Source organism: Pseudomonas sp. KH_040, assembly GCF_057839305.1.
Genome location: NZ_CM174487.1, coordinates 4,695,172 through 4,922,350, shown reverse-complemented (window position 1 = coordinate 4,922,350; position 227,179 = coordinate 4,695,172). Strand labels below are relative to the sequence as shown.

Here is a 227,179-nt window from a genome sequence, read left to right as displayed (position 1 = left end):
GCGGATATCCCGGCGCTGGTTTTGCGCATGGCGACGCGGGGGATCCGCGTGGTCAGTGATGACGGCAATCGTGTGGTGATCGAAGCTGAAGCCGGCGAGCCTTGGCATCCCTTTGTGCAATACACGCTGGCGCAGGGTTTTTCCGGACTGGAAAACCTCAGCCTGATTCCCGGCACCGTCGGCGCTGCGCCAATGCAGAACATCGGTGCCTACGGTGTCGAGATCAAGGATGTGTTTGCCGGATTGACCGCGCTGGATCGCCAGACCGGCGAGTTGCGCGACTTCAGCCTCGAAGAGTGCAACTTTGCCTACCGCGACAGCCTGTTCAAGCAGCAGCCTGGGCGTTGGTTGATTCTGCGCGTGCGCTTCAAACTGGATCGCGTCGCGCATCTGCATCTGGAATACGGCCCGGTGCGTCAGCGCCTGACCGAGCAGGGTATCGAGCAGCCGACGCCAAGTGACGTCAGTCGCGCCATCTGCAGCATCCGCAGTGAAAAACTGCCGGACCCGGCGGTGCTTGGCAATGCCGGCAGCTTCTTCAAGAATCCGCTGGTGTCGGCGGCCGTCGTCGCGCAAATCAAAACGCAGCACCCGGACGTGGTGGCTTACGCGCAACCGGATGGGCAGATGAAACTGGCGGCGGGTTGGCTGATCGAGCGTGCCGGCTGGAAAGGTTTCCGTGAGGCCGATGCCGGCGTGCATAAATTGCAGGCGCTGGTGCTGGTCAACTACGGCGCGGCAACCGGTTTGCAACTGCTCGATCTGGCGCAACGCATCCAGAAAGACATTGCCGAACGTTTCGATGTCGAGCTGGAGATGGAGCCTAACCGCTATTGAGGCTACGCTTTCAAAAGCGCCACCCAAAGCCCTGCACTGATAAAAAGTGCAGGGCTTTTTTGTTAACGCTGGGTTAACTTAGCGAGCTAACGATAACCGTCATTTGCTCCACCAAAGGCCCGGTGCAGACGTTCCCGTCGGCACGAGAGAGCCTGATTAGCCTGAGTCGATCTGCGTGAACCACACCGCTGATTTTCCGGCGGCAGATTGCTCGACCCCATAACCACTAAAAATATGCGGGCGTGCCCATGATTACCCTGAAACTCAACGGTCAAGACCATCCCCTCGATGTCACCGAAGACATGCCGCTGTTGTGGGCGATTCGTGATGTCGCCGGTTACAACGGCACCAAATTCGGCTGCGGCATGGGCCTGTGTGGCGCGTGCACCATTCATATCGATGGCTTGCCCGCGCGCAGTTGCATCACGCCGATCGGCTCGGTGGTCGGACAGAACGTCACCACCATCGATAACCTGCACGCCGACCCGGTGGGTCAGGTCGTCCAGCAAGCCTGGCTCGACACCGCTGTAGCCCAATGCGGTTTCTGTCAGGGCGGGCAAATCATGTCGGCCACCGCGTTGCTCAAGACCAACCCGAACCCGAGCGACGAGCAGATCGAAGAAGCCATGGTCGGCAATATTTGTCGCTGCGGCACCTACAACCGAATCAAAACCGCTATTCGTCAGGCCTCCACTCACTTGAAGGAGGCCAAGGCATGAGCCGTCTTCCGAATGATTTCGCCCTGAGCAATCTCAGTCGTCGCGGTTTTCTCAAAGGCGTCGGCGCCACCGGTGCGCTGGTGCTGGCGGCGAGTTGGGGCTGGCAGGATGCGTTGGCCGAGGACAAACCGAAACAGTTCGGCGCCGATGGCATGCCTAACGGCTGGATCGATGATCCGAAGGTCTACGTCAGCATCGCCGCTGACGGCACCGTCACCGTGGTCTGCAACCGTTCGGAAATGGGCCAGGGCGTGCGCACCAGTCTGACCATGGTCGTTGCCGACGAGTTGGAAGCCGACTGGGCGCACGTCAAAGTGCAACAGGCGCCGGGCGATGAAGTGCGTTTCGGTAACCAGGACACTGACGGTTCGCGCAGCATGCGTCATTGGTACGAGCCGATGCGTCGTTGTGGCGCGGCGGCGCGGACCATGCTCGAGCAAGCTGCCGCTGCGCAGTGGAAAGTGCCGGTCGGCGAATGCCACGCGCAGTTGCATAAAGTCATCCATAAACCGTCCGGCCGTGAACTGGGCTATGGCGAACTCGCCGCTGCCGCCAGTGCGTTGCCAGTGCCGGCGCGTGACAGTCTGCGCCTCAAGCAACCGTCGGAATTTCGCTACATCGGCAAGGAAGGCAGCAAAGCCATCGACGGTGACGACATCGTCAACGGTCGTGCCGTGTACGGCGCCGATGTGCATTTCGATGGCATGTTGTACGCGACCATCGCCCGTCCGGCGGTGTACGGCGGCAAGGTCAAATCGCTGGATGACAGCGCCGCGCTGAAAGTCCCTGGCGTACTCAAAGTGCTGCAGATCGAAAGTCGCCCGTTGCCTTCGGAATTCCAACCGTTGGGCGGTGTGGCCGTGGTGGCCAGCAATACCTGGGCAGCGATCAAGGGCCGCGAGGCGCTGAAAATCGAATGGGACGATGGGCCGAACGCCAGTTATGACTCGATCGCCTATCGCAAGGAACTGGAAGCTGCGTCGCTGAAGCCTGGCAAAGTGGTGCGCAACACCGGCGATATCGACAAGGCCCTGAGCGGCGCCGCGAGTACGCTCGAAGCTTCGTATTACCTGCCGCACTTGGCGCAGGCACCGATGGAGCCCATGGTCGCCATCGCCCGTTACAAGGATGGCGTTTGCGAAGCGTGGGCGCCGAGTCAGGCGCCACAAGTCACCCGCGAACGCATCGCCGAGCGTCTTGGGCTGCCGTTCGACAACGTCACGTTCAATGTCACGCTGCTTGGCGGCGGTTTCGGCCGCAAGTCGAAACCGGACTTCGTCGTTGAAGCAGCGATTCTCGCCAAAGAGTTTCCCGGTAAAGCCGTGCGGGTGCAGTGGACGCGTGAAGATGACATCCACAACTCGTATTTCCACACTGTGTCTGCTGAGTACCTCAAGGCGGGCGTGGGCAAGGACGGTATGCCGTCCGGTTGGCTGCATCGCACCGTGGCACCGAGCATCACTGCGTTGTTCGCGCCGGGCATGAACCATGAAGCGGCATTCGAACTGGGCATGGGCTTCACCAACATGGCCTACGCGATTCCCAATGTGCGTCTGGAAAACCCCGAAGCCACCGTGCACACGCGAGTCGGCTGGTATCGCTCGGTGTCGAACATTCCCCATGGTTTCGCGATCCAGAGTTTCGTCGATGAGCTGGCGCACAAGGCCGGCGAAGATCCGCTCAAATACCAGATCAAACTGCTCGGCCCGGATCGCCAGATCGACCCGCGCACCTTGAGCGAAGAGTGGAACTACGGCGAATCGCCCGAGCGTTATCCAATCGATACCGGGCGCATGCGCACCGTGCTGGAAACCGCCGCGAAAGCAGCCGGTTGGGGACGCAAACTGCCGAAGGGCCGTGGTCTGGGTCTGGCGGTGCATTACAGCTTCGTCACCTATGTGGCGGCGGTGATTGAGGTTGAAGTAAAAGACGACGGTACGCTGATCGTGCACAAGGCTGATATTGCCGTGGACTGCGGGCCGCAGATCAACCCCGAGCGCATTCGTTCGCAGTTCGAAGGCGCTTGCGTGATGGGCTTGGGCAACGCGGTGCTGGGCGAAATCAGTTTCAAGGACGGCAAGGTGCAGCAGGACAACTTCCACATGTACGAAGTGGCGCGCATGTCGCTGGCGCCGAAGGAAGTCGCCGTGCATCTGGTGACACCGCCGGGCGACGTGCCGTTGGGCGGCGTTGGCGAACCGGGCGTGCCACCGATTGCGCCGGCACTGTGCAACGCGATCTTCGCCGCCACCGGCAAGCGCATCCGCAATCTGCCGGTGCGTTATCAGTTGCAGGGCTGGCAGAAGGCAGAGGCGTAATGGACAGCGTCGACCTCAATGTCCTGCGCAGCGTCCTCGAATGGCGCCGCGCCGGGCAGCGGGTGGTGCTGTTCAGCGTGGTGCAGACCTGGGGCACTGCGCCCCGGGCGCCCGGCGCCATGCTCGCCTTGCGCGAGGATGGCGTGGTGATTGGTTCGGTGTCGGGCGGCTGCGTCGAGGATGACTTGATCGCCCGCCTGCACGATGGACGGATCGCCACCGATGGGCCGCCGGTGCAGTTGATTACTTATGGCGTCACGCGTGAAGAGGCGGCGCGCTTTGGCTTGCCTTGCGGCGGCACGTTGCGCCTGACCGAAGAGCGCGTCGGCGACCCTGCCTGGGTTGCCGAATTGCTGGCCCGTTGTGAGGCTCACGAGATCGTTGCTCGCGAACTGAACATCGAAACCGGCGAAGTGCTTCTGTCACCGGCGAGCAAAAGCGATGCGCTGGAATTCGATGGCAAAACCCTGCGCGCCATTTACGGTCCGCGCTGGCGTCTGCTGTTGATCGGCGCCGGCCAGTTGTCCCGCTACGTCGCGGACATGGCTCGACTGCTGGATTTCGAGGTATTGATCTGCGATCCGCGCACCGAGTTTGTCTACGGTTGGGAGGAGCATCACGGGCGTTTCGTCCCGGGCATGCCAGATGACGCGGTGCTGAGCATCCAGACCGATGAGCGCACGGCGATTGTCGCGCTGACTCACGATCCGCGTCTGGATGACATGGCATTGCTGACGGCGCTGGATTCGCCAGCCTTCTATGTTGGCGCGCTCGGCTCGCGGGTCAACAGTCAGAAACGTCGGGAGAATCTCGCTCAGCTAGGCTTGTCGGTAAAGGCGATCAATCGACTGCACGGGCCGATCGGCTTGCACATCGGCAGTCATTCGCCGGCGGAAATTGCCTTGTCGTTGTTGGCGGAAATCGTCGCAATCAAGAACGGCGTCGAACTGAAGCAGAAAAAAAACCTGGAGGGCACATGAGTCGATCCATTGCAGTGATTGTGCTGGCGGCGGGCGAGGGCAGTCGCTTTCGCCAGGTGGCGGGTGCCGACAAGGACAAGTTACTGGCGGACTGCACCGGGCGGGATGGTGCGGTGCGTTCGGTGATCGAGCAGGTGCTGGTGAATCTGCCGGCCAGTCTGGACAAGCGCGTGCTGGTGACGACCGAGGCACGGCCGCAGGTGATGCGCATGGCGCAGGCTTATGGTTGTGACGTGGTCTCGATCGAATCGACCGGGATGGGGGACAGTATTGCCGCTGGCATTGCCGCGTGCCCGGATGCTGATGGCTGGTTGATTGTGCTGGGGGATATGCCGTTTATCTTGCCGTCGAGTATTGAGCGTGTGGTTGCGGCGATTGCTGACGATGCGGTGAGTGTGCCGGTGCAGGATGGCGAGTTTGGTCACCCTGTGGGGTTTGGGCGTTCGTTTGGCGCGGGGTTGCAGGCGTTGAGCGGTGATCGTGGGGCCAGGCCGTTGTTCACGCAGGGCAGGGTGGTGGAGATTGCTGTCGATGATCCAGGCGTTCTGTGGGATATCGATGTGCCTGAGGCTTTGGTTTTTGCCTCGTCTTGAGATCTGTGTGAATTCCTTAGAGGCCCTCACCCTAACCCTCCCGAAACGTCGGACCGCCCAGAGGGAGAGGGGACTGACCGACGTGTTCTTTCGAGGTGCACCGACCCAAACTTCGAGTCGAGCACCGGCCTTGAAGTACACGGAGATCGGCTCCCTTTCCCCCTCGCCCCCTGGGGGCGGTCCGACGTTCGGGAGGGCTGGGGTGAGGGGGAAATCTAGAATCCACCACAAAAAATCGATGCATAAAAAAGCCCCGCCTGAATAATCAGGCGGGGCTTTTTAACGGCTTTGGGAATTACACGAGAGGTTTAGGCTCGTGCTCTTTTTCCTCGGCCTCTTGGTGTTGCTCGACCGCGTCCTGAACGGAGCGTGGTGCTTCAGCGATCACCGCTTCAACTACCGCTTCTTCAGCGACCGGGGCAGGAACTGCCTCGACCACGGCAGCGACTGGAGCAGCTGCGGCAGCCAGTTCGGCTTCCTTCTGCAGACGCTCTTCTTCACGCTTGCGACGACGCACTTCACGTGGATCGTTCGGCGCGCGGCCGCTTGGCGTCAGGGCGCTGACCGGAGCCGGTGCTTCAACCACCGGGGCTGGCGCTTCGGCAACCACTGGCGCTTCGACAACGGGCGCTGGTTCAGCAACGACCACTGGCTCGGCAACCTTGGTTTCTTCAACTACTGGCGCTTCGAACACTGGCGCTTCAACAACCGGTGCTTCAACCACAGGCGCAGGCGTTTCAGCGGTTGCTGGTTCGGCAACCCAGTTGAAAGCGGTCTGCTCTTCGCGAACTTCACGCACGGTTTCAGTCACGGTTTCAGCGACGGTTTCAACCACCGGCTCGGCAACCACGGCTGGAGCTGGCTCTACCTGAGGCAAGGTTTCCTGAACCGGTGCCACTTCGACTTCCGGAGCAGCAACCACTTCTACCGGAGTGGTCGCTTCGACTACCGGCGCTTCCACTGGAGCGGTTTCCTGAACAGCAGCGGTGGCGCGTTCGGCTTGCTCGTGAGCTTGTGCTTCAGCCGGGGCGCTGATCACGGTGCTGGCAACAGCGGCGGTCACCGCCAGGCCAGCAGCCAGATCGGCAGTGCTTGGGCCTTCGCCGTTTTCGCCGGCTTCGGATTCTTCCGAACCTTCGATCACGTTGCCGTTGGCGTCACGCTGACGCTCACGACGGTTGCTGCGACGACGCTGACCGCGCGAACGACGACGTGGACGATCGCCTTCGGCGTTCTCCGAACCGTCTTCCGGCAGTTGCTCTTCGTTGCTGTTCACTTCTTCTTCAGCGACGGCAGCAGCGGCCTGTTCGGCGCGTGGCTGACGCTCTTCACGCGGCGGACGCGGTGCGCGCTCTTCACGTGGCTGACGGGCCGGGCGCTCTTCAGCGGTAACAACTGCGGTGTCTGCAGTCACTGGAGCGGCGTCCAGTGGCTCGCGCAGTTCACGTACACGCTCTTCGCGCTCGCCACGTGGCTTGCGGTCTTCGCGCGGTGCACGTGGCGCACGTTCTTCACGCGGAGCACGTGGTGCGCGCTCTTCGCGGGCAACTGGTGCTTCGGTGCGGGCTTCACGAGGCTCGCGGACTTCACGGGCTTCGCGTGGCGCACGCTCTTCGCGCGGTTCACGTGGGGCGCGTTCTTCACGCGGTTTGCGCTCTTCATCGCGGCGACCATTACGGTTGCGGCTCTGCTGACGACCGTTGCGACGTTCTTCGTTACGGGCCGGGCGCTCGGTGGCTGGTTTTTCAACCACAACCGGAGCGGCAGGCTCTTCTTTGGTGGCGAACAGGCTGACCAGCGATTTCACCAGGCCTTTGAACAGGCTTGGCTCTGGCGCGGCAACTGGCGCCGGTGCCGGAGCAACAGGCGCGGCGGCTTCGGTCGGAACCGGAGCGTTGGCGCGGGCCGGAGCAGTCTTGACCGCAGCTTCCTGGCGAACCAGGGTGCGGGTCGCAGCGGCTGGCTGAACTTCTTCGACTTCAGCAGCGGCAGCAGCGATTTCGTAGCTGGACTGGTTGGTCGCGGCTTCCGGGCTGTCGTCACGCAGACGCTGAACTTCGAAGTGCGGCGTTTCCAGGTGATCGTTCGGCAGGATGACGATACGAGCGCGGGTGCGCAGTTCGATCTTGGTGATCGAGTTGCGTTTTTCGTTGAGCAGGAACGCGGCGACGGGGATCGGCACCTGAGCGCGCACTTCGGCAGTGCGGTCTTTCAGAGCTTCTTCTTCGATCAGGCGCAGGATCGCCAGCGACAGCGATTCAACGTCACGGATGATGCCGGTGCCGTTGCAACGCGGGCAGACGATGCCGCTGCTTTCGCCCAGGGATGGACGCAGGCGCTGACGGGACATTTCCAGCAGGCCGAAGCGCGAGATGCGGCCGATCTGCACGCGAGCGCGGTCGGCTTCCAGGCATTCGCGGACTTTCTCTTCCACGGCGCGCTGGTTCTTGGCAGGGGTCATGTCGATGAAGTCGATGACGATCAGGCCGCCGATGTCACGCAGGCGCAACTGACGGGCGATTTCTTCGGCGGCTTCAAGGTTGGTCTGCAGAGCGGTTTCTTCGATGTCGCTGCCTTTGGTGGCGCGCGCCGAGTTGATGTCGATGGACACCAGAGCTTCGGTCGGATCGATAACGATGGAGCCGCCGGAAGGCAGTTCAACGACGCGCTGGAAAGCGGTCTCGATCTGGCTTTCGATCTGGAAACGGTTGAACAGCGGCACGCTGTCTTCGTACAGCTTGATCTTGCTGGCGTACTGCGGCATCACCTGGCGGATGAAGGTCAGGGCTTCGTCCTGGGCTTCAACGCTGTCGATCAGCACTTCGCCGATGTCCTGGCGCAGGTAATCGCGGATGGCGCGGATGATCACGTTGCTTTCCTGGTAGATCAGGAAAGGCGCGGAGCGATCCAGCGAGGCTTCTTTGATGGCGGTCCACAGTTGCAGCAGGTAATCGAGGTCCCACTGCATTTCTTCGCTGCTGCGGCCCAGGCCGGCAGTGCGCACGATCAGACCCATGTCGGCTGGCGCAACCAGACCGTTCAGCGCTTCACGCAGTTCGTTGCGCTCTTCGCCTTCGATGCGACGGGAGATGCCGCCGGCACGCGGGTTGTTCGGCATCAGCACGAGGTAACGACCGGCCAGGCTGATGAAGGTGGTCAGGGCTGCGCCCTTGTTGCCACGTTCTTCTTTTTCGACCTGAACGATGACTTCCTGGCCTTCGCTCAGGACGTCCTTGATGTTGACGCGGCCTTCAGGGGCTTTCTTGAAGTACTCGCGGGAGATTTCTTTGAGGGGCAGGAAGCCGTGGCGCTCGGAGCCGAAATCGACAAAGGCAGCCTCAAGGCTTGGTTCGATGCGAGTGATGCGGCCTTTATAGATGTTGGCCTTCTTCTGCTCGCGTGCACCGGATTCGATGTCCAGGTCGTAGAGGCGTTGGCCATCTACCAGTGCAACACGCAACTCTTCGGGTTGAGTTGCGTTAATCAGCATTCTTTTCATGTAGTACCGTCGGTTTCCGGGCTGCCGGAAACGGCGTTCGGCACACACGACTTCTCACGGTCGGTGTCAGGTGCGTCGGGAGTGGTTGGCCATTCCCGTGTCCAGCGATATGCGGCCAATTGGGCCGATATAGCGACGTACGCGTCCTGCTTGCTGTGGCTACTTAAGCACTCAGTCAGGAGGAGGAATCAACCAGCGGCTGTGGACGAGATGAAGCGTCTTGATAAAGCCTATTGCTACACAGTCCGGCGGTTGTGCATCTCCACCCTACACGTATCCCTGATAATTCGGGTGCTGCCGCGCGCAGAATCCGCAGCGGGTTGGCATTTACCGTGAGCTCCGATAGGGGAGGTCACGCATCATGGCTAATTCAGGCGTTGTTTCCGAAGCATTCGCTCGGGGTCATCTGCAGCTGACTGCACTTTGTGAACTGGCCTTGAATGTGTGCCTGCCAGGCGAGTAAAAACTCTGCTCGGCGGTGTAATTCAGGCCTCATGTCACCTGCGCTTGTTACAACTGCAAACTCCACCGTTACGTAGCGAAAGCCCCGTAGGACGGCCTCGCGTCCTGGTGAATTGCGTTGGTCAGGGCCGGTTTTTGACCGTGGTTCCTCTGTCCAGGCCGCTTTTGGCGGCGTTCGCGACTATAGCAGCAATGATTAAGTGCTTCAATTCCATAAAAATTGTTATCATCCGCGGCATGACAACTACTGCCCCTTCGACTCCAGGCGTTCAATTGCTTGAAGTCTCGCCGGAGTATGCCGGCCAACGAATCGACAACTTTCTCCTCGCCCGGCTCAAAGGCGTGCCCAAGACCTTGATTTACCGCATTTTGCGTAAAGGCGAAGTGCGCGTGAACAAAGGTCGGATCAAGCCCGAATACAAGCTGCAGGCCGGTGATATCGTGCGCGTGCCGCCCGTTCGCGTGCCTGAGCGTGACGAACCGGTGCCACTTGCACAGGGTTTGCTGCAGCGCCTGGAAGCCTCGATTGTCTTCGAAGACAAAGCCCTGATCGTGATCAACAAGCCCGCCGGCATTGCGGTTCACGGTGGCAGCGGCCTGAACTTCGGCGTGATCGAAGCCTTTCGTCAGTTGCGCCCCGATGCCAAGGAATTGGAACTGGTTCACCGTCTCGACCGTGACACCTCCGGCCTACTGATGATCGCGAAAAAGCGCAGCATGTTGCGTCACTTGCATGAGCAGTTGCGCGGCGATGGCGTCGACAAGCGGTACATGGCGCTGGTACGCGGCAACTGGGCGACTTCGATCAAGAAAGTCAGTGCGCCATTGCTCAAGAGCAATCTGCGTTCCGGCGAGCGCATGGTCGAAGTCAATGACGAGGGCAAAGAAGCCCTGACCATGTTCAAGGTGCTGCGCCGTTTCGGTGATTTCGCCACCATGGTCGAGGCTAAACCGGTTACCGGTCGTACTCACCAGATTCGCGTGCACACCTTGCATGCCGGCCATTGCATTGCTGGCGACAGCAAGTACGGCGATGAGGATTTCACCAAGGAAATCCGCGATCTGGGCGGCAAGCGCCTGTTCCTGCACGCCTACATGCTGACCGTGCCGCTGCCCGATGGCGGCAAGCTGACCTTGCAGGCGCCGGTCGATGAAATGTGGGCCAAGACCGTGGAGCGATTGAGTGCGCCCATCTGATTACAAACTGCTGATTTTCGATTGGGACGGCACGCTGGCCGACTCCATTCACCGGATTGTCGAGGCGATGCACTCGGCGTCCGGGCGCTCCGGTTTCGAGTTGCGCGATGACTTTGCCGTCAAAGGCATCATCGGTCTGGGTTTGCCCGAGGCGATTCGCACGCTGTATCCCGAGATCAGCGATGCCGAAATGACCTTGTTTCGCGAGTATTACGCCGATCACTACATCGCCGCGGAAGCCGTGCCTTCGCCGTTGTTCGAAGGCGTTGTCGAGTCGATGGCGTCCTTTCGCGAGCAGGGTTATCACCTGGCCGTCGCCACCGGCAAGAATCGTCGCGGGCTGGATCGGGTGCTCAAGGCCAATGGCTGGGAAGATTATTTCGATATCACCCGTGCTGCCGATGAAACTGCGAGCAAGCCGCATCCTCTGATGCTGGAGCAGATCCTTGCTCACTGCGGTGTGCGTGCGGAGCAGGCGCTGATGGTCGGCGATTCGTCCTTCGATCTGCTGATGGCGCGTAACGCAGGGATGGACTCGGTGGCGGTCAGTTATGGCGCGCAATCGATCGAATCGCTGCAGCAGTTCGAGCCGCGTCTGTCGATCGACCGTTTTTGTGAATTGCATGCCTGGCTGGAACAGCAGGCTTAATACGTTTTTGCTGGGGTGGATGGCATGACCGACGAATGGAAAGCACCGGCCAAGGCAAGTGCCGACGGCGGTGACGAGAAAAGCTGGAAGCTGTTGGAAAAGACCCTGCTGGCCGGTGTGCAGGAACAGCGTCGTTCGCGGCGTTGGGGGATTTTCTTCAAGCTGCTGACGTTTGTTTATCTGTTTGTGGCGCTGATTCTGTTCACGCCACTGATGGACATGGAAAAAAGCGCCACGCGCGGGTCGAACTACACCGCGCTGATCGACGTCACTGGCATGATTGCCGATAAAGAGCCGGCCAGCGCCGACAACATCGTCGGCAGTCTGCGGGCGGCGTTCGAGGACAAGAAGGTCAAGGGCGTGATCCTGCGGATCAACAGTCCTGGCGGCAGTCCGGTGCAGTCGGGTTATGTGTATGACGAGATCAAGCGTCTGCGCGGTCTGCACCCGGAGATCAAGGTGTATGCGGTGATTTCCGATCTGGGTGCGTCCGGTGCTTATTACATCGCCAGTGCGGCGGACCAGATCTACGCCGACAAGGCGAGTCTGGTTGGCTCCATTGGTGTGACGGCGGCGGGTTACGGCTTTGTCGGCACCATGGAGAAACTTGGCGTTGAGCGTCGCACGTACACCTCGGGCGAGCACAAGTCGTTCCTTGACCCGTTCCAGCCGCAGAAGCCTGAAGAAACGGCGTTCTGGCAAGGCGTGTTGGATACCACGCACAAGCAGTTCATCAACAGCGTCAAGCAGGGTCGTGGCGATCGTCTGAAAGACAAAGAACATCCGGAGCTGTTTTCCGGGTTGGTCTGGTCGGGCGAGCAGGCGCTGCCACTGGGTTTGATTGACGGTCTGGGCAATGCCAGCTCGGTGGCGCGGGATGTGATTGGTGAGAAGGAGTTGGTGGACTTCACTGTTCAGGAGTCGCCGTTCGATCGCTTCTCGAAGAAGCTCGGTGCCAGTGTGGCTGAGCAGTTGGCGATGTGGATGGGTTTCCACGGGCCTTCGTTGCGTTAACAAATCACTGCATGAAAAAACCGGCCTTGATGGCCGGTTTTTTGTGGGTCAGGGAATCTGCACGCCTTCATCCAAAAGCATGTCGATCAGGCGAATCAGCGGCAAGCCGATCAGACTGGTGGCATCCGGGCCTGCTGTGGACTGGAACAGGCTCACGCCGAGGCCTTCAGCCTTGAAACTGCCCGCGCAGTCGTAGGGCTGCTCGATGCGCAGATAGCGCTCAACGCGCGCCTGATCGAGTTGGCGCATATGGACAGTGAATGGCACACAATCGACCTGGCACTCGCCCGTCTGGCTATTGAGCAAGGCCAGGCCGGTCAGAAATGTCACGCTGGCGCCGCTGGCGGCCATTAGTTGTTCGCGGGCTTTCTCGAACGTGTGCGGCTTGCCGATAATCTGCTCGCCAAGCACGGCAACCTGGTCTGAGCCAATAATCAGGTGAGCGGGGTGGCTGTCGGCCAGTGCCCGGGCTTTTTGTTCGGCGAGGCGCTTGACCAGTTCGATGGCTGACTCGCCCGGGCGATGGCTTTCATCGATATCCGGCGAGCTGCAGACGAACGGCAGGTGCAGGCGGGCGAGCAATTCACGACGATAAGTCGAGCTTGAAGCGAGTAATAAAGGCAGCATTCGCGTCTCCTGAGGCAGGTGCGAATTCTAGCGGAGGCACGCAAGTGACGGACAGGGCACAATTTCCTTTGACATGGGTGGGTGCATCCCTATAATGCTGCGCCTATGTTGAATGACCCGATTCCACCTCACGTTGACCCGCGCAAATTGGCTGATCGTGGCACCACCCTTCAAGGTGAAATGCTGCTGGCCGATTTGGAGAGACTCTGCGACCCGCTTTCCGACAATGTCGGTACGGTGCAGGCGAAATTCGTTTTTGAACGAGATGAACGTAAATCTGTGGTAATCCACAGCTTTATCGACACCGAGGTCAAAATGGTTTGCCAGCGTTGTCTTGAGCTGGTCACCCTGCCGATCCACAGCGAATGCAGTTATGCTGTGGTGAAAGAGGGTGCGAATACCCAGTCGTTGCCGAAAGGTTATGACGTGCTGGAACTGGGCGAAGATCCATTGGATCTGCAGTCACTGATCGAGGAGGAGCTTCTGCTCGCCTTGCCCATTGTGCCTGCTCATCATCCGGAAGAATGCCAGCAGCCGGCGGGTCTCGATGAGCCCGAACCGAGCGAGGACGAGTCAACGCGGTCCAACCCGTTCAGTGTATTGGCGCAGTTAAAGCGTGACCCAAACGTTTAGGAGTTAATCAATTATGGCTGTTCAGCAGAACAAAAAATCCCGCTCTGCCCGTGACATGCGCCGTTCGCACGACGCTCTCGAGGCTAGCACTCTGTCTGTAGAAAAAACCACTGGTGAAGTTCACCTGCGTCACCACGTATCGCCAGAAGGCGTATACCGTGGCCGTAAAGTGATCGACAAGGGCGCTGACGAGTAATCACTTGTCCGCTCAAGTCATCGCGATTGACGCAATGGGCGGGGACTTCGGTCCCCGCAGCATTGTTCAGGCCAGCCTTGCTTGCCTGTCTGCTACGCCCTCGCTGCACCTGACCCTCGTCGGTCAACCCTCCCTTCTTGAAGAATTGATCAACGGCCAATCGGCTGCCGATCGCGCGCGCCTGACGATTGTTGCGGCCAGCGAAGTCATCACCATGGACGAAAAACCGACCCAGGCCTTGCGCGGCAAGCCGGATTCGTCGATGCGTGTTGCTCTCGAACTGGTGCGTGACGGCAAGGCTCAAGCGTGTGTCAGTGCCGGTAATACCGGTGCGTTGATGGCGCTGTCGCGGTTCGTTCTGAAAACGTTACCGGGTATTGACCGTCCGGCCATGGTTGCCGCGATTCCGACGCAGAAGGGTTTTTGCCAGTTGCTCGATCTGGGCGCCAATGTCGATTGCAGTGCCGAGCATTTGCTGCAGTTTGCGGTGATGGGCTCGGTGGCGGCGCAGACGCTGGGCATCCATCGCCCGCGTGTCGCGCTGCTGAACATCGGCACCGAAGACATCAAGGGCAATCAGCAGGTCAAACTGGCTGCGACACTGCTGCAAGCTGCTCGCGGTATCAACTACATCGGTTTTATCGAAGGCGACGGGTTGTATCGCGGAGAGGCTGACGTGGTGGTTTGCGATGGTTTTGTCGGCAATATCCTGCTGAAGTCCAGCGAAGGCCTGGCGACGATGATTGCTGCACGTATTGAAGCGTTGTTCAAAAAGAATCTGGCTTCCCGTGCGGTAGGGGCTTTGGCGTTGCCACTGATGAAGCGCTTGCAGGCGGATCTGGCGCCGGCGCGACATAACGGCGCAAGCTTTCTCGGTTTGCAGGGTATCGTCGTGAAAAGTCACGGTTCGGCCGGGGTCCAGGGCTTTCAGAGCGCGATTCAGCGCGCGCTGATCGAGATTCAGGAGAATCTTCCCGAACGCCTCCACGGTCGTCTGGAGGATTTGTTGTCTTAGGCGTTTTCGTCGGACAATGCTTAAATGTGACCGCCCGGTTCAAAGGGCCATCCAACTGTCAGTTTCTTGCGTCCCCCAGCGGGGCGTCATTTTCCGACGACAAGATCATTAGGGGCTTGTTACATGTCTGCTTCCCTCGCATTCGTCTTTCCAGGACAGGGTTCGCAGTCCCTCGGCATGTTGGCCGAGCTGGGCGCGGAATATCCGTTGATCCTCGAAACGTTCAAAGAAGCTTCTGAGGCTCTGGGCTATGACCTGTGGGCACTGACCCAACAGGGCCCGGAAGAGCTGCTCAATCAAACCGATAAAACCCAACCGGCCATTCTGACCGCTTCGATCGCCCTGTGGCGTCTGTGGCTGTCTGAAGGCGGAGCGCGTCCGGCATTTGTTGCCGGTCACAGCCTGGGTGAATACAGCGCGCTGGTCGCTGCCGGCAGCCTGACACTGGCTGACGCGGTCAAGCTCGTTGAGCGTCGCGGTCAGTTGATGCAGGAAGCGGTTCCGGCCGGGCAGGGCGGCATGGCTGCCATTCTTGGTCTGGAAGATGCCGACGTGCTGGCAGCCTGCGCAGAAGCTGCGCAAGGCGAAGTCGTCAGCGCCGTCAACTTCAATTCGCCAGGCCAGGTGGTAATCGCCGGGGCCAAGGCTGCTGTCGAGCGCGCCATCGAAGGCTGCAAGGCGCGTGGTGCCAAGCGCGCCATGCCGTTGCCAGTGAGCGTGCCTTCGCACTGTGAACTGATGCGTCCGGCTGCCGAGCGCTTTGCTGAATCCATCGCCGCCATCGACTGGCAGGCGCCGCAGATCCCGGTCGTACAGAACGTCAGCGCGCAAGTGCCGGCCGATCTGGAAACCCTCAAGCGCGATCTGCTCGAACAACTCTATAAGCCAGTACGCTGGGTCGAGTCGGTACAGACTCTGGCCGCCAAGGGCGCGACCAATCTGGTCGAATGCGGCCCGGGCAAAGTGCTGGCCGGTCTGAACAAACGTTGCGCCGAAGGCGTCGCGACTTCCAACCTCAATACCCCAGACGCTTTCGCTGCCGCCCGTGCAGCGCAAGCCTGAATCAGGAGAAACTTGCATGAGTCTGCAAGGTAAAGTTGCACTGGTTACCGGTGCAAGCCGCGGCATTGGTCAGGCTATCGCGCTGGAACTGGGTCGTCAGGGCGCCATTGTCATTGGCACCGCGACCTCCGCTTCGGGCGCTGAGCGTATTGCTGCCACCCTGAAGGAAAACGGTATCCAGGGCACGGGCCTTGAGCTGAACGTCACCAGCGATGAATCGGTCAGCGCGGTGCTGGCAAGCATTCAGGAGCAGTTTGGTGCGCCAGTGGCGATCCTGGTCAATAATGCTGGCATCACCCGCGATAACCTGATGATGCGCATGAAAGACGACGAGTGGTACGACGTGATCGATACCAACCTGAACAGTCTGTTCCGCCTGTCCAAGGGCGTTCTGCGCGGAATGACCAAGGCGCGTTGGGGCCGAATTATCAGTATTGGCTCGGTAGTGGGTGCCATGGGCAACGCAGGCCAAGTAAACTATGCAGCCGCCAAGGCCGGTCTGGAAGGTTTCAGCCGTGCGATGGCGCGTGAAGTCGGTTCGCGTTCGATTACAGTCAACTCGGTAACCCCTGGGTTTATCGACACCGATATGACGCGCGAGCTGCCTGAAGCACAGCGTGAAGCCTTGCAGACGCAGATTCCGCTGGGTCGTCTGGGACAAGCTCAAGAGATCGCGTCTGTGGTCGCTTTTCTTGCATCCGACGGTGCGGCATACGTCACTGGGGCTACAATCCCGGTGAACGGTGGGATGTACATGTAAGTAAAATGTGACGGATTGCTTCAAAAAAATGTCATACGAGCTGTCTAAAATCCGTTATAAAGCTGCAATCTATTTATAGGCAGAGGGCCGCAGGGTTTGAGGAGTGAAGCTTTCAGTTGAAAAGCTGAAAAGTCTTTCTATACACTTACCCACTGGCCAGCTGCCTGAATTTGTCCATTAGGAGTGAAAACAAGGTATGAGCACCATCGAAGAGCGCGTCAAGAAAATCGTTGCCGAGCAACTGGGTGTTAAAGAAGAAGAAGTGGTCAACACTGCTTCCTTCGTTGAAGACCTGGGTGCCGACTCCCTTGACACCGTTGAGCTGGTGATGGCTCTGGAAGAGGAATTCGAGACCGAAATCCCTGACGAAGAAGCTGAAAAGATCACTACTGTACAAGCTGCAATCGACTACGTTACTAGCCACCAGGCGTAATAGTTTGTAATCGTTGTTTGCTGTCATGGAAAAACCGCACTGCCATCATGGCGTGCGGTTTTTTCTTTAGGCCTGATGCAAAATCGTCATTTGAAAAAGGAGAGTGCTGTGTCGCGTAGACGCGTCGTAGTCACCGGTATGGGTATGTTGTCGCCACTGGGCACGGATGTGCCGAGCAGTTGGCAGGGCATTCTGGCTGGCCGCAGTGGCATTGGTCTGATCGAACACACCGACCTTTCTGCCTATTCCACCCGCTTTGGCGGCTCGGTAAAGGGCTTCAATGTCGAGGAATACCTGTCGGTCAAGGAAGCGCGCAAGCTCGACCTGTTCATTCAGTACGGCCTCGCCGCAGGCTTTCAAGCCGTGCGCAACGCCGGTCTGGAAGTCACCGACGCCAACCGTGAACGCATTGGCGTGGCCATGGGTTCGGGTATCGGCGGTCTGACCAACATCGAAGAAACCAGCCGTACTCTGCATGAGACGGGTCCGCGTCGAATCTCGCCATTCTTCGTGCCAGGCTCGATCATCAATATGATTTCCGGTTTCCTGTCCATCCACCTGGGCGCACAGGGACCTAACTACGCCATCGCCACGGCGTGTACCACCGGTACGCACTGCATCGGCATGGCGGCGCGCAACATCATGTACGACGAAGCCGACGTGATGATCGCCGGCGGTGCCGAAATGGCTGCATGCGGTCTGGGCATGGGCGGCTTCGGCGCGTCCCGTGCACTGTCGACCCGCAACGACGAGCCAACCCGTGCCAGCCGTCCATGGGACAAGGGCCGTGATGGCTTCGTCCTTTCCGACGGTGCCGGTGCACTGGTTCTCGAAGAACTGGAGCACGCCAAGGCGCGTGGCGCGACCATCTACGCCGAGCTGATCGGCTTCGGCACCAGTGGCGATGCGTTCCACATGACTTCGCCACCCGCCGACGGTGCCGGTGCGGCACGCTGCATCACCAATGCGTTGCGCGATGCGAAGATCAACGTCGATCAAGTGCAGTACATCAACGCCCACGGCACTTCGACCCCGGCCGGCGACCTCGCCGAAGCCAACGCGATCAAGTCGGTGTTCGGTGACCACGCCTATAAGCTGGCAGTCAGCTCGACCAAATCGATGACCGGTCACCTGTTGGGTGCGGCGGGCGCAGTCGAGGCGATCTTCAGCGTGCTGGCGATCAACAGCCAGGTCGCACCGCCGACCATCAACCTCGATGAGCCGGATGAAGGCTGCGATCTCGATTTTGTGCCGCACACCGCGCGCAACATGGACATCGATGTCGTGCTGTCCAACTCCTTCGGTTTTGGCGGCACCAATGGCACCTTGGCATTCCGCCGGTTCGCAGGCTGATGGACAGTTGGGTCGACGGTCAACCGGCTGACGCTCTGTCGCTGAAAGATCGCGGCCTGGCTTACGGTGATGGTCTGTTCGAGACTATCGCTGTGCGTAGCGGCCAGCCGATCCTGCTGGATCGGCACCTGACGCGTCTGGCCGATGGCTGTTCGCGTCTGGCCATTGCGGCCGATATCGAGCTGATTCGCCATGAGCTGCTGAGTTATGCAGCAGCGATGGGCGAGGGCGTGCTCAAGCTCATCCTCAGCCGTGGCGACGGTTTGCGCGGTTATGCGCCCGACCCGGCGGCGCCGGGCCGACGCATTCTGCAAGGCAATCCTGCGGCGACTTATCCTGCTGTGCATGCTGAACAAGGCGTTCGCCTGTTTCCCTGCAACACGCGACTGTCCAAACAGCCGCTTCTCGCCGGACTCAAACATCTCAATCGATTGGAGCAGGTTCTCGCCCGTGCCGAATGGCAGGACAGCGAGCACGCCGAAGGCTTGATGCTGGATCAGGTCGGTCGAGTGATCGAGGGCGTGTTCAGCAATCTGTTTCTGGTAAGCGACGGTGTGCTGATAACGCCGGACCTCAAGCGTTGCGGTGTCGCCGGGGTGATGCGCGCCGAAATATTGTTTCAGGCCGAGTCATTGGCCATCCCCACGCAAATCGCCGATATCAGCCTCGAACAGCTGCAATGGGCTGATGAAGTGTTTGTCTGCAACAGTGTTTATGGTGTCTGGCCGGTACGCGCCTGTGCTGCACTGAGCTGGCCGGTTGGCCCGCTCACCCGTAAACTGCAAACCATTGCCCGCGCCCTACTGGATGCCTGATTTGTGAGACGTAAACTTTTGCTGCTGCTGGAAACCGGACTGGTTCTGGCAGGGCTGTTGCTGGGCGCTAGCGCCTGGAAGATTCACTCCGCACTGGAGCAGCCGCTGAACATCACGCAGGAAGAGCTGCTGGATGTGCCGAAAGGCTCGACACCGACCCGTACTTTCCTTTCACTTGAAACCGATGGCGTCATCAAGGACGCCTTCTGGCTGCGCGTCTATTGGCGCTTCAACCTCGCCGGTACACCGATCCACAGCGGTGAATACCGCATGCAGCCGGGGATGACCGTCAACGGTCTGATCGACTTGTGGAAGCGTGGTGAAGTGGTGCAGTACAGCCTGACGCTGGTCGAGGGCTGGAATTTCCATCAGGTGCGCGCGGCGTTGGCCAAGGATGACAAGGTCGAGCAGACCCTGAACGGTTTGAGCGACAGCGACGTCATGGCGAAGATTGGTCATAAAGGGTTGTTCCCGGAAGGCCGTTTCTTCCCTGATACCTACCGCTTTGTGCGCGGCATGTCCGATGCTGAGTTGTTGAAGAAAGCCTTTGATCGCCTTGATGAAGTGCTGGCGAAAGAATGGGAAAGTCGTTCTGCCGATGTGCCGTACACCGAACCTTATCAAGCGCTGATCATGGCGTCGCTGGTCGAGAAGGAAACCGGCGTGCCGCAGGAGCGTGGGCAGATTGCCGGTGTCTTTGTGCGTCGCTTGGCCTTGGGCATGCAACTGCAGACCGATCCGACCGTCATCTATGGTCTGGGCGATCGCTATACCGGTAAGTTGACCCGCGCGCATCTGAAAGAGCCGACGGCGTATAACACTTACGTGATCCCCGGCTTGCCGCCGACGCCGATCGCGATGGTTGGCCGCGAAGCGATTCACGCCGCATTGAACCCGGTAGACGGTACCAGCCTGTACTTTGTTGCGCGTGGTGACGGTAGTCATGTGTTCTCTGACGATCTCGATGCACATAACAATGCGGTGCGTGAGTACCAGCTCAAGCGCCGTGCCGATTACCGCTCCAGCCCTGCGCCGGCGCAAACGCCTGAAGCGGCTCCCGCTGCCGAGGATGCGATTCCTGCGGCATCTCCGGATGTAACACCGGAGTCGGTGCCACAGGTGGCACCACAGGAGCCAGCGCCGACTCCAGAAGCCGCCGCCCCACAAAACACGCAATGACTTTGATTAAGGACTGCCTGTGACTGGCTTGTTTATTACCCTGGAAGGCCCGGAAGGCGCCGGCAAAAGCACCAACCGCGAATACCTCGCCGAGCGCCTGCGCGCCGCCGGTATCGAAGTGGTGCTGACCCGTGAGCCCGGTGGCACGCCGCTGGCCGAGCGAATTCGCGAGGTGCTGCTGGCGCCGGCCGACGAAGTCATGAATCCGGATGCCGAACTGTTGCTGGTATTCGCCGCACGTGCCCAGCATCTGGCCGAAGTGATTCGCCCGGCCATGGCCCGAGGCGCGGTGGTCCTGTGCGATCGCTTTACCGATTCCACTTACGCCTATCAGGGCGGCGGTCGCGGCTTGTCACTGGAGCGCATCGCCGCGCTGGAAACCTTTGTGCAAGGTGATCTGCGCCCGGACCTGACGCTGATTTTTGATCTGCCGGTGGAAATCGGTCTGGCCCGCGCCAGTGCCCGCGGTCGTCTGGATCGTTTTGAATTGGAAGGTCGGGCTTTTTTCGAGGCCGTGCGTAGCGCTTTCCTCAAACGTGCCGAAGCCGATCCTGCGCGCTATGTGCGCATCGATGCCGGTCAGCCATTGGCCAAGGTTCAACAATCGCTGGATACCCTGATTCCGAATCTGCTGGAGCTGGCCCGTGGCTGAGGCCTACCCGTGGCAGGACAGCCTCTGGCAGCAACTGGCCGGGCGTAAGCAGCACGCACACGCCTATCTGCTGCATGGCCCGGCCGGCATCGGCAAGCGCGCGTTGGCCGAACGCTTGATGGCCAGCCTGTTGTGCCAGCGGCCGACGCCGGAAGCTTGCGGCGAGTGCAAATCCTGCCTGCTGCTCAAGGCCGGTAGTCACCCGGATAATTACATCCTCGAACCGGAAGAAGCCGACAAGGCGATCAAGGTTGATCAGGTGCGTGATCTGGTCAGCTTCGTGGTGCAGACCGCACAGCTTGGCGGGCGCAAAGTGGTGCTGATCGAGCCAGTCGAGGCGATGAACATCAACGCTGCCAACGCCTTGCTCAAGAGCCTTGAAGAACCGTCCGGCGATACCGTGTTGCTGTTGGTCAGCCATCAGACCAGCCGTTTGCTGCCGACGATCAAGAGCCGCTGCGTGCAACAGGCCTGTCCGCTGCCCGGCGAAGCGATGAGCCTGCAATGGCTGGCTCAGGCGTTGCCGGATTGCTCCGAAGACGAACGTGTCGAATTGCTGACGCTGGCGGCCGGCTCGCCGTTGATGGCGGTCAGTCTGCAGTCTCAGGGCGTGCGCGAGCAGCGTGCACAAGTAGTCGAAGGCGTGAAAAAACTGCTCAAGCAGCAGCAGTCGCCGACGCAACTGGCCGAAGAATGGAAAAGCATTCCGATGCTGCGTCTGTTCGACTGGTTCTGCGATTGGTCGAGTCTGATCCTGCGTTATCAGCTGACTCAGGATGAAGCCGGCCTCGGCCTGACCGACATGCGCAAGGTCGTACAGTACCTGGCGCAGAAAAGTGCGCAAGGTAAAGTCCTCGATATTCAGGACTGGATCCTCGCCCAGCGCCAGAAAGTCCTGAGCAAGGCCAACCTCAATCCGGCCTTGCTGCTGGAAGCGTTGTTGGTGCAATGGGCGGGATTGCCTGGTCAAAGATAAGAATGTGTACCTAGACTCTGAACATCAGCAGTGGAGGTCAACATGAATGAACCCGTCAGCCCGGGGCCGCGCAACGGCATTTTGTCCCTGACCATCAAGGACAAGTCAGTGCTCTACGCCGCCTACATGCCGTTCATCAAGAACGGTGGCTTGTTCATCCCGACCAACAAGAGTTACAGGCTGGGCGATGAGGTGTTCATGCTGCTCAACCTGATGGACGAGGCCGAGAAGATCCCGGTGGCTGGCAAGGTCGCGTGGATCACCCCGAAAGGGGCGCAAGGCAATCGCGCTGCCGGCGTCGGCGTACAGTTCAACGATGGCGACAATACCGCGCGCAGTCGCATCGAAACCCATCTGGCCGGAGCGCTTAAATCCGACCGTCCCACTCATACGATGTAAGTAGCCGTTTTTTTATGCTTGTAGATTCCCATTGTCACCTTGATCGCCTTGACCTCGCCGCCCATGACGGCTCGCTGGATGCCGCACTGGATGCGGCCCGTGGGCGCGGAGTAGGGCACTTCCTGTGTATCGGCGTGAGTGCGGACAACGCCGCTGACGTCAAAGCCCTGGCTGAGCGTTATGACGACGTTGATTGTTCGGTTGGCGTGCATCCGCTCGATGTGCAACCCGGCGCAGCCCCAGCGCTGGACTGGCTGCTGCACGAACTCAACCACCCGAAAGTGGTGGCGATCGGTGAAACCGGTCTGGATTATCACTACGAGCCGGAAGCGGCCGAGCTGCAGCAAGAGTCATTCCGTCTGCACCTGCAAGCGGCGCAGCACACCGGCAAACCGGTGATCATCCACACCCGTGGCGCCCGTGCCGACACCCTTGAGTTGCTGCGCGAAGCGGCGTTGCCGCAGGCCGGTGTGCTGCATTGCTTCACCGAAGACTGGGACATGGCCAAGGCTGCACTGGACATGGGTTATTACATTTCCTTGTCGGGCATTGTCACATTCCGCAATGCCGATGCGTTGCGTGATGTCGCGAGCAAGGTCCCGGCGGATCGTCTGCTGGTGGAGACCGACTCGCCGTATCTGGCGCCGATACCTTATCGCGGCAAGCCCAATCTGCCGCAGTACGTGCGCGAAGTGGCGGAGTTTCTGGCGATGCTGCGCGGTGAGAACTACGAGCGTTTTGCCGAGCAGACCACCGAGAACTTCAAGCGTCTGTTCCCGCTGGCCTCCGTTAAATCTGCCGTGTAGGAGCTGCCGAAGGCTGCGATCTTTTGATCTTGATTTTGACAGGCAAAGGCAAAAGATCGCAGCCTGCGGCAGCTCCTACAGTTGTGATGTGCAGGTAGCTGCGCCAAGCGTTAAATCGCAGGCAAAAAAAACCCGGGTTCTGGGGGGTGAATCCGGGTTAAGACCATTAGGAGTAAAACAAAGGCACGCGGTCCCTTGGTACCTTTATCGGCGCGACACTTGGGGGAGATGTCGCCCGACAGTTCAAGTATTGATCAGTCTGGCGTGCAGTCCAGTTAGCCGGTCGGGGTTTTTAAACAAATTTGGAATACGTTCGCTTCAGTTGAGTTCTCATTGCGCCCAAAACGTTCTCAAAATGAACAAGAAACACAGATATGGTCGGATGATCCGTGCATTTTTGCGCAAGTTAGGCATAATACGCGGCTTCGAATTTTGACCCTTCAGACCTTTTCTTATGCACAAAGAACCTCGTAAGGTCCGTGAGTTTCGTCGCCGCGAGCAAGAAATTCTCGATACCGCGCTCAAGCTGTTCCTCGACCAAGGTGAAGACAGTGTCACCGTCGAGATGATTGCTGATGCCGTGGGTATCGGCAAAGGCACGATCTACAAGCACTTCAAATCCAAGGCCGAGATCTATCTGCGCCTGATGCTCGATTACGAGCGCGATTTGAACGAGCTGCTGCATTCGGCCGATGTCGACAAGGACAAGGAAGCACTGTCCCGCGCCTACTTCGAATTCCGCATGCGCGACCCGCAGCGCTATCGCCTGTTCGACCGTCTCGAAGAGAAGGTCGTAAAAGGCAATCAGGTGCCGGAAATGGTCGAGGAGCTGCACAAGATTCGTGCCTCGAACTTCGAACGCCTGACCCTGCTGATCAAAGGGCGCATCAGCGAAGGCAAGCTCGAAGACGTGCCGCCGTACTTCCACTACTGCGCGTCCTGGGCGCTGGTGCACGGCGCTGTCGCGCTGTATCACTCGCCGTTCTGGAGCAATGTGCTGGAAGATCAGGAAGGTTTCTTCCAGTTCTTGATGGACATCGGCGTGCGCATGGGCAACAAGCGCAAGCGTGATCCGGAAACCCCAAGCAGCTGAGCCATTCAGCTGCCTTATTGCGCCATGATTTAGCTACATGACGCAGTACCGCAGGAATATACTCAGGCATAGGGCTTGCTAAAACTTGATTTGTGAGTCAAGTTTTAGCGGCTCGAAATTCTTTCGCCGGAGTGATCATGATCGTTGACCGTCAAGGCAGGCGTTTTCGCAATTTGCGGATCAGTCTGACTTCAGCCTGCAATTACGCGTGTACCTACTGCGTGCCTAACGGCAAGCGGTTGGTGGCTGCGCAGGATGAGCTGTCGGCTGAGGCCATGGCGCGTGGCGTGGCGTATCTGATCGAAGCCGCCGGCATCGAACGGCTGCGCATCACTGGCGGCGAGCCGCTGGTCAGCCCCAAGCTCGAATCGTTCATGACCGCTGTCGGCAAGATGGGCCTGGAAGACATCAGCCTGACCACCAACGGTCAACTCCTCGCGAAGAAACTCCCGTTGCTGGTAGATGCCGGTCTGCGTCGGATCAACGTGTCCCTCGATACCCTCGACGCCGGTGCTTTCCGCAGCATCGCCCGTGGCGGCGATCTGGCCACCGTGCTGGATGGCATGGATCAGGCGAAAGCGGCGGGGATGAAGATCAAGGTCAACATGGTGCCGTTGCGCGGGCAGAACCTCGATCAGGTCATGCCGCTGCTCGATTACTGCCTGGAACGCGGATACGAACTGCGCTTCATCGAATTGATGCGCATGGGCCACCTAGCCAAGGACAACAATGCGTTCCTGCAACAGTTTGTCAGTCTGCAGCAGCTGTTGGAGCTGATTGGCGAACGTTATGAGTACGCACAAACCGATGCGCCCGTAGACGCCACCGCCGTGCGTTACGCAATTCCCGGTTTTGGCAACTTTGGGGTGATCGCCAACGAAAGCGTGCCGTTCTGCCGGACGTGCTCGCGGTTGCGCTTGTCGTCGACCGGTTGGCTGCATGGCTGCCTGTCGTCGAGCAACCGCCACTATGTTGGTGATCTGCTCGACAAGCCGCGTCATCAGGCACTGCCGGCGCTTCAGCGTTTGCTGGTCAAAGCGTTGGGCGATAAACAGGAAGTGGCGTTCTCGGGCGGTGCTACCGTCATGAAGATTATCGGCGGCTGAACTTCCCTCATCGCTAGCAGGCTAGCTCCCACAGGTTGAACGCATTCCAAATGTGGGAGTGAGCTTGCTCGCGAAGGCGATCCATCATTTGTCAAAAATCCCGAGCTGGCGCAAAAGCTGCATCCAACGGCCATTCGCCGGTTTTCCGTCACCGGCCTCTGGAGGAATAGGATGCGTAGCCTGGTTTTGCTGCTGGCCGTTTTGGCGCTTGGCGGCTGTATGACTGTCAGCGATATGGCCGAAGGCACTCGCTACCAAATGAGCGACGCAGGCTTGCTGGACCACAGCGATAGCCGCCGCGTGAACAACTTCCGCATTCAGCCGGACTCGTTTATCTACATCGCTCAAGGCGCGTTCGCACCGCCGGGTGGTTCTTACCCGCGGCCGAACGTTGTGGCAGAAGAAGCCTTCAAAGGCTTCGTCGAATACTTCCCGATGGTCCGCCGTGCCCGTGCGCCGGAGGGCCTCGATCAGGCGATGGGCGAAGCTCGCGATGCTGGCGCGCACTATCTGCTGTACACCCGCTTCGCCAAGGCTGACGACCGCATCGGCAACTCCGATGAATGGCTCGATGAAGAAGCGGTTGATCGCCTTGGCATCGACGGCGGCGTGATTCAGATCATGTTGATCGAGACCAGCACCCAGTATTTGATTGATACTGCACGGATCAAGAGTCGTGGCGGTTTACTGACGTTCCACGACAGCAAGCCCGAAGACCTGATCGGCCCGCCGCTGGCACAGTACGCGCGCAGCCTGTTGGGAGTCGGCGACCAATAATTCAAGGAGAACGCCATGAGTGGCCCGCAAAAAGCCAATGACCTGTTGGGACAGATCCCGAAAACCAAAGGCTTGCCGCCGGTGCACTTGTGGAACCCGGACTTCTGCGGCGACATCGACATGCGCATCGCCCGCGACGGCACCTGGTATTACCTGGGCACGCCGATCGGGCGTAAGCCGATGGTCAAATTGTTCTCCACGATCATGCGCCGCGACGGCGATGATTATTTCCTGATCACGCCAGTCGAGAAGGTCGGGATCAAGGTTGATGATGCGCCGTTCGTGGCGATTGCGGTCGAGGTTGAAGGCGAGGGCGAGGCGCAGCTGTTGCGCTTCACCACTAACGTCGAGGAAACCGCCGAGGCCGGGCCGGAGCATCCGATCCGCGTCGAGATTGATCCGACAACGCAAGAACCCGCGCCTTACGTGCATGTGCGTACCAACCTTGAAGCGCTGATCCACCGAAATGTGTTCTATCAACTGGTGGAACTGGCGGTCAGCCGCGAAATCGACGGGCAGCGTTGGCTCGGTGTGTGGAGTGGCGGCGAGTTCTTCCGCATCGGCCTCGAACCTTAAAAGATCGCAGCCTTCGGCAGCTCCTACATGGCGTACATCTGTAGGAGCTGCCGAAGGCTGCGATCTTTTTTTGTCGTTGACACCTAATCATATGATGATTAGCTTAATCACCCATCGCGATCCGCTTTGAGGTGTTCATGTCCATCAGCTTTCACGCGTCGACGGTCGACTGGCTCGGCAGCTGGATCGCCGCTGGCCAAGTCAAACCCGGGCAGACCATCAAAGTCGAGGCCGATCTGGGCGAACAGCTCGGTGTCAGCCGCACCGTGATCCGCGAAGCAATCAAAACCCTCGTCGCCAAAGGCATGCTCGAAGTCGGGCCGAAAGTCGGCACGCGCGTATTGCCGGTGCGGCGCTGGAACCTGTTTGATCCGCAAGTCGTCGGTTGGCTGTCGCGCAACGGGCTGCCGGAAAACTTTGTCGATGACTTGCTCGACCTGCGCCGCACTATCGAACCGATGGCCGTGCGCTGGGCTTGCGAGCGGGCGACGCTGGACCAGATCGAAGCGGTGCAACTGGCCTATAACGCCCTCGAGCGCGCGGTCGACAGCGGCACCGATTACAACCGCGCCGACCAGTTCTTCCACGAATGCATTCTCGCCGCCAGCCACAATCAATTCATCGAACAAATGGTCCCGGCCCTCGGCGCATTGCTGGCGGTGTCGTTCGAAGTCTCCGCCGCTGACCCGGATGAACTGCGCCGTACGCTACCCATCCACAAGGACATGGCCGATGCCATCGCCGCCCGCGATTCTGCGCGCGGCGTGTGGGCGTGCATGACCCTGATCGACAACGCGGACTTGGCGATCAAACGCTTCTACCCGAAAGTCATGGCCGACAAAAAAGCCAGCTGAATACACAGATCCACTGTAGGAGTGAGCCTGCTCGCGATAGCGTCGTATCAGGCAAAGTAGCTTCGACTGGTCCACCGCGATCGCGAGCAGGCTCACTCCTACAGTTAAAACAAGAACAATGGAGACCGTTATATGCCGTGGACCGCCCTGACCCAACACCGCGCTCAACTCGGTGAAGGCCCGTTCTGGGACGCGCCGACCCAGGCGTTGTACTGGGTCGATATCGCCGGCAAACAGGCGCTGCGCTTGATCGGTCAGAACGTACAGATCTGGCAGATGCCTGAACACGTTTCCGCGTTCATCCCCTGCGCCAGCGGTGACGCACTGGTGACCCTGAGTAGCGGCGTCTATCGCCTCGATCTCGACTCCCCAGGCCTCGAACCGCGACTGACGCTGTTCTGCGTCGCCGACCCGCAACCCGGCAATCGCCCCAACGAAGCGCGCTGCGATGGCCAGGGTCGTTTGTGGCTCGGCACTATGCAAAACAACATCGGCGAGAACGGCGAAGATCTGCCGATCACCCGTCGTTCCGGTGGCCTGTTCCGCATTGATCCGGATAAACGTGTCACGCCATTGCTGCGCGGCCTGGGCATTCCCAACACGCTGCTGTGGAGCGACGACGGCACCACAGTCCTGTTCGGTGACAGTCTCGATGACACGCTGTATCGCTATTTTATTCACGCCGACGGCAACCTTGATGCTGCGCAAGTCTGGTACGGCCCCGACCAGCAGGGTGGCCCGGACGGTTCAGCAATGGACGCCGAAGGCTACATCTGGAATGCCCGTTGGGACGGCAGTTGCCTGCTGCGGCTGACACCTGATGGCAAGGTCGAGCGCAAAATCGATCTGCCTGTCAGCCGCCCGACCAGTTGTGTATTCGGCGGTGAAGACCTGAAAACCCTGTTCATCACCAGCGCCCAGAGCCCGCACAACCATCCATTGGATGGCGCAGTGCTGTCGATGCGCGTGGATGTTGCAGGAAAACTCTGTACGCGGTTTGCGGATTAAATCCCAAAATATGGGATGCAAAATTATATATTGAGATTATTCGGCGGTCGGGTTTATAGTCGGCTCCAGCAGTAACACGCACTCACACTTAAAAAGAACAAAACAGGTGAAGTGATGCAGCGAATGTCTATCGCACTCCCGCGTGGAGTCCGCGTCTCGCAACGGCTCGATGCCGTCGGCCGCGCCTGCCTGTTTCGTTCAAACCGCCTTCCAGACCGGACATCGGCAGATGCCCGGTTTTTTTGTGCCTGCGAAACAGGAGTCCTGATCCATGGCTGAACCTCTTTCCCTGCCGCCGGTGCCCGCACCGCCGAAGGGCGAGCGTCTGAAAAACAAGGTCGTGCTGCTGACCGGCGCCGCGCAAGGTATCGGCGAAGCCATCGTCGCGGCCTTCGCTTCGCAGCAAGCGAAACTGGTTATCAGTGATATCCAGGCCGAGAAAGTCGAGCAGGTTGCCGGCCATTGGCGTGAGCAGGGTTACGATGTGCAAGCGCTGAAGGCGGATGTCTCGCATCAGCCTGATCTGCACGCCATGGCCAAACGCGCCGTTGCGCTACACGGGCGCATCGATGTGCTGGTCAACTGCGCCGGGGTCAATGTGTTCCGCGATCCGCTGCAAATGACCGAAGAAGACTGGCATCGTTGTTTCGCCATCGATCTGGACGGTGCCTGGTTCGGTTGTAAAGCGGTACTGCCGCAGATGATCGAACAGGGCATTGGCAGCATCATCAATATCGCGTCGACCCATTCCAGCCACATCATTCCCGGCTGCTTCCCGTACCCGGTGGCCAAACACGGTTTGCTCGGCCTGACCCGCGCACTTGGCATCGAGTACGCCGCGAAAGGCATTCGCGTCAACGCCATCGCCCCGGGCTATATCGAAACGCAACTGAACGTCGATTACTGGAACGGTTTCGCCAACCCGCACGCCGAGCGTCAGCGCGCCTTCGATCTGCACCCGCCGAAACGCATCGGTCAGCCGCTCGAAGTGGCGATGACGGCGGTGTTTCTGGCCAGCGATGAAGCACCGTTCATCAATGCATCATGCATCACCATCGATGGTGGTCGCTCGGTGATGTACCACGACTGAGCACAGTGGCTTTCACGCGGATAAATCCGTTTGCAATCCAATCATCATACGATATGACTATTGTCAGAAGATTTTGCAGGAACACGCTTTAACGTTTTTCAAACATTGCTCAAAAAAAATAACAAGGAGTCAGCTTATGAAACGTCGTTTCGGGATTCGTACCCTGTGCAGTACCGCTCTGGCGGTCACCGCGTTCAGCCTGAGCAGTGCGCTGCTCGCTGCCGATACTGTGAAAATCGGTTTTCTGGTGAAACAGGCTGAAGAACCGTGGTTCCAGACCGAGTGGGCCTTCGCCGAGAAAGCCGCCAAGGACAAGGGCTTCGAACTGATCAAGATCGCCGTGCCGGATGGCGAGAAAACCCTCTCGGCGATCGACAGTCTGGCGGCCAACGGCGCCAAAGGCTTCGTGATCTGCCCGCCGGATGTCTCGCTCGGCCCGGCGATCATGGCCAAAGCCAAACTCAATGACCTGAAAGTGATTGCCGTCGACGACCGCTTTGTCGACGCCAACGGCAAGTTCATGGAAGACGTGCCGTACCTGGGCATGGCCGCGTTCGAAGTCGGCCAGAAGCAGGGCAATGCCATGGTCGCCGAAGCGAAGAAGCGTAACTGGGACTGGAAAGACACCTACGCGGTGGTCAACACCTACAACGAACTCGACACCGGCAAGAAACGCACCGACGGCTCGGTGAAATCCCTTGAAGACGCCGGCATGCCGAAAGATCACATTCTGTTCGCCGCACTGAAAACCCTCGATGTACCGGGCAGCATGGACGCCACCAACTCGGCTTTGGTGAAACTGCCGAGCGGCGCAAAAAACCTGATCATCGGCGGCATGAACGACAACACCGTGCTCGGCGGTGTGCGCGCCACTGAAGCGGCCGGTTTCGCCGCCGCCAACGTGATCGGCATCGGCATCAACGGCACCGACGCCATCGGCGAGCTGAAAAAGCCTAACAGCGGTTTCTTTGGCTCGATGCTGCCAAGCCCGCACATCGAAGGCTACAAAACCGCAGAGATGATGTTCGAGTGGGTCACCACCGGCAAAGAACCGCCGAAGTACACCGCCATGGACGACGTCACCCTGATCACCCGCGAGAACTTCAAGCAAGAGCTGGAAAAAATCGGCTTGTGGAACTGATGCAGCGACGGCCCGGGCAGCCGGGCCGTTTTTCGGTGTGAAGAGGTGGCTTTATGCACGCGCAAGTACAAACACAACAACACAGCTCCGGCGGCAGCCTGCGCTTCAACGGGATCGGCAAAACCTTTCCTGGCGTGAAAGCGCTGGACGCAATCAGCTTTGTCGCCCATCCCGGCCAGGTTCATGCCTTGATGGGCGAGAACGGCGCCGGCAAATCGACCCTGCTGAAAATCCTCGGCGGCGCTTACATCCCGAGCAGTGGCGAGTTGCAGATCGGCGAGCAGACCATGGCGTTCAAGTCGACGGCTGACAGTATCGGCAGCGGCGTCGCGGTGATTCACCAGGAGCTGCATCTGGTGCCGGAAATGACCGTCGCCGAAAACCTGTTTCTCGGCCATCTGCCGGCCAGTTTCGGTTTGATCAATCGCGGTGCCCTGCGCCAGCAAGCGTTGAATTGCCTGAAAGGTCTGGCGGATGAAATCGATCCGCAAACCAAGGTCGGACGCTTGTCTCTCGGCCAGCGACAACTGGTGGAAATCGCCAAAGCGCTGTCGCGCGGCGCCCATGTGATCGCTTTCGACGAACCGACCAGCAGCCTCTCGGCCCGTGAGATCGACCGCTTGATGGCGATCATCGGGCGCCTGCGTGACGAAGGCAAAGTCGTGCTTTACGTTTCGCATCGCATGGAAGAAGTGTTCCGCATCTGCGACGCGGTGACGGTGTTCAAGGACGGTCGCTACGTGCGCACCTTCGACGACATGAGCCAGTTGACCCACGATCAACTGGTGACCTGCATGGTCGGGCGCGACATTCAGGACATCTACGATTACCGCCATCGTCCACGCGGCGCCGTCGCGCTGAAGGTCGCCGGCCTGCTCGGCCCGGGCCTGCGCGAGCCGATCAGTTTCGAGGCGCACAAAGGCGAAATCCTTGGCTTGTTCGGACTGGTCGGGGCAGGGCGCACCGAGCTGTTTCGCCTGCTCAGTGGCCTTGAGCGCATGACGGCCGGACGCCTCGAACTGCGCGGTCACGAACTGAAGTTGCGCTCACCGCGCGATGCGATTGCCGCCGGGGTTCTGCTGTGCCCGGAAGATCGCAAGAAGGAGGGCATCATCCCGCTCGCCAGCGTTGCCGAGAACATCAACATCAGTGCCCGCGGCGCCAACTCTGGCCTCGGTTGCCTGATTCGCGGTTTGTGGGAAAAGGGCAACGCCGACAAACAGATCAAGGCGCTGAAGGTGAAAACCCCGCATGCCGGTCAGCAGATCAAATTTCTGTCCGGCGGCAATCAGCAGAAGGCCATTCTCGGTCGCTGGCTGTCGATGCCGATGAAGGTCCTGTTGCTCGACGAACCGACGCGCGGCATCGATATCGGTGCGAAAGCGGAGATCTACCAGATCATCCATAACCTCGCTGCCGAGGGCATTTCAGTGATCGTGGTGTCCAGCGACCTGATGGAAGTGATGGGCATTTCCGACCGCATTCTGGTGCTCTGTGAAGGCGCTCTGCGCGGCGAAATCAGCCGTGACCAGGCCAATGAATCCAACCTGCTGCAAATGGCTTTGCCGCGCCACCGCGCTGACGGCGTGGCGAACTGAGAGGTGACTATGATGACAACCCAAAACGAAACCCTGCCCAAAGAGCGCAAACCTTTGGACATGCGCCGCTTCCTCGATGACTGGGTCATGCTGCTGGCGGCGATCGGCATTTTCATTGCCTGCACGCTGCTGATCGACAACTTCCTTTCGCCGCTGAACATGCGTGGCCTGGGCCTGGCGATTTCCACCACCGGGATCGCCGCGTGCACGATGTTGTACTGCCTGGCGTCGGGGCACTTCGACTTGTCGGTGGGCTCGGTGATTGCCTGCGCCGGCGTGGTCGCGGCGGTGGTGATGCGCGACACCAACAGCGTGTTTCTCGGTGTCAGCGCGGCGTTGGTAATGGGCCTGATTGTCGGGCTGATCAATGGGATCGTGATCGCCAAGTTGCGGGTCAACGCCTTGATCACGACGTTGGCGACCATGCAGATTGTTCGCGGTCTGGCGTACATTTTTGCCAACGGCAAAGCGGTGGGCGTGTCGCAGGAATCATTCTTCGTCTTCGGTAACGGCCAGCTGTTTGGCGTGCCGGTGCCGATTCTGATCACCATCGTCTGCTTTCTGTTTTTTGGCTGGCTGCTGAATTACACCACCTACGGACGCAACACCATGGCCATCGGTGGCAACCAGGAAGCGGCGTTGCTCGCGGGTGTGAATGTTGATCGGACCAAGATCATTATCTTCGCCGTGCATGGGGTGATTGGTGCGTTGGCCGGGGTGATTCTGGCGTCGCGGATGACCTCGGGGCAGCCGATGATTGGTCAGGGTTTTGAACTGACGGTGATCTCGGCTTGCGTGTTGGGCGGGGTGTCGTTGAGCGGCGGGATCGGCATGATCCGGCATGTGATTGCCGGGGTGTTGATTTTGGCGATCATCGAGAATGCGATGAACCTGAAGAACATTGATACCTTCTACCAATACGTTATCCGTGGTTCGATCCTTTTGCTGGCGGTGGTGATCGACCGCCTCAAACAACGCTAAAAATCAAGAGCCCCTCACCCCAGCCCTCTCCCAGAGGGAGAGGGGGCCGACCGAGGTGTCTTGCGTAATCCGTCGACCTGAAAGTTCTCGTCGACTATGGATTCGGCAAAGCACTTTCGGTTGGATTGTGGATTCGGTGAAGCACTTTCAGGTCGATGTATCTCCCAAATATCCCCCATTCAGTCCCCTCTCCCCCCGGGAGAGGGCTAGGGTGAGGGGCTTTTGATTCTCCCGCCTTTCGTCACTATCCCCAAATTTTCCTTGCCCGCCCGCACCCGTTTCGGGTATCAATTTGTACATGATTAGACAGGTACGATTTGACAAGAAACAACGGGTGGTCGACGAACTCGTCCGGCGCATCGAGAGCGGCCTCATGGAGGACGGCTTTCTGTTGCCCGGCGAGCATCAGTTGGCTCAAGAATTCCAAGTCAGCCGAGGCACGCTGCGCGAAGCGCTGGCCGAACTGAAACGGCGTAACTACATCGCCACGCAAAGCGGCGTCGGTTCCATCGTCACTTTCGACGGTGTCGCCCTCGACCAGCGCAGCGGCTGGGCACAGGCCTTGGCCGATAGCGGGGCGATGATCAACACCGAAGTGCTGCGCCTGGAAGCCGTGACCCGGCCAGACCTGCTATCGCGGTTTGGCACTGACCAATTCATCACCCTCGACCGTCGCCGCCGCTCCAACGAAGGTACGCTGGTGTCCCTCGAACGCTCTTTGATGCCAGCGACTGGCGGCCTGGAAAGCCTGCCGCGCGTCGGCCTGATCGACAACTCCCTGACCATCACCCTGGCCGCGTACGGCTACATCGGCGAGCGCGGCGATCAATGGATCGGCGCCGAGCCGCTGAATGCCGAAGATGCTGAACTGCTCGGGCGCCCGGTCGGCACCGTTTTCCTCAAAGCGCTGCGCACTACCTACGACCGCCAGAACCGTTTCATGGAGCTGGTCGAAAGCCTGCTCGACCCGGTGCATTTCCGTTTGCACCTGCAATTTGGAGAATCGAAATGACCGCGCTCAACCGTGCCCTCGGCGCTTTCTATGGCCTGGCCCTCGGTGATGCGCTGGGCATGCCGACGCAATCGCTGAACCGCGAAACCATCAAGACCCGTTTCGGCCAGATCACCGATCTGCAGGACGCCGGTCCGTTGCAACCGATCGCCGCGAACATGCCCAAAGGTTCGATCACCGACGACACCGAACAGGCGATTCTGGTCGGCGAGTTGCTGATCGAAGGCAAGGGCCGCATCGAGCCGGCGATCCTCGCGCAACGCTTGATCGAGTGGGAAGCCGAGATGCAGGCCAAGGGCTCGCAGGATTTGCTCGGGCCGTCGACCAAGCGCGCCATTGAAATGATTCTCGCCGGCCATTCGCCGGAAGAAGCCGGACGTTACGGCACCACCAACGGCGCGGCGATGCGCATCACGCCGGTTGGGATCGCGGCAGATGTTGCCGATCCTGAGCGCTTTATTGCGGCAGTGGTACAAGCTTGCCAAGTCACTCACAACACCACGCTGGGGATTTCCAGTGCGGCGGCGGTAGCGGCGGTAGTGTCTGCTGGCATCAATGGCGTGGACTTGGGCGAGGCGCTGAACCTTGGTCAGCACATCGCTCAGCAAGCCGAGGCGCACGGGCACTGGGTCGCCGGTGGGCGTATTGCCTCGCGGATCAGTTGGGCGCGCACCATCAGTGTTGATAGCGACAAGGCTTTACTGGCCGATCTGCTCTACGACGTGATCGGCACTTCGGTGGCGTCGCAGGAGTCGGTGGTGGTCTCGTTCGCACTGGCGCAGCAAGTGGCCGTCGGTGAGATGAGTGCGTTCGATGCGCTGTGCATGGCGGCGAGTCTGGGCGGCGACACTGACACCATCGCGGCGATTCTCGGGGCGATGCTGGGGGCCTGCCTGGGTCTTGAGTGTTGGCCTGGCGCGATGATCGAGACGGTGAAGGCCGTTAATCATCTGGAGCTTGAGCCGTTGGTGCAGGGGCTGTTGGCTTTGCGCTGATTGAACTGACGCCATCGCTGGCAAGCCAGCTCCCACAGGTTTTTGCTGTGAACACACTTTTGTGTACACCCCCGATCCCTGTGGGAGCTGGCTTGCCAGCGATAGGCGCAGCGCAATTTTCGAATTTTCAACCCGCAATGGATCGCGCAGACAGGCCGAGGAAGGCCGCGATGTCTTGTCGTTTTGCATCATTGCCACAACCACAAAAAAGGCAAACAGGAGCACCTTCATGAGTTCATCATCCGCCGGGCAAAGCGCCGGGCAACTGGAAACCCGCGGCATCGAGCCGGTGCCGGAAGCCGAGTGCAACGGCCATCCGCTGCAACTGTTCTGGGTCTGGTTCGCTGCCAACATCTCCATCCTCGGTCTGCCGCTGGGTGCCACGTTGGTCGCGTTTCGCGGGTTGGCGATCTGGCAGGCAATCATCGTCGCAATCATCGGTGCCGCCGGTTCGTTTGCCGTGGTCGGGATCATCTCGATTGCCGGCCGTCGTGGCCGCGCACCGAGCCTGACGTTGTCGCGAGCGATCTTCGGCGTGCGCGGCAATATCGGCCCGACACTGGTCTCGCTGATGTCGCGTCTGGGCTGGGAAACGGTCAACACCACCACGGCGGCATTCGTGCTGCTGTCGTTGTGCTCGATCCTGTTCGGCTCGCCGGTCGAAGCGAAAAGCGCGCCGATACTGACGCTGATCTTCATCGCCATTTTCGTTCTGCTGACCCTGTCGGTGTCCGGCCTCGGCCATGCGACCTTGCTGGTGATTCAGAAGTGGGCGACCTACGTCTTCGGTGCGCTGAACATTCTGGTCGGTGGCTTCCTCTGCGCAACCATCGACTGGAGCGCGGTGTTCAACGCCACGCCCGCGCCGATGAGCGCAATGATCATCGGTATCGGCACCATGGCTGCCGGCACCGGGATTGGTTGGGCCAATGCTGGCGCCGACATGTCGCGCTATCAGCATCGCAGCGTCAAGGCTGTGCGTCTGGTTGCGTCCGCTGCATTCGGTGCGGGGATTCCGCTGGTGTTGCTGATCACCCTCGGCGGTTTGCTGTCGGTGGGCAATAACGATCTTGCTTCGGCGACTGACCCGATCGTGGCAATCCGCGACATGCTGCCAACCTGGATGGCGGTGCCGTACCTGATCACCGCATTCGGTGGCCTGTTGCTGTCGAACAACCTGTCGGTGTACTCCGCCGGCTTGACCACGTTGACCCTCGGCCTGAAGGTCAAACGCGTCTACGCGGTGGTGGTCGACATCGTGGCGATCTTCGCTGGTTCGATTTACTTCATGCTGATCGCCGACAGCTTCTACGGTCCGTTCATTACCTTCATTTCCCTGCTGGCGGTGCCGATCACCGCGTGGGTCGGGATCTTTGTCGTCGACTTGATTCACCGTCACTACTACAGCCCGAAAGACCTGCTCGACGTCAGCCCGAGCAGCGCTTATTGGTATCGCGGCGGCATCGAGTGGCGTGCATTCGGCGCCTGGGCGATTGCCATCGTCCTCGGCTTCAGCTTCACCACCATCGGCACCACTGCCGAGAACGTCTGGTTCAAAGGCTTTCTGTCTGATTCGTGGCTGGGCCACAACGGCCTCGGCTGGATTGTGACCTTCGTCGTCGCTGGTGGGATTTACTGTGTACTGGGCGGGGCGAAAGATCGCCGCGCCGCGCCAACCGAGAATGCTCATGCCTAAGATGTTGCACACCGGCCAGGTCATCATCGACCTGGTCATGGCCGTGGATAAACTGCCGCAGATTGGCGGTGACGTGCTCGCGCAGTCGGCCGGTTTCGAAGCCGGTGGCGGTTTCAATGTAATGGCAGCGGCGGTACGTAATGGCTTGCCGGTGGTTTATCTTGGCCGGCATGGCACCGGACGTTTCGGCGATCTGGCGCGTCAGGCGATGAATGCCGAGGGGATTCACATCGGCATCACCGAACCCGCAATGAAAGACACCGGTTTGTGTGTGGCGCTGACCGATGCGTCGGCCGAGCGCAGCTTTATTTCATATATCGGCGCTGAAGGTGAAGTGACTGAAGAGGATCTGAACAGCGTCGCGGCCGAGGCGGGCGATTACGTTTATCTGAGCGGCTACAGCCTGTTCCACGAGGGTAAGGCGCAGGCGTTGCTCGATTGGACATTGGCGTTGCCGGCGACAATCAACGTGGTGTTCGATCCGGGCCCGTTGGTTGAATCACCGGACTCGCCGCTGATGAAAGCGTTGCTGCCGCGCATCGATGTGTGGACCAGCAACAGTGTTGAAGCGCTGCGGTTTACCGGCGCTGAGGATATTGGCGTGGCGCTGGATCGTCTCGCTGAGCATCTGCCCAACGAGGTGTTGATGGTGGTGCGCGACGGGCCGCAGGGTTGCTGGATTCAACAGGCCAACGAGCGTCGGCATGTGCCGGGGTTTGTCGTGAAAGCCGTGGACAGCAATGGCGCCGGTGATGCCCATGCCGGGGTGTTCGTCGCCGGATTGGCGCAGGGCTTGTCTGCCCATGAAGCAGCGCGGCGGGCGAATGCTGCAGCGGCGCTGGCGGTGACGCGCTGGGGGCCGGCGACTTCACCGGGTGCGACTGAAGTGGATGCGTTTTTCCGCGACTCCGGCGGCGCCTGATCTACCGCCATCGCTGGCAAGCCAGCTCCCACAAGTTTTTTTGGTGAACACACATTTGTGTACACCCCGGTTCCTGTGGGAGCTGGCTTGCCAGCGATTAGGCCATCAGCCTCAAGTCAAAACTTGAATTGGCCGCTCGCCGCATCGGCAACGAGCGACCGCAGGACTACTGCAGATCCAGCTTGCGCGCCGCCTCAACGCCGGCGGCACTGAGCTTGATCGGCAGGTTCAACGAATGTTCGCCGGCCTCGTTGCAGGTCACATGACCATGGTGAATCAATCCGCGATCCTGCAGGGCGGCGAGGGCGCTGGCCACGACTTTCTCGCCCCGGTAATTGTCCAGCACCTCCTTGCCCAGACCACTCGGATGGGCATGCAGCAGGCGGGTGAGGACTTCTTTTTCCAGGTTTTTATCGACGTTCATGGGTACCTCTTCATGGATGTGAATAGGACGCTCGCGTCGGCGAACTACTGACCGGATCCTTCGGAGCCCGAACCACCGGTGGTGGTTTTCGAGCCAACGCCGGGCCCGGCGTTGTCAGGTGTGGCGGGGGAGTCGGGTGTATTCATGCCGCCCTGGCGTCCCGGGTCACTGCCTTGTGTGCGCGGATCCGTTCCGGTGGCCGGTGGCTGATTGATCAGGGGCACGCCAGAACCATCGGTATTCATGCCGGGGGCACTGTTGATGGCTGGGGCACGAGGTGAGGGAACCGGATCGGTAGGACCGGTGCCTGCTGCTGTGGTTGAAGCGGCGAATACCGCAGGACAGAGTAGGGCGCTGAATACGAAAGCAGTCAACCTTGACGGGATCATAGGGCATCTCCAGTGATTGGAATCCTTACCTGTCGTTGGTCTGCCTGCTGATCGAATTGGTGCCTGATGAACGACGAACGGTCTGGATTGCCTGCGCCGATTTCAGACTGATCCGTCGCCAGAGCAAGCGGCCAAGGGTGATCAGCCAGTTGGCCAACGCGACGAGCAATACCGTCAAAAGCAGCGTGCTCATGCCGTGCTCGACGATGATTTTCCCGGCCAATAACGGGAAGCCGAATACGCCGATGAAGTACGAAAGACTGAACAGCAACAACGCCTGCGATGTGGTGCCGGCCGGTGCTTCGTTGGCGGCGAGGCCGTTGATCACCGAATAGGTCAGGCCATAACCGACGCCGAGCATCAGCGCCGCCAACAGATAGCTGAATCCGCTGTGCACACCGAACGCGAACAGCACAATCGAACCCAGCATCAGTCCCGACAGCAGGCACGATGCGCGTAATGGATCACGCTTGACGACATATCCCGAGATCAGCATCCGACTGCTGATCGCGGCACTCATGAAACCGAGAAAGAACAACGAATAATCCAGCGAAAGGGCGGCGGCATAACTTGTCTGAAAACTCGACAGGCCACCGAATACGCAACCGCCGAGACCGACCATGATGATCGGAAACAGGGCGCGTGAACCGAGCACTTGAGTGGTCGTCTGCCAGGTGATTCTTGCCGCGGTTGTGGCTTGGGTACTTTTCAGTTTTGCGCCAAGCTGCCAGAGCAGCAGCACCCCGATCAGGCTTGCCAGCGCCGCCAGATAAAATGCCGAGGTCACCGGCAACCCCAATGCACTCGCCGCACGACCCAGTAATGGCCCGCTGCCGATGCCGGTCATCATGCTGCCGGACAGCAAGGCGAAATATTTGGCCCGCTGCGCCGGCGTCACCAGGCTGGCAACGATAATCGGTCCCAAGGTGTAAAAAACGCCCCAGCCCAATCCCAACAACAAACCGAAAAACAGCAGCAAATGACCGAACCCCGGTGTCAGCGCAAAACCTAGGCTCGCCGCCACCAGCAACAGCCCGAACACTGCAATCGAACGCGCCGCCCCGAGCCAGTCCGACAAATGCCCGGACACCAGCACCGCGACAAACGTACTGACCATCGCCGCCGAAATCACACGCCCCGCATCGTGCTCATTGCCGCCGCGTGAACCGATCAGCAGCGACAGCAAAAATGTCGAACCGTAGGACAACGACAACAGATAACTGGCGAGGCAGAAAAGGCCGAACAGCTTGCTCGATACCTTGGGGATTGCTTGCGACATGACGCGGTTCCTTGACCGGAAAAATTCAGCGTCATCTGTTTAGCACGGCGGGCCGGCGGATTAGGTCTGAGGTTGGCGAAGTCAGGATCGCTGCGCGCCGGAGTAACGCTCAGGCAATGCCGATCTCTTCCTTGAATTGTTCCATGAAACCTTTCAGGCGTTGATGACGGACCTGCGCCAGACGCTGGCCAGCGTCTGTCTGGAAACCGTCGGCGAGGTGCAGCAGCTTGGTCTGGAAATGATCGAGGCAAAAACGCGTGTCATCGTAACTGCGTTGTTTCGCTTCGGGATCCTGCGGGTCGTACAGCGCCGAACCCATGCGTCCGGCGATGTAAAAGGTTCGGGCGACACCGAGCATGCCCAGTGAGTCGAGGCGGTCGGCGTCCTGGACGATTTTCGCTTCGAGGGTGCGCGGAGTGATGTTGGCGGAGAAACTGTGGGCTTCGATGGCGTGGGCGACGGCCGTGATTTTTTCGCTGGGCCAGGTCATTTCGGCGAGCACCGATGAAGCCTTTTCTGCCGCCAGACGCGAGGCTTGCGCGCGCAGTGGCGAGTTTTTCTCGACAGCCACGCAATCGTGCAGGAGCACCGCAGCGAGTAGCACCTCCAGATCACCGCCTTCTTCTTCATGCAGCGTACGCACGTTGTGCCAGACGCGCTGCAAGTGGGCGAGGTCGTGGGCGCCGTCGTCGGACGGCTCCAATGCGTACGGCAGTAACTCTGCTGCCAGTGCCGCCACGGGCGTAAAACTATCTAAGTTCATAAGCATCCTTTCAGATTGTCTCAGTTCCTGTGGGAGCGAGCCTGCTCGCGAAGAGGCAGTATCAGTCACCGCAATGTCACTGACAGTCCGCTTTCGCGAGCAGGCTCGCTCCCACAGGGAACTGCAGTGTTTGCAACATTGCGCAGGGTAGTGTGTGTTTTGCCATGTGACGAGCGCCGCTCACCACCTTAGTATGGCGTTTTCCTTTTTCCGACAAGGCCCGTCCATGACGATCGAAATCCGCCCGGCGACCCCCAGCGATGCCCCGCAAATCCTCGCCTTCATCACTGAACTCGCCGATTTCGAAAAGGCCCGCCACGAAGTCATCGCCAGCGTTGCCGACATCGAGCGCAGTCTGTTCGGCGAAGGCGCCACCGCCCACGGTCTGATCTGCCTGCGCGACGGGCTGCCGATCGGTTTCGCCGTGTTCTTCTTCAGCTACTCGACCTGGCTGGGCAGCAACTGCCTGTACCTCGAAGACCTCTACATCACCCCGGATCAACGCGGCGGCGGTGCCGGCAAAACCTTGTTGCGCCATCTGGCGAAAATCGCCTGCGACAACGACTGCGGCCGCTTCGAATGGAGCGTGCTCGACTGGAACACCCCGGCGATCGATTTCTACAAATCCCTCGGTGCGCAACCCCAGGAAGAATGGGTGCGCTATCGCATGGATGGCAAGGTCTTGCGCGAGTTCGCCGAGGGCTGATCAACAATGATGGCGATTCAGTGTTAATTCGTTTGTCGGTACCGCTCTAGTCCGGCATTCTACGCGCCATTTTTGCGCACTCACGGACGACACCTGCAATGCCTCTGGCACAATTTCTCCACGCCGGTGGAGCCTTCGCTGCGTCAACGAGTGACCGGCGATGAGCGGACTACGGGCGTCAATGCGTCTGTATGGCCTGGTGAAGAACTCAGGCTCAAGCGACAACCCCCAGCGTCAACCGGTCGATATTCTCTGTACGACGAACAGCACGGGCGGCACTGCCATTCGTGCGTTCGTGTCACGCCTTGATGCCGAGTTGATGACCCGCAGTGCCGGGCTCGCCGATTACCGCGTGATACCGCTGCGCACCTTCGATCCGACGGCGTTTATCGACGCTCATCAAGGCTGGCTGACGCTGCACGTCTGTTGCGGTTTCGTCGCCCCTGTCGGGCATTCGCTGCTCAAGGACCGCGGGTTGATGCCGATGGGCTGGTACGTCTATTCCGAGATCGGCCAGTGGACGGCCCAGCATCATCTCGACCTCGGCGCACAAATGGCTGAACTGCTGCAATCGACTTACGAGCGTAATCACCTGCGCAACTACAACGCCTGGCTCAACGAACTCGACGATGCGACGCCGGCCGAACTGGCCTGGCAAACCGACGAAGCCTGGCGGCACCTGCAAACCACCGCATCAGCCGACAGCCGTGAGCATTGCCACGCCCTGTTCGACCCCGTCGACAACCGCTGGCGCTTCGCCGCGACCGACATCGATATTCATCAGCTGCACCCGGAACCTCTGAAGCAAGGAGCTTTGAATTGAGTGGTAAACCCGCTGCACGCGTCACCGACCCGACCGCCTGCCCATTGCCAGGGCATGGCACCAACCCGATTGTTTCCGGCTCGCCCGACGTCTTCTTCGACGGCCTCGCCGCTGCGCGCATGACCGATAAATCGGCGTGCGGCAGCCCGATTACCGGGGCCGTTTCCGGCACGGTTTTCATCAACGGCCTGAATGCCGCCACGCTCGATAGCACTGGAGGTCACGGCAATGTCGTGGTCGGTGGTTCGGGGACGGTGATTATTGGCCAGAGCGGCGGCGGGGCGGCTTTTAGCGGGTTGTTGCCGATGCCAGTGCATTTTACGGACAGGTTGCAAGTGGTTAATGAAGCAACTGGCGAGCCCGTGCCCGATCATCCCTATGTGATTCAACGGGGCGATGGCAGCATGGAACATGGGATCACCAATGAGCAGGGCTTTACTCATATGGTCAGCTCTCATTTGGCCGAAACCATAAAACTGTTTGTAGAGTGATCGAAATGGAAGTCGCAAACCCTGCACTCAAAGATTGCAAAAACGAGGTGGTGAGTCATGAGTTGACTTGCAAAACCGACCAGACTGTAAAAGCTGTGGCAATCAAAATCAAAAAAATCGTCGTGTTTTTCATCGGCGGTGCTGGAGACAAGGAACCGTATTATCAAGATCAACCACCTCACGGTAACGTAACCAGTGCGCAGGTTTTATTGCCTAAAAAATTCAGCGACGCGCAAATTGGAAAAATAAAGTCGGTGTACCTTAGTTATAAGGATGTGCGCGGCAAGAAAGACATAGAAAAGTATGTGCTGAGTTATCTGAAAGGTGATAAATCAATTTATATAAGTATCGTCGGTCACAGTCTGGGAGGATGGAACGGCGCTCATCTGGCAGCCATACTCAAAGAACAGGGATTTACGGTGAAGTCCTTGGTCACGCTTGATCCAGTGGGCGGCGGACTGGGTGTCTGGCTGATTTCAGACATTTACGCCACCACCCCGAAGCCTGGTGCAGAGTACTGGATCAATATATTGGCTGCACCGGCGAAACCCAATCAGTCCGATGATGTCGCCGAGATGGGAGAACGCTGGGTCATGAGCTCGGGTCCTGATATCAATAAAGCGGTAGACACCAACCACGAAGATGCAGGCGTAATGTTCAAGGCGAGGATTCTTGGCGAACAGTCCGCATGTGATCTCATCGCTGAAAAAATGATCAAATATCTGGAGTCTTGACATGCGAGTGTTGCTTGCAATTCTAGTTCTTTGTTTGTGTGCTTCGTGCGCAAAAAGAGTGCCATTACCAGAGACCGAAATTGAATTTGTTTCTGTTACCAAGTCTGGACACAGTGCTCTTCTGGATGTTCGCTTCAGTTCAATGACTGATCTGTTGCGATTCTTCGAGATCAATGCCGGCCAACATCAGGTCGGCAATGCCTTGATCTGTTCAATGGATGAGAGTGGCTTCTTCGAAACAAAACAGGACCTGACCCGGTATCTCGAAGGGGAGGTCGTCGCGGTATTAAATGAATCTGCTGCGGGGCCATATGTGTATTCGGCTGAGGTCTCTGCGGTGCATACACCGGACGGTGGAACGCTGAGTACGTACTTCAATAAAAAACAACTGTTGATGGTATTGAGCGCGCGTCAGGTCGTGGCATGTAAATTCAGGACTGCTGCCTACGCTTACGGTCCGTATTACTCAAAATCAATGAATATTCCTGCCAGTGTTTTCGTTCAGGCGATAGAGCGTCAGTAGTGATATTGATAACGGTGAATCACGGATCTGTTCGAGGAGAGTGGGTAGACGTGATCATCCCAAAATATGGGATGCAAAATTACATATTGAGATTTAGCGCCTGAGAGGTCTATAGTCCGTCGCACTCACTGCCAAAAACAAAACAGGTGAAGCGATGCTGGCGCAATTGATCGCGCTCGACTGGGGGACGACCTCATTACGTGCTTACAAACTCGCGGCGGGCGGTGTGGTGCTGGAGCAGCGCGCGCTGTCGTCCGGGATCATGCAACTGCCAAAGACTCCGCGAGCCATCAACGGTCGCGAATGCGCCGATGGTTTCGAACTGGCCTTCGATGAAGCGTGCGGCGACTGGCTCGATGCGCAGCCGGATCTGCCGGTGATCGCCTGCGGGATGGTCGGCAGTGCGCAGGGCTGGCGTGAAGCGGCCTACTGCGAGACGCCGGCGAATGTCGCCAATCTCGGAAACTCCCTACAAACAGTTGTCAGCCTGCGCGGCACCGTTGTGCATATCGTGCCGGGCGTGATTCAGCGATCGCGTCTGCCGAATGTGATGCGCGGTGAAGAAACCCAGGTCCTTGGCGTGCTGCAGAATCTGCCGATTGAGGCGGGTGCCGATCTGTTGATCGGTCTGCCGGGCAGTCACTCGAAATGGGTCGACGTGGTCGATGGCTGCATCACCCATTTCGATACGTTCATGACCGGTGAAGTGTTCGCCGTGCTCAGTGAACACAGCATTCTCGGTCGCACCCAAAAACACAGTGCGACATTCGATGCTCTGGCGTTTGACCGTGGCGTGCAGGTTGCGCAGTCTGCAGATGGCGAGCTCGGCGTGCTGTCGACCTTGTTCAGCGCCCGTACCCTGGGCCTGACCGGCGAACTCAGCCCGACCGCGCAGGCCGATTATTTATCCGGCCTGATGATCGGCCATGAACTGGCGGCGCTCGCCAGCGCTCAACGTCGCCGTCGCAACAACCGGAATCTCCCTTCGATCATCCTCATCGGCAACGCGCAACTCTGCGCGCGCTACAGCCGTGCCCTCGATGCCTGCGGTTTCGCCAACGTGACGCTGGCCGAGCAGGCCACCGAGCGTGGCCTGTGGCAACTGGCGCTGGCCGCCGGACTGATCGATTCCTCATCCCGTTAACCCTGACTGGAGGCCTGACATGCTCAAGCAAGCATTGGCGCAAAACGGTCTGATCGCGATTCTGCGTGGCCTGCACCCGCAGGAAGCTGCCGCTGTCGGAGAAGTCCTGTATGCGGCCGGATTTCGCGTCATCGAAGTACCGCTCAATTCCCCGTCGCCGTACGAAAGTATCCGCATCCTGCGCACGACCTTGCCCGCCGATTGCCTGATTGGTGCCGGCACAGTGTTGACCCCGGAACAGGTCGAGTTGGTGAAAGAGGCCGGCGGGCAAGTGATCGTCATGCCGCACAGCGACGCCAAAGTGTTGCGCGCGGCAAAAGCGGCGGGGCTGTTCCTGTCGCCGGGCGTTGCCACACCGACCGAAGCGTTCGCGGCGCTGGCGGAGGGCGCGGACATTCTCAAGCTGTTCCCGGCCGAGCAGATGGGCCCGGCGGTCGTCAAAGCCTGGCTTGCGGTGTTGCCGGCGGGGACGGTGCTGGCGCCGGTCGGCGGTATCACGCCGGACAACATGCAGGCGTTTATCGACGCTGGCGTGAAAGGTTTCGGCCTCGGCTCCGGCCTGTTCAAACCGGGCATGACGCCTGAGCAAGTAGCGTTGAACGCCAAGGCCTACGTGGCTGCATGGAAGGCGCTTCGCTAAGACTTTATTGGCGCTGCGTGCGCTGCATCTAATAAGAGCTGCATTTACAAAAGAGAGCAGAGATGAAAATCACCAAACTCACCACCTTCATCGTCCCGCCGCGCTGGTGCTTTCTCAAGGTCGAAACCGATGAGGGCGTGACCGGTTGGGGCGAGCCTGTGGTCGAAGGCCGCGCCCACACCGTTGCGGCTGCCGTCGAAGAATTGTCCGACTACCTGATCGGCAAAGACCCACGCAACATCGAAGACATCTGGACCGTGCTGTATCGCGGCGGTTTCTACCGTGGCGGCGCCATCCACATGAGCGCACTGGCCGGTATCGATCAGGCACTGTGGGACATCAAGGGCAAGGCCCTCGGGGTGTCGGTGAGTGATCTGCTCGGTGGTCAGGTGCGCGACAAGATTCGTGTGTATTCATGGATCGGTGGTGACCGTCCAGCCGATACCGCGCGTGCGGCGAAAGAGGCGGTGAGCCGTGGTTTTACTGCGGTGAAAATGAACGGCACCGAAGAACTGCAATTCCTCGATACCTTCGAGAAAGTCGATCTGGCGCTGGCTAACGTTGCCGCCGTGCGTGACGCGGTCGGGCCGAACGTCGGTATCGGCGTCGACTTCCATGGCCGGGTGCACAAGCCGATGGCCAAGGTGCTGATGAAGGAACTCGATCCGTACAAATTGATGTTTATCGAAGAGCCGGTGCTCAGCGAAAACTACGAAGCGTTGAAAGAGCTGGCGCCGCTGACCAGCACGCCGATTGCTCTCGGTGAGCGGCTGTTCTCGCGTTGGGACTTTAAACGCGTGTTGAGCGAAGGCTACGTCGACATCATCCAGCCGGATGCTTCCCACGCCGGTGGTATCACCGAAACCCGCAAGATCGCCAACATGGCTGAAGCCTACGACGTCGCGCTGGCGCTGCATTGCCCGCTGGGGCCGATTGCGCTGGCGGCGTGTTTGCAACTGGACGCGGTTTGTTACAACGCGTTTATCCAGGAGCAGAGCCTGGGCATCCATTACAACGAGAGCAATGACTTGCTCGACTACGTGAAGGATCCGCGGGTGTTCGATTACGACAAAGGTTTTGTGAAGATTCCGAACGGACCGGGCCTGGGTATCGAGATCAACGAGGAATACGTGATCGAGCGCGCGGCGGTCGGCCACCGCTGGCGCAACCCGATCTGGCGTCATGCCGATGGCAGCTTTGCCGAGTGGTGAGTACTGCCTGACACACCCGATGAGATCGTCCCCACGCTCTGCGTGGGAATGCCTCAATGGACGTTCTGCGTCCGCTTTTGGGACGCAGAGCGTCCCGGGCTGCATTCCCACGCAGAGCGTGGGAACGATCAGGCCTCAGGCCGACCTCAATAAACATAAAAAGAGGCTCTCCCCATGCAACCGCAAACCCTCACCGGGCAGGCGTCTTTAGTCACGCCCAGCCGTAAGCGTTTTTTCATCATGGTGTTGCTGTTTATCACCGTGGTCATCAACTACCTCGACCGCAGCAACCTGTCGATTGCTGCGCCGGCGCTGACCAGTGAGCTGGGCATCGACCCGATTCACGTCGGCCTGATCTTCTCTGCGTTCGGCTGGACCTACGCCGCCATGCAGATCCCCGGCGGCTGGCTGGTCGATCGCGTGCCGCCGCGCATTCTTTACAGCGTCGCTTTGTTGTTGTGGTCTGTGGCTACGGTGATGCTCGGTTTCGCTGCGAGTTTCATCGCGTTGTTTGTATTGCGCATGGCGGTCGGTGCGCTGGAAGCGCCGGCGTATCCGATCAACAGCCGCGTGGTCACGACGTGGTTCCCCGAGCGTGAACGCGCCACGGCGATTGGTTTTTACACCTCAGGGCAGTTCGTCGGTCTGGCATTCCTGACCCCGGTGCTGGCCTGGCTGCAACATGAATTCGGCTGGCACATGGTGTTCGTCGCAACAGGCGCTGTCGGCATTATCTGGGCGGCGATCTGGTACGCGGTGTATCGCGAGCCACGGGATTTCAAAGGTGCCAACGAGGCGGAAATCGACTTGATCCGCGAGGGCGGTGGTCTGGTCGATATTCAGCAAGAGTCGGCCAAGGTCAAAGCCAAATTCAGCTGGACCGATTTGGGCATCGTTCTGACCAAGCGCAAGTTGTGGGGCATCTACCTCGGCCAGTTCTGCCTGAACTCAACGTTGTGGTTTTTCCTGACGTGGTTCCCGACTTATCTGGTGAAGTATCGCGGCATGGACTTCATCAAGTCAGGCCTGCTGGCGTCGCTGCCGTTTCTCGCCGCGTTCGTTGGCGTGTTGTGTTCGGGGTTCTTTTCCGACTTCCTGATTCGTCGCGGCTACACCGTCGGCTTTGCGCGCAAGTTGCCGATCATTGGTGGACTGCTGATTTCCACCTCGATCATCGGCGCCAACTTCGTCGAGTCGACGCCGCTGGTGATTGCTTTCCTGGCGCTGGCTTTCTTCGGCAACGGTCTGGCCTCGATTACCTGGTCGCTGGTCTCGACCTTGGCACCGGCACGTTTGCTCGGGCTGACCGGAGGAGTGTTCAACTTCATCGGCAACCTGTCGGCAATTGCCACACCGATCGTCATCGGCTTCCTCGCCAGCGGCGATTCGTTCGCGCCGGCGATCACCTACATCGCGGTTCTCGCATTGATCGGTGCCTTGTCCTACGTGTTGCTGGTCGGCAAGGTCGAGCGTATCGAGTTGTAGTGGTCTGCGTCGGGCGACCATAATGCCGCCCGTTCCCTCGCTCAACGGTAAAAGGCTGGATATGCAGGAAGACGCTCCGGAAAAAACCAAGGACGCCGCGCCCACCGGCACGCAGACGCTGTTGCGCGGCCTCGGTGTGGTGCAAGCGGTGGCCAGCGGCGCCCGCGATCTAAAGGAGATTGCCCGGCTGATCGGCACAACGCGCAGCACCACCCATCGTCTGGCCAGTTGCCTGGTCGACGAGCGCTATCTGCGTGTGGTGCCGCAAGTCGGTTATCTGCTCGGGCCGAAGCTGATCGAGCTGGGTTTTCAGGCCCGCGAAGAGTTGCCGCTGGTGACCTTGGCCGGGCCGTATCTGGACGAGTTGTCGGCGCTGACCGGCGACACCGTGCACTTGGGGGTTCGTGAAGGCGATGAAGTGCTGTATCTGCTGAAGAATCCGGGGCGCAATGGCCCGGAAATGCGTTCGCGGGTCGGCCATCGCATGCCGCTGGCACGCACCGGGATCGGTAAGGCGTTGATGCTCGATGATTCGCCGAAAGATTGGCAACGGCTGTACGACATCAGTCTGCCGGCGGGTGGGAAAAGTCAGTTCTGGCCGCAGCATCCCCAGCAGTCCTGGGAACAGCTGGAGCAGCGCATGACCGAGTACGTCGCCGGCGGCTACGCCTTCGATCTGGAGGACAACGAACCGTCGATCCGCTGCGTGGCGGCGCCGATTCGCGATGCGAGCAAGGGCATCGTGGCGGCGATCAGTATCGCCAGCACCGTGCCATACATGCCGCTGGAAAAAATGGCCGAGCTGATTCCCCTGATCAAAGGGGTCACAGCCCGGCTTTCGGCGGAACTCGGTCTAAAGATTTAAACCTTGAGCGTCGCCATGTCGATCACGAAACGGTACTTCACGTCGCCGGCGATCATCCGCGCGTAAGCCTCGTTGATCTGGCGGATGTCGAGCATTTCGATATCGCAGGTGATGTTGTGTTCGGCGCAGAAATCCAGCACTTCCTGGGTTTCAGCGACGCCACCGATCAACGAGCCGGCCAATACGCGACGGCTCATCACCAGTTTGCCGGCGTGTACCGGTGGATCAATCGGCTCGATCAGACCGACCAGAATGTGCACGCCGTCGAAGCGCAGGGTGTCGAGGTACGGGTTGAGATCGTGCTGCACCGGAATGGTATCGAGCAGGAAGTCGAAGTAACCGGCAGCGGCTTTCATCTGTTCGGCATCGGTGGAAACGATCACGTGATCGGCACCCTGACGACGACCTTCTTCTGCCTTGCTCGCCGAGCGGGTGAATAGCGTCACCTCAGCGCCCATGGCCTTGGCGAACTTGATGCCCATGTGGCCCAGACCGCCCATGCCGAGAATCCCGACCTTGTCGCCAGCCTTGACGCCGTAGTGCTTGAGCGGCGAGTAGGTGGTGATGCCGGCGCAGAGGATCGGCGCGGCGCTGGCCAATGCGAGTTTTTCCGGAATGCGCACGACGAAGTGTTCACTGACGACGATGCTGTCCGAATAACCGCCCATGGTGTTGCTGCCATCGACCCGATCCGGGGTGGCGTAGGTCATGGTCGGGCCTTCGAGGCAATATTGCTCAAGGTTCGACTGGCACGCTTCGCAGGTACGGCAAGAGTCGACCATGCAGCCAACGCCGACCAGATCGCCTACTTTGTGTTGGGTGACATTCGCACCGATCGCGGTGACTTTTCCGACGATCTCGTGGCCCGGCATCAACGGGTAAACGGCGATGCCCCATTCGTTGCGCGCCTGGTGGATGTCGGAGTGGCAGACGCCGCAGTAGAGAATCTCGATCGCTACGTCGTCGGCGCGCGGGCTGCGACGTTCGAACTTCATCGGGGCGAGGGGGGTGGTGGCCGATTGGGCGGCATAGCCGATGGCGGTGTACATGTGAAACCTCGCAAAAGCAGGAACAAGTGAGGCGGCGCATTTTGGGCGTCGACTGACCGGTCGGCCATGACGATTCCTCCGGGTCTCATGCCTAATCCTCCGGCATACGGGTTTGATCGGTCGCATTGGCAAAAGGATCTGCCATGATGTTTTCATCCCCCTGTTTTCGTGATTTTTTGTGAAGAACAATTCGATGCAATTGACCCGTCATCTTGATGCCAATGCGCGCCTGGTTTCGCTGATCGAACCGCTGGCGCTGCGCGACGGTTACTCGCCTACCGGGTTGCCCGGTGTGCAAGTGTTGCGCGCCAGTTGCGATGTCGCCCGTGGCCCGCACATTTACGAGCCGAGCCTGATGATCATCGCCCAGGGCAGCAAACTGGCGTTTCTCGGGCCGCGCACCATGGAGTATGGCGCTGGGCATTACCTTATTCAGGCGCTGCCGGTGCCGTTCGAGTGTGAGACGTTTGCCTTGCCGGATGCGCCGTTGCTCGGGGTGTCGGTGGCGATTGATCGGGTGTTGCTCGGTGAACTGGTGCTGGCCATGGGGCTGGCGCCGGGCCGGCATATCCCGGCGCAGACGCCGGAGTCGATGACCTCGGTGGTGCTCGACGATGGCATGCGCGGCTGCGTCGAGCGCTTGCTCAGTTGCCTGCACGATCCGCTGGAATGCCAGATTCTCGGGCCGGCGCGGGTGCGGGAGTTGTTGTTCGTTGCATTGCGCGGGCCGCAGGCCGATGTATTGCGCGCGCTGGTCGAGCAGCAGGGGCAGTTCGCGCGGGTGGCGGCGTCGATCAGCCATCTGCATGCGCATTACACCGAGCCACTGAATGTCGAGACCCTGGCCGGTTGCGCGAACATGAGCGTGTCGACCTTTCATGAGCACTTCAAACGCAGCACGTTGTTGTCGCCGGTGCAGTATTTGAAGCGCTTGCGTTTGTTGAAGGCGCAGACGTTGTTGGTCGCCGAAGGGCTGGGTGTGGCGCAGGTGGCGCATCGGGTGGGGTATCAGAGTACGTCGCAGTTCAGCCGTGAGTACAAGCGCTACTTTGAGCGCAGCCCGGGTGATGAGCGCGCTGCCTGAGGATTGACACAATCCCTGTGGGAGCTGGCTTGCCAGCGGTGAGGCCGGCACATTCAACATAGATGTCGCCTGATCCACCGCCATCGCTGGCAAGCCAGCTCCCACAGGGGGTGATGCGATGCACTAAATTTTGGGCAACAAAAAGGCCCCCAAATCGGGAGCCTTGATGTTCAGCGGGTCGACTTACATGTTCGGATAAGTCGGGCCACCAGCGCCTTCCGGCGTGACCCAGGTGATGTTCTGCGCAGGGTCCTTGATGTCACAGGTCTTGCAGTGCACGCAGTTCTGGGCGTTGATCTGGAAGCGCTTCTCGCCGTCTTCCTTGGTGATCACTTCGTACACACCGGCCGGGCAGTAGCGCTGTGCCGGTTCGTCGTACAGCGGCAGGTTCTTGCTGATCGGGATGCTCGGGTCGGTCAGCTTCAAGTGGCAAGGTTGTTCTTCTTCATGGTTGGTACCGGAGATGAACACCGAGCTGAGCTTGTCGAAGCTGAGTTTACCGTCCGGCTTCGGATAATCGATCTTCTTGCAGTCGGCCGCGAGCTTGAGGCAAGCGTAATCCGGCTTGGTGTCGTGCAGGGTGAACGGCAGTTTGCCGCCGAAGATGTTTTGATCGAGCCAGTTGAAACCGCCGCCAACGATGGCGCCGAATTTGTGGATCGCCGGGCCGAAGTTACGGCTGGCGAACAGTTCGTCGTAGAGCCAGCTCTTCTTGAACGCGTCGACGTAAGTGGTCAGCTCTTCAGTGCCGTCCTTTTCCGCGAACAGCGCGTCAGCCACCGATTCGGCGGCGAGCATGCCGGACTTCATCGCAGTGTGGCTACCTTTGATCTTGGCGAAGTTCAGGGTGCCGAGGTCGCAACCGATCAGCGCGCCGCCCTTGAAGACCATTTTCGGCAGCGAGTTCAGGCCACCTTTGCAGATCGCGCGGGCGCCGTAGCTGATGCGCTTGCCGCCTTCCAGATACTGCGCCAGCACCGGGTGATGCTTGAGGCGCTGGAACTCGTCGAACGGCGACAGGTAGGTGTTGCTGTAGGAAAGATCGACGATCAGACCAACCACCACTTGGTTGTTTTCCAGGTGATAGAGGAACGAACCGCCGGTGTTCTCGGTGCCCATGATGTCCAGCGGCCAACCGGCGGTGTGCACCACCAGGCCTGGCTGGTGTTTGGCCGGGTCGATCTCCCAGATTTCTTTCAGGCCGATGCCGTAGTGCTGAGCGTCGGCATCGCTGTCGAGGTTGTAGCGCTTGATCAGCTGCTTGCCGATGTGGCCACGGCAACCTTCGGCGAACAGCGTGTATTTGCCACGCAGTTCCATGCCCGGGGTGTACAGGCCTTCTTTCGGATTGCCTTCGCGGTCGACGCCCAGATCACCGGTGATGATCCCGCGCACCACGCCTTGCTCGTCGATCAGTGCTTCCTGAGCGGCGAAGCCCGGGTAGATTTCTACGCCGAGGTTCTCGGCCTGCTGGGCGAGCCAGCGGCACAGGTTGCCGAGGGAAATAATGTAGTTGCCTTCGTTGTGCATGGTCTTGGGCACAAAGAAGTCAGGAATTTTCTGCGCGCTTTCGGCGTTTTTCAGGACAAAAATATCGTCGCGGGTGACCGGAGTGTTCAGCGGCGCGCCGAGTTCTTTCCAGTCCGGGAACAACTCGTTCAGAGCGCGTGGTTCGAACACGGCACCGGAGAGGATGTGTGCGCCGACTTCGGAGCCTTTTTCGACCACGCAGACGCTGATTTCCTTACCGGCTTCGGCGGCCTTCTGCTTCAGACGGCAGGCGGCGGACAGGCCAGCGGGGCCGGCACCGACGATGACCACGTCGAATTCCATGTATTCGCGTTCCACAGGCTATCTCCTACTCAAGGCTCAACAGTTTTTTTTCTAATTTGGAGGTTTGATGTCGCATCCGCTATTCCTTTACGTTAACGTCAAGGGGAATATTGGAGAACAGACCTTTCTCTCTAGGCGGCGCATTATATCTACACCACTCCGAGCGTCCAATACAAACGTTTGTTTGAATCGGCTCCAGCCCAGAGAAATCAAAGAAGCGCGGCTTATGAATGGTCATTTTGCTGTATTGACCGGAATAGGCGTTCCGGTCAAGATACGGTCGGTTTTGCGCTCGTCGTAGGCAGACTGGCGGTTTCAAGAGCACGTCTAAAGGCAGGGCACAGGTGGTCGAGAGTGCTGCGCAGCGCAGTCTGGCGCGCAGTTTACACAGCGTGAGGATCAATGACTTGTCGGTCACCACTGACGAACGGTCGCACCCCCTTCACATCGTGGAATCACTTCGCACCCCGGTCGGCGTTTTTAGAGGTGCCCTTTTAGCCTGATGAGCATCAACCGCCAGGTTCGCCTAGGCGACTTTCTTTTCACCGGAGAGTAACGAGGAATCCATGAAGGTTCTTGTAGCTGTCAAACGCGTTGTGGATTACAACGTCAAGGTTCGCGTCAAGGCGGACAATTCCGGCGTCGATCTCGCCAACGTCAAGATGTCGATGAACCCGTTCTGCGAAATCGCAGTGGAAGAAGCCGTACGCCTGAAAGAGAAAGGTGTTGCGACTGAAATCGTCGTCGTCTCCATCGGCCCGACCACCGCTCAGGAGCAGCTGCGTACCGCACTGGCTCTGGGTGCCGACCGTGCCATCCTCGTCGAATCCGCTGAAGATCTGACCTCGCTCGCCGTGGCCAAGCTGCTCAAGGCTGTGGTCGACAAGGAACAGCCGCAACTGGTGATCCTTGGCAAACAGGCCATCGACAGCGACAACAACCAGACCGGCCAGATGCTCGCTGCACTGAGCGGCTACGGTCAGGGCACGTTCGCCTCGAAAGTCGAAGTCTCCGGCGACAGCGTTGCCGTGACTCGCGAAATCGACGGCGGCGCGCAGACTGTTTCGCTGAAACTGCCGGCAATCGTCACCACCGACCTGCGTTTGAACGAGCCGCGCTACGCGTCCCTGCCAAACATCATGAAAGCCAAGAAGAAGCCTCTCGAAGTGCTGACTCCGGACGCTTTGGGCGTTTCCACCGCCTCCACCAACAAGACCCTGAAAGTCGAAGCGCCGGCTGCACGCAGCGCAGGTATCAAGGTCAAGTCGGTGGCTGAACTGGTCGAGAAACTGAAAAACGAAGCGAAGGTAATCTAAATGACTATCTTGGTTATTGCTGAACACGACAACAAAGTGCTGGCCCCGGCCACACTGAACACCGTGGCTGCTGCGGCCAAAATCGGCGGCGACATCCACGTTCTGGTTGCCGGCCAAGGCGCTGGCGCCGTGGCTGAAGCCGCTGCGAAAATCGCAGGCGTGAGCAAAGTCCTCAACGCTGATAACGCCGCTTACGCGCATCAGCTGCCGGAAAACGTTGCTCCACTGGTAGCTGAGCTTGGCGCTGGTTACAGCCACATCCTGGCTGCCGCTACCTCCAACGGCAAAAACATCCTGCCGCGCGTTGCTGCGCAGCTCGACGTTGACCAGATCTCCGAGATCATCTCGGTTGAAAGCGCTGATACCTTCAAGCGTCCGATCTACGCCGGTAACGCCATCGCTACCGTGCAGTCCACCGCTGCGATCAAAGTGATCACCGTGCGTGCTACCGGTTTCGATCCGGTAGCTGCTGAAGGTGGTTCGGCTGCTGTTGAAGCCGTTGGCGCTGCACACGACGCGGGCACTTCGAGCTTCGTTGGCGAAGAACTGGCCAAATCCGATCGTCCAGAGCTGACCGCAGCCAAGATCGTCGTTTCCGGCGGCCGCGGCATGCAGAACGGCGACAACTTCAAACACCTGTACGCTCTGGCCGACAAGCTGGGCGCTGCGGTGGGTGCTTCGCGCGCCGCCGTCGACGCAGGTTTCGTACCGAACGACATGCAGGTCGGTCAGACCGGCAAGATTGTTGCGCCACAGCTGTACATCGCCGTCGGTATCTCCGGCGCGATCCAGCACCTGGCCGGTATGAAAGACTCCAAAGTGATCGTTGCGATCAACAAGGACGAAGAAGCGCCGATCTTCCAGGTGGCCGATTACGGCCTGGTGGCGGATCTGTTCGAAGCCGTACCTGAGCTGGAGAAGCTGGTCTAATCCAGCGGCTTCACTTATAAAGAGCCCGACCTTTTGGTCGGGCTTTTTTTTGTTTCGGATTTGAGTGGGAGCTTTTTGCCATGGATCTGCGCTGCGGATTGCATTACTCGGTATTGCTGGGATTGGCCCTGTTGTCAGGTTTGGCCACGGCCGCGGGCAAGTGCGAGCGCCTCGTCGTCACCGGCAGCCCGGATGCGCCGCCGTACCTGTGGCAGGACCCGCAGAATCCAAAGCAGTTGATCGGCGCCAGTGCCGACCTGTTGCAACAAGTCGCCAAAGACCTCGGCATCAAAGTCGAACTGCTCTACGCCGGCAAACGCTCGCAAGCCCTCGATGAAGTGCGCAGCGGGCGCATGGACATGCTGGCCGATGCGCCGCTGACCTTCAATGAACTGGAAAACTTCGACTACATCTATCCACCGCTGCTGGAAAACGACTATCTGGTGTGGACGCGTAAAGGCTCGACACTGGTCTATAGCGAGGCCAAAGACTTGCATGGCCACACCGGTGCGATGTCGGAAAAGTCTCGCATGACCCAGGCATTCGGCGTTTTCGCCGAGCAGAATCTGACCCTGACACGGACAGCCAACCTCACTCAGGCCCTGCAGAAATTGCTCCTCGGTGAAGTGGAATATGTACTCGCCGGCCGCTACTCAGGCATGGCCGCCGCGCAGGCATTGGGCATGACCAATGACCTGCTGGCGTTCGAGCACCCCGTCGACCGCCCGGGGCTGTTTCTTGCGGTTTCGCATAACTCGGCATGTAACGATCCGTGGTTGCGCGGACAGTTGGCCAAAAAGATGACAGAATTGCCCGCGTCCGGACTGACGGAAGCCGCGCTGCAACGCAACATCGAGCGCTGGAAGGCGCAGCAGCAACAGCCGCAACAACCCGTCAGTGCCCCAAAACAGTAGGGATTCTTAGTGAGTATTCGACCTCTTTTCGCGGCGATGGCCGTTCTGGCCCTGGCCGGTTGCGCGACCGATCCGGCACCCGTTGAACAAATGCGCCTGACCGAGCAAGCCATAATCCAGGCCAAGGCTGTTGGCGCCACTGCTGACGAAGTGCCGGAAATGAAACTGGCCGAAACCAAGTACAACCGCGCCAAAGGCAACATGGCGGACGAGTCCTACCGCAACGCGCGCATGCGTTCGGAACAGGCTGAACTGGATGCTCGTCTGGCCGAAGCCAAAGTGTTGACGCAAAAAAGTGAAGAACAGCTGAATGTGCTCAACACCCGCATCGTCCGTCTGCGCAAGCAACTGGGAGATGCCCAATGAGCCTCAAATCCAAAGTCCTCGGCGGTCTGATACTTGCCGGTTGCGCCAGCCTGTACGGCTGCGCCGGTCAACACAGCGAATCCGCACTGCAAGAGGCCAGCGCCGACTTCCAGAAGGTCAAGGAAGATTCCAATGTGCTGCGCATCGCGCCGAAAGACGTGATCCGCGCCGGTGAGTCGCTGGCCCGTGCCGATCGCCTGTCGACCTACTGGGGCAGCGGCTCCGACGTGGTGCATTACGCCTACCTGAGCCAGCGTTACAGCGAAATCGCCCGCGAGCACACCAATCAGGTGCTCAACGAAGAGCGCGCAGCCAAACTGGAGCTAGAGCGTCAGCGCTTGCAACTGGCCCTGCGTGAATCCAAGTTGCTCAGCGTGCAGCAGCAGGGCAAATGGCTGGAAGAACAGATCGTCGCACTGGCCACCACGCAGACCGACCGTGGTCTGGTAATGACCCTCGGTGATGTGCTGTTCGACACCGGTGAAGCGGAGCTGAAAAACTCGGCCAACCGCGTGGTGCTGAAGATCGTCCAGTTCCTGCAATTGAACCCCAAACGCGTGGTGCGTATCGAGGGGTACACCGACAGTACCGGTGGCAAACAGGAAAACCTCAAGTTGTCTCGTGATCGCGCGCAATCGGTCGCGGATGTGTTGATAGATCTGGGCATCGACGACAAGCGCATTCAGGTCGAAGGCTACGGCGACGAATACCCGGTGGACGCCAATGCTTCCGAGCGTGGGCGGGCGCAGAATCGTCGTGTGGAAATTGTCTTCTCCGATGAAAAAGGCCAGCTCGGCGCCGCCCGCTGAGGGCTGCGTCTCTGGAAAGCCCGGACTGTCATGCAGTGCCGGGCTTTTTTACGTCTGTCGAATAGCCCGCAAATCAGTACAGTCAGGGGCAGACACCGCACTGTATGGTCGAGTAATGTGACAACTGTCCCAGTACACTTCTAAACTGTTCCGGTATTGTTTCACACAAGAATAAAATGCCCGTGAAATCGAGTGCTGCGTCATGACCAATCTCTTGCTCTACCAACGTATTGCTCAGCAACTGGCCGAAGACATCCGCCGTGGCGTCTATCAACCGGGGGAGCGCGTGCCTTCGGTGCGCAAGATGAGTTCGCAGCTCAACGTCAGCCATGCGACGGTGTTGCAGGCTTACGCCAATCTCGAAGATCAGGGCTTGATTAGGGCGCGCCCGCAGTCCGGGTATTACGTGCACCAGACACCTGCACTGACGGCGCCGACGCCGGACATTGCCCGGGTCGAACGGCCAGGCTTGGTTACCCGCAGCAGCATCATTCAACAGGTGTTGGTCGAATCACGCCGAGAAGGCGTGTTTCCGCTCGGCGCGGCTGTGCCGAGTGTCGACTACTTGCCGGTGCGCGCACTGCATCAGCAACTGGCCAAGGTCACGCGCTTCCATAGCCCGCGTGCTTTCAGTTACATGTTCAGCCCCGGTTTTGAGCCGCTGCGCCGCCAGGTGGCGATCCGCATGCGCGATGCTGGTGTGGTGGTCGATCCGTCAGAAGTGGTGATCACCCATGGTTGTGTCGATGCCTTGCAGATGTCGTTGCGCGTACTGACCCGCCCGGGTGATCTGATCGCCGCCGAATCGCCGACCTATTACGGATTGCTGCAACTGGCCGATCTGCTCGGCCTGAAAGTCATCGAGATTCCGAGCGATCCCGCGACTGGCATGAGCCTCGAAGCCCTGCAACTGGCGGCCAACCAATGGTCGATCAAAGCGTTGGTGCTGACCACGCGACTGAGCAATCCGCTGGGCGGCACCATGCCCGAAGAGCGGCAGAAACAGTTGCTGCGCCTGGCTTCTGATTTCGATATTCAGATTGTCGAAGATGATATCTATGGCGAACTGATGTTCGAGCAAGGCAAGACCAAAGCGCTCAAGGCGTATGACCGACTGGATCGGGTGATCTACTGCTCGAGTTTCTCCAAAACCTTGTCACCCGGTGTGCGCATCGGCTGGATGATCGCCGGCAAGTATCAGCAGGAAATCCAGCGCTTGCAGACCTTCAGCACCCATTCGGCGTGCAGCGTGACGCAGATGGCGATTGCCGCTTATCTGGAAAACGGCGGTTATGACCGGCATTTACGGTACATCCGCCAGGAATACCGGAAAAACCTCAGCGCCTTCCAGTTGGCGGTGCAGCAGTACTTCCCCGAAGGCACGCAAATGACCCGGCCCACGGGCGGTTTCATCCTCTGGGTGAGCTTGCCGGGGAGGGTCAATACCCAGGAGTTGCATGTTCGCGCGTTGCAGCAGGGTATCAGTATTGCCCCGGGGCTGATCTTCAGTAATACCGAGCAGTTCAACCACTGTATTCGCCTGAACTGCGGGATTCCGTGGAACCGCGAGGCGGAGCGGGCGCTGATGACCCTGGGCATGCTGGCGACGCAACTGTGTCAGGAAACCGCTGGCGGATTCTGAACGAGCGGTGGGTGACGCTTGTCTTGTCGCGTCCAACAAGCGAGCATATGGCCCTCTGCCGTTAGTGTCGTTGGGTCCATGAAAGCGATTTTTCCTGCCGCTTGGGTGTTGCTGGGTTTGCTGATGATCGGTCATGCGCCTGGAGCCGTGGCCGCTGCAGTTCAGGAAAAACCGGCTGCGACGAGTGCCGCTAAAAAAGCCACGTCTGCGCCAAAGGCCGTTCCCGCGAAGAAAGCCCAGCAAATAGTCATCAAGAAACGCAAGCCGATCGCTTCCAAATCGAAGCCTGCCAGCGAAGTGGTGAAAGCCAAGTTGCCGCCGGCAAAACTCGATTTGAGCCTGCCCAAGGACATGGTCCAGGAACTGAAGCCCAAGGGCACGGTTGAATTGCCCAAGCGCGAGCCGATCCTGCCGCAGATGTTTGGCGAGAAAAACAACGGATTCCAGCTCAACGGCCGCTTGCTCAGCAACGAAATGCAGTTGCAACTGCGCAACGAAGAGCGCCGCGAAGTCGAAGGTGCCGCGCTGGATTTCGAATTCAAACAGTAAAACCAACCCATCTGTGACCCGCAGACCAGACGCTTTGTCGGAGACTGGTCAGTCACATTGAGTTATCGCTAAAAACCCCGGTTCAGGCAATTTGAAACAGCCGTTTTAGCGGTTACTCTGTTCCGCGTCTCTATTTACACATCGCCCGTCGCGAGGAATTGTTCGTCATGAAATGCCGTGAAGGCTGTGGCGCTTGCTGCATTGCCCCATCCATCAGTTCGCCGATTCCCGGCATGCCTGATGGCAAACCTGCCGGCGAACGTTGCGTGCAGCTTTCGGTCGAAAACCTGTGCAGCATTTTCGGCCGCCCGGAGCGTCCGGCAGTCTGTTCGGGCTTTGCTGCGGATGTCGAGGTCTGCGGCAGCAGCTCGGAAGAAGCGATCAGGCTGATCGGCTGGTGGGAGCAAATGACGGCGGCGTGATGTGTCAAACGAACGGAACTTCAACAATAAGGAATAAGACTATGGGTTCGCTGCATCGTATCGCTGTGTTGTGTGGTTTGACCGCTGTGCTGGCCACGTCCGTCGCTCAGGCTGAAGACTGGAAAGTCGCCAAAAACGAGGACGGTATCAAGGTGTCCCTCAGTGAAGTGCCGGGTTCGGACTACAAGTCCTACCAGGGCGTTGTGCTGATGAAAACCACCGTCGCCAAACTGCGCGCACTGCAGGAAGATGTCTCCGGCGCGTGCGCCTGGATTCACGAATGCAAGACCCAGAAACTGCTCAAGCACGAAGGCGATCAGAGCTGGACCTACACCCAGTTCAACACGCCTTGGCCAGTTACTCCGCGTGACTCGGTGCTGAAGGTGACCACCGTTGAAGGCGCCGATGGCAGCCTGACCCGCAATCTGGAAGGCTTGCCGACGTACATGCCGGAAGAAAAGGGCTTTGTCCGCGTTCAGCAGGTCAAAGGCTTCTGGAAGTTCGTGCCCAAGGGCGACCAGGTTGAAGTGACTTATCAGGTGCACACCGAGCCAGGCGGCAGCGTGCCGGCGATGGTTGCCAACAAGTTTGTCGTCGATGCGCCGTTCAACACCTTGAAAGCTCTGAAAGAACGCGCCGAGAAGTAATAAGCGCGCTCTACACAAAACGCCCCGACCGATACGGGGCGTTTTGTTTTCTCGCAATATTGTGTTTCCAGATATGCGTTGCACGAAATTTTCACAAAGTGTTCCTGACAATTCGCCCGCGCTGTTTGCACGCTTTCCCGGTTTGCCATGGCTCTAGATGAAAGTGTCTGGCGGCGGGGCAGTAATCAATGGCAATGGTGCAGGTGATCGTGCAACATTTGCGCACCGCGCACGCCCCGGGGTCTGGAATGACCAATAGAGGGCATGGCGCCGCTGTATTTTTTGCAACTTCAACTTCCAATGGGTCCTAAAACGACATGGCAAACCCGGACGCCCTGAATCAGCAGCGATCTTCTGCTCGCCTGCTGCAACCGACCGTCAAATCGCATCTGGCCTACACGCTGCTTTGCGCGCTGGTCATGATGGTGATGTTTTCCGTGCTGCGCCTCGCGCTGCTGGTCTACAACCGCGAGATGATCCTCGATACCCCGGCTTCGACCTTTCTCGAAGCCTTCGCCAACGGCCTGCGTTTCGACCTGCGCCTGGTGGTTTACGTGTGCATTCCGCTGGTGCTGGCACTGTTCAGTGCCCGCGCCATGGCCGCTCGCGGTTTCTTCCGCCTGTGGCTGACCATCGCCTCGAGCATCGCGCTGTTCCTTGGCCTGATGGAGATGGACTTCTATCGTGAGTTCCACCAGCGCCTCAATGGTCTGGTGTTCCAGTACGTGAAAGAAGACCCGAAAACCGTGATGAGCATGCTCTGGTACGGTTTCCCGGTGGTTCGCTATCTGCTGGGATGGGTCATCGGCACTGTCATCCTCACCCTGGCGTTCAAAGGCGCCGACCGTGCCACGCGTCCGCGCGGACCGTTCAGTGGCGGCAGCGTCAGCACCCGTCAAGTTGCGCCGTGGTACACCCGTCTTGCGGTGTTCATGGTCTGCCTGCTGATCTGCGTGGCTGCCGCCCGTGGCACCTTGCGTCAGGGCCCGCCGATGCGCTGGGGTGATGTCTACACCACCGATTCCAACTTCGCCAACCAGCTCGGCCTCAACGCCACGCTGTCGCTGATCGAGGCCGCCAAATCTCGCATGGGCGAAGATCGCGACAACATCTGGAAAGCGACGTTGCCGCAAGAGCAGGCGCAGAAAGTCGTGCGCGACATGCTGCTGATGCCAGACGAAAAACTGGTCGATGCCGATATTGCCGCCGTGCGCCGTGATTACACGCCGCCGGCCGACAAGACCCTGCCGATCAAGAACGTTGTGGTGATCCTGATGGAAAGCATGGCCGGTCACTCGGTCGGTGCATTGGGCGCGCCAGGCAACATCACGCCATACCTGGACAAACTGTCGAAGGAAGGTCTGCTGTTCGACCGCTTCTTCTCCAACGGTACGCACACCCATCAGGGCATGTTCGCGACCATGGCCTGCTTCCCCAACCTGCCAGGTTTCGAATACCTGATGCAGACCCCGGAAGGCAGCCACAAGCTGTCCGGCTTGCCGCAGGTGCTCAGCGCCCGCAACTACGACGACGTATACGTCTACAACGGCGACTTCGCCTGGGACAACCAGTCGGGCTTCTTCAGCAACCAGGGCATGACCAACTTCGTTGGCCGTAATGACTTCGTCAACCCGGTGTTCTCCGATCCGACCTGGGGCGTGTCCGACCAGGACATGTTCGACCGTGGTCTGCAGGAGCTCAAGGCGCGGGAAAACGGCAAGCCGTTCTACGCGCTGCTGCAAACCCTGTCCAACCACACGCCGTACGCCTTGCCGACGCCATTGCCGGTCGAGCGCGTGACTGACCGTGGCAGCCTCAACGAACACTTGACCGCCATGCGCTACTCCGACTGGGCACTGGGTCAGTTCTTCGAGAAGGCGCGCAAAGAGCCGTACTTCAAGGAAACCCTGTTCGTCATCGTCGGCGACCACGGCTTCGGCAACGAGCGCCAGATCACCGAGATGGACCTGGGCCGCTTCAACGTACCGATGCTGATGATTGCACCGGGCATCCAGGAGAAGTTCGGTACCCGTGACCACACCGTGGGTACGCAGATCGACATCGTGCCGACCATCATGGGCCGTCTCGGTGGCGAAGTGCGTCATCAGTGCTGGGGCCGCGATTTGCTCAACCTGCCGGAAGGCGACACCGGTTTCGGTGTGATCAAACCGTCGGGCAGTGAGCAGACGACCGCCATCGTCACCGCCGACCAGATCCTGGTGTTGCCAAGAGACAAGGACATGGGGCCGAAGATGTGGCAGTACCAGCTAGGTGCCAACCCGCACGCCGAAGTCATTCCAAATGCACCGCGCACTGCCGAGTTGAAACTCAAACTCGAAGCGTTCCTGCAAACGGCGACCAAAAGCCTGATGGATAACACCGCTGGCGTCATTCACGGCAAGCCGGATTGATCGCTCACTGCCAGTAAAATCCGCGCAATAAAAAAGAGGCCCTGAACAGGGCCTCTTTTTTTGCCGGTTACATCGTTATATCCGACCGAGTAACAGCAGCACCAACAGCACCACCAACACCACGCCGATAATCCCCGATGGACCGTAACCCCAACTTCTGGAGTGCGGGAAGACCGGCAGACCACCGATCAGCAACAGGATCAGGATAATGATAAGAATTGTGCCCATGTCGATTTCCTTGTTGATAGTGTTCGAGAAGTATTGGTATTCAAGGGCGACTGGAGACTAAGTAATTCCAGACGGCTTACAAATTCCGACCGGTGCGCGTGAAAGAAAATTCAATGTTTTTTTAATGTATTTGGATTGCTTGTTTATTTCCTTTGAAGCACAAGATCAAAAGATCGCAGCCTTCGGCAGCTCCTACAGGAGTTCGATGTAGGAGCTGCCAAAGGCTGCGATCTTTTGATCTTGCATTCAGCAACTTGATGGAGCGTGGGCGTGCGTCGATCCTTCGCTACACTCGGCGCATCTTCCCCGGAACAACAAGGCTGTTTGCTATGCAAAATCGCATGATGATCACTGGTGCGGGCTCGGGCCTGGGTCGCGAAATCGCGCTGCGCTGGGCGCGTGAAGGCTGGCAACTGGCCTTGTCCGATGTCAGCGAACCCGGCCTGCAGGAAACCCTGAAAATGGTCCGCGAGGCCGGTGGCGACGGGTTCATTCAGCGCTGCGATGTGCGTGATTACAGCCAGCTCACCGCATTCGCCCAGGCCTGCGAAGAGAAGCTCGGCGGCATCGACATCATCGTCAACAACGCCGGTGTTGCCTCGGGCGGTTTCTTCAGCGAGCTGTCGCTGGAAGACTGGGACTGGCAGATCGCGATCAACCTGATGGGCGTGGTCAAGGGCTGCAAGGCGTTCCTGCCGCTGCTGGAGCAAAGCAAAGGCAAGATTATCAACATCGCCTCGATGGCGGCATTGATGCAAGGCCCGGCCATGAGCAACTACAACGTGGCCAAGGCCGGGGTGGTGGCGTTGTCGGAAAGCTTGCTGATCGAGCTGGCGCAACAGGAAGTAGGCGTGCACGTGGTGTGTCCGTCGTTCTTCCAGACCAACTTGCTGGATTCGTTCCGTGGTCCCACCCCGGCGATGAAAGCGCAGGTCGGCAAGTTGCTGGAAAGTTCGCCGATCAGCGCGGCGGACATCGCCGATTACATCTATCAGCAAGTGGCCGCCGGCGAGTTCATGATTCTGCCCCACGAACAAGGCCGGATGGCTTGGGCGCTCAAGCAGAAGAACCCGCAACTGCTCTATAACGAAATGACCTCCATGGCGGAAAAAATGCGCGCCAAAGCCAAACAGAACAACGGCTGAGCTTGCCCGTAGCAGACCGCGTCGTTAGGGTGGCCGCAATGGTCACCCTGTCGAGACTCATCAATGCTCAATTACTTGTGGTTCTTCCTCGCGGCGCTGTTTGAAATCGCCGGTTGCTTCGCCTTCTTCATGTGGCTGCGCCAAGGCAAAAGTGCGTTTTGGGTGATTCCTGCGCTGCTCAGTCTGACCTTGTTCGCACTGCTGCTGACCCGCGTTGAAGCTAACTACGCGGGGCGTGCCTATGCCGCGTATGGCGGGATCTACATCGTCGCGTCGATTGGCTGGCTGATGGTGGTCGAGCGGGTGCGTCCTTTGAGTTCGGACTGGATCGGCGTGGCGCTGTGCGTGATCGGCGCTAGCGTGATTCTGTTCGGGCCGCGATTTTCTGCGGCGTGAGGGGTATTTGTCGGAAACGTCTGACGGCTTGATGCGAGCATGGCTGTAAGGCAAAACTGATTTGCCCGCCATGCATTGTAGAGCCGCGGCAAGCCGCGCATCTTCAGGGTTCGCTAACCCTGAAGGACGAATCTCATGCTTGTACTCAGCCGTGTCGTTGGTGAGTTGATTTCAATCGGCGACGACATTTCCCTGCGCGTGCTGTCGGTGAACGGCTCCAGCGTGCGCTTTGGCGTCGAGGCCCCGCAAAAGGTCAATGTGCACCGCGCGGAGGTCTATGACCGGATCAAGCGCAAGCAGGCCACCGAAAAGCTCCGCTAGGCATTCAATCGAACAGATGCTTGGGCACATCGTGTTTGAGCATCAACTGACATTGCTCGCTTTCCGGGTCGAAGACGATCAGCGCCTGGCCTTTGGTCAAGGCCTGACGCACGCGCAGCACACGGGTTTCCAGCGGCGTGTCATCGCCGTTGTCGGTGCCGTCGCGGGTGACGAAATCTTCGATGAGGCGGGTGAGGGTGTCGACTTCAAGTTGGTCGTGGGGAATGAGCATGGGCACCTCGGCTGAATCAATGGCGGGATGCTACGGCGATTGCGGTTTGCCTGCCAGTTTTGTGTTGCCTATGCCGACCTCATCGCTGGCAAGCCAGCTCCCACAGTAATTGGGGCAACACAAATTTGTGTACACCTCCGATACCTGTGGGAGCTGGCTTGCCAGCGATGGGGCCAGTCCTGTCATCACAAAGCCGGATCAAGTATCGGAACGCTGCCCCACCAGACTGTCCACCGACGGCACCCGCGTATCACTCTCCATCTGTGTGTCATGCTCGATCTGATGACTGAAGCGATCAAGCGAGGCATTCGCCGGCGCGGCATCGCTGGCAAACACTGGCGGGCTCAGAATATAAGCGCCAAGCAAACGACTCAGCGCGGCCAGGCTGTCGATGTGCGTACGCTCATAACCATGGGTCGCATCGCAACCAAACGCGAGCAGGGCAGTGCGGATGTCGTGGCCTGCAGTCACCGCCGAATGCGCATCGCTGAAGTAATAGCGGAACAGGTCGCGGCGCACCGGCAACTCGTTCTCGCTGGCCAATTTCAGCAAATGTCGCGACAGGTGATAGTCGTACGGCCCGCCGGAATCCTGCATCGCCACACTCACCGCATGCTCGCTGGAGTGCTGCCCCGGAGCGACCGGTGCGATGTCGATGCCGACGAATTCGCTGACGTCCCACGGCAATGCCGCTGCCGCGCCGCTGCCGGTCTCTTCGGTGATGGTAAACAGCGGATGGCAGTCGATCATCAGTTCCTGGCCGCTGTCGACAATGGCTTTGAGTGCCGCCAGCAGCGCCGCAACCCCGGCCTTGTCATCGAGGTGGCGGGCGCTGATGTGACCGCTTTCGGTGAATTCCGGCAGCGGATCGAAGGCGACCACGTCACCGATGCTGATGCCCAGTGAGTCGCAATCGGCCTTGGTCGCACAGTAAGCGTCCAGGCGCAGTTCAACGTGATCCCAACTGATCGGCATCTCGTCCACGGCGGTATTGAACGCGTGCCCGGAGGCCATCAGCGGCAACACACTGCCGCGAATCACGCCGTTGTCGGTGAACAGGCTGACACGGCTGCCCTCGGCAAAACGGCTCGACCAGCAGCCGACCGGGGCGAGGGTCAGACGCCCGTTATCTTTGATCGCGCGGACCGCCGCGCCGATGGTGTCGAGGTGCGCGGAGACCGCGCGGTCGGGGCTGTTCTTCTTGCCTTTGAGCGTGGCGCGAATGGTGCCGCGCCGGGTCATTTCGAACGGAATGCCGAGTTCTTCCAGACGCTCGGCGACATAGCGCACGATGGTGTCGGTAAACCCGGTAGGGCTGGGAATGGCGAGCATTTCCAGGAGGACTTTTTGCAGGTAGTTGAGATCCGGTTCGGGGATTTGCGTGGTCATGGAAACTCCTGATGGGTTGAGCACACCGATGGTTTCGATGAGGAAAGTTTTGTGTTGCTTGATCGGGCCTCATCGCTGGCAAGCCAGCTCCCACAGTTTTTGTGTGTACCGCAAAACTTGTGGGAGCTGGCTTGCCAGCGATGGCGTCGGTTCAGTCACTAGAGAATCAAGAGACAACCGGCTGACTGTGCGGAAACAACAAATCGACAAATCGCTCCGCCGTCGGCTGCGGTTCATGGTTGGCCAGCCCGGCGCGCTCGTTGGCCTCGATAAACACGTACTCGGGCTGATCCGCCGCCGGCACCATCAGATCGAGGCCGACCATCGGAATATCCAGCGCCCGTGCCGCCCGCACTGCCGCATCGACCAGCGTCGGGTGCAGAATCGCCGTGACATCTTCCAGCGTGCCGCCGGTGTGCAGATTCGCCGTACGCCGCACAAACAAATGCTCACCGGCCGGCAGAATGCTGCTGTAGTCATAACCCGCGGCATGCAAGGTGCGCTGGGTCTCGTGGTCCAGCGGGATCTTGCTCTCACCGCTGGTGGCCGCTTGCCGACGCCGACTCTGCGCCTCGATCAACGCGCCCACCGAATGCTGACCATCGCCTACCACTTCGGCAGGCTTGCGAATCGCCGCGGCCACCACTTCAAAGCCAATCACCAGAATCCGCAGATCAAGGCCTTCATGGAAGCTTTCCAGCAGCACGCGGCTATCAAACTGCTTCGCCGTTTCGATGGCTTGCTGCACCTCTTCGATGCTTTGCAAATCCACCGCCACGCCTTGACCTTGTTCTCCGTCGAGCGGCTTGACCACCACCCGTTGATGCTCGTCGAGGAAGGCCAGATTGTCGTCGGCATTGCCCGCCAATTGCTGCGAGGGCAGGTTCAACCCGGCGCCTTTGAGCACTTTGTGCGTCAGGCTTTTGTCCTGACACAGACTCATGCTGATCGCGCTCGTCAGGTCGCTCAACGATTCACGGCAACGCACCCGGCGCCCGCCATGGCTGAGGGTGAACAGCCCGGCATCGGCGTCATCGACCTGCACATCGATGCCGCGCCGATGCGCTTCTTCAACGATGATCCGCGCATACGGATTGAACTGCGCCTCCGGCCCCGGGCCGAGAAACAGCGGCTGATTGATGCCGTTCTTGCGCTTGATGGCGAAGGTCGACAGATTGCGAAAACCGAGCTTGGCGTAGAGGTTTTTCGCCTGCCGGTTGTCGTGCAACACCGACAGATCCAGATAACTCAGGCCGCGACTCATGAAGTGTTCGATCAGATGCCGCACCAGCACTTCGCCGACACCCGGGCGCGAGCACTGCGGATCAACCGCCAGGCACCACAGGCTGCTGCCGTTTTCCGGGTCGTTGAAGGCTTTTTGATGGTTCAGGCCCATGACGCTGCCGATCACCGCGCCGCTGTCTTCGTCCTCGGCCAGCCAGTACACCGGGCCGCCCTGATGATGCGGAGTCAGCCGCGTGGCATCGATCGGCAACATGCCGCGCGCCTGGTACAACTGATTGATCGCCTGCCAGTCCGCTTCACTTTGCGCGCGGCGAATACGAAAGCCGCGAAACACTCGGGTGGCCTGGCGGTAATCGCTGAACCACAGGCGCAAGGTGTCGGACGGGTCGAGAAACAGTTGCGTCGGTTCCAGGCCGAGAATCTGCTGGGGGGCGGCGACATACAAGGCAATGTCGCGCTCGCCGGGCTGCTCTTTCAGCAGTTCCTGCGCCAGTGATGCCGGGTCGGGAAAGGTATGGCCGATCAGCAACCGGCCCCAGCCGCAATGCAGCGCAATCGGCTCGGCGGCCAGCGTGCTGCCGTCTTCGGCCAGGCGCGCCTGCAAGCGTTCATAGGACGGAGTCTGACCGCGTAGCAGCCGTTGGTTGATGGCCGTGGCGTGGGGTTTCATCGATCAGATTCCTTGTTCACTGAGCCACAGGTTCAGGGCCGCCAGTTGCCACAGCTTCGAACCGCGTAACGGCGTCAGTTGGCCTTGCGGATCGGTCAGCAATTTGTCGAGCATGGCCGGGTTGAACAGGCCGCGATCCTGACTCGGATCAAGCAGCAGTTCGCGCACCCAGTTCAGCGTATCGCCCTGCAAGTGCTTGAGGCCGGGCACCGGGAAATAGCCTTTTTTACGGTCGATCACTTCGCTCGGAATCACTCGGCGAGCAGCTTCTTTCAGCACTTGTTTGCCGCCATCGGGCAGCTTGAATTTGCCGGGTACGCGGGCCGAGAGTTCGACCAGTCGGTAGTCGAGAAACGGCGTACGCGCTTCCAGGCCCCAGGCCATGGTCATGTTGTCGACGCGTTTGACCGGATCGTCGACCAGCATCACCGTGCTGTCCAGACGCAGGGCTTTGTCCACCGCCGCCTCGGCGCCGGGCTGGGCGAAATGCTCTTTGACGAAGTCACCGGCCGCGTCATGCGCAGTCAGCCACTGCGGTTGCACGGTGGCGGCGTAGTCGTCGTAGCTGCGGTCGAAAAACGCGTTGCGATAAGCCGCGTAAGGATCGGCAGCGCCGTCGACTTGCGGGTACCAGTGATAACCGGCGAACAATTCGTCTGCGCCCTGGCCGCTCTGCACAACCTTGCAGTGCTTGGCCACTTCACGCGACAGCAGATAGAACGCAATGCAGTCATGACTGACCATCGGTTCGCTCATCGCGCGGAACGCGGCGGGCAATTGCTCGATGATTTCTTTCTCGTCGATGCGCAATTGGTGATGCTGAGTGCCGTAGTGCTTGGCAATCAGATCGGAATACTGAAACTCGTCACCGCGTTCGCCGCCGGCATCCTGGAAACCGATGGAGAACGTCGAGAGGTTCTCGACGCCGACTTCACGCAACAGGCCGACGAGCATGCTCGAGTCGACACCGCCGGACAGCAGCACACCGACATCCACAGCGGCACGTTGACGAATCGCCACCGCTTCGCGGGTGCTGTCGAGGACGCGGTCGACCCAGTCTTCCAGCGTCAGACTTTTCTCGTCGTCGTGTGGGCCGTAGGGCAGGGTCCACCAGTTTTTCTGCTCGGTGCTGCCGTCGGCTTCAACGCGCATCCAGGTCGCAGGCGGCAGCTTTTCGATGCCGGCCAGCAAGGTGCGCGGCGCCGGGACCACGGCATGGAAATTCAGATAGTGATTGAGCGCCACCGGATCGAGAATCGGGTTGATGTCGCCGCCCTTGAGCAACGCCGGCAAGGCCGATGCAAAGCGCAGGCGTTGGCCGGTGCGCGACAGGTACAACGGTTTCACGCCGAGACGGTCGCGGGCGATGAACAGGCGTTTGGCGTCGCGTTCCCAAATGGCGAAGGCGAACATCCCGTTGAGCTTGGGCAGCAGCGCTTCGCCCCACGCGTGGTAGCCCTTGAGCAACACTTCGGTGTCGCCACCGGAATAGAACGCGTAACCCAGCGCTTCGAGTTCGGCGCGCAGCTCGGGGAAGTTGTAGATCGCACCGTTGAAGGCCAGGGAAAGGCCAAGTTGACTGTCGATCATCGGCTGCGCCGAGCCGTCCGACAGGTCCATGATTTTCAGGCGACGGTGGCCCAGGGCAATCGGCCCTTGGGCATGGAAGCCCCACGCGTCGGGGCCGCGAGGGGCCAGGTGATGGGTGATTCTCTCGATCGCTGCAAGGTCTGCAGGTTGTTGATCAAAGCGTAACTCGCCAGCTAATCCGCACATAAAGTCCTTACCGGTTTTTCCGTTGGGGAGGGGTCAAGCCGTACCTCGCCAGAAGAGCGGGTACTCAGAAACTGACCCGCCCCGGTAAGTGGAGTTTTAGAACGATAAGTTATAAGGCAACAGGTTCCAGCTTGTGCAGCAGAGTGCCCGGTTGTTCGCGCAAATGTTTCTGCACCTCAAACTGCCCGAAGTAGTCGTCCGCCATTTCGCTGTTTATGGGGGCACCGGGCTTCGCGGAGTCTGTTGCGGTCAGGCGTTTTTTCAGATCCACCAGTCGAGACAGCGCATCGTGTTTTTCGATGGCGGTCCAACGATCGAGGCTGGCGAAAACGAGGGCCAGCAATTCATCCGTGGCATAAATACGCAAGCGCCTGTTGAAGCCCTCGTTCGGGCTGTTGAGATGGGCTGCGCTTATAAGTGACGCCTGATTCTCCCGGCGATTGGCGTAGGCGGCCTCGTTGACATTGGCAACCGCCACCGCGAGTTCCCCGGCATCTGCTGTCAACTTATCGAGATGGCGATCGAAAAGATGTTTGTACAGGCCTGTCTCCAGCGGGATGAACGCGATGTCTTCCAGGAACGAAAGGCTTTCCAGATTCAATGTCCGGAAGTCACTTTGTTCGCGGTGGGTCAATTGCGAAATGAACAGTTCTTGCAGTTCTTTACTTGCAACGAAGTTGACGGCCAGGCGATACCTGCACTGGTCTTCACTGTCGTCCTGGTAAAAGCTGTCGCCAGCATCATTGGGAATGTAAACGTAGTAGCTGTCTTTCGTCGATTGATCGGTCTGGCGACAGGTTATCAATACGGCATCTGTCATGTATTTGCCAAATAGTTGTATCGAATACAGCTTGATTCTGGAGTTGTTGAACAGGTCACCATAAACAATGTCTTCGTTGCCTTTGGCGAGGTTCAACAGGGTGACAAGCCGAGAAAGAGGGAAGTTCGGTTTGCTGAAATATTTTCCGTAGGCGGCGAGCTTCATGTTTGTTTTATGCATTCGCAGGCTGATCAATTCGAGACTTGAGACTCTGAACGTTCTGGATATGTGTTTCTTGTATTCGCCCCCGAGATCAAGCTGGCGACTCAACAGCGCAAACGCTTGTGCGGTTATCTGAGTAGGCGTTGAGCCGTCGGGCGCTTCTTCGTCGACTTTGGTTAAGGTCTCGCTGTCGTCCGAGAAGTAACCGGCAGCCGCTTCCTGTTGCGTAAAATTCAGCATCGCTGCCTGCAACAAGGTGTAGGTGTGGGAGCCATCGTCCACGGCTGTCGCGGGTTTGAGCTTGATGCTGTCGTTGATACTGAATCGTCCTCCATACTGTTGCTGCAGCGCCTGTCGCAGCTTTCGCTTGCAGAGATCCTCCAGCGTTTCCAGTTTGCCCAGCAATTGATCAATGTAGCACTGGTAGGGCAGCGCCTCATCGAACAATGCACGGAATCCGTCAAGTCTGACCGGGTCGGCTTTGAGCAATCCGTCACTGATGAATCGGGCAACGACGGTTGCCTTGTCCCGGTTGCCCATTACATTGAGCAGTTTTTTCAGCGTGGCTTCATGGGTCAAAACGCTTGCTTGTTGTTGCGTCTGGATAATCATGTTGGAAATCTCGTGTTGAAGAAGAGACTTGATCCTAGGCCGTCGAAACGAAAAAAAATAACGTGTTTATTTGATCGCTTGAGCCATGAAGTCAGCGGTATTTTGATTGAAATATATACATATCTATCGCCACGGAAAGGTCTGAGTGTGTGTGCGGTATTTGCAGGGGAGATGGCACTCGGGGCACCCTGAAGTTGCCGGAAAAGTGGTGGTAGATATCTATGTTATTGATGAGGGGTGTTGTGGTTTTATGCGTGCAGGAACATCAGGTCTTGGATTGTTAATTGTTCTTCGATTCCGATATGTTCAAACCTCCACTTCGCAATAAAGGACTATTGCCGATGTCAACCAAAGCAAAGCTTTCACAAAAAACAATCCTCAGCACATTGCTCGATGCCACAGAGGATCTCGATACCGCCCAGACTCTGCAAGAAAGCCTACCGGCGCATTTATTGAAAGCGACGGTGGCCGCTTTGTCAGCCCTTGATCAGACAAGCCGTGATCTGCACCAGATTCAGGCGACCGTAGCGGCGGATCTGCTCGCATTGAAGCCCTTGCAGACGTTCTGCATCAGTGAACTGAGCGATGCCTTGAGTCGCAAATGGTCGGTGGTTTTTGATGTCGAGAAAGACTTTCTGAGTCTGCCGGGCGTTGATTGCGGTTGCCCTGCGACCTCTACCGACGAGAACGGTATTCAGACGTTCCCGCACGCTACAACGACGCTGTTGCAAGCGGCGATGCAGAACTTCAGCGAAGACGAGGCGGCTGAGAGCTTTCCGCAAGGCAGTTTTATTCGAGTGCACAGTGCCCCAGACGGTGTCACCGGGCTGACCCCGGCCACGTTTGCCGCTTTTTGCCGAGAGCTGGATTTGGGCAAGCGCTATCAGGAGCATTTCCAGCTGGTGTTCGGCTTGCGCGACAGCGATGACAAGGTGATCGCCACCAGCACCATGACCGCTGATATCGCGAAAATGAAAAAGCTGCTGTTGCAATTCGACATGCACCAGGCCGCTCTTAAAAGCCATATCACCTTGTCTGGTCAGCAAATGCTGCAGAAGCTGATCGACTTCGATGGCGTGGTGTCGGCGCAAACACTGCTCTATGGCAACCGAACGCTGATCATGCAAGGCATTGAAATTTTCGACAGTTGCGTCTGGGGTGTGGTGGTGTTTTCTGCCCGTTCGGTGGAGTTGTACCCCGATGAGTGGTGCCTGGTGTACATGGCGGGTGAGCCCGAGCGACCACTGTACGAATACAGCAGTTTTACCGCGTTCAAGCAGTACCTGACGCAGCAGTTGAAGGTTAAAAGTTACAAGGATTATTTCGCCAACAGCATTGATGAAGACGACAAGGCCGATTTTTTCAAATCACTCGCTGACAGCGCGGATCTGGGCCACATCAAGCAATTGCCGATCGCCGTGCCACTCTTTGAGTTCATGCTGCAAAGCCATGTCGGCAAGCTTCAGCTCGACGCGCGCAAACTGGCGGTGCCGACCGCTGATATCGATGAGGATGTCCGCCGGAAACGCTTGCTGGATTTTCTTCAGTTGGGTGTGACCGTTGCGTCCGTGGCGGGGTTCGTCGTGCCGGTGCTCGGGCAATTGATGATGGGCGTTGCAGTCGGGCAGTTGCTCAGTGAAGTTTACGAAGGGGTCGAGGATTGGCGCCGCGGTGATCATCAGAAAGCCCTGTCGCATCTGTTGAGCGTCGTGGAAAACATTGCGCTGACGGTTGCCTTTGCCGGGGGACAAAAAGCCTTGGGAGCGCTGGGTAAGAAACTGCTGCAGTCTCACCCGGCGTTCTTCGGTGAATTCACCGCCATTATCAATCACGCTGGCCAGCCGCGCCTGTGGAAACCTGACCTTTCGCGCTATGAGCATTTCCTGCCGACGGGATTGACGGTCGCGCCGAGTTCCGAGGAGTTTTATCAGATCGGTGCGAAAACCATGGCTCGCGTCGATCATCGGTTCTTCGCCGGACCTTATGATTCCGCCGCGAAAGTCTGGCGCCTGGAACATGCCGAACGCGCGCAAGCTTATGTGCCGGAGCTTGTCCGGCACGTCGAAGGTGGCTGGCGGCTGCCTGCTGAAGAACCGCAAGAGTGGGGCAGTTCCGCGTACACGCTCAAACGTATCGATCCGCAATTGAGCGAATTCGTGGATACCGACCTGGACATGATGCGGCGACTCAGCGACACCTCGCCAGAAACCTTGCATCAGGCCTTTACTGACAATCTGAGTTTGCCTGTGCGGCTGCGCGAAACCGTGGAGCGCGCGCGCGTCGTGCGTCAGCTGCGGCAATTGACCCGCGAACTGCAGAACGGCGAAACCCATTCCGGCCAGCCTGTTGAAGCGCAATTGCACGCCTTGCCGAAAATGTCCGGTTGGCCGACCGACCGCTACATTGAGGTGACCGACGCAGAAGGCACAGTGACGGCGACCTATCCGCAAACCAAAGTGCTCGACGAATCGCTGGCGGTGGTGGTCAGCGAAAAACAACTGGCGCACGGCCAGTTGCTGCAATCCGTAGTCGATGGCCTGTATCAGAAAGAGGTGGACACTTTGCTCGGCGGCAAAGTCGCGCAAAGTGTTGAAGAGTCGACGCTGGCAAAGAAACTCGGTGCGGTTTTGCAGGCGGATCATCGCGCGGCTTTCGAGCGTATGTATCAACGCTACGATAAAAGTGACGTCGATGATGTTCTGAAGCTGCGCCGTGTTTTTCCCGATATCCCGGCGCGTTATGCGAAAGCACTCATCGAGCGCGCGTCGAGTGTGCAGCGCCTGCATCTGCGTAAAACCGGTCGAGTACCGCTGCGGCTGGGGCAGGAGGTCAGCGATGGTATTGGTAAAGTGCGACTGGATCGCGCACTGGCGGGGTTTCATTGGCCGAGGCTCGCCAACGCCGACACCGACAGGCTGGCGATTCAGTTGTTGCCTCGTCTGAGCGGCTGGGATTCCCGACTGCGTCTGGAACTGCGCGACAAAACGCTCAGCGGGCCGATTCTGCAAGCCGTTGGCGACACCTCGGCGCTCCCCGCCGATACGTGCTCGCTGGTGAAGTCGGCTGAGGGGTATGAGGCTTTTGGCGGCGACGGCAAAACCTTGGGAAAAGTGGCATTCGGCCCTGACGCGCTGTACGAAGCCATCCTCAAGGCCCTGCCGCGACGCCAGCGAACAGCCATTGGCTTTGCAGACCCGAAGCAGGCCAGCGCGGCAAAGCTGCGCAGCCAGTTGCTCAACGCTGCACTGGATGAGCGCGAGGCCACGGCGCGCACGCTGGTCAATGGCAAGCCTGAGCCGCAGGTTGTCGAACCAGTCTGTAATCAGGGTGATCAGCCGCCTGCGGTGCAACATCCACCGGCGTTGCTGCGCAAAGTGCGCAAACTCTTTCCGCGCTTGAGTGAAACGCAGGCCAGTGAGTTCATCGATGGCCTGGGAGACGATCAGTTGACTCGTGCGACACGGGTCAATGCCTTGCGCCAGGATCTGCAAAGCTTGCGTGAAGCGCTATTCCTCTGGAGTGAGGATACTGGCGCAATGAACAAACTCGGAGGGGATCTGGCGGAAGTGCGGCACAGCCGCAAAACCATGGCCGAGCTGATCGAAAACGGATTCCGCCGGTATTACTCCGTCACCAATGAAAACGGGAAATGGGTGGGGGTCCTGAATTTTGATGGCATGCGGGTCGGAAAACTGCCGACGCTGCCCCCGGGGATCAGCTTTGACCACATCCAGAAACTGTTCATGAATGACATGGCACTGGATGATGATGTCGCGTACTTCCTCAAGTCATTCAAAAAGCTTGAGACGCTCGAGCTCGATCGCAATGCCATTACCCGCCTCCCTGAGGTGCTGTCGCATATGCCCGATATCACTCGCTTGTGTCTGGCGGGCAACAAGCTGCAGCTGACCGAGTATACGCTGGCCAAACTCAGCGGTTTGCGCTCGCTGCATCACCTGAACCTCAACGAAAATCCGCTGAATGCCACACCGGATGTCAGACAGATGTTCAATCTGCGTCGTCTGTTACTGCAAGACACCGGCCTCACGGAAATCCCCAAGGGACTTGAGTATCTGCTGTATCTGGACTGGGTGGACTTGCGCAGCAACAAGATCAAGAACCTGCCTGACTGGTTGTTCAAGACACCGCGAAGTTTCAGCCAGGCGCTGGACCTGGGACTCAATCCCTTGGCCGATCCGAGCAAAACGCACCTGGAGAATTATCGCGACAATTTCGGTATCGGTATGGGGTATCTGGAAAACGACATCGCTCGAATGAACGAGCAACAGGCACGCTCGCTTTGGCTTGCTGATAAAACGGCTGAGACGGGGGCCGGGCGTGAACGGATCTGGAACGCATTCAAGGATGATCCACGCGCCGAGAGCCTGTTCCATCTGCTCGCTGAGCTGGGTGATACCGCCGATTCGGAAAAGGTCAACAAGGACATGCAGCGGCGAGTCTGGGCCGTGCTGGAAGCAGCCGAAGCCGATACAGCGCTGTGTGATCAGATACTGAGTCTGGCCGCCACCCCGATCAATTGCACCGACAGTGCGGCAATGAACTTCAGTTATCTGGAGGTCGCCGTGGAGGTCGATCGGGTGACCCGGCTGGCCGGAAACCGGATCGCCAGTGGCAAGCCGTTGCTTGAGCTGGGACGTGGCCTGTTCCGGCTGGAACAATTGAATGAAATTGCTCGGGCGCATGCCGCCAAGGTCCCGAAGGTGGATCCACTGGAGGTAAACCTCGCCTATCGCATCGGTCTGGCCGAGACACTGGAATTGCCCGGCCAGCCGCGCAATATGCTTTTTGGCACATTAGGCGGGGTCACCGCAGCCGATCTGGACGTCGCGAAAAACCAGGTCGCCACGGCGGAACTCTCGCCCAAATGGCTGCAGTTCATGAGTGAGCGGACATTCTGGAGAGACTATCTGGAGCGCACACTTGCGCATCAGTTTTCCTCTATCCGAGATATGTATGACCAGCGCATGACTGCCTTGGACGCGAAGAAAGACACGATGTCCAGTGTCGATTACCTGAGCCAGTCCGGAGTCCTCAAGGTCGAGCGCCAAAACGCCATGGACGAGGTGATGACGCGTCTGACCACCGATGCGTTGCGCGACGCGGATCTGGGCATCTGCACCTTGGCTGACGGATAAGTGCTACTTGCCGCGAATCAGCTTGCGCAACGCGAAACGGTTGGGATGACAGGCTTCGGCGACGCTTCTGGGCACAGGCAGCGGCTCATCGTCCAGCCAGGCAGCCAGCAGCTCGCCCGACAGCGGCGCGGTGATCAGTCCTCGCGAGCCGTGGCCACTGTTGATGTACAGGCCGTCGAGCCACGGACAGGCGATGTCCGGAATCTGACGGGCGTCCTTGCTCAGCAGCGCATAAGCGTCAAGAAACGCTTTGCGGTCGGCGAGGGGACCGACCATCGGTAAATAGTCTGGGCTGGTGCAGCGAAAGGCTGCGCGGCCCTGCAGGTTTTCGACAGGCTGTTCGCTGATTTTCAGGCGTGCGACAAGGTCAGAGGAAATCTCTGCAAGCATCGCCAGATTGCCTTGGTGTTCGGCGGTGGTCGGTGTCAGATCATCGCTGTTGAAATCGAAACTGGCGCCGAGGGTGTGTTCGCCCAAGCGGGCAGGAGCGACGTAGCCTTCGGCACAGACCACGGTGGCCAGTGTCTGACTGGCTGCGGTTTCGGCGAGACGGGTGATCTGTCCGCGAATGCGCTTGAGCGGCAACTCGGCACTCTGGGCAAAGCGTTGGATCTCGGCGGCACCGGCCAGCACCACGACCGGCGCGCTGGCGAGCAAACGCTCACCGTCCAGCGCCTGCCATTGATCATCGACCTTGCGCAGTTGCAACGCTTCGCAATGGCTGAGCAGTTCGATGTTCGGCTGCGCCGCTTGCGCCTGACACAGCGCCGGCGGATGCACCCAACCCCCTTCGGCATAGTACAAGCCGCCGTGGGCTACTCCGACTCCGGCACGGGCCTGCGCCTCGGGTTGATCCAGCCACTGCAACAGGTCTTCCGGGAAGGCTTCAGCCAACTGCGCGTGACGCTCGGCTTCCTTGGTATTGAACGCCAGTTGCAGCACGCCACAATCGTCCCAGTCAGTGCCGCGTTGCAGGGTTTCCAGCAGGCGCCGGGTGTAACCGAAACCGCTGACGATCAGCTGCGACAGCGCCGTGCCGTGGGCGGACAACTTCAGGTACAGCACGCCCTGCGGATTGCCCGAGGCTTCTTGCGCGACGGCCTCATGGCGCTCCAGCAAAGTGACCTGCCAGCCGCGTGCGGCCAGGCTGGACGCCGTGGCACATCCGGCGAGACCGGCGCCAATCACCAGTGCTCGACGGTCACTGGTGATCGGCGCAGGGCGAGCAAACCAGGGTTTTTCCGGCGCCGGCGGCGTCACCTCTGCCGGCCAGCCGAGGAATTCGCCACGGAGGATTTCCCACTTGTGGCCGATGCCCGGCGTGCGCTTCATTTTGAACCCGGCGGCATTGAGCAAACGCCGTACCCAGCCGGTGCTGGTGAAGGTGCTGATGGTCGAACCGGGCGCTGCCAGTCGCGCCAGTTCGACAAACAGTTCGGCGGTCCACATGTCGGGGTTTTTCGCCGGGGCGAAACCGTCGAGAAACCACGCGTCGATCTGTGCGTCGAGCTGCGGCAGTTGCTCCAGTGCATCGCCGATCAACAGCGTCAGCGTCACGCGGCCGTTGGCCAGGGTGATGCGCTGAAAGCCGGCATGGATTGCCACGTAATGGCGCAGCAACTGATCGGCCAACGGTTTGAGTTCCGGCCAGAGTGCCAAGGCACGCTTGAGGTCGGCGGGGCTCAACGGGTATTTTTCGACGCTGACAAAATGCAGTCGCGCACCGGCCACGGCGTGTTGCTCGAACAACTGCCAGGCGCAGAGAAAATTCAGCCCGGTGCCAAAACCGGTTTCACCAATAACCAGACGACCAGTTGCCGGCAGTGCGGCAAAACGCTCGGCCAGGCGATTCTGTTCGAGGAACACATAACGGGTTTCTTCCAGACCTGATTTGTCGGAAAAATACACGTCATCGAACACCCGCGAATGCGGGCGTCCCTGGTCATCCCAGTCGAGTTGGGCGTGGGGCAATACAGGTTTCATGGCAGGCTCGGCAACGACAAGGCGGCCATTCTAGCCGATCGCGCAGGCGCTGCTTGATCCATGGCAAGGCTTGCGCCCGACGACTCGCGGACAATCCGCGACCTGCGGGAATTTCTGCGCCGTTGCTGTGCCCAATCCGCTAGTCTTGCTGAATCCTGGAAGGAGCCGTCCCATGTTTGAATCCGCTGAAATCGGTCACGCCATCGACAAAGACACCTATGAGGCGGCCGTCCCGGCATTGCGTGAAGCCTTGCTCGAAGCCCAGTTCGAACTGCAACAGCAGAAGCGTTTTCCGGTGATCATCTTGATCAACGGTATCGAAGGTGCGGGCAAGGGCGAGACGGTCAAGTTGCTCAACGAGTGGATGGACCCTCGCCTGATCGAAGTGCGTACTTTCGATCAACAGACCGATGAAGAGTTGTCCCGGCCACCGGCCTGGCGTTACTGGCGGATGCTCCCGGCCAAGGGCCGCATGGGGATTTTCTTCGGCAACTGGTACAGCCAGATGCTCCAGGGGCGGGTGCATGGCTTGTTCAAGGATCCGCGTCTGGATCAGGCGATCGCCGGTGCCGAGCGCCTGGAAAAGATGCTCTGCGATGAAGGCGCGCTGATCTTCAAATTCTGGTTTCACTTGTCCAAGAAACAGATGAAAGCGCGGCTCAAGGCGCTGGCCGATGACCCGTTGCACAGCTGGCGCATCAGCCCGCTGGACTGGCAGCAGTCGGAAACCTACGACAAGTTCGTCAAGTACGGCGAGCGCGTGCTGCGCCGTACCAGCCGTGATTACGCGCCGTGGCATGTGATCGAAGGCGTCGACGCCAACTACCGCAGCCTGGCGGTCGGTAAGATTCTCCTCGAGGGTTTGCAAAATGCGCTGAAGCGTCCGGACGTACATCCCCACGATGTCAGCGCCGCGCCGTTGGGTACGCCGGTCGATCAGTTGAACCTGCTCGACAGCCTCGACCTGACCCAGCGCCTGGAGAAGAAAGACTACGAAGAACAACTGATCACCGAGCAGGCGCGATTGTCCGGGCTGATGCGCGACAAACGCATGCGCCGCCACGCGCTGATCGCGGTATTCGAAGGCAACGACGCGGCAGGCAAGGGCGGGGCGATCCGTCGGGTCGCGGCGGCGCTCGATCCGCGCCAGTACAACATCGTGCCGATTGCCGCACCGACCGAAGAGGAGCGGGCGCAGCCGTACTTGTGGCGTTTCTGGCGGCACATCCCGGCGCGCGGCAAGTTCACCGTGTTCGACCGCTCCTGGTACGGCCGGGTCTTGGTGGAGCGGGTCGAAGGCTTCTGCACGCCGGCCGACTGGCTGCGCGCCTATGGCGAGATCAACGACTTCGAAGAGCAACTGGCCGACGCCGGAGTGATCGTGGTCAAGTTCTGGCTGGCCATCGACAAGGACACGCAGATGGAGCGCTTTCAGGAGCGTGAAGAGATCCCATTCAAGCGTTTCAAGATCACCGAAGACGACTGGCGTAATCGCGACAAATGGGACGCCTATCGGGCCGCCGTGGGCGATATGGTCGACCGTACCAGTTCCGAGATCTCGCCGTGGACCCTGGTCGAAGCCAATGACAAACGCTGGGCGCGGGTCAAAGTGTTGCGCACGATCAACCGCGCGCTGGAAGACGCCTTCGAGAAATCCGACAAGCGCGCGAAGAAACACAAGGATTGAGCCGATAGACGCGCATACGCGGGGTGAATGATTGTCGCGGTCGTTGATGCAGTGGACTTATGCTCGGTCCACTCTCAACTGACCACAACAATGAGGTATGCCATGCGTGAAGTGGTGATCGTCGACAGCGTGCGGACTGGACTGGCCAAATCCTTTCGCGGCAAGTTCAACCAGACCCGTCCCGATGACATGGCGGCTCATTGCGTCAACGCCCTGCTTGAGCGCAACGATATCGACCCGGCGAGCGTCGAGGATTGCATCGTTGGTGCCGGCTCCAACGAAGGTGCGCAGGGTTACAACATCGGCCGTAATGTCGCGGTGCTGTCGCGGTTGGGTACCGGCACCGCCGGCATGACCCTCAACCGTTTCTGTTCATCGGGCTTGCAGGCTATCGCCATTGCCGCCAACCAGATTGCCTCGGGTTGCAGCGACATCATCGTTGCCGGCGGCGTCGAGTCGATCAGCCTGACCATGAAAAGCGTCAACACTGATCACTTGATCAACCCGCTGCTCAAGCAACAGTCGCCGGGCATCTATTACACGATGGGCCAGACCGCCGAAGTGGTCGCGCGACGTTATGGCGTCAGTCGTGAAGCGCAGGATCGATATTCGCTGCAAAGTCAGGTTCGCACTGCGGCAGCTCAGGCCGCAGGGCTGTTCAACGATGAAATCGTGCCGATGGCGGTCAAGTATCGTGTCGAGGACAAGAACACCGGTGAGGTGCAGATTCTCGATGGCGTGGTCGACCGCGACGACTGCAACCGTCCGGACACCACCTATGAAAGCCTCGCTGGACTGAAACCGGTATTCGCCGAGGACGGTTCGGTGACGGCGGGCAACTCGTCGCAACTGTCTGACGGTGCGTCGATGACGCTGGTGATGAGCCTTGAGAAAGCGTTGCAGCTGGGCCTCAAGCCGAAAGCGTTTTTCCGTGGCTTCACCGTGGCCGGCTGCGAGCCGGACGAGATGGGCATTGGCCCGGTGTTCTCGGTGCCGAAACTGCTCAAGGCCAAGGGCCTGCAAGTGGCGGAAATCGATCTGTGGGAGCTGAACGAGGCGTTCGCTTCGCAGTGCCTGTACAGCCGTGATCGGCTGGAGATCGATAACGACAAGTACAACGTCAATGGCGGCTCGATTTCCATTGGTCACCCGTTTGGCATGACCGGATCGCGGCAGGTCGGGCATCTGGTGCGTGAGTTGCAGCGGCGGAATTTGCGTTACGGCATCGTGACCATGTGCGTGGGCGGCGGGATGGGTGCGACGGGGTTGTTTGAGGCGGTGCGTTAAGCCAGAACATTTTTGTTGTCTGTTCCATTGCTATCGCTGGCAAGCCAGCTCCTACAGGTTTCGGAGCGTTCGCAAAATCTGTGTACGCCACCAATTCTGTGGGAGCTGGCTTGCCAGCGATTGGATCACCACCACTTAGCGGTTGGAATCCTGCAGCTGCATCCGCGCGATATAGGCTTTTATCTCCAGCTCAGCCTTCTTGGCACTCTCAAACGGCCCCTCAAGGGTATTTTCCCGAGTGCTGAAAAAAAGTTCGCCATTGACCCGGCACAACCGCTCGCTGCGAAAGCGCATGGCGGGGGCGCTGTCCTGCGCGCGCATTCCTAACATGATCGGTCTCCTCGGCTGATGTGCTGAAAGGGATCCAATGAGCTTATGCCTGAAGCACTTGGCGCGCCCGCTCAGCCGATCAACGGCGGCGCGTCAATTTACTGCTGCGACCTGCACAGTTTCATTCGCGCCCTGACCGCAACTGTCCCTGTGTCGCGCCCGGTGGCACGCCTAGAATGAGCGCACTTGTCAGCAGGCTTTGGGGTTTCCATGCACATATCATCCGGTCGCTGGGTCTACGGCTTGTTCCTGGCACTGCTGACTGCGTTTTTGTGGGGTATCCTGCCGATCAAACTCAAACAGGTATTACTGGTGATGGACCCGGTGACGGTGACCTGGTTTCGCCTGCTGGTGTCCGGCGGCTGTCTGTTCATCTATCTGGCGGCGGTAAAACGCCTGCCCAGCCGCAAAGTGCTCGGGCCCAAGGGTGGCTGGCTGGTGTTGATGGCGGTGCTCGGGCTGGTTGGCAACTATGTGCTGTACCTGATGGGCCTCAATCTGCTCAGCCCCGGTACCGCGCAACTGGTGGTGCAGATGGGCCCGATCATGTTGCTGATCGCCAGCCTGTTTGTGTTCAAGGAACGCTTCAGTATTGGCCAGGGGATTGGTCTGGCGGTGTTGTTGATCGGTTTTGTGCTGTTCTTCAATCAGCGGCTGGCCGAACTGCTGACCTCACTGTCGGATTACACCGCTGGGGTTTTGCTGGTGCTGTTGGCGTCGACGGTGTGGACCTTCTACGCGCTGGGCCAGAAGCAATTGCTGACGGTGTGGAATTCGTTGCAGGTGATGATGGTGATCTACCTGTTCTGCGCGCTGTTGCTGACACCGTGGGTGCACCCGCTTGAGGCGCTGAACCTGAATCCCTTGCAGGGTTGGCTGCTGCTGGCGTGCTGCATGAACACGCTGATTGCCTATGGCGCGTTCGCTGAAGCGTTGGCGCATTGGGAGGCGTCGCGGGTCAGTGCGACGTTGGCGATTACGCCATTGGTAACGTTTGGTGCGGTGGCGATTGCGGCCGGGATCTGGCCCGAGTACGTACATGCCGAGCAGATCAATGCGCTCGGCTATGGCGGGGCGGTGCTGGTGGTGTTGGGTTCGGCGCTGGTGGCGTTGGGGCCGTCGTTGATCGCCGGTTTGAAGGCGCGGCGGATGAAGATGGCCGCCAGTTAAACCGCGCCGCTGCCATTCGCGAGCAGGCTCACTCCTACAGGGGGAATGCGTTCCAAATGTAGGAGTGAGCCTGCTCGCGATGACTTACTAAGAAACGCTACAAATCTCAGCCCTTGGCGCCAGCCTCGATCATATTCTCCGGCCGCACCCACGCATCAAACTCTTCATCGGTGAGATACCCCAGCGCCAACGCCGCCTCACGCAAGGTCAGCCCTTCGCTGTAGGCCTTCTTGGCGATCTCCGCCGATTTGTCATAACCGATATGCGGATTCAGTGCGGTCACCAGCATCAGCCCACGCTCCAGATGTCGTGCCATGACTTCGGCATCCGGCTCCAGCCCGGCAATGCAGTGCTGCTGGAAGTTGCTGCAACCGTCGGCCAGCAAGCGAATCGATTGCAGCAGGTTGTGGATGATCACCGGTTTGAACACGTTCAACTGCAAGTGACCCTGACTGGCGGCAATGCCGATGGTCACGTCATTGCCCAGCACCTGACAGGCGAGCATCGACAGCGCTTCGCATTGGGTCGGGTTGACCTTGCCGGGCATGATTGAACTGCCCGGCTCGTTCGCCGGCAGCCGCACTTCGGCAAACCCTGCGCGTGGCCCGGAGCCAAGCAGACGCAGGTCATTGGCGATTTTCATCAGCGCCACGGCGAGGGTTTTCAGCGCGCCGGAGAGGCTGGTGAGCGGTTCGTGGCCGGCGAGGGCGGCAAACTTGTTCGGTGCAGTGACGAAGGGCAGGCCTGAGAGCGCCGCCAGTTCGGCGGCAATCGCCTCACCAAAACCGTGTGGCGAATTCAGCCCGGTACCGACCGCGGTGCCACCCTGGGCCAGTTCACACACCGCCGGCAGTGCCGCGCGGATTGCGCGTTCGGCGTAATCCAGCTGCGCGATGAACCCGGACAACTCCTGACCGAAGGTGATCGGCGTCGCATCCATCATGTGCGTACGCCCGGTCTTCACCAGTTTCATGTGCCGCGCGGCCAGTTCGGCGAGGCCGCCGGACAACTCGGCAATCGCCGGCAGCAGTTGTTCCTGCACCGCTTGCGCGGTGGCGATGCTCATGGCGGTAGGGAAGCAGTCGTTGGAGCTTTGCGAGCGGTTGACGTGATCGTTGGGGTGCACCGGCGTCTTGCCGCCGCGCGGGTTGCCGGCCAGTTCGTTGGCGCGACCGGCGATCACTTCGTTGACGTTCATGTTGCTCTGCGTGCCGCTACCGGTCTGCCAGACCACCAGTGGAAACTGGTCGTCGTGCTGGCCGTCGAGCACTTCGTCAGCGGCCTGTTCGATCAGGCGGGCGATGTCAGCGGGCAGGTCACCGTTGCGGTCGTTGACCCGGGCCGCGGCTTTCTTGATCAGGGCCAGGGCGTGCAATACCGGCAGCGGCATGCGTTCCTGACCAATGGCGAAGTTGATCAGCGAGCGTTGCGTCTGAGCACCCCAGTAGGCGTCGTCCGGGACTTCGATCTGGCCCAGGCTGTCGGTTTCGATACGGCTCATCGTGCACACTCCTGTTGGTCTGTTTGCGCAGTTTAGGCCCGGTCGGGCCCAGGTGGTTCCCTCGATCCGATTGTTGACCGGTAAAACCCCGCCAATCAAGCGCGGCAAGGCTCGGGGGTTGAGCGACGAGGTTTTTTAGGCGCAGAATGGTCGCCCTTGGGGTTTTACCTCGCCTAGCTGAAAAGGAAACTCGATGACTCGTCTTCGTGCCATCTGCACCGCGGTTGCACTGGTTTGCGCCAGCGGCCAGGTGCTTGCCGATACCGCCAGCCACAACGCCAGTGCTGAAGCTTTCCTGACCCTGGCGCACGCTGACAAGCTGGGCACTCCGGTGTACATGCAAGTGCAGCAAATGTTCGCTCAGCGTTTCGAACAGACCAAAGCCCCGGAAGCCAAGAAAGCCGTACTGGAAACCTACCAGGCCAAGGCCAACGCCGCGCTCGACCAGGCCATCGGCTGGAACAAGCTCAAGCCTGACATGGTCAAGCTCTACACCAGCAACTTCAGCGAATCCGAGCTGAAAGACCTGGTCGCGTTCTACCAGTCGCCACTGGGCAAGAAAGTCCTGGAAAAAATGCCGCAGCTGACTCAGCAATCGGCCCAGATGACCCAGGCCAAACTGGAAAGCGCCGTACCGGTCGTCAACAAGCTGCTCGACGACATGACCAAAGAGCTGACCCCGGCAGCGCCTGCGGCCAAGAAGAAGTAAGCGGAGTTCGTGATGACCATGCAACAACGCATCGAATCGACGCTGGCCCTGCTTCAGCCTGAGCATCTGCAAGTGCTGGATGAAAGCCACATGCACAGTCGCGGGTTACAGACGCACTTCAAGGCCGTGGTGGTCAGCGCGCAGTTCGACGGCCTGAACCGGGTCAAGCGCCACCAGAAAGTCTACGGCACGCTTGGCGAGCTGATGGGCGAGTTCCATGCGTTGGCGCTGCACACCTACACCCCGCAGGAATGGGCAGAGATCGGCGCCGCTCCGGCATCGCCGACCTGTGCTGGCGGCAGCAAGCATTAAGCTTCGGTTTTTTGCTAGAATCCGCAACGCGCCGCTCACCCGGCGCGTTTTTTTTTGAATCCGGTTCACCCTTTGCGAGGGTAGCCACCTGGAGAAATACCCATGACACAACCGATTGTCGTGGCGGCACTGTATAAGTTCGTCACCCTCGAAGATTACGTCAACCTGCGCGAGCCCCTGCTGCAAGCGATGGTCGACAACCAGATCAAAGGCACGCTGCTGATCGCCGAAGAAGGTATCAACGGCACGGTCTCCGGCAGCCGCGAAGGCATCGACGGCCTGCTCGCCTGGCTGAAGAACGACCCACGCATGATCGACATTGATCACAAAGAGTCGTACTGCGACGAGCAGCCGTTCTATCGCACCAAGGTCAAACTGAAGAAAGAGATCGTCACCCTCGGTGTCGAAGGCGTCGACCCGAACAAGAAGGTCGGCACCTACGTTGATCCGCAAGACTGGAACGCGTTGATCAGCGACCCGGAAGTGCTGTTGATCGATACACGTAACGATTACGAAGTGTCGATCGGCACCTTTGAAGGCGCCATCGATCCGAAAACCACCAGTTTTCGCGAATTTCCCGACTACATCAAAGAACACTTCAACCCGGCCGTGCACAAGAAAGTTGCGATGTTCTGCACCGGTGGCATTCGCTGCGAGAAAGCCTCGAGCTACATGCTCGGCGAAGGCTACGAAGAGGTTTACCACCTCAAGGGTGGCATCCTGAAGTACCTTGAAGAGGTGCCGCAGGAAGAAACCAAGTGGCAGGGCGACTGCTTTGTGTTCGACAACCGCGTGACCGTGCGTCACGACCTCAGCGAAGGCGACTACGATCAATGTCATGCCTGCCGCACGCCGGTCAGTGTTGAAGATCGTGCGTCCGAGCACTATGTGGCCGGTATCAGCTGCCCACATTGCTGGGACAAACTCAGCGAGAAAACTCGCCGCAGCGCGATCGATCGGCAGAAGCAGATCGAACTGGCCAAGGCGCGCAACCAGCCGCACCCGATCGGCTACAACTACAAGCAAGCATCCACCGAGGCTTAACCATGTCTGCGCGCCTGCTCTATGTGATGGATCCGATGTGTTCGTGGTGCTGGGGGTTTGCTCCGGTGGCCAAGGCATTGGTCGAGCAGGCGCAAGCAGCCGGTGTGGAGTTGCATCTGGTGGTTGGCGGTTTGCGCACCGGCAGTGGCTCGGCGCTGGAGCCGACCACGCGTCGCTACATTATCGAGCATTGGCAAGCGGTCACTGAAGCCACCGGCCAGCCGTTCAAGTTTGACGGTGCGTTGCCCGACGGTTTTGTCTACGACACTGAGCCTGCCTGCCGGGCGATCGTTACTGCGCGCAGTCTGGCGCCGGATTGCGCGTGGAGATTGGTCGGACTGATCCAGCAGGCGTTTTATGCTGAAAGTCGCGACGTTACCCAGGCCAGCGTGCTGGTCGAGCTGGCAGAAAAGGCCGGTGTACCGCGTATCGAATTCGCTGCCTTGTTCGATCATGCCGACCAGCACAAAGCGACTCAGGCCGATTTCAGTTGGGTGCAGGATCTGGGCATCGCCGGTTTCCCGACCCTGCTCGCCGAGCGCAACGGTCAACTGGCGCTGCTGACCAACGGCTACCAACCGCTCAGCGAGCTGTCGCCATTGCTCGGCCGCTGGCTGGAACGCGCGGCCTGTGTCTGATCGGGCCGATGACACGCCAGCCGTAAAGCGTGTCGACCGGCTGAGCTGGGCAGAAGTCCGGCGACTGGCATTGAGGCACAAAAAATCCCTGTGGATCGCTAACGGTGTCGCCGTGCTGGCGACGCTGTGCAGCGTGCCGATTCCGTTGCTGCTGCCGCTGCTGGTGGACGAAGTGCTGCTCGGCCATGGCGACGCTGCGCTGAAAGTCATGAATCACGTGCTGCCCGGTATGTGGCAGCAAGCGGCGGGTTACATCGGCTTGATGCTGGTAGTGACGCTGACCCTGCGTTGCGGCTCGCTGTGCTTCGGCGTGTTGCAGTCGCGGCTGTTCGCACGGCTGGCCAAAGACATCGTTTATCGCATTCGCGTGCGCCTGATCGAACGCCTGAAGCGGATTTCCCTCGGCGAATACGAAAGCCTCGGCAGCGGCACCGTGACCACGCACCTGGTCACCGACCTGGACACCCTCGACAAATTTGTTGGCGAAACCCTCAGCCGCTTCCTGGTGGCGATGCTGACGCTGGTCGGCACCGCGAGCATCCTGATGTGGATGCACTGGAAACTGGCGCTGTTGATTCTGTTGTTCAATCCGTTGGTGATCTACGCCACGGTGCAGTTGGGCAAACGCGTCAAACACCTGAAGAAACTCGAGAACGACAGCACCTCGCGCTTCACCCAGGCGTTGAGTGAAACCCTCGATGCGATTCAGGAAATCCGTGCCGGCAACCGCCAGGGCTTCTTTCTCGGTCGGCTCGGCCTGCGCGCGCAGGAGGTGCGCAACTACGCGGTCAATTCGCAGTGGAAAACCGACGCTTCCAACCGCGCCAGTGGCTTGTTGTTTCAGTTCGGCATCGACATTTTCCGCGCGGCGGCGATGCTCACGGTGTTGTTCTCCGACCTGTCGATCGGCCAGATGCTCGCGGTGTTCAGTTACCTGTGGTTCATGATCGGCCCGGTCGAACAACTGCTCAATCTGCAATACGCCTATTACGCGGCGGGCGGGGCGCTGGCGCGGATCAACGAGTTGTTGGCGCGCGCCGATGAGCCGCAATATCCCGGTGGCGTCGATCCGTTCAAGGGCCGCGACACCGTCGGCATTCAGGTGCAAGGCCTGAGCTTCGGCTACGGCGATGAGCTGGTGCTGGATCAGTTGAATCTGTCGATTGCTCCCGGTGAGAAAGTCGCGATTGTCGGTGCCAGTGGCGGCGGTAAAAGTACCCTCGTGCAGTTGTTGCTCGGGCTTTATACACCGCTGGCCGGCACCATCCGGTTCGGCGGTTCGACCCAGCAGGACATCGGCCTGGAAACGGTTCGCGAAAATGTCGCGGTGGTGTTACAGCACCCGGCGCTGTTCAACGACACCGTGCGCGCCAACCTGACCATGGGCCGCACCCGCAGTGACGAAGCCTGCTGGCAGGCGCTGGAAATCGCTCAGCTGGACGCGACCATCCGCGCTTTGCCCAATGGCCTCGACAGTATTGTCGGTCGCTCCGGCGTGCGTCTGTCGGGCGGGCAGCGCCAACGGCTGGCCATCGCGCGGATGATCCTCGCCGAGCCGAAAGTAGTCATCCTCGACGAAGCCACGTCTGCCCTCGACGCCGCCACCGAGTACAACCTCCATCAGGCCATGGCGCGCTTCCTCAATGGCCGCACCACGCTGATCATTGCCCACCGACTGTCGGCGGTGAAACAGGCTGATCGCGTGCTGGTGTTCGATGGTGGTCAGGTCGCTGAAGACGGCGATCACCAGCAATTGATCGCCGATGGCGGTCTGTATGCCAAGCTCTATGGTCACCTGCAGCAGATCCAGCGCCCTTGAGTTTCGTTCCGGTTTCTGTGCTTAGTGCTTGAATTGCATTGAGTAAATTCAACCGGAACGCGCAAGCAGCACAGCCATTTGCACAATCGGCCTAGAGGACGGCAGAGCTGTCCCTTTGACTTGTCGAAAACTAGCCTAGGCTGAGCTGTCAGGAGCGGGATTTTCCGGTGTTCATCTGGCAGTGCTTGCGCAAGGGATCTCATGAAGCAAAAGCGGACTCTCGGAACGCCACGGTTGTTGGGCATCGTCTGGCCATTTATTGCCGTCGTGTTGTTTCAAGCGTTACTGGGTGGCGTGAGTCTTTACGTGCTCTCGGCCGTTCGCGGTTATGTCGCTGGCGAAAGTCTCTGGTCCAAGGGCCAGAAAGACGCGATCTATTACCTCAATCTATACGCCGACAGCCGTGACGAGGCGATCTTCCTCAAATACCGCAACGCGATTGCCGTGCCGCAAGGCGGGCATCAGTTGCGTCTGGCGCTGGATCATCAACCGCCGGATCTGGCCGCAGCACGCGAAGGTATTCTCAAGGGTGGCAACCACCCGGACGACGTGTCCAGCCTGATCTGGCTGTACCTCAACTTCCGTCATTTCAGTTATCTGGAAACTGCCATTGACCGCTGGACGGTCGGCGATGCCTATCTGGTCGAACTGGATGACGTGGCGCAGGAGATGCACCGCAGCATTTCAGATAGCACGGCCAGCAGCGCCGATATCCAGCGCTGGAAGGCGCGGATTTTCGCCATCAACGATGCCGTGACTCCGGCGGCGAAAGCTTTCAGCGATGCCTTGGGCGAAGGCTCGCGGATGATTCTGCGGCTGCTGCTGTTAACCAATCTGGCCACGGCACTGGGGCTGATCGTGCTGGCCCTGTGGCGCACGCACAAACTGCTCAAGCAGCGTCACGCCTTTGCCGAGGCGCTGCAACTTGAGAAGGATCGGGCGCACGTCACCTTGCATTCGATCGGTGATGGCGTCATCACCACCGATGTCAGTGGTGCCATCGATTACATGAACCCGGCCGCCGAAGCCATGACCCACTGGAAGGCCGAGCAGGCGGCGGGATTGCCGCTGGCAGCGTTGTTCAATTTGCTCGACGACAACGCCCAGGCCGAGGGGCTGACCCTGATCGAGCACATTCTCAGTGGCCAGCTCAGTGGCGGCAGCGAGCATTCGAAACTGATCCAGCGCCTGGATGGCACGACGTTGTCAGTGACGCTGGTCGGCGCACCGATCCGCAATGCCGGCAAGGTCAGCGGCACGGTGCTGGTGCTGCACGACATGACTCAGGAGCGGCAATACATCGCCAACCTGTCGTGGCAGGCGACCCATGATGCGCTGACCGGGTTGGCCAACCGTCGCGAGTTCGAATATCGGCTGGAGCAGGCACTGCATAAGCTCACGCGGCATTCCGGGCGGCATGCGCTGATGTTCCTCGACCTCGATCAATTCAAACTGGTCAACGATACCTGTGGTCACGCCGCCGGCGATGAGCTGTTAAGGCACATTTGTACGCTGTTGCAATCGGGGCTGCGCGAAGGCGACACGCTGGCGCGCCTGGGCGGTGATGAGTTCGGCATTCTGCTGGAGAACTGCGCGCCAGACGCGGCCGAGAAAATCGCCGAGGCGCTACGCCAGACTGTGCAGAACCTGCATTTTGTCTGGAAAGGGCGGCCGTTCCTGACCACGGTGAGCATTGGTCTGGTGCATATCGCGCAGACCCCGACGACCCTCGAAGCCTCACTGCGCGCGGCCGATATGGCCTGTTACATGGCCAAGGAAAAGGGCCGCAACCGGGTGCAGGTCTACCACGCCGACGATTCCGAGCTGTCGCTGCGCTTTGGCGAAATGGCTTGGGTGCAACGGCTGCACATGGCACTGGAAGAAAACCGCTTTTGTCTGTACGCCCAGGAAATCGCCCCGCTCAAGCCGGGTGACAACAAGGGTGGGCACATCGAGATTCTGCTGCGTCTGCATGATGAAGCCGGGCGGATGATTCTGCCGGACAGTTTCATTCCCGCTGCCGAGCGTTATGGTTTGATGAGTCAACTGGATCGCTGGGTAGTTCAGAACGTATTCAAGGTTATTGCTCAATGTATTGCACAAGAACATCAAGAGCCTTTAGCAATGTGTGCGATTAATCTGTCAGGCATTACTATAGGAGATGACGCGTTTTTGCACTTTCTGCGAGAGCAGTTTGTTAACTACGCAATACCGCCTGAAATGATTTGTTTTGAAATTACAGAAACCAGTGCAATTGCAAATCTGGGCAGCGCAATAAGATTTATTAATGAACTCAAAGGCTTAGGTTGCTATTTTTCATTAGATGACTTTTGTGCCGGAATGTCTTCATTCGCTTATCTGAAACATTTGCCTGTAGACTTCCTGAAGATCGACGGGAGTTTCGTAAAGGATATGCTGGACGACCCGATTAACCGCGCAATGGTCGAAGTGATCAATCACATCGGGCATGTCATGGGTAAGCAGACAATTGCCGAGTTTGTTGAAACAACTCAGATCGAGCAGGCATTGCTCGAAATTGGTGTGGATTACGCTCAGGGTTATGTTATAGAACGCCCACAGTTGTTTACCTGTGACAGTTTGCAAAGTCGGCCCGCCAGACCGCAACCGCTGTTATTCAAAGCGCCTGGCACGTTCCGTTGAAGTCTCTCGCCGATCCTTACAATCACAAATCAAAAGGAGCCGAACAGTGATCGACACATTCAACCGAACCGGACCACTCATGGAAGCTGCAAGTTATCCTGCCTGGGCGCAACAGCTCATTGAGGATTGCAGCGAGAGCAAGCGCCGGGTTGTCGAACATGAACTTTACCTGCGCATGCGTGATAACAAGCTCAGCGCCAGAACCATGCGTCAGTACCTGATCGGGGGCTGGCCGGTGGTTGAGCAGTTTGCGTTGTACATGGCGCAGAACCTCACCAAAACCAGATTTGCCCGGCATCCGGGTGAAGACATGGCGCGGCGCTGGTTGATGCGCAATATCCGCGTTGAACTCAATCACGCCGATTACTGGGTGCATTGGAGCCGGGCACATGGCGTCAGTCTGGAAGACCTTCAGGCTCAACAGGTGCCGCCTGAGTTGCATGCCTTGAGTCATTGGTGCTGGCACACCAGTTCTGCCGATTCGCTGATCGTGGCCATTGCCGCCACCAACTATGCCATCGAAGGCGCGACCGGGGAGTGGTCGGCGCTGGTCTGCTCCACCGGCATGTATGCCGCAGCGTTTCCCGAAGAGGATCGCAAGCGGGCGATGAAGTGGTTGAAGATGCATGCCCAGTACGACGATGCTCATCCCTGGGAGGCGCTGGAAATCATCTGCACGCTCGCGGGGATGAACCCGAGCAAGGCCTTGCAGGCCGAACTGCGTCAGGCGGTGTGCAAGAGCTATGACTACATGTATCTGTTTCTGGAGCGCTGCATGCAACTGGAGACGTCGGAACGCTTGTTGGTCAACCGAGAGCGCAGGGCGGTAGTCGAGAGCTGATTCAAGTCTCACGCAATACCAATGTGGGAGCGAGCCTGCTCGCGAAGGGGTCATGTCAGTCAGCATTGCTTTGACTGAATCACCGCTTTCGCGAGCAGGCTCGCTCCCACACTGTTTTGTGTTGGTTGAACAGCTCAGCCCGCCATGGCCAAGCGATTACGCCCTTCGCGCTTGGCCACGTACAGCGCACTGTCAGCGCGGCGCAGCAAGCTGTCGGCCGATTCGCCGGGCAGTAACGTCGAGCATCCCAGGCTCACGGTCAGCTCGATCAACTGGCCATCGGCGTAGTACTCAGCCGCCTGTGTCGCATAACGCAGCCGTTCGCCGACCATTGCCGCCGCTTCGCGGCTGGTGTTGGACAGCAGAATCAGAAACTCTTCCCCGCCGTAACGGAACACCATGTCGACGTTGCGCAATTGTGCCTTGATCGTCGCGGCGATGGCTTTAAGCACGTCATCGCCGGCACTGTGACCATGGCTGTCATTGACCCGTTTGAAGTGGTCGATATCGAGCATCAACAGCGACAACGGTTGCAGGTGGCGACGGGACATTTCGATTTCCCGTTGCAGGGTCTGCTCCATGGCGATGCGGTTGCCGGCGCCGGTCAGCGGATCGCGCAGAGCGCTCTGGGTCGCCTCACGGTAAAGCAGGGCGTTGCGCATCGGGTACAGCAAGGATGACAGCAGCGACTCCAGCTGGCCTTGTTCCTTGTCGTTGAAGCGCTGATTGCGGCGGAACACCAGTTCGCCCATGTGCTCGCCTTCGTGGCTCAGGCTGTAGCTGACCGAGTGATGGCCGCGGCTGCCGAACTCCAGGCGCAAATCGCTGCCTTGGTGCACGTAACTCAGCGCGTCCAATGGCACGAGGCGCTGAACTTCGCGGAAAAACAGACCGAGGATGCGTTGCGGTTCGAGGCTGGTTTGCAGTTGCAGGCTCATTTGCTGGCGCAATTGCGCCAGACTGGCCGGTCGCTCCAACAAGGGAGGCAATTGACCAAAGCCCAGGCGTTGCAATTTGGCACTGTCGAAGTCAATTGCATTGGTCTGGGAGGGTGATTTCATATGGCGTGAACCCTTAGCAGTAAGTCTGTCTTACAGGCTGGGTGAGAGCGGCTATGGGCTGCGCGTCATACTGATCCATCAGTCCCGTAGGACGTTTGGCGTAAGTTTAGTCTGCCGGATGACGATTAGTCAGCTATCGAAATCGGCCTCGCCCCATTGCCTTCACGTGGCTTGCTTTGAGGAAAATTAGAGCGAAAGTCGTGCCATTCGGTTCGGTTTTATTTAAACCGTTTGGAATCAATGGTTTGGATATTTTGGTGCGAGGTGTGCGCTGGAAATTTGACTGAAATGTGACGGTCGCCAGCGGCAAATGCATGCCGCGACAGGAATCTGCCGCGGCAACAAATGCGACGTATGGCAGTTATTGCGCGTTGAATGCCTGGCCGTTGATGCCGGTACTGTCCGGGCCCATCAGGTACAGGTACACCGGCATGATTTCTTCCGGCGTCGGATTGTTCAGCGGATTTTCTCCCGGATAAGCTTGCGCGCGCATACTGGTGCGCGTACCGCCCGGGTTGATGCTGTTGGAACGCACTGGTGCCACACCATCGACTTCATCGGCCAGGGTTTGCATCAGGCCTTCGGTGGCGAACTTCGAGACGCCATAGGCGCCCCAGTACGCCCGGCCCTTACGCCCGACACTGCTGGAGGTGAACACTACCGAGGCATCCTGCGACAGCTTGAGCAACGGCAGCAGGGTGCTGGTCAGCATGAACATGGCGTTGACGTTGACCTGCATGACGCGCATGAAGTTTTCACCGGACAACTGCTCGATCGGTGTGCGTGGGCCGATGATCGAAGCGTTATGCAGCAAGCCGTCGAGGTGGCCGAATTCGGCCTCGATCATCGCGGCCAGCTCATCGTATTGATGGGGCAGGGCGGTTTCGAGGTTGAACGGAATCACCGCCGGCTGAGGGTGGCCTGCCGCTTCGATTTCGTCATAGACCTGCGTCAGGTTCGCTTCGGTCTTGCCCAGCAGCAATACGGTGGCGCCGTGGGCGGCGTAGGTTTTCGCCGCAGCCGCGCCAATGCCCCGACCGGCACCGGTGACCAGAATGACCCGATCCTTGAGCAATTCGGGGCGAGCGGAATAATCAAACATAAAAACCTCATCATGGAGTCAGATCGTTCCCCACGCTCCGCGTGGGAATGCAGCCAATGACGCTCTGCGTCAGGTCTCAGCAGCTGCAAAGCGCGCTATCGAGTACCTTGCGCAATTCCGACGGATGATCCACCACCACATCCGCGCCCCAATGACGCGGATTATCGTCCGGGTGGATATAGCCAAACGTCACCGCAGCGGTTTTCGTCCCGGCATCGCGCCCCGATTCGATATCGCGCAGATCATCGCCTACAAACAGAACCGTCGACGGATCCAGATCAAGCATCTTGCACGCAAGGATCAACGGTTCCGGATCCGGCTTGCTGTTTTTCACGTGATCCGGGCAGATCAGCAGCGCCGAACGCTCGGCCAGTCCCAACTGTTGCATGATCGGCTCGGCAAAGCGCAATGGCTTGTTGGTGACCACGCCCCAGATCAGCTTGGCCTTTTCGATATCAGCTAACAGTTCGCCCATGCCGTCGAACAGTTTGCTGTGCACGGCGCAGCCAACCAGATAGCGCTCAAGGAACTCCAGGCGCAGTTCTTCGAAGCCCGGTGATTCCGGGTCCATCGAAAACGTCACCGCAACCATGGCTTTAGCGCCACCGGAGATCTCGTCGCGGATGTGCTTGTCGTTCATCGGCGGCAAACCACGATCCGCGCGCATTGCCTGGCAGATGGCGATGAAGTCCGGCGCCGTGTCGAGCAGGGTGCCGTCCATGTCGAAGAGAACTGCTCTGATGGCCATCGGCTTATTCCTCGCGCAGGGTCTGGATCATGTAGTTGACGTCAACGTCGTTGGCCAGCTTGTAGTGCTTGGTCAGCGGGTTGTAGGTCAGGCCGATGATGTCCTTGACGGTCAGGCCGGCCATGCGGCTCCAGGCGCCCAGCTCGGAAGGGCGGATGAATTTCTTGAAGTCGTGGGTGCCGCGCGGCAGCAGCTTCATGATGTATTCAGCGCCGATAATGGCGAACAGGTACGCCTTCGGGTTGCGGTTGATGGTCGAGAAGAACACCTGGCCACCCGGTTTGACCATGCGGAAGCAGGCACGAATGACCGACGATGGATCCGGTACGTGCTCGAGCATTTCCAGACAGGTCACCACGTCGAACTGCTCAGGCATTTCTTCGGCCAGGGCTTCGGCGGTGATCTGGCGGTATTCGACGCTGACGCCGGATTCCAGTTGATGCAGTTGCGCGACCGCCAGTGGCGCCTCGCCCATGTCGATACCCATCACGGTGGCACCGCGTTGCGCCATGGCTTCGCTGAGGATGCCGCCGCCGCAACCGACGTCGAGGACTTTCTTGCCGGCCAGATTGACCCGCTCATCAATCCAGTTGACCCGCAAAGGGTTGATGTCGTGCAGCGGTTTGAATTCGCTTTCGCGGTCCCACCAGCGATGGGCCAGGGCTTCGAATTTGGCGATTTCGGCGTGGTCGACGTTGCTCATGTTCAATTCCTCTAAAACTTTAAAAGGGCTGTAGCCCCGGCGTGGGCGCCGGGGTGTTTACGATTCGGTGTGGCCGCTGATGCGCTGGCCCCAGGTACGGGCGGTGGCGCCCAGTTGCGCTTCGTCCATGCGCGTCAGGCGTCGGTCGTCGAGCAGTTGTTTGCCGGCGACCCACAGGTGTTTCACGCAATCGCGGCCGGTGGCGTATATAAGCTGCGATACCGGGTCATACACCGGTTGCTGGGCCAGGCCGGACAGGTCGAAAGCGACGATGTCGGCGGCTTTGCCGATTTCCAGCGAGCCAACTTGCGTCTCGATCCCCAGTGCGCGCGCACCATTCAGGGTGGCCATGCGCAGTGCCCGATGAGCGTCCAGCGCCGTGGCCGAGCCGGCAACGGCTTTGGCCAGCAGGGCGGCAGTGCGGGTTTCGCCGAGCAGATCGAGATCATTATTACTGGCGGCGCCATCGGTACCGACCGCGACATTCACCCCAGCCTGCCACAAACGCTCGACCGGGCAGAAACCGCTGGCGAGTTTCAGGTTCGATTCCGGGCAATGAATGACGCTGGTGTTGCTTTCTACCAGCAACGCCAGGTCGTCATCGCTGATCTGGGTCATGTGCACGGCCTGGAAGCGCGGGCCGAGCAGGCCCAGACGACCGAGGCGAGCGAGCGGGCGTTCGCCATGCTGCTCCAGCGCTTGTTGGACTTCGAACGCGGTTTCATGCACGTGCATGTGGATCGATGCGTCCAGCTCCTCGGCAATCACGCGGATTTTCTCGAGATTCTCGTCGCCGACGGTGTACGGTGCATGAGGGCCGAAGGTGATCTTGATGCGTTCGTGATGCTTCAAGTCGCCAAACAATTCGACGCCCTGACGAATGGCTTCATCGGCACTGCTGGCGCCCGGGATCGGGAAATCAAGGATCGGAATGGCGATCTGCGCACGAATGCCGCTGTTGTGCACGCGCTCGCTGGCGACTTTTGGAAAGAAATACATGTCCGAGAAGCAGGTGATGCCGCCCTTGATCTGCTCGGCGATGGCCAGGTCGGTGCCATCACGAACGAAATCTTCATCGACCCACTTGGCCTCGGCCGGCCAGATATGGTTTTCCAGCCAGGTCATCAGCGGCAGATCATCGGCCAGGCCACGGAACAGCGTCATCGCCGCATGGCCGTGGGCGTTGATCAGACCGGGGGCGAGCAGCACGTCCGGCAGTTCGCGGACTTCAGTGGCGTTACACTTCAATGCTTCGGCGCGCGGGCCGATAAACACGATGCGACCGTCGCGGATGCCCAGGCCGTGCTCCTTGAGCACAACGCCTGCAGGTTCGACGGGTACCAGCCAGGTCGGCAGCAATAATAAGTCGAGCGCAATGGCAGGTTTCGGCATCGAGGGTCGGTTCCAGTGCTTTTGTAAAGGATGGCGAAGTATACCCGAGCGTCTTCGCGGGGGGATCGCTATAATCGGCGGCTTTTGTTCATGAGTGCGGGGTGTAGGATGCGCGATCGACTGTTGGCTGCGGAAAAAGTGAAGGCCATCGATTGGCGTGACGGCGCGCTGCACCTGCTGGATCAGCGTATTTTGCCGTTCGAAGAAACCTGGATTGCCTACACCAGCGCCGCCGGCGTGGCCGAGGCGATTCGCTCGATGGTGGTACGTGGCGCGCCGGCCATTGGCATCAGTGCCGCGTATGGCATCGTCCTCGCGGCCCGTGCGCGGATCGCCGAAGGTGGCGATTGGTACGTGGCGCTGGAAGAGGACTTTGCCTTGCTGGCCGATTCCCGTCCGACAGCGGTTAACCTGTTTTGGGCCTTGGGTCGCATGCACGATCGCCTTGATCGCTTGAAAGAGAACGCCGATCCGCTGGCCGCGCTGGAAGCCGAAGCCATCGCCATTCACGAAAGCGACCGCGAAGCCAACCTGACCATGGCCCAGTTGGGCGTTGATCTGATCCGCAAGCATCAGGGCAATGCCCAGGCGATTCTGACTCATTGCAATACTGGCGCGCTGGCCACCGGTGGTTTCGGTACGGCGTTAGGGGTGATTCGTGCAGCCTTCATTGAAGGCATGGTCGAGCGCGTCTATGTCGACGAGACCCGCCCATGGTTGCAAGGCTCGCGTTTGACTGCGTGGGAACTGGCCAACGAAGGCATCCCGGTTACGTTGAATGCCGACTCCGCCGCTGCACACATCATGAAAACCAAAGGCGTGACCTGGGTGATCGTCGGGGCTGACCGAATCACCGCCAATGGTGACGTGGCGAACAAGATCGGCACCTATCAACTGGCGGTCAACGCCATGCACCACGGTGTGCGCTTCATGGTCGTGGCACCGAGTTCCACCATCGACATGAATCTGGCCAGCGGTGACGACATTCCGATCGAGGAGCGTGACGGCGCCGAGTTGCTGGAAGTCGGCGGCAAGCGTGTCGGTGCGGACGTTGAAGCGTTCAATCCGGTGTTTGACGTGACGCCGGCGGATCTCATCGACGCGATCGTCACCGAAAAAGGCATCGTCGAACGCCCGGACACCGCGAAAATGGCCCAGTTGATGTGCCGCAAACGCCTGCATTAATGCGGTGATACTCAATGTAGGAGCTGCCGAAGGCTGCGATCTTTTGATCTTGCTTTTTAGAGGGCAGGATCAAAAGAACGCAGCCTTCGGCAGCTCCTACAGGTGTTTGTACCCCTAAATGTCAATAAACATCCGCAAATCAGCCCTCAAATCTGCATTCAAAGAAGCTCTGAGCTTCTCTCGTCCCCGTTAAGCCTGTCACCGGTCAACTAACTATGCTCCATGCGCATCTGGGGGATAGGTGCGTGGCGGCCTTTGTGATAACATCCGGCGTTTTCCGAGGCAGCTCCACGGAGCTGTCTTTACTGCGCAAATCCGCGATCCAATGTTGATTTGTCGTAAGTCGGCGCATGGCACTCGGCCTGCCCCGGCGAGCTTCGTTGCTCCCACATGGATATGACGAAGTTTCACCAGAAAAAGGAATCAGGCTTCTCATGGGCGAACTGGCCAAAGAAATCCTCCCGGTCAATATCGAAGACGAGCTGAAACAGTCCTACCTCGACTACGCGATGAGCGTAATCGTCGGCCGTGCACTGCCGGATGCGCGCGATGGCCTCAAGCCCGTGCACCGTCGCGTACTGTTCGCGATGAGCGAGCTGGGCAACGACTTCAACAAGCCGTACAAGAAATCTGCCCGTGTTGTCGGCGACGTGATCGGTAAGTATCACCCGCACGGTGACACTGCCGTGTACGACACCATCGTTCGTATGGCTCAGCCTTTCTCCCTGCGCTACCTGCTGGTAGACGGTCAGGGCAACTTCGGTTCGGTCGACGGCGATAACGCCGCGGCGATGCGATACACCGAAGTGCGCATGACCAAGCTGGCGCACGAGCTGCTGGCTGACCTGCACAAAGAAACCGTGGACTGGGTGCCGAACTACGACGGCACCGAAATGATCCCGGCGGTCATGCCGACCCGTATCCCCAACCTGCTGGTCAACGGCTCCAGCGGTATCGCCGTGGGCATGGCGACCAACATTCCGCCACACAACCTCGGTGAAGTCATCGACGGTTGCCTGGCACTCATCGACAACCCTGAGCTGACCGTCGACGAGTTGATGCAGTACATCCCCGGTCCGGACTTCCCGACCGCCGCGATCATCAATGGTCGCGCCGGCATCATCGAAGCCTACCGCACCGGTCGCGGGCGCATTTATATGCGCGCCCGCTCGATCATCGAAGACATCGACAAGGTCGGTGGCCGTCAGCAGATCGTCATCACCGAACTCCCTTACCAACTGAACAAGGCGCGTCTGATCGAGAAGATCGCCGAGCTGGTCAAAGAGAAGAAGCTGGAAGGCATCACTGAACTGCGCGACGAGTCCGACAAGGATGGTATGCGCGTCGTGATCGAACTGCGTCGCGGCGAAGTGCCTGAGGTGATCCTCAACAACCTCTACGCCCAGACCCAGCTGCAATCGGTATTCGGCATCAACATCGTTGCGCTGATCGATGGTCGTCCACGCATCCTGAACCTCAAGGATCTGCTGGAAGCCTTCGTCCGTCACCGTCGCGAAGTCGTTACCCGCCGTACCGTGTTCGAACTGCGCAAGGCGCGCGAGCGTGGTCATATCCTCGAAGGTCAGGCCGTTGCCCTGTCGAACATCGACCCGGTTATCGCGCTGATCAAGGCTTCGCCGACGCCGTCGGAAGCAAAAGAAGCCCTGGTCAGCACGCCGTGGGAATCCTCGGCAGTGGTGGCGATGGTGGAACGTGCCGGTGCCGATTCGTGCCGTCCGGAAAACCTCGATCCGCAATACGGTCTGCGCGAAGGCAAGTACTTCCTGTCGCCAGAACAGGCGCAAGCCATTCTGGAACTGCGTCTGCACCGTCTGACCGGTCTGGAACACGAAAAACTGCTGGCCGAGTATCAAGAGATCCTTAACCAGATCGGCGAGCTGATCCGCATCCTCAACAGCGCCGTGCGCCTGATGGAAGTGATCCGCGAAGAGCTGGAAGTGATCCGCGCCGAATACGGCGACCAGCGTCGCACCGAAATTCTCGATGCCCGTCTTGATCTGACCCTGGGTGACATGATCCCGGAAGAAGAACGCGTCGTGACCATCTCCCACGGTGGCTACGCCAAGACCCAGCCGCTGGCTGCGTATCAGGCTCAGCGTCGTGGCGGTAAAGGCAAATCGGCCACCGGCGTCAAGGATGAGGACTACATCGCTCACCTGCTGGTTGCCAACAGTCACACCACGCTGCTGCTGTTTTCCAGCAAGGGCAAGGTGTACTGGCTCAAGACCTACGAGATTCCGGAAGCGTCCCGCGCCGCCCGTGGCCGTCCGCTGGTCAACCTTCTGCCATTGAGCGAAGGCGAGTACATCACCACCATGCTGCCGGTCGATCTCGAAGCCATGAAGCGTCAGGCTGATGAAGAAGAAACCGAAGGCGTCGAGGCTGATGTAGAAGAGATCGAAAACAGCAACGAAACCGATGAAGAGCGTCGCGCTCGCATCAAGGCTGCCGATCGCAAGAAAGCGCCGTTCATCTTCATGTCGACTGCCAACGGTACCGTGAAGAAGACTCCGCTGGTGGCCTTCAGCCGTCAGCGCAGCGTTGGTCTGATCGCGCTGGAACTGGACGAAGGCGACATCCTGATCTCCGCAGCCATCACCGATGGCGAGCAGGAAATCATGCTGTTCTCCGACGGCGGCAAAGTGACGCGCTTCAAGGAATCCGAAGTTCGCGCCATGGGCCGTACCGCCCGCGGTGTACGTGGCATGCGTCTGCCGGAAGGGCAGAAGCTGATCTCCATGTTGATTCCGGAAGAGGGCAGCGAAATCCTCACCGCCTCCGAGCGCGGCTACGGCAAGCGCACGGCGATCACCGAGTTCCCTGAATACAAACGTGGCGGTCAGGGCGTTATCGCCATGGTCAGCAACGAGCGTAACGGTCGTCTGGTCGGCGCAGTTCAGGTGCAGGACGGTGAAGAAATCATGCTGATCTCCGATCAGGGCACCCTGGTGCGTACCCGTGTCGACGAAGTGTCGAGCCTGGGTCGTAACACTCAAGGTGTAACGCTGATCAAGCTGGCCAAGGATGAAACCCTGGTCGGGCTGGAGCGGGTTCAGGAGCCTTCGGAAGTTGAGGGTGAAGAGCTTGAGGGTGAAGAGGGCGAGGAATTCGAAGGCACTGTCGTAAACGACGATGCCGGTGAAGACCAGCAACTCGACGCCGCAGCAGACGAAGAACCGCAAGAATAAGCGGACAAACGAGGGGGCGGATGAGAATTCGCCCCCTTGTTATTTGTCCGGTATGAATTTCCCCTGTAGGAGTTGCCGAAGGCTGCTACAGAGGTAGACCTATCAGATTTACAGATTTTTTGTGTATCACCAAGTCAGAGCGAGATTGGATGTGAGCAAGCGAGCCTATAACTTCTGCGCCGGTCCTGCGGCGCTTCCTGAAGCTGTCCTGCAGCGCGCCCAGGGTGAACTCCTTGATTGGCATGGCAAGGGTCTGTCGGTCATGGAAATGAGCCATCGCAGCGATGAGTTCGTGTCCATCGCCACCCAGGCCGAGCAGGATCTGCGTGACCTGCTGAATATCCCGTCGAACTATAAAGTGCTGTTTCTGCAAGGTGGCGCCAGCCAGCAATTCGCGCAGATCCCACTGAACCTGCTGCCTGAAGGCGGCTCGGCCGACTATATCGACACCGGTATCTGGTCGCAGAAAGCCATCGAAGAAGCTTCGCGCTACGGCCACGTCAATGTTGCCGCCACCGCCAAGCCATACGACTATTTCGCTATCCCGGGCCAGAACGAGTGGAAGCTGTCGAAAGACGCCGCTTATGTTCACTACGCGCCGAACGAAACCATCGGTGGTCTGGAATTCCAGTGGATTCCTGAAGTCGGTGATGTACCGCTGGTAGCCGACATGTCTTCGGACATCCTCTCGCGCCCGGTCGATATCTCGCGTTTCGGCATGATCTACGCCGGCGCACAGAAAAACATCGGCCCGAGCGGTATCGTGGTCAACATCATCCGCGAAGACCTGCTCGGCAAGGCGCGCGCGCTGTGCCCGACCATGCTCGACTACAAAGTCGCAGCGGATAACGGCTCGATGTACAACACCCCGCCGACCCTGGCCTGGTACCTGTCCGGCCTGGTGTTCCAGTGGCTGAAAGAGCAGGGCGGTGTCGAAGCGATCGCCAAGCTCAACGACGTCAAACAGCGCACGCTGTACGACTTCATCGACGCCAGCGGCCTCTACAGCAACCCGATCAACAAGTCGGATCGCTCGTGGATGAACGTGCCGTTCCGTCTGGCCGATGATCGTCTGGACAAGCCGTTCCTCGTCGGTGCCGAAGAGCGCGGCTTGCTCAATCTGAAGGGCCACCGCTCCGTGGGCGGCATGCGCGCCTCCATCTACAACGCCGTCGACATCACCGCGGTTAATGCGCTGGTGGCGTACATGGCTGAATTCGAGAAGGAACACGGCTGATGTCCGAGCAAGAACTCAAGGCACTGCGCGTTCGCATTGACGCTCTGGACACCAAAGTCATGGAGCTGATCAGTGAGCGTGCGCGTTGCGCCCAGGAAGTCGCGCGAGTAAAGATGGCCTCGCTGGCCGAAGGCGAAGTGCCGGTGTTCTATCGTCCTGAGCGCGAAGCTCAGGTGCTCAAGCGGGTGATGGAGCGCAATCAGGGGCCGCTGGGCAACGAAGAGATGGCGCGGTTGTTCCGTGAAATCATGTCGTCGTGCCTGGCGCTGGAGCAGCCACTGAAAGTGGCTTATCTCGGTCCTGAAGGCACCTTCACCCAAGCCGCAGCGATGAAACACTTCGGTCACGCGGTGATCAGCAAGCCGATGGCGGCGATCGACGAAGTGTTTCGTGAGGTGGCGGCCGGTGCGGTGAATTTTGGCGTGGTGCCGGTGGAAAACTCCACCGAAGGCGCGGTCAACCACACGCTGGACAGCTTCCTCGAACACGACATGGTGATCTGTGGCGAAGTCGAGCTGCGCATTCACCATCACCTGTTGGTCGGTGAAAATACCAAGACCGACAGCATCAGCCGCATCTATTCCCACGCGCAATCGCTGGCCCAGTGCCGCAAGTGGCTGGACGCGCATTACCCGAATGTCGAGCGCGTGGCGGTGTCGAGCAACGCCGAAGCGGCCAAGCGGGTTAAAGGCGAGTGGAATTCGGCGGCGATTGCCGGCGACATGGCGGCAGGGCTGTATGGCCTGACGCGTCTGGCCGAGAAGATCGAAGACCGTCCCGACAACTCGACGCGCTTCCTGATGATCGGTAACCAGGAAGTGCCGCCGACCGGCGACGACAAGACTTCGATCATCGTGTCGATGAGCAACAAGCCCGGCGCGCTCCATGAGTTGCTGGTGCCGTTCCACGACAACGGGATCGACCTGACCCGTATCGAAACCCGTCCGTCGCGCAGTGGCAAATGGACCTACGTGTTCTTCATCGACTTCGTCGGCCATCACCGTGATCCGTTGATCAAAGGTGTATTGGAAAAGATCAGTCAGGAAGCAGTAGCACTCAAAGTGCTGGGTTCCTACCCGAAAGCAGTTCTCTAAGGGGCGGTAGCAAATGAGTGGCAACTTCCTCGCTCTGGCACAGCCGGGCGTGCAACAACTTTCGCCGTACGTTCCGGGCAAGCCTGTGGACGAACTGGCGCGCGAGCTGGACCTGGATCCGGCAAAAATCGTCAAACTGGCGAGCAACGAAAACCCGCTGGGTGCCAGTCCGAAAGCCTTGGCGGCGATCCGCGAAGAGCTGGCCGAGTTGACGCGTTACCCGGACGGCAACGGTTTCGCGCTGAAATCCCTGCTGGCCGAGCAATGCCGCGTCGAGCTGAATCAGGTCACGCTGGGCAACGGTTCCAACGACATTCTTGAACTGGTCGCGCGCGCCTATCTGGCGCCGGGTCTGAATGCCGTGTTCAGTGAGCACGCTTTCGCTGTGTACCCGATTGCCACCCAGGCAGTCGGCGCCCAAGCCAAAGTGGTGCCGGCGAAAGATTGGGGGCATGACCTGCCTGCAATGCTCGCGGCCATCGATGCCAACACCCGCGTGGTGTTTATCGCCAACCCGAACAACCCGACCGGTACCTGGTTCGGTGCTGAAGCGCTGGACGAGTTCCTGCAGGACGTTCCGGAGCATGTGCTGGTGGTGCTGGACGAGGCTTACATCGAGTACGCCGAAGGCAGCGATCTGCCGGACGGTCTGGATTTCCTCGCCGCTTACCCGAATCTGCTGGTCTCGCGCACCTTCTCCAAAGCCTATGGCCTGGCGGCATTGCGCGTTGGCTACGGTCTGTCGACTGCGGTTGTGGCTGACGTGCTGAACCGCGTTCGCCAGCCGTTCAACGTCAACAGTCTGGCCCTCGCGGCAGCCTGCGCAGCGCTGAAGGATGAGGAATATCTGGCGCAAAGCCGTCAGCTCAATGAGTCGGGTATGCAGCAGTTGCAGGCCGGCTTCCGTGAGCTGGGGCTGAGCTGGATCGAATCCAAAGGCAATTTCATCTGCGTCGACCTCGGTCAGGTCGCGGCTCCGGTGTTCCAGGGCTTGCTGCGCGAAGGCGTGATCGTGCGTCCGGTAGCCAACTACGGCATGCCGAACCACCTGCGGGTGACCATCGGTCTGCCGGCGGAAAACAGCCGCTTCCTCGAAGCGCTGCGCAAGGTTCTGGCTCGTGGGTGATGTCACTGCACTGCAATCTGCTGCACCTATGATCGGTCGCCTTGTGGTGGTCGGTCTGGGGTTGATCGGTGGTTCGTTTGCCAAAGGCTTGCGTGAAAGCGGTATCTGCCGCGAAGTGGTCGGGGTCGATCTCGACCCGCAGTCGCGCAAGTTGGCGGTTGAGTTAGGCGTTGTGGATCGCTGTGAAGATGACTTGGCAACCGCATGCCAGGGCGCTGACGTGATTCAGTTGGCGGTGCCGATTCTGGCCATGGAGAAAGTGCTCGCGCGGTTGGCGAACATGGATCTGGGCTCGGCGATTCTGACCGATGTCGGCAGCGCCAAAGGCAATGTGGTGCGCGCGGCGACCGAAGCGTTTGGCGCTATGCCGCCGCGATTCGTTCCGGGTCATCCGATTGCCGGTTCCGAGCAGAGCGGGGTGGAAGCCTCCAATGCCGAACTGTTCCGTCGCCACAAAGTGATTCTCACGCCGCTTGAGCAAACCGATCCGGCGGCGCTGGCTGTGGTTGATCGTCTGTGGCGCGAATTGGGCGCCGACGTCGAGCACATGCAGGTCGAGCGTCACGATGAAGTGCTGGCCGCGACCAGTCATCTGCCGCATCTGCTGGCCTTCGGTCTGGTCGATTCGTTGGCCAAGCGCAATGAAAATCTTGAGATCTTCCGTTACGCTGCGGGCGGTTTCCGCGATTTCACAAGAATCGCCGGAAGCGACCCGGTGATGTGGCACGACATCTTCCTCGCCAACCGCGAGGCTGTCCTGCGCACACTCGATACATTTCGCAGCGACCTCGACGCCTTGCGCGACGCGGTCGATGCAGGGGATGGGCACCAATTGTTGGGCGTTTTCACTCGCGCCCGGGTTGCCCGCGAGCATTTCAGTAAAATCCTGGCCCGCAGGGCCTATGTGGACGCTATGAATTCCAACGATCTGATCTTCCTGGCTCAACCTGGTGGCCGCCTGTCCGGTCGGATTCGCGTACCGGGTGACAAATCGATTTCCCACCGCTCGATCATGCTCGGCTCGCTGGCCGAAGGCGTCACCGAAGTCGAAGGCTTCCTTGAGGGTGAAGACGCCCTGGCGACCTTGCAGGCATTTCGCGACATGGGCGTGGTCATCGAAGGCCCGCACCACGGCCGCGTGACCATCCACGGTGTCGGCCTGCACGGCTTGAAGCCGGCGCCCGGCCCGATCTATCTGGGCAACTCCGGTACCTCGATGCGTCTGCTGTCCGGCCTGTTGGCGGCGCAGAACTTCGACAGCGTTTTGACTGGCGACGCCTCGCTGTCCAAGCGTCCGATGAATCGCGTGGCCAATCCACTGCGCGAAATGGGCGCCGTGATTGAAACTGCTGCTGAAGGTCGTCCGCCGATGACCATTCGTGGCGGACACAAGCTCAAAGGCCTGACTTACACCATGCCGATGGCCAGTGCTCAGGTGAAGTCCTGCCTGCTGCTCGCCGGTCTGTACGCTGAAGGCAAGACCACCGTGACCGAGCCGGCTCCGACTCGCGACCACACCGAGCGCATGCTGCGTGGTTTCGGTTATCCGGTGAGCGTTGATGGCGCTACGGCATCGGTCGAGTCCGGCGGCAAGCTGACTGCGACCCACATTGAAGTGCCCGGCGACATCTCGTCGTCAGCGTTCTTCCTGGTCGCGGCCTCGATCGCCGAAGGTTCCGAGCTGGTGCTTGAGCACGTCGGCATCAACCCGACCCGCACTGGCGTGATCGACATCCTGCGCCTGATGGGCGCGGACATCACTCTGGAAAACCAGCGTGAAGTCGGCGGCGAGCCGGTGGCTGACCTGCGCGTGCGGGCAGCTAAACTCAAAGGTATCGAGATTCCTGAAGCGCTGGTTCCACTGGCCATCGACGAATTCCCGGTGTTGTTCGTCGCCGCTGCCTGTGCCGAAGGGCGCACCGTGCTGACCGGCGCCGAAGAGCTGCGGGTCAAGGAATCGGATCGCATTCAGGTCATGGCAGACGGTTTGCTGGCGCTGGGCGTCAAATGTCAGCCGACCCCGGACGGCATCATCATCGACGGCGGCCAGATTGGCGGCGGCGAAGTGCATGGTCATGGCGATCACCGTATCGCGATGGCATTCAGTGTGGCGTCGCTGCGCGCTACTGCACCGATCCGCATCCATGATTGCGCCAACGTCGCGACGTCGTTCCCGAACTTCCTCGCACTGTGCGGGCAGGTCGGTATTCGTGTGGCACAAGAGGCTCAGTCGTGAAATACATTGCACCGGTCATCACCATTGATGGGCCAAGCGGCTCGGGCAAAGGCACCGTAGCCGGGATTCTGGCCAAGCGTCTGGGCTGGAACCTGCTGGATTCCGGTGCGTTGTACCGCTTGCTGGCATTTGCTGCGCACAACCACGGTGTGGATCTGACCAATGAAGAGCTGCTGAAGAAACTCGCCGCTCATCTGGATGTTCAGTTCATTGCGGCGACCGATGGTCAGTTGCAACGGATCATTCTGGAAGGCGACGAAGTCAGCGATGTCATTCGCACCGAAAGCGTCGGTTCCGGCGCTTCGCAAGTGGCGGCATTGCCGGCCGTACGCGAGGCACTGCTGCAGCGCCAGCGTGCTTTTCAGGAGGCGCCGGGTCTGGTGGCCGATGGTCGCGACATGGGCACGGTGGTTTTTCCTGATGCGCCGCTGAAGATTTTCCTGACCGCCAGTGCCGAGGAGAGGGCGCGTCGTCGATATTTGCAGTTGAAGGGCAAAGTCGAGGGTGTTAGTCTGTCGAGTCTGCTAGATGAGATCCGTGCACGCGACGAGCGTGACACCCAGCGAGCGGTAGCCCCGCTTAAGCCGGCGGCTGACGCCATACAGCTGGATTCCACGGAGTTGTCCATCGATCAGGTGCTTGAACGCATCATGAGCGAGATCGCCATTCGCGATATCGCCGGGTGACCAAGAAGGCGGCAGGGGACCAGTCATAGTCCTGCAGCGCTTCTTTTTAATGAAACTAACCCACACCGTCTGGGGTGTGGAGATGGGCGTATCCTTCGCCCTCATTTACAGGAATTAAAATGAGCGAAAGCTTTGCGGAACTCTTTGAAGAAAGCCTAAAAACCCTGAACCTTCAGGCAGGCTCCATCATCACCGGTGTTATCGTTGATATCGATTACCAGGCTCGCTGGGTAACCGTTCACGCTGGCCTGAAGTCTGAAGCACTCATCCCGCTTGAGCAGTTCTACAACGACGCTGGCGATCTGACTATCAATGTCGGTGACGAAGTTCACGTTGCTCTGGACTCGGTTGAAGACGGTTTCGGTGAAACCAAGCTGTCCCGTGAAAAAGCCAAGCGCGCTGAGTGCTGGATCGTTCTGGAAGCGGCCTTCGCAGCTGAGGAAGTGGTCAAGGGCGTTATCAACGGTAAGGTTAAAGGCGGCTTCACTGTCGACGTTAACGGCATCCGTGCGTTCCTGCCAGGTTCCCTGGTTGACGTCCGTCCAGTGCGCGATACCACGCACCTGGAAGGCAAAGAGCTGGAATTCAAGGTCATCAAGCTGGACCAGAAGCGCAACAACGTTGTCGTTTCCCGTCGCAGCGTCCTGGAAGCCGAGAACTCCGCCGAGCGTGAAGCTCTGCTGGAATCCCTGCAGGAAGGCCAGCAAGTCAAAGGTATCGTCAAAAACCTCACCGATTACGGCGCATTCGTCGATCTGGGTGGCGTGGACGGCCTGCTGCACATCACCGACATGGCCTGGAAGCGCATCAAGCATCCTTCCGAGATCGTCAACGTTGGTGACGAAATCGACGTCAAGGTTCTGAAATACGATCGCGAACGCAACCGTGTTTCCCTGGGCCTGAAGCAACTGGGCGAAGATCCATGGGTTGCTATCAAAGCCCGTTACCCAGAAAGCACTCGCGTTACCGCTCGTGTAACCAACCTGACCGACTACGGCTGCTTCGCTGAGCTGGAAGAAGGCGTTGAAGGTCTGGTACACGTTTCGGAAATGGACTGGACCAACAAGAACATCCACCCTTCGAAAGTCGTACAAGTCGGCGACGAAGTGGAAGTTATGGTTCTGGACATCGACGAAGAGCGTCGTCGTATCTCCCTGGGCATCAAGCAGTGCAAATCTAACCCATGGGAAGATTTCTCTGGCCAGTTCAACAAGGGCGATAAAATCTCCGGCACCATCAAGTCGATCACCGATTTCGGTATCTTCATTGGTCTGGACGGCGGCATCGACGGTCTGGTTCACCTGTCCGACATCTCCTGGAACGAAGTTGGCGAAGAAGCTGTTCGTCGTTTCAAGAAGGGCGACGAGCTGGACACCGTTATCCTGTCGGTTGACCCAGAGCGCGAGCGCATCTCCCTGGGTATCAAGCAACTGGAAAGCGATCCGTTCTCCGAGTACGTTCAAGAGAACGACAAAGGCGCCATCGTTAAAGGCACTGTGAAAGAAGTTGACGCCAAAGGCGCCATCATCGTTCTGGCCGACGATATCGAAGCGACTCTGAAAGCCTCCGAAATCAGCCGTGACCGCGTTGAAGACGCGCGCAACGTTCTGAAAGAAGGCCAGGAAGTAGAAGCCAAGATCATCAGCGTTGACCGCAAGAGCCGCGTGATCCAGCTCTCCATCAAGTCGAAAGACGATGCTGAAGAGAAAGAAGCTATCCAAAGCCTGAAGGCTGAAGAAGCTCCTGTTGGCGACACCACCATGGCGCAACTGCTGCGCAATGCAATGGCCAAACAGAACTAAGTTCTGCTTGATCATTAAAAAGGGCGACTTCGGTCGCCCTTTTTTGTGCCTGCGATTTGGTACTTCCAGGTTTTCGCGAGTGTTTCGGTGAAACCAATTCCACTTCGAACTGGTCTGTTTCTTTAATCGGATCAATCGTCTATTCACGTCTAAGCTTGGTCTTAAGCGTGTAGTCGTCGGGCAGTTGCCTGGCATAAGGAAGTGGATGAACAAGTTTATTGTCCTCATGGCTGTACTGGTTCTGGCTGGCTGTACGACCAGTGCCAAGACCCATGCTGTGCGTGGTGTCAGTGGTATAGAGGTCGACTGCTCTGGGTTGGGTTCTGGCTGGGAGAAATGTCAGAAGCGTGCGGCAAAGGAGTGCAAGGGGGCGGGGTACAAGGTGATCACCCGATCGGATGATGCCAAGGATGAAGATGAGTTTCCTTTTGGCTTCAACCCGGCGGGCTACGTGACGCGAACCATGCTAGTGATATGCCGTTAAGCATGCTGTGCCCTGTTTGTTGCTGTGATGCCCTGAAAACGGGCGTTTCGACGCGGTGGAAGATATGTCAATCCCTGGGCTGTTCAAAATCTTCCGGGCGTGCTAAAACCTTTCAAGCGCTGATCTAGCTGCTTGAAAAAGAAGGGAAAAATATGACGAAGTCGGAGTTGATCGAACGAATTGTCACCCATCAAGGGCTGCTCTCATCCAAGGATGTGGAGCTGGCCATCAAGACCATGCTTGAGCAAATGTCCCAATGCCTTGCCACCGGTGATCGCATCGAGATCCGTGGGTTTGGCAGTTTCTCCCTGCACTACCGTGCGCCGCGCGTCGGTCGTAACCCGAAGACCGGCCAATCCGTCAGTCTTGACGGTAAATTCGTTCCGCATTTCAAGCCGGGCAAAGAGTTGCGTGATCGGGTGAATGAGGAAGAGGAGGAGGGGGTTTGACAGTCGCTATCTCTCAAGGGGTTCCTCATGCGTAACCTTAAGCGCATATTTCTTGGCGTTTTTATTCTTTTACTGATTCTGGTGGTTCTAGCGTTTGTGCTCGAAAACCAGCAATCGGTATCGTTATTGTTTCTAGGTTTGAGCGGGCCGCAGTTGCCAGTTTCACTGATCGTAGTCTTGGCGTTGCTGATTGGTATGTTGATGGGGCCAGTGCTCGGTTGGTTTTTGGGGCGCTCCTCCAGAGCGGCGCGCAAACGCCTTGTCTGAAAGCGGCAGGTGCAGGGCGTCTGTCGAAATTGCGCCTCTCCCTGTTTATATCCATTAGTAAAACGTTCGTTAAGCTGTAAAATGCAGCCCTTGTTCGACAATGCTTTATTGCGCGTCGATTCAGACTGACTTTGACGGAAGCCTCATGTTTGGTGGCTTCTGCATTCATGGATTAGACAGTGCTCGTTGATGGCGCTGTCCGCAGCTCAAGGGTATGGTTCCGCGTGAAAATTCTAGTAACCGGCGGCGCCGGGTTTATCGGCTCGGCAGTCATCCGTCACATCATCGCCAACACCACCGATTCTGTCGTTAACGTCGATAAACTGACTTACGCCGGCAATCTGGAGTCGCTGGCCGAGGTTAGTCAAGACGAGCGTTACGCATTCGAACGCGTTGATATCTGTGATCGCGAGCAGGTTGATCGTGTTCTGCGTGAGCACCAGCCGGATGCGATCATGCATCTTGCCGCTGAGTCCCATGTTGATCGCTCGATCTCGGGCCCGTCCGAGTTCATTCAGACCAATATCATCGGTACTTATACTTTGCTCGAGTCCGCACGCCACTATTGGTCGGCGCTGGACGATACCCGCAAGAGCAACTTCCGCTTCCACCATATCTCCACTGACGAAGTGTATGGTGATCTTGAAGGCCCGGAAGATCTGTTCACCGAGACTACGCCTTACCAGCCAAGCTCGCCATACTCGGCCAGCAAGGCCAGTTCCGATCACCTGGTTCGTGCCTGGGCTCGCACCTATGGTTTGCCAACACTGGTCACCAATTGCTCGAACAACTACGGCCCTTGCCACTTCCCCGAGAAACTGATCCCGCTCATCATTCTCAATGCGCTGGAAGGCAAGCCGCTGCCGGTTTACGGCAAAGGTAATCAGGTTCGCGACTGGCTTTATGTAGAAGACCATGCTCGTGCGCTGTACAAGGTCGTGACCGAGGGTGTTATCGGCGAGACCTACAACATTGGTGGTCATAACGAAAAGCAGAACATCGAAGTGGTCCATACACTTTGCGCCCTGCTTGACGAACTGCGTCCGGATTCTGCACATCGCCCGCATGCCAGTCTGATCACCTATGTCCAGGATCGCCCGGGCCATGATCAGCGTTACGCTATCGATGCCAGCAAGATCCAGCGTGAGCTGGGCTGGACGCCTGAAGAAACCTTCGAAACGGGTATTCGCAAGACCGTCGAGTGGTATCTGACCAACACCGAATGGGTAGAGCACGTGAAGAGCGGCAGCTACCAGCAGTGGATCGATCAGAACTACGCGGATCGATCGAACAAGGCATGAAGATCCTTCTTCTAGGAAAGGATGGTCAGGTGGGATGGGAGTTGCAACGCTCCCTCCGGCCGCTTGGCGAATTGATCGCACTGGGTCGGCATGGCGTTGACGGGTTGTCTGGTGACTTGACCGACCTGGCGGCCTTGCGCGAGACAATCCGCAAGGTCCAGCCTGACGTGATCGTCAATGCGGCAGCTTACAATGCCGTCGACACTGCCGAGTCCGAGCCAGATCAGGCTAATCTGGTGAATGCGCAAGCTATCCAGGTTCTTGCCGACGAAGCTCGTGAAGTGGGTGCCTGGTTGGTCCACTACTCGACTGATTACGTGTTTGACGGTCAGGGGCAAGTGCCCTGGCTGGAAGGCGACGAGCCGCAGCCGCTGAATCGCTACGGCGAAAGCAAGTTGGCAGGGGAGCGCGCCGTCCAGGCCTCCGGTTGCCGTTACTTGCTGTTTCGTACCAGTTGGGTTTACAGCGCTCGTGGCGGCAACTTCGCCAAGACCATGCTGCGTCTGGGTAAAGAGCGCGAAAAGCTCAATGTCATCGTTGATCAGGTGGGAGCGCCGACAGGTGCCGATCTGATTGCGGATATAACCGCACTGGCGCTGCAGCAAGCGCTCAAGCGCCCGGAGCTGTCCGGTTTGTATCATCTGGCGGCCGCTGGGGAAGTGTCATGGTACGGCTATGCTTGTCATGTGCTGGATTTTGCCAAGGCCAATGGCGAGTCGCTTGCCGTACAGGCAATTGAACCCATTGAGGCAACGGCTTATCCAACTGCCGCACGTCGACCGTTGAACTCGCGCTTGAATACACAAAAGCTGCGCGACAATTTTTCTCTACACTTGCCGGATTGGCAAAGTGGTGTAACTCGAATGCTTAGGGAAGTTCTGAACAAATGACCACCAATAATCGTAAAGGCATCATCCTCGCCGGCGGTTCGGGCACTCGCCTGCATCCGCTGACCCTCGGCGTGTCGAAGCAGATGCTGCCGATTTACGACAAACCGATGATTTTCTACCCGCTTTCGGTACTGATGCTTGCCGGCATGCGCGAGATCCTGATCATCTCCACGCCGGAAGATCTGCCGAACTTCCGCAAATTGCTGGGTGATGGCAGCCTTTACGGTATCGAGCTGACTTATGCCGAGCAGCCGAGCCCGGATGGACTTGCACAAGCGTTCATCATCGGTGAAGAGTTCATCGGCAAGGACCCTTGCTGCCTGATCCTGGGTGACAACATCTTCTACGGCCAGCACTTCTCGGACAATCTGCGCTCCGCCAACGAGCAGAAGAGTGGCGCCACTGTGTTTGGTTATCACGTCTCCGATCCGGAGCGTTTTGGCGTGGTCGAGTTCGACGCGACAGGCCGTGCCCTGAGCATCGAAGAAAAGCCGTTGAAGCCGAAATCCAACTACGCGGTGACCGGTCTGTATTTCTACGATAACGAGGTCGTGGAAATCGCCAAGAATATCAAGCCGTCGGAGCGAGGCGAGCTGGAAATCACTGATGTGAACAGCGCCTACCTCAATAAGAAGTCGCTGAATGTCGAAATGCTCGGCCGTGGCTTCGCGTGGCTGGATACCGGTACCCATGACTCCTTGTTGGAAGCCAGTCACTTCGTTCACACCATCGAGCAGCGTCAAGGCTTGAAAGTAGCGTGCCTCGAAGAAATTGCTTACCACAATGGCTGGATAACAGCAGAGCAGCTGGGTTCTCAGGCAAATGCCTTGAAGAAAACCGGTTACGGTCAGTACCTGCAAAAACTGCTGGACTCGCCTTCTCGCTGATTCGAAAGCCTCGCGCTTTCAATCGGTGGGTTCAATCGCTGCTAGCAGGAATGGCATGCCAGTAAAACATCCCAAGATTGCGGTTTTGCTGGCTGCCTACAATGGCATGCAGTGGATCGAGGAGCAGGTAGCCTCGATCCTCGGTCAGCAGTCCGTCGATGTCACTATTCATATCAGCGTTGATTTGTCCGAAGACGGCACCGAGGCCTGGTGCAAAGCTCTCGGAGAGGTCGACAGTCGCGTGATTCTTTTGCCTCCTGCCGGGCGTTTTGGTGGTGCGGCGCGCAATTTTTTTCGTTTGATTCGAGATGTTGATCTGCACGATTACGATGCTGTGTCGTTTGCAGATCAGGATGATATCTGGGAGTCCGACAAGCTGCTGCGCGCTACACAAGCCATTACCTCGCACGGAGTCGATGCCTACTCCAGCAATGTCACGGCTTTCTGGCCGGATGGCAAGACGATCCTGCTCGACAAGAGTCAGCCGCAAGTTGCCTGGGACTTTCTGTTCGAGGCGGCGGGGCCTGGCTGTACTTACGTGTTGAGCCCCGCGCTTGCCCGGTCACTGCGCCAACAGGTCATTCAGGATTGGGAGCAACTGCAGCAAGTCAGTTTGCATGACTGGTATTGCTATGCGTTCGCTCGCAGCCATGGCTTCAAATGGTTCATCGATTCGCGGCCGAGCATGCTTTATCGGCAGCATGAGAGTAACCAGGTAGGCGCCAATACCGGGTTGACATCACTGTTTCAACGCTATGTCACCATCCATGAAGGCTGGTGGTTCAAGCAAGTTCAGGCCATCGCGCTGCTTGTCGGGGCGGATAAAAATCCCTTCGTCAGCAGCTGGCTGCCTCTGCGGCGGCGTGACTTGCTGCGGTTATCCGTCAGGGGCGGGCAGTGCCGTCGGCGGCCGCGTGACAAGTTTCTGTTTTTTTTCGTCTGCTGGCTGACTGCTGTCGTTGGCAGGAAGTCCTGATCGAGGCTGGAGCGGGTTTTGCGATTTTGCTTCGCCTGCTCGAAGCCCAACAACCGGAGATGAAAGTTCTCTATAATCGCCCGCTTCATGAAGGGAACGAATGGAGCCGATACCGTCGAAGCACTGGATATGATTCCTCAGGCTTCCGACCGGCGTTTTAATTGCAGTGGAGCATACAGTGTCAAGCCCCTTATCAGCGGATTCCGCGAACTCCGGCCTGAGTGTCGATACAGTCGAAGTGCCGGAGCTGGATGAGTCTGTCGCGATATTGCTGTGCTCGTATAACGGAGAGCGATTTCTTTCCGAGCAATTGAGCTCCATTGAGCAGCAGCAACATGCGCAGTGGCGTCTGTTCGTCTCAGATGACGGATCGTCCGACTCAACACTGGAGATTCTCAAGTCGTTTCAGGCGCGTATGGGGGAGCAGAAAGTGACGTTGCTTTCCGGCCCTCGAACGGGGTTCGCCGACAACTTCATGTCGGTGACCTGTCTGGAAAATATCAGTGCTGATTTTTACGCATGGTCCGACCAGGATGATGTCTGGGCGGCCGATAAGCTCAGCGCTGCGTTGACGCGGCTACGTCAGGTACCCGTTGGCGTTCCTGCGCTGTATGCCTCCCGGACGACGGTGGTCAATGAGTCCGGTGTCGAAGTGGGGATGACCCCCGGATATTGCCGCGACTTCAGCTTCCCCAATGCGCTCGTACAGAATGTCGCCGCCGGAAACACGATGGTTTTCAATCGCGCGGCGCATGAGCTATTGAAGGCGGGGCCGGCTCGGGGCATTGTCGCCCATGACTGGTGGGCCTATATGCTGGTGACCGGTGCCGGCGGGCAGTTTCATTTCGATCAGGTGCCGCATCTTTTCTATCGGCAGCACGAAACGAATTCGATAGGCGCCAATGCGGGGTTCATGGCCGCCCTGACGCGTATCCGAAAAATGTTTCAGGGACGTTTGCGGCGCTGGATCGATCAGAACATCGACCACCTGGAGGTGGTTGAACATCTTCTGACCGAACAGAACCGCAAGGTGTTGAGCCGGTTCAAGAGCGCTCGCAATCGGGGCTTGGCTGGACGCATCACCGGGATATGGCGCTCGGGTATTTACCGCCAGACGCTCCTTGGAAATCTGGGGCTTGCAGTAGCGATCATTTTCAAAGGAATTTGATGATGAATGTTGTGAAAAGGGTTTGAAAATGATTTTTTTTGAGGTCGCAGGTTAATGCAGAAGTTTTCAGCGGCGCCTGGCGTCATGTTCTCCAGTGTCTGGCGCAATCGCGCACTTATCGTTGCTTTGATCAAGCGCGAAGTCATCGGTCGCTACCGCGGCTCCTTTATGGGCATTCTCTGGTCGTTCTTCAATCCGATCGTGATGCTGGCGATCTACACATTCGTGTTCAGCTTCATCTTCAATTCACGCTGGGCGGGGGCTGGTGATTCAAAAGCCGAGTTCGCGTTGATCCTGTTCGCCGGCCTGATGGTTTTCAACCTGTTCGCAGAGTGTGTCACCCGCGCGCCCAATCTGATCATTTCAAATGCCAACTACGTGAAGAAGGTCGTGTTTCCGCTGGAAATACTGCCGTGCGTAATCGCCGGCTCTTCCTTGTTCCATGCGTTGGTCAGCCTGATTGTGTGGTTGCTGGCTTACTGCGTGTTTTTTGGCATGCCGCCGCTCACATTGTTTTACCTGCCGCTGGTCATAGCGCCTCTGGTGCTGATCATCCTGGGTCTGTCATGGGGGTTGGCCGCCATCGGTGTTTACATGCGAGATGTCGCGCATTTCATTGGCCTGGTGACCAGCGGTCTGATGTTTCTCGCGCCGATTTTCTACCCTGCGACGGCAGTGCCGGAGGAGTATCGGCATCTGCTTTTGCTCAACCCGCTCACCGTGGCCGTGGAGAACGTGAGGGCCGTACTGTTTTTCGGGCAGCAGCCTGATTGGCAGGCGCTCGGCATCTACGCATGCATAGCGATTGCAGTGGCTTACCTGGGGTTTGCCTTCTTCCAGAAGACTAGAAAGGGGTTCGCCGATGTCCTCTGAAATCGCGATCAAGCTGCAGAATGTCAGCAAGTGTTATCACATTTACGACAAGCCACGCGATCGCCTCATGCAGATGGTCGCTGGTCAGCGCAAACAATACTATCGAGAGTTCTGGGCACTCAGGAACGTCTCGTTCGAAATCAAGAAAGGCGAGACTGTCGGTATTGTCGGCCGTAACGGCAGCGGCAAGTCGACATTGCTCCAGGTCATCTGCGGTACGTTGAACCAGACCGTCGGTGATGTTCAGACTCTGGGCCGGATCGGCGCACTGCTTGAGCTCGGCTCCGGATTCAACCCGGAGTTCACCGGGCACGAGAACGTCTACATGAACGCCGCGATTCTCGGCCTCAGTCGTGCGGAAGTGGATGAGCGCTACGACGACATTGCGGCATTTGCCGACATTGGCGAGTTCATCCATCAGCCGGTCAAGACGTATTCCAGCGGCATGATCGTGCGTCTGGCGTTTGCCGTTCAGGCGATGGTCGACCCGGACATCCTGATTGTCGATGAGGCGCTGGCGGTCGGTGATGAGCGCTTCCAGCGCAAGTGTTTCGCCAGGCTCGATGAGTTGAAGGCGAAGGGCACTTCGATTCTGTTCGTCTCCCACTCGGGACCGCAGGTTGTCGAGCTGTGTGATCGGGCGATTTTGATGGAGCGCGGTGAGCGCGTCTGTACCGGATCGCCGATGGAGGTGGTGCGGGCTTATCAAAAGCTGATCTACGCACCAGCCGAAGAGCAGCCTCGATTGATCGAGGAATTCCGCGCAATTGGTACGGACAAGATTGCTGTCGAAACGACCCCGCTGGAAGCTGAGCAGGATGCTCCGGCGCAAGACCAGTACTTCGATGCCGGAATGGTGCCTGAGTCGACTACGGTCTACCCCGAACAAGGTGCTCGAATCGACGCGTTCGAGGTGTTCGACAAAGAAGGACGTCGTTGTAATGTCCTGAAGGCCGGCGGCGAATACGATATCGTCATGCGGGGCAACCTCACTGACGCGGTTTCGCGGGTTTTCTTTGCGATGCATATCCGCACGGTGTCGGGCGTCGTGATTACCGGTCAGCGTTTCCCCGATGAAGGGAAATATTTTGACTGTGAAGGCGCTGAACGCGAGTTTCGAGTCACGTTCAGCTGCAAGATGGTGATGCTCCCCGGCGTATACTTCGTCGGTGGGGGCGTGTGGTCGGAGAGCGAGCCAACCCTGTGCCATCGGATTCTGGATGCTTCGATGTTCAGGGTGGTGTCGGATCAGGGGTTGAGGTCGTTTGGTTATATGGATGTTTCCGTAGACGAACCGGCGCTTGAACTGCTCTAAAACTTGATCTGCTGAGGGAGAATCAGTCGTTCAGATGCCTCGGGACAGGGATGTTCGAATGGATGAGGAGGCCGGGTATAGGCCCCGATATAGCGTGAATATCGGCAAGATTTCCCTTTGCATAAAAATCAATGAGAATTGAGAAAAAAGTAATGACGAGTAGTGATGACCAGCGCTTGCTGGACTATTTTTCCTGGAATAGCTGCGTCTCGGATGAGCGGAAGTTGTTCTACGTGGCCACTCCAAAGGTGGCGTGCACCTCCGTGAAATGGTGGTTTGCAGAGCTTGAGGGCGTTGTTCAGGCCGTCCAGCAAGCGAAAAGCAGTTCGGAAACAGATCCGGAATTGGCCATTCATGACACGTTGCTCGCCGTCGCCCCAGGATTGTTCGTCAGATCCCCCGAGCGACTTGCTCAGATAAAGGCCGATGGGTACTTCAGCTTTGCGCTGGTGAGAAATCCCTACAAACGGATTTTTTCTGCCTGGCAATCGAAAATACTGCTGCGCGAGCCGTTACAGATTGTTCCTTATGAAGGGCAGGATTTCGTCGAGTACCCGATTGAACTCATGTCAGATGTGGCGGGGGCTTTCGAGTGTTTTCTCGAATATCTGTACGTCCACGAGCGCGACGATTTCAAGGATTGTCATTGGACGCCTCAGTACGATTTGCTCCAGCCTGCACTTTTCCCCTACAGCGCCATCTCAAAAATAGAAGATACTGCGGCGCTTGATGCTGCGCTGCGCGCTCACCTCGCAGAGGCATATGTAAGTCCGTTTACGACTGCTCGCGCGAACGAGAGCATGATTCCCTATCTGCCGGAATTCATCAGCCCGCGATCCGAGGAGCTGATTAAAGAACTTTATTCCAGGGATTTTGAGGAATATGGCTATTCAAAAGTCATTCCGCCTGCGAAGGAAAGTTTCTCGCAAGAGCAGTTGACGGTGGCGCTGAAGGGGATTGAGCTTTTACGCGGCAGGCATCAACGCATGGGTGAAATGCGCCAATGTTTGAACGAACAGATGGCTGACCTGCTGAAGGATAAAGAGTGGCTTGTCGGAGATCGCGACACTTGGGCTGCTTTCGCCAAGAGCAAAGAAGAGCAGATATATGCTATTGAGGCGCACTGTAGTGCTCAAGAGGCCGATAGGATTGCCAGAGACGCACAATATGGTGATCTAGAGGCCAAAATGGTCGCTAAAGAGGCACAATATAATGACCTGGAGGTCCACAGGCTCGCTCAACAAGCTCAACTTGAAGCGTTGCGCTCTGAATGCGAAAATCTCGTAATTGAGCTGGACCAGTCGAAGAAAGAAGCGAGCCAGTTGAAGGTGGATCTCGAACTTTCCCAAGCGGAGTTGCGCAAGGCATTGCGTGTAACTAATGAGCGTAACGGAGCGTAAAGTGGCGAAAGTTTCAGTTGTTCTTACCTCCTATAACCATGAAAAGTTTATAGGGCAGGCAATCGATTCTGTGATCAATCAGACGTTTACTGATTGGGAGCTGATTATTGTAGATGACGTTTCGCCAGATGGTTCGTGGGCCGTTATCGAAAGCTACAATGACCCAAGAATCATCAAGGTTCAGAACGATAGAACTCGCCGTTATATCTATAACATTAATCGTGCTATCGAATCGCAAAGTACCGGTGAATATATTGCCATTCACCACTCGGATGATGCTTGGGAACTGGACAAGCTGGAAAAGCAAGTGGCCGTGCTGGAAGCAAATCCCGGCATAGGTGCGGTATTTTCGCATGTTCAATGCATTGACGAGAATAACCAGCCACTCGTCGTCGAATGGTTCAATCAGCCGAACAAGCCGCGGACGGCCTGGTTGCGTTCGCTGTTCTTCAACGAAAACCAGTTGTGTCACCCAAGTGCGCTGGTCAGACGCAGTGCCTATGAACAGGCGGGTCTCTATAGAAGCGCGCATGCGCAAACAGACGATGCCGAAATGTGGACACGGTTACTGAAGATTTTCGATATCCATGTTGTTCAAGAGCGACTGACTCTACACCGTATCTTCTCGGATCAATCCAACGAGAGTGGGGATCGGCCGGACAGGCGGGCCCGGATGTGGCTGGAATGGTACTTTCAAAAGAAAAACTACATTGGCATGTCGCTGGCCGACATACTTGAAGCGTTTCCCGAAAGTGTAAAGTGGGTAACGCCAAAAGGGGCTAATAGTGGATACTTGCTGGCAATGTTCGCAATCCAGATCGGCGGTTGCCCTGGCACCCGGCTGTTTGGTGTCGAACTACTGTATCAGTTGATGAACAATAGCGAGGAGAGGGCGGAGATCGAAGCTATTCACGGCTTCAACTACCTGGATTTCATCGCGCTCACGGGTCAGGAAGAATTTTTCAACCCGGCAGCATTGGCGCCCGTAGTGCCGAGTCGCATCGTCAGCAATCCACTGCGGCGCTTTGCCGGTAAGGTAGTGCGCAGGCTAAGCAGCTGGTAACAGGGCATCTTCCAGGATAACTGACCGAGCCAGTGTTTCGCTTCTGAATGGGGCGGAGTGCTGGTTTTATGGTACGCAAAAGTAATCAGTGATGATTGGGCAGTGAGAGTGAAGGTCGATCTGAAGATATTGAGTGGTGTCCTTTTTTTCGCCTTGATTGCGATAGGAGTGTTGTCCTTCGCTCGCTGGACAGGAGTCGGCAAGGTAGTTGAATTGCCCGTACCGGTCGAACCTACGGTCGTTCTTCCGCAAGGGGTGGATGTGGCCGTGACGAGCGCGGGGGTCACCCTGGAAGTACAAGCGTGTGACATCGACAAGTTGGGGGATGAGTTTTTCCTGCATCTTTATCCCGCGAATGCCGCGAGCGCAGGCCCGGAAGGATTCATCAATCAGCAGTTCAATCTGAAGGCCTTGACGCCAGTCCAAACCAAAAAGCAGGAAGGTCCCGGCTCTTGTCATTACCGCATAGAGTTCGCGCCGATGGCCATTACACGCGTCGCGCTAGGTCAGTTCAGGGCACCGGAAGGACGTTGCTGTGACATATTGTGGACTAAAGAAGTGAAACTTGATGAATAACCCTCAAGCAACAGGCGCTGTACAGAATGTCCATCGTTCCTTTGGCCTGGATGTTTGTCGGACCATTGCCTGCCTGCTTGTTGTTTTCGGACATATGCTCGGGCACTCGGCACCGCATCCAGTATTGGCCGGATTTGCATTTCTGGCGACTTTCGGTGTGGACTTGTTCTTTTGTCTGAGTGGTTTTCTTATCGGCAGGATTCTGCTAAAAGAGGCGGCGCATTGGCGCGAACAAAAGATTGCGGGATTGACAGAGTTTTGGTATCGCCGCTGGATGAGGACTTTGCCGCTCTATATTTTCTTCTTTTTTGTTTCGTTGCGATTTGACTGGGCGGGCGCCACGACATTCGCCGAGCAGTTTCACTACTTGGTGTTTGCGCAGAACTTTGCATGGAGCATGACGGATTTCTACCGTCTATCCTGGAGCCTGGCAGTTGAAGAGTGGTTTTACTACACCTTTCCGCTTGTCATGTTGTTGATGATCGGGCTGGGCGCAGGCGTAAAGAGCGCAGCAGCGATCGTTATTCTGGTCTTTATAGTGGCGCCTTTTCTTGCGCGTATCGGATTGCCAATTCAGTCAGTGCGATATGACGATGCACGTTATGTAGTGTTGTACCGCCTTGATGCCATTGGTTTCGGGGTATTGATCGCTTATCTCTACACTTGGCACCGCCCGATCTTTGAATGTCTGGCCAAATTTTGGTATGTGCCATTTACATTCGCTGTCGGATTGATTGTCCTGACTCGACAAGGGATGCCATGGACTGCTGGTAGCAAGCTGGAGCAATCATTGTTTTTCACGTGGTCAGCGATATTTTTCGCCACGTTAATACCTGCATTTTTCAGTCTGAGTGCTTCGCGCCTTAATATTGTAAATCGCTTCGTGAAATATACCAGCCTGATTTCCTATTCAATTTATCTCGGCCATATTTTCGCTTTTATATTGGTAATAAATGTTTTGAATCGATATGGGTTGCACGAGCGTATTTACGATAATCCGTGGCTGGCCTACCCGATTTTCATTGTATGCGTTTACGCGCTCGCTCATCTGACATACACATTCGTTGAGAAACCGTTCTTGCGGTTGCGTGATGTTAATAGCTTGTCGGTATTCAAGTTTTTCAAAAGTCTTCAGCGTTTTGGCGCAGGGAAGTAATTATATTATGTCGAACTCTGCGCAGATTGATGCTCTTCCAAGCGCCGATCCGGTTGAAATGGCGAATCGATACGAACCGATAAATGGATCGAGTGGTGGTCCTCAGCAAGCTGACGTCCTTGTCGTCAGCAGTGCGAGCGCTACGCTCACCGATTTTTCGAATCTGTATCGATCCCTTCTGGGGCAGACATTCCAGTCCTGGAAATGGCTTATTTGCTTTGAAGGTGGCACGGCGCCGCAATTTGCCGATGAGTTCTTGCAAGCTATAGCCGTTGATAAGCGTGTGCAGGTACTTGATCGTACAGAGTGCTCTTATGCGAATGACGTTTGGGCATTTCCTGAATATGTAGTTCTGGCTGATGCAGCAACAGCGTTTGATCCGACATTTATCGAGAAGGGTATCTGGTTTCTAGAGTCCAACCCTGAGTTCGCTTTTTGCAACTCCTTCGGCACGATAACGGGAGAGCAGCGCGTGCCAGTACGGCACAGCTTGAGTCAAGGCAAATATTACCTCGAGCACCCTCATCCCAAAGTCAGAGGCATTGTGGTTCGCAAGTCGGTCATCTTGCAGATGTCTGAAGAAGTAGCGCCTCTCGTCGACGGCAGAGATCCAACATCGTTTCTCGCTCGCCTGGCGGATGCGGGTCATTGGGGTTTTACCATTGCAGAGTTTCTGCAGACCTTTAGCAAAGTATCGTCGCGACAAGACCTTGACGATTCACCCTCACTGCCGCTCAAGCCTGTTCCTAGCCCTCAGCGTCGTTATCCCTCTGCCTATGAAACATTGCCCGAGGGCGTTGTATTCAATAATCCGTTGAAAGGCAACGTGCGCGGTAGAAGGGTCATGTTTTTACTGCCGTGGATGGTTGAGGGCGGGGCTGATCGCGTCAATATTGATCTCATTCAAGGGCTCGTTGCGGGCGGCGCCGATGTAACGGTATGCGCTACCCTTGAGGCTGATCATCGGTGGCAGGACAAGTTTGCGGAGTGGACGGCGGATATCTTCATTCTGCCGAATATTCTTTCGCTGTCAGATTTTCCAAGGTTCCTCTTGTATCTCATTGCCTCCAGACAGATCGACACTGTATTGGTAGCCGGGAGTACGCTGGGTTATCAGCTTCTTCCTTACTTGCGCACGCAGGCGCCAGCGACGACGTTCCTGGACTTGAGTCATACCGAGGAAATGCACTGGCTCAACGGCGGGCATCCGCGATTTGGCGTCGGTTATCAGGATGCGCTGGACATGAACGTGGTCAGTACTCGCCATCTGTCCGAGTGGATGGTGGAGCGCAATGCTGATGCCGGGAAAGTTCGTGTCATGTACACGGGAATCAAATCGCACCCGGTATCGCTTTCGCAAACTCAGCGAGCTGAAAAACAGCGTGGTCTAGGCCTTGATGAACAGGCCTTTACCATCATTTTTGCGGGGCGCATGTGTGACCAGAAGCGACCGCTGAAGCTGGCTGAAATCCTCAACGGTTTGAAACAGGCTGGCATTCGCTTCAATGCATTGATCATCGGTGAGGGCGAATTACGTCCCGCGTTCGAGGCATCAATCAAGCAGTATGGCTTGGGTGCAGAAGTTCATGTAATTGGTGCGAAACCGCATGCTGAGTGGCTCTCATTGCTGGCGATTTCCGATGTGTTGCTAATGCCTTCGGAATACGAGGGAATCTCGGTCGCTCTTCTTGAGTCAATGGCTGCAGGCGTTGTGCCGGTGGTCGCCGATGTTGGTGGACAGGATGAGCTGGTGGGGGAGGAAACCGGGTATCTGGTCCCGCACGGCGAAGACGAGGTCAGTCGCTATGTTGACGTATTGAAGGTGCTGTCGAAAGATCCGGCGATGCGTGAGCGAAAGGCGCAGGCGTGCCGGCAGTTGATCGAGGCTCATTACACTGCAGCCGCGACCAATCGTCAGTGGTTGCAGATCTTGGATGAGGCTCAAGCCAACAGGGCGCAGTCACCCCAACCGTTCATGGCGGCAGGGCTCGCGAGAGAGCTGGCGACGACTGCGCTGGAGAACCGTCGTGTGACATCTTATCTGGATTATCTCTACTCTACGCATTGCCTGACAAATGATGCGCAGACCGAGGTTCCAGTCAAGGCCGGAATTCTACGGTTGTTAATTTCACAAGTTCGCCAATATCCATTTACTAAATACTTGCTGAAAAACCCATTGATTAAAAAGGTTGCGCAAAAGTTGAAAGTGTTGGTTTCTTGACGCTTTGTCGCTTTTGTGTTAATTTTTTTGTCATTTTTATTGGCTGATTAACGTCAATTTTTTTGTCATTTTTTCGATGTCAGTCGAGAGTTTTTATGAAAATTACAGTATTTGGTGGTGGTGGTTTTATCGGATCAACAATTGTTGATCGCTTGTTGTTAGATGGTCATTCAATTCGAGTTTTTGAGCGTCCTCGCGTAGTTGAATATCGTAAGTTTTTATCTCATGAATGTGTCGAATGGATGACAGGCGATTTGTCGTCCACCAGTGATATAAACAAGGCAGTAGAAGGTGCCGATGTTGTTTTTCATCTGGTCTCCACCACGCTGCCGAAAAGCTCGAATGAAGATCCGGTCTACGATGTCCAGAGCAATGTCGTTGCAAGTTTGCAGCTGCTCAATGCAATGGTTGCGCACAAGGTTGGCAGAATCGTTTTCATTTCTTCCGGAGGCACTGTCTATGGCGCTCCGAAGTACCTGCCGATCGATGAAAAACACCCGACAGATCCAGAAGTTTCTTATGGCATCACCAAGCTGACCATCGAGAAATATCTGCAAATGTACAACCATCTGTATGGCATCAAGCCTGTCGTTCTGCGGGTCGCCAACCCTTACGGCGAGCGTCAGCGCGTGGAGACTGCGCAGGGCGCGGTGGGTGTGTTCATCCATAACGTGCTGAAGGGCTTGCCGATCGAGATTTGGGGTGATGGTAGCGTCGAGCGCGATTTCCTGCATGTCAGCGATGTGGCCGAGGCGTTCGCCAAGGCGGCTACCTACTCGGGTAGCGCCAGTGTCTTCAATATCAGTTCCGGCGTGGGTACCAGCCTGAACAGTCTCATGTCGATGATCGAAGAAGTCAGCGGTGAGCCGGTTGCCCGTAACTACAAGCCTGGCCGTTCTTTCGATGTGCCAGTGAGTGTGCTGAGCAACGATCTGGCGCGCGACGAACTGGGCTGGGAGCCCAAGGTTTCGATGAAGGAAGGGATCGTGCGAACTTTCGAGTGGGCCAAGAACGAACAGCAGAAGTGAGGGTGGTCGGGTGAGTTACCGTCTGCTCGGTGTCAGCGTTGGTTGCAAATGAAGGTTCTGCTCACGGTTCATCAGTTTTTCCCGGAGTTTTCTGCGGGTACTGAGGTTTTGACGCTGTCCGTTGCCCGCGTATTGAAAACCCTTGGCCATGAGGTCAGGATTTTTACGGGCTATCCGGCTACCGAGGCGCTCGCGGACAGTGAGCGCTTCGATCAATATAGTTATGACTCGATTCTGGTTGATCGTTTTCGGCACGCCTATGTGCCCATGGGCGATCAAAGTTCAAAAATCGAGATCGGTTATGACAACCATCTGGCCGCTGACTTTTTCGGGCACTTGCTGGAAGAGTTCAAGCCGGATGTCGTGCATTTCTTTCACCTCAATCGTCTCGGCACCGGCCTGATCGAAAAAGCGGTCGCTGCCGGTGTGCCTGCGTATTACACGCCAACCGACTTCTGGAGTATTTGTCCTACCGGGCAGTTGCTGCGTTGTGGCGGGCGGGCATGTGCGGGGCCAAGTACGGATGCGGGGAACTGTGTCGTGCATTTTGCTGCAAGTCAGTTGCCTGAGCGCATGGGCAGGCTGGCGACCGCGGTTCCGGATGTCATCAGCGATTTGCTCGTGCGCATTGCTCGCTCGCCTCGGCTGCCAGCGGGTTCCCTGGTGCGCGAGGTGCGCGCATTGCATGGTCGTCTTGAGCGTAATGTCGGGCGGCTGAATATGCTCCAGGGCATCATCGCCCCCAACCAGATGATCGAAACGCTGCTGACCCGTAATGGCGTGCGCCCAGATATCGTGGTCAAGTCGTCCTACGGCATCAATCTTGATCAGCCAGTTGTGGTGCGAGATCGAGCGCGGCGTGAGCGCCCCTTGGTCTTGGGATTCATTGGTACGCTCGCTTCACACAAAGGCTGCCATGTGCTTTTGGAGGCGTTGCAGCAGTTTTCTTCACGCGATGTGCGACTGAGAATTTACGGCAAGCAGACGGAATTTCCCGACTATGTAGCCGGCTTGCATCGGCTGGCGGATGGCAATGAAGCCGTTACGTTTTGCGGCACTTTCGCCAACGAAGACATATTCGATGTATTGGGTGGGCTGGACGCACTGATAGTGCCATCTGTCTGGAATGAAAATACGCCACTGGTCGTCTATTCGGCACAGGCTGCCGGTTGCCCGGTTGTGGCTTCCGATGTACCCGGAATCGCTGAGGCCGTGACCCATGATTTCAATGGATTGCTGTTTGAACCAGGCAGCGTGTTGGGCCTTGAAAGCGCATTGAAACGTCTGCTTGCCGAGGAGGGTTTATTGGCAAAGCTGTCGTCGAATTCCACGCCTCCAAAATCCGTTGCTGTTTATGTAAATGAGTTGTTACAGAGATGGACGTTATCCAAGTAACAGCGTCGGCTATTGTTCCGGTGTAGAGGTTTTTCTTGGCGCCGGCAGACGCTGGGTCTATTCTTCACGCTTAATTACGAACTTGGGTTCAATGCTCGCAGATCTAATTTCTGGCAGCGTTGGAAAGCCTGATTTAAGTCAATGTGTATATAACTGCGGTGTAGTTTCGATGACGGAAAATCTTGTCGCTCATCAGATGGTCGTCGACCGGGAGCAGCGGAGCGCTCTTAAACAGCAGCGCCCTGTGGTTCTTTGGTTTACCGGGCTTAGCGGCGCCGGCAAATCGACGATCGCCAACGCTCTAGAGCAGGCACTGCTTGAGAATAATCGTCATACCTACTTGCTGGACGGAGACAACATGCGTCTCGGTCTGTGCAATGATCTCGGGTTCAATGATCATGATCGGGCGGAAAACATCCGCCGGATCGCTGAAGTAGGCAAGCTGTTCGTTGACGCTGGCCTGATCGTCGTCAGCGCCTTCATTTCGCCGTTTCGCCTTGACCGGGCATTGGCCAGGAAAGTGATCGGTGACGAGTTCTTCGTTGAGGTCTACATCAGTACGCCGTTACCTGAGTGCGAGCGCCGCGACCCGAAGGGTCTGTATGGCAAGGCCCGCTCGGGCATGATCAAGAATTTCACCGGTATCGACTCGTTGTACGAGCCTCCGTTGAACCCGGATATCACGATCAACACACTTGAAGAAGATGTGTCCGTATCTGTCGAGAAGATTATGCAGTATCTGGTCGGGCGGATCGAACGTTGAAGACTCTGGTCATCATTGGTGCCGGATTCAGTGGCGCGGTAACCGCTGTTCAATTCCTCCAGGTGTGCAAACCTGGCACTCGAGTGGTGTTGCTCAACCGTTCCGGTGAAATGGCCCGTGGTCTGGCTTACGGAACCAACAGTTCGCGGCACTTGCTTAATGTGCCAGCGGGGAACATGACGGCGCTGGTTGATCAGCCTGATCATTTTCTGCGTTTTTGCGAAAGCCGTTTGCCGGGTACTGCGGCGGGGACTTTTGTTCCTCGCAAGCTCTACGGCGAATACCTCTCGGGACTGCTCGCCGAGGCTGAACATCAGTGCCGTGATGGCGTCAGTTTCGAGCGGATCACCACCGAAGCTCACAGCATCGAAGCGGAGAACGGAAAAGCCCGGATACGTATTGCTGATGGCCGGGAAATACTGGCCGATCATGTGATTCTCGCGTTCGGTAACTTTTCACCGTTCAACCCGGCTATCACGTCCATTCCCCGTGCCGCAGGGCGCTATATCGCTGATCCGTGGTCGGGAGAAATCGAGGTGCCGATCGACCCGCAGGCTCCGGTTCTGTTGCTGGGCGCAGGATTGACTGCGCTGGATGTGGCCCTGACCCTGGATCAACAAGGGCACACCGGGGCGGTGTACATGCTTTCGCGGCGAGGCGTTCAGCCGTTGCCCCATCGTACTTCGGGACATGTCGATAGCATTGCCGGTGAGGTGGTTCAAACGCTTCTTGCCTCCGCTCCGAGCGTGCGCAGCTATCTGCGCCACATGCGCTCATTGGTTCGTGTTGCCTCTAAGGATGGCGTCGACTGGCGTGATGTCATTGCCGCCGTGCGTCCAGTCACTGCACAACTGTGGGAGCGTTTGAGCGAGACCGAACGCCGACGTTTCCTGCGTCACGTCCAAGTGTATTGGGACGCCCATCGCCACAGAGTCGCACCGGCTTCGTATGCGGCGTTTTCCGCGCAGTTGGAGCTGGGCAGGCTGAAGCCGATGGCGGGCAGAATCCAGGACATCGAAGTGTTGCCCAATGGTTTGCGCGTTCAAGTCGGGCTGCGTGGTACTGCGGCGGTAGAGTCTCTGGATGTTTCGCATATCATCAATTGCACCGGGCCGAATTCCAATCTGGCGCGTGTCGATGATCGCTTGATCGTGCAATTGCGGCAGTCGGGGCTGATTCGATTGGATAAACTCGGCCTGGGCGTTTGCGTCGATGAGGCGCTTTCCGTTCAGGATGAGCACGGCGCCCCTGTCAGTTGGCTGAGCTACGTCGGGCCAATGCTCAAGGCGCAGTTCTGGGAAGCCACGGCTGTTCCAGAGCTTCGTCGTTATGCGCGAGATCTGGCCCTGCGGGTTGCCGCGAAAATCGGCTGATTCATATCGCGACGATCAGTGTCACGGGCTTGTCCTTTCAGGCATCACGGTTTCCACTGGCGTGTAGTTTGGCCTCGCTGTTTGCAGCGGGGTCCAATCCTCTTTTGGATAATTTGATGGTCAGTAGTCGTGATGCAATTTCAAGCGTCAATATTCGTTACCGAGCCTGAACAATGAAAGTTGAAACGGTACTTGTCTCCGGCGGTTCAGGCTTTTTGGGTGGTGCCTTGCTGCGACACCTGGATACCAGCGGGCAGTATTCCCTGATTGCCGCGTTGCGCAAGGAATGTAGCGATCTCCCCCCATCCATTCGACGTTTCCTGTTTGCGGATCTTACGGCTGATGTCGATTGGCGAGATGCGCTTGATCAGGTTGATGTGGTGGTACATTCAGCTGCACGGGTTCACGTCATGGATGAATCCGCTGCTGATCCGCTGACCGAGTTTCGCAGGGTAAATGTCGATGCCACATTGAATCTGGCCCGGCAGGCTGCAAGTGCAGGCGTGAAGCGCTTCATCTACATCAGCTCGATCAAGGTCAATGGCGAATCAACTTCGCCTGGCATTGCGTTTACAGCAGATGACACGCCCGCGCCCCTCGACCCTTATGGCATTTCCAAACTTGAGGCCGAACTTGGCTTAAAGGCGCTCGCAATCGCTACCGGAATGGAAGTGGTCATCATCCGGCCCGTTCTGGTGTATGGCGCGGGCGTCAAAGCCAACTTCCTCAGCATGATTCGCTGGGTACAACGCGCAGTGCCGTTGCCGTTTGGTGCGGTGCATAACAAGCGCAGCCTGGTCAGTCTGGATAATCTGGTGGATTTGATCGAGACGTGTATGAGACACCCTTCGGCGGCTAATCAGACATTTCTGGTCAGCGACGGGCATGACGTCTCGACAACCGAGCTGTTACGCAGTCTGTCTGCTGCGCTGCACAAGCCCTCTCTGTTAATACCGTTGCCGGTGAGCCTGATGAGCGCTGCGGCGAAACTATTGGGTAAAGAGGCCGTCGCACAGCGCATCTTTGGTTCTCTGGAAGTCGATATCAGTAAGAATCAACGTCTGTTGGGCTGGGTTCCGCCGGTCAGTTTTCCGCGGGCTCTTGACGCCACAGTAAAACCATTCCTGGATGCTCGAAAAAAATGAATGACTGGTGGCTAGTTCCGGTTGTTGCGATCCTGTCGTTCGCACTCACGGGTTTTTTACGTCGTTATGCAATTTCGCGTAGCCTGATCGATATTCCCAATCAGCGCAGTTCCCACTCGATCCCAACACCGCGTGGTGGCGGTGTGGCCATCGTCCTGACCTTTATCTTCGCCATGTGCGTTTTGTTCGCTGTCGGGCTGACGACCAAGGATGCGTTGATTGCCTTGGTCGGCGCCGGCAGTATCACGGCGGTTATCGGTTTTCTGGATGATCACGGTCACATTGCCGCCCGCTGGCGCCTGCTGGCGCATTTTTCTGCCGCCGCTTGGGGCGTTTATTGGGTGGGTGGGCTATCGCCGTTGGTGATTGCCGGTGTCAGCGTTGATCTGGGATGGCTCGGACATTTTCTCGCGCTGTTTTATCTGGTCTGGATGCTGAATCTCTACAACTTCATGGATGGTATCGACGGTATTGCCGGTGTCGAAGCCGTCACGACATGCGCTGGTGCCTGTCTGATTTACTGGCTCAGTGGCTTCCCGCAACTGTTATGGCCACCTGCGTTACTGGCGGTATGCGCTGCCGGTTTTCTGTGCTGGAACTTTCCCCCGGCAAAAATTTTCATGGGCGATGCGGGCAGTGGCTTCCTCGGTATCATTCTTGGCGTGTTGTCGCTGCAGGCGGCATGGACTGATCCCGGTTTGCTGTGGGTCTGGCTGATACTGCTTGGCGTGTTCATCGTTGATGCAACGTTCACGTTGATGCGTCGATTGTTGCGCGGCGATAAAGTCTACGAAGCGCATCGCAGCCACGGCTATCAGTTTGCGTCCCGACAGTTTGGCAAGCACCTGCCCGTGACTGTGGCAGTCGGGCTGATCAATGTGTTCTGGCTGCTGCCGATTGCGCTCTGCGTGAGCTACTGGAAAGTGGACGGTGCATTGGGCTTGGTTGTGGCGTACTTGCCACTTGTCTGGCTGGCGGTTAAGTATCGAGCGGGCGAACTTGAGCGATCTTAAGTAGTTGGGCAGGTCGCATCGTCCTGTGCGCTCCCTGCCGCCCATCGCCGATTACGGCTGCTGCGCAAGTGTCGGAAAACCGGCCAGGATGTGTATCATGCTCCACCCAGATAGATTATTGCCCGTCTGTATCACGGACTGCGAAATCAGGTGGCGCATGACACATTTCGGTTTGTGTACATTTATGGTTCGAGATAGGTGAGAGGCTGGGAAACACTGCACCGTTCATCAAAGGTGGAGAAGCACTCGATCCCTTGAAACTGCTTAATTAGAAGGAATAGATTTTGGCTCGCAATAGTTTTTTCTCGAAGCTGTCCCGGCTCTTTGTCCAACGATCAGAAAGCGTTGAGATCTCCAGGTTGCCCCAGCCAAAGTCACCCGCTGAGCCAGTTATCGTTGGAGCCCCTGTGGTTGAGCCGCCGGCGGTCGTTCAGATTGAACATCACACGCGCAGGCTGCCAGACAATTTTGACGCGGCGCTCTATCTGAAAATGAATCCGGATCTCGGTACGGCAATTGATCCGATTGCCCATTACCTGAATCATGGTTTTCAGGAAAGCTGGCGTATCGTGACGCTGCCCAGAATCAAAATGTCCGACAGTCGTCAGTTCGATCCTTCGCGAGAAACGGTCATGGTCGTCAGTCACGAAGCATCCCGATCAGGTGCGCCGATACTTGCCCTTAACCTGGTGCAGCGTTTATCCGCCAGTTACAACGTAGTCGCGCTTTTGCTCGGCAATGGCCCGCTTCTTGAGGACTTCGAAGATGCAGCGGTTGCGACAATGGCGAGCCCGCGACTGAAAAACAATCTTCCCTACACACAGTTCGCCATTGAAAAACTGTGCAGCGACTTCAATTTCAAGTTCGCACTGGTTAACAGCATGGAGTGCCGCGTGGTTCTGGAGCCACTGGCCCGGCATTTCGTGCCCGCTATTCCGTTGATCCATGAATTTGCGTCCGCATACCCCAATTCCGCCGCTCTGTTTTCAGATGCCAAGTTGTGGTCTAGCGACCTGGTGTTTTCCGCGGATATTACTTGGGAGAGTGCCAAAGATTTATGTCCGGCCCTGAAACCTCTGAGCGCCCACATTATTCCTCAGGGACATTGTGCGCTGCCCGCACCAGTTGTCGAACAGGAAAGGCAGCAATTGGAGTCTGATTACTTGCGCGGCAAGATGCGGCCTGCCACCGATACTGAGAGGAAGTTCGTAATTCTCGGCGCTGGCTATGTCAATTTCCGAAAAGGCGCCGACATCTTCATTCAATGCGCGATCAAAGCCATGCTGACTCCCGGTGGGGAGAAGTTTCGTTTTGTCTGGATCGGTAAAGGCTTTAACCCCGATGTAGAAGATGGCTATTCGGTTTATCTCGCCGATCAGATCAAGCGTTCGGGGCTGGGGGATCGCTTCGTGATGCTGGACGAGACGTCCGCTATTGCAACGGCTTATGAAGAAGCTGACCTGTTGTTTATCTCGTCTCGATTGGACCCGTTGCCGAACGTCGCCATTGATGCTTTCGATGCGCGATTGCCAGTGCTCTGCTTCGACAAAGCGACAGGCATATCTGACTTCCTTTCATTTGGCGGCCTGCGCGATTCCTGTATCGCTGATTATCTTGATGTTGACAGCGCCGTGCGAAAAATTTTCGCATTGGCCGACTCCAGTGAACTGTATGAAGAGGCAGTCGCCAAGAGTCATGCAGCATCGAAAATCTACTTCGATATGGACAGGTATGTTGCGGAACTTGAGTCTGTCGGTGTTAAAGCCGCTGTACGCGCTCAACAGGAAAAACGTGATGTTCAATTGATTTCGGACTCGGGCTTGCTCGACAGCAGTCAGCGAGACGCGCGATTGTATGTTCGCGCATGGGCCAGCGGCATAAACCCGCAGTCGCCTCGCTCAGACTTCCAGCCCGATGTATATGCCGAACAACATGGTGTGGAAATCCCGGGCAGCGACCCATTTGCCGATTACATTCGCACGGGTTCTCCGCAAGGCGTATGGAACAACGCCTGACAGGGTCACCTCACCTGCGGCGAAAGTAACGCTCCACCAGCCTGCCCAAGAGCGTCGGTTTGCTCTTTGCGAGATGTTCTTCGACAGGCTGGGTTACACCGCTTGATTGATCCGAATGCGCGTAACGTTCGAGCACCGGCGCCAGCAGCGGTGCAATCATTAGCGAGTGGGCAGAGGGATCGTAGTGATGGTCGCTCGGATCGGTGTTTCGAAGCGTTTCTTTGAGACTTCCCGTTGCGTCCAGCGACAGACTGTCCATGTTTATATGACTGATGCCCTGATGGACGCAAAAAACCTCCATCAGACTATTGAACTCAATAGTCAACCGGGTTCTTTCAGCGAGAGTGGCCTGCACCTCCTTACGCAAGTTGGCAACTTCGCCCCAATCCATTCCATCTCGAATGGTGGGGAGGGGAGTGCTGATGCAGATCACATGATGGGTCTGTTTAATGTCCTGAAGAAGTTTCTGATAGTTATCAACTGCCAATTGCAACATTTGCGATACAGCGTTGCCGTGCTTTTGCGCTCGATACCAAATCACAAAACCGGTGTCGACCTCGCCCAGCATTACGATCGCCGTTTTGGCCGTTGTCGCCTCCAGCGCTGCTTTGAACTGTGGCATGGCCTGAGTTAGGGCGTTTGGATTTTTTAATCCAGAAACGGTTGCCCCTCCTACCGAAGTCACTTCGAACGTGTATTCGGGAAGCAGTGCTTTCAGTATTTCGGAGTTGAATACCGATGCGTGAGAGTCGCCGAGTACAACTACTGGGATCATTGTCTGATTAATTCCTGATTCATCGGGGTTGCGAAAAGGCAATGGTGAAATTCTATAGGGTCGCCGCGTTTACTCCGAGAACCAATTCACCTTTTCTGGGGCCAATTATTCAGATGAAGACGCCAGCATTGAGGTTACAATGCTGGTCGTCGACTGTTTAAGGAGGGAGCCACGTGCTCGAGCGGCTGAATGGATAAAGTGCGGACTGTCTTGCTGGGCTTGCCTCGTAAGCAAAAACGTTTGCTGCAGGTGGCTACCGACGTCGTCCTGGTCTGGGTTGCTCTCTGGATGTCGTTCATCGTGCGCCTCGGCATCGATGACATGTACAACCCCTTGAAGGCTCACATCTGGCTCTTTGCATTCGCCCCTGTCATCGCCATTCCACTCTTTATTCGCTTTGGCATGTACCGGGCCGTGATGCGTTACTTTGGTAACGACGCCCTGATTGCCATCGTCAAGGCGGTCAGCCTGTCCTCGCTGATTCTGGCGGTCGTCGTTTACTGGTACAGCAATCACGAAGCCGTAGTGCCGCGCTCGATCATCTTCAACTACTGGTGGTTGAGCATGATGATCATCGGCGGCCTGCGCCTGTGCATGCGCCAGTTTTTCATGGGCGACTGGTTTACCGCAGCTCAACACGTACCGTTTACCAGCCGCGATGACGGTTTGACCAAGGTCGCCGTGTACGGTGCCGGTGTCGCCGGCAATCAGCTGGTTGCCGCTTTGCGCATGGGGCGCGTGATGCGTCCGGTGGCCTTTATCGATGATGATCCGGGCATTTCCGATCGTTCGATTTCCGGGCTTCAGGTCTACAAACCTAAGCACATTCAACATATGATCGATGTCACCGGTGCCCAGGAGATACTCCTCGCGCTGCCGTCGTCGACCCGCGCCAGGCGCCGGGAAATCCTCAACCTGCTCGAGGGTTTTCCGCTGCACGTGCGCAGTGTGCCGAATTTCACCGATCTGGCCAGTGGTCGCGTCAAGGTCGAGGATATCCAGGAAGTGGATATCGCCGACTTGCTCGGGCGTGACGCCGTACCGGCCCAACCGGACCTGTTGGCGCGTTGCATCAATGGCAAAGTGGTGATGGTCACAGGCGCTGGTGGTTCGATCGGCTCGGAGTTGTGCCGACAGATCTTCACTCTGGGGCCGACCACGCTCGTGTTGTTCGAACATAGCGAATTCAATCTCTACAGCATTCTCTCCGAACTCGAACAACGGGGTTGCCGGCAGTCGGTTCCGGTACGTCTGTTGCCTATCCTCGGTTCCATCCGTCATCAAGACAAACTGCTCGATGTGATGAAAACCTGGAAAGTCGACACCGTGTATCACGCAGCAGCCTATAAGCATGTGCCGATGGTTGAGCACAATATTGCTGAAGGTGTACTGAACAACGTGATCGGCACGCTCAATACAGCGCAGGCGGCATTGCAGTCGGGCGTGTCGAATTTCGTGCTTATCTCCACCGATAAAGCCGTGCGCCCGACGAACATCATGGGCAGTACCAAGCGTCTGGCCGAGTTGACGCTGCAGGCCCTCAGCTGTGAAAGTGCACCGGTATTGTTTGGTGACAGTGCCAACGTGTCGCGGGTCAACAAGACCCGGTTCACCATGGTGCGTTTCGGCAATGTTCTCGGTTCCTCGGGTTCAGTGATTCCGCTGTTCCACAGTCAGATCAAGTCCGGTGGCCCGCTGACGGTCACTCACCCGAAAATCACCCGCTATTTCATGACCATCCCCGAGGCCGCCCAATTGGTGATCCAGGCCGGCTCCATGGGGCAGGGCGGGGATGTGTTTGTGCTGGACATGGGCGAACCGGTGAAAATCGTCGAGCTGGCAGAAAAAATGATCCACCTGTCCGGCTTGAGCATTCGCTCCGAACGCAATCCGCAGGGCGATATTTCCATCGAGTTCACCGGGCTGCGCCCCGGCGAAAAGCTCTACGAAGAGCTGTTGATCGGCGACAACGTGGCCGCCACCCAGCACCCGATGATCATGACGGCGAGCGAAGACCACCTGCCGTGGGATGTGCTGAAAACCCGCTTGAGCGAATTGCTTCTGGCCGTGGAACGCGATGATTATGCGCGGGTCCGTCAACTGCTGCGCGAAACGGTCAGCGGCTATATGCCGGACGGCGAGATCGTCGATTGGATCTATCAGCAACGCCGTCTCGAACCCTGATTGTTTCACATCCTGTAACGCACGCATTTTTGACATCGCTCCAGCATGACCTACGTTTGGAGAGCAGCTTCGGAAAAGCTGCTTTCTCAAACGATGATGGAGCGTCACTAATGCGTACCGGTTACTTCTACTCTCTGATTTTCGCTTTCCTTACCAGCGCCTCGATCGCCGCTATTGCCGCACCTGTTGCGCCAGCGGAGTCGCCCAAGGCGCCTTTGGTGATGGATACCGCGGCACCTTCCCTGAGTGCAAAAATCGATCTTAACGATGCCGACGCGGCAACGCTGCAAAAGGAGCTGGCGGGAGTTGGTGAGGCCAAGGCCAAAGCGATTGTTGCTTATCGTGAAACAAACGGGCCTTTTGCATCGGTGGATGAGTTGCTGGAAGTGAAGGGTATTGGCAAGGCGATTCTGGATCGCAATCGCGACAAGCTGGAAGTCAACTAAGCTAAGTGTTCAACGCCAAGGGGGCCGGTCATTGACCGGCCTTTTTTACTTGCGCAGCGTATGGCCGCTAGTGTTGGTGGAGAGGGCAGCCGTCGGCCACTTTAAAATTACGGCTATCATATTGCGTTTGGATTATGCCTATAATAATTTGCCGGTGCGTCGAGCCAACGTGGCTCATCGGCAACTTCCTCCATCAAGCGTTCCAGGAGCATTCTCATGAGTTCCGCCCAATCCCAAGGTACTGCTCTCGTTACCGGCGCATCGTCCGGTATCGGTGCGATTTACGCTCAGCGCCTGGCGGCGCGTGGTTTTGATCTGCTGCTGGTTGCCCGTGACAAGGACCGTCTGGAAAGTGCTGCGAGCCGGTTGCGTGACGCCCATGGCGTTCAGGTTGAAGTTCTCAAGGCCGATCTGACACAGAAGGACGACGTGCTCAAACTCGAACAGCGCTTGCGCAGTGATTCGAGCATCAGCCTGCTGGTCAATAACGCCGGTGTGGCAGCGGACGGACTGCTGGCCAACGCCGATATGGACCAATTGGAGCGCCTGATCCAGTTGAACATCACCGCAGTCACCCGCCTGGCATCGGCTGCTGCTGCCAGTTTCGCCAAGGCCGGTCGTGGCACGATCATCAATATCGCCTCGGTGGTGGCGTTGTTTCCGGAACGCTTCAACGCTACCTACAGCGCCAGCAAAGCTTATGTACTGAGCCTGACTCAATCGCTTAACACTGAACTCGAAGGCACCGGCGTGCAGATCCAGGCCGTGCTGCCGGGCGTGACCCGCACCGAAATCTGGGAGCGCTCGGGTATCGATGCCAGTGGCATTCCGGCAGAAATGGTCATGGACGCAGGCGAGATGGTCGATGCGGCGCTGGCCGGTCTGGATCAGGGCGAGTTGATCACCATTCCTTCGCTACCTGACGCAGGCGAATGGCATGCCTTTGTAGCGGCTCGTCATGTCATGGCACCGAACCTTTCCCGCAGTGCTGCAGCCCAACGCTACAAGTCCGGCAATTGAATTGATCAGAGGTCATCACGGTATGGATTCGCGTCGAATAGTCGTCACGGGCATGGGCCTGGTTTCACCCTTGGGCAGCGATCTTGAAGTCGTATGGCAGCGCTTGCTGGCCGGGCGTTCTGGTCTGCGTAACTTGCCTGAGGCAACGGTCGCTGATTTGCCCACGCGAGTCGGCGGCGCGGTGCCGACGCTGGAAGAGGATGCTGAAGCAGGTTTTGATCCGGATCGCGCCACGTCACCCAAGGAACAGAAGAAGATGGACCGCTTTATTCTGTTCGCCATGGAGGCTGCCCGGCAGGCGCTGGAGCAGGCTGACTGGCATCCGTCGGAGAGCAAAAACCAGGAGCGTACCGCAACGATCATCGGTTCCGGTGTCGGTGGTTTCGGCGCGATTGCCGACGCCGTGCGCACCACCGACAGTCGCGGTCCTCGGCGTTTGTCACCATTTACCATTCCGTCGTTTCTGGTCAATCTCGCGGCAGGGCACGTGTCCATTCAGCACGGCCTCAAGGGGCCTTTGGGGGCGCCGGTGACGGCGTGCGCTGCGGGTGTTCAAGCGATTGGCGATGCGGCGCGCTTGATTCGCGCCGGCGAAGCGGATATTGCCGTGTGCGGTGGCGCGGAAGCTTGCATCGACCGCGTCAGTCTTGCCGGTTTTGCGGCAGCACGGGCACTGTCGAGCGGTTACAACGACACCCCGGAGCGCGCATCTCGACCATTCGACAGCGGTCGCGACGGTTTCGTGATGGGCGAGGGCGCGGGGCTGCTGGTGATCGAATCTCTGGAGCATGCCTTGGCCCGGGGGGCCAAGCCTTTGGCTGAGCTGGTCGGTTATGGCACCAGCGCCGACGCCTATCACCTGACGGCCGGGCCGGAAGATGGCAGCGGTGCCAGGCGGGCGATGACGTTGGCACTGGCGCAGGCGGGTATCGAGCCGGAACAGGTGCAACACCTCAACGCTCATGCGACTTCGACCCCGGTGGGCGACCTCGGCGAACTGGCGGCGATCAAAGCGTTGTTCGGCACGCAAAATAAAATCGCCGTGACCTCGACCAAGTCAGCCACCGGTCATTTGCTCGGCGCTGCCGGCGGGCTTGAAGCCATTTTCACACTGTTGGCCATTCGTGATCAGGTCGTTCCGCCGACGCTGAATTTCGACAATCCCGATCCGGCGAGCGCAGGGGTGGACATCGTCCATGGCCAAGCGCGGCCGATGTCGATCGAATATGCACTGTCCAATGGTTTCGGGTTTGGCGGGGTCAATGCCAGCGTGCTGTTCAAGCGCTGGCAGGCTTAGTCGCGGTTCTTGAGATGATCGCGGGTGACATCGAGGATGCGTTGCGCAAACTCGGCATCCGCGACGCTGCGTGACAGCAGCAGCGCGCCGACCAGTGTCGACATGATGACGATGGCGCGGTCAGCGCTGTTCTCTCCTTCGAGGCTGTTTTCGATCTGCTCCAGCCGCGCGTTGAGGACCACGTCGCTGGTGGGGCTAGGTTGGCCACGCAGGCCCAGCTCGGAAGAAATGGTCAGCAACGGACAACCTTCATGCGGCGATGTCTGGTGCCATTCGGACAGATACGTTTCGATGAAGACATCGAGCGGATTGTCCTGGGAAAAAATCTCGGCGCACAAACCGTCGACCTGGTTGCCGGCCTCTTGCAAGGCTTTCTCGACCAATTCGTCCTTGGACTTGAAATGTGAGTAGAAACCGCCATGGGTCAGACCCAGCGCTTTCATCAGGGGTTGCAGGCCTGTAGCGCCGATTCCGTCCTTGCGAAAGCGAGCCGAAGCCTCCTTGATGATGCGCTGATGGGTCTGGGCTTTATGATCCTGCGAATAACGCATGTGGAACTCTCCGCAACAATGTCCCCATCTTAACCAAGGAAAATTAGATGGTGACTGTACTTCTACTTCTTAAAAGCGTGCAGATAGGTCCAATGGCTATAAAAAGCACAAACCCCGCCGATCAGGCGGGGTTGTGTTCAACGGTCCTGCGCATCTTTGGCGTCCGCTTCGGCATTGCGTTGGGCAACGCGTCGGCGTTCTTCATCGGTCAGATCGACCTTGTTGGCGGTGTCGCGCAACATCATCAATCCGCCGACGATCGAGCCGATTGCAACGACTAGAATCAACCAGGCATACCAAGGCATAACGGCTCTCCTTAAGGGCAGGTCGACGGACGAGGATTTCGCCGTGCGACGCTGCATACCACGTTTGAGCGAAGTGAACTCGCAGTGGTTCCATTCTAGGCCGCTTGCACCCGGTACACCCGAAATCCCTCAATTGCCCGTCAGCATCGCATCGGCCGGTGCGTTGGCACGCAGTTGTCCGGTGAGCAGGAAGTAGCCGAAACCGACTGCCATGAAGCCGAGGAAGATCAGCCCGATCAACGCGTTGAACCACGCCATCGCCACCAGACACACCACCGCCAGCACCAAGGCAATCAGCGGAATCAACGGGTAGCACGGCGCGCGGAAGGTACGTTCCAGATTCGGTTCCGATTTACGCAGTTTGAACAGACTGAGCATGCTCATGATGTACATCACGATCGCGCCGAATACCGCCATGGTGATCATCGCGGCGGTGAGGGTCATGCCGCCGAGGTTGATCAGACCGTCGCTGTAAATCGCCGCGATGCCGATGATGCCGCCGACAATGATGGCGCGGTGTGGCGTCTGGAAGCGTGAGAGTTTCGCCAGCGAGGCTGGGAGATAACCCGCGCGAGCCAGAGCGAAGAACTGCCGTGAATAGCCGAGGATGATGCCGTGGAAACTGGCGACCAGACCGAACAGACCGATCCACACCAGCATGTGCAGCCAGCCGGAGTTGTCGCCGACCACGGTTTTCATCGCCTGCGGTAGTGGGTCGTTGATGTTGGCCAAGGTGCGCCAGTCGCCGACGCCGCCGGCAAAGAACATCACACCCATCGCCAGCAACACCAGGGTCAGAATGCCGCTTATATAAGCCTTGGGAATCGTGCGTTTCGGATCCTTGGCTTCTTCGGCAGCCATCGCCGCGCCTTCGATGGCCAGGAAGAACCAGATCGCAAACGGAATGGCCGCGAACATCCCGGCAATCGCCGGCGCGCCAAACACGTCGGAGCCGGCCCAGCCATTCAAGGCAAAGTTGCTGAAGCTGAACGCAGGGGCGACCACGCCCATGAACACCAGCAATTCAGCCACGGCCAGCACGCAAACAATCAGTTCGAAAGTAGCCGCCAGTTTCACCCCAAGAATATTCAGCCCCATGAACACGATGTACGCACCGACCGCCGCGTGTTTCGGATCGAGCGCCGGAAACTGCACATTAAGGTAGGCGCCAATGGCTAGGGCGATTGCCGGTGGGGCGAAGACGAACTCGATCAGCGTTGCCAACCCGGCAATCAAGCCACCCTTTTCACCGAAGGCGCGACGGCTGTAGGCGAACGGCCCACCCGCATGGGGAATTGCGGTCGTGAGTTCGGTGAAACTGAAGATAAAACAGGTGTACATGGTCGCGACCATGAACGAGGTCACCAGGAACCCCAGGGTCCCGGCCACACCCCAGCCGTAACTCCAGCCGAAGTACTCTCCGGAAATCACCAGCCCTACCGCAATGCCCCACAGGTGCAGCGTGCCCAGCGTGGGTTTGAGTTGTGTGTTCATGCGTTTGCTCCCTGAACGGTTTGAAAAGCTCGGGAGAGGGCGTTTGCAGTGGGCGTGCCATTGCGTTGAAACAAGTCGTAATGAGTTGAAAGCTGTCGTATCGGGGATGTTCGCGGTGGGATAGCTGCTTTTTGTGCGCCAGTTGGGTGCGATGTCGGCGTTGATGCCGTCTTCGCGAGCAGGTGAGTGCATTTCAAAATGTGGGAGCGAGCCTGCTCGCGAAGAGGCCCGCCTGACGGCGCAAAAACCTGCTGTAACGCCCGCATAAACCCACTCTTTACGCTTTCTTTATGCCCCGCAGCACCCCTCGCTCTCGTTCCTTTACAGCCTCCTTTCCGACAATGCCTCCACACGCGGCAATACGCCGTAACACGGAGATCTTCCATGAGCGTTCTGGACGGGGTGTCACTGCTATTGGCAGTGGGGCTGTTCATTTATCTGTTGGTTGCGCTGTTGCGCGCGGATCGGAACTAGGAGCGGCTATGCACAGTTATGACTATTGGCTGATCCTCGCGTTTTTCGCGGTGGTCCTGCTGCCGGCGCCGCTGCTCGGGCGCTTCTACTACAAAGTGATGGAAGGTCAGCGCACCTGGCTGACGCCGGTTCTCGGCCCGGTCGAGCGCGGTTGCTATCGCATCGCCGGGGTCGATCCGCAGGCTGAGCAGAGCTGGCAGAAGTACACGCTGGCGCTGCTGGCGTTCAACCTCGCCGGTTTCCTGCTGCTGTTCGCGATTCTGTTGTTCCAGGATCACTTGCCACTGAACCCGCAAAATCTGCCGGGCCAGGAGTGGACGCAGGCGTTCAACACCGCGGTCAGTTTCATGACCAACACCAACTGGCAGTCCTACAGCGGCGAAGCGACCCTCAGCTACCTGAGCCAGATGGTCGGTCTCACCGTGCAGAACTTCGTCAGCGCCGCCACCGGCCTGGCCGTGCTGGTTGCGCTGTGCCGTGGCATTGGCCGCAAATCGACGAAAACTCTCGGCAACTTCTGGGTCGACATGACCCGCGCCACCCTCTACGGCCTGTTGCCGTTGTGCTTGCTGTTGGCGCTGTATCTGGTCTGGCAGGGCGTGCCGCAGACCTTTGCGCAGTATGTGAACGCGGTGACGATGCAAGGCGTTGATCAAGTGATCCCGCTCGGCCCGGCCGCCAGCCAGATTGCGATCAAGCAACTGGGCACCAACGGCGGCGGCTTCTTCGGCGTCAACTCGGCGCATCCGTTCGAGAACCCGACCGCGTGGAGCAACCTGTTCGAAGTCGCTTCGATCATTCTGATTCCGGTGGCGCTGGTGTTCACCTTCGGCCACTACGTCAAAGACCTGCGCCAGAGCCGCGCGATTATCGCCTGCATGCTCGCGCTGTTCCTGATCGGTGGCGCGACCTCGCTGTGGGCCGAATATCAGCCGAACCCGTCTCTGAACAACGCTGCCGTTGAACAGACTGCACCGCTGGAAGGTAAAGAAGCGCGCTTCGGCACCACCGCCACGGTGCTGTGGTCGGTGACGACGACGGCCGCGTCGAACGGTTCGGTCAACGGCATGCACGACAGCCTCAACCCGCTCAGCGGCATGGTCGCGCTGGTCAACATGATGGTCGGCGAAGTGATCTTCGGCGGCGTTGGTGCCGGGCTCTACGGCATGTTGCTCAACGTGCTGATCGCGGTGTTCCTCGCCGGTTTGATGATCGGTCGCACCCCGGAATACCTCGGCAAGAAACTCCAGGCGCGTGAGGTGCAATTACTGGTGGTGACCCTGCTGGTCATGCCGGTCGGCGTGCTGGTGCTCGGTGCGATTGCCGCAGCGGTTCCCAGTGCTGCGGCGACCATCAGCAACCCCGGCCCGCACGGTTTCAGCCAGTTGCTCTATGCCTACACCTCGGCGAGCGCCAACAACGGCTCGGCGTTCGGTGGTCTGAGCGCCAACACACCGTTCCACAACCTGATGCTCGGTCTGGGCATGTTGATCGGTCGCTTCGGTTACATCCTGCCGGTTCTGGCCTTGGCCGGCAGCCTGGCGATGAAGAAAGCCGCACCGATCGGGCAGAACAGCTTCCCGACCCACGGCCCGCTGTTCGTGACCCTGTTGACCGTGACCATTTTGCTGGTGGGCGGCTTGACCTTTCTGCCGACACTGGCGCTCGGCCCAATCGCGGAACACCTGAGCATGGGCTTCTAAGCCTTTCATTTTAGGAGCTGGATGATGAATATGCCCGCAATCAAACCCGCCGTCGTCAAGGCGCCGGAACAAGCGAAAACCGCGATCTCGGCCCTGTGGCGGCCGGCGCTGGTGCAAGCCTTCGTCAAGCTCGACCCTCGGCAACTGAAACGTTCGCCGGTGATGCTGGTGGTCGAACTGACCGCAATTTTCACCACGGTGCTGTGCTTTATTCCCGACGCCGACGTGCCGACCTTCGTCGCTGCGCAAATCGCCCTGTGGCTGTGGTTCACCGTGCTGTTTGCCAACTTCGCCGAAGCCTTGGCCGAAGGTCGCGGCAAGGCCCGCGCCGACAGCCTCAAGGCTGGCAGCGAGGGCCTCAGCGCGCGGCGCAAACTGGCCAATGGCAGCTTTCAAGTGGTGCCTGCCGCGAGTCTGCGCAAAGGCGATGTGGTGCGTGTCGAAGCCGGGGAAATGATCCCCGGTGACGGCGAAGTCATCGAAGGCATCGCCGCGGTCAACGAAGCGGCGATCACCGGTGAATCGGCGCCGGTGATTCGTGAATCCGGTGGCGATCGTTCGGCCGTCACTGGCAACACGCGACTGGTGTCTGACTGGTTGCTGGTGAAGATCACCGTCAACCCCGGTGAGTCGACTCTGGACCGCATGATCGCACTGGTTGAAGGCGCCAAGCGTCAGAAGACGCCCAACGAAGTGGCGCTGGACATCCTGCTGATTGGCCTGACCCTGATCTTCCTGTTGGTAGTCGTGACCCTGCAACCGTTCGCCCATTTCGCCAACGGCAGCCTGCCGCTGGTATTCCTTGTGGCGCTGCTGGTCACGCTGATCCCGACCACCATTGGCGGTTTGCTCTCGGCGATTGGTATCGCCGGGATGGATCGTCTGGTGCGCCTCAATGTGATCGCCAAGTCCGGTCGTGCGGTGGAAGCGGCGGGGGACGTGCATGTGCTGCTGCTCGACAAGACCGGCACCATCACCTTCGGTAACCGTCGTTGCAGCGCGGTGTATGCCGCGCCGGGTGTGAGTGGTCGCGAACTGGCTGAAGGTGCGTTGTTCGCATCCTTGGCCGACGAAACCGCTGAAGGTAAATCCATCGTCGAGTACCTGCGCGGTCTGCATCCACAGCCTGAGCCGGCGCTGGAAACCCTGACTGCCGTGCCGTTCAGCGCTGAAACCCGTTTGTCCGGCGTCGACTATCAGGGCCGTGTCTACCGCAAAGGTGCAGTGGATTCGCTGCTGAGTTTCCTCGGCCAGAAGCGCTCGGATCTGGCTCCGGCACTGTCGCGGGAAATCGACAAGATCGCGCAGAGCGGTGGCACGCCATTGCTGGTGTGTGCCGACGGCAAATTGCTGGGCGCGATCCACCTCAAGGACGTGGTCAAACCGGGGATCCGCGAACGTTTCGCAGAACTGCGCAAACTGGGCATTCGCACGGTGATGGTCACCGGTGATAACCCGCTGACTGCCGCCGCCATCGCCGCTGAGGCGGGTGTCGATGACGTTCTCGCCGAGGCCACCCCGGAGAAAAAACTCGCGCGCATTCGTCATGAGCAAAACGACGGTCGCCTGGTCGCGATGTGCGGCGACGGCGCCAACGATGCCCCGGCGCTGGCTCAGGCTGACGTCGGCATGGCGATGAACGATGGCACCCAGGCTGCCCGCGAAGCGGCGAACATGGTCGACCTCGACAGCGATCCGACCAAGCTGCTCGACGTGGTGCAGATCGGTAAGGAATTGCTGGTGACCCGTGGCGCGCTGACGACGTTTTCCATCGCCAACGACGTGGCCAAATACTTCGCGATCCTGCCGGCGCTGTTTGCCTCGATTTATCCGCAACTGGGCGTGCTCAACATCATGCAGTTGACCAGTCCGCAGAGCGCGATCCTCTCGGCCATCGTCTTCAACGCCTTGATCATCGTCGTGCTGATTCCACTGGCGCTGCGTGGTGTGCGCGTGCAGGCGGCGAGTGCGGCAGCGTTGCTGCGGCGCAATCTGCTGATCTACGGATTGGGCGGGATTCTGGTGCCGTTTGTGGGGATCAAGGCGATCGACATGTTGCTCACGGCGCTGCATTTGGTGTGAGGCTGATATCGCAGCCCCTCACCCTAACCCTCTCCCGGTGGGAGAGGGGACTGATCGAGGTGTTTGCGGGAGTTTCACCGACTTGAGATACCGAGCCGAACTCAGGTTTTGAACTGCACAAAGATCGGCTCCCTTTCCCCCTCGCCCCCTTGGGGGAGAGGGCTGGGGTGAGGGGGAAAAGATCTCCCTGACACCTCACCAAAGTTTGCCCAACGAATTCGAGGATTTTGAAATGTCCACAATGATACGTCCGGCCCTGAGCCTGCTGGTGCTGATGACCCTGGTCACCGGCGTCGCCTATCCCCTGGTGGTGACCGGCGTCGCGCAAGTCGCATTCCCCGCTCAAGCCAACGGCAGCCTGGTGCACGACGCCGACGGTAAAGTCCGTGGCTCGTCACTGATTGCCCAGGATTTTGTCGGCGATGCGTGGTTCCATCCACGTCCCTCCGCCGGTGCGTTTGCCACCGTTTCCAGCAGCGCGAGCAACCTGGCGCCGAGCAATCCGGCACTCGCCACGCGGGTGATCGACGATGCCAACAAATTGCAGGTTCCTGGTCAGGGCCCGGTGCCATTGGCCTTGCTGACCACCTCCGGCAGCGGCCTTGATCCACACTTGCCACCGGCAGCGATTGCCTATCAACTGGCGCGTGTCGCAGCAGCGCGAAATGTGCCGGTATCGACTCTTCAGCAACTGCTCGATGCGCATATCGAACAGCCGCTGGTGGGGCCGCCGGTGGTCAATGTGCTGGAGCTGAACATGGCACTGGAAAAACTGTAGAAGATGATCGTTCCCACGCTCTGCGTGGGAATGCATCAATGGACGCTCCGCGTCCGCTTTGGTGGGGCGCAGAGCGTCCCGGGCTGCATTCCCACGCAGAGCGTGGGAACGAGATCATCAGGAAGAGAGAACATCAAGCATGAGCGACTCCGGCCGCGCCGACGCGCTGTTAGCAGACCTGCCCCGTGACGGCCGTGGCCGGCTCAAGGTTTTCCTCGGCGCCGCCCCCGGTGTCGGCAAGACTTACGCCATGCTTCAGGCTGCCCACACGCAATTGCGCCAAGGCGTGAAAGTCCTCGCTGGGGTCGTTGAAACCCACGGCCGCGCCGAAACCGAAGCGTTGCTTGGCGGCCTGCCGCAGCAACCGCTGGTGCGCTCGGAATACCGTGGCGTGATGCTCGAAGAAATGGACCTCGACGGCATTCTCGCGGCCAGGCCGAAGTTGGTGCTGGTCGATGAACTGGCCCACAGCAACGCCCCCGGCAGCCGCCACGCGAAACGCTGGCAAGACATTCAGGAACTGCTCGCCGCCGGTATCGACGTATTCACCACGGTCAACGTCCAGCACCTGGAAAGCCTCAACGATCAGGTGCGCGGCATCACCGGTGTGCAAGTGCGCGAAACCTTGCCGGACTGGGTGCTGCAAGAAGCCTACGAACTGCTGTTGATCGACCTGCCGCCGCGTGAACTGCTCGAGCGTCTGCGTGAAGGCAAGGTCTACGTGCCGGAACAGGCCCGCGCAGCGATCGATGCGTTTTTCACCCAGACCAACCTCACCGCGTTGCGCGAACTGGCGATGCAAACCGCCGCTGCGCAGGTCGATAACGATCTCGCTCAAGGCTATCGCCAGCTCGGTCAGGCCGCCCCGGCAGTGCGCGGGCGATTGCTGGTCGGCGTCGATGGTGATGCGCAAGCCGAACGCCTGGTACGGCATGCCAGTCGTGTCGCCCAGCGCCGGCATTTACCGTGGAGTCTGGTGCATGTCGATAACGGCAGCGTACGCGACGAGCAATCGCGCCTGCGCCTGCAAAGCGCTCAGCAACTGGCCGAACGCCTCGGTGGTGAAGTGGTGTTGCTGCGCGCCGGTGAAGTGGCGAAAACCTTGGTCCAGCATGCTGCCGAGCGCCGTGCGAGTCTGGTGTTGGTCGGCCAGTCTCGGCCCAGTTGGCGTCGTCGACTGTTCGGCGGTGGCTTGGCGGCGCGTCTGTTGCGTCAGGCCCATGGGCTGGAAATCAACGTCCTCGACAACGATCATGAACACCCGCAGTCGCGCCCGCGAAACCCGCTGACACTGGTGTGGTTCGACTATGCGCTGGCGCTGGTTGCCACGGTGTTGGCCAGTGCGCTGGCGTGGGCGGTGTCGAGTGTGTTGCCGCTGCCGAATATCTCGCTGGTGTTCCTCGCGGCAGTGTTGCTGGTGGCGGTGCGCAGCAGTCTCGGTCCGGCGCTGGCCTGTGCGGCGTTGTCGTTTCTGACCTATGACTTTCTGTTCATCCCGCCGAATTTTTCCTTCGCCATCCAGCGCGAAGAAGACGTCCTGACTTTATTGTTTTTCCTGTTGATGGCGGCGCTCACCGGTAATCTTGCGGCGCGTCAGCGTCGGCAATTGCAAGCCTTGCGTGACACCCAGGAAGAAACCACCGAACTGCTTGACCTGTCGCGCAAACTCACCGCCGCCACCGATCGCCAGGCTGTGGTCAGCGCTGCCGCGCAACACCTCAATGGCTGGAGCGATCTGCAGTTGTGCCTGCTTAATCGCGACGGCCAGGGCGGCTGGAAAATCGAGACCGGCGGGCCGCTGGAATTTACCGAGTCCGAACGCGCCGCCGCCGATTGGGCCTGGCAGCACGATCAACCGGCGGGCATGGGCACCGGCACGTTGCCGTTCGGACGCTGGTGGTGGTGGCCGCTGTCGGTCGAGGATGGGCCGCTGGCGTTGCTTGGCGTGTGTGCCAAGGAAGGCCAGACCTTGAGTGGCCAGCGTCGCCGCTTGCTCACCGCGTTGAGTCAGCCGCTCGCCCAAGCGCTGGCGCGCGCGCAGTTGGCCGATGACCTGGAAGCCGCGCGCCTGCACGGCGAGACCGAACAATTGCGCAGTGCGCTATTGGCGTCGGTGTCTCACGACTTGCGCACGCCGCTGACCGCCATGCGCGGCAGCATCGACAGCCTGTTGGCCCTCGGCGAAGCGATCCCGCTGGAGGATCGTCGTGAACTGCTTGAGGGCACCCGTGATGAAGCCGAACGCCTCGACCGCTACATCCAGAATCTGCTCGACATGACGCGCCTAGGCCACGGTGCGCTGAAACTGGCGCGGGACTGGGTGTCGCCCGCCGATATCGTCGGCAGCTCACTCAATCGCCTGCGCGCGGTATTGGCGCCGCTCCAGGTCAGTACCGATGTGCCGAGTGAGTTGCCGCTATTGTTCGTCCATGCCGCGTTGATTGAACAGGCATTGGTCAATGTGATGGAAAACGCAGCGCGTTTCTCACCTGTTCACGGTCGTTTACAACTCAGCGCGGGAGCGAATGACGAGGAGATTTTCTTCTCGGTCAGCGACGAGGGGCCGGGGATTCCCGAGGATGAGCGGGCGAAGATTTTCGACATGTTCTACACCGCAGCCCGTGGTGATCGCGGGGGGCAGGGCACTGGCCTCGGCCTGGCAATCTGTCAGGGCATGGTCGGCGCGCACGGCGGTCGCATCAGTGTCGCCGACGGCATCGACGGACGCGGCACCTGCATCACCTTGCACTTGCCGTTGCAAGCGCAACCGGGGATGGACAATGAAGCCTGATGCGGACTGCGCTACTCTCTTGCCACTCTTTTGTGTTGATGTGAATTCATGAGCCAGACCGCGACCATTTTGGTCATCGACGACGAACCGCAGATCCGCAAGTTCCTGCGCATCAGCCTCGCTTCCCAAGGCTACAAAGTGCTTGAGGCCGGCACCGGTGCCGAAGGCCTGGCGCAGGCGGCGCTGAACAAACCGGATTTGCTGGTGCTCGACCTCGGTCTGCCGGACATGGACGGCCAGCAAGTGCTGCGCGAATTTCGCGAGTGGGCCACGGCGCCGGTGTTGGTGTTGTCGGTGCGCGCCAGCGAAGGGCAGAAAGTCCAGGCACTGGATGGCGGCGCCAATGACTACGTGACCAAGCCGTTCGGCATCCAGGAGTTTCTCGCCCGGGTCCGCGCCTTGTTGCGTCAGGCGCCGGCGGGGGAGGCGCAGCAGGCTGCGTTGAGCTTCGGCCCGCTGACCGTGGATCTGGCCTATCGGCGGGTGTTGCTCGACGGTGTCGAAGTGGCGCTGACTCGTAAGGAGTACGCAGTGCTGGCGCAACTGGCGCGGCATCCGGGGCGAGTGATTACCCAGCAGCAATTGCTCAAGGATATCTGGGGGCCGACCCACACCGAGGACAGCCATTATCTGCGGATTGTGGTGGGGCATTTGCGCCAGAAACTCGCGGATGATCCGACGCGGCCGCGGTTTATCGTGACTGAGGCGGGGGTTGGCTATCGGCTGTTGAGTGACAACACTCTTTAGCCATTTGTTGTCCCGGCAGACGCCATCGCTGGCAAGCCAGCTCCCACAGGTTTTTCAGCTGTGATTGAAATCTGTGTATCACCTCGATCACTGTGGGAGCTGGCTTGCCAGCGATGAGGCCCTTAAAGACTGCGGAAAACTTCAGGGCTCTCTGCTCTGCTCACTGTCATACCGATCCAGCGTATCCCGCGCAATCTCGCGCCCCAACGCGATCAGCTCCGGCGCCTTGTAAAACTCGAAAAACCGGCACACCCGCTTCGGCACGTTGATCAGGATGTCCGGCGGATACCCGGCGATCTTGTACTGCGCCAACGAGGTCTGCATCACCTCGAAACTCTGGTTGATCAAATCCAGCAGCGATGCCGGCCCGACGTTATCGATGATGAATGAACCGGTCGCCGATTTCGGCGCGCCTTCACGCTCTGGCGCGGCGGCCGGTTGCTGGCTCTCCGGCTCGGCGCCGTCCAGCCAGGGGTTGATGTCTGCTGCTTCGGCACGCAACGCTTCCTGCTCGAGCCGCAACAGTTGCTCGGCCTGTGTACGGCGGAACGGCATCTTCGATCCCAGTGATCTGATCAGGTTGTCGAAGCGTGAGCGGAACGCGGCGGGGCGCTGGATCACCGGCAGTTTGTAGTGACGCTGGTTGGTCGAGTTGAGGTTGACCGCAATGATCAGATCACAGTGGCTCGACACCACCGGCACGATCGGCAACGGGTTGAGAATGCCGCCGTCGACCAGCATGCGATTGCCTTGCATCACTGGCGTGAACAGACTCGGAATCGCCGCCGAGGCGCGCATCGCCTGATGCAGGCAGCCTTCCTGAAACCAGATCTCCTGTTGGTTGGTGAGGTCGGCAGCGACCGCGGTGTAGGGGATGCGCAAGTCTTCGATGTTGATTTCGCCGACGATCTTGCGGATCTGGCCGAAGACCTTTTCGCCGCGAATCGCGCCGAGGCGGAAACTCACGTCGACCAGGCGCAGTACGTCCAGATAGTCGAGACTTTCGATCCAGTTGCGGTATTCATCGAGCTTGCCGGCGGCGTAGATCCCGCCGACCACGGCGCCCATCGAACAGCCGGCAATGCAGGCGATTTCGTACCCGCGTTTCTCGATCTCTTCAATGACCCCTATATGGGCATAGCCCCGGGCGCCACCGGAGCCCAGTACCAGCGCGACACGTTTTTTTTTCATCCAGCGTCCTCCCGACAAGGTTCCACAATGCACCCATCGCCGGACCGGCTCAATCGCCGAAGTCGTTCAGTGCGCCAGTGACGTCGTTTTTTCGCTCCTGCATGACCCTTCAGCGCTATCCTTCTCAGTTGCGCGGTTTCACCCGCCGGCAAGGCACTTTTTCGCAGCCAGGCCGTCTTACCTGCACGATTGTTGACCTATTTGAGGTGTGAGTGATGAAAGCCTGGATCTGTGTGCCGTTGATGGCTCTGGCATTGGCCGGTTGCGCCGGTAAAACCGCTTACCGCGACAGCTGCGGCAGCCAGCTCGACGCGGCCTGGCATGAGCTGGATCTGGCCAAGGCCGAAGGCTTTGCCGGCACCGTCAGCTACTCCAAAGCGTTGTCGCTGCTGACCGCCGCCAAGACCCAGCAACAATTCGAGGGTTTCGAAGGCTGCAGCAAGAAAGCCGAGAAAGCGCGTTTCTACATTCGCGAATCCCGCGCCGGCCGCTAAGCTGCTGACGTGAAGCAAGGAGGCTGCGGTCACTGGGCGGCAGTATGATTTTCAATCCATTGGAATCAGGAGCAAGTGATGTCTGCGTTGGTTGACCGGTTGGTGGCTCATGTCCTGAGCCTGGAGGTACGGCTGCTGGCCTGTCAGGCGCGATTGACGGCACGTACCGACCCCGAGGCGCTGCACGATCTGCGCACTACGGTGCGGCGCTTGCGCAGCCTGTTGCGGCCATTGCGCGGCTTGCCCGGTGTCGAGCAACTGGAAGATGCCGCCTCGGCGGTCGGCCAATTGACCACCCCGTGGCGTGATCGCGAGGTGTTGGCGGCGTACCTGCTCGCGCATGATCAGCCCGAAGCCGCGCAACGCCGCATGGCGCAGATGGCCGAGGCTTATCCGGCGCTGGCGGCGAGTGGCGAAGTGGCCTCGCTGCTGATGATTCTCGACGCGTTCCCGCGATTCCTGCGCGCCTCACAGCGTCAGGGCTTGCTCAAGGGGTTGGACAAGCGCATCGAAAAACGCCTCGGCAAGCAATGGCAGAAACTCGACGAGGCGCTGCACGATCCCGCTCACGACCGTCACCGCTTGCGTTTGCTGATCAAGCGCGTGCGCTACGGCATCGAAGCCTATCCCGAACTGGACCGCTTGCCCGAGGCGGCGCTGGCGCGATTGAAGTCGGCCCAAGGCGCGTTGGGTGACTGGCACGATTGCTGGCAGTGGCTGGCGAAAGCCGAACTGGAGGCGGATCTTCAGCCCTGTGTCGTCACTTGGCAGGCGACCATGATCAAAGCCGAAAGCAAAGCTGATCGTGTGCTGGAAAAACTCAGTTCAGCCTGTTTCAAATAACCTGAGCCCCGCGATATCCCCTGCAGGAGCTGCCGAAGGCTGCGATCTTTTGATCTTGTTGTTAAAAATCAAAATCAAAATCAAAAGATCGCAGCCTTCGGCAGCTCCTACAGGGTTTTGTGTCTGTATTTGAAATACGCTAAGGCCTTTCTGTCAGCCCATTTGACCGGAATAGACGCTGCGGCGCTATGCAGGTCTGGTTAAGATCCCTGCATTCCTTTTTCGTTTTTTGAGGTTGCCATGCGCTTTAGCGATCTGCTCGAGGCGGTCCGCCGCCAACCAGAATTGACCATTCCTGCCGAATGGGGCCAGGGGCGTGCGAGCTTCGGTGGTCTGGTGGCTGCGCTGCAATACGAAGCCATACGCGCGAAGGTCCCGGCGGATCGCCCGGTACGTTCGCTGGCGATCACCTTTGTCGGCCCGGTCGAGCCTGAAGTCCCGGTGAGTTTCGAAGTGGATGTACTGCGCGAAGGCAAGGCCGTCAGCCAGGTCATGGGCCGGGCGATCCAGAATGGTCAGGTGGTGACCATCGTTCAGGGTAGTTTCGGTGCCTCTCGGCCGTCGGAGGTGGCAGTCGAAGCGTATCCGGCGCCGTCAATGAAACACTGGGATGAATGCCAGGAATTACCCTATATCAAAGGCGTGACCCCGGAGTTCATGCGTCATCTGGCAATGCGCTGGAGCGTCGGCGGCATGCCGTTCACCGGCACTCAATCGCGGCTGATGGGCGGCTGGGTGCGCTTGCGTGGAGATGTCAAAGAAGAACCGGTCAACGAGGCGCATCTGCTGGCCTTGGTCGATGCGTGGCCGCCCGCGCTGTTGCCGTATCTGAAGAAGCCTGCACCGGGCAGTACGCTGACCTGGACCATCGAATTTGTGCAGCCGCTACACGATTTGAGCACGCTGGACTGGTGCCAATACCTGGCCGACATCGAGTACGCCGCCGATGGCTACGGCCATGTCGCCGCCAAGCTGTGGAGCGCAGAAGGTGAACTGATTGCGATGAGTCGCCAGACCGTCACGATCTTCGCCTGAGTCAGTGCCGACGGTGGCGTTCACGCCAAGCGCGCCACCAGCCGCCGCTGAGAAAGAAGCGCGGAAAGGTCAGAAACTGCTCGACCAATAAGCGCGACACGGCATCTTTACGATCACTGAACGGCTCGGAGGCTTGCGCCTCCAGGCTGTGGCCGTGGCGCTGCAAACCCAGCGCCGCAACGATACCGATCACGCCGATGGCGACGCTGGCCAGACTCAGGCTGAACACCCCGGACACGATCAGCAGAAACGCGACGATAAACAACGGCACGGCAATCAGGTGCAGCACCAGATTGGTCGGGTGCTGGTGATTACCCGGGTACGCGCGCCATTGCCACGCGGGAAGATTGGGGTGACGTTTGCCCATGTTTTCTACTCCTCGATCCATGTTGAACACATGCTTGAAGAATAGGCCCGGGCGGCGAGGGCGGCGAATCAAGGTTGGCTATTGGCATCATAGTCATGATGGACAAAAAAGATCGCAGCCTTCGGCAGCTCCGGCATTTAAATGCGTACACCTGTAGGAGCTGCCGAAGGCTGCGATCTTTTGATCTTCAGAGCTTCAACTGACCTATTGCTTTGCTCAACTCCCCGGCCAACGTCGCCAGCTCATTACTGGTCGTCGCCGAATCCACTGTTTGTTGCACGGTGTTTTCGGTCACATCACGAATACTCACCACCGCCCGGTTCATCTCCTCGGCAACCTGGCTTTGCTGCTCCGCCGCCACGGCAATCTGCGTGTTGCTTTCACGCATCTGCGCCACCGCCCCGGTGATTTCCGCCAGTGCTTCGCCGGCCTCCTGCGCCTGCTGCACGCAATCGTCGGCCTTGTACGAACTCTCCTGCATGAAATCCACCGCATCGCGGGTGCCAGCCTGCAAGGCCGAGACCATCGTGGTGATCTCATCGGTCGAGGTCTGCACCCGTTTCGCCAGATTGCGCACCTCATCGGCGACCACGGCAAACCCCCGGCCCATTTCACCGGCGCGGGCGGCCTCGATGGCAGCGTTCAGGGCGAGCAAGTTGGTCTGCTCGGCAATGCTGTGAATCACGCTGACCACGCCGTTGATCTTCTGACTGTCCTCGGCCAGCCGTTGAATCATCTCGGCCGTCTGCTGCACACCGCTGGACAGCCCGGCAATCGAGTGCTGCACCCGGGCGACCACTTGCTGACCGCTGCCAGCGAGGCCATCGGCAGTCTGCGACAAGTCGCGGGTGGCGCCGGCGTGTTGGGCGATGTGATAAACCGTGGCAGTCATTTCGTTGATCGCGGTAGCGGCCTGATCGGTTTCGCTCTGTTGACCAAGCATGCCGTGGCGCACTTCGTTCATGCTCGATGCCAGTCGCGCCGCGCCGACATCCAGTTGCCGTGCGGTGTTGGCCACGGTGGTGACGACGCGCTGGTAACCGGCCTGCATCGCGTTGAACGCATTGGCCATCTGCCCGACTTCGTCTTTGCCTGCCAGTGGCACACGAGCCGAGAGATCGCCGCTTTTCTCAACGTGAAGCATGACGTCCTTCAAGGTGTTGAGCTGGCTGAGCAGAAAACGGATCAGCAGTTGCGAGGCACACAGCATGGCGAACATCAGGATGAACACCGCCACCGCATAGTTGGCGAAACGCTCGCTGAACACCTGACTCAGACTCGGGCCGTAGGCAATGACCGCAACTTGCTGGCCATCGGCGCGACTGAACACTTCGGCGCCCATCAGCGGGTTATCGCCGAACAGCGGCAGGTGATTGATCTCGTTCCAGCCGTTGCTTTCCGTGATTTCCAGCAAGGGCTGATCGTTCAGGCGCGGTGCTTCGCCGCGCTTGAAGGTCAGCACCTGATCGGCCTTGGGCAATGCCTGCCCGGCCGGCCAGGCCTTGAGCAATTGCGCCTGGGCTTGCGCCGAGGCCTGTGATGCGTGACTGCGCGCCTGTTGTTCGAGCTGCACGGCGTACAGCACCAGCAAAAGGGTGGTGACGAAGGCGACCGCATTGACCGCCCAGAATTTGTATTTCAGCGAGATATTGCTAAGCCAGGCACCCATGGAGGTCTTCTCTGATAGCGGAAACAGTTTTGGCAAGGTGCCATTATTGTGCCGCTATGCAGAGGACTCGATTTGATGTGAGTCAAGAGATCAAAAGATCGCCAATGCCGGGAGGTTGTAGAACGCGCGGGCACACGCCGTGGTGTGCGCCGCCAGATCTTCCTCGGTTTCGCCGCGGTGCAACGCCACTTCGCGCAGCACTTCAGTCAGATACGCCGGTTCATTGCGCCCATTCTTTGGTTTCGGTCGCAGGGTGCGCGGCAGCAGGTACGGCGCATCGCTTTCCAGCATCAGGCGCCCGCGTTTGATCTCTTTCACCAACGGATGCAAATGCGTGCCCCGACGCTCATCGCAGATCCAGCCAGTGATACCGATGTGCAGGTCCAGATCGAGGTAGCTGAACAGGGCTTTTTGCTCGCCGGTGAAGCAATGCACCACAGTGGCGGGCAGTTGATCGCGGAAGACTTTGAGGATTTCCAACAGGCGCTGGCTGGCATCACGCTCATGCAGAAACACCGGCAATTGCAGTTCAACGGCCAACGCCAAATGCTCTTCGAGGACTTTTTCCTGTTGTGGGCGCGGCGAGAAATCCCGGTTGAAATCCAGCCCGCATTCACCCACGGCGACGACGTTTTTTTCTTGCAACAGACTGCGCAAACGACGGGCGCTATCGGCGTTCCAGTCGCTGGCCGAATGCGGATGAATACCGGCGGTGGCGAACAACCGTTGACCGCTTTCATCCAGCTGTTGGCACAGCTCTAAAGCCTGTTCGCTACCCTCGACGCTGGTGCCGGTCAGCACCAGTTGGCAGACCCCGGCCGCATAGGCGCGATCAAGCACGGCCTGGTGTTTGTCGGCGAAACTGGGGTTGGTCAGGTTGACGCCGATATCGATGAGTTGCATGGTTGCTACCTCGGGCCGAAGGCCGGAAAGCATACCAGAGCTGTAGATTCATAAGAAAAGCCAAGAACTACAACGAGTTATAGCTGTCTTTTGATGCCGCGACGCAGCCCGGTTTGGCAGAAGTGCCATTACTGTGCCAGTATCTCGCACTTTGCCAGCGCTCCAAGCGCTCTGTTTTTGTCGGTGATTTCGATCTTTCAGAGATGAAATTGCCCCGTATTCTTTCCGGAGAGTGGATGGTTCGTCCCTCGGTTTTGCTCCTGTTGTGTGGATCGTTGCTACTGCCGATGACGGCGGTCGCGCGCCTGCCCGGGCCGTTGCAAGCCGTGCCGGCGGCCAAGGTGCGGGACTTGTCCGAGATTCGCAGCAGCCGCGTATTGCGCGTGCTGGTCAACCAGAGCCGCAACAGCTCCGGCGAAGTTCAGGGCCAGGCCATCGGCGTCGAATACCATCGCCTGCGTGCCTTCGAGCAATACCTCAATGGCCATGCTCGCGATGGCCAGGAAATCACCCTCAAGATCATTCCCAAAGCCAAGGACCAATTGCTCGGCGCCTTGCAGCGTGGCGAAGGTGATCTGGTCGCACCGGGTGAATTGCTCGATCTGCAATCTGGCTATGCCGTGGCCAGTAGCGAACCGGTCGCCAGCAACGTGCCGCTGGTGTTGGTCGGGATCAAGGGCGAGCGACGCTACACCAAGGTCGAGCAACTTTCCGGCAAAACCCTCGCGTTGCCCACCGGCAGTGCGGCGGGGGAAGCGGTCAGTCAGCTCAATCAGAAACTGGCGTTGCACAAACTGGCGCCAATCAAGATCGAATGGGTCGATCCGACCCTGGCGGTCGAAGATGTGCTGGAGATGGTTCAGGGCGGGATTTTTCACCTGACCATCGTCGAGCAACCTATCGCCGAGCGTTGGGGCAAGATCCTGCCGAAGCTGCGTTTTGACCGGCAACTGATCATCAGCGAGCCGGGCGAGGAGTACTGGTTCGTGCGCCGTGACGCCGCAATGTTGCGTGCAAGCATTGACCGCTTCCTCGGCGGTTACAAGAAACCCTCGAACGAAGATGCTGCGTTTTTGCGCATCTATCGACGCCTGTACCAAGTCCACAATCCGTTGGCTAAGGCCGATCGCCAGCGTCTCGAAAAACTGCGCCCGACTCTGCAAAAGCACGCCGCCGCGCAGAACATGGACTGGCTGAATCTGGCCGCACTGGCGTTCAAGGAATCACGCCTGCAACCCAACGCCCGTAGCGGCAGCGGCCCGACGGGGCTGATGCAGATCACGCCTTCCGCCGCTCAGCGAGTCGGCGTGAGCAATATTCAGAATCTCGATGCGAATGTGCAGGCCGGGGCCAAGTACCTGGCGATGATTCGCCGCAAGTTTTTCAACAGCCCCAAACTCAACGAGCGCGAGCGCATGGCCTTCACCCTCGCGGCCTACAACATTGGCCCCGAGCGCGTGCAGGGCATGCGCGCCGAAGCCCGGCGGCGCGGGCTGAATCCTAACCAGTGGTTCTTCCAGGTCGAGCGCATTGCCATGGAGCAGGTAGGAATGGGGCCGGTCAGCTATGTTAATAGCGTGAACAAGTATTACTTGGCGTTCGACCGGGAGCGGGAGTCGTTGGAGCCCGGGGCGCAAAAAGTCGTCTCACGGAAATGATCTAATAAACTGATTGTTATGGCGGAATATTTGCGCTTTTAACATGAGTTTTACTGATTAATATAGCGGCCAACCAACACACACAACTTCTCGCAAAAACAAGGAATGCCCCATGAGCTCTCTGATCAACAAAGTACTGTTCACCCGCGCCGGCTACGGTCTGACCATCCTGCGCATTGCGGTCGGCGTAATCTTCGCTGCGCACGGCTCGCAAAAACTCTTCGGTCTGTTCGGTGGGTATGGTCTGGCAGGCACCGCGCAGTACATGGACAGCATTGGCCTGCACCCGGGCTACCTGATGGCCACATTGGCGGGCGGTACTGAGTTCTTCGCCGGCCTGGCCTTGATCATCGGCCTGCTGGTGCGTCCGGCGGCGTTGGGCCTGACCTTCCTGTCGCTGGTGGCGATCTTCACCGTACACATCAGCAACGGTCTGTTTATGGCCAACAACGGTTACGAGTTCGCCCTGGCCCTGCTCGGTGGCAGCCTCGCCGTCCTGATCGAAGGCGCCGGCAAGCTCTCGGTGGACCGCGCCATCGCCGGCTAAGCGCTCTGGCTCAAGGAATAGGCCCGCATTGTGCGGGCCTTTTTTTGTTGCGGCTGATTCTTGACACTGATCGGTCACGTTCTCTAGGATGTTGCCCATGCGCCGATTTAAACAGCTACTTGCGGGGCGCCAGGTGACTTCAACAGTTGCCGTCAGAAGCCGGAACAGGGCTTCGAAATACCGCTAAAGCGCTGGTTCGGTGTTGCCTCTCACCTGCCATGCAGACTTTTGAGGCAGAGACACGACACGATGAATGCACTACGCCCTCCAGCACGTCCCGCGCCGATCACGGCACATATCACCCAGCGCAACCCGAAAATTCTCCTTGGCGGCAAACATCAGCCGACGCTGTTGCGTTATCTCGATGGCTGGCCACGTCGCAGCGGCGGTCCTGCCGCGTTCCTGATCCAGTTCGTTGAAGACGGCGAGTCGCTGGCGCGTTTTGCCAGTGACAGCTTTGATCTGGCGGTGATTCAAGCGCCGAGCGTTGAGGATGCGCCGGAGATGATCAAGCAACTGACCCGCGTTGCGCGGCAGGGCTTGATCACCCGACGCTGATACGCTTTACGGATAGTCGATAGCGACGATGTAAACGAACTGTTCACCCGTCGGCGTCTGCACCCGGACTTCTGCATCCAGCGCCTTGCCGATCAAGGCGCGGGCCAGTGGCGAGTCGATGCTGATCAGGCCCAGTTTCAGATCCAGTTCATCCGGGCCGACGATGCGGTAGCGCGATTGCTTGCCGTTTTCGTCTTCGATGGTTACCCAAGCGCCGAAGTAGACCTTGTTCGGATCGCTGGGTTTTTCGCTGACGACTTTCAATGCTTCCAGGCGTTTGGTGAGAAAGCGTACGCGACTGTCGATCTCGCGCAGCATCTTCTTGCCATAGGTGTACTCGGCGTTCTCCGAGCGATCGCCCTGAGCCGCCGCCTCGCTGACCGATTGCGTCACTTGCGGGCGGCGCACATGCCACAACTCATGGAATTCGGCGCGCATCCGCGCTTCACCTTCGGGGGTGATCAGCGCGGTGCCGGCGGTGCGGGGAGGGCGATAACGGCTCATGGCAACTTCTTGTGATTAAGACCGCTTGAGTCTATCAACCCTCACGCAACACTGTCAGTGGACTTGCATTGAGTGCCCGGCGCGTTCCGAATACGCCGGCGCCACCAATCAACGCCGCGCCAATCAACGGCAGCACCAGCAACCATGGATGCGGGTGCCACGGTAGATCGAACGCGTAGCGATACAAAACCAGACTCACCACTTCCGAACCGATCGCTGCGAGCAAACCGCTGACCGCACCGAGCAAACCGAACTCGATACGCCGCGCCTTGATCAGCAACTGCCGCTCCGCACCCAACGCACGCAACAGCGCACCTTGGCGAATGCGTTCATCGAGCGTCGCCTGCAAGCCGGAAAACAGCACGGCCATGCCCGCTGCCAAAACAAACAACAACACATATTCCACGGCCAGGGTGACTTGGGCGAGGATGCTGCGCAGCTGTTCGAGCAGCGCTTCGACCTGAAGAATGGTCACCGCCGGGAAGGTACGCGACAGTTCGACGATCTGCTGGTCATGGCCCGGCGCCAGATAGAAGCTGGTCAGGTAAGTCGCCGGCAGATCCTTCAATGTGCCGGGCTGGAAGATCATGAAGAAGTTCGGCTGGAAGTTGTCCCAGTTTATTTCGCGCAGGCTGGTGACCTTCGCCTCGCGATTGACCCCGCCGACACTGAACACCATGTGGTCGCCGAGTTTGAGCTGGAGGCTTTCGGCGACTTTGCCTTCTACCGATACCCCGGGAACATCGTCGGTCGGCTGATCTTTCCACCACTCACCGGCAGTGAGCTTGTTGCCCGCCGGTAAATCAGCGGCCCAGGTCAGACTCAAATCTCTTTGAACCGCGCGGTCGCCCGCCGAATCCTTGCTGACGATTTGCTGCACGGCTTCGCCGTTGATGCTGATCAATCGTCCCGGCACTACCGGATACAGTGGCGCGGCTTGCGCGGACACTTTGATCAGGTGATCGGTGAACGCCTGTTTGTCTGCTGGCAGGATGTTCAGAGCAAAATAGTTGGGAGCGTTTTTCGGAAGCTGGTTTTGCCAGGTGTCGAGCAGTTCGCCGCGCAGCAGGGCGATCAAGGCCATCGACAGCAGAATCAGACCGAATGCCAGCGATTGACCGGCCGCTGCCAAGGGATGGCGCAGCAACTGGCCCAGGCCCAGGCGCCATGGCAGCGAAGCACGGGCGAGCATCCGCCGCAGGCTTTGCAGCAACAACAGCAGCAAACCACCCAAGACCAACGCGGCGACCACGCCACCGCCGAGCAGGGCGAATGTCAGCAGCAGATCGAGGCTCAGGCGCCACATGATCAAACCGAGCGCACCCAACGCGGCGCCATAAACCATCCACGTGCTCGACGGGATCGGCAGCATGTCGCGGCGCAGCACCCGCAGCGGCGGCACGCGACCCAATGCGGCCAGCGGCGGCAAGGCGAAACCGGCCAACGCCACCAGCCCGGTGCCGATCCCGGCGATGGCTGGAAACAGCCCGCCCGGTGGCACGTCGCTTGGCAACAAATCATGCAGCAGCGCGAACAAACCCAGTTGCGCCAACCAGCCGAGCAATGCACCACTCAGTGCGGCGAGCAGCCCGAGCACGGTCAACTGCAAACTGAACAGCACCATGGTTTCCCGGCGCGAAAGACCAAGGCAACGCAACAACGCACTGGCATCGAAACGGCGACTGGCAAAACGGTTGGCCGATAACGCCACCGCGACACCGGCCAACAGCACGGCGACCAGACTGGCCATGTTCAGATAACGTTCGGCCTTGCCCAGTGCACCGCCAATCTGCCGGTTGCCATCGCGGGCATCCTGAATCCGCTGATTCGCAGCGAGCCCGGGTTTGATCAGTTGCCGATAGGTTTCCAGCGCCTGCGGTTCGCCGCGCCACAGTTCGCGGTAACTCACGCGGCTGCCGGGTTGCACGACACCGGTGGCGGCGAGGTCATCGAGGTTGATCATCACTCGCGGCGTGAGGCTGTAGAAGTTGCCGGCGCGATCCGGTTCGTAGGTCAGCACACGGGTCATTTTCAATGTCTTCATGCCGACATCGATGCTGTCGCCGATCTTCAGATCCAGTGCGGTCAGCAGGCGTACTTCGACCCAGGCTTCGCCGGGTTGCGGTTCACCGCCGGGTTCTTCGGTGGCGAAGGGCGCTGGCGCACTCTTCAGTTCGCCGCGCAACGGATAGGCGCGGTCGACGGCTTTGATGCTCGACAGCTGAATGCCGTTGTCGGTGGCGATGACGCTGGAGAATTCCACCACTTGCGCATGCTTCAGACGCAGCTCGGTGCCGCTTCTGATCTGTTCTTCGCGTGCTGGCGAACTTCCCTCAAGCACCAGGTCGGCGCCGAGGAACTCGGTCGCGCGCAGCATCATCGCGCCATTCAGTCGGGCACCGAAATAGCCGATGGCGGTACTCGCCGCTACTGCAACGACCAAGGCGAAGAACAACACGCGCAATTCGCCGGCGCGGGCATCGCGCAGGAGTTGGCGTATAGCGAGACTGAACAGACGCAACAGCGGCAAACGTGCCATCAAGGCTCCAGAGGGGCGACCAACAGCCCGGCTTCAAGACGGATCAGGCGCCGGCAGCGATGGGCCAGGCGTTCGTCGTGGGTCACCAGCACCAGGGTGGTGCCGCGTTCCTTGTTCAATTCGAAAAGCAGATCGCTGATGCGCTCACCGGTGTGGCTGTCGAGGTTGCCGGTCGGTTCGTCGGCAAATAGCACATCGGGCTCGGCGGCAAACGCACGGGCGATCGCAACACGTTGTTGCTCACCACCGGAGAGCTGGCGCGGCGAGTGCGTGAGGCGCTGGCCGAGTCCGACGCGCTGGAGCAATTCGGTCGCGCGTTCACGGGCGTCTTTGCGGCCATCGAGTTCCAGCGGCAGCATGACGTTTTCCAGTGCGTTGAGGCTGTCGAGCAGTTGAAACGATTGAAAGACGAAACCCACGTGCTCGGCACGAATGCGTGCGCGCTGGTCTTCATCGAGATTGCTCAGGCCCTGGCCGGCGAGAATGACTTCGCCACTGCTTGGCAGGTCGAGGCCGGCGAGCAGGCCGAGGAGGGTGGATTTGCCCGAACCGGATGCGCCGACGATGGCGAGGCTGTCGCCCTTGTTCAGTTCCAGGCTGAGTTCGTGCAGGATAGTCAGTTCACCTTCCGCGCTGGGAACCACTTTGCTGAGGTTCTTCGCGGTGAGAATGCTTGCGCCCATGGAGAATCCGATGCGTGTGTGGTTTTTGAGTGCTGGCCTGGCCTTGATGTGCATGGCCCAGAACGCAGCGGCGGGTACTGTCCTGATCGTTGGCGATAGTATCAGCGCCGGTTTCGGACTGGATACCCGCTTGGGGTGGGTGTCGTTGCTCGAACAACGGCTCAAACAGGAGGGTTTCGACGACAAAGTGGTCAATGCCTCGATCAGTGGCGACACCAGTGCCGGAGGCCAGGCACGGCTGCCGGCGCTGCTTGCAGAGCATAAGCCGGAACTGGTGATCCTCGAACTGGGTGGCAACGATGGCTTGCGCGGAATGCCGCCAAATCAATTGCAACAAAATCTTGCCTCGATGATCGACAGCTCGCGTCAGAGCGGGGCCAAGGTGCTGTTGCTCGGCATGCAACTGCCGCCCAATTACGGCAAGCGCTACACCGATGCTTTTGCCGAGGTCTACGGCAAACTCGCCGACGATAAAAAGATCCCTCTGGTGCCGTTTTTCCTCGACGGCGTGGGCGGTCATCCAGACCTGATGCAGGCCGATGGTCTGCACCCGGCGGCCGGGGCTCAGGGCAAGTTGCTGGAAAATGTCTGGCCGACGCTAAAACCGCTGTTATGAGGCTTTTCTAAGGGCAGGCTTTCGGCTAATGTGGCGCCCCCTTATTTGGAGCCCCCGATGTCGCGTTCTGCCTGGTCCCTGTTTGCCTACCAACTGATCGAGCCTGACGAGCAGCTGGATCTGTTCGCCTGCCAGGAAGTGCGGGTGCATCTGGTGACCCGGCAACTCGAACTCGGTGGTTCGGCCGATCGCACCCTGTGCGGCAGTCTGCTGCCGGCGCAGCCGCGCTGGTCGAGCGTGGATCGCCGGGTGTTTCAGGATCAGCGCCTGTGCTCGCTGTGCCGGGCGATTCTGGAGTCGCAGAAGCGCGGCACTTCACCAATCTGGCCGGAATTGCGGTTCGAGCTCTAAAGTCAAAAGATCGCAGCCTGCGGCAGCTCCTACATGGGTTCGCGTAATCCTGTAGGAGCTGCCGAAGTCTGCGATCTTTTCGCATTCAGCACGGTCCATCGGCGTGGCTCCCCGAATATTCAAAGTGCGGTGTACAATCGCGCTCTTATACCCTTGTTGATCATGCGAAGGATTTTCCGGATGTTGCCGCGCTTTCCTGCCGTCACCCGCTGCCTGTCACTTGCCGCCCTGTGTGTGGCCGGTCCCGTTGCTGCATTGGAGTTTCCCCTGCCACCACCCGGTGAAGACATCATCGGTCAGGTGCAGGTGATCAAAGCCAAGTACGAAGACACCTTCGCCGATCTGGGCACGAAGTACGATCTGGGTTACTCGGAAATGGTCGCGGCCAACCCGGGCGTCGATGCCTGGTTGCCGGGCGCCGGCACCGAAATCGTTCTGCCGACCCGTTTCATTCTGCCGCCGGGCCCGCGCGAAGGCATCGTCATCAACCTCGCCGAATACCGCCTCTACTACTTCCCGAAAGGCAAGAACGTGGTGTATACGTTCCCGCTGGGTATTGGTCGTGAGGGCTGGGGTTCGCCGATCGCGCACACCTCGATCACCGCCAAGACGCCCAACCCGACCTGGACGCCTCCAGCGTCGATCAAGGCTGAACACGCCGCTGACGGCGACCCGCTGCCGAACGTAGTGCCGGCCGGCCCGGACAATCCGCTGGGTCCGTTCAAGTTCACCCTGGGCACGCCGGGCTACCTGATCCACGGTTCGAACAAGAAATTCGGTATCGGCATGCGCACCAGCCACGGCTGCTTCCGCATGTTCAACAACAACGTGCTGGAAATGGCCAGCATGGTCCCGGTCGGTACCTCGGTGCGCATCCTCAACGATGCCTACAAGTTCGGCAGCAGTGGCGGCAAGGTCTATCTGGAAGCGCACACACCAATCGACGACAAGGGCAACCCGTCGGTGGTCGACAAGCACACTGCCGTGATCAATGCGATGCTCAAGCGCGAAGACGTCACCAGTAACCTGCGCGTGAACTGGGATGTGGTGCGTGATGTGGTCGCGGCTGAAGATGGTCTGCCAACTGAAATCGGCACGCCGAATACCTCGGCGCCGATAGTCTCGAACACACCGATCGACTTGCAGCAGTAAGTCGAGATCAAAAACCCGCCGATACGTGTAGCCTCGGCGGGTTTTTTATTGCCCGGGGAAAAGCATCGGGCACAAAAAAGCCGACCCGAAAAATCGGGTCGGCTTGATAACAATCCCGAGGGATTATTACTTGCGGCTAGCTTTGTCCAGCATGCGCAGAGCACGCTCGTTAGCTTCGTCAGCAGTCTGTTGTGCTTTTTGAGCAGCAGCCAGAGCTTCATCAGCTTTACGGTAAGCTTCGTCTGCACGAGCCTGGGAGCGAGCAGCTGCGTCTTCAGTAGCGGTCAGACGTGCTTCGGTTTCTTTCGATGCGCTGCTGCAACCGGTAGCCAGAACTGCGGCCAGAGCCAGAGCAGAGAATTTCAGAACGTTGTTCATCGTGTTCCCCTTCAAGGACTTTCAAATTAAGTGGCTGTCTCCTCACGATTGAGGAAATAGCCGGCGTACATACTACCCATTACTTGTAGTAAGTAAACTGACGTAAGGCAAGAAGCAAAAAAAATTGTAGGCGTTGATTCTTTTTCGAGCAACTTTTAACTGCACTGCTTAAAAAATACCCAGCTGCAAGCCCCGAGCTGAGCGAGTTAATGAGAAAAAGTTCCCGTTGCCACGTGCTGTTTTTGCAGTCTTGGCTAAAGTCTGTCTAGATGAATTCGTCCACACTTTTGTTCCGATTTTGCGCGCTGCTTCGCTTATCTTTGTCCATGTTGAGGTGACTTTAAAAAAGGCTGCACGTCTTAAGTCTCAACATCCGGCAATGTTCAGGTGAGTGGCCCGGGAAGATCTTCTCCCCAATCACCTCTGCGTCCATCGGAGCAACCCCCGTCAACCCGCTTGATGACGAGCGTACCTTGAGCATTTTTGCCAATGGTGCCTACTATTTATCAGGTGCCAGGTTGCGCGAGATCGGTGTGGCTCTTCTCGGTGTCCATCAGGCACGGGGTGGCGTAGATGTTCCTTCGCCGGAAAAACATCGGTAAGGTAGGGGTCAGAATTCAAGACCCGCGAGGAGTAGTGATGAGCGAGGCGTTGTCCATCCACCATGACCAGGCTGGTCATCAGTTCGAGACCAATGTGGACGGTCATCGTGCCTACCTGACCTATATGGATCTGGGGAAACAGACCCTGGATATCTATCGCACCTTCGTGCCCAACGCCCTGCGTGGCCGTGGCATTGCCGCAGCGCTGACCGAAAGCGCGCTGCAGTACGCCGAAGAAATGGGCTACACGGTGATCCCGTCATGCTCCTACGTCGAGCGCTACATGGAGCGTCATCAGCGCCGCGCCGCCAAAATCTGAATCGCACACACAAAAACGCCGGGCATTGCCCGGCGTTTTTTTATGCCTGTAAAACGCGTATCAGCTGCGCTGGCGTTTCGGCAGAACATCCTTGAGCTTGGCGTGCATGCTGCGCAGGGTGTTCTCGGTGGCGGACCAGTCGATGCACGCATCGGTGATCGACACGCCGTATTGCAGGTCGGCGAGGTCTTTTGGAATTGCCTGGCAACCCCAGTTCAAGTGACTCTCGACCATCAGGCCGATGATCGATTGATTGCCTTCGAGGATCTGGTTGGCGACGTTTTCCATCACCAGCGGTTGCAGGGCCGGGTCCTTGTTGGAGTTGGCGTGGCTGCAATCGACCATGATGTTCGGCTTGATCTTCGCCTTGTTCAGCGCCTGCTCGCACAGGGCCACGCTGACCGAATCATAGTTCGGCTTGCCGTTGCCGCCGCGCAGCACCACGTGACCGTAGGCGTTGCCTTTGGTGGTGACGATCGACACGCCACCTTCCTGGTTGATGCCAAGGAAACGGTGCGGGCTGGACACCGACTGCAAGGCGTTGATCGCCACAGTCAGACCGCCGTCAGTGCCGTTCTTGAAGCCGACTGCCGAGGACAGGCCGGAAGCCATTTCGCGGTGAGTCTGCGATTCGGTGGTACGCGCGCCGATGGCCGACCAGCTGATCAGGTCCTGCAGATATTGCGGGGAGATCGGGTCGAGGGCTTCGGTCGCGGTTGGCAGGCCTTTTTCGGCCAGATCCAGCAGCAACTGACGACCGATGTGCAGACCGTCCTGAATCTTGAACGAGTCATCCAGGTACGGATCGTTGATCAGGCCTTTCCAGCCGACGGTGGTGCGTGGCTTCTCGAAATATACGCGCATGACCAGATACAGGGTGTCGGAAACTTCCGCAGCCAGCACCTTGAGGCGATCGGCGTATTCGTGGGCAGCCTTGATATCGTGGATCGAGCACGGGCCGATCACTACGAACAGACGGTGGTCGGTGCCATCAAGAATGTTGCGAATGACTTCGCGACCCTTGGTGACGGTGCGCAGGGCAGCATCGCTCAGAGGGATATCACGCTTGAGCTGATCGGGAGTGATCAGGGTCTCGTTAGAGGCGACGTTTAGGTCGTTGATCGGTAAATCAGCCATCGTTTACTCGTCAGGTCACGGGTGCCGGCCGCCAGCGATCCCCGCGCGGCGGAGCACAGCAGATTTAAGCGCGTCGGGGAGCGGAACCTTAGCGCGTAAAGCGCCTGCTAGACAATGGGCAAAAGGTGCTTTAGTCCAGCGCTGGCTGCGCAAAAGCCTTGCGCACGCTGTCGTGGGAGAACTCGTCGGCGTGTTGCTCGACCCATTGCAGGGCCACTGCCTGAATTTCTTGCAGGTCATCGTGGGTGTCGTGCATGCGGCAATAGCGCTCGATCTGACACACTTGCTCACCCATTCGCGCACTGAACAGCGTCTGCTCATCGGTGAACGCGATGCCCACCAGATAGCCTTTTTTGCGTCGCAGGCACCACGCTACATAGCCCGGATAACAGATGTCGGCATTCAGTGTCGGCATGCGTACTTGCAGGGCGGTGCCATGGCGCCAGGCACGGTGGTAATTGCAAGCGATGCCGCCGAGGCTGATAGTGTGCAGCTGTTGCCTGGAAATACACTCAGGCTTGAGCAAGGTTAATTCAACCGGCACCTCGTCCGGATGAGGAATGAAACGTCCCATGAGCACAGACTCCCTGTGTCGGCCATTTGACATTGTTTCCCCCAGTATAGTGGTCGAATCCGAACTGACCGATTTCGACGCCGACCAACGGCTATTGGCGATGAGCGGCGTTTCGCTGGTGATTTTCACCAGCGTCGGCTGCGCCAGTTGCCGTTATGCCCGCGAGGTGTTGCCGGGACTCGATCTGGCAATCGATCAGTTGTGCTGGATCGATGCCGGCGACAACGGCGGGTTGGTGGAGCGCTATCAGGTCTTTCATTTGCCGGCGCTGTTTGTGGTGCGCGACGGTGAGTTCTTTGGGGCATTGCACACGCGCCTGACGGCCGATGCGCTGAACGCGGCGCTGGCGCAGGCACTGGGTCGAATTGCAGAGGAGTTGCCATGATGGGGGCAGTGAATAAACCGGTCGTAGGGATTATCGGTACCGGTGCAATCGGGGGGTTTTACGGTGTGATGCTGGCGCGCGCCGGTTTCGATGTGCACTTCCTGTTGCGCAGCGAGTTTTCAGCGGTGGCCGAGCGCGGCTTGCACATCAACAGCGCGGTGCATGGCCCGCTGACGTTGCATCCGGCGCAGGCCTATTCGTCGGCCGAAGACATGCCCAAATGCGACTGGCTGTTGGTGGGAGCGAAAACCACCAGCATCGCCGGCCTCGCGCCTTCAATCATTCAAGCGGCCAAACCCGATGCGAAAGTGCTGGTCCTGCAAAACGGTCTCGACGTCGAGGACAGCCTGCGTGAACTGCTTCCCGATTCTCTTCACCTGCTGGGCGGTTTGTGCCTGATCTGCGTGCATCGTGAGGGACCTGGACAAGTCACCCATCAAGCCTTGGGCGCGGTGAACGTCGGTTATCACAGCGGTCCGGCCAGTGATGACGTCGCACCTATGGCGATCGTCGAGGAGGGGGCCGGGTTGTTCCGCGCTGCCGGAATCGATTCCCAGGCGATGCCCAATCTGCAACAGGCGCGCTGGCAGAAACTGGTGTGGAATATTCCTTATAACGGACTTTCGGTTCTGCTCGGCGCCAGCACCACACCGCTGATGGCCGATGCCGACAGTCGCGCGTTGATTCAGGCGTTGATGGCCGAAGTGGTGCAGGGCGCCAAGGCCTGCGGCCATGACGTGCCGCCGGGATACGCCGACTATCTGTTCATGATGACCGAGAAAATGCCCGACTACTGGCCGAGCATGTACCACGACTTTTCACACAAGCGCCCGCTGGAGCTGCAAGCGATCTACGCTCGGCCATTGGCAGCGGCGAAAGCGGCGGGCTGTGAGCTGCCGCGCATCGAAGCGTTGTATCGCAATTTAAGTTTTATCGACCGGCGCAACGTTTAAGCCGGTCGCCCTGGGGGAAGGCATGGCCAAGAACATCGATGACAAACTGGTGCTGGCGATTTCGTCGCGCGCCTTGTTCGACCTGAGCGAGAGCCACAAGGTCTATCTGTCGAGCGGGGTCGAAGCCTATCGGCAATATCAGATCGAGCACGAAGACGAAATTCTTGCGCCCGGCGACGCCTTCCCGCTGGTGGAAAAACTCCTGAGCCTGAACAGTCGCCTCGGACGAGCACGGGTCGAGGTGATTCTGGTCTCGCGCAACAGCGCCGACACCGGACTGCGCGTGTTCAACTCGATTCACCATTACGGTCTGGCGATTTCCCGCGCGGCGTTCGTCGGCGGGCGCAGTCCGTATCCGTATTTGAAAGCGTTCGGTTGCGACCTGTTTCTGTCGACTCATGCCGAAGATGTGCGCGCCGCGCTGGATGCCGGATTCGCTGCTGCAACCATTCTGTCCGGTGGCGCCAGCCGCGCGGCCAGCGACGAATTGCGCATCGCCTTCGACGGCGACGCGGTGATCTTTTCCGATGAGTCGGAGCGCGTCTATCAATCCGGCGGATTGGAAGCGTTTCAGGCCAAGGAGCGTGAAGCCGCCCGCGAGCCTTTGCGCGGCGGGCCGTTCAAAGGTTTTCTGGCAGCGCTCAATCTGTTGCAGCGCGAGTTTCCCGATGACGATTGCCCGATCCGCACGGCGCTGGTCACCGCGCGTTCGGCGCCGGCCCATGAGCGGGTGATCCGCACCTTGCGCGAGTGGGACATCCGCCTCGACGAATCCCTGTTCCTCGGCGGCCTGACCAAGTCGGCGTTCCTTGAAGCGTTTGCTGCCGACGTGTTTTTCGACGATCAGGCCGGCCACTGCGAACTCGCCCGCGAAGTCGTTGCCACCGGCCACGTACCGCACGGCATCAGTAACGAACCGTCGGTCTAAAGCCTACGTGCTTCAAGACGTTGCGTCGCACGTCGTACTCGCCAAGGCACTGCTAAGCTGAATCAAATCTCCGCCATGTTGGCACGCGAGGAGGTCATATGATTCGTTCGATGCTGTATGCCACTGACCTCGGTCTGTACGCACCGTTAGTGATGCAGCATGCCTTGGCGCTGGCGCGAACATTCAATGCCGATTTGTACGTGGTGCACGCGGTGGAGCCGATGGGGCTGTTTGCCGAATCGGTGTTGCAGAGCTATCTCGACGAGCAGGCATTGAACGAATTTCACAGCCAGGGTCTGAAAACTGTCATCGCCAATATCGAGCAGCGGGTGCTGGAAAGTTTTCGCGAAGAACTGGGAGATGAAGGCGAGCAGGATCTGCAGCGCATTCGCGCGGTGCGCGTGCTGCAGGGCGATCCGTCGCAAGTGATTCTCGACCAGGTGCAGAAACTCTCTGTCGATCTGCTGATCGTCGGCAGTCACAGCCACGGGGTGGGCGCGGAAACGCCGTTGGGGCGCACGGCGGCGCGGGTCCTGCAATTGGCCAAGGTGCCGGTTTATCTGGTGCCGTTGGTGGAGCGTCGGCGGCGGGAGGATCGCTGAGGCAGGAATAATGGCGCTTTGATAAAAAAGTTCTAGATTTATTATTCAAACCATTAATATAGTTATATACCGTCGCTGATGCCCGTGGCGTCTACCTGCTTTGAGGGATTCATATGAAGCTTCAACAATTGCGCTACATCTGGGAAGTGGCGCACCACGACCTCAACGTTTCCGCTACAGCCCAAAGCCTTTACACCTCGCAACCGGGCATCAGTAAACAAATCCGCCTGCTGGAAGACGAACTTGGCGTCGAAGTGTTTGCCCGCAGCGGCAAGCACCTGACCCGCGTGACCCCGGCCGGCGAGCGCATCATCACCACCGCCGGTGAGATTCTGCGCAAGGTCGAAAGCATCAAGCAGATCGCCCAGGAATTCTCCAACGAGAAAAAAGGCACCCTGTCGATCGCCACCACCCACACCCAGGCACGTTACGCACTGCCGCCGGTGATCAGTAATTTCATCAAGCAATACCCCGACGTGGCGCTGCACATGCACCAGGGGTCGCCGATGCAGATCGCCGAAATGGCCGCTGACGGCACTGTGGATTTTGCCATCGCCACCGAAGCGCTGGAGCTCTTCGGCGACCTGGTGATGATGCCTTGCTACCGCTGGAACCGCTGCGTGGTCGTGCCGCAGGGCCACCCGCTGACCAAGCTGCCGAAGCTGACCCTCGAAGCCTTGGCCGAATACCCGATCGTGACTTACGTGTTCGGTTTCACCGGCCGGTCGAAACTCGACGAAGCTTTCAGCCATCGTGGCCTGACGCCGAAAGTGGTGTTCACGGCTGCCGACGCCGACGTGATCAAAACTTACGTGCGCCTGGGCCTGGGCGTGGGCATCGTGGCGAAAATGGCCGTCGACACCAAGCTCGATAATGATTTGGTGGTGCTGGATGCCAGCGAACTGTTCGAATCGAGCATCACCAAGATCGGTTTCCGTCGCGGCACCTTCCTGCGTGGTTTCATGTGCGACTTCATCGAGAAGTTTGCCCCGCACCTGACCCGCGAAGTGATGGCCAAAGCCATTCAGTGCCACAACAAGCAGGAACTGGAAGAACTGTTCGACGGCGTCGAACTGCCGGTTCACTGATCCGTTGAATCAGAGCACCTCGGTGACAGCAAACTGTTGCCGGGTGCCCGCCACCAGTATCTCCACCTCATCACCTTCTAGCTTGCCCAGCAGACTTTTGCCCAGCGGCGAGCGCGGGGTGATGACGGTAATCGGCTGACCGACCACGTCGACTTTCAGACCTGCCGCATCCGGTGCCAGAAACAGCCATTGCTCGCGACCCTTTTCGTCTTCCAGACCGAGCAGGGCGCCGACCTCGATGCCACGATTTTCATCGTAGGCACGCAGAGTCAGGTTCTGGCACAGCGCCAATGAATGGCGAATTTCTTCGACACGTTTCGCCTGTCCGGCCGCCAGATACGACGCCTCGAGACCCAGCGTGTCGTACTTGTTTTCGGCGATGTTTTCTTCGTGGGTTGCGGTTTCGTAAGCGGTTTGTGCGGCGCGTTCGGCGATGTCGAGGTCAACGCGCAGCTTGTCGAGAATCAGTTGGTGGACGCTGTGTTTGTTCATGATCAATCGCAGAATTGCAAAACGTTGGCGCGGCTTTTCTCGCTTGGAGCCGTCTGATCCTGCTGCAGCCAGAACTGGCATTTCGGGTTCGACTGATTTCGCGAACTGCTGCGCGCTTGATCGAGTCGAGCCTGCTGTTCATTCTTGCGCAGGTTTTCTTCGTACTGGTCGAACAGCGGGCTCTGCGGCGGAATGTCCGGCTGCACCTGCACGGCGGGCGGATTGGCCAGTTGCTGCACCGCTTGAGCCACCGGTACCAATTGCTCTTTGAAGACAAAATGCGACAGCAGCCAACAGGTCAGCGCAATGGCGAGAAAGCCCAGCCACATGCCCAAGGCAATGCTGCCGGTCAAATGCAGCGCACTTAGCTGAACAGGCAACGGGCGACGCGGATTGGGGCGATAGGGCATGGCAGCCTCCTGGCGGATGATGACGGGCAAGTGGCGATTGTCGCACGAAGATTAATCGCCGTCGGCTCTTCTGCGCGAGGTCATTTATGCGGACAATCGCTGCTTTTGCCAACGGGAGTCTTGAATGCCGGAATTAAAACCCCGCTGGGATATTTTCTGCACCGTGGTCGACAACTTTGGCGACATCGGCGTGACCTGGCGTCTGGCCAGGCAATTGGTGGCTGAGCATGGTTTGCCGGTGCGTTTATGGGTCGATGATCTGCGTGCGTTTGAACGTATCTGCCCCGAGATCGATATCGACCAGGCACAGCAATGGCAGCATGGCGTCGAAGTGCGACACTGGCCGGCCGAGTGGTCGCACGCTGACGCCGCCGATGTCGTGATCGCCGCATTTGCCTGTCAGCTGCCCACTGACTACATGGACGCGATGGCTGCGCGCGAGCAGCCGCCACTGTGGATGAACCTTGATTATCTCAGCGCCGAAGACTGGGTGATCGGTTGCCATGGATTGCCGTCGGTCAAATACAAAACGGTGCAGAAATTCTTCTTCTTTCCGGGATTCCAGCCGGGCACTGGCGGATTGTTGCGAGAGCGAGGATTGCTCGATCAGCGTCGGCAATTTCAGCAGGATGCCGAGGCTCAGCGCCAATTCCTCCAAGATCTCGGCATCGATCGTGCGCCTGGCGCTCAGCTGATCTCGCTGTTTGCCTACGAGAATGCCGGGTTGGCCAGTTGGCTGGACGTTTTGGCGGCGGACGCTGCACCGACTCATCTGCTGGTGCCGGAAGGGCGGATTCTTGGCGATGTGGCGCACTGGCTCAAGGTGGAAAACCTTGCGGTTGGTGCGATTCATGTGCGTCAGTCGCTCACTGTGCAGGTGCTGCCGTTCGTCCGACAGGATCAATATGATCACTTGCTCTGGTGCTGTGATTTCAACGCGGTGCGTGGTGAGGACTCGTTCGTGCGGGCGCAATGGGCGGCGCGGCCGATGCTCTGGCACATCTATCAGCAGGACGAAGACATCCATCTGGACAAGCTCGATGCCTTCCTTGCGCTCTACACAAAAGGCTTGTCGCCGGGCGCCGCTGAGGCGATGAACGGTCTGTGGCGGGCGTGGAGTGCCAGTCAACCGATCGGTGAACATTGGCTTGCGACCCGCAAACACTGGCCGGAACTGCAGGAAAATGCTGAAAAATGGTGTCTGGAACAAGGCTTGCAGGCTGATCTTGCCGCAGCGCTGGTACAGTTTTACCTAAATTGGATATGATACGCGGCCTAGATTTTTGTAAATCCCATCCAAATTCGGATATTCGCAATGAAAACTGGTAAAGAACTGAAACCCGGTACCGTGATCCGTCTCGAGAACGATCCTTGGCTGGTTCAGAAAGCTGAATTCACCAAATCGGGCCGTAACAGCGCGATCATGAAAACCAAGCTGAAAAACCTGCTGACCGGTTACAAGACCGAGATCGTTTACAGCGCTGACGACAAACTGGACGACGTAATCCTCGACCGCAAAGAAGCGACCCTGTCCTTCATCAGCGGCGACACCTACACGTTCATGGACACCACTGACTACACCATGTACGAGCTGAACGCTGAAGACATCGAAGCTGTTCTGCCTTTCGTTGAAGAAGGCATGACCGATGTTTGCGAAGCGATCTTCTTCGAAGAGCGTCTGGTTTCCGTAGAGCTGCCGACCACTATCGTGCGCGTAGTTGACTACACCGAAGGTTCGGCGCGTGGCGACACTTCCGGCAAAGTCATGAAGCCAGCCAAGCTGGCCAACGGTACTGAGCTGCAAGTTGCTGACTTCATCGAAATCGGTGACAAGATCGAAATCGACACCCGCGAAGGCGGTTCCTACAAAGGCCGTGCTAAATAAGCATCGGTTTTTGCGGAAAGAAAAAGCCCGACCATTGAGTCGGGCTTTTTTGTGCCTGCGATATGTGTCACACCGCAGGATCCCCTGTAGGAGTGAGCCTGCTCGCGATAGCGTCATTCCAGTCGACATCTACATTGATTGACTCAACCGCTATCGCGAGCAGGCTCACTCCTACATTGGAATTTGCGTATGGCTTCAAACGGTGACGTGCAGACGCACATCGACGTTGCCACGGGTGGCGTTGGAGTACGGGCAGACCTGGTGAGCAGCGTCGATCAGCGCTTGTGCGTCGGCTTGTTCCAGGCCCGGCAGGCTGATGTGCAGGTCGATGTCCAGACCGAAGCCGCCAGGAATCTGGCCGATACCGACGTGGGCGGTGATCGAGGCGTCGTCAGGGATTTTGCGTTTGGTCTGACTGGCAACGAATTTCAGCGCACCGATAAAGCAGGCCGAATAGCCGGCTGCGAACAGTTGCTCTGGGTTGGTCGCTGCGCCACCGGCACCGCCGAGTTCTTTCGGGGTAGCGAGTTTGACGTCGAGAATGTTGTCGCTGGAGATCGCACGACCATCACGGCCGCCAGTGGAGGTTGCGATTGCGGTGTAGAGAGTTTGCATGGTGTGAGCCTCGTTGAGTGCGATGTGTTGCGCTAATTGTTTGCGCTCTAAGTAACTGCGAGATAAATGTATCGCGTGAATATTTAGTGCGCAAGATATATTTTTGAGAAATCCGCGCTTCGACTAAGGGGGGGGATGAGAGAGGGTCTATAAGCCTTGATTTAGAGCGGTTTGTGCTGCAGATCAGTTGTTGAAAATATTTTGCTGGCGACGAAATCAATGTGGGAGCGAGCCTGCTCGCGAATGGGATGTCTCACTCAACAAATCAGTTGGCTGACAGATCGCATTCGCGAGCAGGCTCGCTCCCGCAGGGGACAGTGTTGGGTCAGATCAGGCTTTCTTGTAGATGGCTGCGCAGTGCCTGCAACTCCGCTTGCAGGTGTTGCAGACGTTCCAGAGAAAAGCCGCTGGCGCCAAGGATGCATTGTGGAACGGTCTGGGCTTTTTCTTGCAACGCGCGGCCTTGCTCGGTCAGTTCGACGATCACTACGCGCTCATCTTCTCGACTGCGCGTGCGGCTGAGCAAACCTTCGCCTTCCAGGCGTTTGAGCAGTGGCGTCAGCGAGCCCGGATCGGTCAGCAACCGAGTGCTGATTTCTCCGACGGTCAAACCATCCTTCTCCCACAACACCATCATCGCCAGGTACTGCGGATAGGTCAGGCCAAGCGCTTGCAGCAGCGGCTTGTAGACCTTGGTCATCATCAACGAGGTGGAATGCAGGGCGAAGCAGGCCTGGTTATCCAGCAGCAGGTCATCACAGGTGTCGCGTTCGGAAGTCATGTCAAAGCCTTGATCGGTGATGGACATGAATCTAGCGCTCGAATCTTTAATGCGCCAGATAATTCTCCAGTGCTAGTGTCGACCCAGATCCCTCTGTAGGGCCAGATCCCACGGAGGCACTGGACTGAAACGGGTCTTGAGATACTCCAGAAGCAGGCGGCTGCGCGAGTTGGTTTGTTGTTCCATGCGCAGAGCGTAGATGCCGGTGGACTCCGGCATCGGCAGACCGTTTTCGCAGAACAACGGCAGCAGTTCGCCGCGCAACAGGTATTCGCTGGCCAGCCACGTCGGCAGATGGGCGATGCCCAAGCCAGCCAAAGCGCCGCAGACCAGGGCTTCGGCATTGTTGGCGCTCATGCGGATACGGCCCGGGCGATGCAATTGCATTTGCCCGTCGTGTTCGAAGCGCCAGGCGAAGGGCGGAGCGAGCCCCTCCCAGTCGAGACCATCGTGTTCATGCAACTGCGCAGGAACGCTTGGCACCCCACGACGCTGGAGATACTCGGCGCTGGCGCAGGCAATGCGCACCATGCTCGCCAGTGGCGTGGCCACCAGTCGCGTATCGGCCATTTGCCCGGCGCGCAGCACCAGATCGACTTTGCCCAGGTTCGAGCCGCCCATGTCGACGAAACTGTCGATCAGGTGCAATTGCACATCCAGTCCGGGGTAGAGCACGAGAAAGTCAGCGATCACTGGCGCCAGATGCCGGCGTCCAAACGCGGCGGGGGCGTCAATGCGGATCAGACCTTCCGGCGCGCTGCTCAGGGACACGGCTTCGGCCCGGGCCAGTTGCAACTCGGCGACAATTCGCCGGGCGCGTTCGGCAAACGCCAGGCCGGCGGGTGTTGCTCGTACGGCGTGGGTGCTTCGAATAAACAACTGGCTGCCGACGGCGCTTTCCAGGCTGTCGATCCGTCGCGCGACGGCCGACGGTGTCAGCGGATGACGACGTGAAGCGGCGGAAAAACTGCCACTTTCCAGCACATCGAGAAACAGCCCGAGTTGATCGGTCAATTGATTAGGGTTCATATCGGCTAAATGCTTGTGCGAAATCGGCATAGCCATTGTGCGTTGCTATGCGTTTCCCCGCCAGCCGCGACTGCGTAGGATGAGTCACCTGACGTAAGAGGAATTGGCTGTGATGGAGTTTGTGTTGTACCTGTTGTTCGGCGCCGCCCTTGGCACACTTGGCGGTATCTTCGGCATCGGCGGCGGCTTGATCGCTATCCCGTTGCTTGGCGTCTGGTTTGGTCTCGATCAGCAGATCGCCCAAGGCACGGCGCTGGTCATGGTAGTGCCGAACGTGATGCTGGCGCTGTGGCGTTATCACCAGCGCAATCGCATCGAACTGCGACATGCGCTGCCCTTGGCGGTGATGGGCTTTTGCTTTGCCTGGATCGGTTCGATCTGGGCAGTGGGCATTGATGCGCAAACCATGCGCATCGGCTTTGTCGCGTTCCTGGTGGTGCTCTCGATCTACAACTTGTTGAAGATGTTCGGCAAGCAACCTGCTGCGACGTCCGAAATGCGCTATTCCTGGCCGTGGCTTGGCGTGCTTGGCGCGGCGTCCGGGACCATGGGCGGTTTATTCGGTGTCGGCGGTGCGGTGGTGGCAACGCCGGTGCTGACCAGCTTGTTCGGCACCACGCAAGTGGTTGCTCAAGGCTTGTCGCTGGCGCTGGCCTTGCCAAGCACCGGCGTGACCCTGGTGACTTACGCGGTACACCACGAAGTGGACTGGATGATCGGCCTGCCGCTGGCCATCGGTGGTCTGGCCAGCATCAGTTGGGGCGTGAAAGTCGCCCACGCCATGCCGGAAAAACTCCTGCGCGGGCTGTTCTGCGGTTTCCTGGTGCTGTGTGCGGTGATGCTCGCGTTTAAAGTTTGAAGCCTTCGACGATGTGCTCGGCCAGGCACTCGGTGATCGGCGACGGATTGTTCAGGTTGCGGATCAGCATGATGCTGGCCTCGGGCAGCAGTGGCAGATCCTCGGCGGCGCCGAGGATACGCATGTCCGGGGTGATCAGGCTTTCCAGTTGCGCGGTGATCGCCAGACCCGCGCTGACCACGGCCATCAGCGCCGACAGACTGGTGCTGTTGTAAGCGATGCGGTATTCGCGGCCCATCGCATCCAGGGCATTACACGCCCACAAACGGCAGAAACAATCGCTGTTGAACATCGCCAAGGGCAGCGGCGTCTGTTCGTGGGCGCTGAAATTCTGCGCCTCGGCCCAGACGAAACGCTCCTTGCGCAGCAACTGGCCGATCTCGTTGCCCGGTTCGCGGGTGACGATCGACAGGTCCAGATCAGTGCGTTGCAGCAGCTGCTTGGTCGATTCGCAGTGCACTTCGATCTGGATCAGCGGATAGAACTGCGCGAACCGCGACAGGATCCCCGGCAGAAACCGCATCACATAATCGTCCGGCGTACCGATGCGCACCGTGCCGACCATATGTGGCTCACGCAATGTGTTGAACACCTCACTGTGCAACTTGAGGATGCGCCGCGCGTAACCGAGCAGCACCTGGCCCTCGGCGGTCAGGCGCACCTGGCGTCCGTCGCGCTCGAACAACTGCCGCTGCAATACGTCTTCTTCCAGACGCTTCATCTGCATGCTCACCGCCGACTGTGTGCGGTTGACCATTTCGCCGGCGCGGGTGAAACCGCCCTGATCCGCAATGGCGACGAAGGTGCGCAGGACATCGGTATCGATACTGGGGTAGGCCGACAATTGATGAATCTCCGTGATGCATGCCATCAGAAACATTCGTTGGATTGATCTTAGCGCCGGCGCGAGACTTGAGCCATCCACATGGAGGGCAACACGATGAAAGGTCAAAGAGAGTATGTAGACGAATCAAAATTTTCCGGCCACGGCCATATCGTTTCCGACCTGCTGCACAAGTTTAGCCGCTGGTACGAACTGCACCGTGAACGCGAGTTGCTGGCCAGTCTGAGTGACGAAGCGTTGAAGGACATCGGGGTGAGTCGTGCCGACGTTGAACACGAAGCCGTGCGGCCGTTCTGGGATGATCCGATGCATAAATGACCCGCTGCATAAATGATGAGCAGAGCGCTACACAAACCAGCTTCAAGTGGGGTAGGTTGCGAGCAGACAAGGAGATGCTCATGCCCGCAACAGTATCCTTTTCCCTCAAACAGGCGCGACGACTGGCGCTGGCTGCCCAAGGATTCAACGGGCGCCAGCCGCCGACTGTCAAAGCCGCTCACGTTCACCGGCTGATCGAACGGCTGGGCGTGCTGCAAATCGACTCCGTCAATGCTGTGGTGCGCTCGCACTACCTGCCGCTGTTCTCCCGTCTCGGTCCCTATTCTTCCGATTTGCTCGACCAGGCTGCCTGGAGTTCCGGGCGTCGTCGTTCGTTGTTCGAATACTGGGGGCACGAAGCCTCATTGTTGCCGCTGTCGATGTATCCGTTGCTGGGCTGGCGCATGCAGCGGGCCAGGCGTGGCGAGGATATCTATCAGCAACTGGCCAGATTCGGTCGCGAGCAGCAGGACGTTGTTCGTCGGGTGTTGAGTTCCGTTGAGGAGCAGGGCGCCTTAGGCGCCGGCAGCCTTTCAACCCGGGAAGACAAGGCCGGGCCGTGGTGGGACTGGAGCGCAGAAAAACATGCGCTGGAATGGTTGTTTGCTGCCGGTGAAGTGACAGTGGCGGGCCGCCGCGGTTTTGAGCGTTTGTATGATTTACCGGAGCGCGTCATTCCTTCTTCGATCCTCCAGCAAGCCTTACCTGGCGAGGCGGAGGCGCAACGGGGATTGCTGCTGCACGCGGCACAGGCCTTGGGCGTCGGCACTGAAAAAGACCTGCGTGATTACTTTCGGCTGAACCCGGCGGATGCCCGTCCACGTCTGGCGGAACTGGTCGAGGCCGGGCAACTGCAGATGTGCGAAGTTGCCGGTTGGCGGCAAATCGCCTATTGCCTGCCGGAGCCGAAAGTCCCGCGCAAGGTTGTGGCCAGTGCGCTGTTGTCGCCTTTTGATTCGTTGATCTGGGAGCGCAGCCGCACTGAGCGCTTGTTCGATTTCCGTTATCGACTGGAGATTTATACGCCGCAGGACAAGCGGGTTTACGGCTATTACGTGTTGCCGTTTTTGCACAACGAGAGGATTGCTGCGCGGGTGGATTTACGCGCCGAGCGGGCGGCGGGGCAGTTGGCGGTGCATGCGGTGCACGAGGAAGAGCCGGGGCTGGATGAGGAGGGGATGCTGGCGCTGGCGGTGAACTTGCGGCAGATGGCGGATTGGTTGGGGCTGGAACGGGTGCAGCTCAATTGTCTGCGTGAGAGTGCGGCGCGGTTGCGGGTGGCATTGGCACAGATTGGGTGCGACTGACCTTACGCCATCGCTGGCAAGCCAGACTCCCACAGTGTCCGCGTCGTACATATATTTTGTGAACGACGCGATCACTGTGGGAGCCTGGCTTGCCAGCGATGAGGCCAGTTAAAGCGATAAAGATGTCGAATCTTAGCGGCGAACCTGCTTCAGCGTCTCGGCAATCAAAAACGCCAACTCCAGCGACTGATCAGCATTCATCCGCGGATCACAATGGGTGTGATAGCGGTCCGACAATCCGTCTTCAGTGATCGGCCGCGCGCCACCAATGCACTCAGTGACATTCTGCCCGGTCATCTCGATGTGAATGCCGCCGGCATAGCTGCCTTCCGCTTCGTGCACCTGGAAGAACTGTTTGACTTCACCGAGGATCTGCGCAAAGTCGCGGGTCTTGTAGCCGCTGCTGGCCTTGATGGTGTTGCCGTGCATCGGATCGGAACTCCACAGCACCTGCTTGCCTTCACGCTGCACCGCGCGGATCAGCGCCGGCAGGTGATCGCCAACCTTGTTCGCACCCATCCGTGCGATCAGGTTCAGACGACCTGGATCGTTATCCGGGTTGAGCACGTCGATCAGACGGATCAGATCATCCGGGTTCATGCTCGGGCCGACCTTCACGCCGATCGGGTTGTTCACGCCACGGAGGAATTCGACGTGAGCGCCGTCGAGTTGGCGGGTGCGGTCGCCGATCCACAGCATGTGCGCCGAGCAATCGTAGTAATCGTTGGTCAGGCTGTCGCGACGCACGAAGGCTTCTTCGTAGTTCAGCAGCAGCGCTTCGTGGGCAGTGAAGAAACTGGTTTCGCGCAGTTGCGGCGAGCTGTCCATGCCGCAGGCGCGCATGAATGCCAGGGTTTCATCGATGCGGTCGGCCAAATGGCTGTATTTCTCGGCCAGCGCCGAGTTGGCGATGAAGTCGAGGTTCCACTTGTGCACCTGATGCAGGTCGGCAAAACCGCCCTGCGCGAACGCGCGCAGCAGGTTCAGCGTCGCGGTGGACTGGTGATAAGACTGCAGCAGACGTTCCGGATCCGGCACGCGGTTTTTCTCGTCGAAACCGATGCCGTTGACGATGTCGCCGCGATAAGCCGGCAGGGTCACACCGTCGATGGTCTCGTCGTTGGCCGAGCGCGGCTTGGCGAACTGACCGGCCATGCGCCCGACCTTGACCACCGGGCAACCGGCGGCGAAAGTCATGACGATGGCCATTTGCAGCAACACTTTAAAGGTGTCGCGAATCTTCGCCGCGGAGAACTCGGCAAAGCTTTCCGCACAATCGCCGCCCTGCAACAGGAAGGCCCGGCCCTGGGTGACTTCGGCAAACTGCCGGCGCAGTTCGCGCGCTTCACCGGCAAACACCAGCGGCGGATAACTGGCCAGGGTTTGCTCGACCTGGCGCAAGTGCGCGGCGTCGGGGTATTGCGGTTGTTGCTGGATCGGCAGGGCGCGCCAGCTGTCAGGGCTCCACGGTTGGCTCATCACGGTCTCTAATTGGTTCTACGCACGGGAAGCCCATGGTAGCAGCAATTAGTGCGTGACCTGCTCCCGCCTCATCGCCGACAATCGCCGCTTTGCCACGGCCCCACAGCGGTGCCATCGCGTCACCGCGCCCGGTGACCATCAGGAGACGAAATGACTGAGGAGCGCGTCGAGCATCTGCTCGCCGAAGTACAGGATGAGTTCGGCGTGATTCGCGTGCTGGAAGTGGCCGATTACCGCTTTCTCGAGTTCGGCGATGCGATCGAGCAGAGCTGCGTGTTCACCGCAGACCCGAGCTGGCTGGAATACGATTACACCCGCGCGATGCTGATCGGCGCGTTGTGCCATGAGCAGCCGGAGAGTGCGCTGTTTCTCGGGCTCGGTGCCGGGACGCTGACTCAGGCGTGCCTCAAGTTTCTGCCGCTGGAAGATGTCGAAGCCATCGAGTTGCGCCCGGACGTGCCACGTCTGGCGATCGAATACCTTGGGCTGGATGATGATCCACGTTTGTATATCCGCGTTGGCGATGCGCTGGAACTGCTGCCGACCGCCGAGCCTGCGGATCTGATTTTCGTCGACCTGTACACCGATGTCGGGCCGGGCGTCGGGCATCTGGCCTGGAGTTTTCTTGGCGACTGTCAGAAGCGTTTGAATCCGGGCGGCTGGCTGGTGATCAATCAGTGGGCCACCGATGACGGCAAGCCGCTGGGCGCGGCGTTGTTGCGTGGGCTCTATCACCGGCATTACTGGGAGCTGCCGGTGAAGGAGGGCAATGTGATTCTGATTGTGCCGGCGGATCTCGATCAGGAGCTGGACCTGCAGGCGCTGACTGCGCGGGCTGCAGCCCTGGCGCCGAAGTTGGGGTATTCGTTGCAGTCGTTGATCAACAGTATTCGCCCGGCCACCTGAGGCGTCAGTGCTGGCCCCATCGCTGGCAAGCCAGCTCCCACAGGGTTCGCGCCGTACGCAAAATGTGTGAACGACTCGGTCACTGTGGGAGCTGGCTTGCCAGCGATGGCGCCCTGACAGGCGACATAATTCTCAGATCCCCTTGAATATGCCAGGTCGCCGCTCCACCAATGAGCGCACCCCCTCCCTGGCATCCTCACTGGCCAGCAACTTCTTCACCAGCGCCGGCAACCCTTGCGCTGCCGCCGTCTCACCCTCATACCGCGCCTGGCGCGCCGACAGCAACGTCGCCTGCACCCCCAACGGCGCCTGTCGGGCAATCCGCTCAGCCAACTCAATCGCCCGCGGCAAAAGGTCTTCACTGGCCATCACTTCCTGCACCAACCCCAAATGCAACGCATCGTGCGCATCGAACTCATCCCCGGTCAGCAACCAGCGCATCGCATTCCCCCAGCCGGCCATCTGGGGAAAACGTAAAGTCGCGCCACCAAAAGGAAAAATCCCACGCTGCACTTCCATTTGCGCGAAACGGGTATTGCTCGCGCACAGGTTAATGTCGGCGGCCAGCATCAACTCGATCCCAATGGTCAGGCAATAGCCTTGCGCGGCGACAATCACCGGTTTGCTCACCCGAGGCCCGACGAAAACACCCCACGGATCGCAACCGCCGGTCGGAACCTGCCAACCTTCGGCCAAAGCCGAGCTGGCATTCACCAGATCCAGACCAGCGGTAAAGTGTTCGCCATGTCCAAACACCACCGCTACCCGCGCCTCGCTGTCGGCCTCGAACTCGCCATAGGCCAGGCTCAGGTCATTGAGCAGGTCGAGGTCGAAAGCATTGCGCTTGGCCGCTCGATCAAGGCCGATCAGGTGGACGTGACCACGGCGTTCACGGCTGACGCGGCCGGGGCAGGGCTGATTCATGGCGAAATCCTCGGGCGGGAAGGGCGGGTGCAGCGACGGTATGCCGCAGGTCGGTGAATCGTTTTAGCGTCATCGCCCGCAGGGCCGGGCCTTTGAAAAATAGACCTTGGCGCGATTATCCGCAAAACCCCGTTACACAGCGGTGACACAGGTATTTTGACGATAAAAAAAGCTCCCTTTTTGGGCAAAATCCGGTATAGTGCGCGCCGGCCTTTAACCGGGCCGCGTTTAGGTAGCGCAATTTCCCGAAGTCAGCTTCGGCTGCACGTCCGCATTGCGGGCTCTTCCCGGACGATTCTTTTTTTCATTCATTCGTTTTCGCAAATCCCCGCCGACAAAGCTGCCAGGGCGACTCTTGAGTCTCAACACGGCATGCGCAGCTTTGGAGCATGGGTCTTTGCGGATGCACTTAGAGGCAGACCCATGACCCAGGAAACCGGCGGATTCGCCGCTTTTAATCTTAACCCGAATATTCTTGCAGCCGTCGCAGCGACTGGCTACGAAGAGCCTTCGGCGATTCAGCAGCAATCGATCCCGATCATCATGGCCGGCCAGGACATGATTGGCCAGGCGCAAACCGGTACCGGTAAAACCGCCGCGTTCGCACTGCCTATCCTGCACCGCATCGATCCTGCCAAGCGCGAACCGCAAGCCCTGATCCTGGCGCCAACTCGTGAGTTGGCGCTGCAAGTAGCAACCGCTTTCGAAACTTACGCCAAGCAAATGCCGGGCGTTACTGTTGTGGCCGTTTACGGCGGCGCGCCGATGGGCCCGCAACTGAAAGCAATCCGTAATGGTGCACAGATCGTTGTCGCCACTCCGGGCCGTCTGTGCGACCACCTGCGTCGCGACGAAAAAGTGCTGTCGACCGTGAACCACCTGGTTCTCGACGAAGCTGACGAAATGTTGAAACTGGGCTTCATGGATGACCTGGAAGTCATCTTCAAGGCTCTGCCACCTACCCGTCAGACCGTATTGTTCTCGGCTACCCTGCCGCAGTCGATCCGCGCCATTGCCGAACGCCATCTGCGCGATCCGCAACACGTGAAGATCCAGACCAAGACCCAGACCGTTACCGCGATCGAACAGGCTCACCTGTTGGTTCACGCTGACCAGAAGACTTCGGCCGTTCTCAGCTTGCTGGAAGTGGAAGACTTCGACGCACTGATCATGTTCGTGCGCACCAAGCAAGCGACCCTGGATCTGGCCAGCGCCCTCGACGCCAAAGGCTACAAAGCCGCGGCGCTGAACGGTGACATCGCCCAGAACCAGCGTGAGCGCGTGATCGACTCGCTGAAAGATGGCCGTCTGGACATCGTTGTTGCGACCGACGTTGCTGCTCGTGGTCTGGACGTTCCGCGCATCACTCACGTGTTCAACGTTGACATGCCGTACGACCCAGAGTCCTACGTTCACCGTATCGGCCGTACCGGCCGTGCCGGTCGCGAAGGTCGTGCACTGCTGCTGGTGACTCCACGTGAGCGCCGCATGCTGCAAGTGATCGAGCGTGTAACCGGTCAGAAAGTTGCCGAAGTTCGCCTGCCGGACGCTCAAGCTGTTCTCGATGCACGCATCAAGAAACTGACCAACAGCCTGTCGCCGCTGGTCGCTGATGCCGAATCGACTCACGGTGATCTGCTCGATCGTCTGACTGCAGACATCGGCTGCACTCCGCGTGCTCTGGCTGCTGCGCTGCTGCGCAAAGCCACCAACGGTCAAGCGCTGAACCTGGCTGCGATCGAGAAGGAACGTCCACTGGTGCCGAACAACGCACCGCGTGGCGACCGTCCTGAGCGCACCGGTGATCGTCCTGATCGTGGTGACCGCGAGCGTCGCGCGCCAATGCCTTTGGGCGAAGGCCGTGCTCGTTGCCGTACCGCGCTGGGTGCGCGTGATGGTATCGCTGCGAAAAACCTGCTGGGCGCCATCCTCAACGAAGGCGGTCTGGCCCGTGAAGCGATCGGTCGCATCCAGGTGCGTGACAGCTTCAGCCTCGTCGAGCTACCGGAAGATGGTCTGGACAAACTCCTGACCAAACTGAAGGACACTCGCGTTGCCGGTAAGCAGCTGAAACTGCGTCGCTACCGCGAAGATTGATCCGCCCTTGGGCTGATTGATCGAACATAAAAAATCCCCGACTGGTTCGGGGATTTTTTTTGTCTGCCTGAAAGATCAAAAGATCGCAGCCTTCGGCAGCTCCTACAGAGGGAACGCATTCCAAATGTAGGAGCTGCCGAAGGCTGCGATCTTTTGCTTTTAACCAAAGCGATAGATGTCCATCCCTAACGCACCCATCGTGAAGCCCCTGTGCGCCACACTGAACTCACCGCCCGCACCCCGGGCAAAATACAGCGGCAACAAATGCTCATCACTCGGATGGCTACGCACTGCATTCGGCGCCTGCTGGCGGTAATCATGCAGCGCCGCCTCATCGTCCGCCGCCAACTTCTCGATCACCCAGTCACGGAAATCTCGCGCCCACGGCTCGACACTTTCCGGGCCGGCGTGCCAGTCCAGTTCGCGCAGGTTGTGGGTGATGCTGCCGGAGCCGATCAGCAGAATGCCCTGATCACGCAGACTCGCCAGCGCTCGGCCGACCCGGGTTTGCAGCGCCGGGCCCGCGCGACTCGGCAGCGAAACCTGCACCACTGGAATATCCGCCTGCGGGTACATCAGCGACAACGGCACCCAAACACCATGATCGAATGGACGTTGTGGGTCGAGGCGGGCAGTCAGGTTGTTGGCTGCCAGCAAATCAGCCACTTCGGCAGCCAGTTGCGGATTGCCCGGCGCCGGGTACTGCACTTCAAACAATGCACGCGGAAAGCCGCCGAAGTCGTGCCAGGTTTCCGGTTGCGCGTTACTGCTGACCAGCAACTCGTGGCTTTCCCAATGCGCAGAAACAATCACGATGGCTTTGGGTTTCGGTAATTCGGCTGCGAGACGCGCCAGCGCCGGGCCACTGGCGCCGGGTTCCAGCGCGAGCATGGGTGAACCGTGGGAAATAAACAGGCTTGGAAACATGATGGGTTCCTGAGCGTTAAGATGGCCTCATCTTCAGTCAGATCATTGATCTAAATCTAATATAAGTTTTGATGCTTTTTGATCGAATTATTGGGAGTGATGCATGCAGCCTGAGTTTTGGCACAAGAAGTGGGCTTCCGGCCAGATCGGTTTCCATCTGCCCGAGGTGAACCCTTATCTGCAGCGGCACTGGGCGGCACCTGAAACGGCGCGAGTGCTCGTGCCTTTGTGTGGGAAAAGTCTGGATCTGGCGTGGCTGGCAGGGCGCGGTCATCAGGTGCTCGGGATCGAATTGTCGGAAAAGGCTATCGAGGACTTTTTCAGTGAACATCAGGTGCAGCCGCAGATCAGCGAGAAGGGCGCGTTCAAGGTCTATCGGGGTGACGCCATCGAGGTGTGGTGTGGGGATTTCTTTGCGCTGACAGCGAGTGATGTGGCCGATTGCGCGGCGATATACGACCGTGCCGCGCTGATTGCCTTGCCCGCGCCGATGCGTGAGCGTTATGCGGCGCATCTTCAGCGGATTCTCCCGCAAGGTGTACAAGGGTTGCTGATCACGCTGGATTACGATCAGGCGCAGATGCCGGGGCCGCCGTTTGCGGTGGGGGATGATGAGGTGCAGCGGTTGCTGGGGGATGCCTGGCAGGTGCAAGTGCTCGAGGAGCAGGATGTGCTGGGCGAGAGCTGGAAGTTCCTGCAGGCGGGCGTGACGCGACTTGAGGAGCGGGTGTACCGCGTTTCTGGCCTATAGCTCTTTAGGGGTAGTACTGGCCTCATCGCTGGCAAGCCAGCTCCCACAGGGTTCAATCGTGTTCTCTCGATCTTCAAAACGCCACAGCCCACTGTGGGAGCTGGCTTGCCAGCGATAGGGCCATCAGCAACCGCGAACTAATCATGGCAACAAAAAAGGCCCGCATCACTGCGGGCCTTTTCATTGTTACCGGTCAGATCAACCGCGACGACGCAGCGCGTCGATACGCTCTTCCAGCGGCGGGTGGCTCATGAACATGCGGGCAAAGCCCTGTTTGATGCCACCGTTGATGCCAAAGGCGTTCAGGGTGTCCGGCATGTGCACCGGCAGGCCCTGTTCGGCGCGCAGGCGTTGCAGTGCACCGATCATCGCGCTGGTGCCAGCCAGACGTGCGCCGGCCTCGTCGGCACGGAATTCGCGCTTGCGCGAGAACCACATGACGATCGCACTGGCGAGAATGCCCAGTACCAGTTCGGCGAAGATGGTCGCCACGTAGTAGGCGATGCCCTGGCCTTCTTCGTTCTTGAAGATCACCTTGTCGACGAAATTGCCGATGATCCGCGCAAAGAACATCACGAAGGTGTTCACCACGCCCTGGATCAGCGCCAGCGTGACCATGTCGCCGTTTGCCACGTGACCGATTTCGTGGGCCAGTACGGCTTTCACTTCATCGGGTGAGAAGCGCTCGAGCAAGCCCTGGCTGACCGCGACCAGCGCGTCGTTCTTGTTCCAGCCCGTGGCGAAGGCGTTTGCTTCGTAGGCCGGGAAAATACCGACTTCGGGCATCTTGATCCCGGCTTCGCGGGACAGTTGCTCGACGGTTTGCAGCAGCCATTGCTCATGCCGGGTACGTGGCTGGCTGATGATCTGGGTACCGGTGCTCATCTTCGCCATCCACTTGGAGATGAACAGCGAGAACAGCGAGCCGGCGAAACCAAAGACTGCACAGAAAACCAGCAGCTGACTAAGGTCGAGATCAACCCCGTTGGCCGCCATGAACCCGTTGAAGCCGAACAGGCTCAGGGTGATGCTGGCTATCAGCACGACCGCCAGGTTAGTGGCCAAAAACAGCAGGATGCGCATCATGGTTGTAGAAATCTCCTCAAGCTAAAGATGTAGCGTACTGCGGGGTATATAAGGTGCTGCACCGGGCTATTCAACTGAGTGACTATTTCAAACTGTGTCCTACAGCAGATTCTTCGGTGCTCGGCACATTTCCCACGACAGAAACTGATAGGGATGACGGCCAGCCGCGACCCGTCGCCATTACGCCGGACGCAGGTAGCCGGTATGAATCGCAAGTGTAGAAGGCGTGCGCGGAGGTGGAACGCAGAAGTGTTGCTGAATCAGACAGTGCGCAACGTTTGGCCGTTGCGCACTGCTGGCCAGTTACTGGCGGTAAGACTTGAGGAAGTTGCCGATGCGGCCGATGGCCATTTCCAGATCATCGACGCGAGGCAGGGTGACGACGCGGAAGTGATCCGGCCACGGCCAGTTGAACGCCGTGCCCTGTACCACCAGCAGCTTCTCGGAGAGCAGCAGGTCGAGGACGAATTTTTCGTCGTTGTGGATCGGGCAGACCTTCGGATCGATTTTCGGGAACGCGTACAGCGCACCCATCGGCTTGACGCAGCTCACCCCCGGAATGTCGTTAAGCAACTCCCAGGTGCGGTTGCGCTGTTCGAGCAGGCGACCCTGCGGCAGCACCAGATCATTGATGCTCTGGTAGCCGCCCAATGCGGTCTGGATCGCATGCTGGCTCGGCACGTTGGCACACAGGCGCATGTTGGCCAGCATATCGATGCCTTCGATGTAGCTCTGCGCGTTGTGTTTCGGCCCGGAGATCGCGATCCAGCCGGAACGGAAACCCGCTACGCGGTAGGACTTCGACAGACCGTTGAAGGTCAGGCAGAGCAGGTCCGGGGCCAGCGACGCGGTGCAGATGTGCACGGCATCGTCGTACAGAATCTTGTCGTAGATCTCGTCGGAGAACACCACCAGATTGTGCGCACGGGCAATTTCCAGCATGCCCAGCAACACTTCCTTCGAATACACCGCGCCGGTCGGGTTGTTCGGGTTGATGATCACCATGGCTTTGGTGTTCGGGGTGATCTTGGCCTTGATGTCGGCCAGATCCGGAAACCAGTCGGCGCCCTCGTCACACAGATAATGCACGGCATTGCCACCGGCGAGGCTGACGGCAGCAGTCCACAACGGATAGTCCGGGGCCGGCACCAGCACTTCGTCGCCATTGTTGAGCAGCGCCTGCAGCGACATGACGATCAGCTCGGACACGCCGTTGCCCAGGTAGATGTCTTCGATGCCGACACCTTCGACATTTTTCTGCTGGTAGTACTGCATCACCGCTTTGCGCGCGCTGAACAGACCTTTGGAGTCGCTGTAGCCTTGCGCGGTCGGCAGGTTGCGGATCACATCCTGGAGGATTTCATCCGGCGCTTCGAAACCAAACGGCGCCGGGTTGCCGATGTTCAGCTTGAGGATGCGCTGGCCTTCCTCTTCCAGTCGTTTGGCGTGCTTGAGCACCGGGCCGCGAATGTCGTAGCAGACGTTGGCGAGCTTGTTCGATTTGCTGAACTGCATGGCGATGTGATCCCGAAAATGAACGATCCAGGCGGTGGATGGACAACCGTGCTGGGATTCCTGTGTTTTCACACAGGCGGACGTCTTGAGCCGTGGCTCCCATAATCCGTTTGAATGCGCCCGGTCTGGCTGCCAGACTGGTGCGTGACGAGGCGCAATCATACGTGCCGCCCGATCCGTGGAAAAGGTACAGATCGGGCTTTTTCAGCCGCTGAGGTGTGATGATGGAAAAGTTGGAAAAAACCCTGGAAGAATGGAAAGCCATGCTCGACCCGCAGCAGTACGAGGTTTGCCGCCTCAGTGCCACTGAGCGACCGTTCTCCGGCAAATACAACGCGACCAAAACCGACGGCGTTTATCACTGCGTTTGCTGCAACGAGCCGTTGTTCGACTCCAAGACCAAATTCGATTCCGGCTGCGGCTGGCCGAGCTTCTACGCGCCGATTGGCGAAAGCGCGATGACCGAAATCCGTGATACCACGCACGGCATGATCCGCACGGAAGTGAAGTGCGCGCGCTGCGATGCGCATCTGGGTCATGTGTTTCCCGACGGCCCGCCGCCGACCGGCCTGCGGTATTGCATCAACTCGGTGTGTCTGAACCTCGAACCGCGCGCTTAAACGATTGAAGGCGACCTTCGGGTCGCCTTGTTATTCGATAATTAAATTGCACACAATTTAATTGCTCGCTATGTTTGGTCTTTCCTGACTGTCTGCGGAGCCCAGTGCCATGAGCGACAACCTGCTGAACATCCCGTGCACCACCATCAAGGGTGAGCAAAAGACCCTGGCCGATTTCGCTGGCAAAGCGGTTTTAGTGGTCAACACTGCGAGCAAATGCGGTTTCACCCCACAGTACAAAGGCCTCGAAGAGCTGTGGCAGACTTACAAGGATCAGGGGCTGGTGGTTTTGGGCTTCCCGTGCAATCAGTTCGGCAAGCAGGAGCCAGGCAACGAAGGGGCGATCAGTGAATTCTGTGAGCTGAACTTCGGTGTCAGCTTCCCTCTGTTCAAGAAAATCGACGTTAACGGTGCCGACGCGCATCCGCTATTCGTGCAACTGAAAAAACGCGCGCCGGGTCTGCTTGGCTCCCAGGGCATCAAGTGGAACTTCACCAAGTTCCTGATTGGCAAGGACGGAAAACTGGTCAAGCGTTTTGCCCCGACCACCAAGCCGCAGGAGCTGAGCGGCGAGATCGAAGCCCTGCTCAAATGAACAGCCTGCCGGTCGATTCGCTGAAGCTCGACAGCCAGTTGTGCTTCAAGTTGTACGCCGCCTCCCGAGCGGTAATTCGTGCCTACAAGCCGATGCTCGATCAGCTCGGTCTGACCTACCCGCAATATCTGGCGATGCTGGTGTTGTGGGAATGGCAGGACGCCGCGCCGGAGCAACCGACCGTCAAGGCCTTGGGCGAGCGCCTGGCACTGGACTCGGGCACGCTGACGCCGTTGCTCAAGCGTCTGCAGCAGTTGCAGTGGGTGCAGCGCCAGCGTTCCACGCGTGATGAACGGGAAGTCCACCTGAGCCTGACACCGGCCGGCCAAGCGTTGCGCGAACAGGTCGGGCCGCTCAAGGCCCGGTTGCTGTGCGACAGCGGGGTCGATCTGGACCGCCTCAACGACCTGCGTGACGGCCTCGATCACTTGTTGGGGCAGATCAAAGCGCTGTCGTAGTCGGGATCCACTGATCGAGCAGGGCCGCGAGTTCTTCACGGCGGAACGGCTTGGCCAGATAGTCGCTCATACCGGCCGCACGGCAGCGCTCGCGTTCCTCGGACATGGCGTTGGCAGTCAGGGCGACGATAGGCAGGTGCGGCCAGCGCCCGCTTTGACGGATCTGCCGGCTGGCTTCGTAGCCGTCCATCACCGGCATGTTGCAGTCCATCAGCACCAGATCGAATTCGTGATACTCCAACTGATCGAGCGCTTCGGCACCATGGGCAGCGACGATGACCTCGCAGCCCAGTTTGCCGAGCATGCCTTTGGCCACCAACTGATTGACCGGGTTGTCTTCGACCAGCAACACCCGCCCGCGCCGCACCGAGGGAGCGGTTTCGAGCTGCGCATCGTTAATGGCAACGACGTCCGGTTGCAGGGTGCGGCGCAGGTTCTGGTAAAGCGCGTTGCGCGCCAACGGCCGCGCCTGTTGTTGCAGAGGCGCGAGCGCAGCCGCTTCTTCGCTCGGCAGAAAGCTGCCGTAGGCGGTCACCAGCAAAATCGGCGCAACGAGCGTCGGGCGCAAGCCGAAAAGGCACTCAGGGCAATCGGTAATCACCACGTCCGGGGTCAGGCCCAACAGTGAGTCATCGATGGTGCGCTGCTCATACGCAAGCCCCCAGACCGGCAGCAGGCTCTGCAACAGTTCCGCCAGACCGCTGCTGGCCGCAGTGATGGCGAGCACTTTTCCATGCAGAGGTGCCGGGACCAACGCTCGGGTATGACACGGCAGAGGCAACTCGGCACAGAACTGACTGCCAAAACCGGTCTCGGAGCTGATGGTCAGGCGCCCCTGCATCGCTTCGCAGAGGTTGTAGGTCAGCGCCAGTCCCAGGCCGGTGCCGCCGTACTGGCGAGTGATGCCGGCGCCTGCCTGCGTGAACGGCTGGAAGATTTTCAGCTGCGCGTCCTGGGCGATACCGATGCCGGTGTCGCAGACCTCGATGCGCACGCCATCCTTGTAGGTCGACAAGCGCACATCCACTCGGCCGAAGCGGGTGAATTTCAGCGCGTTGGACAGCAGATTGCTGACGATCTGCCGCACGCGTGTCGGATCGCCCAGCACCAGTGCAGGGAAGTGCGGATCGATCAGGCAGGTCAGCTCGACGCTTGGCGCCGCGTTCTGCGATAGCAGGTTGGCGGTGTCTTCGATCAACGAGCCAAGATCGAACGGGATGTGCTCAAGCTCCAGTTGCCCGGCATCGAATTTCGACAGGTCGAGAATATCGTTGAGCAATTCGACCAGCACCTTGCCCGAATCGTGGGCGATCGACAGCTGTTGCTGTTGCTCGGCATTCAACGGGCCGTCGAGTGACAGCGCAATCATCCCCAGCAGGCCGTTGAGTGGCGTGCGGATCTCGTGGCTCATGTTGGCGAGGAATGCCGAGCGGGCTTCGGCCATTTCCAGGGCGGTGCTGCGGGCGACTTCGAGTTCCTGATTGGACTGGCTGAGCCGCGCGTTGATCGCCTTGAGTTCGGCGGTGCGCGCCGAGACGATGTTTTCCAGTTGCCCGAGGTAGTCGGTCAGGCGGTTTTCGGCGTTGCGCCGCTGTTGAATCTCGGTGGCAATGTTCTCGAATTGCTGATTGGCGACTTTGACCAGCACGCCGATTTCATCGTTGCCGTGGCCGGACGGACATTCCAGCGTAGTCGGCTCGGCGCTGCGCGGGTCGCGCCCACTGAGTTCGCGGATCACCCGCACCAGTGGTTTGGTCAGCATCACGTAGAACAGCGCCAAGAGGATGCCGGTGAGAATCAGGCTGCGCGCGAACCCATTGAGCAGGGTCACCTCGGCCCGGCGCAGAAAACGGCTGCCGAAGGCATAGGTGTCGACCTCGAGGCTCAAGACCCCCAGCGATTCGTTGGGCAAGTGATCCAGATACAGACGATCCTCGAACTGGCGCTTGGCGCCAAACAGGAAGTCGCTGATCACCCGGTAGCCGCTTTGCAGTTCCGGGCGTTTGACGCTGGCCAGCACCGTATTGTTGTTGTCGATCAGTTGCGCAGAAATGATCGCCGGTGAGCGCAACAGGCCCAGGGTCAGTTCCTGCGCCAGTTCGGCGTCGATGTTGTAGGCAATCCGTGAGGCCGGGTTATGGCTGATTTCCAGCAAAGACAGGATTTCACGGTTGATGGAGGCGTCTTCACTGGCATAATCGATGCCGATTTGCAGCAGGCTGAGCAGCGTGCCCAGAATGAACCCGACCAGCACAGTAAGCCTGGCTTGCTTGTATGACAGCCGGTGGGTGAATTTGATATCCATGGGGTGTTGAACCACTTCCGTTTCCCTTCGCTGCTCAAGCATAGTCGATCATGTATGGATACCGAGGTTCCCGAATCGCCTTGTAACAAGGCTTGGTAGGGTGATTTTTATCTGTGTGTCGCCGCTGGATCGTCATCATCACTGTGAATGTGCCCGAGGAGAAGACGTGGATTCCCGATTGAATGCTTTTCTTGAACGCGCCGAGTCGGTTCTGGCGCGGATCGAACCGTTGTTGCCGGCACCACGGCCGGTGATCGACTGGGGCACTTGTCTGGCGGCGCGCTGGCAGCGCGACGGGCGCAGCGGCTACTTGTTGCCGCTGGAAGTCAGCCTCGACATGCGCCTGTCCGACCTGATCGGTGTTGACCGTCAGCTCGAACAACTGGGGCGCAACACCCAGCAATTTCTCGATGGCATGCCGGCCAACCATGCGCTGCTGTGGGGCTCGCGCGGCACTGGCAAGTCGTCGCTGGTGCGGGCCTTGCTGGCGGAACACGCCGCCGCGGGTCTGCGCTTGATCGAGATCGAGCGCGATCATCTGGCGGATCTGCCGCGGGTGGTCGAGCAGATCGGCAAACTGCCGCAACGTTTCGTGTTGTTTTGCGATGACTTGTCGTTCGAATCCGGTGAAGGCGATTATCGCGTGCTCAAAAGCGTGCTCGATGGTTCGCTTGAGCAGGCCCCGGACAACGTCTTGCTGTACGCCACCTCCAACCGTCGCCACCTGGTGCCGGAGAAGGAAAGCGACAACGAAAACTGGAAACGCGTCGACGGCGAACTGCATCCCAGCGAAGCCGTGGAAGACAAGATCGCGCTGTCGGACCGTTTCGGTCTGTGGCTGTCGTTCTACCCGTTTACTCAAGAACACTTCCTCAACGTCGTCGAGCACTGGATCGGCCAGTTGGCGGCCAAGGCCGGCCTGAGCTGGCAGCGCGACGAAGAACTGGACATCCTTGCCGTGCGTTGGGCCACCGGCCGCGGTAATCGCAATGGACGTTGCGCGTACCAATTCGCCCGTTACTGGGTGGGACTGAAATTGTTGGAGCACAAGGCATGATTGATTTGCAACAAAGCGGCCAAGGCCTCGAAGGCTATGGCATGTTGGCCGCACAACTGGAATCGCTGCTGGCGGACGAGCGCGATTTCATCGCCAACGCCGCGCAGTTTTCGGCGTTCCTGTTCAACCAGCTTGATGATCTGAACTGGGCGGGTTTTTACCTCAACCGTAACGAAGAGCTGGTGCTCGGCCCGTTTCAGGGGCAGATCGCTTGCGTACGCATTCCGTTCGGTCGTGGCGTGTGTGGTGCGGCGGCAGCGACTCGGCAAACCCAGCGCGTTGAAGATGTGCACGCGTTCCCGGGGCATATCGCCTGCGACAGCGCGTCGAACAGTGAGCTGGTCGTGCCGCTGGTCAAGGACGGTCGCCTGATCGGTGTACTTGACCTCGACAGCCCGAAACTGGCGCGTTTCGGTGCGCAGGATCAGGCCGGTATCGAGCAACTGGCGGCGATTTTCCTGCGTCTGACCGACTGCTGATCACGCGGTGAGGCCAGCCTTGTGCAGCAGGCTGGCCGGATCCACGTTGTCGATCTGCGCGGGATCGAGAAAACGCACGGCGTACTGCATGTACACGCCATCGTTGATGAACAAACCAAACAGCTGGGCATCGATGTGTGCTTCGCGGCACATGGTGGCCATGATCGCCAACGCCTCACTCAAGGTTTTCGCTTTCTTGTATGGGCGATCGGCTGCGGTCAGCGCCTCGAAGATATCGGCAATCGCCATCATCCGCGCCGGCAGGCTCATGTCCTCACGCTTCAGGCGTTTCGGGTAACCGGTGCCGTCCATTTTTTCATGATGACCGCCGGCGATCTCGGCAATGCTGTCGAGGTGGCCGGGGAAGGGCAGGTGGCTGAGCATCATGATCGTCTGCACCATGTGGTGATTGATCACGTAACGCTCTTCGCGGGTCAAGGTGCCGCGGCTGATGCTCAGGTTATAAAGCTCGCCGCGATTGTATTTGTAGCGCGGCACATCCAGCTTGAAGCCCCATGGATTGTCTTCGGGAATCAACTCGTTCGGGTCGCGTTCGAGCAGGTGCTCGGGCTTGTCCGCCAAAAGCTTTTCACTGACCGGCAAGCTCGGTGCCGGCGTGCGCGACTGACGCCGATTCTCCTCCCAGGACACACCCAGCCGGTCATCAAGGGTACGCATCCAGGTGCGTCGGGCGAGATGATCAAGGCGCTGCAGATCTGCTTCGGCCATCGCTTCACTGCCTAGATTGCAGCGCGCGACAAAGGCAAAATCGTCGTCGAGCGCCGTCAGCGTGGCGTCGCGCAGTTTGGCCAATGCGGTCTCATCGCCGCCCAAGGCGCGCGCCTGCCAATAGCTGATCCAGGCATCACGCTTGAGCACTTCGAAACGTGTGCGGATCTCGTGGATGCGGTCGTTGATGGTTTCCAGTTTGGTGGCCTTGTCGACCACGTATTCCGGCGTCGTGACCTTGCCGCAGTCGTGCAGCCACGCGGCAATGTGCAGGGCTTCCCATTCATCTTCGCTCGGTTGGTAGGCGCTGAAGGCCGGCGCCTGACTGGCTGCTGCGGCCTGGGCAAGCATCAGTGTCAGCTCCGGCACGCGCTGACAATGCCCGCCGGTATACGGACTCTTGGCGTCGATGGCACCGGCGAGTAATTGAATAAAGGCGTCGAGAAGTTGTTTCTGACGGGCTTGCAGACGCTGGCTCTCGATGCTCACCGCCGCCGCGCCGGACACAGCCTGCAAAAAAGCGATGCGATCAGGGCGCAGTTTTTCCAGATCGGCTGCGGTGCCGCTGTCGCTCACCAGCAGAATCAGCAGGCCGATGGTTTCGTCGTGGCGGTTGTGCAGGCGGATGCCGATCAGATGGATGCGCGGCGATTGCATTGCCAGCAGGACCTTCTGCAAGTCGCCGGCCTGATCAAAGCCGAAGTTGCTCACCACGTTGTTGGCGCTGACCAATTGTCTGAACCACGCCGGGCCGTTGCTCTGCTGCAGGTCGTGGCCCTGGATGTCGAACGCCTCCAGGGTCTGTGGCGTGCCATCTATCACCAGGCCGTAAGGCTCCATGCGGCTGCTGTCGCTTTCACGCAGATAGATCAGCCCTGCCTGCGCCTGAGCAATCTGCACCGTTTCAAACAGCACACGGTGCAGCAGGGGGGCAAAGCGGGTTTCGGCGCCCAGGGTGTCGGTGATCTGGAAGAAACTCGCCAGGGTGTCTTTCATTCGTGCCATCGACACACTCAACTGGTCGACTTCAAGCACCGGCGAGCGGCGTGCCAACGGAAAATTGAAATCGAAACTGCGGATGGCGTCTGCTTCCTTGACCAGCGCGTGCAACGGCTTGACCAGAATCCGCGAAATCACCCAGCCCAGCGGCAGGCATAGCAGCAGGGTCGCCAGGGTGATCAGCGCGCCTTGCCAGCGCAAACGGTAGGCATCGACCAGTAGCTCGTCTTCCGGCACCAGCAACGCCAATTGCAAACCTTTCGGGCCACCCTCTTGAATGCTGCTGCGGGCGACGATCCAGTGGCGCCCCTCCGCTTCCACGCGATTGCCCTTGGCTGCGCCGGACAACAGGGTATGCAAGCCCGGACTCAGGTCCGCCGCTTTGGCCAGAGAGGCCGTGCTGCCGTCGACAATCAGGCGCTCGCTGTCGGGGTAGGCCACGGCGTTGCCCTCGGCGTCGAACAGGGCAATCTCGGTGGAGGGGGTGACGACATGTTTACTCAGCGCGGCGGACAGGGCGACCAGCGTCAGGTCCGCGCCAATCACGGCGTTCTCGCCGCTGCGCCGGGCCAAGGTCGTGCCGACATTGTGTGTGGAGAAAAACACGTAGGGCTCGGTGGTGATCTGTTCCTCTTGTTGACGGGCATCGTTGAACCAGGCACGGCTGCGCGGATCGTAGCGGTCGCCTGGGTTGTCCTGACGGCTTATCGGGGTCAGTGCCTGATCGAAAAACAGCGATTGCGAGTGCATCGCGCCCTGCGGGTCATGCTCGATGCTCCAGACCTGATACGCCGCCGCTTCAGGGGCCTTGAGCAGCGTTTTCAGTGCTGCGCTGCGCAGTGGACGGACCATGAAGAAGTCGCCATTGGCATAACCCAGGTACAGCGACGCCAGGTTGGGATTGTCGCTGAGCGACTGGCTGAAGGGGCGGAGCAGGGGCATGCGTTGTTCAAGGCGCGCAGCCTGAGTGGCGGGGTTGTCCGCCAGCAAACTCAGCAAATGGCGGATCGGCTGATAGGTGGCCGCCATGTCCAGGCGCACGTCCTGTTCGATCCGTTCGAACAGTTTTTCGCTGCTCGAGAGGATGATCTGCGTGGTCTGGTGGTAATTGAACAGGCCCAGCACGATTCCTGTAAGCAGCAACAGGAAGGTGAACATGACGCTGATGTGCACATGCAGCGGAAACCGGCGTTGCTCCGGGCGCAGTGGGCTGGGCATTTCGGGCTCTCCATGATGGTTAACTCACTGCTCAGCGCCAAGCATAGTTAAGGCAGGCTCATTGTGCTTTGATCCGACACCGTCAATTGCTGCTGCAAGGCGTGCTCGAGATCGAGCATCGCCCGGTTGCTCGCTTCGCAACGGCGAGCGATCTCGTCTGTCGACAAGGCCTCGGCGCAGGCTTGCTCAAGGGCGTCGCAGCACTCGATCACGCGTGATGCCTGAGCGATACGCGCGGCCCCCTTGATCTTGTGAGCGACCACCGCCAGCGCCGCGCGATCATGTTCAGTCGACAGCGCGAGCAGTTCCTGACGATCGAGACGGCTGCTTTTGAGCAACTCGGCCAGCAAACGGCGGGCTTGAGCAGGGTTGCCACCGGTCAGCATGTTCATGTTTTGCAGGTTGAAGGCCGGTGGTGCACACGTCGGCGTGATGCCATCGACCCACTGGCTGAGCAGGCTCAGGCTCAAGGGCTTGAACAGGCAATCGTTCATGCCGGCCTGTTTGCAACGCTGGATTTCCTCCGGCTGTGCATTGGCCGTAAAGCCCAGCACAGTGCAGGGCGGGCAGCGTGCCTGGAGTTCATGCTGGCGAATGGCGCGAGTCAATTCGTAGCCATTCATCAACGGCATGTTGCAGTCGACGATCACCAGGTCGAAATGGCCCGCCCGCCACAGTGCCAGGCCACTGCAGCCGTTCTCGGCAATGCTGAAGTGATGTCCGAGAAACTCCAGTTGCTGACACATCAACAATCGATTCGCCGGATGGTCATCTACCACGAGCACACGCAGGGGCGTTTGCGATGTCTTGATCGCCGCTTCACTTTTCACTGTGCTCAGCTGTATCGGCAAGGTTTCCAGCGCCAGGGAGATACATACCTGAGTGCCGATGCCCGGCTGACTGTTCAATTGCAGTTGCCCGCCCATCATTTCGCAGAGGTTGCGACTGATCACCAGTCCCAGGCCTGCCCCGCTTCTACCTTGTTGACTGCTGTTTTCCGCCTGGGCAAATGGTTCGAACAAGCGCTGCTGGTCCTCGGCACTGATACCGACGCCAGTGTCCTGTACGGTCAGTTGCATCAAGGCACGGGCCGGCACCTCGGTGTTCATGAGGTCCAGGGTAATCCGCACATGCCCCTGCTCGGTGAATTTGATGGCATTGCTCACCAGATTCGACAGCACCTGTTTGAAACGCAGGGGGTCCAGATGCACATCGATTGCCAGGTCCGGTGGATTGAAGATGACTTGCAGGGTGAGGTTTTTCTGCCGGGCGAGGCCTTCGAAGATTCTTGCCACAGACGCCACGGTATCGACCAGATTGACCCGTTCCGGGCAAAGACTCAGACGCCCGGATTCGATCCGTGCGATGTCGAGAATATCGCCGATCAAACCCAGCAGATCGTTGGCCGAATGATAAGCCGTGTCGATTGATGAGCGATCCGGATGCTGTTGATCCATACGTTTGAGTGTCAGTTCAAGCATGCCGATCACGGCATTCATTGGCGTGCGGATTTCGTGACTCATGGTCGCCAGAAACGTGCTTTTTGCCCGGTTGGCCTCATCTGCCTGTTCTTTGGCCGTACGCAACTCTTCGAATAACTGACGGCGTTCGCTGATGTCGATCCAACCGCCGATGATGCCTTTTACGTCGCCGCTGGAGTCACGGTACGGCAGTATCCAGTGATAGATCGTCAGGCGTCGGTTACCGATGTGCAAAGGCCGGTCGACCACCATTGGTGTGCCTTCGGCGACGACGCGTTGGTAATCGGCCTGAAAAGCCTGAGCCTCGAAGGCGTTGCTCAAGGTGCCCTCAATGACGCTTTTGCCGATGACGTCTTCGCGTTTGGCATTGAACGCTTCGAGGTAGCTTTCATTGCAGCTTTGCAGCAGGCCTTGGCGGTCGCGGACATAAATCGGATGCGGTGTGCCATCGACCAGTGAACGCATGAATTCAAACTGGTCGTTCAGCGCGCGCTCGGCGGCCTGACGTTGTTTGATCTGGTGACGCATATAGGCGTTCCAGGCCAGAAGCAGCAGCAGTAACAGGCAAGCGCCGACGATCACCTGGTAGAACAGGCGCTGGTAGTTATGCCAGATGTTCTGCGATGCCGTGGAGTAACCGCGCCAGCGGCCATTGATCACGCCCAGCTCATCGGGGGCGATGCTCAACAACGCTTTGTTGATGATCGACGCCAGTTCCGTGTTGTCCCGGGCGGTTGCCAGCGAAAACGCAGCCTGGCCGGTGCCGATGGTGGTGGTGATTTGTAATGCCTGATTGAAGATCCGCGAAGAAATGAAGTAGTTGGCAATCACCAGTGAGTTCACCGCGCCGTCGACATGCCCTTCAGCGAGCAGCGATACCGCGCTGAAGGTATCCGCGGTTTCGATCAACTGGATGCGCGGATACTCTCGGCGCAGGTATTCGACCATCGGATTGCCTTGGGCAATCGCCAGTTGTTTGCCTTTGAGCTGGCCCAGGTTGGTCGGGCCGTCGGCACTCTTGCGGGTCAGCAGAACGTAGGAATTTTCCAGATAGGGACGACTGAAGTTGAGGGTTTTTTCGCGCTCCGCTGTCGGCAACAATGCTGCAATCAGATCGGCTTGATGGTGGTCTATCTGCTGGATCATTTCCGCGTCGTTGCGGCTGCGCCGGATCTCGAAACGCAGGCCGGTGCGCAGGCGGATCAGTTCGAGCAGGTCGGCACTGATGCCGCGAAAATTGCCGTCGTTGTCAAAGAATGTCAGGGGCGCGAACGCTTCATTGACGACCACGCTGACCACCGGATGCTGTTTGAGCCACACTTCTTCGCGCTGGGTCAGTTGCATTTTCCGGTCGGTGAGCAACAGATCGCTGCCGGCGCTCCAGCGCTTGGCAATATTGTCGCGTTCGCTGGCAGGCACTGCCTTGAGCACGGTGTCGACGATGTCGAGCAATTGTGGGTTGTTGCGGCGCACGGCGAAGCTGAAACCCTGGGCTTCCTGCTTGCCGAAATTGGCCATGCGCACATTGTTCAGGTAACCCTTGTTGATCATGTAATGCGTCGACAGGGTATCGCCGAGAAACACATCGGCCTGGTCAAACGCGACGGCGTTGATCGCGTTCTGGTAGGAGGGGTAGCAGGTAATGAGCGCCTTGGGATACAGCGCCTTGACTTCGGGTAACGGCAAATAGTGATAGACCATGCTCAGGCGCAGCCCGGCCAGGCCTTCGGTGAGTGAGCGGGTTTCGTCTTCGCGGGTGACCAGCACCGGCAGGTCAATGGCATAGGGGGTCGACAGCGCCAGGTTGGCATTGCTCGCTTCGAACCCGTTCGCGGTACCCAGCAGGTCGACCTGGCCATCGACCAGTGCCCGAATCGCCGCATCCCGGGATGGAAAGCGCTGCACCCGGACAGGCAGACCGGTGGCCTGGCCAAGGAGTCCGGCGTAGTCAGCTGTCAGCCCTTCGTAATCCTTGCCACTGACCGTCATGTCAAACGGCGGGTAGTCAGGCGCCGAAGTGCCCAGAACCAGTTCGCTACGCGCAAGCATCCATTGCCGCTGGGACTTATCGAACGTGATCGATACCGGCTCGTTTGCCGACCTGCTTAGCAAGGCATAGTCCGGTGAACCGCCGGGCATGGCGAACACGTTGGCGCTCAGGTAAAGACCTGCACTCAACGAAATTAAATAGTCCTTCAAACGGCTGGGCATGCGGGCTCTCACACGAGTGCGTTTCGTTTGGCCATCTCGATAAGTTCTACAAGGGATTTGGCCTTGAGTTTCTGCATCAGGCGTTTTTTGTAAGTGCTGACGGTTTTATTACTTAGAAACATGCCCTTGGCGATCTCCTTGTTAGTGCGGCCTTGGGCGAACAATTGCAAAACCATCAACTCGCGATCATTGACGGATTTGAACAGTTCCAGTTCGGCAAAACGGATATCGTCACTACGAACCGGATTCAATGCCTGGCTGGGGAAATAGTTGTAACCGGAAAGTACTGCTTTGATTGCACTGACCAGTTCGCTCAGGTCTTCCTGTTTGCAGACATAACCCGATGCGCCGGATTGCATGCAGCGAATGCCGAACAGTGTCGGACACTGCGCCGTCAGAATCAGGATTTTCAACGGCGAGCCCATGGCATTGAAGCGGGCCAGCACCTCCAGGCCGTCCAGCTTGGGAATGCTCACATCGAGAATGACCAGATCGGGCATGCACTCGCGCACCATTTGCATGGCATCGACTCCGTTATCGGTTTCACCGACGACCTTGTAACCTTCATGCTCCAGCAGCATTCGAACGGCGAGACGGATGACCGGGTGATCGTCGACAATAAAAACGGAGTTCATAATCAAATCCCATGCAAGCACGAATAAAGCGCGCACCTTAGCTCAGTTGAATGAGCACTCGCATGAAGTGACATGGCTCCAGTCACGTTATCGGATTAATCCTACAACTAATAAGGAAACGGACTACGTTCAAACTAGGTTTGACGTAAGGAGGAGCAGAATTTGAAGAGGCTTATAGTTTGACTTGAATGATTTGCAAGTACTGGCTGTAAATGGCTTTTTATAGATATTTAAACTTGCTGAATCGCCGCGTGGTCATTGTGGATCTTCAGCCCTGTCAGTGACGCGTTAAAAGTTCTCGGGTTGACATTGGGAGGGCTGCATGCGGGTAGCCAAAACCATGGGCGCCCGCACGCGATGGGGTCAGTGGCTGGAGCGGCCGGTCATTTCCAGCGCCATGTCGCTGGCGTAGCTGTCGGTCATGCCGGCAATGAAATCGATCATGCGCAGAAACGACGTGTGTAACGAACCCTGAGGATCCGGTGCGTTACTGCCCAGCAGATCAAGAATGCGCCGGCTTTTGAATGACGGCGTACGACCGTTGTGTTGTTCCAGCGCGGCGCCGCAGAACGAATTGAGCAGGATCTCCAGCGTCGTATACGCGCCGATTTCATGCAGGGTTTTGCGCTTGTCCTGAAAGATTTTCTTGCGGGCGATGTCCTTGGCGTTCAGGACGCAACGCTTGGCCGGGCCGTGCATGTGCTCGACCAGATCGCCGTGCAGCGTGCCGGCGAGGAGTGCGTCCTGTTGCTCGACAAAGGCCCGCGCCGCAGCGTTGGTCAAATGCTCGATGGCCTTGCCGCGCAGAATCGCCAGTTTGCGTCGTCGCGAATCCTGCGGGCCGAGCTGACGATAGGTTTCCGGCAGATCGTCGCCCACTAGCCCGAGCAGCAGGGATTCGACTTCGGCGTATTCCAGCAGCTCCATTTCGAGGCCGTCTTCGAGATCGATCAGCGCGTAGCAGATGTCGTCGGCGGCCTCCATCAGGTACACCAACGGGTGACGCGCCCAACGCTGGTCTTCGATTTGCGGCAGGCCCAGTTTGTGGGCGATCTGCTCAAGCAGCGGCAGCTCACTTTGATAGCAGCCGAATTTGTGTTTCTTGTAGCCCAGGGAGTCGGCGTGGCGCGCGGTCCACGGGTATTTCAGGTAAGTGCCGAGGGTGGCGTAGGTCAGCCGTGTACCGCCGTCGAACTGGTGGTACTCCAGCTGAGTCAGTACGCGAAAGCCTTGGGCGTTACCTTCGAAGTTGAGAAAGTCAGCGCGTTCGGCTTCGCTCATGCCGTCGAGCCAGCCACGCCCGGCGGCCTGCTGGAACCAGTGACGAATAGCATCTTCACCGGAATGGCCGAACGGCGGATTGCCGATGTCGTGGGCCAGACACGCCGACTGCACGACCATGCCGAGGTCGGCCGGGTCGCACCATTCGGGCAAGGCACTGCGCAGGGTTTCGCCCACTCGCATGCCCAGTGAACGGCCGACGCAACTGACTTCCAGCGAATGGGTCAGGCGCGTGTGAATGTGATCGTTGCTGGTGACCGGGTGCACCTGGGTCTTGCGTCCGAGGCGGCGGAAGGCACCGGAGAAAATGATGCGGTCATGGTCTTTGTGGAAAGGGCTGCGGCCAAGTTCTTGCGGGCTGTGCAGCGGCTTGCCTAGGCGTTCGCGGTTGAGCAGGGTTTGCCAATCCAAGGCTGATTCTCTCCGTCAGGTGACTGGGGGCGTTGGCCCCTAGCTTCCCGGTTCGCGCACGCCCCTGCAAGCGTAACTACAACCCAGCCGCGTCGATGTCGATCAACAGCAAACGCTCACCGTTGTCAAAAAACTGCCCGGCCGTCAGGCAATACTGATTGCTGGTGGCATCGCGGTAGGTATTGGAGAGCGTCAAACGCCGCTCCTCCCAGCCTTCGGCGAGCAAATGATAGAAATACGGGCGCCACGACCAGTTGTGCCCCAGATAACGATTGTCGGCGAACCAGCCATGCTGCCGCCATTCGAGGTTGGGCGTCAGTTGCGTGCCGTGGCGATCGCATTGATAAAACCGCAGCAGCCAAGGAAAGGCGTCCAGTTGTGGCAACGCGCTCAAGGGGGCATGCGCCTGAGCCCAGGCTTGCAGGATCGACATCAGTTCGCCGAGTTGCTGGCGCATTTGCATCAGCCGCCCGCGCTCCGCGAGTTTCTGCCGGACATAGCGCTGGCGCAGTTCGGCGAAGTGCTGCACAAACGCGTCGGTGGGAAAGAACGCCTCCTGCGCCCGCGCGAACAGGAATCCCTGTACATAGCGCGATCCGCATTCCAGGGCGAAATTCAACTGCGCTTCGGTCTCGACGCCTTCGGCGATGATCCAGCAGCCGGTCTTCTCGGCCATCTGCGCGAGAGCCTTGACCACATCACTGCTCGGACCACCCAGTGCAGCGGCCTGGAACAGACGCATATCGAGTTTGAGAATGTCCGGTTGCAGCGCCAGCACCCGATCAAGTTGCGAGTAGCCGGCGCCGAAGTCGTCGATGGCGATTCTCGCGCCCGCCTCGCGATAACGCGTGACGACTTCGGCCAGGCGTTGACCGTTGCCGCCCAGTTCGGTGATCTCGAAGACGATGCGTTGCGGATCGATACCGTAGCGCGCCAATTGTTTGAGGCTGGGCAGAGCCTGATCGGCGCGCAGACGACTGATCCAGCGCGGCGACATGTTCAGGCTGAGAAACCAGTCTGCCGGCGCTTCATGCAAGCGGCTCAAGGCGTTGTCGCGGATCTGCCGGTCGAGGCGACGCAGGGCAATCGCGGGTGTGCGCGGGTCCGCAAACAGTGGCCCGACCGAAGCCAGTTGACCGTCGGCCTGGCGCAGGCGGCCCAATGCTTCGACGCCTGCAATGCGTCCCGTGGCGGTATCGATGAAAGGTTGAAAGCAGGCGAGCGGTTGCCCGTCGATCACGGGGCCTCCTTAGTCGTTCTTGTTCTGGTTGAACCCCGTCGACCGGATAGGCGTACGGAATTGAACCTCCGGATAAAGAGGTTCATCCCGCCGGTATTGCAAGAATGTAGCCAGATGTATCTGTTCAGCGTTTGGCCGAACTCTGCATGACCAGTTTGATCAGCGGCCCGAGGCTGGTGCCGAGCCGGATCAGCCGGCTCAAGCCACCGGCGCCGCCGCTTTTCGCGCCTTTGCCAGTGATAAAGCCCAATAGCGTAACGGCAGCCACGCCCCACAATGGCGCGTGTTTGATGCCGAAACCACCTTGCAGGTTTTGCGTCATGCCGCGCATGCGATGCAGCGGTTGCAGGACTTGCCCGGCTTCATGACGAATTTCCTGGCGATGCATTTCCATGCGCAGGCGGATCAACGCCTTGCGCATTTCCCGACGCGAGCTGTTGTGTGGCAGTTCAGGCAGGCTCATGGCAGCAGGCGCTCCCGGTCGTTGGCCAGCTCTTCGAGCGTGCCGTGGAAAGGCGAGGATTCATCGAAAATCGCCGCCTTGAGACGCAGTGCGCAGAAGATCGACGCCAGGGTATAGAAAACGCACAGGCCAATGATCGCGGCCAGACGATAAGTGTCCCAGAACACGATCATCACCAGTGTCGATAAGCCCACCAGCAACAACAGGGCAAAGACCAAAGCCAGACCTGCGAACAGCAACAGGCTGACGGTTCGTGATTTCTGCTCCTGCAATTCGATGCCGAATAATTCGACATGGCTGTGCAGCAGACCCAGAACGGCGGCGCCCAGGCGTAGCGTGGAAGAGGCGGTGCCCGCAGTCGGGCCGGATTCACCGATCGACATAATCAGCGCCGGGTAGCCAGCAGGCCGATCAGAAAGCCGACACCGGCAGCGATGCCAACGGACTGCCAAGGGTTGGCCGACACGTAATCTTCAGTGGCGGTCACTGCAGCCTGACCGCGATCTCGCAGGGTTTCTTCGGTCAGTTTCAGGGTTTCGCGGGCGCGCAGCAGGCTGTCGTGAATCTGCTCGCGCAGCTCATCGGCCTGATCGCCGGCCAGGGTGGCGGTGTGCTCGAGCAAGCGTTCGGTGTCGGCGACCAAAGTCTGGAAGTCGTTCATGAGGATTTCTTGAGCAGTCTTTGCCTTGATGCTGGCCATGGTGGATCTCCGTAAGTGACGTCTGAAGCGTTCGAGTATGAGCCTTGCGCGAAGGTTCAGTACAAATGACTGGTACAACTTTTGCTGTGTCGTGGTGCGTTGCCCGGCGGTCGTGCGCGGTTGCCGGGCATGCGCCATGAGAAACCTTATCCCAAACAAGCCCGGTTCGTGTCAGGACATCGACCTCGTGCGCCAAAGCAGTTCGCCGGACCGTAGGCTCCGTGCCTGCGCGGTCGCAACTTGGTGCATGAAATGTGCGCATGAACCGCTTTGGTGCCTTTTTCGCCTTTAGGTCTGCCTGCTTATGGAAAATCTGCAAAGCGCTGTGGACACCCTGGTTCACAGCTCCAATACCTTGTTCATTCTGATCGGTGCGGTAATGGTGCTGGCAATGCATGCCGGTTTCGCCTTTCTCGAAGTTGGTACAGTCCGGCAGAAAAACCAGGTCAATGCGTTGTCGAAGATTCTCAGCGACTTCGCCGTCTCGACCCTGGCCTATTTCTTTATAGGCTATTGGATCTCCTACGGCGTGACGTTTATGCAACCGGCGGCGGTGCTGAGTGCCGATCACGGTTACGGACTGGTGAAGTTTTTCTTCCTGCTGACTTTTGCTGCCGCGATCCCGGCGATTATTTCCGGTGGCATCGCAGAACGCGCGCGTTTCGTGCCGCAGTTGTGCGCCACGGCGCTGATCGTCGCGTTCATCTATCCGTTTTTCGAAGGCATGATCTGGAACGGCAACTACGGTCTGCAAGCTTGGCTGACGGCGCAGTTCGGTGCCGCTTTTCATGACTTCGCCGGTTCCGTCGTGGTGCATGCCATGGGCGGTTGGCTGGCGCTGGCGGCGGTGCTGTTGCTGGGGCCGCGTAATGGCCGTTACCGCGACGGGCGTCTGGTGGCGTTCGCACCGTCGAGCATTCCTTTCCTGGCCCTGGGTTCGTGGATTCTGATTGTCGGCTGGTTCGGCTTCAACGTGATGAGTGCGCAAACACTGCAAGGCGTCAGCGGTCTGGTGGCGGTCAATTCGTTGATGGCGATGGTCGGCGGCACGATGGCGGCGCTGCTCGTCGGGCGCAATGACCCGGGCTTCCTGCACAACGGCCCATTGGCCGGGCTGGTGGCGATCTGTGCCGGGTCCGACTTGATGCATCCGGTCGGTGCGCTGGTGACCGGCGCGATTGCCGGTGCGCTGTTTGTCTGGTGCTTTACCGCTGCGCAGGTTAAATGGCGCATCGATGACGTATTGGGTGTTTGGCCACTGCACGGCCTGTGCGGTGTTTGGGGCGGGATCGCCTGCGGGATTTTCGGCCAGGCCGCGCTCGGTGGTATCGGCGGCGTCAGTCTGATCAGCCAGTTGATCGGCACCGCACTCGGTGTCGCGGTGGCGCTGATCGGTGGCTTTGTCGTGTACGGCGTGATCAAGGCGCTGCACGGGCTGCGCCTGAGTCAGGAACAAGAGTATTACGGCGCTGACCTGTCGCTGCACAAGATCGGCGCGGTGAGCCAGGACTAAGTCTCGGGATCATCGGTACCGGGGTAAAAACCATGGAGCAGGCGATAACGGTCGATGCGCACCTGATCGACCTTTTCCTGCACCTGATGCGCCGGCAGACCGAGCATGATCAAGGCGTGAGAGGCGAGCATCAGGCTTGACTCCAACAGCTCCGGCACCACTTCGGTGGCGCCGGCGGCTTTCAATTCGGCCCATTGGCTGTCGTCGCGGGTGCGTACCAGGATCGGCACATGTGCATTGAGTCGGCGCGCTTCCTTGAGGATGTGCAGGGCAATGTCGCTCTGATCCACGGCAACCACCAGCAGTTTTGCGCGCAGCAGGCCAACGGCGGTCAGCAGATCGCCGCGTGATGAGTCGCCATAATGCACGTCACTTTCTCCGCTGGCGGCTTCCTGTACGCGAACCGGATCACTGTCCAGTGCGATGTAAGGCTGCTTGGCATTGCGCAGGAAACGCCCGATGGATTGACCGACGCGGCCGTAGCCACAAATCACCACGTGCTGATTGAGGTCGGCGTTGAGTGCGCTGATTTCCTCGATCTGTGCTTCCTGATTGGGCTTGCGGTGGAGTGCTGTAGCGATGCGGGGCGCCGCGCGCAATAGCAGTGGCGTCAGCAGCATCGAACAGAACGTCGCGGCGAGCAGAAGATTGCCCAGCGCCTCGGGCATCATGCTGTGTTGCTGCATTTGCGCCATCAGTGCAAAGCAGAACTCGCCCCCCTGCGCCAATGCCAGGCCGCTACGCCACGCCGTTTCGCTGTCGCTGCCGCGCCACTTCACCAACAAGGCGACGACGATGCCCTTGATCACCATCAAGCCGACGGTGAGCCCGAGGATCAGCAGGCTGTGACTGACGAACAGTTGCAGGTCGATGAGCATGCCGATGCTGACGAAAAACACCCCGAGCAGGATGTCGCGAAACGGTCGGATGTCGGCCTCGATCTGATGCCGATAGTGGCTTTCACCGAGCAACATGCCGGCCAGAAATGCACCGAGGGCAGGGGACAGGCCCAGCAAGTGAGTCAGCCACGCGGTCAGCAGCACAATCACCAGCGCCAACAGCACGAACAACTCAGCCGAGCGTGACGCGGCCACTTCATGAAACAGCCTCGGCAGTAACCAGCGACTGGCCAGCAGCAGACCGACAAACAGCACCACGGTTTTCGCCAGTGTCAGCGGCAGCGCCCAGTACCAGGCTTGGGCGCTGCTCCCGGCAAACACTGGCACCAACGTCAGCAGCAATACTGCGAAAACGTCCTGAAACAGCAAAACGCCAACGGCATTCTGCCCGTGACTGCTGAACACCTCGCCGAGGCTGCCCAGTTCTTTGGTCACAATTGCCGTCGATGACAGCGAAAGCCCGGCGCCGAGCAGCAGCGCCGGCGTCGTCGGCATGCCCAGTAGCATCAGCAACAAACCGAGCAGTGCGGTGCTGATCAGTACCTGCTGACTGCCGAGGCGGAATACCACCTGACGCAAGGCGATCATCTTCGACAGGGAAAATTCCAGGCCGAGTGAAAACAGCAGAAACACCACCCCCAGTTCGGCTACGTCAGGCAGGTGTTCGCTTTCGTTGACCCAGTCGAAGGCACTCGGCCCGACCAGCAATCCCACGCACAGATAACCCAGAACCGGCGGCAACCGCAGGCGCCGAAACAGCGCAATCACCACGAGGGACGAGGCGAGGATGATCAACAAATTGGCAAACACTGGACACTCCGATGTCAGATTCAGGCTTTTCAAGCGTAGAGGCAAAAAGACCGGGAGGATCGCGCAAATGGTTTTTCTGTGGACTGATTTGCGTCAGGGTTTTGCCTGTGAACCTTTGTCGGAGGACTGGAGCCTTTGGGCGGCGGTGGCTCGACGGGTTTTCAGCTGCGGCCTAGAATAGGCCCACTCATTTTCTGGTTGAGCGCTCATGCTTCCTGAATGTCAGCTGTTCGGCACCCTTGGATGCCATTTGTGTGAAGTTGCCGAGGCCGAGTTGATGCCTTTCGTTGAGCACGGCCTGCTGGTTGAACTGGTCGATATCGCTGAAGACGAATCTTGGTTTGAGGCTTATAGCCTGCGGATTCCGGTGTTGCGTCGTGTCGACACCGGGGCAGAACTGGGCTGGCCCTTCAGCGCTGATCAAGTTGTGGCGTTTCTGCGTTAATTCGTATTTTCTCATTCATCCCGCCGGTCGCCGCTGCCATCCATTCCTTGGCATTTTACGGATTGTTCGGTTACTGTATGTTCATACAGTAAATGCTTCAGAGGGATGAACCGTGGTCAATGTCGAACAGTTGAAAAACAGCGTGAACCGGATGTCGGTTGACGTGGTGCGCGAGGCCGTTCTCGAATTGCGCCTGGACGGGCTGGTCACGGAAGGCAAGACGCCCTTCAACAAGCTGCATTTCAACACTTGCTTTGCCGAAATCGAGGCCTTGTTTCAGCGTGCCGGTTATCACAAACAACTGGATGTGGTCGGTTATCAAGGGTTGCTTTACGCCTTGTATGACCCGGGCCGCTGGGAGGCTGTCGATGTCCTGCGCTGGCTCAAGGAGTTCACAGACGCCGCAGCGCTCAAGTCGATCCCGGCCTGAGCAATCTGCGCTAGGCTCGTTTCCCTCCGTGCTGGATAATGCCGCCCTGTATTGAGGGTTTGATTTCCGTATGTCCACATCTACATTCTCTGCTGCGCAGAATCAGGCGAGCACGCTCTATCTGCCGCCGGGTCCCTGGCTGACCGTACTCGATTGTCTGTGTGAGCATTTTCGTGCGATTGATCGCGAGCAATGGCTGGACCGCATCGCTCGGGGGCGAGTTCTGGATGGTGATGGTCAGCCGATCTCGGTGGATTTGCCTTACAAGGAAGGCTTGCGAATTCATTATTTTCGCGAAGTGCCGGACGAAAAGCCGATCCCGGTGGTCGAGTCGATCCTGTATGCCGACGAACATCTGGTGGTGGCTGACAAACCGCATTTCCTGCCAGTCACACCCGCCGGCGAGTACGTTGAGCAGACCTTGTTGCGCAGGCTGATTCGTCGCCTGGACAATCCCCATCTGGTGCCTTTGCACCGCATCGACCGGCATACGGCGGGACTGGTTATTTTCTCGGCCAACCCGCAAACCCGTTCGGCTTATCAATCGCTCTTCCCGACGCGGCAGATCGACAAACGCTATGAAGCCATCGCCCCGGCGCTGCCAGATCTGAGGTTCCCTTTGGTGCACAAGAGCCGTCTGGTGGATGGCGAGCCGTTTTTCCGCATGCAGGAAGGCGCAGGGGCCAGCAACACCGAAACGGCGGTGGAGGTTCGGGAAAAGCATGGCGATCTGTGGCGCTATGGATTGTTTCCGGTGACCGGCAAGAAACATCAACTGCGTGTGCACATGACTGCGCTGGGGGCGAGCATCTGCAACGATCCGTTTTACCCGCAGGTGTTGAAAGACGTCGAGGATGACTACGCCAATCCGCTGAAGCTGCTGGCGCAGGGTCTGCGGTTTATCGACCCGGTGACCGGTGAAGAGCGCGAATTCGAGAGCCGGATTACGCTGCAATGGTGAGGCCCAAGCCACCTTTCGAACGCCCATGAAAAAGCCCGCATTAATGCGGGCTTTTCTGTATCCGGTGTCGACCAGAGCTTACAGCTCTTTAACGGTGCGAACCTGATCCTTGTTGATGCGGGTTTCTTTGCCGTCCAGCTGTTTGAACTCGTAGAAGCCCGAATCGTCATCGTATTTCGGGGTGTCGACGGCCTGGATTTCGCGACCGTCATTCAAGGTGATCACTGTAGGCGACGAGCAACCGGCGAGGGTGGCAAGGCCCAGTGCGAGCATGAAAGTGGCGAGGGTCCGTTGAGTCATGGGTGTGTCTCCGAATGGGAATTCTTTTGGTTACTGAGCTTGAGACGTATACAAGGCGTGAGAGTTCCTTGAATGGTGTCAGTCTGACACAGTGTTGTGGGAATTTAACAGTTCGGGGGTGTTCAGGTTGGCCAGTCGCGGGTCGTTGTCCGGGCATTGCAGGGCAGTAGCGCCGAGCATGCGCATAACCCGGCCGGGGCTGCGCTCACCGGCGTTCCAGGCCTCTTCGAAGGCGGGTCGAAGGGCTGCCGGAATCACACACAGCAAGGGTTCCCAGTGCTCGTCATGGCGCAACATTAAAGGTTTTTCAGGATTCTGATTGGCCGTCTCGCGCATGCTTTGCAGTAACGCTGCGTCAATGCGCGGGACGTCACAGGGCAAGACCAGCAGGTGCGAATGGCGCGCAGCTTTCAGACCCGCACGAATGCCGGCCAATGGCCCCGGAAAATCGCCTTCGTCATCGACCACCAATTGATCAGCGAATGGCGCGTAACGCTCGCGATTACGGTTGCAGGAGATGATCAGGTCATCAGTCAGCCCACGGACCTTGCGCTGCAAATGTGCAATCAACGGCTCGCCCTGCCATTCGACCAAACCTTTGTCCTGGCCGCCCATGCGTTGGCCGCGTCCACCTGCCAGGAGCAGAATGGAGCAGGGGGGCAGTTGCGTGTCGAGGGTCATGGCAGCTCTCCAGAGGGGCGGCGAAAAAATGAGGCGCTGTGATATAACACCGGGCTGTTTCTCCTACAACTGGACGAGCCTATGAAAGCCAAGGCTGATGTACCTTTCGTGCCGCTCAATATTGCGGTGCTGACTGTCAGTGACACTCGAACACTGGAAACCGACACCTCAGGTCAGGTCTTCGTCGACCGTTTGACGGCGGCAGGCCATTTTCTGGCGCAGCGGGTGTTGCTCAAAGATGACCTCTACAAAATTCGTGCGCAAGTCGCCACCTGGATTGCCGACGATGTCGTACAGGTCGTGCTGATCACCGGCGGGACCGGATTCACTGGCCGCGACAGTACTCCTGAAGCAGTTGCCTGCCTGCTCGACAAACAGGTCGACGGGTTTGGTGAGTTGTTCCGGCAGATTTCGGTAGCCGATATCGGTACCTCCACGGTGCAGTCCCGTGCGCTGGCCGGTCTGGCCAATGGCACGCTGGTTTGCTGCTTGCCGGGTTCGACCAACGCCGTACGCACCGGTTGGGATGGCATCCTGGGCGAGCAGTTGGACGCGCGTCACCGTCCGTGCAATTTCGTGACTCACTTGAAGCAGGCGGCGCCTTGTGAATCCCGTGGGTAAGCCGGGCAAGACCGGGGCATTGATGCCGGTTGAGTTGGCGCTGGCGCGTTTGCTCGAGATGGCCGAAGCCTCGCCAATTGCAGAGCATGAAGAATTGCCGTTGGCTCAGGTTCAGGGACGTGTGCTGAGCGAAGATCTTATTTCGACGCTGGATCTGCCGCCTTGGCCTAACAGTGCCATGGACGGATATGCGTTGAACCTGGCGGACTGGACTGGCGAACCCATGCCGGTCAGTCAGAAAGTGTTCGCCGGGCAATCCCCGGAGCCTTTGAAGCCGGGCACCTGTGCACGGATTTTCACCGGCGCTCCACTGCCCGCGGGCGCTGACTGCGTGGAAATGCAGGAAAACGCTGAGGTTCAAGCTGATGAAACGGTGCGCTTCCTCGAGCCGATGAAGACCGGGCAGAACATCCGTCCACAAGGCCAGGAAACCACCGTCGGTGAGCTGATCCTGCCTGCCGGAACCCGCTTGGGTCCGATAGAGCAGGGACTGGCTGCGTCGTTGGGGTGTGCCGGGTTGAAGGTCGTGCGCAAGGTTCGCGTTGCGGTGATCTCCACGGGTGATGAATTGGTCGAGCCGGGCCAGGCATTGGGGCCGGGTCAGATTTACAACAGCAATCGGGTGTTGCTATGCAGTTGGCTGCAACGTCTGGGCTGTGAGGTGATCGATGCCGGTATTCTTCCGGATAATCTGGCCACTACCCGTGCCCGTCTGGGGGAGTTGCAGGATGTTGATCTGATCCTTTCCACGGGGGGCGTGTCGGTAGGTGAGGCGGATTTTCTGGGTGTCGCCTTGCGAGAAGAGGGCGAGCTTGCCCTTTGGAAGCTGGCGATCAAACCTGGAAAACCGCTGACATTTGGCCATTTCCGCAATGTACCGGTCATTGGTTTGCCAGGAAATCCGGCATCGACGCTGGTGACCTTTGCGCTACTCACTCGGCCATATCTGTTGCGCCGGCAGGGCGTGCAGGACGTCGAGCCGCTGAAGTTCAGCGTGCCAGCGGGTTTTGACTGGCCGGTGGCAGGCAATCGGCGTGAGTACCTTAGAGGCCGTCTGGAGCAAGGGCGGGCCACTGTTTATCGCAACCAGAGCTCAGGCGTACTGCGTAGCGCCGCATGGGCAGATGGATTGGTCGAAGTGCTGGAGGGCCGCACACTGAGCGCCGGCGATGAAGTGGTCTTCATTCCGCTGAGTGATCTGCTGGACTGACCGCTGTCTCGCAAATGCAGGCGTCGGCTGTCGTCGGCGCCTGCAATGACTCATTCATTTAATTGCTGATCAGTGTCACAAGCTGGTCGAATCGGCTATTGGCCACCCAACCCAGCAGACCCAGCACTACCGCTGTCGCACCCGCCGAGTAGGCAAGCCGATGTTTGATTGTTCTGACATCACTGCGGACTTCGTCCATGTCCCGCCGAAGGTACTTGAGATGGGTTTCCAGCTCGGTTACACGAGGTTCCATATCAATTTCTCCAGTGGTTCTGGCGCTGTTTTTGAATTCTGACTTTTGATTCGAGCGACTTTCGACGAGAGGGCCAACCGGGCTCAATGGCACTCTGGCTTCATGACTGGGCATGGAAGCATCCACCGATCGTTTCAACTGTTCGCTTGCAAACTTTTTCAGCTATCGAGCTGGCAAGAGCCTTGGGGGGGTATCCACTCATTACATGCACATCCTTGTGTGTTGGATTGAAGATTGCTACCGCCGGCACACGGTGACCCAATGTCGAAGCCGGGTCAATTAAGCCGATTCCGCATGTTTTGTAAGAAAAAATACCGCTGTGTAGGACGTTGAGGCCAGAAGGCCGAATTAATTACAGGTCTGACGGCTTTTTTGCGGGCGGCAGTGGTCAAGATGTCTCGAACCGATTCGATTAGGGAGTGATGTGATGAGTGAACGCCGGGCACTGTTGATTTTGCATGGCAAGCAGGCACTCAACGAGGCGGTACGCACCGCCGTCGAGGACAAGCGCAAGCAAGGCTGGGAGCTGGCCGTGCGCCTGACGTGGGAGGCAGGGGATGCTCAGCGTTGGGTGGAGCAAGCCTTGGCGGACGGCTACACAAAGATTATCGCCGGCGGTGGAGATGGCACGTTGCGCGACATCGCCGAAGCGCTCGCGGCGCACCCGGGCAAAGCCAGCCTCGTTCTTTTACCCTTGGGCACCGCTAACGACTTTTCCCGCGCCGCCGGTGTGCCATTGGAGCCTGCCGAAGCGCTTGAGCTGCTTGATGTGCCGCCGCGCGACATCGATCTGGGCGAGGTGGGCGGGCAGATTTTCCTCAATATGGCCACGGGTGGTTTCGGCAGTCAGGTCACGGCCAATACTTCCGAGGACCTGAAAAAAGTACTCGGTGGTGCAGCCTATCTGTTCACCGGTTTGTCACGATTCAGCGAGCTGCATGCTGCTTATGGTGAACTTCAGGGGCCGGACTTTCACTGGAGTGGCGAAATGCTCGCGCTGGGTATCGGCAATGGCCGTCAGGCCGGTGGCGGGCACGTATTGTGCCCGGAAGCGCTGGCCGATGACGGTTTGCTGGATATCAGCATCCTGCCGGCGCCACAGGAGCTGGTGGGCACGTTGAAGACGCTGCTCAGCGATGGTTTCGGCATCGATAACATGTTTGTCCGAGCCCGTTTGCCATGGGTCGAAATCAAAGTGGCCGAGGGGCTCTGCATCAATCTGGATGGCGAACCACTGGAAGGTGAGAGCTTGCGATTTGAGGCGCGTCCGGCAGCGTTGCGCGTGCACTTGCCGGAGCATTCTCCATTGTTGGGCGGCGCCCGCTCGGTCAGTCGTCCAGGCTGATGATCTGTTCGCGCACGGCGAACAGTACCAGGCCCGCTACGTCGTAGATTTGCAGACGCTTCATGATCTGTGAGCGGTGGGTCTCGACTGTCTTGATGCTCAGCCCCAGGCCATTGGCGATTTCCCGAGTGGATTTCCCCCGCACGATCAAACGCAGGATTTCCAGCTGGCGCGCGGTCAGATTGTGCGAGTCGGCGGCCTCCGGCTGCTGCTTCTGATTACGGGTCAGGGCCTGATTGATCACGGTGTGTGCGATGGCGGGGCTCAGGTAGCGCTCGTTGTTGCGCAAGGCTTCCAGTGCATGTTCGAGCTCGGTAGCGGTCGTGTCCTTCAGCAGATAGCCGTGGGCGCCGGACTCGAGCGCCTGCATGATCAGCGCCGGATCGGTGTGCATCGACAAGATCAGCACCTTGCTCTGCGGACGCACCCGCTTGAGCCGTTGCAGGGCTTCCAGGCCACCGGTTTCTTTCATGGAGATATCCAGCAACACGATATCCGGACTCAGTTGCTCGACCATTTCGAGCAACTGCGAACCGTCATTGGCCTCGCCAATCACCGCGTAACCGGGAATATCCAGCACCAGAGCGCGCACGCCGGCCCTGATCAGCGAGTGGTCATCCACCAGAAGTAAGTTGCAAGTCAACGCATAACCTTATTCGTACTGGCCCGCTCGAGTGCGCGAGGCGCCCAGGGGAAGAGTGCTTCGATTTGAGTGCCTTTACCCGGTTCGCTGATGACGTTCAGGGTGCCACCCAGTTGCTCGATTCGTTCGGCCATCCCGGCCATGCCTCGTTGTCCTTCTCGACCAGGATTGGCCGACGGGGCGAATCCCATACCGTCATCGCTGATCAGCAGCGTCAGCCCTTTAGGCAGACGTTGCACGCGTATCACCAGGTTTTTTGCCTGGGCGTGACGCAGGATATTGGTAACAGCCTCCTGGGTGATGCGAAAGGCGGCGACCGCCATTTCTTCCGGAATACCGTTGAGGCGCTGCTGGCAATCGAGGCTCCAGTGCACGCTGGTGTTGGTCAATGTCTTGAGCAGATGTGCACGCAGACTGGCTTCAAGCCCCAGGCTGGTCAACTGCCGTGGATTGAGAATGGCCGAAACGTCGCGCACTTTGTCGAGGGTTTCTTCCAGGGTGGCGCACAGCACCGTGCATTGCTCCTGCAAGTCATCCGGCAGGCGTCGCTTGAGCCACTCGCTCTGCAGTTTGGCGGCCGTCAGCAATTGGCCGATATCGTCGTGCAATTCGCGGCTGAGGCGATGGCGCTCGTTTTCCTGGACTTCCAGCAAGCGGTCGGCGAGCTCCTGAGGCTGAAATTTGATCGATTTGCGTGACAGTCGATATTGCACCCAGACACATGCGGTAGCGGCGATGTCGAGCAGTAGCAGCCCGAGGCTAAGGGGTGTCGAAAGACCATAGGTCAGCAGGCTGCCGAGGGTGGCCGCGACACACAGTATGAGCGTGAACCGGCGTGCATTTTCCCGGGAAGGTGGCCATGTAGTGATTGACTTGAGACTGGCGTACATAACGGATGGAGCCAATGGATGTTCGCTGCGGGCAGACCGGCCTGAGGCTGGCGGGTCTCTGTCTGAAAATGCTGTCAATTATGTTATTGGTTTCAACGCGGTCCAGTGAATGTATTGACCGCCAACTTCAGTGGACAGCGGTCGCTGAAATCACTGTGCCATTAATTTGAAAGCAACTAATGGGCGGCATAATACCACTTAAGATACCGTTGGTCGCGCTCGCTATATATGTCCATTGAGTCAGGAAATACGTGTTTTGGACGCAAGTTCCATAATGGAAAAAGTCGATTTATTGAGTTCGATAGATGTAGGTGTTACCTGAAGTTGTGCTTCTTAACACACAGGTAAACCCTGAGGTCGGCAGAAAACATGGGTGTCTGTCGTCGGTGATTATTTAATTCGATTTTGTCGCTGGCAGGTATGAAGTATTCAATTACGACACTCAACGTTTCGCTGCAAGCGCCTGCGTGGATACAGCGTGTTGATCAGGCTTGTCCCGAGTAGGGCAATTGAGGCAAACGTTTGCCCGTCAGTGGCGGCTTGAGCTGGCTTTGACCAACCTGGAATGCGAAAGCTTCGATCAGCGAAGTCTGTTCACTTTCATCCAGACTCAGTTGCCCGGTCTGTTGATCGACCAGTTCAAGCTGCCAGGCCATCAACGTGAAGCAATCCTGCAACGCGACCAGGGCCTCTTCGTGAAGGTCGACGCGATCCTGGGTCAGGTTGAGCAGGCTGTAAATATGCAGAGAGAACTCGGAAATTGCCTCCAGCGCCAGGGCTTCAGCCCTGCGTGCGAGTTTCAGGAGGGTATTGAGCATGCACTCGATAGCGTCCTTGTCATTGCTGATCAGTTGCAGATGGCTGAGGCATTCTTCGGACTTGGCCAAGAGTTGTTCGGCCTCGACAAGGAATTCGGGGAAGCGTTGTACCCACTCTTTGCGGTCCATTGGCATGCTTATCTCCACCACGTCATGTCTCATGAGGGAATGCCGTGTGTGGCGACGATCATGAATCGTCGGGAGATCGCGCCCAGACGTGCAGGTGCACTGGCTGAGGGGTTCCAGAGGGGTTGTTTCCACTGAACTGCGATCGCACACAATAGCCTGACTCCGTTCATGCAATGAGAATGGCGTCACATTAATGGCTATTGGATATTGCGAATATCAGGTTGGGCCTGATTGTTACTAGGGGAATCCCTTAGACACGGGAACCTACGGTGCAAACCGAGGTCGCGCCGCAGAGAATGTAGCAGATGAAAATCACCGGGCCAGTAAAGCATGATGTTAATGTGACATCAATGCCTGATCATGGCATTTTTGACGGGTCGGGTTTGGCAATCAAGAACTGCCATTTGCCGCCGATAACCTCACATAGTGAATTCATCAGAACAAGCCCAGGAGTCATTGATGGCCGGCATTCTCGACACGGTAGACCAACGCACGCAACTGGTGGGTGAGAATCGCCTGGAAATTCTCATGTTTCGACTGGCCGGGCGCCAGTTGTTCGCGATTAACGTGTTCAAGGTCCAGGAAGTGCTGCAACTGCCGAAACTGACTTTGATGCCGCAGCGTCATCCGTTTGTGTGCGGGGTGGTCAATCTGCGCGGTCAGACCTTGCCAGTGATTGATCTGTCGCAGGCAATCGGCATGCGTCCATTGGTGCCAGGCCCAAACAGCACCATCATCGTCACCGAGTACAACCGTTCGGTGCAGGCATTCCTTGTGGGCGGTGTGGACCGCATCGTCAACATGAACTGGGAAGCCATTCTGCCGCCGCCGACCAGCGCCGGGCGTCAGCACTATCTGACTGCGATCAGCAAGGTCGACGATCAACTGGTGGAAATCATCGACGTCGAGAAAGTCCTCGCCGAAATCGTCCCTTACAACGCCAAGGTCTCGCGTGAAAAACTCGATGATCCGGTGCTCGAGCGCGCCCGTGGCCGTGAAGTACTGCTGGTGGACGACTCCAACGTGGCCCTCTCGCAATTGCGCGACACCCTCGGCCAGCTCGGCGTGAAGATGCACATTGCCAGCGATGGTCTGAAAGCCCTGAACATGCTCAAGGCCTGGGCCGATACTGGCGTGAACATGACCGACAAACTGCTGATGATCTTCACCGATGCGGAAATGCCGGAAATGGACGGTTATCGCTTGACCACCGAAATTCGCAATGACCCGCGTCTGCGTGGCTTGTACGTGGTGCTGCACACCTCGCTGTCCGGCAGTTTCAACGACTCGATGGTGAAGAAGGTCGGTTGCGACAACTTCCTCTCCAAGTTCCAGCCGGACAAGCTGGTCGACGTGGTGCGCCAGCGTCTGATGCTCGACGAAGTCCCGGCCTGATCACACACCCATTGTAGGAGTGAGCCTGCTCGCGGAAGCGGTGTGTCAGCCCCGAATCATTACCTGACACACCGCTATCGCGAGCAGGCTCACTCCTGCAGTCATTGCTCTTTGATTCCTGATCAAGCTCGTATAGGGTGGCGTTTTTATCCTCCAGGGAGCTGGCCATGCTGCGTCTGAGCGCGCTTTATCGTTACCCGTTGAAATCCGGCAAAGTCGATGTGCTAAAAAGTGTCGACCTCGACAAGCTGGGGCTTGATGGCGACCGACGCTGGATGCTCGTGGACGAAGCCAGCGGCCGCTTTCTGACCCAGCGCGCCGAAGCGAAGATGAGTCAGTTGTCGGCCCTGTGGAATGCGCAGGGCGGTCTGACCCTGAGCGCACCTGAACAGTCCTCCATCGAAATCGTCTTGCCGGGCAACGACGCCGAACTGCGCGGTGTGACGATCTGGCGCGACACCTTGCGCGTGCCGGATGCCGGTGATGAGGCCGCGCGCTGGGTCAGCGATTTCATCGGCAAGCCGACCCGGCTGGTGCAGGTGCCGCTGGATCGCGCTCGCACCACCCAGGCGGGCTATGGCAACGATGAGGATCAGGTCGCGTTCGCCGATGGATTTCCTCTGCTGTTGATTGGTGAGGCATCCCTGCAGGATCTATCGCAAAAGGTCGGACGACCGCTGGAAATGCTGCGTTTTCGGCCTAACCTGGTGATCGAAGGCAGCGAGGCGTATGCCGAAGATGGCTGGAAGCGCATACGCATTGGCGAAGTCGAGTTCCGTGTGGTCAAGCCGTGTTCGCGCTGCATTCTCACCACCATCGACCCGCAAACCGGTGAGCGCAGTGCCGATCGCGAGCCGCTGGCAACCTTGCAGAAATATCGCGCTCAAGCCGATGGTGCGATGTTCGGGCAGAATCTGGTGAATGACAGCAATGGTCGACTCGAAGTCGGCATGCCGGTGGAGATTCTCGAGTAGTCCGTCACTGCAACGAAAAATGCCCGTGTCCTTGGACACGGGCATTTTTGTTGGTGCGGTGAAACCGTTGCTTTAGCCGCGGTATTCGCACAGGTAAGCGGTGTCGACCGCGACCTTGAGCTGGAACTTGCTGTTGGCCGGAACGTTGAACTGGCTGCCGGCGGCGAAGGTTTCCCAGTCGCTGCTGTCGGGTAGTTTGACGGTCAATGCGCCGGACACCACATGCATGATTTCACGCTGAGCGGTGCCGAACTCGTATTCGCCCGGGGCCATGACGCCGATGGTCGCCGGACCTTCAGCGGTGCCAAAGGCGATCGACTTGACGGTGCCGTCGAAGTACTCGTTGACTTTAAACATGGGCGATTCCTCGAAAAGGGTTAAAAAATGGAGGCGGCCAGTATGCACAAGGCTTTTCGCGCCGTCACCTGCCCGGCTTCTGTCTGGTGAGTTCTCGAATTGACCCTAGAGTGGCAAGACCAGTGGCAACAACCGTGCGGTGTTGCGCGCATCCTCCAGCGCCCGATGCTGCTGACCACTGAACTGCATGCCAGCCAGTTGCAGCGCACCATTGAGGCCCAACGGCCGCTCCAGGCGTCGGGCCTTGGCGAAGCGTTGTTTGAGGTTCATGTGCGGCACCTTGCTCAACCCACTGTCGATTTGCAGACGCTGCCATTCCTGCAACAACTGCTTGCGGTCGTAATCGCCCCAGCTGGCCCAGCCTTCGAGGCGCGTCTGATGCTGCGCGAGCCAGCGTTCGAACGCCGGCCAGACTTCGGTCAACGGCTGCGCCGTGTCGATATTGGCCTGGGTGATGTGCGTCAGTTCACGACAAAAAGGTGTGAGCAACGGGCGCCGCGTCGGTTTGACGAAGCGCTGGAAGTGATCCTGCTCGCGCCCGGCACGATCGACCAGTGTGGCGCCGATCTCGATAATTTCCATTTCGGTGACCGGCCAGCCACCCTCATCGGTGGTGGCTTCCAGATCTATGACCAGCCAGTGAGGCATCGCAGGGTTCCTGATTTCCGCGTTCTGATAACTCAGAGCGTAGTCAAAACCCGCATGCGTGTGTGGGCGACTACTCGACCTGCAACAGAACCTGACGATTTTTTACCTGATCGCCGACCTTGACCTGCACCCGCTTGAGCACGCCGTCGATGCCGGCCTTGAGCGGGTGCTCCATTTTCATTGCCTCCAGTACCACCAGCAGTTGACCTTTGCTGACCGGGCTGCCTTCGCTGACCAAAACGTCGACGATGGCGCCGTCCATCGGTGCTTTCAAGGTGCCGGAGCTGACGCTGGTCTGACTGTCGATCACGGCATGAGTTCGATCCTCCAGGCGCAGACTGCCGGGATGGCTGAACAGCCAGAGGTGCCCGCTATCCAGTCGATACGCGTGACGCTGGCGCAAACCGTCGATTTCCAGTGTCAGCGACTGCGTGTCCTGGTCGATGAGTTTTAACTCGAGCGCGCGCTCGGCAACCTGCACGGTGAAGGCGCCTTGCGCTTGAGCGAGCAGTTGCACTGTCCAGTTCTGATCATCAAGCCCGAGTCGATAATGCAGCGGCACACTGGCGTTGTTGCGCCAGCCGGTGAGTGGTGCGCGGTGGGCGAGGGCGCTTGCTTGATAGAACAGCATCGCCGCAATCGCCAGTTCCTCGGCATCCGCAATGTAACGGTGCAAACAAGGGTGTTCGCTGAAGTGCCGGGCAATAAACGCGGTACTGAATTCGCCACTGATGAACTGCGGATGTTGCAACAGGCTGACGAGCAGGCGCTGATTGCTTTGCACCCCGAGCAGCACCGTGTCTTGCACCGCGCGCAACAGTTTGCGCCGGGCCTCTTCGCGGGTGGCGCCGTGGGCGATCAGTTTGCCGAGCATCGGGTCGTAGAACGGGCTGACCGCTTGCCCTTCAAGCAAGCCATGATCGATTCGCGCGCCGTGTTGCAGCGCCGGCTCCCAGGCCTCTACTCGACCGGTTTGCGGGAGGAAGTCTTGCGCGGGATCTTCGGCGTAAAGCCGCACTTCCATGGCATGTCCGTTGAGCAGGATCTGGTCCTGGGTCAGCGGCAACGGCTGACCTTCGGCAACCAATATTTGCCACGCCACCAGATCCAGTCCGGTGATCAATTCAGTCACCGGGTGTTCCACTTGCAAACGCGTGTTCATCTCCAGAAAGTAAAACTGCCCACGCGCATCGAGCAAGAATTCCACCGTGCCAGCACCGACGTAATTCACCGAGCGGCCAGCCTTGAGCGCCGCTTCACCCATGGCTTGACGCAGCTCAGCGGTCATCACCGGGCAAGGTGCTTCTTCGATGACTTTCTGGTGGCGACGCTGAATCGAACAGTCGCGCTCGCCAAGGTAGATCAGGTTGCCGTGTTGGTCGCCGAACAGTTGCACTTCGACGTGCCGTGGTTCGATCAACGCCTGTTCGAGGATCAATTCGTCGCTACCGAAACCGTTCAATGCTTCGGAGCGCGCGGTACGCAGTTGCGCTGGCAAATCAGCGGCGTCGTGCACCTGACGCATGCCGCGTCCGCCACCGCCGGCGCTGGCCTTTATCATCAGTGGAAAACCGATGCGTTCGGCCTCGCGCAGCAACGTTGCGTCATCCTGTTCAGCGCCCTGATAACCGCCGATGCACGGTACGCCGGCTTCGAGCATGGCGATTTTTGAGCGGCGTTTGCTGCCCATCAGTTCGATGGCTTCGGCGCTGGGACCAATGAAGATCAGCCCGGCCTGTTTGCAGGCGCGGGCAAATTCGGCGTTCTCCGAGAGGAAGCCGTAGCCGGGGTGGATGGCGTCGGCGCCGCTGCGGCGGGCGGCGTCGAGGATGGCCTGGGTGTTCAGGTAGGACTGCTGCACGGGGGCGGGGCCGATGTGTACGGCTTGATCGGCCATTTTCACGTGCAGGGCATCGGCGTCGGCATCGCTGAAGACGGCGACGGTGCGATAGCCGAGGGCTTGCGCGGTGCGCTGGATGCGGCAGGCGATTTCACCGCGGTTGGCGATCAGGATTTTGTGGAATGCAGGCATGGGATATTTCCTTGGAAAGTTGCATTGCATGTGCTGGCCTCATCGCTGGCTTGCCAGCGATGCTTTTAGGTCGCCCACCGCGGTTTCCGCTTTTGCACAAAAGCCATGGTGCCCTCGATCCCTTCGTCGCCAGTCACTGCTTCGCTAAACCACTGCGCGGCCTCATCGAGCAATTCGCTAGACGGCTGACCGGCACTCGCCAATAACAATTTCTTGGTCATCGCATTCGCCTCGGGCGCGCAACACAGCACATGCTGCAACACTTCATCGAGTCGCTCGGCCAGCGCTTGGGCATCCTGCTCGACAAAGTGCACCAGCCCCAGACGCCGTGCCTGATGCCCATCGAAACGCGCCGCCGTCAGCGCCAATCTTCGGGTTTCGGTCAGGCCGATACGTTGCACAACAAACGGCGCAATCTGCGCCGGCAGCAAGCCGAGGCTGGTTTCCGGCAGGCCGAATTGCGCCTGATGGTCGGCAATCGCGATATCACTGACACACGCCAGCCCGAAACCGCCGCCAAGCACCGCGCCTTGCAGCACCGTGATCAGCACTTGCGGCGCGTGCTGTGCTTCCTCCAGCAAGGCACCGAACGCGCGATTCAAATCGCGGTAAGCCTCGGCGCCCTGAGCGCGTGCATTGGCCATGTCCTTGATATCGCCGCCGGCACAGAAATGCCCATCGGCCCCGCTGAGCACCAGTGCCCGAACAGCGCGGTCATCGCACACAGCCGCCAGCACCGCGCGCAGTTCGCTGACCATCTGCAGGCTCATCGCATTGCGACTGTCCGGCCGATTGAGGGTGATGTGCAGCACGCCGCCATGCAGTTCCAGCAACAGCGTCTGACATTGCGGCAGGTTGCTCATTTCTTTTTCCCCGGCAGGATGCCCATCAGTTTGCAGATGATCCCCAGCATGATTTCGTCGGCGCCGCCGCCAATCGATACCAGCCGCACATCGCGGTAGGCGCGGGCCACCGGGTTGTCCCACATGAAGCCCATGCCGCCCCAATATTGCAGACAGCTGTCGCTGACTTCGCGGCCGAGGCGCC

Annotated in this window: 215 protein-coding genes (2 of these 215 running past the window's edge); 147 read left to right on the top strand and 68 right to left on the bottom strand. The window is 58.8% G+C overall.

Going from position 1 to position 227,179, the window contains the following annotated elements:
• The 5 genes from murB to AC3IUF_RS21850 form a co-directional block, all read left to right on the top strand.
• Window positions 1-837, top strand: partial view of a UDP-N-acetylmuramate dehydrogenase gene (gene murB, locus AC3IUF_RS21870; protein ID WP_414916876.1) — the 3' portion only. The gene continues 183 nt to the left of window position 1, outside the view; the window shows 837 of its 1,020 coding nt (coding positions 184-1,020); its start codon lies off the left edge, out of view; it ends in the stop codon at window positions 835-837.
• Between the two features lie 248 nt (window positions 838-1,085).
• Window positions 1,086-1,556 (top strand): (2Fe-2S)-binding protein, encoded by a 471-nt coding sequence (locus AC3IUF_RS21865; protein ID WP_095048621.1) that lies wholly within the window; start codon window positions 1,086-1,088, stop codon window positions 1,554-1,556.
• A complete protein-coding gene (locus AC3IUF_RS21860; RefSeq protein ID WP_414894757.1) occupies window positions 1,553-3,874 on the top strand; it encodes a xanthine dehydrogenase family protein molybdopterin-binding subunit in 2,322 nt (773 codons plus the stop codon). Before AC3IUF_RS21865 ends, AC3IUF_RS21860 begins: the two co-directional genes overlap by 4 nt.
• Complete coding sequence (locus tag AC3IUF_RS21855) at window positions 3,874-4,854, top strand: XdhC family protein (RefSeq protein WP_007908235.1); 981 nt, start codon at window positions 3,874-3,876, stop codon at window positions 4,852-4,854. Before AC3IUF_RS21860 ends, AC3IUF_RS21855 begins: the two co-directional genes overlap by 1 nt.
• Complete coding sequence (locus AC3IUF_RS21850) at window positions 4,851-5,447, top strand: nucleotidyltransferase family protein (protein WP_463543516.1); 597 nt, start codon at window positions 4,851-4,853, stop codon at window positions 5,445-5,447. The genes AC3IUF_RS21855 and AC3IUF_RS21850 overlap by 4 nt, the downstream gene beginning before the upstream one ends.
• 295 nt (window positions 5,448-5,742) lie before the next feature.
• Here AC3IUF_RS21850 and rne read toward each other — a convergent pair whose 3' ends face one another.
• Complete coding sequence (gene rne / locus AC3IUF_RS21845; protein WP_489279288.1) at window positions 5,743-8,946, bottom strand: ribonuclease E; 3,204 nt, start codon at window positions 8,944-8,946, stop codon at window positions 5,743-5,745.
• Between the two features lie 699 nt (window positions 8,947-9,645).
• On the opposite strand from rne, the gene rluC reads away from it, so the two are divergent.
• Genes rluC through sppA form a run of 3 tightly spaced genes read left to right on the top strand, consistent with a single transcriptional unit; the run spans window position 9,646 to window position 12,268 of the window.
• Window positions 9,646-10,605, top strand: coding sequence for a 23S rRNA pseudouridine(955/2504/2580) synthase RluC (gene rluC, locus AC3IUF_RS21840; protein WP_034155359.1), 960 nt, complete (start codon window positions 9,646-9,648; stop codon window positions 10,603-10,605).
• Window positions 10,592-11,254: an HAD-IA family hydrolase gene (locus tag AC3IUF_RS21835; protein WP_007908241.1), complete on the top strand. Its 663-nt coding sequence runs from the start codon at window positions 10,592-10,594 to the stop codon at window positions 11,252-11,254. The genes rluC and AC3IUF_RS21835 overlap by 14 nt, the downstream gene beginning before the upstream one ends.
• A gap of 24 nt (window positions 11,255-11,278) precedes the next feature.
• Window positions 11,279-12,268 (top strand): signal peptide peptidase SppA, encoded by a 990-nt coding sequence (sppA, locus tag AC3IUF_RS21830; protein WP_007908243.1) that lies wholly within the window; start codon window positions 11,279-11,281, stop codon window positions 12,266-12,268.
• A 48-nt stretch (window positions 12,269-12,316) separates the two neighbouring features.
• Here the strand turns inward: sppA and AC3IUF_RS21825 are convergent, their stop codons facing one another.
• A complete protein-coding gene (locus AC3IUF_RS21825; RefSeq protein WP_007908245.1) occupies window positions 12,317-12,895 on the bottom strand; it encodes a Maf family protein in 579 nt (192 codons plus the stop codon).
• A gap of 105 nt (window positions 12,896-13,000) precedes the next feature.
• Between AC3IUF_RS21825 and AC3IUF_RS21820 the strand changes: the two genes are divergently transcribed.
• From AC3IUF_RS21820 to AC3IUF_RS21690, 27 genes are all read left to right on the top strand, one after another.
• Complete coding sequence (locus AC3IUF_RS21820; protein WP_007908248.1) at window positions 13,001-13,528, top strand: YceD family protein; 528 nt, start codon at window positions 13,001-13,003, stop codon at window positions 13,526-13,528.
• Window positions 13,529-13,541: 13 nt separating this feature from the next.
• Window positions 13,542-13,724 (top strand): 50S ribosomal protein L32, encoded by a 183-nt coding sequence (gene rpmF, locus AC3IUF_RS21815; RefSeq protein WP_003179396.1) that lies wholly within the window; start codon window positions 13,542-13,544, stop codon window positions 13,722-13,724.
• Window positions 13,725-13,728: 4 nt separating this feature from the next.
• The gene (gene plsX / locus AC3IUF_RS21810; protein ID WP_081498723.1) at window positions 13,729-14,739 is read left to right on the top strand and encodes a phosphate acyltransferase PlsX; all 1,011 of its coding nucleotides are present in this window, start codon (window positions 13,729-13,731) and stop codon (window positions 14,737-14,739) included.
• Window positions 14,740-14,862: 123 nt separating this feature from the next.
• Window positions 14,863-15,801: an ACP S-malonyltransferase gene (fabD, locus tag AC3IUF_RS21805; protein WP_095112883.1), complete on the top strand. Its 939-nt coding sequence runs from the start codon at window positions 14,863-14,865 to the stop codon at window positions 15,799-15,801.
• Window positions 15,802-15,817: 16 nt separating this feature from the next.
• Window positions 15,818-16,561 carry a 3-oxoacyl-ACP reductase FabG gene (fabG, locus tag AC3IUF_RS21800; protein ID WP_007908254.1) on the top strand — a complete coding sequence of 248 codons (744 nt, stop codon included), beginning with the start codon at window positions 15,818-15,820 and terminating at the stop codon, window positions 16,559-16,561.
• Window positions 16,562-16,757: 196 nt separating this feature from the next.
• Window positions 16,758-16,994, top strand: a complete 237-nt coding sequence (gene acpP / locus AC3IUF_RS21795) for an acyl carrier protein (protein ID WP_003175607.1) — start codon at window positions 16,758-16,760, stop codon at window positions 16,992-16,994.
• A 108-nt stretch (window positions 16,995-17,102) separates the two neighbouring features.
• A complete protein-coding gene (gene fabF, locus AC3IUF_RS21790) occupies window positions 17,103-18,347 on the top strand; it encodes a beta-ketoacyl-ACP synthase II (RefSeq protein ID WP_007908259.1) in 1,245 nt (414 codons plus the stop codon).
• Window positions 18,347-19,162, top strand: coding sequence for an aminodeoxychorismate lyase (gene pabC / locus AC3IUF_RS21785; protein WP_007908266.1), 816 nt, complete (start codon window positions 18,347-18,349; stop codon window positions 19,160-19,162). The genes fabF (AC3IUF_RS21790) and pabC overlap by 1 nt, the downstream gene beginning before the upstream one ends.
• 3 nt (window positions 19,163-19,165) lie before the next feature.
• Window positions 19,166-20,341 carry an endolytic transglycosylase MltG gene (gene mltG, locus AC3IUF_RS21780; RefSeq protein ID WP_414916867.1) on the top strand — a complete coding sequence of 392 codons (1,176 nt, stop codon included), beginning with the start codon at window positions 19,166-19,168 and terminating at the stop codon, window positions 20,339-20,341.
• A 19-nt stretch (window positions 20,342-20,360) separates the two neighbouring features.
• A complete protein-coding gene (gene tmk / locus AC3IUF_RS21775; RefSeq protein WP_007908268.1) occupies window positions 20,361-20,993 on the top strand; it encodes a dTMP kinase in 633 nt (210 codons plus the stop codon).
• Window positions 20,986-21,969, top strand: coding sequence for a DNA polymerase III subunit delta' (locus AC3IUF_RS21770; protein ID WP_463543511.1), 984 nt, complete (start codon window positions 20,986-20,988; stop codon window positions 21,967-21,969). Before tmk ends, AC3IUF_RS21770 begins: the two co-directional genes overlap by 8 nt.
• A gap of 42 nt (window positions 21,970-22,011) precedes the next feature.
• Window positions 22,012-22,368 carry a PilZ domain-containing protein gene (locus AC3IUF_RS21765; protein WP_007908272.1) on the top strand — a complete coding sequence of 119 codons (357 nt, stop codon included), beginning with the start codon at window positions 22,012-22,014 and terminating at the stop codon, window positions 22,366-22,368.
• 14 nt (window positions 22,369-22,382) lie between these two features.
• Window positions 22,383-23,174, top strand: coding sequence for a TatD family hydrolase (locus tag AC3IUF_RS21760; protein WP_007908274.1), 792 nt, complete (start codon window positions 22,383-22,385; stop codon window positions 23,172-23,174).
• Window positions 23,175-23,628: 454 nt separating this feature from the next.
• On the top strand, window positions 23,629-24,267 hold the full coding sequence (locus AC3IUF_RS21755; RefSeq protein ID WP_007908276.1) for a TetR/AcrR family transcriptional regulator: 639 nt from the start codon (window positions 23,629-23,631) through the stop codon (window positions 24,265-24,267).
• A gap of 137 nt (window positions 24,268-24,404) precedes the next feature.
• The gene (locus tag AC3IUF_RS21750) at window positions 24,405-25,373 is read left to right on the top strand and encodes a GTP 3',8-cyclase MoaA (RefSeq protein WP_095112886.1); all 969 of its coding nucleotides are present in this window, start codon (window positions 24,405-24,407) and stop codon (window positions 25,371-25,373) included.
• A 171-nt stretch (window positions 25,374-25,544) separates the two neighbouring features.
• Window positions 25,545-26,150, top strand: coding sequence for a DUF4823 domain-containing protein (locus AC3IUF_RS21745; protein ID WP_007908280.1), 606 nt, complete (start codon window positions 25,545-25,547; stop codon window positions 26,148-26,150).
• 15 nt (window positions 26,151-26,165) lie between these two features.
• Window positions 26,166-26,726, top strand: a complete 561-nt coding sequence (locus AC3IUF_RS21740; protein WP_095112887.1) for a DUF1285 domain-containing protein — start codon at window positions 26,166-26,168, stop codon at window positions 26,724-26,726.
• Window positions 26,727-26,863: 137 nt separating this feature from the next.
• The gene (locus AC3IUF_RS21735; RefSeq protein WP_489279282.1) at window positions 26,864-27,580 is read left to right on the top strand and encodes a FadR/GntR family transcriptional regulator; all 717 of its coding nucleotides are present in this window, start codon (window positions 26,864-26,866) and stop codon (window positions 27,578-27,580) included.
• Window positions 27,581-27,712: 132 nt separating this feature from the next.
• On the top strand, window positions 27,713-28,588 hold the full coding sequence (locus AC3IUF_RS21730) for an SMP-30/gluconolactonase/LRE family protein (RefSeq protein ID WP_007908286.1): 876 nt from the start codon (window positions 27,713-27,715) through the stop codon (window positions 28,586-28,588).
• A gap of 271 nt (window positions 28,589-28,859) precedes the next feature.
• Complete coding sequence (locus AC3IUF_RS21725; protein ID WP_007908288.1) at window positions 28,860-29,678, top strand: SDR family oxidoreductase; 819 nt, start codon at window positions 28,860-28,862, stop codon at window positions 29,676-29,678.
• A 136-nt stretch (window positions 29,679-29,814) separates the two neighbouring features.
• Complete coding sequence (locus AC3IUF_RS21720; protein ID WP_007908290.1) at window positions 29,815-30,819, top strand: substrate-binding domain-containing protein; 1,005 nt, start codon at window positions 29,815-29,817, stop codon at window positions 30,817-30,819.
• Window positions 30,820-30,872: 53 nt separating this feature from the next.
• Window positions 30,873-32,417 (top strand): L-arabinose ABC transporter ATP-binding protein AraG, encoded by a 1,545-nt coding sequence (gene araG / locus AC3IUF_RS21715; RefSeq protein WP_007908292.1) that lies wholly within the window; start codon window positions 30,873-30,875, stop codon window positions 32,415-32,417.
• A gap of 12 nt (window positions 32,418-32,429) precedes the next feature.
• A complete protein-coding gene (gene araH, locus AC3IUF_RS21710; RefSeq protein ID WP_042704903.1) occupies window positions 32,430-33,398 on the top strand; it encodes an L-arabinose ABC transporter permease AraH in 969 nt (322 codons plus the stop codon).
• Window positions 33,399-33,696: 298 nt separating this feature from the next.
• Entirely contained in the window at window positions 33,697-34,410 is a 714-nt protein-coding gene (locus AC3IUF_RS21705; protein WP_007908297.1) for a GntR family transcriptional regulator, read from the top strand.
• Complete coding sequence (locus AC3IUF_RS21700; protein ID WP_489279279.1) at window positions 34,407-35,405, top strand: ADP-ribosylglycohydrolase family protein; 999 nt, start codon at window positions 34,407-34,409, stop codon at window positions 35,403-35,405. The genes AC3IUF_RS21705 and AC3IUF_RS21700 overlap by 4 nt, the downstream gene beginning before the upstream one ends.
• A gap of 229 nt (window positions 35,406-35,634) precedes the next feature.
• The gene (locus tag AC3IUF_RS21695; protein WP_489279277.1) at window positions 35,635-37,101 is read left to right on the top strand and encodes a purine-cytosine permease family protein; all 1,467 of its coding nucleotides are present in this window, start codon (window positions 35,635-35,637) and stop codon (window positions 37,099-37,101) included.
• A complete protein-coding gene (locus AC3IUF_RS21690) occupies window positions 37,094-38,023 on the top strand; it encodes a PfkB family carbohydrate kinase (protein ID WP_489279276.1) in 930 nt (309 codons plus the stop codon). The genes AC3IUF_RS21695 and AC3IUF_RS21690 overlap by 8 nt, the downstream gene beginning before the upstream one ends.
• Window positions 38,024-38,189: 166 nt before the next feature.
• Here AC3IUF_RS21690 and AC3IUF_RS21685 read toward each other — a convergent pair whose 3' ends face one another.
• The 4 genes from AC3IUF_RS21685 to AC3IUF_RS21670 all read right to left on the bottom strand — a co-directional run bounded on the left by AC3IUF_RS21685 (window position 38,190) and on the right by AC3IUF_RS21670 (window position 40,878).
• Window positions 38,190-38,447, bottom strand: a complete 258-nt coding sequence (locus tag AC3IUF_RS21685; protein WP_016986009.1) for a hypothetical protein — start codon at window positions 38,445-38,447, stop codon at window positions 38,190-38,192.
• 44 nt (window positions 38,448-38,491) lie between these two features.
• Window positions 38,492-38,836 carry a hypothetical protein gene (locus AC3IUF_RS21680; protein ID WP_489279274.1) on the bottom strand — a complete coding sequence of 115 codons (345 nt, stop codon included), beginning with the start codon at window positions 38,834-38,836 and terminating at the stop codon, window positions 38,492-38,494.
• 25 nt (window positions 38,837-38,861) lie between these two features.
• Window positions 38,862-40,115 carry an MFS transporter gene (locus AC3IUF_RS21675; protein ID WP_489279273.1) on the bottom strand — a complete coding sequence of 418 codons (1,254 nt, stop codon included), beginning with the start codon at window positions 40,113-40,115 and terminating at the stop codon, window positions 38,862-38,864.
• Window positions 40,116-40,224: 109 nt separating this feature from the next.
• Window positions 40,225-40,878: an HD domain-containing protein gene (locus AC3IUF_RS21670; protein ID WP_463543506.1), complete on the bottom strand. Its 654-nt coding sequence runs from the start codon at window positions 40,876-40,878 to the stop codon at window positions 40,225-40,227.
• A 226-nt stretch (window positions 40,879-41,104) separates the two neighbouring features.
• On the opposite strand from AC3IUF_RS21670, the gene AC3IUF_RS21665 reads away from it, so the two are divergent.
• From AC3IUF_RS21665 to AC3IUF_RS21620, 10 genes are all read left to right on the top strand, one after another.
• Complete coding sequence (locus AC3IUF_RS21665; protein ID WP_123375482.1) at window positions 41,105-41,584, top strand: GNAT family N-acetyltransferase; 480 nt, start codon at window positions 41,105-41,107, stop codon at window positions 41,582-41,584.
• A 160-nt stretch (window positions 41,585-41,744) separates the two neighbouring features.
• Window positions 41,745-42,407 carry a hypothetical protein gene (locus AC3IUF_RS21660; protein ID WP_489279272.1) on the top strand — a complete coding sequence of 221 codons (663 nt, stop codon included), beginning with the start codon at window positions 41,745-41,747 and terminating at the stop codon, window positions 42,405-42,407.
• Window positions 42,404-42,898: a PAAR domain-containing protein gene (locus AC3IUF_RS21655; RefSeq protein WP_007908317.1), complete on the top strand. Its 495-nt coding sequence runs from the start codon at window positions 42,404-42,406 to the stop codon at window positions 42,896-42,898. Before AC3IUF_RS21660 ends, AC3IUF_RS21655 begins: the two co-directional genes overlap by 4 nt.
• A 5-nt stretch (window positions 42,899-42,903) precedes the next feature.
• Window positions 42,904-43,632 carry an alpha/beta hydrolase family protein gene (locus AC3IUF_RS21650; RefSeq protein ID WP_007908319.1) on the top strand — a complete coding sequence of 243 codons (729 nt, stop codon included), beginning with the start codon at window positions 42,904-42,906 and terminating at the stop codon, window positions 43,630-43,632.
• 1 nt (window position 43,633) lies between these two features.
• Window positions 43,634-44,155 (top strand): hypothetical protein, encoded by a 522-nt coding sequence (locus AC3IUF_RS21645; RefSeq protein WP_007908321.1) that lies wholly within the window; start codon window positions 43,634-43,636, stop codon window positions 44,153-44,155.
• A 154-nt stretch (window positions 44,156-44,309) separates the two neighbouring features.
• Entirely contained in the window at window positions 44,310-45,299 is a 990-nt protein-coding gene (locus AC3IUF_RS21640) for a 2-dehydro-3-deoxygalactonokinase (protein ID WP_007908323.1), read from the top strand.
• 19 nt (window positions 45,300-45,318) lie between these two features.
• Window positions 45,319-45,939, top strand: coding sequence for a 2-dehydro-3-deoxy-6-phosphogalactonate aldolase (locus AC3IUF_RS21635; RefSeq protein ID WP_489279269.1), 621 nt, complete (start codon window positions 45,319-45,321; stop codon window positions 45,937-45,939).
• A gap of 62 nt (window positions 45,940-46,001) precedes the next feature.
• Window positions 46,002-47,150 carry a galactonate dehydratase gene (gene dgoD / locus AC3IUF_RS21630; protein ID WP_008085519.1) on the top strand — a complete coding sequence of 383 codons (1,149 nt, stop codon included), beginning with the start codon at window positions 46,002-46,004 and terminating at the stop codon, window positions 47,148-47,150.
• Between the two features lie 174 nt (window positions 47,151-47,324).
• Entirely contained in the window at window positions 47,325-48,635 is a 1,311-nt protein-coding gene (locus tag AC3IUF_RS21625) for an MFS transporter (RefSeq protein WP_322844389.1), read from the top strand.
• Window positions 48,636-48,696: 61 nt separating this feature from the next.
• Window positions 48,697-49,500, top strand: a complete 804-nt coding sequence (locus AC3IUF_RS21620) for an IclR family transcriptional regulator (protein WP_489281690.1) — start codon at window positions 48,697-48,699, stop codon at window positions 49,498-49,500.
• Here the strand turns inward: AC3IUF_RS21620 and AC3IUF_RS21615 are convergent.
• Window positions 49,497-50,549, bottom strand: a complete 1,053-nt coding sequence (locus AC3IUF_RS21615; RefSeq protein ID WP_007908332.1) for an NAD(P)-dependent alcohol dehydrogenase — start codon at window positions 50,547-50,549, stop codon at window positions 49,497-49,499. The two genes, AC3IUF_RS21620 and AC3IUF_RS21615, sit on opposite strands and share 4 nt — an antisense overlap.
• Window positions 50,550-50,742: 193 nt before the next feature.
• Between AC3IUF_RS21615 and AC3IUF_RS21610 the strand changes: the two genes are divergently transcribed.
• On the top strand, window positions 50,743-51,633 hold the full coding sequence (locus AC3IUF_RS21610) for an AraC family transcriptional regulator (protein WP_123595172.1): 891 nt from the start codon (window positions 50,743-50,745) through the stop codon (window positions 51,631-51,633).
• Window positions 51,634-51,816: 183 nt separating this feature from the next.
• Here AC3IUF_RS21610 and AC3IUF_RS21605 read toward each other — a convergent pair whose 3' ends face one another.
• On the bottom strand, window positions 51,817-53,481 hold the full coding sequence (locus AC3IUF_RS21605; RefSeq protein ID WP_007908336.1) for an electron transfer flavoprotein-ubiquinone oxidoreductase: 1,665 nt from the start codon (window positions 53,479-53,481) through the stop codon (window positions 51,817-51,819).
• 551 nt (window positions 53,482-54,032) lie between these two features.
• On the opposite strand from AC3IUF_RS21605, the gene AC3IUF_RS21600 reads away from it, so the two are divergent.
• The 10 genes from AC3IUF_RS21600 (at window position 54,033) to AC3IUF_RS21555 (ending at window position 63,472) form a co-directional block, all read left to right on the top strand.
• Window positions 54,033-54,782 carry an electron transfer flavoprotein subunit beta/FixA family protein gene (locus AC3IUF_RS21600; protein WP_007908338.1) on the top strand — a complete coding sequence of 250 codons (750 nt, stop codon included), beginning with the start codon at window positions 54,033-54,035 and terminating at the stop codon, window positions 54,780-54,782.
• Window positions 54,783-55,712, top strand: a complete 930-nt coding sequence (locus AC3IUF_RS21595) for an electron transfer flavoprotein subunit alpha/FixB family protein (RefSeq protein WP_007908340.1) — start codon at window positions 54,783-54,785, stop codon at window positions 55,710-55,712.
• Window positions 55,713-55,792: 80 nt separating this feature from the next.
• A complete protein-coding gene (locus AC3IUF_RS21590) occupies window positions 55,793-56,626 on the top strand; it encodes a substrate-binding periplasmic protein (RefSeq protein WP_007908342.1) in 834 nt (277 codons plus the stop codon).
• A gap of 9 nt (window positions 56,627-56,635) precedes the next feature.
• On the top strand, window positions 56,636-56,992 hold the full coding sequence (locus tag AC3IUF_RS21585; protein WP_176472319.1) for a DUF4398 domain-containing protein: 357 nt from the start codon (window positions 56,636-56,638) through the stop codon (window positions 56,990-56,992).
• Window positions 56,989-57,801 carry an OmpA family protein gene (locus AC3IUF_RS21580; RefSeq protein WP_007908346.1) on the top strand — a complete coding sequence of 271 codons (813 nt, stop codon included), beginning with the start codon at window positions 56,989-56,991 and terminating at the stop codon, window positions 57,799-57,801. The genes AC3IUF_RS21585 and AC3IUF_RS21580 overlap by 4 nt, the downstream gene beginning before the upstream one ends.
• 202 nt (window positions 57,802-58,003) lie before the next feature.
• Complete coding sequence (locus AC3IUF_RS21575) at window positions 58,004-59,443, top strand: aminotransferase-like domain-containing protein (RefSeq protein ID WP_007908347.1); 1,440 nt, start codon at window positions 58,004-58,006, stop codon at window positions 59,441-59,443.
• Window positions 59,444-59,521: 78 nt separating this feature from the next.
• Entirely contained in the window at window positions 59,522-59,992 is a 471-nt protein-coding gene (locus AC3IUF_RS21570; RefSeq protein WP_489279266.1) for a translation initiation factor 2, read from the top strand.
• A gap of 167 nt (window positions 59,993-60,159) precedes the next feature.
• Complete coding sequence (locus AC3IUF_RS21565; protein ID WP_007908349.1) at window positions 60,160-60,414, top strand: YkgJ family cysteine cluster protein; 255 nt, start codon at window positions 60,160-60,162, stop codon at window positions 60,412-60,414.
• Between the two features lie 41 nt (window positions 60,415-60,455).
• A complete protein-coding gene (locus tag AC3IUF_RS21560) occupies window positions 60,456-61,061 on the top strand; it encodes an START domain-containing protein (RefSeq protein WP_414894774.1) in 606 nt (201 codons plus the stop codon).
• Window positions 61,062-61,378: 317 nt separating this feature from the next.
• Complete coding sequence (locus AC3IUF_RS21555; RefSeq protein ID WP_489279265.1) at window positions 61,379-63,472, top strand: LTA synthase family protein; 2,094 nt, start codon at window positions 61,379-61,381, stop codon at window positions 63,470-63,472.
• 75 nt (window positions 63,473-63,547) lie between these two features.
• Here AC3IUF_RS21555 and AC3IUF_RS21550 read toward each other — a convergent pair whose 3' ends face one another.
• Window positions 63,548-63,706, bottom strand: coding sequence for a DUF3309 family protein (locus tag AC3IUF_RS21550; RefSeq protein ID WP_169432680.1), 159 nt, complete (start codon window positions 63,704-63,706; stop codon window positions 63,548-63,550).
• Between the two features lie 323 nt (window positions 63,707-64,029).
• Here AC3IUF_RS21550 and AC3IUF_RS21545 point away from each other — a divergent pair, with 323 nt between their 5' ends.
• The 3 genes from AC3IUF_RS21545 to csrA all read left to right on the top strand — a co-directional run bounded on the left by AC3IUF_RS21545 (window position 64,030) and on the right by csrA (window position 65,562).
• Window positions 64,030-64,845 (top strand): SDR family oxidoreductase, encoded by an 816-nt coding sequence (locus AC3IUF_RS21545; protein WP_007908355.1) that lies wholly within the window; start codon window positions 64,030-64,032, stop codon window positions 64,843-64,845.
• 63 nt (window positions 64,846-64,908) lie between these two features.
• Window positions 64,909-65,241, top strand: coding sequence for a YnfA family protein (locus AC3IUF_RS21540; RefSeq protein ID WP_123375491.1), 333 nt, complete (start codon window positions 64,909-64,911; stop codon window positions 65,239-65,241).
• Between the two features lie 135 nt (window positions 65,242-65,376).
• The gene (gene csrA / locus AC3IUF_RS21535; protein ID WP_007908359.1) at window positions 65,377-65,562 is read left to right on the top strand and encodes a carbon storage regulator CsrA; all 186 of its coding nucleotides are present in this window, start codon (window positions 65,377-65,379) and stop codon (window positions 65,560-65,562) included.
• Between the two features lie 4 nt (window positions 65,563-65,566).
• On the opposite strand, the gene AC3IUF_RS21530 is transcribed toward csrA, so the two are convergent.
• From AC3IUF_RS21530 to AC3IUF_RS21510, 5 genes are all read right to left on the bottom strand, one after another.
• Window positions 65,567-65,794, bottom strand: coding sequence for a YheU family protein (locus AC3IUF_RS21530; RefSeq protein ID WP_003199186.1), 228 nt, complete (start codon window positions 65,792-65,794; stop codon window positions 65,567-65,569).
• 198 nt (window positions 65,795-65,992) lie between these two features.
• A complete protein-coding gene (locus AC3IUF_RS21525; RefSeq protein WP_007949948.1) occupies window positions 65,993-67,183 on the bottom strand; it encodes an osmoprotectant NAGGN system M42 family peptidase in 1,191 nt (396 codons plus the stop codon).
• Between the two features lie 166 nt (window positions 67,184-67,349).
• A complete protein-coding gene (gene ngg, locus AC3IUF_RS21520; RefSeq protein WP_007908368.1) occupies window positions 67,350-69,098 on the bottom strand; it encodes an N-acetylglutaminylglutamine synthetase in 1,749 nt (582 codons plus the stop codon).
• Between the two features lie 3 nt (window positions 69,099-69,101).
• Window positions 69,102-70,874 carry an N-acetylglutaminylglutamine amidotransferase gene (locus AC3IUF_RS21515; protein ID WP_007908369.1) on the bottom strand — a complete coding sequence of 591 codons (1,773 nt, stop codon included), beginning with the start codon at window positions 70,872-70,874 and terminating at the stop codon, window positions 69,102-69,104.
• Between the two features lie 109 nt (window positions 70,875-70,983).
• Window positions 70,984-72,468, bottom strand: a complete 1,485-nt coding sequence (locus tag AC3IUF_RS21510) for a dermonecrotic toxin domain-containing protein (RefSeq protein WP_489279260.1) — start codon at window positions 72,466-72,468, stop codon at window positions 70,984-70,986.
• A gap of 341 nt (window positions 72,469-72,809) precedes the next feature.
• On the opposite strand from AC3IUF_RS21510, the gene AC3IUF_RS21505 reads away from it, so the two are divergent.
• Window positions 72,810-77,624 (top strand): NEL-type E3 ubiquitin ligase domain-containing protein, encoded by a 4,815-nt coding sequence (locus tag AC3IUF_RS21505; protein WP_489279259.1) that lies wholly within the window; start codon window positions 72,810-72,812, stop codon window positions 77,622-77,624.
• Between the two features lie 3 nt (window positions 77,625-77,627).
• Here AC3IUF_RS21505 and mnmC read toward each other — a convergent pair whose 3' ends face one another.
• Window positions 77,628-79,607: a bifunctional tRNA (5-methylaminomethyl-2-thiouridine)(34)-methyltransferase MnmC2/FAD-dependent 5-carboxymethylaminomethyl-2-thiouridine(34) oxidoreductase MnmC1 gene (gene mnmC, locus AC3IUF_RS21500; RefSeq protein ID WP_489279258.1), complete on the bottom strand. Its 1,980-nt coding sequence runs from the start codon at window positions 79,605-79,607 to the stop codon at window positions 77,628-77,630.
• Between the two features lie 172 nt (window positions 79,608-79,779).
• Between mnmC and pap the strand changes: the two genes are divergently transcribed.
• Window positions 79,780-81,294: a polyphosphate:AMP phosphotransferase gene (pap, locus tag AC3IUF_RS21495; protein WP_007908377.1), complete on the top strand. Its 1,515-nt coding sequence runs from the start codon at window positions 79,780-79,782 to the stop codon at window positions 81,292-81,294.
• Between the two features lie 102 nt (window positions 81,295-81,396).
• On the top strand, window positions 81,397-82,581 hold the full coding sequence (locus AC3IUF_RS21490; protein ID WP_007908378.1) for a thiolase family protein: 1,185 nt from the start codon (window positions 81,397-81,399) through the stop codon (window positions 82,579-82,581).
• A gap of 135 nt (window positions 82,582-82,716) precedes the next feature.
• Here the strand turns inward: AC3IUF_RS21490 and AC3IUF_RS21485 are convergent, their stop codons facing one another.
• Complete coding sequence (locus AC3IUF_RS21485; protein WP_007908380.1) at window positions 82,717-82,911, bottom strand: DUF6316 family protein; 195 nt, start codon at window positions 82,909-82,911, stop codon at window positions 82,717-82,719.
• A 210-nt stretch (window positions 82,912-83,121) separates the two neighbouring features.
• Between AC3IUF_RS21485 and AC3IUF_RS21480 the strand changes: the two genes are divergently transcribed.
• Window positions 83,122-84,081, top strand: a complete 960-nt coding sequence (locus tag AC3IUF_RS21480; protein ID WP_007908382.1) for a DMT family transporter — start codon at window positions 83,122-83,124, stop codon at window positions 84,079-84,081.
• 106 nt (window positions 84,082-84,187) lie between these two features.
• On the opposite strand, the gene AC3IUF_RS21475 is transcribed toward AC3IUF_RS21480, so the two are convergent.
• Window positions 84,188-85,582 carry a class II fumarate hydratase gene (locus tag AC3IUF_RS21475; RefSeq protein ID WP_007908383.1) on the bottom strand — a complete coding sequence of 465 codons (1,395 nt, stop codon included), beginning with the start codon at window positions 85,580-85,582 and terminating at the stop codon, window positions 84,188-84,190.
• Window positions 85,583-85,775: 193 nt separating this feature from the next.
• Between AC3IUF_RS21475 and AC3IUF_RS21470 the strand changes: the two genes are divergently transcribed.
• The 7 genes from AC3IUF_RS21470 to AC3IUF_RS21440 all read left to right on the top strand — a co-directional run bounded on the left by AC3IUF_RS21470 (window position 85,776) and on the right by AC3IUF_RS21440 (window position 93,606).
• Window positions 85,776-86,291: a DUF2059 domain-containing protein gene (locus tag AC3IUF_RS21470; RefSeq protein WP_007908385.1), complete on the top strand. Its 516-nt coding sequence runs from the start codon at window positions 85,776-85,778 to the stop codon at window positions 86,289-86,291.
• 12 nt (window positions 86,292-86,303) lie between these two features.
• The gene (locus AC3IUF_RS21465) at window positions 86,304-86,603 is read left to right on the top strand and encodes a BolA family protein (protein WP_007908388.1); all 300 of its coding nucleotides are present in this window, start codon (window positions 86,304-86,306) and stop codon (window positions 86,601-86,603) included.
• Between the two features lie 102 nt (window positions 86,604-86,705).
• Window positions 86,706-87,647, top strand: coding sequence for an oxygen-dependent tRNA uridine(34) hydroxylase TrhO (gene trhO, locus AC3IUF_RS21460; protein ID WP_007908390.1), 942 nt, complete (start codon window positions 86,706-86,708; stop codon window positions 87,645-87,647).
• Window positions 87,648-87,682: 35 nt separating this feature from the next.
• A complete protein-coding gene (locus AC3IUF_RS21455; protein ID WP_489281688.1) occupies window positions 87,683-88,285 on the top strand; it encodes a DsbA family protein in 603 nt (200 codons plus the stop codon).
• On the top strand, window positions 88,278-90,104 hold the full coding sequence (locus AC3IUF_RS21450; protein WP_007908392.1) for an ABC transporter ATP-binding protein: 1,827 nt from the start codon (window positions 88,278-88,280) through the stop codon (window positions 90,102-90,104). Before AC3IUF_RS21455 ends, AC3IUF_RS21450 begins: the two co-directional genes overlap by 8 nt.
• A 201-nt stretch (window positions 90,105-90,305) precedes the next feature.
• The gene (locus tag AC3IUF_RS21445) at window positions 90,306-92,765 is read left to right on the top strand and encodes an EAL domain-containing protein (RefSeq protein WP_095112911.1); all 2,460 of its coding nucleotides are present in this window, start codon (window positions 90,306-90,308) and stop codon (window positions 92,763-92,765) included.
• A 79-nt stretch (window positions 92,766-92,844) separates the two neighbouring features.
• Window positions 92,845-93,606: an iron-containing redox enzyme family protein gene (locus AC3IUF_RS21440; protein WP_489279254.1), complete on the top strand. Its 762-nt coding sequence runs from the start codon at window positions 92,845-92,847 to the stop codon at window positions 93,604-93,606.
• 134 nt (window positions 93,607-93,740) lie between these two features.
• On the opposite strand, the gene AC3IUF_RS21435 is transcribed toward AC3IUF_RS21440, so the two are convergent.
• From AC3IUF_RS21435 to AC3IUF_RS21415, 5 genes are all read right to left on the bottom strand, one after another.
• Window positions 93,741-94,667: a GGDEF domain-containing protein gene (locus tag AC3IUF_RS21435; RefSeq protein ID WP_007908395.1), complete on the bottom strand. Its 927-nt coding sequence runs from the start codon at window positions 94,665-94,667 to the stop codon at window positions 93,741-93,743.
• A 361-nt stretch (window positions 94,668-95,028) separates the two neighbouring features.
• On the bottom strand, window positions 95,029-95,769 hold the full coding sequence (locus AC3IUF_RS21430) for a YciK family oxidoreductase (protein WP_007908397.1): 741 nt from the start codon (window positions 95,767-95,769) through the stop codon (window positions 95,029-95,031).
• A 76-nt stretch (window positions 95,770-95,845) separates the two neighbouring features.
• Window positions 95,846-96,517 carry an N-acetylmuramic acid 6-phosphate phosphatase MupP gene (gene mupP, locus AC3IUF_RS21425; RefSeq protein ID WP_007908398.1) on the bottom strand — a complete coding sequence of 224 codons (672 nt, stop codon included), beginning with the start codon at window positions 96,515-96,517 and terminating at the stop codon, window positions 95,846-95,848.
• A gap of 4 nt (window positions 96,518-96,521) precedes the next feature.
• Window positions 96,522-97,220, bottom strand: a complete 699-nt coding sequence (ubiG, locus tag AC3IUF_RS21420; RefSeq protein ID WP_007908399.1) for a bifunctional 2-polyprenyl-6-hydroxyphenol methylase/3-demethylubiquinol 3-O-methyltransferase UbiG — start codon at window positions 97,218-97,220, stop codon at window positions 96,522-96,524.
• Window positions 97,221-97,277: 57 nt separating this feature from the next.
• The gene (locus AC3IUF_RS21415) at window positions 97,278-98,612 is read right to left on the bottom strand and encodes a TRZ/ATZ family hydrolase (RefSeq protein WP_489279253.1); all 1,335 of its coding nucleotides are present in this window, start codon (window positions 98,610-98,612) and stop codon (window positions 97,278-97,280) included.
• Between the two features lie 108 nt (window positions 98,613-98,720).
• On the opposite strand from AC3IUF_RS21415, the gene mtnA reads away from it, so the two are divergent.
• The 30 genes from mtnA to AC3IUF_RS21265 all read left to right on the top strand — a co-directional run bounded on the left by mtnA (window position 98,721) and on the right by AC3IUF_RS21265 (window position 134,945).
• The gene (mtnA, locus tag AC3IUF_RS21410; RefSeq protein ID WP_489279252.1) at window positions 98,721-99,797 is read left to right on the top strand and encodes an S-methyl-5-thioribose-1-phosphate isomerase; all 1,077 of its coding nucleotides are present in this window, start codon (window positions 98,721-98,723) and stop codon (window positions 99,795-99,797) included.
• 434 nt (window positions 99,798-100,231) lie between these two features.
• Entirely contained in the window at window positions 100,232-103,006 is a 2,775-nt protein-coding gene (gene gyrA, locus AC3IUF_RS21405) for a DNA gyrase subunit A (protein WP_489279251.1), read from the top strand.
• 151 nt (window positions 103,007-103,157) lie between these two features.
• Window positions 103,158-104,243 carry a 3-phosphoserine/phosphohydroxythreonine transaminase gene (gene serC / locus AC3IUF_RS21400; protein ID WP_007908403.1) on the top strand — a complete coding sequence of 362 codons (1,086 nt, stop codon included), beginning with the start codon at window positions 103,158-103,160 and terminating at the stop codon, window positions 104,241-104,243.
• Window positions 104,243-105,337 (top strand): prephenate dehydratase, encoded by a 1,095-nt coding sequence (gene pheA / locus AC3IUF_RS21395; RefSeq protein ID WP_007908404.1) that lies wholly within the window; start codon window positions 104,243-104,245, stop codon window positions 105,335-105,337. Before serC ends, pheA begins: the two co-directional genes overlap by 1 nt.
• A gap of 13 nt (window positions 105,338-105,350) precedes the next feature.
• Window positions 105,351-106,463, top strand: coding sequence for a histidinol-phosphate transaminase (gene hisC, locus AC3IUF_RS21390; RefSeq protein WP_007908418.1), 1,113 nt, complete (start codon window positions 105,351-105,353; stop codon window positions 106,461-106,463).
• 28 nt (window positions 106,464-106,491) lie between these two features.
• Window positions 106,492-108,699 carry a bifunctional prephenate dehydrogenase/3-phosphoshikimate 1-carboxyvinyltransferase gene (locus AC3IUF_RS21385; protein WP_007908420.1) on the top strand — a complete coding sequence of 736 codons (2,208 nt, stop codon included), beginning with the start codon at window positions 106,492-106,494 and terminating at the stop codon, window positions 108,697-108,699.
• Window positions 108,696-109,385: a (d)CMP kinase gene (gene cmk, locus AC3IUF_RS21380; RefSeq protein WP_007908422.1), complete on the top strand. Its 690-nt coding sequence runs from the start codon at window positions 108,696-108,698 to the stop codon at window positions 109,383-109,385. The genes AC3IUF_RS21385 and cmk overlap by 4 nt, the downstream gene beginning before the upstream one ends.
• 119 nt (window positions 109,386-109,504) lie before the next feature.
• Complete coding sequence (gene rpsA / locus AC3IUF_RS21375) at window positions 109,505-111,187, top strand: 30S ribosomal protein S1 (protein ID WP_186620528.1); 1,683 nt, start codon at window positions 109,505-109,507, stop codon at window positions 111,185-111,187.
• A gap of 205 nt (window positions 111,188-111,392) precedes the next feature.
• Complete coding sequence (locus tag AC3IUF_RS21370) at window positions 111,393-111,671, top strand: hypothetical protein (RefSeq protein WP_007908433.1); 279 nt, start codon at window positions 111,393-111,395, stop codon at window positions 111,669-111,671.
• Between the two features lie 152 nt (window positions 111,672-111,823).
• Window positions 111,824-112,120, top strand: a complete 297-nt coding sequence (gene ihfB / locus AC3IUF_RS21365; protein ID WP_003189779.1) for an integration host factor subunit beta — start codon at window positions 111,824-111,826, stop codon at window positions 112,118-112,120.
• Between the two features lie 27 nt (window positions 112,121-112,147).
• On the top strand, window positions 112,148-112,387 hold the full coding sequence (locus tag AC3IUF_RS21360; RefSeq protein WP_007908448.1) for a LapA family protein: 240 nt from the start codon (window positions 112,148-112,150) through the stop codon (window positions 112,385-112,387).
• Window positions 112,388-112,611: 224 nt separating this feature from the next.
• Window positions 112,612-113,688, top strand: a complete 1,077-nt coding sequence (gene rfbB / locus AC3IUF_RS21355; protein WP_176472320.1) for a dTDP-glucose 4,6-dehydratase — start codon at window positions 112,612-112,614, stop codon at window positions 113,686-113,688.
• Complete coding sequence (gene rfbD, locus AC3IUF_RS21350; protein WP_007908452.1) at window positions 113,685-114,578, top strand: dTDP-4-dehydrorhamnose reductase; 894 nt, start codon at window positions 113,685-113,687, stop codon at window positions 114,576-114,578. The genes rfbB and rfbD overlap by 4 nt, the downstream gene beginning before the upstream one ends.
• Entirely contained in the window at window positions 114,575-115,465 is an 891-nt protein-coding gene (rfbA, locus tag AC3IUF_RS21345) for a glucose-1-phosphate thymidylyltransferase RfbA (RefSeq protein WP_007908453.1), read from the top strand. The genes rfbD and rfbA overlap by 4 nt, the downstream gene beginning before the upstream one ends.
• Window positions 115,466-115,520: 55 nt before the next feature.
• Entirely contained in the window at window positions 115,521-116,441 is a 921-nt protein-coding gene (locus AC3IUF_RS21340) for a glycosyltransferase (RefSeq protein ID WP_489279249.1), read from the top strand.
• Window positions 116,442-116,619: 178 nt separating this feature from the next.
• Entirely contained in the window at window positions 116,620-117,609 is a 990-nt protein-coding gene (locus tag AC3IUF_RS21335) for a glycosyltransferase family 2 protein (RefSeq protein WP_007908457.1), read from the top strand.
• 54 nt (window positions 117,610-117,663) lie between these two features.
• Window positions 117,664-118,482, top strand: coding sequence for an ABC transporter permease (locus tag AC3IUF_RS21330; protein WP_007908460.1), 819 nt, complete (start codon window positions 117,664-117,666; stop codon window positions 118,480-118,482).
• Complete coding sequence (locus AC3IUF_RS21325) at window positions 118,472-119,797, top strand: ABC transporter ATP-binding protein (RefSeq protein WP_007908462.1); 1,326 nt, start codon at window positions 118,472-118,474, stop codon at window positions 119,795-119,797. The genes AC3IUF_RS21330 and AC3IUF_RS21325 overlap by 11 nt, the downstream gene beginning before the upstream one ends.
• A gap of 152 nt (window positions 119,798-119,949) precedes the next feature.
• Window positions 119,950-121,197, top strand: a complete 1,248-nt coding sequence (locus AC3IUF_RS21320; protein ID WP_489279247.1) for a sulfotransferase family 2 domain-containing protein — start codon at window positions 119,950-119,952, stop codon at window positions 121,195-121,197.
• A gap of 1 nt (window position 121,198) precedes the next feature.
• On the top strand, window positions 121,199-122,260 hold the full coding sequence (locus tag AC3IUF_RS21315) for a glycosyltransferase family 2 protein (protein WP_489279246.1): 1,062 nt from the start codon (window positions 121,199-121,201) through the stop codon (window positions 122,258-122,260).
• Between the two features lie 108 nt (window positions 122,261-122,368).
• Window positions 122,369-122,836, top strand: a complete 468-nt coding sequence (locus tag AC3IUF_RS21310; RefSeq protein WP_489279244.1) for a hypothetical protein — start codon at window positions 122,369-122,371, stop codon at window positions 122,834-122,836.
• The gene (locus AC3IUF_RS21305) at window positions 122,829-123,992 is read left to right on the top strand and encodes an acyltransferase family protein (protein ID WP_177321048.1); all 1,164 of its coding nucleotides are present in this window, start codon (window positions 122,829-122,831) and stop codon (window positions 123,990-123,992) included. The genes AC3IUF_RS21310 and AC3IUF_RS21305 overlap by 8 nt, the downstream gene beginning before the upstream one ends.
• A 7-nt stretch (window positions 123,993-123,999) precedes the next feature.
• Entirely contained in the window at window positions 124,000-126,213 is a 2,214-nt protein-coding gene (locus AC3IUF_RS21300; protein ID WP_489279242.1) for a glycosyltransferase, read from the top strand.
• A 95-nt stretch (window positions 126,214-126,308) separates the two neighbouring features.
• Complete coding sequence (locus AC3IUF_RS21295; protein WP_007908483.1) at window positions 126,309-127,241, top strand: NAD-dependent epimerase/dehydratase family protein; 933 nt, start codon at window positions 126,309-126,311, stop codon at window positions 127,239-127,241.
• A 48-nt stretch (window positions 127,242-127,289) separates the two neighbouring features.
• Window positions 127,290-128,636 carry a glycosyltransferase gene (locus AC3IUF_RS21290; protein ID WP_489279240.1) on the top strand — a complete coding sequence of 449 codons (1,347 nt, stop codon included), beginning with the start codon at window positions 127,290-127,292 and terminating at the stop codon, window positions 128,634-128,636.
• Window positions 128,637-128,805: 169 nt separating this feature from the next.
• A complete protein-coding gene (cysC, locus tag AC3IUF_RS21285; protein ID WP_007908485.1) occupies window positions 128,806-129,399 on the top strand; it encodes an adenylyl-sulfate kinase in 594 nt (197 codons plus the stop codon).
• Entirely contained in the window at window positions 129,396-130,772 is a 1,377-nt protein-coding gene (locus tag AC3IUF_RS21280; protein ID WP_489279238.1) for an FAD/NAD(P)-binding protein, read from the top strand. Before cysC ends, AC3IUF_RS21280 begins: the two co-directional genes overlap by 4 nt.
• Window positions 130,773-130,945: 173 nt before the next feature.
• Entirely contained in the window at window positions 130,946-131,917 is a 972-nt protein-coding gene (locus AC3IUF_RS21275; RefSeq protein WP_414916837.1) for a UDP-glucose 4-epimerase family protein, read from the top strand.
• Window positions 131,914-132,930, top strand: a complete 1,017-nt coding sequence (locus AC3IUF_RS21270; protein WP_489279236.1) for an MraY family glycosyltransferase — start codon at window positions 131,914-131,916, stop codon at window positions 132,928-132,930. The genes AC3IUF_RS21275 and AC3IUF_RS21270 overlap by 4 nt, the downstream gene beginning before the upstream one ends.
• A 407-nt stretch (window positions 132,931-133,337) precedes the next feature.
• Window positions 133,338-134,945 (top strand): glycosyltransferase, encoded by a 1,608-nt coding sequence (locus AC3IUF_RS21265; RefSeq protein ID WP_007908492.1) that lies wholly within the window; start codon window positions 133,338-133,340, stop codon window positions 134,943-134,945.
• Window positions 134,946-134,955: 10 nt separating this feature from the next.
• Here the strand turns inward: AC3IUF_RS21265 and AC3IUF_RS21260 are convergent, their stop codons facing one another.
• Window positions 134,956-135,720, bottom strand: coding sequence for an SGNH/GDSL hydrolase family protein (locus tag AC3IUF_RS21260; protein WP_007908493.1), 765 nt, complete (start codon window positions 135,718-135,720; stop codon window positions 134,956-134,958).
• A 189-nt stretch (window positions 135,721-135,909) separates the two neighbouring features.
• Here AC3IUF_RS21260 and AC3IUF_RS21255 point away from each other — a divergent pair, with 189 nt between their 5' ends.
• From AC3IUF_RS21255 to fabF (AC3IUF_RS21240), 4 genes are all read left to right on the top strand, one after another.
• Window positions 135,910-137,904, top strand: coding sequence for a polysaccharide biosynthesis protein (locus AC3IUF_RS21255; protein ID WP_007908494.1), 1,995 nt, complete (start codon window positions 135,910-135,912; stop codon window positions 137,902-137,904).
• Between the two features lie 110 nt (window positions 137,905-138,014).
• On the top strand, window positions 138,015-138,350 hold the full coding sequence (locus tag AC3IUF_RS21250; protein ID WP_007908495.1) for a ComEA family DNA-binding protein: 336 nt from the start codon (window positions 138,015-138,017) through the stop codon (window positions 138,348-138,350).
• A 216-nt stretch (window positions 138,351-138,566) separates the two neighbouring features.
• Window positions 138,567-139,370, top strand: a complete 804-nt coding sequence (locus AC3IUF_RS21245) for an SDR family NAD(P)-dependent oxidoreductase (protein WP_007908497.1) — start codon at window positions 138,567-138,569, stop codon at window positions 139,368-139,370.
• A gap of 22 nt (window positions 139,371-139,392) precedes the next feature.
• Window positions 139,393-140,667, top strand: a complete 1,275-nt coding sequence (gene fabF, locus AC3IUF_RS21240; protein WP_489279234.1) for a beta-ketoacyl-ACP synthase II — start codon at window positions 139,393-139,395, stop codon at window positions 140,665-140,667.
• Here fabF (AC3IUF_RS21240) and AC3IUF_RS21235 read toward each other — a convergent pair.
• From AC3IUF_RS21235 to eat, 3 genes are all read right to left on the bottom strand, one after another.
• Window positions 140,664-141,218 (bottom strand): TetR/AcrR family transcriptional regulator, encoded by a 555-nt coding sequence (locus AC3IUF_RS21235; RefSeq protein ID WP_007908503.1) that lies wholly within the window; start codon window positions 141,216-141,218, stop codon window positions 140,664-140,666. The genes fabF (AC3IUF_RS21240) and AC3IUF_RS21235 overlap by 4 nt on opposite strands.
• A 137-nt stretch (window positions 141,219-141,355) precedes the next feature.
• Window positions 141,356-141,523, bottom strand: coding sequence for a DUF2897 family protein (locus AC3IUF_RS21230; RefSeq protein WP_007908505.1), 168 nt, complete (start codon window positions 141,521-141,523; stop codon window positions 141,356-141,358).
• Window positions 141,524-141,652: 129 nt separating this feature from the next.
• Window positions 141,653-143,017 carry an ethanolamine permease gene (gene eat / locus AC3IUF_RS21225; RefSeq protein ID WP_007908507.1) on the bottom strand — a complete coding sequence of 455 codons (1,365 nt, stop codon included), beginning with the start codon at window positions 143,015-143,017 and terminating at the stop codon, window positions 141,653-141,655.
• Window positions 143,018-143,401: 384 nt separating this feature from the next.
• On the opposite strand from eat, the gene kdpF reads away from it, so the two are divergent.
• The 6 genes from kdpF to AC3IUF_RS21195 all read left to right on the top strand — a co-directional run bounded on the left by kdpF (window position 143,402) and on the right by AC3IUF_RS21195 (window position 151,592).
• On the top strand, window positions 143,402-143,491 hold the full coding sequence (gene kdpF / locus AC3IUF_RS21220; protein ID WP_007899818.1) for a K(+)-transporting ATPase subunit F: 90 nt from the start codon (window positions 143,402-143,404) through the stop codon (window positions 143,489-143,491).
• 8 nt (window positions 143,492-143,499) lie between these two features.
• The gene (gene kdpA / locus AC3IUF_RS21215) at window positions 143,500-145,194 is read left to right on the top strand and encodes a potassium-transporting ATPase subunit KdpA (protein ID WP_489279233.1); all 1,695 of its coding nucleotides are present in this window, start codon (window positions 143,500-143,502) and stop codon (window positions 145,192-145,194) included.
• A 24-nt stretch (window positions 145,195-145,218) separates the two neighbouring features.
• Entirely contained in the window at window positions 145,219-147,276 is a 2,058-nt protein-coding gene (kdpB, locus tag AC3IUF_RS21210) for a potassium-transporting ATPase subunit KdpB (protein ID WP_489279231.1), read from the top strand.
• 232 nt (window positions 147,277-147,508) lie between these two features.
• Window positions 147,509-148,054 (top strand): potassium-transporting ATPase subunit KdpC, encoded by a 546-nt coding sequence (kdpC, locus tag AC3IUF_RS21205; RefSeq protein ID WP_007908524.1) that lies wholly within the window; start codon window positions 147,509-147,511, stop codon window positions 148,052-148,054.
• A 139-nt stretch (window positions 148,055-148,193) separates the two neighbouring features.
• Window positions 148,194-150,845 (top strand): sensor histidine kinase, encoded by a 2,652-nt coding sequence (locus tag AC3IUF_RS21200; RefSeq protein ID WP_007908532.1) that lies wholly within the window; start codon window positions 148,194-148,196, stop codon window positions 150,843-150,845.
• Between the two features lie 48 nt (window positions 150,846-150,893).
• On the top strand, window positions 150,894-151,592 hold the full coding sequence (locus AC3IUF_RS21195) for a response regulator (protein ID WP_102899954.1): 699 nt from the start codon (window positions 150,894-150,896) through the stop codon (window positions 151,590-151,592).
• Window positions 151,593-151,733: 141 nt separating this feature from the next.
• Here the strand turns inward: AC3IUF_RS21195 and AC3IUF_RS21190 are convergent, their stop codons facing one another.
• Window positions 151,734-152,783 carry a patatin-like phospholipase family protein gene (locus tag AC3IUF_RS21190; protein ID WP_007908542.1) on the bottom strand — a complete coding sequence of 350 codons (1,050 nt, stop codon included), beginning with the start codon at window positions 152,781-152,783 and terminating at the stop codon, window positions 151,734-151,736.
• A gap of 215 nt (window positions 152,784-152,998) precedes the next feature.
• Between AC3IUF_RS21190 and AC3IUF_RS21185 the strand changes: the two genes are divergently transcribed.
• The 3 genes from AC3IUF_RS21185 (at window position 152,999) to AC3IUF_RS21175 (ending at window position 155,155) form a co-directional block, all read left to right on the top strand.
• Entirely contained in the window at window positions 152,999-153,277 is a 279-nt protein-coding gene (locus AC3IUF_RS21185; RefSeq protein WP_007908543.1) for a hypothetical protein, read from the top strand.
• A 78-nt stretch (window positions 153,278-153,355) separates the two neighbouring features.
• On the top strand, window positions 153,356-154,120 hold the full coding sequence (locus AC3IUF_RS21180; protein WP_489279229.1) for a CHAD domain-containing protein: 765 nt from the start codon (window positions 153,356-153,358) through the stop codon (window positions 154,118-154,120).
• A 240-nt stretch (window positions 154,121-154,360) separates the two neighbouring features.
• Window positions 154,361-155,155, top strand: coding sequence for an acyl-CoA thioesterase (locus tag AC3IUF_RS21175; protein ID WP_007908545.1), 795 nt, complete (start codon window positions 154,361-154,363; stop codon window positions 155,153-155,155).
• 1 nt (window position 155,156) lies between these two features.
• On the opposite strand, the gene AC3IUF_RS21170 is transcribed toward AC3IUF_RS21175, so the two are convergent.
• The 3 genes from AC3IUF_RS21170 to AC3IUF_RS21160 all read right to left on the bottom strand — a co-directional run bounded on the left by AC3IUF_RS21170 (window position 155,157) and on the right by AC3IUF_RS21160 (window position 158,094).
• On the bottom strand, window positions 155,157-155,522 hold the full coding sequence (locus tag AC3IUF_RS21170; RefSeq protein WP_007908547.1) for a DUF962 domain-containing protein: 366 nt from the start codon (window positions 155,520-155,522) through the stop codon (window positions 155,157-155,159).
• A gap of 187 nt (window positions 155,523-155,709) precedes the next feature.
• On the bottom strand, window positions 155,710-157,191 hold the full coding sequence (locus AC3IUF_RS21165) for a methyl-accepting chemotaxis protein (protein ID WP_463543485.1): 1,482 nt from the start codon (window positions 157,189-157,191) through the stop codon (window positions 155,710-155,712).
• Window positions 157,192-157,281: 90 nt separating this feature from the next.
• Window positions 157,282-158,094 carry a TatD family hydrolase gene (locus AC3IUF_RS21160; protein ID WP_447786587.1) on the bottom strand — a complete coding sequence of 271 codons (813 nt, stop codon included), beginning with the start codon at window positions 158,092-158,094 and terminating at the stop codon, window positions 157,282-157,284.
• 236 nt (window positions 158,095-158,330) lie between these two features.
• Between AC3IUF_RS21160 and AC3IUF_RS21155 the strand changes: the two genes are divergently transcribed.
• From AC3IUF_RS21155 to AC3IUF_RS21145, 3 genes are all read left to right on the top strand, one after another.
• Window positions 158,331-159,752, top strand: a complete 1,422-nt coding sequence (locus AC3IUF_RS21155) for an MltF family protein (RefSeq protein ID WP_007950156.1) — start codon at window positions 158,331-158,333, stop codon at window positions 159,750-159,752.
• 112 nt (window positions 159,753-159,864) lie between these two features.
• A complete protein-coding gene (locus AC3IUF_RS21150) occupies window positions 159,865-160,299 on the top strand; it encodes a DoxX family protein (protein ID WP_007908568.1) in 435 nt (144 codons plus the stop codon).
• A gap of 249 nt (window positions 160,300-160,548) precedes the next feature.
• The gene (locus AC3IUF_RS21145) at window positions 160,549-160,857 is read left to right on the top strand and encodes a hypothetical protein (protein ID WP_007908569.1); all 309 of its coding nucleotides are present in this window, start codon (window positions 160,549-160,551) and stop codon (window positions 160,855-160,857) included.
• A gap of 6 nt (window positions 160,858-160,863) precedes the next feature.
• Here AC3IUF_RS21145 and greB read toward each other — a convergent pair whose 3' ends face one another.
• The 3 genes from greB to AC3IUF_RS21130 are packed head-to-tail and all read right to left on the bottom strand — an operon-like array spanning window position 160,864 to window position 164,583.
• A complete protein-coding gene (gene greB / locus AC3IUF_RS21140; RefSeq protein WP_447786582.1) occupies window positions 160,864-161,361 on the bottom strand; it encodes a transcription elongation factor GreB in 498 nt (165 codons plus the stop codon).
• A gap of 34 nt (window positions 161,362-161,395) precedes the next feature.
• Entirely contained in the window at window positions 161,396-163,900 is a 2,505-nt protein-coding gene (locus AC3IUF_RS21135; protein ID WP_489279226.1) for an ABC transporter permease, read from the bottom strand.
• Entirely contained in the window at window positions 163,900-164,583 is a 684-nt protein-coding gene (locus AC3IUF_RS21130; protein WP_007908572.1) for an ABC transporter ATP-binding protein, read from the bottom strand. The genes AC3IUF_RS21135 and AC3IUF_RS21130 overlap by 1 nt, the downstream gene beginning before the upstream one ends.
• 10 nt (window positions 164,584-164,593) lie before the next feature.
• Between AC3IUF_RS21130 and AC3IUF_RS21125 the strand changes: the two genes are divergently transcribed.
• The 3 genes from AC3IUF_RS21125 (at window position 164,594) to AC3IUF_RS21115 (ending at window position 166,702) form a co-directional block, all read left to right on the top strand.
• On the top strand, window positions 164,594-165,199 hold the full coding sequence (locus AC3IUF_RS21125; RefSeq protein ID WP_007908573.1) for an arylesterase: 606 nt from the start codon (window positions 164,594-164,596) through the stop codon (window positions 165,197-165,199).
• A gap of 57 nt (window positions 165,200-165,256) precedes the next feature.
• Complete coding sequence (locus AC3IUF_RS21120; RefSeq protein ID WP_007908575.1) at window positions 165,257-165,550, top strand: hypothetical protein; 294 nt, start codon at window positions 165,257-165,259, stop codon at window positions 165,548-165,550.
• A gap of 180 nt (window positions 165,551-165,730) precedes the next feature.
• Complete coding sequence (locus tag AC3IUF_RS21115) at window positions 165,731-166,702, top strand: L,D-transpeptidase family protein (RefSeq protein WP_007950157.1); 972 nt, start codon at window positions 165,731-165,733, stop codon at window positions 166,700-166,702.
• 126 nt (window positions 166,703-166,828) lie between these two features.
• Here AC3IUF_RS21115 and oprI read toward each other — a convergent pair whose 3' ends face one another.
• Window positions 166,829-167,080 carry an outer membrane lipoprotei OprI gene (gene oprI / locus AC3IUF_RS21110; RefSeq protein WP_003199355.1) on the bottom strand — a complete coding sequence of 84 codons (252 nt, stop codon included), beginning with the start codon at window positions 167,078-167,080 and terminating at the stop codon, window positions 166,829-166,831.
• A gap of 639 nt (window positions 167,081-167,719) precedes the next feature.
• Between oprI and AC3IUF_RS21105 the strand changes: the two genes are divergently transcribed.
• Complete coding sequence (locus AC3IUF_RS21105; protein WP_003226804.1) at window positions 167,720-168,001, top strand: GNAT family N-acetyltransferase; 282 nt, start codon at window positions 167,720-167,722, stop codon at window positions 167,999-168,001.
• Between the two features lie 60 nt (window positions 168,002-168,061).
• Here the strand turns inward: AC3IUF_RS21105 and AC3IUF_RS21100 are convergent, their stop codons facing one another.
• Together AC3IUF_RS21100 and AC3IUF_RS21095 are read right to left on the bottom strand one after the other, a co-directional pair.
• Window positions 168,062-169,138, bottom strand: coding sequence for a 3-deoxy-7-phosphoheptulonate synthase (locus AC3IUF_RS21100; RefSeq protein WP_007908583.1), 1,077 nt, complete (start codon window positions 169,136-169,138; stop codon window positions 168,062-168,064).
• Window positions 169,139-169,268: 130 nt separating this feature from the next.
• Window positions 169,269-169,712, bottom strand: coding sequence for a PilZ domain-containing protein (locus tag AC3IUF_RS21095; protein ID WP_007908584.1), 444 nt, complete (start codon window positions 169,710-169,712; stop codon window positions 169,269-169,271).
• Between AC3IUF_RS21095 and AC3IUF_RS21090 the strand changes: the two genes are divergently transcribed.
• The 5 genes from AC3IUF_RS21090 (at window position 169,711) to cysB (ending at window position 173,668) form a co-directional block, all read left to right on the top strand.
• Window positions 169,711-170,097: a YbbN family protein gene (locus tag AC3IUF_RS21090; protein WP_042705015.1), complete on the top strand. Its 387-nt coding sequence runs from the start codon at window positions 169,711-169,713 to the stop codon at window positions 170,095-170,097. The genes AC3IUF_RS21095 and AC3IUF_RS21090 overlap by 2 nt on opposite strands.
• Window positions 170,094-171,050 (top strand): putative 2-dehydropantoate 2-reductase, encoded by a 957-nt coding sequence (locus AC3IUF_RS21085; RefSeq protein ID WP_489279223.1) that lies wholly within the window; start codon window positions 170,094-170,096, stop codon window positions 171,048-171,050. Before AC3IUF_RS21090 ends, AC3IUF_RS21085 begins: the two co-directional genes overlap by 4 nt.
• A 22-nt stretch (window positions 171,051-171,072) precedes the next feature.
• Window positions 171,073-171,978: a 5'-nucleotidase gene (locus tag AC3IUF_RS21080; protein ID WP_007908587.1), complete on the top strand. Its 906-nt coding sequence runs from the start codon at window positions 171,073-171,075 to the stop codon at window positions 171,976-171,978.
• 98 nt (window positions 171,979-172,076) lie between these two features.
• On the top strand, window positions 172,077-172,580 hold the full coding sequence (locus AC3IUF_RS21075) for a universal stress protein (protein WP_007908589.1): 504 nt from the start codon (window positions 172,077-172,079) through the stop codon (window positions 172,578-172,580).
• 113 nt (window positions 172,581-172,693) lie between these two features.
• Window positions 172,694-173,668 (top strand): HTH-type transcriptional regulator CysB, encoded by a 975-nt coding sequence (gene cysB / locus AC3IUF_RS21070; RefSeq protein WP_007908591.1) that lies wholly within the window; start codon window positions 172,694-172,696, stop codon window positions 173,666-173,668.
• Window positions 173,669-173,677: 9 nt separating this feature from the next.
• On the opposite strand, the gene AC3IUF_RS21065 is transcribed toward cysB, so the two are convergent.
• Window positions 173,678-174,160 (bottom strand): GreA/GreB family elongation factor, encoded by a 483-nt coding sequence (locus tag AC3IUF_RS21065; protein WP_007908593.1) that lies wholly within the window; start codon window positions 174,158-174,160, stop codon window positions 173,678-173,680.
• Window positions 174,161-174,162: 2 nt separating this feature from the next.
• Window positions 174,163-174,570, bottom strand: coding sequence for a hypothetical protein (locus AC3IUF_RS21060; RefSeq protein WP_007908595.1), 408 nt, complete (start codon window positions 174,568-174,570; stop codon window positions 174,163-174,165).
• Between the two features lie 124 nt (window positions 174,571-174,694).
• Here AC3IUF_RS21060 and earP point away from each other — a divergent pair, with 124 nt between their 5' ends.
• Both earP and AC3IUF_RS21050 read left to right on the top strand, forming a co-directional pair.
• Complete coding sequence (gene earP, locus AC3IUF_RS21055) at window positions 174,695-175,837, top strand: elongation factor P maturation arginine rhamnosyltransferase EarP (RefSeq protein ID WP_489279222.1); 1,143 nt, start codon at window positions 174,695-174,697, stop codon at window positions 175,835-175,837.
• Between the two features lie 48 nt (window positions 175,838-175,885).
• A complete protein-coding gene (locus AC3IUF_RS21050; protein ID WP_007908599.1) occupies window positions 175,886-176,455 on the top strand; it encodes an elongation factor P in 570 nt (189 codons plus the stop codon).
• 195 nt (window positions 176,456-176,650) lie between these two features.
• On the opposite strand, the gene AC3IUF_RS21045 is transcribed toward AC3IUF_RS21050, so the two are convergent.
• The 3 genes from AC3IUF_RS21045 to AC3IUF_RS21035 all read right to left on the bottom strand — a co-directional run bounded on the left by AC3IUF_RS21045 (window position 176,651) and on the right by AC3IUF_RS21035 (window position 178,880).
• Window positions 176,651-177,070 (bottom strand): organic hydroperoxide resistance protein, encoded by a 420-nt coding sequence (locus AC3IUF_RS21045; RefSeq protein WP_489279220.1) that lies wholly within the window; start codon window positions 177,068-177,070, stop codon window positions 176,651-176,653.
• Between the two features lie 325 nt (window positions 177,071-177,395).
• Complete coding sequence (locus AC3IUF_RS21040; RefSeq protein ID WP_177321068.1) at window positions 177,396-177,851, bottom strand: MarR family winged helix-turn-helix transcriptional regulator; 456 nt, start codon at window positions 177,849-177,851, stop codon at window positions 177,396-177,398.
• Between the two features lie 72 nt (window positions 177,852-177,923).
• Complete coding sequence (locus AC3IUF_RS21035) at window positions 177,924-178,880, bottom strand: LysR family transcriptional regulator (RefSeq protein WP_042705017.1); 957 nt, start codon at window positions 178,878-178,880, stop codon at window positions 177,924-177,926.
• Between the two features lie 112 nt (window positions 178,881-178,992).
• Here AC3IUF_RS21035 and AC3IUF_RS21030 point away from each other — a divergent pair, with 112 nt between their 5' ends.
• Window positions 178,993-179,739 carry a sulfite exporter TauE/SafE family protein gene (locus AC3IUF_RS21030; RefSeq protein ID WP_038364277.1) on the top strand — a complete coding sequence of 249 codons (747 nt, stop codon included), beginning with the start codon at window positions 178,993-178,995 and terminating at the stop codon, window positions 179,737-179,739.
• Here AC3IUF_RS21030 and AC3IUF_RS21025 read toward each other — a convergent pair.
• A complete protein-coding gene (locus tag AC3IUF_RS21025; RefSeq protein ID WP_007908606.1) occupies window positions 179,729-180,583 on the bottom strand; it encodes a LysR substrate-binding domain-containing protein in 855 nt (284 codons plus the stop codon). The two genes, AC3IUF_RS21030 and AC3IUF_RS21025, sit on opposite strands and share 11 nt — an antisense overlap.
• 96 nt (window positions 180,584-180,679) lie before the next feature.
• Here AC3IUF_RS21025 and AC3IUF_RS21020 point away from each other — a divergent pair, with 96 nt between their 5' ends.
• Together AC3IUF_RS21020 and AC3IUF_RS21015 are read left to right on the top strand one after the other, a co-directional pair.
• Entirely contained in the window at window positions 180,680-180,901 is a 222-nt protein-coding gene (locus tag AC3IUF_RS21020) for a DUF1127 domain-containing protein (protein WP_007908607.1), read from the top strand.
• A gap of 80 nt (window positions 180,902-180,981) precedes the next feature.
• A complete protein-coding gene (locus AC3IUF_RS21015) occupies window positions 180,982-182,208 on the top strand; it encodes a winged helix-turn-helix domain-containing protein (protein WP_489279217.1) in 1,227 nt (408 codons plus the stop codon).
• A 132-nt stretch (window positions 182,209-182,340) separates the two neighbouring features.
• Here the strand turns inward: AC3IUF_RS21015 and AC3IUF_RS21010 are convergent, their stop codons facing one another.
• Window positions 182,341-183,687, bottom strand: a complete 1,347-nt coding sequence (locus AC3IUF_RS21010) for a class II 3-deoxy-7-phosphoheptulonate synthase (RefSeq protein WP_489279215.1) — start codon at window positions 183,685-183,687, stop codon at window positions 182,341-182,343.
• A gap of 153 nt (window positions 183,688-183,840) precedes the next feature.
• On the opposite strand from AC3IUF_RS21010, the gene AC3IUF_RS21005 reads away from it, so the two are divergent.
• Window positions 183,841-184,596 carry a spermidine synthase gene (locus AC3IUF_RS21005; protein WP_489279213.1) on the top strand — a complete coding sequence of 252 codons (756 nt, stop codon included), beginning with the start codon at window positions 183,841-183,843 and terminating at the stop codon, window positions 184,594-184,596.
• A gap of 132 nt (window positions 184,597-184,728) precedes the next feature.
• Here the strand turns inward: AC3IUF_RS21005 and AC3IUF_RS21000 are convergent, their stop codons facing one another.
• Window positions 184,729-185,520, bottom strand: coding sequence for a crotonase/enoyl-CoA hydratase family protein (locus AC3IUF_RS21000; protein WP_007908610.1), 792 nt, complete (start codon window positions 185,518-185,520; stop codon window positions 184,729-184,731).
• A 423-nt stretch (window positions 185,521-185,943) separates the two neighbouring features.
• Between AC3IUF_RS21000 and AC3IUF_RS20995 the strand changes: the two genes are divergently transcribed.
• Entirely contained in the window at window positions 185,944-187,617 is a 1,674-nt protein-coding gene (locus AC3IUF_RS20995; protein WP_007908612.1) for a DEAD/DEAH box helicase, read from the top strand.
• A gap of 159 nt (window positions 187,618-187,776) precedes the next feature.
• Here the strand turns inward: AC3IUF_RS20995 and AC3IUF_RS20990 are convergent, their stop codons facing one another.
• Window positions 187,777-188,544, bottom strand: coding sequence for a DODA-type extradiol aromatic ring-opening family dioxygenase (locus tag AC3IUF_RS20990; RefSeq protein WP_489279210.1), 768 nt, complete (start codon window positions 188,542-188,544; stop codon window positions 187,777-187,779).
• Between the two features lie 103 nt (window positions 188,545-188,647).
• Here AC3IUF_RS20990 and AC3IUF_RS20985 point away from each other — a divergent pair, with 103 nt between their 5' ends.
• Window positions 188,648-189,295 (top strand): thiopurine S-methyltransferase, encoded by a 648-nt coding sequence (locus tag AC3IUF_RS20985; RefSeq protein WP_447786564.1) that lies wholly within the window; start codon window positions 188,648-188,650, stop codon window positions 189,293-189,295.
• 198 nt (window positions 189,296-189,493) lie between these two features.
• Here the strand turns inward: AC3IUF_RS20985 and htpX are convergent, their stop codons facing one another.
• Both htpX and AC3IUF_RS20975 read right to left on the bottom strand, forming a co-directional pair.
• Complete coding sequence (gene htpX / locus AC3IUF_RS20980) at window positions 189,494-190,381, bottom strand: protease HtpX (RefSeq protein ID WP_007908619.1); 888 nt, start codon at window positions 190,379-190,381, stop codon at window positions 189,494-189,496.
• A 303-nt stretch (window positions 190,382-190,684) separates the two neighbouring features.
• The gene (locus tag AC3IUF_RS20975; RefSeq protein WP_007908620.1) at window positions 190,685-191,896 is read right to left on the bottom strand and encodes a pyridoxal phosphate-dependent aminotransferase; all 1,212 of its coding nucleotides are present in this window, start codon (window positions 191,894-191,896) and stop codon (window positions 190,685-190,687) included.
• Between the two features lie 224 nt (window positions 191,897-192,120).
• Between AC3IUF_RS20975 and msrB the strand changes: the two genes are divergently transcribed.
• From msrB to AC3IUF_RS20960, 3 genes are all read left to right on the top strand, one after another.
• On the top strand, window positions 192,121-192,516 hold the full coding sequence (gene msrB, locus AC3IUF_RS20970; RefSeq protein ID WP_007908622.1) for a peptide-methionine (R)-S-oxide reductase MsrB: 396 nt from the start codon (window positions 192,121-192,123) through the stop codon (window positions 192,514-192,516).
• Between the two features lie 109 nt (window positions 192,517-192,625).
• Complete coding sequence (locus AC3IUF_RS20965) at window positions 192,626-193,111, top strand: glutathione peroxidase (protein WP_007908624.1); 486 nt, start codon at window positions 192,626-192,628, stop codon at window positions 193,109-193,111.
• Window positions 193,108-193,569, top strand: a complete 462-nt coding sequence (locus tag AC3IUF_RS20960; protein ID WP_447786561.1) for a MarR family winged helix-turn-helix transcriptional regulator — start codon at window positions 193,108-193,110, stop codon at window positions 193,567-193,569. The genes AC3IUF_RS20965 and AC3IUF_RS20960 overlap by 4 nt, the downstream gene beginning before the upstream one ends.
• Here AC3IUF_RS20960 and AC3IUF_RS20955 read toward each other — a convergent pair.
• A complete protein-coding gene (locus tag AC3IUF_RS20955) occupies window positions 193,553-195,874 on the bottom strand; it encodes a hybrid sensor histidine kinase/response regulator (RefSeq protein WP_489279206.1) in 2,322 nt (773 codons plus the stop codon). The genes AC3IUF_RS20960 and AC3IUF_RS20955 overlap by 17 nt on opposite strands.
• 166 nt (window positions 195,875-196,040) lie before the next feature.
• Between AC3IUF_RS20955 and AC3IUF_RS20950 the strand changes: the two genes are divergently transcribed.
• Together AC3IUF_RS20950 and AC3IUF_RS20945 are read left to right on the top strand one after the other, a co-directional pair.
• Window positions 196,041-196,931 carry an ATP-binding protein gene (locus AC3IUF_RS20950; protein ID WP_007908631.1) on the top strand — a complete coding sequence of 297 codons (891 nt, stop codon included), beginning with the start codon at window positions 196,041-196,043 and terminating at the stop codon, window positions 196,929-196,931.
• Complete coding sequence (locus tag AC3IUF_RS20945; protein ID WP_007908634.1) at window positions 196,928-197,410, top strand: GAF domain-containing protein; 483 nt, start codon at window positions 196,928-196,930, stop codon at window positions 197,408-197,410. Before AC3IUF_RS20950 ends, AC3IUF_RS20945 begins: the two co-directional genes overlap by 4 nt.
• On the opposite strand, the gene AC3IUF_RS20940 is transcribed toward AC3IUF_RS20945, so the two are convergent.
• The 8 genes from AC3IUF_RS20940 to AC3IUF_RS20905 form a co-directional block, all read right to left on the bottom strand.
• On the bottom strand, window positions 197,411-200,356 hold the full coding sequence (locus AC3IUF_RS20940) for an HD domain-containing phosphohydrolase (protein ID WP_489279203.1): 2,946 nt from the start codon (window positions 200,354-200,356) through the stop codon (window positions 197,411-197,413).
• A gap of 47 nt (window positions 200,357-200,403) precedes the next feature.
• Window positions 200,404-204,048 carry a transporter substrate-binding domain-containing protein gene (locus AC3IUF_RS20935; protein WP_489279201.1) on the bottom strand — a complete coding sequence of 1,215 codons (3,645 nt, stop codon included), beginning with the start codon at window positions 204,046-204,048 and terminating at the stop codon, window positions 200,404-200,406.
• Between the two features lie 8 nt (window positions 204,049-204,056).
• Complete coding sequence (locus tag AC3IUF_RS20930; protein WP_007908640.1) at window positions 204,057-204,683, bottom strand: response regulator transcription factor; 627 nt, start codon at window positions 204,681-204,683, stop codon at window positions 204,057-204,059.
• A gap of 363 nt (window positions 204,684-205,046) precedes the next feature.
• Window positions 205,047-206,375, bottom strand: coding sequence for a deoxyguanosinetriphosphate triphosphohydrolase (locus AC3IUF_RS20925; RefSeq protein ID WP_007908641.1), 1,329 nt, complete (start codon window positions 206,373-206,375; stop codon window positions 205,047-205,049).
• A 76-nt stretch (window positions 206,376-206,451) separates the two neighbouring features.
• Window positions 206,452-207,615: an EAL domain-containing protein gene (locus AC3IUF_RS20920; RefSeq protein WP_489279198.1), complete on the bottom strand. Its 1,164-nt coding sequence runs from the start codon at window positions 207,613-207,615 to the stop codon at window positions 206,452-206,454.
• Between the two features lie 124 nt (window positions 207,616-207,739).
• A complete protein-coding gene (locus AC3IUF_RS20915) occupies window positions 207,740-208,078 on the bottom strand; it encodes a hypothetical protein (RefSeq protein ID WP_007908651.1) in 339 nt (112 codons plus the stop codon).
• Window positions 208,075-208,461 (bottom strand): phage holin family protein, encoded by a 387-nt coding sequence (locus AC3IUF_RS20910; RefSeq protein WP_489279196.1) that lies wholly within the window; start codon window positions 208,459-208,461, stop codon window positions 208,075-208,077. The genes AC3IUF_RS20915 and AC3IUF_RS20910 overlap by 4 nt, the downstream gene beginning before the upstream one ends.
• Window positions 208,462-208,463: 2 nt before the next feature.
• Window positions 208,464-208,778: an ElaB/YgaM/YqjD family protein gene (locus AC3IUF_RS20905; protein ID WP_007908653.1), complete on the bottom strand. Its 315-nt coding sequence runs from the start codon at window positions 208,776-208,778 to the stop codon at window positions 208,464-208,466.
• 304 nt (window positions 208,779-209,082) lie between these two features.
• On the opposite strand from AC3IUF_RS20905, the gene AC3IUF_RS20900 reads away from it, so the two are divergent.
• Window positions 209,083-210,291: an ammonium transporter gene (locus tag AC3IUF_RS20900; protein ID WP_007908654.1), complete on the top strand. Its 1,209-nt coding sequence runs from the start codon at window positions 209,083-209,085 to the stop codon at window positions 210,289-210,291.
• Here the strand turns inward: AC3IUF_RS20900 and AC3IUF_RS20895 are convergent.
• The gene (locus tag AC3IUF_RS20895) at window positions 210,288-212,000 is read right to left on the bottom strand and encodes a cation:proton antiporter (protein ID WP_489279195.1); all 1,713 of its coding nucleotides are present in this window, start codon (window positions 211,998-212,000) and stop codon (window positions 210,288-210,290) included. The genes AC3IUF_RS20900 and AC3IUF_RS20895 overlap by 4 nt on opposite strands.
• Window positions 212,001-212,208: 208 nt before the next feature.
• Between AC3IUF_RS20895 and AC3IUF_RS20890 the strand changes: the two genes are divergently transcribed.
• From AC3IUF_RS20890 to AC3IUF_RS20880, 3 genes are all read left to right on the top strand, one after another.
• The gene (locus AC3IUF_RS20890; protein WP_007908657.1) at window positions 212,209-212,445 is read left to right on the top strand and encodes a glutaredoxin family protein; all 237 of its coding nucleotides are present in this window, start codon (window positions 212,209-212,211) and stop codon (window positions 212,443-212,445) included.
• A gap of 112 nt (window positions 212,446-212,557) precedes the next feature.
• Window positions 212,558-212,875: a transcriptional regulator gene (locus AC3IUF_RS20885; RefSeq protein ID WP_007908658.1), complete on the top strand. Its 318-nt coding sequence runs from the start codon at window positions 212,558-212,560 to the stop codon at window positions 212,873-212,875.
• Window positions 212,876-212,945: 70 nt separating this feature from the next.
• Window positions 212,946-213,836 carry a pseudouridine synthase gene (locus AC3IUF_RS20880; RefSeq protein ID WP_414916815.1) on the top strand — a complete coding sequence of 297 codons (891 nt, stop codon included), beginning with the start codon at window positions 212,946-212,948 and terminating at the stop codon, window positions 213,834-213,836.
• Window positions 213,837-213,914: 78 nt separating this feature from the next.
• On the opposite strand, the gene AC3IUF_RS20875 is transcribed toward AC3IUF_RS20880, so the two are convergent.
• Both AC3IUF_RS20875 and mobA read right to left on the bottom strand, forming a co-directional pair.
• On the bottom strand, window positions 213,915-214,136 hold the full coding sequence (locus tag AC3IUF_RS20875) for a YgdI/YgdR family lipoprotein (RefSeq protein WP_007908660.1): 222 nt from the start codon (window positions 214,134-214,136) through the stop codon (window positions 213,915-213,917).
• Window positions 214,137-214,214: 78 nt separating this feature from the next.
• A complete protein-coding gene (mobA, locus tag AC3IUF_RS20870; protein ID WP_007908662.1) occupies window positions 214,215-214,817 on the bottom strand; it encodes a molybdenum cofactor guanylyltransferase MobA in 603 nt (200 codons plus the stop codon).
• Window positions 214,818-214,898: 81 nt separating this feature from the next.
• On the opposite strand from mobA, the gene moaB reads away from it, so the two are divergent.
• Window positions 214,899-215,438: a molybdenum cofactor biosynthesis protein B gene (moaB, locus tag AC3IUF_RS20865; protein WP_007908664.1), complete on the top strand. Its 540-nt coding sequence runs from the start codon at window positions 214,899-214,901 to the stop codon at window positions 215,436-215,438.
• Complete coding sequence (locus AC3IUF_RS20860; protein ID WP_489279194.1) at window positions 215,422-216,648, top strand: molybdopterin molybdotransferase MoeA; 1,227 nt, start codon at window positions 215,422-215,424, stop codon at window positions 216,646-216,648. Before moaB ends, AC3IUF_RS20860 begins: the two co-directional genes overlap by 17 nt.
• Window positions 216,649-216,706: 58 nt before the next feature.
• On the opposite strand, the gene AC3IUF_RS20855 is transcribed toward AC3IUF_RS20860, so the two are convergent.
• Window positions 216,707-217,015, bottom strand: coding sequence for a hypothetical protein (locus tag AC3IUF_RS20855; RefSeq protein ID WP_176472330.1), 309 nt, complete (start codon window positions 217,013-217,015; stop codon window positions 216,707-216,709).
• 313 nt (window positions 217,016-217,328) lie between these two features.
• Between AC3IUF_RS20855 and yegS the strand changes: the two genes are divergently transcribed.
• Window positions 217,329-218,246: a lipid kinase YegS gene (yegS, locus tag AC3IUF_RS20850; protein WP_007908672.1), complete on the top strand. Its 918-nt coding sequence runs from the start codon at window positions 217,329-217,331 to the stop codon at window positions 218,244-218,246.
• On the opposite strand, the gene AC3IUF_RS20845 is transcribed toward yegS, so the two are convergent.
• From AC3IUF_RS20845 to AC3IUF_RS20835, 3 genes are all read right to left on the bottom strand, one after another.
• On the bottom strand, window positions 218,230-218,889 hold the full coding sequence (locus AC3IUF_RS20845; protein ID WP_007949957.1) for a response regulator: 660 nt from the start codon (window positions 218,887-218,889) through the stop codon (window positions 218,230-218,232). The genes yegS and AC3IUF_RS20845 overlap by 17 nt on opposite strands.
• Window positions 218,886-219,779 (bottom strand): sensor histidine kinase, encoded by an 894-nt coding sequence (locus AC3IUF_RS20840; RefSeq protein WP_007908674.1) that lies wholly within the window; start codon window positions 219,777-219,779, stop codon window positions 218,886-218,888. Before AC3IUF_RS20840 ends, AC3IUF_RS20845 begins: the two co-directional genes overlap by 4 nt.
• A gap of 485 nt (window positions 219,780-220,264) precedes the next feature.
• Window positions 220,265-220,732: a hypothetical protein gene (locus AC3IUF_RS20835; RefSeq protein ID WP_007908675.1), complete on the bottom strand. Its 468-nt coding sequence runs from the start codon at window positions 220,730-220,732 to the stop codon at window positions 220,265-220,267.
• A gap of 453 nt (window positions 220,733-221,185) precedes the next feature.
• Here AC3IUF_RS20835 and AC3IUF_RS20830 point away from each other — a divergent pair, with 453 nt between their 5' ends.
• Together AC3IUF_RS20830 and AC3IUF_RS20825 are read left to right on the top strand one after the other, a co-directional pair.
• A complete protein-coding gene (locus AC3IUF_RS20830) occupies window positions 221,186-222,121 on the top strand; it encodes a chemotaxis protein CheV (protein ID WP_064391361.1) in 936 nt (311 codons plus the stop codon).
• Between the two features lie 167 nt (window positions 222,122-222,288).
• A complete protein-coding gene (locus tag AC3IUF_RS20825) occupies window positions 222,289-223,095 on the top strand; it encodes an MOSC domain-containing protein (protein ID WP_489279191.1) in 807 nt (268 codons plus the stop codon).
• Window positions 223,096-223,167: 72 nt separating this feature from the next.
• Here the strand turns inward: AC3IUF_RS20825 and ppnP are convergent, their stop codons facing one another.
• From ppnP to atuD, 5 genes are all read right to left on the bottom strand, one after another.
• Window positions 223,168-223,452, bottom strand: coding sequence for a pyrimidine/purine nucleoside phosphorylase (gene ppnP / locus AC3IUF_RS20820; RefSeq protein WP_003226701.1), 285 nt, complete (start codon window positions 223,450-223,452; stop codon window positions 223,168-223,170).
• Between the two features lie 105 nt (window positions 223,453-223,557).
• Window positions 223,558-224,100: a 3'-5' exonuclease gene (locus AC3IUF_RS20815; protein WP_007908678.1), complete on the bottom strand. Its 543-nt coding sequence runs from the start codon at window positions 224,098-224,100 to the stop codon at window positions 223,558-223,560.
• Window positions 224,101-224,170: 70 nt separating this feature from the next.
• Window positions 224,171-226,132: an acetyl/propionyl/methylcrotonyl-CoA carboxylase subunit alpha gene (locus AC3IUF_RS20810; RefSeq protein WP_095113043.1), complete on the bottom strand. Its 1,962-nt coding sequence runs from the start codon at window positions 226,130-226,132 to the stop codon at window positions 224,171-224,173.
• A 65-nt stretch (window positions 226,133-226,197) separates the two neighbouring features.
• A complete protein-coding gene (locus AC3IUF_RS20805; protein ID WP_095113044.1) occupies window positions 226,198-226,995 on the bottom strand; it encodes an enoyl-CoA hydratase/isomerase family protein in 798 nt (265 codons plus the stop codon).
• A protein-coding gene (gene atuD, locus AC3IUF_RS20800) for a citronellyl-CoA dehydrogenase (protein ID WP_489279188.1) crosses the window boundary here: on the bottom strand, window positions 226,992-227,179 show its end. It continues 970 nt past the right edge of the window; only the last 188 of its 1,158 coding nucleotides appear in the window; its start codon lies beyond the right edge, outside the window; its stop codon occupies window positions 226,992-226,994. The genes AC3IUF_RS20805 and atuD overlap by 4 nt, the downstream gene beginning before the upstream one ends.

Bases quoted from the DNA above. Each gene is read 5' to 3' on its own strand.
- AC3IUF_RS21865 (WP_095048621.1), top strand. From the start codon at position 1,086: ATGATTACCCTGAAACTCAACGGTCAAGACCATCCCCTCGATGTCACC.
- AC3IUF_RS21860 (WP_414894757.1), top strand. From the start codon at position 1,553: ATGAGCCGTCTTCCGAATGATTTCGCCCTGAGCAATCTCAGTCGTCGC.
- AC3IUF_RS21855 (WP_007908235.1), top strand. From the start codon at position 3,874: ATGGACAGCGTCGACCTCAATGTCCTGCGCAGCGTCCTCGAATGGCGC.
- AC3IUF_RS21850 (WP_463543516.1), top strand. From the start codon at position 4,851: ATGAGTCGATCCATTGCAGTGATTGTGCTGGCGGCGGGCGAGGGCAGT.
- rne (WP_489279288.1), bottom strand. From the start codon at position 8,946: ATGAAAAGAATGCTGATTAACGCAACTCAACCCGAAGAGTTGCGTGTT.
- rluC (WP_034155359.1), top strand. From the start codon at position 9,646: ATGACAACTACTGCCCCTTCGACTCCAGGCGTTCAATTGCTTGAAGTC.
- sppA (WP_007908243.1), top strand. From the start codon at position 11,279: ATGACCGACGAATGGAAAGCACCGGCCAAGGCAAGTGCCGACGGCGGT.
- AC3IUF_RS21825 (WP_007908245.1), bottom strand. From the start codon at position 12,895: ATGCTGCCTTTATTACTCGCTTCAAGCTCGACTTATCGTCGTGAATTG.
- AC3IUF_RS21820 (WP_007908248.1), top strand. From the start codon at position 13,001: ATGTTGAATGACCCGATTCCACCTCACGTTGACCCGCGCAAATTGGCT.
- rpmF (WP_003179396.1), top strand. From the start codon at position 13,542: ATGGCTGTTCAGCAGAACAAAAAATCCCGCTCTGCCCGTGACATGCGC.
- fabD (WP_095112883.1), top strand. From the start codon at position 14,863: ATGTCTGCTTCCCTCGCATTCGTCTTTCCAGGACAGGGTTCGCAGTCC.
- fabG (WP_007908254.1), top strand. From the start codon at position 15,818: ATGAGTCTGCAAGGTAAAGTTGCACTGGTTACCGGTGCAAGCCGCGGC.
- acpP (WP_003175607.1), top strand. From the start codon at position 16,758: ATGAGCACCATCGAAGAGCGCGTCAAGAAAATCGTTGCCGAGCAACTG.
- pabC (WP_007908266.1), top strand. From the start codon at position 18,347: ATGGACAGTTGGGTCGACGGTCAACCGGCTGACGCTCTGTCGCTGAAA.
- AC3IUF_RS21765 (WP_007908272.1), top strand. From the start codon at position 22,012: ATGAATGAACCCGTCAGCCCGGGGCCGCGCAACGGCATTTTGTCCCTG.
- AC3IUF_RS21760 (WP_007908274.1), top strand. From the start codon at position 22,383: ATGCTTGTAGATTCCCATTGTCACCTTGATCGCCTTGACCTCGCCGCC.
- AC3IUF_RS21755 (WP_007908276.1), top strand. From the start codon at position 23,629: ATGCACAAAGAACCTCGTAAGGTCCGTGAGTTTCGTCGCCGCGAGCAA.
- AC3IUF_RS21750 (WP_095112886.1), top strand. From the start codon at position 24,405: ATGATCGTTGACCGTCAAGGCAGGCGTTTTCGCAATTTGCGGATCAGT.
- AC3IUF_RS21745 (WP_007908280.1), top strand. From the start codon at position 25,545: ATGCGTAGCCTGGTTTTGCTGCTGGCCGTTTTGGCGCTTGGCGGCTGT.
- AC3IUF_RS21740 (WP_095112887.1), top strand. From the start codon at position 26,166: ATGAGTGGCCCGCAAAAAGCCAATGACCTGTTGGGACAGATCCCGAAA.
- AC3IUF_RS21735 (WP_489279282.1), top strand. From the start codon at position 26,864: ATGTCCATCAGCTTTCACGCGTCGACGGTCGACTGGCTCGGCAGCTGG.
- AC3IUF_RS21730 (WP_007908286.1), top strand. From the start codon at position 27,713: ATGCCGTGGACCGCCCTGACCCAACACCGCGCTCAACTCGGTGAAGGC.
- AC3IUF_RS21725 (WP_007908288.1), top strand. From the start codon at position 28,860: ATGGCTGAACCTCTTTCCCTGCCGCCGGTGCCCGCACCGCCGAAGGGC.
- AC3IUF_RS21720 (WP_007908290.1), top strand. From the start codon at position 29,815: ATGAAACGTCGTTTCGGGATTCGTACCCTGTGCAGTACCGCTCTGGCG.
- araG (WP_007908292.1), top strand. From the start codon at position 30,873: ATGCACGCGCAAGTACAAACACAACAACACAGCTCCGGCGGCAGCCTG.
- araH (WP_042704903.1), top strand. From the start codon at position 32,430: ATGACAACCCAAAACGAAACCCTGCCCAAAGAGCGCAAACCTTTGGAC.
- AC3IUF_RS21705 (WP_007908297.1), top strand. From the start codon at position 33,697: ATGATTAGACAGGTACGATTTGACAAGAAACAACGGGTGGTCGACGAA.
- AC3IUF_RS21700 (WP_489279279.1), top strand. From the start codon at position 34,407: ATGACCGCGCTCAACCGTGCCCTCGGCGCTTTCTATGGCCTGGCCCTC.
- AC3IUF_RS21695 (WP_489279277.1), top strand. From the start codon at position 35,635: ATGAGTTCATCATCCGCCGGGCAAAGCGCCGGGCAACTGGAAACCCGC.
- AC3IUF_RS21690 (WP_489279276.1), top strand. From the start codon at position 37,094: ATGCCTAAGATGTTGCACACCGGCCAGGTCATCATCGACCTGGTCATG.
- AC3IUF_RS21685 (WP_016986009.1), bottom strand. From the start codon at position 38,447: ATGAACGTCGATAAAAACCTGGAAAAAGAAGTCCTCACCCGCCTGCTG.
- AC3IUF_RS21680 (WP_489279274.1), bottom strand. From the start codon at position 38,836: ATGATCCCGTCAAGGTTGACTGCTTTCGTATTCAGCGCCCTACTCTGT.
- AC3IUF_RS21675 (WP_489279273.1), bottom strand. From the start codon at position 40,115: ATGTCGCAAGCAATCCCCAAGGTATCGAGCAAGCTGTTCGGCCTTTTC.
- AC3IUF_RS21670 (WP_463543506.1), bottom strand. From the start codon at position 40,878: ATGAACTTAGATAGTTTTACGCCCGTGGCGGCACTGGCAGCAGAGTTA.
- AC3IUF_RS21665 (WP_123375482.1), top strand. From the start codon at position 41,105: ATGACGATCGAAATCCGCCCGGCGACCCCCAGCGATGCCCCGCAAATC.
- AC3IUF_RS21660 (WP_489279272.1), top strand. From the start codon at position 41,745: ATGAGCGGACTACGGGCGTCAATGCGTCTGTATGGCCTGGTGAAGAAC.
- AC3IUF_RS21650 (WP_007908319.1), top strand. From the start codon at position 42,904: ATGGAAGTCGCAAACCCTGCACTCAAAGATTGCAAAAACGAGGTGGTG.
- AC3IUF_RS21645 (WP_007908321.1), top strand. From the start codon at position 43,634: ATGCGAGTGTTGCTTGCAATTCTAGTTCTTTGTTTGTGTGCTTCGTGC.
- AC3IUF_RS21640 (WP_007908323.1), top strand. From the start codon at position 44,310: ATGCTGGCGCAATTGATCGCGCTCGACTGGGGGACGACCTCATTACGT.
- AC3IUF_RS21635 (WP_489279269.1), top strand. From the start codon at position 45,319: ATGCTCAAGCAAGCATTGGCGCAAAACGGTCTGATCGCGATTCTGCGT.
- dgoD (WP_008085519.1), top strand. From the start codon at position 46,002: ATGAAAATCACCAAACTCACCACCTTCATCGTCCCGCCGCGCTGGTGC.
- AC3IUF_RS21625 (WP_322844389.1), top strand. From the start codon at position 47,325: ATGCAACCGCAAACCCTCACCGGGCAGGCGTCTTTAGTCACGCCCAGC.
- AC3IUF_RS21620 (WP_489281690.1), top strand. From the start codon at position 48,697: ATGCAGGAAGACGCTCCGGAAAAAACCAAGGACGCCGCGCCCACCGGC.
- AC3IUF_RS21615 (WP_007908332.1), bottom strand. From the start codon at position 50,549: ATGTACACCGCCATCGGCTATGCCGCCCAATCGGCCACCACCCCCCTC.
- AC3IUF_RS21610 (WP_123595172.1), top strand. From the start codon at position 50,743: ATGCAATTGACCCGTCATCTTGATGCCAATGCGCGCCTGGTTTCGCTG.
- AC3IUF_RS21600 (WP_007908338.1), top strand. From the start codon at position 54,033: ATGAAGGTTCTTGTAGCTGTCAAACGCGTTGTGGATTACAACGTCAAG.
- AC3IUF_RS21595 (WP_007908340.1), top strand. From the start codon at position 54,783: ATGACTATCTTGGTTATTGCTGAACACGACAACAAAGTGCTGGCCCCG.
- AC3IUF_RS21590 (WP_007908342.1), top strand. From the start codon at position 55,793: ATGGATCTGCGCTGCGGATTGCATTACTCGGTATTGCTGGGATTGGCC.
- AC3IUF_RS21580 (WP_007908346.1), top strand. From the start codon at position 56,989: ATGAGCCTCAAATCCAAAGTCCTCGGCGGTCTGATACTTGCCGGTTGC.
- AC3IUF_RS21575 (WP_007908347.1), top strand. From the start codon at position 58,004: ATGACCAATCTCTTGCTCTACCAACGTATTGCTCAGCAACTGGCCGAA.
- AC3IUF_RS21570 (WP_489279266.1), top strand. From the start codon at position 59,522: ATGAAAGCGATTTTTCCTGCCGCTTGGGTGTTGCTGGGTTTGCTGATG.
- AC3IUF_RS21565 (WP_007908349.1), top strand. From the start codon at position 60,160: ATGAAATGCCGTGAAGGCTGTGGCGCTTGCTGCATTGCCCCATCCATC.
- AC3IUF_RS21560 (WP_414894774.1), top strand. From the start codon at position 60,456: ATGGGTTCGCTGCATCGTATCGCTGTGTTGTGTGGTTTGACCGCTGTG.
- AC3IUF_RS21555 (WP_489279265.1), top strand. From the start codon at position 61,379: ATGGCAAACCCGGACGCCCTGAATCAGCAGCGATCTTCTGCTCGCCTG.
- AC3IUF_RS21545 (WP_007908355.1), top strand. From the start codon at position 64,030: ATGCAAAATCGCATGATGATCACTGGTGCGGGCTCGGGCCTGGGTCGC.
- AC3IUF_RS21540 (WP_123375491.1), top strand. From the start codon at position 64,909: ATGCTCAATTACTTGTGGTTCTTCCTCGCGGCGCTGTTTGAAATCGCC.
- csrA (WP_007908359.1), top strand. From the start codon at position 65,377: ATGCTTGTACTCAGCCGTGTCGTTGGTGAGTTGATTTCAATCGGCGAC.
- AC3IUF_RS21530 (WP_003199186.1), bottom strand. From the start codon at position 65,794: ATGCTCATTCCCCACGACCAACTTGAAGTCGACACCCTCACCCGCCTC.
- AC3IUF_RS21525 (WP_007949948.1), bottom strand. From the start codon at position 67,183: ATGACCACGCAAATCCCCGAACCGGATCTCAACTACCTGCAAAAAGTC.
- ngg (WP_007908368.1), bottom strand. From the start codon at position 69,098: ATGAAACCCCACGCCACGGCCATCAACCAACGGCTGCTACGCGGTCAG.
- AC3IUF_RS21515 (WP_007908369.1), bottom strand. From the start codon at position 70,874: ATGTGCGGATTAGCTGGCGAGTTACGCTTTGATCAACAACCTGCAGAC.
- AC3IUF_RS21510 (WP_489279260.1), bottom strand. From the start codon at position 72,468: ATGATTATCCAGACGCAACAACAAGCAAGCGTTTTGACCCATGAAGCC.
- AC3IUF_RS21505 (WP_489279259.1), top strand. From the start codon at position 72,810: ATGTCAACCAAAGCAAAGCTTTCACAAAAAACAATCCTCAGCACATTG.
- mnmC (WP_489279258.1), bottom strand. From the start codon at position 79,607: ATGAAACCTGTATTGCCCCACGCCCAACTCGACTGGGATGACCAGGGA.
- pap (WP_007908377.1), top strand. From the start codon at position 79,780: ATGTTTGAATCCGCTGAAATCGGTCACGCCATCGACAAAGACACCTAT.
- AC3IUF_RS21490 (WP_007908378.1), top strand. From the start codon at position 81,397: ATGCGTGAAGTGGTGATCGTCGACAGCGTGCGGACTGGACTGGCCAAA.
- AC3IUF_RS21485 (WP_007908380.1), bottom strand. From the start codon at position 82,911: ATGTTAGGAATGCGCGCGCAGGACAGCGCCCCCGCCATGCGCTTTCGC.
- AC3IUF_RS21480 (WP_007908382.1), top strand. From the start codon at position 83,122: ATGCACATATCATCCGGTCGCTGGGTCTACGGCTTGTTCCTGGCACTG.
- AC3IUF_RS21475 (WP_007908383.1), bottom strand. From the start codon at position 85,582: ATGAGCCGTATCGAAACCGACAGCCTGGGCCAGATCGAAGTCCCGGAC.
- AC3IUF_RS21470 (WP_007908385.1), top strand. From the start codon at position 85,776: ATGACTCGTCTTCGTGCCATCTGCACCGCGGTTGCACTGGTTTGCGCC.
- AC3IUF_RS21465 (WP_007908388.1), top strand. From the start codon at position 86,304: ATGACCATGCAACAACGCATCGAATCGACGCTGGCCCTGCTTCAGCCT.
- trhO (WP_007908390.1), top strand. From the start codon at position 86,706: ATGACACAACCGATTGTCGTGGCGGCACTGTATAAGTTCGTCACCCTC.
- AC3IUF_RS21455 (WP_489281688.1), top strand. From the start codon at position 87,683: ATGTGTTCGTGGTGCTGGGGGTTTGCTCCGGTGGCCAAGGCATTGGTC.
- AC3IUF_RS21445 (WP_095112911.1), top strand. From the start codon at position 90,306: ATGAAGCAAAAGCGGACTCTCGGAACGCCACGGTTGTTGGGCATCGTC.
- AC3IUF_RS21440 (WP_489279254.1), top strand. From the start codon at position 92,845: ATGGAAGCTGCAAGTTATCCTGCCTGGGCGCAACAGCTCATTGAGGAT.
- AC3IUF_RS21435 (WP_007908395.1), bottom strand. From the start codon at position 94,667: ATGAAATCACCCTCCCAGACCAATGCAATTGACTTCGACAGTGCCAAA.
- AC3IUF_RS21430 (WP_007908397.1), bottom strand. From the start codon at position 95,769: ATGTTTGATTATTCCGCTCGCCCCGAATTGCTCAAGGATCGGGTCATT.
- mupP (WP_007908398.1), bottom strand. From the start codon at position 96,517: ATGGCCATCAGAGCAGTTCTCTTCGACATGGACGGCACCCTGCTCGAC.
- ubiG (WP_007908399.1), bottom strand. From the start codon at position 97,220: ATGAGCAACGTCGACCACGCCGAAATCGCCAAATTCGAAGCCCTGGCC.
- AC3IUF_RS21415 (WP_489279253.1), bottom strand. From the start codon at position 98,612: ATGCCGAAACCTGCCATTGCGCTCGACTTATTATTGCTGCCGACCTGG.
- mtnA (WP_489279252.1), top strand. From the start codon at position 98,721: ATGCGCGATCGACTGTTGGCTGCGGAAAAAGTGAAGGCCATCGATTGG.
- gyrA (WP_489279251.1), top strand. From the start codon at position 100,232: ATGGGCGAACTGGCCAAAGAAATCCTCCCGGTCAATATCGAAGACGAG.
- pheA (WP_007908404.1), top strand. From the start codon at position 104,243: ATGTCCGAGCAAGAACTCAAGGCACTGCGCGTTCGCATTGACGCTCTG.
- hisC (WP_007908418.1), top strand. From the start codon at position 105,351: ATGAGTGGCAACTTCCTCGCTCTGGCACAGCCGGGCGTGCAACAACTT.
- AC3IUF_RS21385 (WP_007908420.1), top strand. From the start codon at position 106,492: ATGATCGGTCGCCTTGTGGTGGTCGGTCTGGGGTTGATCGGTGGTTCG.
- rpsA (WP_186620528.1), top strand. From the start codon at position 109,505: ATGAGCGAAAGCTTTGCGGAACTCTTTGAAGAAAGCCTAAAAACCCTG.
- AC3IUF_RS21370 (WP_007908433.1), top strand. From the start codon at position 111,393: ATGAACAAGTTTATTGTCCTCATGGCTGTACTGGTTCTGGCTGGCTGT.
- ihfB (WP_003189779.1), top strand. From the start codon at position 111,824: ATGACGAAGTCGGAGTTGATCGAACGAATTGTCACCCATCAAGGGCTG.
- AC3IUF_RS21360 (WP_007908448.1), top strand. From the start codon at position 112,148: ATGCGTAACCTTAAGCGCATATTTCTTGGCGTTTTTATTCTTTTACTG.
- rfbD (WP_007908452.1), top strand. From the start codon at position 113,685: ATGAAGATCCTTCTTCTAGGAAAGGATGGTCAGGTGGGATGGGAGTTG.
- rfbA (WP_007908453.1), top strand. From the start codon at position 114,575: ATGACCACCAATAATCGTAAAGGCATCATCCTCGCCGGCGGTTCGGGC.
- AC3IUF_RS21340 (WP_489279249.1), top strand. From the start codon at position 115,521: ATGCCAGTAAAACATCCCAAGATTGCGGTTTTGCTGGCTGCCTACAAT.
- AC3IUF_RS21330 (WP_007908460.1), top strand. From the start codon at position 117,664: ATGCAGAAGTTTTCAGCGGCGCCTGGCGTCATGTTCTCCAGTGTCTGG.
- AC3IUF_RS21325 (WP_007908462.1), top strand. From the start codon at position 118,472: ATGTCCTCTGAAATCGCGATCAAGCTGCAGAATGTCAGCAAGTGTTAT.
- AC3IUF_RS21320 (WP_489279247.1), top strand. From the start codon at position 119,950: ATGACGAGTAGTGATGACCAGCGCTTGCTGGACTATTTTTCCTGGAAT.
- AC3IUF_RS21305 (WP_177321048.1), top strand. From the start codon at position 122,829: ATGAATAACCCTCAAGCAACAGGCGCTGTACAGAATGTCCATCGTTCC.
- AC3IUF_RS21300 (WP_489279242.1), top strand. From the start codon at position 124,000: ATGTCGAACTCTGCGCAGATTGATGCTCTTCCAAGCGCCGATCCGGTT.
- AC3IUF_RS21295 (WP_007908483.1), top strand. From the start codon at position 126,309: ATGAAAATTACAGTATTTGGTGGTGGTGGTTTTATCGGATCAACAATT.
- AC3IUF_RS21290 (WP_489279240.1), top strand. From the start codon at position 127,290: ATGAAGGTTCTGCTCACGGTTCATCAGTTTTTCCCGGAGTTTTCTGCG.
- cysC (WP_007908485.1), top strand. From the start codon at position 128,806: ATGACGGAAAATCTTGTCGCTCATCAGATGGTCGTCGACCGGGAGCAG.
- AC3IUF_RS21275 (WP_414916837.1), top strand. From the start codon at position 130,946: ATGAAAGTTGAAACGGTACTTGTCTCCGGCGGTTCAGGCTTTTTGGGT.
- AC3IUF_RS21270 (WP_489279236.1), top strand. From the start codon at position 131,914: ATGAATGACTGGTGGCTAGTTCCGGTTGTTGCGATCCTGTCGTTCGCA.
- AC3IUF_RS21260 (WP_007908493.1), bottom strand. From the start codon at position 135,720: ATGATCCCAGTAGTTGTACTCGGCGACTCTCACGCATCGGTATTCAAC.
- AC3IUF_RS21255 (WP_007908494.1), top strand. From the start codon at position 135,910: ATGGATAAAGTGCGGACTGTCTTGCTGGGCTTGCCTCGTAAGCAAAAA.
- AC3IUF_RS21250 (WP_007908495.1), top strand. From the start codon at position 138,015: ATGCGTACCGGTTACTTCTACTCTCTGATTTTCGCTTTCCTTACCAGC.
- AC3IUF_RS21245 (WP_007908497.1), top strand. From the start codon at position 138,567: ATGAGTTCCGCCCAATCCCAAGGTACTGCTCTCGTTACCGGCGCATCG.
- fabF (WP_489279234.1), top strand. From the start codon at position 139,393: ATGGATTCGCGTCGAATAGTCGTCACGGGCATGGGCCTGGTTTCACCC.
- AC3IUF_RS21235 (WP_007908503.1), bottom strand. From the start codon at position 141,218: ATGCGTTATTCGCAGGATCATAAAGCCCAGACCCATCAGCGCATCATC.
- AC3IUF_RS21230 (WP_007908505.1), bottom strand. From the start codon at position 141,523: ATGCCTTGGTATGCCTGGTTGATTCTAGTCGTTGCAATCGGCTCGATC.
- eat (WP_007908507.1), bottom strand. From the start codon at position 143,017: ATGAACACACAACTCAAACCCACGCTGGGCACGCTGCACCTGTGGGGC.
- kdpF (WP_007899818.1), top strand. From the start codon at position 143,402: ATGAGCGTTCTGGACGGGGTGTCACTGCTATTGGCAGTGGGGCTGTTC.
- kdpA (WP_489279233.1), top strand. From the start codon at position 143,500: ATGCACAGTTATGACTATTGGCTGATCCTCGCGTTTTTCGCGGTGGTC.
- kdpB (WP_489279231.1), top strand. From the start codon at position 145,219: ATGAATATGCCCGCAATCAAACCCGCCGTCGTCAAGGCGCCGGAACAA.
- kdpC (WP_007908524.1), top strand. From the start codon at position 147,509: ATGTCCACAATGATACGTCCGGCCCTGAGCCTGCTGGTGCTGATGACC.
- AC3IUF_RS21200 (WP_007908532.1), top strand. From the start codon at position 148,194: ATGAGCGACTCCGGCCGCGCCGACGCGCTGTTAGCAGACCTGCCCCGT.
- AC3IUF_RS21195 (WP_102899954.1), top strand. From the start codon at position 150,894: ATGAGCCAGACCGCGACCATTTTGGTCATCGACGACGAACCGCAGATC.
- AC3IUF_RS21190 (WP_007908542.1), bottom strand. From the start codon at position 152,783: ATGAAAAAAAAACGTGTCGCGCTGGTACTGGGCTCCGGTGGCGCCCGG.
- AC3IUF_RS21185 (WP_007908543.1), top strand. From the start codon at position 152,999: ATGAAAGCCTGGATCTGTGTGCCGTTGATGGCTCTGGCATTGGCCGGT.
- AC3IUF_RS21180 (WP_489279229.1), top strand. From the start codon at position 153,356: ATGTCTGCGTTGGTTGACCGGTTGGTGGCTCATGTCCTGAGCCTGGAG.
- AC3IUF_RS21175 (WP_007908545.1), top strand. From the start codon at position 154,361: ATGCGCTTTAGCGATCTGCTCGAGGCGGTCCGCCGCCAACCAGAATTG.
- AC3IUF_RS21170 (WP_007908547.1), bottom strand. From the start codon at position 155,522: ATGGGCAAACGTCACCCCAATCTTCCCGCGTGGCAATGGCGCGCGTAC.
- AC3IUF_RS21165 (WP_463543485.1), bottom strand. From the start codon at position 157,191: ATGGGTGCCTGGCTTAGCAATATCTCGCTGAAATACAAATTCTGGGCG.
- AC3IUF_RS21160 (WP_447786587.1), bottom strand. From the start codon at position 158,094: ATGCAACTCATCGATATCGGCGTCAACCTGACCAACCCCAGTTTCGCC.
- AC3IUF_RS21155 (WP_007950156.1), top strand. From the start codon at position 158,331: ATGGTTCGTCCCTCGGTTTTGCTCCTGTTGTGTGGATCGTTGCTACTG.
- AC3IUF_RS21150 (WP_007908568.1), top strand. From the start codon at position 159,865: ATGAGCTCTCTGATCAACAAAGTACTGTTCACCCGCGCCGGCTACGGT.
- AC3IUF_RS21145 (WP_007908569.1), top strand. From the start codon at position 160,549: ATGAATGCACTACGCCCTCCAGCACGTCCCGCGCCGATCACGGCACAT.
- greB (WP_447786582.1), bottom strand. From the start codon at position 161,361: ATGAGCCGTTATCGCCCTCCCCGCACCGCCGGCACCGCGCTGATCACC.
- AC3IUF_RS21135 (WP_489279226.1), bottom strand. From the start codon at position 163,900: ATGGCACGTTTGCCGCTGTTGCGTCTGTTCAGTCTCGCTATACGCCAA.
- AC3IUF_RS21130 (WP_007908572.1), bottom strand. From the start codon at position 164,583: ATGGGCGCAAGCATTCTCACCGCGAAGAACCTCAGCAAAGTGGTTCCC.
- AC3IUF_RS21125 (WP_007908573.1), top strand. From the start codon at position 164,594: ATGCGTGTGTGGTTTTTGAGTGCTGGCCTGGCCTTGATGTGCATGGCC.
- AC3IUF_RS21120 (WP_007908575.1), top strand. From the start codon at position 165,257: ATGTCGCGTTCTGCCTGGTCCCTGTTTGCCTACCAACTGATCGAGCCT.
- AC3IUF_RS21115 (WP_007950157.1), top strand. From the start codon at position 165,731: ATGTTGCCGCGCTTTCCTGCCGTCACCCGCTGCCTGTCACTTGCCGCC.
- oprI (WP_003199355.1), bottom strand. From the start codon at position 167,080: ATGAACAACGTTCTGAAATTCTCTGCTCTGGCTCTGGCCGCAGTTCTG.
- AC3IUF_RS21105 (WP_003226804.1), top strand. From the start codon at position 167,720: ATGAGCGAGGCGTTGTCCATCCACCATGACCAGGCTGGTCATCAGTTC.
- AC3IUF_RS21100 (WP_007908583.1), bottom strand. From the start codon at position 169,138: ATGGCTGATTTACCGATCAACGACCTAAACGTCGCCTCTAACGAGACC.
- AC3IUF_RS21090 (WP_042705015.1), top strand. From the start codon at position 169,711: ATGAGCACAGACTCCCTGTGTCGGCCATTTGACATTGTTTCCCCCAGT.
- AC3IUF_RS21095 (WP_007908584.1), bottom strand. From the start codon at position 169,712: ATGGGACGTTTCATTCCTCATCCGGACGAGGTGCCGGTTGAATTAACC.
- AC3IUF_RS21085 (WP_489279223.1), top strand. From the start codon at position 170,094: ATGATGGGGGCAGTGAATAAACCGGTCGTAGGGATTATCGGTACCGGT.
- AC3IUF_RS21080 (WP_007908587.1), top strand. From the start codon at position 171,073: ATGGCCAAGAACATCGATGACAAACTGGTGCTGGCGATTTCGTCGCGC.
- AC3IUF_RS21075 (WP_007908589.1), top strand. From the start codon at position 172,077: ATGATTCGTTCGATGCTGTATGCCACTGACCTCGGTCTGTACGCACCG.
- cysB (WP_007908591.1), top strand. From the start codon at position 172,694: ATGAAGCTTCAACAATTGCGCTACATCTGGGAAGTGGCGCACCACGAC.
- AC3IUF_RS21065 (WP_007908593.1), bottom strand. From the start codon at position 174,160: ATGAACAAACACAGCGTCCACCAACTGATTCTCGACAAGCTGCGCGTT.
- AC3IUF_RS21060 (WP_007908595.1), bottom strand. From the start codon at position 174,570: ATGCCCTATCGCCCCAATCCGCGTCGCCCGTTGCCTGTTCAGCTAAGT.
- earP (WP_489279222.1), top strand. From the start codon at position 174,695: ATGCCGGAATTAAAACCCCGCTGGGATATTTTCTGCACCGTGGTCGAC.
- AC3IUF_RS21050 (WP_007908599.1), top strand. From the start codon at position 175,886: ATGAAAACTGGTAAAGAACTGAAACCCGGTACCGTGATCCGTCTCGAG.
- AC3IUF_RS21045 (WP_489279220.1), bottom strand. From the start codon at position 177,070: ATGCAAACTCTCTACACCGCAATCGCAACCTCCACTGGCGGCCGTGAT.
- AC3IUF_RS21040 (WP_177321068.1), bottom strand. From the start codon at position 177,851: ATGACTTCCGAACGCGACACCTGTGATGACCTGCTGCTGGATAACCAG.
- AC3IUF_RS21035 (WP_042705017.1), bottom strand. From the start codon at position 178,880: ATGAACCCTAATCAATTGACCGATCAACTCGGGCTGTTTCTCGATGTG.
- AC3IUF_RS21030 (WP_038364277.1), top strand. From the start codon at position 178,993: ATGGAGTTTGTGTTGTACCTGTTGTTCGGCGCCGCCCTTGGCACACTT.
- AC3IUF_RS21020 (WP_007908607.1), top strand. From the start codon at position 180,680: ATGAAAGGTCAAAGAGAGTATGTAGACGAATCAAAATTTTCCGGCCAC.
- AC3IUF_RS21015 (WP_489279217.1), top strand. From the start codon at position 180,982: ATGCCCGCAACAGTATCCTTTTCCCTCAAACAGGCGCGACGACTGGCG.
- AC3IUF_RS21010 (WP_489279215.1), bottom strand. From the start codon at position 183,687: ATGAGCCAACCGTGGAGCCCTGACAGCTGGCGCGCCCTGCCGATCCAG.
- AC3IUF_RS21005 (WP_489279213.1), top strand. From the start codon at position 183,841: ATGACTGAGGAGCGCGTCGAGCATCTGCTCGCCGAAGTACAGGATGAG.
- AC3IUF_RS21000 (WP_007908610.1), bottom strand. From the start codon at position 185,520: ATGAATCAGCCCTGCCCCGGCCGCGTCAGCCGTGAACGCCGTGGTCAC.
- AC3IUF_RS20995 (WP_007908612.1), top strand. From the start codon at position 185,944: ATGACCCAGGAAACCGGCGGATTCGCCGCTTTTAATCTTAACCCGAAT.
- AC3IUF_RS20990 (WP_489279210.1), bottom strand. From the start codon at position 188,544: ATGTTTCCAAGCCTGTTTATTTCCCACGGTTCACCCATGCTCGCGCTG.
- AC3IUF_RS20985 (WP_447786564.1), top strand. From the start codon at position 188,648: ATGCAGCCTGAGTTTTGGCACAAGAAGTGGGCTTCCGGCCAGATCGGT.
- htpX (WP_007908619.1), bottom strand. From the start codon at position 190,381: ATGATGCGCATCCTGCTGTTTTTGGCCACTAACCTGGCGGTCGTGCTG.
- AC3IUF_RS20975 (WP_007908620.1), bottom strand. From the start codon at position 191,896: ATGCAGTTCAGCAAATCGAACAAGCTCGCCAACGTCTGCTACGACATT.
- msrB (WP_007908622.1), top strand. From the start codon at position 192,121: ATGGAAAAGTTGGAAAAAACCCTGGAAGAATGGAAAGCCATGCTCGAC.
- AC3IUF_RS20965 (WP_007908624.1), top strand. From the start codon at position 192,626: ATGAGCGACAACCTGCTGAACATCCCGTGCACCACCATCAAGGGTGAG.
- AC3IUF_RS20960 (WP_447786561.1), top strand. From the start codon at position 193,108: ATGAACAGCCTGCCGGTCGATTCGCTGAAGCTCGACAGCCAGTTGTGC.
- AC3IUF_RS20955 (WP_489279206.1), bottom strand. From the start codon at position 195,874: ATGGATATCAAATTCACCCACCGGCTGTCATACAAGCAAGCCAGGCTT.
- AC3IUF_RS20945 (WP_007908634.1), top strand. From the start codon at position 196,928: ATGATTGATTTGCAACAAAGCGGCCAAGGCCTCGAAGGCTATGGCATG.
- AC3IUF_RS20940 (WP_489279203.1), bottom strand. From the start codon at position 200,356: ATGCCCAGCCCACTGCGCCCGGAGCAACGCCGGTTTCCGCTGCATGTG.
- AC3IUF_RS20935 (WP_489279201.1), bottom strand. From the start codon at position 204,048: ATGCCCAGCCGTTTGAAGGACTATTTAATTTCGTTGAGTGCAGGTCTT.
- AC3IUF_RS20930 (WP_007908640.1), bottom strand. From the start codon at position 204,683: ATGAACTCCGTTTTTATTGTCGACGATCACCCGGTCATCCGTCTCGCC.
- AC3IUF_RS20915 (WP_007908651.1), bottom strand. From the start codon at position 208,078: ATGAGCCTGCCTGAACTGCCACACAACAGCTCGCGTCGGGAAATGCGC.
- AC3IUF_RS20910 (WP_489279196.1), bottom strand. From the start codon at position 208,461: ATGTCGATCGGTGAATCCGGCCCGACTGCGGGCACCGCCTCTTCCACG.
- AC3IUF_RS20905 (WP_007908653.1), bottom strand. From the start codon at position 208,778: ATGGCCAGCATCAAGGCAAAGACTGCTCAAGAAATCCTCATGAACGAC.
- AC3IUF_RS20900 (WP_007908654.1), top strand. From the start codon at position 209,083: ATGGAAAATCTGCAAAGCGCTGTGGACACCCTGGTTCACAGCTCCAAT.
- AC3IUF_RS20890 (WP_007908657.1), top strand. From the start codon at position 212,209: ATGCTTCCTGAATGTCAGCTGTTCGGCACCCTTGGATGCCATTTGTGT.
- AC3IUF_RS20880 (WP_414916815.1), top strand. From the start codon at position 212,946: ATGTCCACATCTACATTCTCTGCTGCGCAGAATCAGGCGAGCACGCTC.
- AC3IUF_RS20875 (WP_007908660.1), bottom strand. From the start codon at position 214,136: ATGACTCAACGGACCCTCGCCACTTTCATGCTCGCACTGGGCCTTGCC.
- mobA (WP_007908662.1), bottom strand. From the start codon at position 214,817: ATGACCCTCGACACGCAACTGCCCCCCTGCTCCATTCTGCTCCTGGCA.
- moaB (WP_007908664.1), top strand. From the start codon at position 214,899: ATGAAAGCCAAGGCTGATGTACCTTTCGTGCCGCTCAATATTGCGGTG.
- AC3IUF_RS20855 (WP_176472330.1), bottom strand. From the start codon at position 217,015: ATGCCCAGTCATGAAGCCAGAGTGCCATTGAGCCCGGTTGGCCCTCTC.
- yegS (WP_007908672.1), top strand. From the start codon at position 217,329: ATGAGTGAACGCCGGGCACTGTTGATTTTGCATGGCAAGCAGGCACTC.
- AC3IUF_RS20840 (WP_007908674.1), bottom strand. From the start codon at position 219,779: ATGTACGCCAGTCTCAAGTCAATCACTACATGGCCACCTTCCCGGGAA.
- AC3IUF_RS20835 (WP_007908675.1), bottom strand. From the start codon at position 220,732: ATGCCAATGGACCGCAAAGAGTGGGTACAACGCTTCCCCGAATTCCTT.
- AC3IUF_RS20830 (WP_064391361.1), top strand. From the start codon at position 221,186: ATGGCCGGCATTCTCGACACGGTAGACCAACGCACGCAACTGGTGGGT.
- AC3IUF_RS20825 (WP_489279191.1), top strand. From the start codon at position 222,289: ATGCTGCGTCTGAGCGCGCTTTATCGTTACCCGTTGAAATCCGGCAAA.
- ppnP (WP_003226701.1), bottom strand. From the start codon at position 223,452: ATGTTTAAAGTCAACGAGTACTTCGACGGCACCGTCAAGTCGATCGCC.
- AC3IUF_RS20815 (WP_007908678.1), bottom strand. From the start codon at position 224,100: ATGCCTCACTGGCTGGTCATAGATCTGGAAGCCACCACCGATGAGGGT.
- AC3IUF_RS20810 (WP_095113043.1), bottom strand. From the start codon at position 226,132: ATGCCTGCATTCCACAAAATCCTGATCGCCAACCGCGGTGAAATCGCC.
- AC3IUF_RS20805 (WP_095113044.1), bottom strand. From the start codon at position 226,995: ATGAGCAACCTGCCGCAATGTCAGACGCTGTTGCTGGAACTGCATGGC.